Annotated in this window: 209 protein-coding genes, 5 tRNA genes and 2 pseudogenes (1 of these 216 cut by a window edge); 129 read left to right on the forward strand and 87 right to left on the reverse strand. The window is 71.2% G+C overall.

Going from position 1 to position 222,370, the window contains the following annotated elements; all coding sequences use genetic code 11:
• Window positions 1-119: 119 nt before the first annotated feature.
• Together ACYVJ3_RS03415 and ACYVJ3_RS03420 are read right to left on the reverse strand one after the other, a co-directional pair.
• Window positions 120-1,835, reverse strand: coding sequence for an FAD-binding dehydrogenase (locus ACYVJ3_RS03415; RefSeq protein WP_460851102.1), 1,716 nt, complete (start codon window positions 1,833-1,835; stop codon window positions 120-122).
• Between the two features lie 83 nt (window positions 1,836-1,918).
• Window positions 1,919-3,508 carry an adenylate/guanylate cyclase domain-containing protein gene (locus tag ACYVJ3_RS03420; RefSeq protein WP_460851103.1) on the reverse strand — a complete coding sequence of 530 codons (1,590 nt, stop codon included), beginning with the start codon at window positions 3,506-3,508 and terminating at the stop codon, window positions 1,919-1,921.
• Window positions 3,509-3,565: 57 nt separating this feature from the next.
• Here ACYVJ3_RS03420 and ACYVJ3_RS03425 point away from each other — a divergent pair, with 57 nt between their 5' ends.
• Genes ACYVJ3_RS03425 through ACYVJ3_RS03455 form a run of 7 tightly spaced genes read left to right on the forward strand, consistent with a single transcriptional unit; the run spans window position 3,566 to window position 14,865 of the window.
• On the forward strand, window positions 3,566-4,060 hold the full coding sequence (locus ACYVJ3_RS03425) for a nuclear transport factor 2 family protein (protein ID WP_460851104.1): 495 nt from the start codon (window positions 3,566-3,568) through the stop codon (window positions 4,058-4,060).
• Window positions 4,057-4,548, forward strand: coding sequence for a PGPGW domain-containing protein (locus ACYVJ3_RS03430; RefSeq protein ID WP_460851105.1), 492 nt, complete (start codon window positions 4,057-4,059; stop codon window positions 4,546-4,548). Before ACYVJ3_RS03425 ends, ACYVJ3_RS03430 begins: the two co-directional genes overlap by 4 nt.
• A 53-nt stretch (window positions 4,549-4,601) precedes the next feature.
• A complete protein-coding gene (locus ACYVJ3_RS03435) occupies window positions 4,602-5,774 on the forward strand; it encodes a fibronectin type III domain-containing protein (RefSeq protein WP_460851106.1) in 1,173 nt (390 codons plus the stop codon).
• 57 nt (window positions 5,775-5,831) lie between these two features.
• The gene (gene recC, locus ACYVJ3_RS03440; RefSeq protein ID WP_460851107.1) at window positions 5,832-9,173 is read left to right on the forward strand and encodes an exodeoxyribonuclease V subunit gamma; all 3,342 of its coding nucleotides are present in this window, start codon (window positions 5,832-5,834) and stop codon (window positions 9,171-9,173) included.
• Window positions 9,170-12,472: a UvrD-helicase domain-containing protein gene (locus tag ACYVJ3_RS03445; RefSeq protein WP_460851108.1), complete on the forward strand. Its 3,303-nt coding sequence runs from the start codon at window positions 9,170-9,172 to the stop codon at window positions 12,470-12,472. Before recC ends, ACYVJ3_RS03445 begins: the two co-directional genes overlap by 4 nt.
• Complete coding sequence (gene recD / locus ACYVJ3_RS03450; protein WP_460851109.1) at window positions 12,469-14,244, forward strand: exodeoxyribonuclease V subunit alpha; 1,776 nt, start codon at window positions 12,469-12,471, stop codon at window positions 14,242-14,244. Before ACYVJ3_RS03445 ends, recD begins: the two co-directional genes overlap by 4 nt.
• 18 nt (window positions 14,245-14,262) lie before the next feature.
• Window positions 14,263-14,865 carry an ACT domain-containing protein gene (locus tag ACYVJ3_RS03455; RefSeq protein ID WP_460851703.1) on the forward strand — a complete coding sequence of 201 codons (603 nt, stop codon included), beginning with the start codon at window positions 14,263-14,265 and terminating at the stop codon, window positions 14,863-14,865.
• Window positions 14,866-14,880: 15 nt separating this feature from the next.
• Here the strand turns inward: ACYVJ3_RS03455 and ACYVJ3_RS03460 are convergent, their stop codons facing one another.
• The gene (locus tag ACYVJ3_RS03460; RefSeq protein WP_460851111.1) at window positions 14,881-15,324 is read right to left on the reverse strand and encodes a nitroreductase family deazaflavin-dependent oxidoreductase; all 444 of its coding nucleotides are present in this window, start codon (window positions 15,322-15,324) and stop codon (window positions 14,881-14,883) included.
• A gap of 95 nt (window positions 15,325-15,419) precedes the next feature.
• A complete protein-coding gene (locus ACYVJ3_RS03465; protein WP_460851112.1) occupies window positions 15,420-16,049 on the reverse strand; it encodes a malonic semialdehyde reductase in 630 nt (209 codons plus the stop codon).
• A gap of 121 nt (window positions 16,050-16,170) precedes the next feature.
• Between ACYVJ3_RS03465 and ACYVJ3_RS03470 the strand changes: the two genes are divergently transcribed.
• From ACYVJ3_RS03470 to ACYVJ3_RS03480, 3 genes are all read left to right on the forward strand, one after another.
• Window positions 16,171-16,575 (forward strand): DUF4870 domain-containing protein, encoded by a 405-nt coding sequence (locus ACYVJ3_RS03470; protein WP_460851113.1) that lies wholly within the window; start codon window positions 16,171-16,173, stop codon window positions 16,573-16,575.
• Window positions 16,576-16,624: 49 nt separating this feature from the next.
• A complete protein-coding gene (locus ACYVJ3_RS03475; protein ID WP_460851114.1) occupies window positions 16,625-17,569 on the forward strand; it encodes a 1,4-dihydroxy-2-naphthoyl-CoA synthase in 945 nt (314 codons plus the stop codon).
• Between the two features lie 126 nt (window positions 17,570-17,695).
• On the forward strand, window positions 17,696-18,028 hold the full coding sequence (locus ACYVJ3_RS03480; RefSeq protein WP_460851115.1) for a DUF3024 domain-containing protein: 333 nt from the start codon (window positions 17,696-17,698) through the stop codon (window positions 18,026-18,028).
• Window positions 18,029-18,079: 51 nt separating this feature from the next.
• Here ACYVJ3_RS03480 and ACYVJ3_RS03485 read toward each other — a convergent pair whose 3' ends face one another.
• Together ACYVJ3_RS03485 and ACYVJ3_RS03490 are read right to left on the reverse strand one after the other, a co-directional pair.
• Window positions 18,080-19,252 (reverse strand): Fic family protein, encoded by a 1,173-nt coding sequence (locus ACYVJ3_RS03485; RefSeq protein ID WP_460851116.1) that lies wholly within the window; start codon window positions 19,250-19,252, stop codon window positions 18,080-18,082.
• Window positions 19,253-19,320: 68 nt separating this feature from the next.
• Window positions 19,321-19,602 carry a tyrosine-type recombinase/integrase gene (locus tag ACYVJ3_RS03490; protein ID WP_460851117.1) on the reverse strand — a complete coding sequence of 94 codons (282 nt, stop codon included), beginning with the start codon at window positions 19,600-19,602 and terminating at the stop codon, window positions 19,321-19,323.
• 165 nt (window positions 19,603-19,767) lie between these two features.
• Between ACYVJ3_RS03490 and ACYVJ3_RS03495 the strand changes: the two genes are divergently transcribed.
• Together ACYVJ3_RS03495 and ACYVJ3_RS03500 are read left to right on the forward strand one after the other, a co-directional pair.
• Window positions 19,768-19,911: a hypothetical protein gene (locus ACYVJ3_RS03495; protein ID WP_460851118.1), complete on the forward strand. Its 144-nt coding sequence runs from the start codon at window positions 19,768-19,770 to the stop codon at window positions 19,909-19,911.
• Window positions 19,908-20,702: an NYN domain-containing protein gene (locus ACYVJ3_RS03500; RefSeq protein WP_460851119.1), complete on the forward strand. Its 795-nt coding sequence runs from the start codon at window positions 19,908-19,910 to the stop codon at window positions 20,700-20,702. Before ACYVJ3_RS03495 ends, ACYVJ3_RS03500 begins: the two co-directional genes overlap by 4 nt.
• 291 nt (window positions 20,703-20,993) lie before the next feature.
• On the opposite strand, the gene ACYVJ3_RS03505 is transcribed toward ACYVJ3_RS03500, so the two are convergent.
• The 4 genes from ACYVJ3_RS03505 to ACYVJ3_RS03520 all read right to left on the reverse strand — a co-directional run bounded on the left by ACYVJ3_RS03505 (window position 20,994) and on the right by ACYVJ3_RS03520 (window position 26,606).
• A complete protein-coding gene (locus ACYVJ3_RS03505) occupies window positions 20,994-22,226 on the reverse strand; it encodes a 2-oxo acid dehydrogenase subunit E2 (RefSeq protein ID WP_460851120.1) in 1,233 nt (410 codons plus the stop codon).
• Window positions 22,227-22,237: 11 nt separating this feature from the next.
• Window positions 22,238-24,907, reverse strand: a complete 2,670-nt coding sequence (aceE, locus tag ACYVJ3_RS03510) for a pyruvate dehydrogenase (acetyl-transferring), homodimeric type (RefSeq protein ID WP_460851121.1) — start codon at window positions 24,905-24,907, stop codon at window positions 22,238-22,240.
• A gap of 115 nt (window positions 24,908-25,022) precedes the next feature.
• Window positions 25,023-25,922: a LysR family transcriptional regulator gene (locus ACYVJ3_RS03515; RefSeq protein ID WP_460851122.1), complete on the reverse strand. Its 900-nt coding sequence runs from the start codon at window positions 25,920-25,922 to the stop codon at window positions 25,023-25,025.
• Window positions 25,923-25,934: 12 nt separating this feature from the next.
• Window positions 25,935-26,606: a lipoyl protein ligase domain-containing protein gene (locus tag ACYVJ3_RS03520; RefSeq protein ID WP_460851123.1), complete on the reverse strand. Its 672-nt coding sequence runs from the start codon at window positions 26,604-26,606 to the stop codon at window positions 25,935-25,937.
• Window positions 26,607-26,692: 86 nt separating this feature from the next.
• Between ACYVJ3_RS03520 and ppgK the strand changes: the two genes are divergently transcribed.
• On the forward strand, window positions 26,693-27,445 hold the full coding sequence (gene ppgK, locus ACYVJ3_RS03525) for a polyphosphate--glucose phosphotransferase (protein ID WP_460851124.1): 753 nt from the start codon (window positions 26,693-26,695) through the stop codon (window positions 27,443-27,445).
• A 95-nt stretch (window positions 27,446-27,540) separates the two neighbouring features.
• Here the strand turns inward: ppgK and eda are convergent, their stop codons facing one another.
• From eda to zwf, 3 genes are read right to left on the reverse strand one after another with little or no spacing between them, the layout of a single operon-like run.
• Window positions 27,541-28,176: a bifunctional 4-hydroxy-2-oxoglutarate aldolase/2-dehydro-3-deoxy-phosphogluconate aldolase gene (gene eda, locus ACYVJ3_RS03530; RefSeq protein WP_460851125.1), complete on the reverse strand. Its 636-nt coding sequence runs from the start codon at window positions 28,174-28,176 to the stop codon at window positions 27,541-27,543.
• On the reverse strand, window positions 28,173-30,002 hold the full coding sequence (gene edd, locus ACYVJ3_RS03535; protein ID WP_460851126.1) for a phosphogluconate dehydratase: 1,830 nt from the start codon (window positions 30,000-30,002) through the stop codon (window positions 28,173-28,175). Before edd ends, eda begins: the two co-directional genes overlap by 4 nt.
• On the reverse strand, window positions 29,999-31,474 hold the full coding sequence (gene zwf / locus ACYVJ3_RS03540) for a glucose-6-phosphate dehydrogenase (RefSeq protein WP_460851127.1): 1,476 nt from the start codon (window positions 31,472-31,474) through the stop codon (window positions 29,999-30,001). Before zwf ends, edd begins: the two co-directional genes overlap by 4 nt.
• A gap of 104 nt (window positions 31,475-31,578) precedes the next feature.
• On the opposite strand from zwf, the gene ACYVJ3_RS03545 reads away from it, so the two are divergent.
• The 3 genes from ACYVJ3_RS03545 to ACYVJ3_RS03555 all read left to right on the forward strand — a co-directional run bounded on the left by ACYVJ3_RS03545 (window position 31,579) and on the right by ACYVJ3_RS03555 (window position 34,001).
• On the forward strand, window positions 31,579-32,769 hold the full coding sequence (locus ACYVJ3_RS03545) for an ROK family protein (protein WP_460851128.1): 1,191 nt from the start codon (window positions 31,579-31,581) through the stop codon (window positions 32,767-32,769).
• Window positions 32,770-32,876: 107 nt separating this feature from the next.
• Window positions 32,877-33,194, forward strand: a complete 318-nt coding sequence (locus ACYVJ3_RS03550) for a transglycosylase family protein (RefSeq protein ID WP_460851129.1) — start codon at window positions 32,877-32,879, stop codon at window positions 33,192-33,194.
• A gap of 78 nt (window positions 33,195-33,272) precedes the next feature.
• Window positions 33,273-34,001: a hypothetical protein gene (locus tag ACYVJ3_RS03555; protein WP_460851130.1), complete on the forward strand. Its 729-nt coding sequence runs from the start codon at window positions 33,273-33,275 to the stop codon at window positions 33,999-34,001.
• Between the two features lie 3 nt (window positions 34,002-34,004).
• Here ACYVJ3_RS03555 and ACYVJ3_RS03560 read toward each other — a convergent pair whose 3' ends face one another.
• Together ACYVJ3_RS03560 and ACYVJ3_RS03565 are read right to left on the reverse strand one after the other, a co-directional pair.
• Window positions 34,005-34,232, reverse strand: coding sequence for a hypothetical protein (locus tag ACYVJ3_RS03560; protein ID WP_460851131.1), 228 nt, complete (start codon window positions 34,230-34,232; stop codon window positions 34,005-34,007).
• An 84-nt stretch (window positions 34,233-34,316) separates the two neighbouring features.
• The gene (locus tag ACYVJ3_RS03565) at window positions 34,317-34,937 is read right to left on the reverse strand and encodes a hypothetical protein (RefSeq protein ID WP_460851132.1); all 621 of its coding nucleotides are present in this window, start codon (window positions 34,935-34,937) and stop codon (window positions 34,317-34,319) included.
• A 96-nt stretch (window positions 34,938-35,033) separates the two neighbouring features.
• On the opposite strand from ACYVJ3_RS03565, the gene ACYVJ3_RS03570 reads away from it, so the two are divergent.
• Window positions 35,034-35,735: an NAD-dependent deacylase gene (locus ACYVJ3_RS03570; RefSeq protein WP_460851133.1), complete on the forward strand. Its 702-nt coding sequence runs from the start codon at window positions 35,034-35,036 to the stop codon at window positions 35,733-35,735.
• A 4-nt stretch (window positions 35,736-35,739) separates the two neighbouring features.
• On the opposite strand, the gene ACYVJ3_RS03575 is transcribed toward ACYVJ3_RS03570, so the two are convergent.
• Window positions 35,740-36,501 carry a TetR/AcrR family transcriptional regulator gene (locus ACYVJ3_RS03575; RefSeq protein WP_460851134.1) on the reverse strand — a complete coding sequence of 254 codons (762 nt, stop codon included), beginning with the start codon at window positions 36,499-36,501 and terminating at the stop codon, window positions 35,740-35,742.
• A 99-nt stretch (window positions 36,502-36,600) separates the two neighbouring features.
• Here ACYVJ3_RS03575 and ACYVJ3_RS03580 point away from each other — a divergent pair, with 99 nt between their 5' ends.
• From ACYVJ3_RS03580 to thpR, 4 genes are all read left to right on the forward strand, one after another.
• Window positions 36,601-38,796, forward strand: a complete 2,196-nt coding sequence (locus ACYVJ3_RS03580; RefSeq protein WP_460851135.1) for an MMPL family transporter — start codon at window positions 36,601-36,603, stop codon at window positions 38,794-38,796.
• A 10-nt stretch (window positions 38,797-38,806) separates the two neighbouring features.
• Window positions 38,807-39,952: an acyl-CoA dehydrogenase family protein gene (locus ACYVJ3_RS03585; RefSeq protein ID WP_460851136.1), complete on the forward strand. Its 1,146-nt coding sequence runs from the start codon at window positions 38,807-38,809 to the stop codon at window positions 39,950-39,952.
• Between the two features lie 218 nt (window positions 39,953-40,170).
• The gene (locus tag ACYVJ3_RS03590) at window positions 40,171-40,887 is read left to right on the forward strand and encodes a VIT1/CCC1 transporter family protein (RefSeq protein WP_460851137.1); all 717 of its coding nucleotides are present in this window, start codon (window positions 40,171-40,173) and stop codon (window positions 40,885-40,887) included.
• On the forward strand, window positions 40,888-41,466 hold the full coding sequence (gene thpR, locus ACYVJ3_RS03595; protein ID WP_460851138.1) for an RNA 2',3'-cyclic phosphodiesterase: 579 nt from the start codon (window positions 40,888-40,890) through the stop codon (window positions 41,464-41,466).
• Window positions 41,467-41,667: 201 nt separating this feature from the next.
• Here the strand turns inward: thpR and pntB are convergent, their stop codons facing one another.
• The 3 genes from pntB to upp all read right to left on the reverse strand — a co-directional run bounded on the left by pntB (window position 41,668) and on the right by upp (window position 45,387).
• Window positions 41,668-43,107, reverse strand: a complete 1,440-nt coding sequence (gene pntB, locus ACYVJ3_RS03600; RefSeq protein WP_460851139.1) for a Re/Si-specific NAD(P)(+) transhydrogenase subunit beta — start codon at window positions 43,105-43,107, stop codon at window positions 41,668-41,670.
• A 2-nt stretch (window positions 43,108-43,109) separates the two neighbouring features.
• Entirely contained in the window at window positions 43,110-44,642 is a 1,533-nt protein-coding gene (locus ACYVJ3_RS03605) for a Re/Si-specific NAD(P)(+) transhydrogenase subunit alpha (RefSeq protein WP_460851140.1), read from the reverse strand.
• 103 nt (window positions 44,643-44,745) lie between these two features.
• The gene (upp, locus tag ACYVJ3_RS03610; protein WP_460851141.1) at window positions 44,746-45,387 is read right to left on the reverse strand and encodes a uracil phosphoribosyltransferase; all 642 of its coding nucleotides are present in this window, start codon (window positions 45,385-45,387) and stop codon (window positions 44,746-44,748) included.
• Between the two features lie 55 nt (window positions 45,388-45,442).
• Here upp and ACYVJ3_RS03615 point away from each other — a divergent pair, with 55 nt between their 5' ends.
• The 4 genes from ACYVJ3_RS03615 to ACYVJ3_RS03630 all read left to right on the forward strand — a co-directional run bounded on the left by ACYVJ3_RS03615 (window position 45,443) and on the right by ACYVJ3_RS03630 (window position 47,609).
• Entirely contained in the window at window positions 45,443-45,934 is a 492-nt protein-coding gene (locus ACYVJ3_RS03615; RefSeq protein ID WP_460851142.1) for a tRNA adenosine deaminase-associated protein, read from the forward strand.
• Window positions 45,935-45,954: 20 nt separating this feature from the next.
• Complete coding sequence (locus ACYVJ3_RS03620; protein ID WP_460851143.1) at window positions 45,955-46,401, forward strand: nucleoside deaminase; 447 nt, start codon at window positions 45,955-45,957, stop codon at window positions 46,399-46,401.
• 33 nt (window positions 46,402-46,434) lie between these two features.
• Window positions 46,435-46,524: transfer RNA gene (locus tag ACYVJ3_RS03625), tRNA-Ser, on the forward strand.
• A gap of 140 nt (window positions 46,525-46,664) precedes the next feature.
• A complete protein-coding gene (locus ACYVJ3_RS03630) occupies window positions 46,665-47,609 on the forward strand; it encodes a matrixin family metalloprotease (RefSeq protein ID WP_460851144.1) in 945 nt (314 codons plus the stop codon).
• Between the two features lie 16 nt (window positions 47,610-47,625).
• On the opposite strand, the gene ACYVJ3_RS03635 is transcribed toward ACYVJ3_RS03630, so the two are convergent.
• Both ACYVJ3_RS03635 and ACYVJ3_RS03640 read right to left on the reverse strand, forming a co-directional pair.
• Window positions 47,626-47,922: a metal-sensitive transcriptional regulator gene (locus ACYVJ3_RS03635; RefSeq protein WP_460851145.1), complete on the reverse strand. Its 297-nt coding sequence runs from the start codon at window positions 47,920-47,922 to the stop codon at window positions 47,626-47,628.
• A gap of 37 nt (window positions 47,923-47,959) precedes the next feature.
• The gene (locus ACYVJ3_RS03640) at window positions 47,960-48,298 is read right to left on the reverse strand and encodes a hypothetical protein (protein WP_460851146.1); all 339 of its coding nucleotides are present in this window, start codon (window positions 48,296-48,298) and stop codon (window positions 47,960-47,962) included.
• Between the two features lie 133 nt (window positions 48,299-48,431).
• On the opposite strand from ACYVJ3_RS03640, the gene ACYVJ3_RS03645 reads away from it, so the two are divergent.
• Window positions 48,432-49,310 carry an AAA family ATPase gene (locus ACYVJ3_RS03645; protein WP_460851147.1) on the forward strand — a complete coding sequence of 293 codons (879 nt, stop codon included), beginning with the start codon at window positions 48,432-48,434 and terminating at the stop codon, window positions 49,308-49,310.
• Window positions 49,294-50,730 carry a vWA domain-containing protein gene (locus ACYVJ3_RS03650; protein WP_460851148.1) on the forward strand — a complete coding sequence of 479 codons (1,437 nt, stop codon included), beginning with the start codon at window positions 49,294-49,296 and terminating at the stop codon, window positions 50,728-50,730. Before ACYVJ3_RS03645 ends, ACYVJ3_RS03650 begins: the two co-directional genes overlap by 17 nt.
• A gap of 30 nt (window positions 50,731-50,760) precedes the next feature.
• Here ACYVJ3_RS03650 and ACYVJ3_RS03655 read toward each other — a convergent pair whose 3' ends face one another.
• Together ACYVJ3_RS03655 and ACYVJ3_RS03660 are read right to left on the reverse strand one after the other, a co-directional pair.
• The gene (locus ACYVJ3_RS03655; protein ID WP_460851149.1) at window positions 50,761-51,957 is read right to left on the reverse strand and encodes a pyridoxal phosphate-dependent aminotransferase; all 1,197 of its coding nucleotides are present in this window, start codon (window positions 51,955-51,957) and stop codon (window positions 50,761-50,763) included.
• Window positions 51,958-51,967: 10 nt separating this feature from the next.
• Window positions 51,968-53,419 (reverse strand): FAD-binding protein, encoded by a 1,452-nt coding sequence (locus ACYVJ3_RS03660; RefSeq protein ID WP_460851150.1) that lies wholly within the window; start codon window positions 53,417-53,419, stop codon window positions 51,968-51,970.
• Window positions 53,420-53,497: 78 nt separating this feature from the next.
• Between ACYVJ3_RS03660 and ACYVJ3_RS03665 the strand changes: the two genes are divergently transcribed.
• Window positions 53,498-55,009 carry a potassium/proton antiporter gene (locus tag ACYVJ3_RS03665; protein ID WP_460851151.1) on the forward strand — a complete coding sequence of 504 codons (1,512 nt, stop codon included), beginning with the start codon at window positions 53,498-53,500 and terminating at the stop codon, window positions 55,007-55,009.
• Here ACYVJ3_RS03665 and ACYVJ3_RS03670 read toward each other — a convergent pair.
• Complete coding sequence (locus ACYVJ3_RS03670; protein WP_460851152.1) at window positions 55,006-55,302, reverse strand: type II toxin-antitoxin system VapB family antitoxin; 297 nt, start codon at window positions 55,300-55,302, stop codon at window positions 55,006-55,008. The genes ACYVJ3_RS03665 and ACYVJ3_RS03670 overlap by 4 nt on opposite strands.
• Before the next feature lie 77 nt (window positions 55,303-55,379).
• On the opposite strand from ACYVJ3_RS03670, the gene ACYVJ3_RS03675 reads away from it, so the two are divergent.
• Complete coding sequence (locus ACYVJ3_RS03675; RefSeq protein WP_460851153.1) at window positions 55,380-56,978, forward strand: helicase HerA-like domain-containing protein; 1,599 nt, start codon at window positions 55,380-55,382, stop codon at window positions 56,976-56,978.
• A 12-nt stretch (window positions 56,979-56,990) separates the two neighbouring features.
• On the opposite strand, the gene ACYVJ3_RS03680 is transcribed toward ACYVJ3_RS03675, so the two are convergent.
• Window positions 56,991-57,386, reverse strand: coding sequence for a PPOX class F420-dependent oxidoreductase (locus ACYVJ3_RS03680; protein WP_460851154.1), 396 nt, complete (start codon window positions 57,384-57,386; stop codon window positions 56,991-56,993).
• 24 nt (window positions 57,387-57,410) lie between these two features.
• Window positions 57,411-57,614 carry a hypothetical protein gene (locus ACYVJ3_RS03685; protein WP_460851155.1) on the reverse strand — a complete coding sequence of 68 codons (204 nt, stop codon included), beginning with the start codon at window positions 57,612-57,614 and terminating at the stop codon, window positions 57,411-57,413.
• Between the two features lie 485 nt (window positions 57,615-58,099).
• Here ACYVJ3_RS03685 and ACYVJ3_RS03690 point away from each other — a divergent pair, with 485 nt between their 5' ends.
• From ACYVJ3_RS03690 to ACYVJ3_RS03715, 6 genes are all read left to right on the forward strand, one after another.
• A complete protein-coding gene (locus ACYVJ3_RS03690; RefSeq protein ID WP_460851156.1) occupies window positions 58,100-59,332 on the forward strand; it encodes an HNH endonuclease signature motif containing protein in 1,233 nt (410 codons plus the stop codon).
• A 365-nt stretch (window positions 59,333-59,697) separates the two neighbouring features.
• On the forward strand, window positions 59,698-60,162 hold the full coding sequence (locus ACYVJ3_RS03695; RefSeq protein WP_460851157.1) for a nuclear transport factor 2 family protein: 465 nt from the start codon (window positions 59,698-59,700) through the stop codon (window positions 60,160-60,162).
• A 21-nt stretch (window positions 60,163-60,183) separates the two neighbouring features.
• Window positions 60,184-60,924 (forward strand): prolipoprotein diacylglyceryl transferase, encoded by a 741-nt coding sequence (locus ACYVJ3_RS03700; protein WP_460851158.1) that lies wholly within the window; start codon window positions 60,184-60,186, stop codon window positions 60,922-60,924.
• Window positions 60,925-60,941: 17 nt separating this feature from the next.
• Window positions 60,942-62,510 carry a radical SAM protein gene (locus ACYVJ3_RS03705; RefSeq protein WP_460851159.1) on the forward strand — a complete coding sequence of 523 codons (1,569 nt, stop codon included), beginning with the start codon at window positions 60,942-60,944 and terminating at the stop codon, window positions 62,508-62,510.
• Entirely contained in the window at window positions 62,507-62,683 is a 177-nt protein-coding gene (locus ACYVJ3_RS03710) for a hypothetical protein (protein WP_460851160.1), read from the forward strand. Before ACYVJ3_RS03705 ends, ACYVJ3_RS03710 begins: the two co-directional genes overlap by 4 nt.
• The gene (locus ACYVJ3_RS03715) at window positions 62,680-63,099 is read left to right on the forward strand and encodes a hypothetical protein (protein ID WP_460851161.1); all 420 of its coding nucleotides are present in this window, start codon (window positions 62,680-62,682) and stop codon (window positions 63,097-63,099) included. The genes ACYVJ3_RS03710 and ACYVJ3_RS03715 overlap by 4 nt, the downstream gene beginning before the upstream one ends.
• Window positions 63,100-63,121: 22 nt before the next feature.
• Here ACYVJ3_RS03715 and icmF read toward each other — a convergent pair whose 3' ends face one another.
• Window positions 63,122-66,322 (reverse strand): fused isobutyryl-CoA mutase/GTPase IcmF, encoded by a 3,201-nt coding sequence (gene icmF / locus ACYVJ3_RS03720; RefSeq protein WP_460851162.1) that lies wholly within the window; start codon window positions 66,320-66,322, stop codon window positions 63,122-63,124.
• A 104-nt stretch (window positions 66,323-66,426) separates the two neighbouring features.
• Here icmF and ACYVJ3_RS03725 point away from each other — a divergent pair, with 104 nt between their 5' ends.
• A complete protein-coding gene (locus ACYVJ3_RS03725; RefSeq protein WP_460851164.1) occupies window positions 66,427-66,927 on the forward strand; it encodes a MarR family winged helix-turn-helix transcriptional regulator in 501 nt (166 codons plus the stop codon).
• 51 nt (window positions 66,928-66,978) lie between these two features.
• A pseudogene (locus tag ACYVJ3_RS03730) lies at window positions 66,979-67,632 on the forward strand (DUF998 domain-containing protein); the annotation flags it as partial.
• 51 nt (window positions 67,633-67,683) lie between these two features.
• Here ACYVJ3_RS03730 and ACYVJ3_RS03735 read toward each other — a convergent pair.
• On the reverse strand, window positions 67,684-68,208 hold the full coding sequence (locus ACYVJ3_RS03735; protein WP_460851165.1) for a low molecular weight protein-tyrosine-phosphatase: 525 nt from the start codon (window positions 68,206-68,208) through the stop codon (window positions 67,684-67,686).
• 31 nt (window positions 68,209-68,239) lie between these two features.
• Between ACYVJ3_RS03735 and ACYVJ3_RS03740 the strand changes: the two genes are divergently transcribed.
• The 11 genes from ACYVJ3_RS03740 (at window position 68,240) to ACYVJ3_RS03790 (ending at window position 83,651) form a co-directional block, all read left to right on the forward strand.
• Window positions 68,240-69,100 carry a serine/threonine-protein kinase gene (locus ACYVJ3_RS03740; RefSeq protein ID WP_460851166.1) on the forward strand — a complete coding sequence of 287 codons (861 nt, stop codon included), beginning with the start codon at window positions 68,240-68,242 and terminating at the stop codon, window positions 69,098-69,100.
• A gap of 51 nt (window positions 69,101-69,151) precedes the next feature.
• Entirely contained in the window at window positions 69,152-70,333 is a 1,182-nt protein-coding gene (gene pdhA, locus ACYVJ3_RS03745) for a pyruvate dehydrogenase (acetyl-transferring) E1 component subunit alpha (protein ID WP_460851167.1), read from the forward strand.
• Window positions 70,330-71,313 carry an alpha-ketoacid dehydrogenase subunit beta gene (locus ACYVJ3_RS03750; RefSeq protein WP_460851168.1) on the forward strand — a complete coding sequence of 328 codons (984 nt, stop codon included), beginning with the start codon at window positions 70,330-70,332 and terminating at the stop codon, window positions 71,311-71,313. The genes pdhA and ACYVJ3_RS03750 overlap by 4 nt, the downstream gene beginning before the upstream one ends.
• Window positions 71,314-71,366: 53 nt before the next feature.
• Complete coding sequence (locus ACYVJ3_RS03755) at window positions 71,367-72,590, forward strand: dihydrolipoamide acetyltransferase family protein (RefSeq protein WP_460851169.1); 1,224 nt, start codon at window positions 71,367-71,369, stop codon at window positions 72,588-72,590.
• 89 nt (window positions 72,591-72,679) lie between these two features.
• Window positions 72,680-73,486, forward strand: coding sequence for a serine/threonine-protein kinase (locus ACYVJ3_RS03760; protein WP_460851170.1), 807 nt, complete (start codon window positions 72,680-72,682; stop codon window positions 73,484-73,486).
• Between the two features lie 107 nt (window positions 73,487-73,593).
• A complete protein-coding gene (locus tag ACYVJ3_RS03765; protein WP_460851171.1) occupies window positions 73,594-77,103 on the forward strand; it encodes a (Fe-S)-binding protein in 3,510 nt (1,169 codons plus the stop codon).
• 118 nt (window positions 77,104-77,221) lie between these two features.
• Window positions 77,222-78,040: a LuxR C-terminal-related transcriptional regulator gene (locus ACYVJ3_RS03770; RefSeq protein WP_460851172.1), complete on the forward strand. Its 819-nt coding sequence runs from the start codon at window positions 77,222-77,224 to the stop codon at window positions 78,038-78,040.
• 63 nt (window positions 78,041-78,103) lie between these two features.
• Complete coding sequence (locus ACYVJ3_RS03775) at window positions 78,104-79,735, forward strand: AMP-binding protein (protein ID WP_460851173.1); 1,632 nt, start codon at window positions 78,104-78,106, stop codon at window positions 79,733-79,735.
• 85 nt (window positions 79,736-79,820) lie between these two features.
• Window positions 79,821-80,294, forward strand: coding sequence for a SigE family RNA polymerase sigma factor (locus ACYVJ3_RS03780; RefSeq protein ID WP_460851174.1), 474 nt, complete (start codon window positions 79,821-79,823; stop codon window positions 80,292-80,294).
• Entirely contained in the window at window positions 80,284-81,738 is a 1,455-nt protein-coding gene (locus tag ACYVJ3_RS03785) for a PASTA domain-containing protein (RefSeq protein WP_460851175.1), read from the forward strand. Before ACYVJ3_RS03780 ends, ACYVJ3_RS03785 begins: the two co-directional genes overlap by 11 nt.
• Window positions 81,739-81,803: 65 nt before the next feature.
• Entirely contained in the window at window positions 81,804-83,651 is a 1,848-nt protein-coding gene (locus ACYVJ3_RS03790) for a CocE/NonD family hydrolase (protein WP_460851176.1), read from the forward strand.
• 3 nt (window positions 83,652-83,654) lie between these two features.
• On the opposite strand, the gene ACYVJ3_RS03795 is transcribed toward ACYVJ3_RS03790, so the two are convergent.
• Entirely contained in the window at window positions 83,655-84,032 is a 378-nt protein-coding gene (locus tag ACYVJ3_RS03795; RefSeq protein ID WP_460851177.1) for a VOC family protein, read from the reverse strand.
• A 42-nt stretch (window positions 84,033-84,074) separates the two neighbouring features.
• Window positions 84,075-84,686, reverse strand: a complete 612-nt coding sequence (locus ACYVJ3_RS03800) for an NAD(P)-dependent oxidoreductase (RefSeq protein WP_460851178.1) — start codon at window positions 84,684-84,686, stop codon at window positions 84,075-84,077.
• Window positions 84,687-84,790: 104 nt separating this feature from the next.
• Here ACYVJ3_RS03800 and ACYVJ3_RS03805 point away from each other — a divergent pair, with 104 nt between their 5' ends.
• A complete protein-coding gene (locus ACYVJ3_RS03805; protein WP_460851179.1) occupies window positions 84,791-85,645 on the forward strand; it encodes a helix-turn-helix domain-containing protein in 855 nt (284 codons plus the stop codon).
• Window positions 85,646-85,654: 9 nt separating this feature from the next.
• On the opposite strand, the gene ACYVJ3_RS03810 is transcribed toward ACYVJ3_RS03805, so the two are convergent.
• Entirely contained in the window at window positions 85,655-86,170 is a 516-nt protein-coding gene (locus tag ACYVJ3_RS03810; RefSeq protein WP_460851180.1) for a helix-turn-helix domain-containing protein, read from the reverse strand.
• Window positions 86,171-86,268: 98 nt separating this feature from the next.
• On the opposite strand from ACYVJ3_RS03810, the gene ACYVJ3_RS03815 reads away from it, so the two are divergent.
• Window positions 86,269-88,230, forward strand: coding sequence for a vWA domain-containing protein (locus ACYVJ3_RS03815; protein ID WP_460851181.1), 1,962 nt, complete (start codon window positions 86,269-86,271; stop codon window positions 88,228-88,230).
• A gap of 3 nt (window positions 88,231-88,233) precedes the next feature.
• On the opposite strand, the gene ACYVJ3_RS03820 is transcribed toward ACYVJ3_RS03815, so the two are convergent.
• On the reverse strand, window positions 88,234-89,205 hold the full coding sequence (locus tag ACYVJ3_RS03820) for a serine/threonine-protein kinase (RefSeq protein WP_460851182.1): 972 nt from the start codon (window positions 89,203-89,205) through the stop codon (window positions 88,234-88,236).
• 16 nt (window positions 89,206-89,221) lie between these two features.
• Window positions 89,222-89,794, reverse strand: a complete 573-nt coding sequence (gene dcd, locus ACYVJ3_RS03825) for a dCTP deaminase (protein WP_460851183.1) — start codon at window positions 89,792-89,794, stop codon at window positions 89,222-89,224.
• Between the two features lie 17 nt (window positions 89,795-89,811).
• Between dcd and ACYVJ3_RS03830 the strand changes: the two genes are divergently transcribed.
• Entirely contained in the window at window positions 89,812-90,567 is a 756-nt protein-coding gene (locus ACYVJ3_RS03830; RefSeq protein WP_460851184.1) for an SGNH/GDSL hydrolase family protein, read from the forward strand.
• A gap of 26 nt (window positions 90,568-90,593) precedes the next feature.
• Here the strand turns inward: ACYVJ3_RS03830 and ACYVJ3_RS03835 are convergent.
• Window positions 90,594-90,669: transfer RNA gene (locus tag ACYVJ3_RS03835), tRNA-Gly, on the reverse strand.
• 51 nt (window positions 90,670-90,720) lie between these two features.
• Window positions 90,721-90,945 carry a hypothetical protein gene (locus tag ACYVJ3_RS03840; RefSeq protein ID WP_460851185.1) on the reverse strand — a complete coding sequence of 75 codons (225 nt, stop codon included), beginning with the start codon at window positions 90,943-90,945 and terminating at the stop codon, window positions 90,721-90,723.
• A gap of 49 nt (window positions 90,946-90,994) precedes the next feature.
• On the opposite strand from ACYVJ3_RS03840, the gene ACYVJ3_RS03845 reads away from it, so the two are divergent.
• Genes ACYVJ3_RS03845 through ACYVJ3_RS03860 form a run of 4 tightly spaced genes read left to right on the forward strand, consistent with a single transcriptional unit; the run spans window position 90,995 to window position 94,132 of the window.
• A complete protein-coding gene (locus ACYVJ3_RS03845) occupies window positions 90,995-91,795 on the forward strand; it encodes an isocitrate lyase/PEP mutase family protein (RefSeq protein WP_460851186.1) in 801 nt (266 codons plus the stop codon).
• 38 nt (window positions 91,796-91,833) lie between these two features.
• A complete protein-coding gene (locus tag ACYVJ3_RS03850; protein ID WP_460851187.1) occupies window positions 91,834-92,400 on the forward strand; it encodes a nitroreductase family protein in 567 nt (188 codons plus the stop codon).
• The gene (locus ACYVJ3_RS03855) at window positions 92,397-92,591 is read left to right on the forward strand and encodes a hypothetical protein (RefSeq protein ID WP_460851188.1); all 195 of its coding nucleotides are present in this window, start codon (window positions 92,397-92,399) and stop codon (window positions 92,589-92,591) included. The genes ACYVJ3_RS03850 and ACYVJ3_RS03855 overlap by 4 nt, the downstream gene beginning before the upstream one ends.
• A gap of 20 nt (window positions 92,592-92,611) precedes the next feature.
• On the forward strand, window positions 92,612-94,132 hold the full coding sequence (locus ACYVJ3_RS03860; RefSeq protein ID WP_460851189.1) for an adenylate/guanylate cyclase domain-containing protein: 1,521 nt from the start codon (window positions 92,612-92,614) through the stop codon (window positions 94,130-94,132).
• A gap of 9 nt (window positions 94,133-94,141) precedes the next feature.
• On the opposite strand, the gene ACYVJ3_RS03865 is transcribed toward ACYVJ3_RS03860, so the two are convergent.
• Window positions 94,142-94,534 carry a hypothetical protein gene (locus ACYVJ3_RS03865; protein WP_460851190.1) on the reverse strand — a complete coding sequence of 131 codons (393 nt, stop codon included), beginning with the start codon at window positions 94,532-94,534 and terminating at the stop codon, window positions 94,142-94,144.
• A 359-nt stretch (window positions 94,535-94,893) separates the two neighbouring features.
• Here ACYVJ3_RS03865 and ACYVJ3_RS03870 point away from each other — a divergent pair, with 359 nt between their 5' ends.
• A complete protein-coding gene (locus tag ACYVJ3_RS03870) occupies window positions 94,894-95,172 on the forward strand; it encodes a DUF2461 family protein (RefSeq protein WP_460851191.1) in 279 nt (92 codons plus the stop codon).
• 180 nt (window positions 95,173-95,352) lie between these two features.
• Here ACYVJ3_RS03870 and ACYVJ3_RS03875 read toward each other — a convergent pair whose 3' ends face one another.
• Entirely contained in the window at window positions 95,353-95,703 is a 351-nt protein-coding gene (locus tag ACYVJ3_RS03875; protein ID WP_460851192.1) for a hypothetical protein, read from the reverse strand.
• Window positions 95,704-96,127: 424 nt separating this feature from the next.
• Between ACYVJ3_RS03875 and ACYVJ3_RS03880 the strand changes: the two genes are divergently transcribed.
• From ACYVJ3_RS03880 to ACYVJ3_RS03895, 4 genes are read left to right on the forward strand one after another with little or no spacing between them, the layout of a single operon-like run.
• Window positions 96,128-96,490, forward strand: coding sequence for a hypothetical protein (locus ACYVJ3_RS03880; protein WP_460851193.1), 363 nt, complete (start codon window positions 96,128-96,130; stop codon window positions 96,488-96,490).
• A 2-nt stretch (window positions 96,491-96,492) separates the two neighbouring features.
• Entirely contained in the window at window positions 96,493-97,137 is a 645-nt protein-coding gene (locus ACYVJ3_RS03885; protein ID WP_460851194.1) for a DUF2461 domain-containing protein, read from the forward strand.
• A gap of 35 nt (window positions 97,138-97,172) precedes the next feature.
• A complete protein-coding gene (locus ACYVJ3_RS03890) occupies window positions 97,173-97,823 on the forward strand; it encodes a hypothetical protein (protein WP_460851195.1) in 651 nt (216 codons plus the stop codon).
• Between the two features lie 30 nt (window positions 97,824-97,853).
• The gene (locus tag ACYVJ3_RS03895) at window positions 97,854-98,252 is read left to right on the forward strand and encodes a phage holin family protein (RefSeq protein WP_460851196.1); all 399 of its coding nucleotides are present in this window, start codon (window positions 97,854-97,856) and stop codon (window positions 98,250-98,252) included.
• Window positions 98,253-98,255: 3 nt separating this feature from the next.
• On the opposite strand, the gene ACYVJ3_RS03900 is transcribed toward ACYVJ3_RS03895, so the two are convergent.
• Both ACYVJ3_RS03900 and ACYVJ3_RS03905 read right to left on the reverse strand, forming a co-directional pair.
• Window positions 98,256-99,185, reverse strand: coding sequence for a winged helix DNA-binding domain-containing protein (locus tag ACYVJ3_RS03900; protein ID WP_460851197.1), 930 nt, complete (start codon window positions 99,183-99,185; stop codon window positions 98,256-98,258).
• 34 nt (window positions 99,186-99,219) lie between these two features.
• Window positions 99,220-99,675, reverse strand: a complete 456-nt coding sequence (locus tag ACYVJ3_RS03905) for a nuclear transport factor 2 family protein (RefSeq protein WP_460851198.1) — start codon at window positions 99,673-99,675, stop codon at window positions 99,220-99,222.
• A 150-nt stretch (window positions 99,676-99,825) separates the two neighbouring features.
• Between ACYVJ3_RS03905 and ACYVJ3_RS03910 the strand changes: the two genes are divergently transcribed.
• Complete coding sequence (locus tag ACYVJ3_RS03910) at window positions 99,826-100,500, forward strand: hypothetical protein (RefSeq protein ID WP_460851199.1); 675 nt, start codon at window positions 99,826-99,828, stop codon at window positions 100,498-100,500.
• A 51-nt stretch (window positions 100,501-100,551) separates the two neighbouring features.
• On the opposite strand, the gene ACYVJ3_RS03915 is transcribed toward ACYVJ3_RS03910, so the two are convergent.
• On the reverse strand, window positions 100,552-101,010 hold the full coding sequence (locus tag ACYVJ3_RS03915; RefSeq protein WP_460851200.1) for an RrF2 family transcriptional regulator: 459 nt from the start codon (window positions 101,008-101,010) through the stop codon (window positions 100,552-100,554).
• 196 nt (window positions 101,011-101,206) lie between these two features.
• On the opposite strand from ACYVJ3_RS03915, the gene ACYVJ3_RS03920 reads away from it, so the two are divergent.
• The gene (locus ACYVJ3_RS03920) at window positions 101,207-103,075 is read left to right on the forward strand and encodes an acyl-CoA dehydrogenase (protein ID WP_460851201.1); all 1,869 of its coding nucleotides are present in this window, start codon (window positions 101,207-101,209) and stop codon (window positions 103,073-103,075) included.
• Window positions 103,076-103,184: 109 nt separating this feature from the next.
• Window positions 103,185-104,222 carry a family 43 glycosylhydrolase gene (locus ACYVJ3_RS03925; protein ID WP_460851202.1) on the forward strand — a complete coding sequence of 346 codons (1,038 nt, stop codon included), beginning with the start codon at window positions 103,185-103,187 and terminating at the stop codon, window positions 104,220-104,222.
• Here the strand turns inward: ACYVJ3_RS03925 and ACYVJ3_RS03930 are convergent.
• Window positions 104,219-105,985 (reverse strand): serine/threonine-protein kinase, encoded by a 1,767-nt coding sequence (locus tag ACYVJ3_RS03930; RefSeq protein ID WP_460851204.1) that lies wholly within the window; start codon window positions 105,983-105,985, stop codon window positions 104,219-104,221. The genes ACYVJ3_RS03925 and ACYVJ3_RS03930 overlap by 4 nt on opposite strands.
• A gap of 67 nt (window positions 105,986-106,052) precedes the next feature.
• Between ACYVJ3_RS03930 and ACYVJ3_RS03935 the strand changes: the two genes are divergently transcribed.
• Window positions 106,053-106,874, forward strand: a complete 822-nt coding sequence (locus tag ACYVJ3_RS03935; RefSeq protein ID WP_460851205.1) for a maleylpyruvate isomerase family mycothiol-dependent enzyme — start codon at window positions 106,053-106,055, stop codon at window positions 106,872-106,874.
• Window positions 106,871-107,794, forward strand: a complete 924-nt coding sequence (locus tag ACYVJ3_RS03940) for an oxidoreductase (RefSeq protein ID WP_460851206.1) — start codon at window positions 106,871-106,873, stop codon at window positions 107,792-107,794. The genes ACYVJ3_RS03935 and ACYVJ3_RS03940 overlap by 4 nt, the downstream gene beginning before the upstream one ends.
• 104 nt (window positions 107,795-107,898) lie before the next feature.
• Here the strand turns inward: ACYVJ3_RS03940 and ACYVJ3_RS03945 are convergent, their stop codons facing one another.
• The 3 genes from ACYVJ3_RS03945 to ACYVJ3_RS03955 are packed head-to-tail and all read right to left on the reverse strand — an operon-like array spanning window position 107,899 to window position 111,091.
• Entirely contained in the window at window positions 107,899-108,693 is a 795-nt protein-coding gene (locus ACYVJ3_RS03945; RefSeq protein WP_460851207.1) for a crotonase/enoyl-CoA hydratase family protein, read from the reverse strand.
• 30 nt (window positions 108,694-108,723) lie between these two features.
• Window positions 108,724-109,980 (reverse strand): fatty acid desaturase family protein, encoded by a 1,257-nt coding sequence (locus ACYVJ3_RS03950; RefSeq protein ID WP_460851208.1) that lies wholly within the window; start codon window positions 109,978-109,980, stop codon window positions 108,724-108,726.
• 34 nt (window positions 109,981-110,014) lie between these two features.
• Window positions 110,015-111,091 (reverse strand): ferredoxin reductase, encoded by a 1,077-nt coding sequence (locus ACYVJ3_RS03955; protein ID WP_460851209.1) that lies wholly within the window; start codon window positions 111,089-111,091, stop codon window positions 110,015-110,017.
• Between the two features lie 94 nt (window positions 111,092-111,185).
• Between ACYVJ3_RS03955 and ACYVJ3_RS03960 the strand changes: the two genes are divergently transcribed.
• Window positions 111,186-112,388 (forward strand): PucR family transcriptional regulator, encoded by a 1,203-nt coding sequence (locus tag ACYVJ3_RS03960; RefSeq protein ID WP_460851210.1) that lies wholly within the window; start codon window positions 111,186-111,188, stop codon window positions 112,386-112,388.
• A complete protein-coding gene (locus tag ACYVJ3_RS03965) occupies window positions 112,385-113,275 on the forward strand; it encodes an SGNH/GDSL hydrolase family protein (RefSeq protein ID WP_460851211.1) in 891 nt (296 codons plus the stop codon). Before ACYVJ3_RS03960 ends, ACYVJ3_RS03965 begins: the two co-directional genes overlap by 4 nt.
• Before the next feature lie 160 nt (window positions 113,276-113,435).
• Here ACYVJ3_RS03965 and ACYVJ3_RS03970 read toward each other — a convergent pair whose 3' ends face one another.
• The 5 genes from ACYVJ3_RS03970 to ACYVJ3_RS03990 all read right to left on the reverse strand — a co-directional run bounded on the left by ACYVJ3_RS03970 (window position 113,436) and on the right by ACYVJ3_RS03990 (window position 119,673).
• Window positions 113,436-114,899, reverse strand: a complete 1,464-nt coding sequence (locus tag ACYVJ3_RS03970; RefSeq protein ID WP_460851212.1) for an amidohydrolase — start codon at window positions 114,897-114,899, stop codon at window positions 113,436-113,438.
• Between the two features lie 110 nt (window positions 114,900-115,009).
• Complete coding sequence (locus ACYVJ3_RS03975; protein WP_460851213.1) at window positions 115,010-115,897, reverse strand: HpcH/HpaI aldolase/citrate lyase family protein; 888 nt, start codon at window positions 115,895-115,897, stop codon at window positions 115,010-115,012.
• Window positions 115,897-116,988 carry an HpcH/HpaI aldolase/citrate lyase family protein gene (locus ACYVJ3_RS03980; RefSeq protein ID WP_460851214.1) on the reverse strand — a complete coding sequence of 364 codons (1,092 nt, stop codon included), beginning with the start codon at window positions 116,986-116,988 and terminating at the stop codon, window positions 115,897-115,899. Before ACYVJ3_RS03980 ends, ACYVJ3_RS03975 begins: the two co-directional genes overlap by 1 nt.
• A gap of 163 nt (window positions 116,989-117,151) precedes the next feature.
• On the reverse strand, window positions 117,152-117,961 hold the full coding sequence (gene phaZ / locus ACYVJ3_RS03985) for a poly(3-hydroxyalkanoate) depolymerase (RefSeq protein ID WP_460851215.1): 810 nt from the start codon (window positions 117,959-117,961) through the stop codon (window positions 117,152-117,154).
• An 8-nt stretch (window positions 117,962-117,969) separates the two neighbouring features.
• Window positions 117,970-119,673, reverse strand: coding sequence for a PHA/PHB synthase family protein (locus ACYVJ3_RS03990; protein ID WP_460851216.1), 1,704 nt, complete (start codon window positions 119,671-119,673; stop codon window positions 117,970-117,972).
• Between the two features lie 106 nt (window positions 119,674-119,779).
• Here ACYVJ3_RS03990 and ACYVJ3_RS03995 point away from each other — a divergent pair, with 106 nt between their 5' ends.
• Entirely contained in the window at window positions 119,780-120,973 is a 1,194-nt protein-coding gene (locus tag ACYVJ3_RS03995) for a PucR family transcriptional regulator (protein WP_460851217.1), read from the forward strand.
• Between the two features lie 213 nt (window positions 120,974-121,186).
• Here the strand turns inward: ACYVJ3_RS03995 and ACYVJ3_RS04000 are convergent, their stop codons facing one another.
• Genes ACYVJ3_RS04000 through ACYVJ3_RS04010 form a run of 3 tightly spaced genes read right to left on the reverse strand, consistent with a single transcriptional unit; the run spans window position 121,187 to window position 124,470 of the window.
• Window positions 121,187-121,927, reverse strand: coding sequence for a hypothetical protein (locus tag ACYVJ3_RS04000; RefSeq protein WP_460851218.1), 741 nt, complete (start codon window positions 121,925-121,927; stop codon window positions 121,187-121,189).
• A 30-nt stretch (window positions 121,928-121,957) separates the two neighbouring features.
• Window positions 121,958-123,844 carry an ABC transporter ATP-binding protein gene (locus tag ACYVJ3_RS04005; RefSeq protein ID WP_460851219.1) on the reverse strand — a complete coding sequence of 629 codons (1,887 nt, stop codon included), beginning with the start codon at window positions 123,842-123,844 and terminating at the stop codon, window positions 121,958-121,960.
• Window positions 123,841-124,470, reverse strand: coding sequence for a nitroreductase family protein (locus ACYVJ3_RS04010; protein WP_460851220.1), 630 nt, complete (start codon window positions 124,468-124,470; stop codon window positions 123,841-123,843). Before ACYVJ3_RS04010 ends, ACYVJ3_RS04005 begins: the two co-directional genes overlap by 4 nt.
• Before the next feature lie 145 nt (window positions 124,471-124,615).
• On the opposite strand from ACYVJ3_RS04010, the gene ACYVJ3_RS04015 reads away from it, so the two are divergent.
• Genes ACYVJ3_RS04015 through ACYVJ3_RS04030 form a run of 4 tightly spaced genes read left to right on the forward strand, consistent with a single transcriptional unit; the run spans window position 124,616 to window position 130,021 of the window.
• Window positions 124,616-124,756, forward strand: coding sequence for a hypothetical protein (locus ACYVJ3_RS04015; protein ID WP_460851221.1), 141 nt, complete (start codon window positions 124,616-124,618; stop codon window positions 124,754-124,756).
• Window positions 124,757-124,799: 43 nt separating this feature from the next.
• Window positions 124,800-127,694, forward strand: a complete 2,895-nt coding sequence (locus tag ACYVJ3_RS04020; RefSeq protein ID WP_460851222.1) for a helix-turn-helix transcriptional regulator — start codon at window positions 124,800-124,802, stop codon at window positions 127,692-127,694.
• A gap of 2 nt (window positions 127,695-127,696) precedes the next feature.
• Entirely contained in the window at window positions 127,697-128,557 is an 861-nt protein-coding gene (locus tag ACYVJ3_RS04025; RefSeq protein ID WP_460851223.1) for a hypothetical protein, read from the forward strand.
• 54 nt (window positions 128,558-128,611) lie between these two features.
• Window positions 128,612-130,021, forward strand: coding sequence for a cytochrome P450 (locus tag ACYVJ3_RS04030; RefSeq protein ID WP_460851224.1), 1,410 nt, complete (start codon window positions 128,612-128,614; stop codon window positions 130,019-130,021).
• A 15-nt stretch (window positions 130,022-130,036) separates the two neighbouring features.
• Here the strand turns inward: ACYVJ3_RS04030 and ACYVJ3_RS04035 are convergent, their stop codons facing one another.
• Complete coding sequence (locus ACYVJ3_RS04035) at window positions 130,037-130,477, reverse strand: hypothetical protein (RefSeq protein ID WP_460851225.1); 441 nt, start codon at window positions 130,475-130,477, stop codon at window positions 130,037-130,039.
• Window positions 130,478-130,640: 163 nt separating this feature from the next.
• Here ACYVJ3_RS04035 and ACYVJ3_RS04040 point away from each other — a divergent pair, with 163 nt between their 5' ends.
• The 3 genes from ACYVJ3_RS04040 to ACYVJ3_RS04050 are packed head-to-tail and all read left to right on the forward strand — an operon-like array spanning window position 130,641 to window position 131,963.
• Window positions 130,641-131,144, forward strand: coding sequence for a hypothetical protein (locus ACYVJ3_RS04040; RefSeq protein ID WP_460851226.1), 504 nt, complete (start codon window positions 130,641-130,643; stop codon window positions 131,142-131,144).
• A gap of 9 nt (window positions 131,145-131,153) precedes the next feature.
• A complete protein-coding gene (locus ACYVJ3_RS04045; RefSeq protein WP_460851227.1) occupies window positions 131,154-131,570 on the forward strand; it encodes a homing endonuclease associated repeat-containing protein in 417 nt (138 codons plus the stop codon).
• Between the two features lie 33 nt (window positions 131,571-131,603).
• Complete coding sequence (locus ACYVJ3_RS04050; protein ID WP_460851228.1) at window positions 131,604-131,963, forward strand: VOC family protein; 360 nt, start codon at window positions 131,604-131,606, stop codon at window positions 131,961-131,963.
• Window position 131,964: 1 nt separating this feature from the next.
• On the opposite strand, the gene ACYVJ3_RS04055 is transcribed toward ACYVJ3_RS04050, so the two are convergent.
• A complete protein-coding gene (locus tag ACYVJ3_RS04055; protein WP_460851229.1) occupies window positions 131,965-133,104 on the reverse strand; it encodes a sulfotransferase family protein in 1,140 nt (379 codons plus the stop codon).
• Window positions 133,097-133,879, reverse strand: a complete 783-nt coding sequence (locus ACYVJ3_RS04060; RefSeq protein WP_460851230.1) for an SDR family oxidoreductase — start codon at window positions 133,877-133,879, stop codon at window positions 133,097-133,099. Before ACYVJ3_RS04060 ends, ACYVJ3_RS04055 begins: the two co-directional genes overlap by 8 nt.
• A gap of 179 nt (window positions 133,880-134,058) precedes the next feature.
• Here ACYVJ3_RS04060 and ACYVJ3_RS04065 point away from each other — a divergent pair, with 179 nt between their 5' ends.
• A complete protein-coding gene (locus ACYVJ3_RS04065; RefSeq protein WP_460851231.1) occupies window positions 134,059-134,907 on the forward strand; it encodes an aldo/keto reductase in 849 nt (282 codons plus the stop codon).
• Window positions 134,908-134,961: 54 nt separating this feature from the next.
• Here the strand turns inward: ACYVJ3_RS04065 and ACYVJ3_RS04070 are convergent, their stop codons facing one another.
• Both ACYVJ3_RS04070 and ACYVJ3_RS04075 read right to left on the reverse strand, forming a co-directional pair.
• Window positions 134,962-136,116, reverse strand: coding sequence for a hypothetical protein (locus ACYVJ3_RS04070; protein ID WP_460851232.1), 1,155 nt, complete (start codon window positions 136,114-136,116; stop codon window positions 134,962-134,964).
• The gene (locus ACYVJ3_RS04075; RefSeq protein WP_460851233.1) at window positions 136,113-137,000 is read right to left on the reverse strand and encodes a TIGR03619 family F420-dependent LLM class oxidoreductase; all 888 of its coding nucleotides are present in this window, start codon (window positions 136,998-137,000) and stop codon (window positions 136,113-136,115) included. Before ACYVJ3_RS04075 ends, ACYVJ3_RS04070 begins: the two co-directional genes overlap by 4 nt.
• An 89-nt stretch (window positions 137,001-137,089) precedes the next feature.
• On the opposite strand from ACYVJ3_RS04075, the gene ACYVJ3_RS04080 reads away from it, so the two are divergent.
• From ACYVJ3_RS04080 to clpB, 11 genes are all read left to right on the forward strand, one after another.
• Window positions 137,090-137,623 carry a nitroreductase family deazaflavin-dependent oxidoreductase gene (locus tag ACYVJ3_RS04080; RefSeq protein ID WP_460851234.1) on the forward strand — a complete coding sequence of 178 codons (534 nt, stop codon included), beginning with the start codon at window positions 137,090-137,092 and terminating at the stop codon, window positions 137,621-137,623.
• On the forward strand, window positions 137,623-138,054 hold the full coding sequence (locus tag ACYVJ3_RS04085; RefSeq protein ID WP_460851235.1) for a nuclear transport factor 2 family protein: 432 nt from the start codon (window positions 137,623-137,625) through the stop codon (window positions 138,052-138,054). The genes ACYVJ3_RS04080 and ACYVJ3_RS04085 overlap by 1 nt, the downstream gene beginning before the upstream one ends.
• Before the next feature lie 36 nt (window positions 138,055-138,090).
• Window positions 138,091-138,684, forward strand: a complete 594-nt coding sequence (locus ACYVJ3_RS04090) for a hypothetical protein (RefSeq protein ID WP_460851236.1) — start codon at window positions 138,091-138,093, stop codon at window positions 138,682-138,684.
• Between the two features lie 143 nt (window positions 138,685-138,827).
• Complete coding sequence (gene dnaK / locus ACYVJ3_RS04095; RefSeq protein ID WP_460851237.1) at window positions 138,828-140,678, forward strand: molecular chaperone DnaK; 1,851 nt, start codon at window positions 138,828-138,830, stop codon at window positions 140,676-140,678.
• Entirely contained in the window at window positions 140,675-141,265 is a 591-nt protein-coding gene (gene grpE / locus ACYVJ3_RS04100; protein WP_460851238.1) for a nucleotide exchange factor GrpE, read from the forward strand. The genes dnaK and grpE overlap by 4 nt, the downstream gene beginning before the upstream one ends.
• 65 nt (window positions 141,266-141,330) lie before the next feature.
• The gene (dnaJ, locus tag ACYVJ3_RS04105; RefSeq protein ID WP_460851239.1) at window positions 141,331-142,515 is read left to right on the forward strand and encodes a molecular chaperone DnaJ; all 1,185 of its coding nucleotides are present in this window, start codon (window positions 141,331-141,333) and stop codon (window positions 142,513-142,515) included.
• Window positions 142,515-142,931 (forward strand): heat shock protein transcriptional repressor HspR, encoded by a 417-nt coding sequence (locus ACYVJ3_RS04110; protein WP_460851240.1) that lies wholly within the window; start codon window positions 142,515-142,517, stop codon window positions 142,929-142,931. The genes dnaJ and ACYVJ3_RS04110 overlap by 1 nt, the downstream gene beginning before the upstream one ends.
• A gap of 118 nt (window positions 142,932-143,049) precedes the next feature.
• Window positions 143,050-144,375, forward strand: a complete 1,326-nt coding sequence (locus ACYVJ3_RS04115) for a hypothetical protein (protein ID WP_460851241.1) — start codon at window positions 143,050-143,052, stop codon at window positions 144,373-144,375.
• Window positions 144,376-144,409: 34 nt separating this feature from the next.
• Window positions 144,410-145,345, forward strand: a complete 936-nt coding sequence (locus ACYVJ3_RS04120; protein ID WP_460851242.1) for an Abi-alpha family protein — start codon at window positions 144,410-144,412, stop codon at window positions 145,343-145,345.
• Between the two features lie 37 nt (window positions 145,346-145,382).
• Window positions 145,383-146,861 carry an outer membrane protein assembly factor BamB family protein gene (locus ACYVJ3_RS04125; RefSeq protein ID WP_460851243.1) on the forward strand — a complete coding sequence of 493 codons (1,479 nt, stop codon included), beginning with the start codon at window positions 145,383-145,385 and terminating at the stop codon, window positions 146,859-146,861.
• Between the two features lie 140 nt (window positions 146,862-147,001).
• Window positions 147,002-149,587 carry an ATP-dependent chaperone ClpB gene (gene clpB, locus ACYVJ3_RS04130; protein WP_460851244.1) on the forward strand — a complete coding sequence of 862 codons (2,586 nt, stop codon included), beginning with the start codon at window positions 147,002-147,004 and terminating at the stop codon, window positions 149,585-149,587.
• Between the two features lie 108 nt (window positions 149,588-149,695).
• Here clpB and ACYVJ3_RS04135 read toward each other — a convergent pair whose 3' ends face one another.
• On the reverse strand, window positions 149,696-150,730 hold the full coding sequence (locus ACYVJ3_RS04135; protein WP_460851245.1) for a hypothetical protein: 1,035 nt from the start codon (window positions 150,728-150,730) through the stop codon (window positions 149,696-149,698).
• A 235-nt stretch (window positions 150,731-150,965) separates the two neighbouring features.
• Here ACYVJ3_RS04135 and ACYVJ3_RS04140 point away from each other — a divergent pair, with 235 nt between their 5' ends.
• Window positions 150,966-152,042 (forward strand): hypothetical protein, encoded by a 1,077-nt coding sequence (locus tag ACYVJ3_RS04140; protein WP_460851246.1) that lies wholly within the window; start codon window positions 150,966-150,968, stop codon window positions 152,040-152,042.
• Window positions 152,043-152,159: 117 nt separating this feature from the next.
• Window positions 152,160-152,858, forward strand: a complete 699-nt coding sequence (locus tag ACYVJ3_RS04145) for an Ig-like domain-containing protein (protein WP_460851247.1) — start codon at window positions 152,160-152,162, stop codon at window positions 152,856-152,858.
• 94 nt (window positions 152,859-152,952) lie between these two features.
• On the opposite strand, the gene ACYVJ3_RS04150 is transcribed toward ACYVJ3_RS04145, so the two are convergent.
• The 3 genes from ACYVJ3_RS04150 to ACYVJ3_RS04160 form a co-directional block, all read right to left on the reverse strand.
• Window positions 152,953-154,731, reverse strand: a complete 1,779-nt coding sequence (locus ACYVJ3_RS04150; protein ID WP_460851248.1) for a hypothetical protein — start codon at window positions 154,729-154,731, stop codon at window positions 152,953-152,955.
• 78 nt (window positions 154,732-154,809) lie between these two features.
• The gene (locus ACYVJ3_RS04155; RefSeq protein WP_460851249.1) at window positions 154,810-155,637 is read right to left on the reverse strand and encodes a hypothetical protein; all 828 of its coding nucleotides are present in this window, start codon (window positions 155,635-155,637) and stop codon (window positions 154,810-154,812) included.
• A 61-nt stretch (window positions 155,638-155,698) separates the two neighbouring features.
• Entirely contained in the window at window positions 155,699-156,868 is a 1,170-nt protein-coding gene (locus ACYVJ3_RS04160) for a pyridoxal phosphate-dependent aminotransferase (RefSeq protein ID WP_460851250.1), read from the reverse strand.
• A 36-nt stretch (window positions 156,869-156,904) separates the two neighbouring features.
• Here ACYVJ3_RS04160 and pyrE point away from each other — a divergent pair, with 36 nt between their 5' ends.
• A complete protein-coding gene (gene pyrE, locus ACYVJ3_RS04165; RefSeq protein ID WP_460851251.1) occupies window positions 156,905-157,450 on the forward strand; it encodes an orotate phosphoribosyltransferase in 546 nt (181 codons plus the stop codon).
• 38 nt (window positions 157,451-157,488) lie between these two features.
• On the opposite strand, the gene ACYVJ3_RS04170 is transcribed toward pyrE, so the two are convergent.
• Window positions 157,489-158,226, reverse strand: coding sequence for a DedA family protein (locus ACYVJ3_RS04170; protein ID WP_460851252.1), 738 nt, complete (start codon window positions 158,224-158,226; stop codon window positions 157,489-157,491).
• A 76-nt stretch (window positions 158,227-158,302) separates the two neighbouring features.
• Between ACYVJ3_RS04170 and ACYVJ3_RS04175 the strand changes: the two genes are divergently transcribed.
• Window positions 158,303-158,947, forward strand: coding sequence for a TrmH family RNA methyltransferase (locus ACYVJ3_RS04175; protein WP_460851704.1), 645 nt, complete (start codon window positions 158,303-158,305; stop codon window positions 158,945-158,947).
• A 65-nt stretch (window positions 158,948-159,012) separates the two neighbouring features.
• Window positions 159,013-159,573 (forward strand): hypothetical protein, encoded by a 561-nt coding sequence (locus tag ACYVJ3_RS04180; RefSeq protein ID WP_460851253.1) that lies wholly within the window; start codon window positions 159,013-159,015, stop codon window positions 159,571-159,573.
• A gap of 13 nt (window positions 159,574-159,586) precedes the next feature.
• Here the strand turns inward: ACYVJ3_RS04180 and ACYVJ3_RS04185 are convergent, their stop codons facing one another.
• Complete coding sequence (locus ACYVJ3_RS04185; protein ID WP_460851254.1) at window positions 159,587-160,423, reverse strand: septum formation family protein; 837 nt, start codon at window positions 160,421-160,423, stop codon at window positions 159,587-159,589.
• A 111-nt stretch (window positions 160,424-160,534) separates the two neighbouring features.
• Here ACYVJ3_RS04185 and fbaA point away from each other — a divergent pair, with 111 nt between their 5' ends.
• Together fbaA and ilvA are read left to right on the forward strand one after the other, a co-directional pair.
• Window positions 160,535-161,557, forward strand: a complete 1,023-nt coding sequence (gene fbaA, locus ACYVJ3_RS04190) for a class II fructose-bisphosphate aldolase (RefSeq protein ID WP_460851255.1) — start codon at window positions 160,535-160,537, stop codon at window positions 161,555-161,557.
• A gap of 7 nt (window positions 161,558-161,564) precedes the next feature.
• A complete protein-coding gene (gene ilvA / locus ACYVJ3_RS04195) occupies window positions 161,565-162,803 on the forward strand; it encodes a threonine ammonia-lyase IlvA (RefSeq protein WP_460851256.1) in 1,239 nt (412 codons plus the stop codon).
• A gap of 246 nt (window positions 162,804-163,049) precedes the next feature.
• On the opposite strand, the gene ACYVJ3_RS04200 is transcribed toward ilvA, so the two are convergent.
• The 5 genes from ACYVJ3_RS04200 to ACYVJ3_RS04220 are packed head-to-tail and all read right to left on the reverse strand — an operon-like array spanning window position 163,050 to window position 168,515.
• On the reverse strand, window positions 163,050-164,561 hold the full coding sequence (locus tag ACYVJ3_RS04200; RefSeq protein WP_460851257.1) for an MDR family MFS transporter: 1,512 nt from the start codon (window positions 164,559-164,561) through the stop codon (window positions 163,050-163,052).
• Between the two features lie 54 nt (window positions 164,562-164,615).
• Entirely contained in the window at window positions 164,616-165,212 is a 597-nt protein-coding gene (locus tag ACYVJ3_RS04205) for a TetR/AcrR family transcriptional regulator (protein WP_460851258.1), read from the reverse strand.
• Between the two features lie 4 nt (window positions 165,213-165,216).
• Window positions 165,217-166,347 carry a hypothetical protein gene (locus ACYVJ3_RS04210; protein ID WP_460851259.1) on the reverse strand — a complete coding sequence of 377 codons (1,131 nt, stop codon included), beginning with the start codon at window positions 166,345-166,347 and terminating at the stop codon, window positions 165,217-165,219.
• Window positions 166,344-167,840, reverse strand: a complete 1,497-nt coding sequence (locus tag ACYVJ3_RS04215) for an FAD-dependent oxidoreductase (protein WP_460851260.1) — start codon at window positions 167,838-167,840, stop codon at window positions 166,344-166,346. The genes ACYVJ3_RS04210 and ACYVJ3_RS04215 overlap by 4 nt, the downstream gene beginning before the upstream one ends.
• A gap of 57 nt (window positions 167,841-167,897) precedes the next feature.
• Window positions 167,898-168,515 (reverse strand): class I SAM-dependent methyltransferase, encoded by a 618-nt coding sequence (locus ACYVJ3_RS04220; RefSeq protein WP_460851261.1) that lies wholly within the window; start codon window positions 168,513-168,515, stop codon window positions 167,898-167,900.
• 35 nt (window positions 168,516-168,550) lie between these two features.
• On the opposite strand from ACYVJ3_RS04220, the gene ACYVJ3_RS04225 reads away from it, so the two are divergent.
• Window positions 168,551-168,964, forward strand: coding sequence for a DUF3151 domain-containing protein (locus ACYVJ3_RS04225; protein ID WP_460851262.1), 414 nt, complete (start codon window positions 168,551-168,553; stop codon window positions 168,962-168,964).
• A gap of 1 nt (window position 168,965) precedes the next feature.
• Window positions 168,966-169,292 (forward strand): hypothetical protein, encoded by a 327-nt coding sequence (locus ACYVJ3_RS04230; protein ID WP_460851263.1) that lies wholly within the window; start codon window positions 168,966-168,968, stop codon window positions 169,290-169,292.
• Between the two features lie 7 nt (window positions 169,293-169,299).
• Here ACYVJ3_RS04230 and ACYVJ3_RS04235 read toward each other — a convergent pair whose 3' ends face one another.
• Window positions 169,300-170,718 carry a diguanylate cyclase domain-containing protein gene (locus tag ACYVJ3_RS04235; RefSeq protein ID WP_460851264.1) on the reverse strand — a complete coding sequence of 473 codons (1,419 nt, stop codon included), beginning with the start codon at window positions 170,716-170,718 and terminating at the stop codon, window positions 169,300-169,302.
• Window positions 170,715-172,460, reverse strand: a complete 1,746-nt coding sequence (locus tag ACYVJ3_RS04240; RefSeq protein ID WP_460851265.1) for a putative bifunctional diguanylate cyclase/phosphodiesterase — start codon at window positions 172,458-172,460, stop codon at window positions 170,715-170,717. Before ACYVJ3_RS04240 ends, ACYVJ3_RS04235 begins: the two co-directional genes overlap by 4 nt.
• 185 nt (window positions 172,461-172,645) lie before the next feature.
• On the opposite strand from ACYVJ3_RS04240, the gene ACYVJ3_RS04245 reads away from it, so the two are divergent.
• Both ACYVJ3_RS04245 and ACYVJ3_RS04250 read left to right on the forward strand, forming a co-directional pair.
• Complete coding sequence (locus tag ACYVJ3_RS04245; protein ID WP_460851266.1) at window positions 172,646-174,064, forward strand: glycosyltransferase family 2 protein; 1,419 nt, start codon at window positions 172,646-172,648, stop codon at window positions 174,062-174,064.
• A complete protein-coding gene (locus ACYVJ3_RS04250; protein ID WP_460851267.1) occupies window positions 174,061-174,279 on the forward strand; it encodes a hypothetical protein in 219 nt (72 codons plus the stop codon). Before ACYVJ3_RS04245 ends, ACYVJ3_RS04250 begins: the two co-directional genes overlap by 4 nt.
• 4 nt (window positions 174,280-174,283) lie before the next feature.
• Here ACYVJ3_RS04250 and lysS read toward each other — a convergent pair whose 3' ends face one another.
• On the reverse strand, window positions 174,284-175,969 hold the full coding sequence (lysS, locus tag ACYVJ3_RS04255) for a lysine--tRNA ligase (protein ID WP_460851268.1): 1,686 nt from the start codon (window positions 175,967-175,969) through the stop codon (window positions 174,284-174,286).
• An 11-nt stretch (window positions 175,970-175,980) separates the two neighbouring features.
• Entirely contained in the window at window positions 175,981-176,940 is a 960-nt protein-coding gene (locus ACYVJ3_RS04260; protein WP_460851269.1) for a diacylglycerol/lipid kinase family protein, read from the reverse strand.
• Window positions 176,941-176,964: 24 nt separating this feature from the next.
• Here ACYVJ3_RS04260 and ACYVJ3_RS04265 point away from each other — a divergent pair, with 24 nt between their 5' ends.
• Window positions 176,965-178,401, forward strand: a complete 1,437-nt coding sequence (locus ACYVJ3_RS04265) for a carboxyl transferase domain-containing protein (protein ID WP_460851270.1) — start codon at window positions 176,965-176,967, stop codon at window positions 178,399-178,401.
• Here ACYVJ3_RS04265 and ACYVJ3_RS04270 read toward each other — a convergent pair.
• Window positions 178,398-179,366 (reverse strand): hypothetical protein, encoded by a 969-nt coding sequence (locus ACYVJ3_RS04270; protein ID WP_460851271.1) that lies wholly within the window; start codon window positions 179,364-179,366, stop codon window positions 178,398-178,400. The genes ACYVJ3_RS04265 and ACYVJ3_RS04270 overlap by 4 nt on opposite strands.
• A 199-nt stretch (window positions 179,367-179,565) precedes the next feature.
• Here ACYVJ3_RS04270 and ACYVJ3_RS04275 point away from each other — a divergent pair, with 199 nt between their 5' ends.
• Complete coding sequence (locus tag ACYVJ3_RS04275; RefSeq protein ID WP_460851272.1) at window positions 179,566-180,279, forward strand: GAF and ANTAR domain-containing protein; 714 nt, start codon at window positions 179,566-179,568, stop codon at window positions 180,277-180,279.
• A 21-nt stretch (window positions 180,280-180,300) separates the two neighbouring features.
• Window positions 180,301-180,906, forward strand: coding sequence for a TMEM175 family protein (locus ACYVJ3_RS04280; protein WP_460851273.1), 606 nt, complete (start codon window positions 180,301-180,303; stop codon window positions 180,904-180,906).
• Here the strand turns inward: ACYVJ3_RS04280 and ACYVJ3_RS04285 are convergent.
• On the reverse strand, window positions 180,899-182,257 hold the full coding sequence (locus ACYVJ3_RS04285; protein WP_460851274.1) for an alpha/beta hydrolase: 1,359 nt from the start codon (window positions 182,255-182,257) through the stop codon (window positions 180,899-180,901). The genes ACYVJ3_RS04280 and ACYVJ3_RS04285 overlap by 8 nt on opposite strands.
• Window positions 182,258-182,402: 145 nt before the next feature.
• Here ACYVJ3_RS04285 and ACYVJ3_RS04290 point away from each other — a divergent pair, with 145 nt between their 5' ends.
• The 8 genes from ACYVJ3_RS04290 to ACYVJ3_RS04325 all read left to right on the forward strand — a co-directional run bounded on the left by ACYVJ3_RS04290 (window position 182,403) and on the right by ACYVJ3_RS04325 (window position 190,639).
• Window positions 182,403-183,686 carry an adenylosuccinate synthase gene (locus ACYVJ3_RS04290; RefSeq protein WP_460851275.1) on the forward strand — a complete coding sequence of 428 codons (1,284 nt, stop codon included), beginning with the start codon at window positions 182,403-182,405 and terminating at the stop codon, window positions 183,684-183,686.
• A gap of 111 nt (window positions 183,687-183,797) precedes the next feature.
• Window positions 183,798-185,687, forward strand: coding sequence for a PAS domain S-box protein (locus ACYVJ3_RS04295; RefSeq protein WP_460851276.1), 1,890 nt, complete (start codon window positions 183,798-183,800; stop codon window positions 185,685-185,687).
• A gap of 31 nt (window positions 185,688-185,718) precedes the next feature.
• Window positions 185,719-187,017, forward strand: coding sequence for a phosphoribosylamine--glycine ligase (gene purD, locus ACYVJ3_RS04300; protein WP_460851706.1), 1,299 nt, complete (start codon window positions 185,719-185,721; stop codon window positions 187,015-187,017).
• Complete coding sequence (locus ACYVJ3_RS04305) at window positions 187,014-187,526, forward strand: GNAT family N-acetyltransferase (protein WP_460851277.1); 513 nt, start codon at window positions 187,014-187,016, stop codon at window positions 187,524-187,526. The genes purD and ACYVJ3_RS04305 overlap by 4 nt, the downstream gene beginning before the upstream one ends.
• Window positions 187,527-187,547: 21 nt before the next feature.
• Window positions 187,548-188,039 (forward strand): GNAT family N-acetyltransferase, encoded by a 492-nt coding sequence (locus ACYVJ3_RS04310; protein WP_460851278.1) that lies wholly within the window; start codon window positions 187,548-187,550, stop codon window positions 188,037-188,039.
• Between the two features lie 25 nt (window positions 188,040-188,064).
• The gene (gene purB / locus ACYVJ3_RS04315; protein WP_460851279.1) at window positions 188,065-189,483 is read left to right on the forward strand and encodes an adenylosuccinate lyase; all 1,419 of its coding nucleotides are present in this window, start codon (window positions 188,065-188,067) and stop codon (window positions 189,481-189,483) included.
• Window positions 189,484-189,527: 44 nt separating this feature from the next.
• The gene (locus ACYVJ3_RS04320) at window positions 189,528-190,091 is read left to right on the forward strand and encodes an RNA polymerase sigma factor (protein WP_460851280.1); all 564 of its coding nucleotides are present in this window, start codon (window positions 189,528-189,530) and stop codon (window positions 190,089-190,091) included.
• Window positions 190,088-190,639: a hypothetical protein gene (locus ACYVJ3_RS04325; protein WP_460851281.1), complete on the forward strand. Its 552-nt coding sequence runs from the start codon at window positions 190,088-190,090 to the stop codon at window positions 190,637-190,639. The genes ACYVJ3_RS04320 and ACYVJ3_RS04325 overlap by 4 nt, the downstream gene beginning before the upstream one ends.
• Before the next feature lie 12 nt (window positions 190,640-190,651).
• Here ACYVJ3_RS04325 and ACYVJ3_RS04330 read toward each other — a convergent pair whose 3' ends face one another.
• Together ACYVJ3_RS04330 and ACYVJ3_RS04335 are read right to left on the reverse strand one after the other, a co-directional pair.
• Complete coding sequence (locus ACYVJ3_RS04330; protein WP_460851282.1) at window positions 190,652-190,969, reverse strand: antibiotic biosynthesis monooxygenase family protein; 318 nt, start codon at window positions 190,967-190,969, stop codon at window positions 190,652-190,654.
• On the reverse strand, window positions 190,966-191,400 hold the full coding sequence (locus ACYVJ3_RS04335; protein ID WP_460851283.1) for a hypothetical protein: 435 nt from the start codon (window positions 191,398-191,400) through the stop codon (window positions 190,966-190,968). Before ACYVJ3_RS04335 ends, ACYVJ3_RS04330 begins: the two co-directional genes overlap by 4 nt.
• 65 nt (window positions 191,401-191,465) lie before the next feature.
• Here ACYVJ3_RS04335 and ACYVJ3_RS04340 point away from each other — a divergent pair, with 65 nt between their 5' ends.
• The 5 genes from ACYVJ3_RS04340 to ACYVJ3_RS04360 all read left to right on the forward strand — a co-directional run bounded on the left by ACYVJ3_RS04340 (window position 191,466) and on the right by ACYVJ3_RS04360 (window position 197,595).
• Entirely contained in the window at window positions 191,466-192,362 is an 897-nt protein-coding gene (locus ACYVJ3_RS04340; RefSeq protein ID WP_460851284.1) for a phosphoribosylaminoimidazolesuccinocarboxamide synthase, read from the forward strand.
• Window positions 192,363-192,467: 105 nt separating this feature from the next.
• Window positions 192,468-193,595, forward strand: a complete 1,128-nt coding sequence (locus tag ACYVJ3_RS04345; RefSeq protein ID WP_460851285.1) for an oxygenase MpaB family protein — start codon at window positions 192,468-192,470, stop codon at window positions 193,593-193,595.
• Between the two features lies 1 nt (window position 193,596).
• On the forward strand, window positions 193,597-195,315 hold the full coding sequence (locus ACYVJ3_RS04350) for an aldehyde dehydrogenase family protein (protein ID WP_460851286.1): 1,719 nt from the start codon (window positions 193,597-193,599) through the stop codon (window positions 195,313-195,315).
• Complete coding sequence (locus ACYVJ3_RS04355) at window positions 195,308-196,030, forward strand: TetR/AcrR family transcriptional regulator (RefSeq protein ID WP_460851287.1); 723 nt, start codon at window positions 195,308-195,310, stop codon at window positions 196,028-196,030. The genes ACYVJ3_RS04350 and ACYVJ3_RS04355 overlap by 8 nt, the downstream gene beginning before the upstream one ends.
• A 17-nt stretch (window positions 196,031-196,047) precedes the next feature.
• A complete protein-coding gene (locus ACYVJ3_RS04360; RefSeq protein WP_460851288.1) occupies window positions 196,048-197,595 on the forward strand; it encodes a long-chain-fatty-acid--CoA ligase in 1,548 nt (515 codons plus the stop codon).
• Window positions 197,596-197,803: 208 nt separating this feature from the next.
• On the opposite strand, the gene ACYVJ3_RS04365 is transcribed toward ACYVJ3_RS04360, so the two are convergent.
• On the reverse strand, window positions 197,804-198,265 hold the full coding sequence (locus tag ACYVJ3_RS04365) for an SRPBCC family protein (protein WP_460851289.1): 462 nt from the start codon (window positions 198,263-198,265) through the stop codon (window positions 197,804-197,806).
• Window positions 198,266-198,326: 61 nt separating this feature from the next.
• Between ACYVJ3_RS04365 and purS the strand changes: the two genes are divergently transcribed.
• Window positions 198,327-198,569 (forward strand): phosphoribosylformylglycinamidine synthase subunit PurS, encoded by a 243-nt coding sequence (purS, locus tag ACYVJ3_RS04370; RefSeq protein ID WP_460851290.1) that lies wholly within the window; start codon window positions 198,327-198,329, stop codon window positions 198,567-198,569.
• A complete protein-coding gene (gene purQ, locus ACYVJ3_RS04375; protein ID WP_460851291.1) occupies window positions 198,566-199,231 on the forward strand; it encodes a phosphoribosylformylglycinamidine synthase subunit PurQ in 666 nt (221 codons plus the stop codon). Before purS ends, purQ begins: the two co-directional genes overlap by 4 nt.
• A gap of 83 nt (window positions 199,232-199,314) precedes the next feature.
• Here purQ and ACYVJ3_RS04380 read toward each other — a convergent pair whose 3' ends face one another.
• The gene (locus tag ACYVJ3_RS04380) at window positions 199,315-200,754 is read right to left on the reverse strand and encodes an MFS transporter (RefSeq protein ID WP_460851292.1); all 1,440 of its coding nucleotides are present in this window, start codon (window positions 200,752-200,754) and stop codon (window positions 199,315-199,317) included.
• 179 nt (window positions 200,755-200,933) lie between these two features.
• Here ACYVJ3_RS04380 and ACYVJ3_RS04385 point away from each other — a divergent pair, with 179 nt between their 5' ends.
• Window positions 200,934-201,476, forward strand: a complete 543-nt coding sequence (locus tag ACYVJ3_RS04385; RefSeq protein ID WP_460851293.1) for a TetR/AcrR family transcriptional regulator — start codon at window positions 200,934-200,936, stop codon at window positions 201,474-201,476.
• A 27-nt stretch (window positions 201,477-201,503) separates the two neighbouring features.
• Here the strand turns inward: ACYVJ3_RS04385 and ACYVJ3_RS04390 are convergent, their stop codons facing one another.
• A complete protein-coding gene (locus ACYVJ3_RS04390) occupies window positions 201,504-202,889 on the reverse strand; it encodes a glycoside hydrolase domain-containing protein (protein ID WP_460851294.1) in 1,386 nt (461 codons plus the stop codon).
• A gap of 213 nt (window positions 202,890-203,102) precedes the next feature.
• On the opposite strand from ACYVJ3_RS04390, the gene purL reads away from it, so the two are divergent.
• Window positions 203,103-205,376 carry a phosphoribosylformylglycinamidine synthase subunit PurL gene (gene purL, locus ACYVJ3_RS04395; protein WP_460851295.1) on the forward strand — a complete coding sequence of 758 codons (2,274 nt, stop codon included), beginning with the start codon at window positions 203,103-203,105 and terminating at the stop codon, window positions 205,374-205,376.
• Window positions 205,377-205,386: 10 nt separating this feature from the next.
• On the forward strand, window positions 205,387-205,809 hold the full coding sequence (arfB, locus tag ACYVJ3_RS04400; RefSeq protein ID WP_460851296.1) for an alternative ribosome rescue aminoacyl-tRNA hydrolase ArfB: 423 nt from the start codon (window positions 205,387-205,389) through the stop codon (window positions 205,807-205,809).
• Window positions 205,810-205,812: 3 nt separating this feature from the next.
• On the opposite strand, the gene ACYVJ3_RS04405 is transcribed toward arfB, so the two are convergent.
• Window positions 205,813-206,847, reverse strand: a complete 1,035-nt coding sequence (locus ACYVJ3_RS04405; protein ID WP_460851297.1) for a hypothetical protein — start codon at window positions 206,845-206,847, stop codon at window positions 205,813-205,815.
• Between the two features lie 32 nt (window positions 206,848-206,879).
• Window positions 206,880-208,124: an MFS transporter gene (locus ACYVJ3_RS04410; RefSeq protein WP_460851298.1), complete on the reverse strand. Its 1,245-nt coding sequence runs from the start codon at window positions 208,122-208,124 to the stop codon at window positions 206,880-206,882.
• Between the two features lie 60 nt (window positions 208,125-208,184).
• On the opposite strand from ACYVJ3_RS04410, the gene ACYVJ3_RS04415 reads away from it, so the two are divergent.
• The 5 genes and pseudogenes from ACYVJ3_RS04415 to ACYVJ3_RS04435 all read left to right on the forward strand — a co-directional run bounded on the left by ACYVJ3_RS04415 (window position 208,185) and on the right by ACYVJ3_RS04435 (window position 212,880).
• Complete coding sequence (locus ACYVJ3_RS04415) at window positions 208,185-208,547, forward strand: sterol carrier family protein (RefSeq protein ID WP_460851299.1); 363 nt, start codon at window positions 208,185-208,187, stop codon at window positions 208,545-208,547.
• A gap of 22 nt (window positions 208,548-208,569) precedes the next feature.
• Window positions 208,570-209,925 carry a M20/M25/M40 family metallo-hydrolase gene (locus ACYVJ3_RS04420; protein WP_460851300.1) on the forward strand — a complete coding sequence of 452 codons (1,356 nt, stop codon included), beginning with the start codon at window positions 208,570-208,572 and terminating at the stop codon, window positions 209,923-209,925.
• A 54-nt stretch (window positions 209,926-209,979) separates the two neighbouring features.
• A pseudogene (purF, locus tag ACYVJ3_RS04425) lies at window positions 209,980-211,479 on the forward strand (amidophosphoribosyltransferase); the annotation flags it as partial.
• Window positions 211,480-211,494: 15 nt separating this feature from the next.
• Window positions 211,495-212,556: a phosphoribosylformylglycinamidine cyclo-ligase gene (gene purM / locus ACYVJ3_RS04430; RefSeq protein WP_460851302.1), complete on the forward strand. Its 1,062-nt coding sequence runs from the start codon at window positions 211,495-211,497 to the stop codon at window positions 212,554-212,556.
• 144 nt (window positions 212,557-212,700) lie between these two features.
• The gene (locus tag ACYVJ3_RS04435; RefSeq protein ID WP_460851303.1) at window positions 212,701-212,880 is read left to right on the forward strand and encodes a DUF3073 domain-containing protein; all 180 of its coding nucleotides are present in this window, start codon (window positions 212,701-212,703) and stop codon (window positions 212,878-212,880) included.
• 381 nt (window positions 212,881-213,261) lie between these two features.
• Here ACYVJ3_RS04435 and ACYVJ3_RS04440 read toward each other — a convergent pair.
• Window positions 213,262-213,335 (reverse strand) — tRNA-Phe (locus ACYVJ3_RS04440).
• A gap of 133 nt (window positions 213,336-213,468) precedes the next feature.
• Here ACYVJ3_RS04440 and ACYVJ3_RS04445 point away from each other — a divergent pair.
• From ACYVJ3_RS04445 to ACYVJ3_RS04460, 4 genes are all read left to right on the forward strand, one after another.
• Window positions 213,469-213,541, forward strand: a tRNA-Glu gene (locus tag ACYVJ3_RS04445).
• A 147-nt stretch (window positions 213,542-213,688) separates the two neighbouring features.
• On the forward strand, window positions 213,689-214,309 hold the full coding sequence (locus ACYVJ3_RS04450) for a TetR/AcrR family transcriptional regulator (RefSeq protein WP_460851304.1): 621 nt from the start codon (window positions 213,689-213,691) through the stop codon (window positions 214,307-214,309).
• 174 nt (window positions 214,310-214,483) lie between these two features.
• Window positions 214,484-217,489 (forward strand): MMPL family transporter, encoded by a 3,006-nt coding sequence (locus tag ACYVJ3_RS04455; RefSeq protein WP_460851305.1) that lies wholly within the window; start codon window positions 214,484-214,486, stop codon window positions 217,487-217,489.
• A gap of 130 nt (window positions 217,490-217,619) precedes the next feature.
• Window positions 217,620-217,693 (forward strand) — tRNA-Asp (locus ACYVJ3_RS04460).
• A 43-nt stretch (window positions 217,694-217,736) separates the two neighbouring features.
• Here ACYVJ3_RS04460 and crcB read toward each other — a convergent pair.
• The 3 genes from crcB to ACYVJ3_RS04475 are packed head-to-tail and all read right to left on the reverse strand — an operon-like array spanning window position 217,737 to window position 219,515.
• Complete coding sequence (gene crcB, locus ACYVJ3_RS04465; RefSeq protein ID WP_460851307.1) at window positions 217,737-218,087, reverse strand: fluoride efflux transporter CrcB; 351 nt, start codon at window positions 218,085-218,087, stop codon at window positions 217,737-217,739.
• Window positions 218,084-218,566 (reverse strand): fluoride efflux transporter FluC, encoded by a 483-nt coding sequence (locus tag ACYVJ3_RS04470; protein ID WP_460851308.1) that lies wholly within the window; start codon window positions 218,564-218,566, stop codon window positions 218,084-218,086. The genes crcB and ACYVJ3_RS04470 overlap by 4 nt, the downstream gene beginning before the upstream one ends.
• Complete coding sequence (locus ACYVJ3_RS04475; RefSeq protein ID WP_460851309.1) at window positions 218,559-219,515, reverse strand: ATP-binding protein; 957 nt, start codon at window positions 219,513-219,515, stop codon at window positions 218,559-218,561. The genes ACYVJ3_RS04470 and ACYVJ3_RS04475 overlap by 8 nt, the downstream gene beginning before the upstream one ends.
• A gap of 211 nt (window positions 219,516-219,726) precedes the next feature.
• Here ACYVJ3_RS04475 and ACYVJ3_RS04480 point away from each other — a divergent pair, with 211 nt between their 5' ends.
• Entirely contained in the window at window positions 219,727-221,196 is a 1,470-nt protein-coding gene (locus ACYVJ3_RS04480) for an NAD(P)/FAD-dependent oxidoreductase (protein WP_460851310.1), read from the forward strand.
• A 12-nt stretch (window positions 221,197-221,208) separates the two neighbouring features.
• Here ACYVJ3_RS04480 and ACYVJ3_RS04485 read toward each other — a convergent pair whose 3' ends face one another.
• Window positions 221,209-221,850, reverse strand: coding sequence for a PaaI family thioesterase (locus ACYVJ3_RS04485; RefSeq protein ID WP_460851311.1), 642 nt, complete (start codon window positions 221,848-221,850; stop codon window positions 221,209-221,211).
• 22 nt (window positions 221,851-221,872) lie between these two features.
• Window positions 221,873-222,370, reverse strand: the 3' portion of a protein-coding gene (locus ACYVJ3_RS04490) for a hypothetical protein (protein ID WP_460851312.1). It continues 222 nt past the right edge of the window; the window shows 498 of its 720 coding nt (coding positions 223-720); its start codon lies off the right edge, out of view; its stop codon occupies window positions 221,873-221,875.

Here is a 222,370-nt window from a genome sequence, read left to right on the forward strand (position 1 = left end):
ACCCCCGACGTACCTCTCGCGACACCCTCACACCGTGCGGCACCACACACCACCCTCACCTCAGGTGTTGCGATGACCCCACGAATCCGCCCTGCATACCTTGGGAAACCTGCAGCAGGTCAGCCCCGCGCCAGCGCCCGCCCGAGCGCCCGACCGCTGAAGATGCAGCCGCCGAGGAAGGTCCCCTCGAGCGCGTTGTAGCCGTGGACGCCGCCACCACCGAAGCCGGCGACCTCGCCGGCGGCGTACAGGCCGGGGATGGCCTCGCCGGTGGGGCGGACGACCTGGGAGTCGAGGTTGGTGGCGATGCCTCCGAGGGTCTTGCGGGTGAGGATGTTGAGACGTACGGCGATCAGCGGCCCGTGCTTGGGGTCGAGGAACCGGTGCGGCTTGGCGACGCGGACCAGCTTGTCGGTCATCGAGCGGCGGGCGTTGGCGATCGACATCAGCTGGAAGTCCTTGCTGAAGCCGTTCTCGATCTCGGCGTCACGCGCGACGATCTGGCGCCGCAGCTCGGGAGCGGAGAGCTCCGGCCCGCGGGCGGGGGAGTCCGACCGGACGACCTCGTTCATCTTCGCGACCAGGCCCTCGAGGGTGGGGGCCACGACGAAGTCGATGCCGTGCTCCTTGAACGCCTCGACCGGGCCGGGCGCTCCCTTGGCGGCGCGCGACTTCAGCATGAACTTCACGTCCTTGCTGGTGATGTCGGGGTTCTGCTCGGAGCCGGAGAGCGCGAACTCCTTCTCGATGATCGACTGCGTCAGCACGAACCACGTGTAGTCGTAGCCGGTGCGGCCGATCTCGGTCAGCGTCCCGAGCGAGTCGAAGCCGGGGTAGTTCGGCGCCGGCAGCCGCTTGCCCGTCGCGTCGAACCACATCGAGCTCGGGCCCGGGATGATCCGGATCGCGTGGTCGGGCCAGATCGGGTCCCAGTTGTGGATGCCCTCGGTGTAGTGCCACATCCGGTCGCTGTTGACCAGTCGCGCGCCGGCGACCGCGGCGATGCCGAGGCCGCGCCCGTCGACGTACGCCGGGACGCCGCTGATCATGTGCTTCGGCGCTGGTCCGAGCCGGTCCACCGGCCAGTTGGCGCGGATCATCTCGTGGTTGTGGCCGATGCCGCCGGTGGTGATGGCGACCGCGGGGGCGGCGTACTCGAACTCCTCGACGACCTCGCGGCTCGACGCCTCGCCGCGCGCGGTGGTGGACGGCTCCAGCACGACGCCGCGTACGCCGGTGGCCGCACCGTCGTGCAGCACGATCTCATCGACACGGTGGCGGAAGGCGAAGCGCACCAGCCCCGCCCGCTCCGCCTCCAGGACCGGCTCGAGGAAGACCCGGACGACCTCGGGGCCGGTGCCCCAGGTCAGGTGGAAGCGCGGGACGGAGTTGCCGTGGCCGGATGCGTCGCCGCGGCCGCGCTCCGCCCAGCCGACGAACGGGAGCACCTTCAGACCGAGCGAGCGGACGTAGTCGCGCTTGCCGCCTGCCGCCCAGCGGACGTAGGCCTCGGCCCAGCGTCGGCCCCAGTGGTCCTCGCCGGGTGTGCCGTCCGGCTGGTCCTCGACGCGGTCGAACCCGGCCGAGCCCTGCCAGTCCTGCCAGGCCAGCTCGAAGGAGTCCTTGATGCCCATCCGGCGCTGCTCGGGGGAGTCGACGAGGAACAGCCCGCCGAGCGACCAGAACGCCTGGCCGCCGAGGTTGGCGCGGTTCTCCTGGTCGAGCACGAGCACGCGCTTGCCCGCGCGGGTCGCTTCGTACGCCGCCACCAGGCCGGCCAGGCCCGCTCCGACGATGATGGCGTCCGGCTGGAAGTCCTCGATCTCGGCACTCACGGGGGTGAGCCTAGCCCTCGTCGTACCTGACGTTCTGGCCCCCATTTGGCCCGAATCGGGGCCAGGAGGTCAGGTACGACGGCCTAGACCGCCTCGACCCCCGCCGGGTTCGGGATCGCGAGCTGCGTCGGGACGCTGCGGCCGCGGAGCGTGGTCGCTCCCGCGTCGATCCACAGGCCTGCCTCGGGGGAACCGGTCGCCCGGGCGGCGGCGACGGAGGACCACGAGGCGACGATGCTACCCGGGATCTCCTTGGCCAGCTCGGTGAGGCGGGCGGCGGAGTTCACGGCGTCGCCGATGACGGTGTACTCGTAGCGCTGCTCGTGACCGACGTTGCCGGCCACGACCGTGCCGGTGGCGACGCCGATGCCGGCACCCACCTCGGGCACCTCGGCGGCGAGTCGGGCCGCGATGCTGCGGGCCGCGGCCAGGGCGTCGGCGGCGTGGTCGCGCTGCAGCGTCGGCGCCCCGAAGACGGCCAGCACCGCGTCGCCCATGAACTTGTTGACCAGGCCGTGGTTGCGGTCGACCTCGTCGACGACCACGCCGAAGAAGCGGTTCAGCATGGCCACGACGTCGGCGGCCGACCGGGACGCGGCGTACGTCGTGGAGCCGGTCAGGTCGACGAACAGGACCGTCGCGTTGCGGGTCTCGCCGATCAGCGCGATCTCGCCCGTGTGACCGGCGGCCGCGGCCTCGGCGACCTCGGTACCGACGTGGCGGCTGAACAGGTCGCGCAGCTTGTCGCGCTCGCGGAGGCCGTGCAGCATGTCGTTGAAGCCGCTCTGCAACGCCCCGAGCTCGGTGCCGTCGTACACCTCGACGTCGGAGTCGAAGTCACCGTTGGCGATCTTGCGCATCGCCCGGCGCAGCGACTCGATCGGGGCGCGGGTGGCGCGTGCGTTCAAGTCGGTCAGGAGGTAGCCGGTCAGCAGGACCACCGCGCAGGTCGCGACGGTGACGATGCCCAGCTGGTCGACGGTCGCCCGGTTGCTGTTGAGCGCGATGACGGTGACCAGCAGCAGCCCGACGATCGGTGCGCCGGAGCCGACGATCCAGAAGAGGACCATCCGGGGGCCGACGCCGACGCCGCGGACCGCTCCGGTGACGGTCATCCCGGCCATGGCGCGCGCCGAGACGGGGCGCAGCGAGAACTCGCAGAACAGGTAGCCGATCCCGGAGGTGACGACGCCGCCGATCACGCCGGTCATGGCGGCGACGAAGGTCCGCTCCGGCTGGACGAAGATCAGGGTGACCACGGCGACCGCCACCGAGATCATCCAGAGCGCGAAGAACACCAGGGTCAGGTCGAGCGGAACCCGCAGGCTGCGGCGGCGCTGCTCGTCGGTCGGCCGCTGGTTGCGGATCGCCCACGCGAGGGTGCGTACGCCGTGGCGGGTGCCCCAGACCGTACCGATGACGGCGCTCGCGCCGATCACGATGGGGAGCCCGATCCACAGCGCCACGAACGAACGGTGGGTCAGGGGTGCCAGTGGCACGGCCCAGAGGTTGATCGCGCAGACGGCCAGGCCACCGAGCGTGTTGGTCGAGACGAGCAGCACGGTCAGCAGCAGCTGGACCCGGCGCCGCATCCGCTCGGGGTCCTGCCCTCGCGGACCGAGGATCCGGTGCCCGAACGGGCTCACCTGATCGATCCCCGCCCCGTTCGTCATGGAGTTAGCATAATGCTTGCTCCTGGCTAGCGGGCATTCTCTGGTTGTATTCGGCGCATGAGCGTTCGGTTCAGCGCCGCCGAGATCGAGCAGGCGTACGCCGCCTTCCACGCCCGCGTCGCCACGTTCGTGGAGACCGGCGACTGGAGCGGCTACGCCGACCTGTTCACCGAGGACGCGACGTACGTCGAGCACGCCATGGGCACCTTCCGCGGGCGTGAGGAGATCCGCGCGTGGGCGGTCCGGACGATGACGGCGTACCCGGGCAACGTGATGACCGGCTTCCCGCTGGCGTGGTCGGTCGTGGACGCGCCGACCTCGCGGCTGATCTGCGAGGTGCGCAACCCGATGCCCGACCCGGGCGACGGCACGATGCTCGAGGAGCCCAACATCACGATCATGACGTACGCCGGCGACGGGTTGTTCTCCTGCGAGGAGGACGTCTACAACCCGCTGCGCTTCCACGCGATGGCGGTGGAGTGGGCGCGGATCGCCGTCGAGCACGGGCGTGCGAGCGTCGACGCGATCGCCTACCTGGCCAAGTTCGGATGAACGCCGCGCTGCGGCGGCTGGTGCTGGAGGTCGTCGGCTGGGTCCTGCTGCTGGCCGGCATCGCGGCGCTGGTGCTCCCCGGGCCCGGCCTGCTGCTCACCTTCTTCGGGCTGGCCGTGCTGTCGCGGCAGTACGCCTGGGCGCGCCGCTGGGTCGAGCCGGTCCGGCTGCGCGCGCTGCAGGGCGCGGCCGAGGGCGTGCAGTCCTGGCCCAAGATCGCGCTGTCCTGCGTCGGCGCCGTGTCGCTCGCCGCCGTGGGCGTGGTGTGGATCGTCGGGCCGCAGGTGCCGTCGTGGTGGCCGGCGAAGGAATCGTGGTGGTTGCCCGGAGGCGCCTGGACCGGCGCGACGCTGATCCTCTCCGGCGTTGCCGCGTTCGCCCTGATCGGCTACTCCTACCGCCGCTTCCGCGGCAATCCGGCGGCCCTGGCCGACCTGGACCGCCAGGTCGACGAGGCGGACGAGGAGCGCCACCACCACGACGGCTGAGCGACTTCTGCCGTTCTCGCTCGCGCGGGTCCGAGCGGTCCTAATGTCGATCCATGCGGAGGATCTCCCACGTCGTTCCCGGCCTGCTCCTCGCGGCCGGCCTGACCGTCGTGCTGCCCGGCAGCGCGCACGCCACCACCGACTTCCGATGGTGCAGCGACGGCGGGGCCAAGCCGTGCATCGTCTCGTTCACGCGCAACGGCACCGACCAGCCCCACACGGCGGGCGAGCTCGACCTCGAGGTCGGTACCCAGGACGCGCTCGACTACGGGCACGCCTTCACCTTCAGCGTGGAGAACGACCCGAGCACGCCCAGCCCGATCCCGCTCACGACGTCCGACGCGATCGGCTTCGTCCTCGACACGGGTGGCTACCACCCCGACTACATCTCCGGCTTCGAGCACCAGACCGACGTCGACGTCTGGCAGGACAGCGGGTCGGGCGACTGGATGCTGGGTGTCACCGGCTCGCCGGTGAAGGTCGCCAGCGGCTGCGACGACACCGCCGACTGGCCCTGGCCGTGCCCGGTCACCTCGGAGGGTGACTCGATCCTGTTCGAGGGGGACGTCACGGCGTACCACTCGGACGTCAACCAGGACTTCGTCGGCTTCTACGCCGGCACCAACGTCACCTACAACGGCATCTTCTTCGAGACCGACGCGACGGGTCACCAGTTCCTGGAGGCCGAGGCCGTGGCGCCGCACGAGTTCACCGACCACTCGACCGTGGTCGGCTCGATCCACTTCCGGGTGCCCTACGTGATGCTGCGCGAGGACTTCGGGATCCCCAACCCCGAGACGATGACGACGGGCAGCATGACCGGCACGGTCAACAGCACGACCGCGACGTTCGACATCGCCCAGGACCCCGACGGCGGCGGCATCTTCGTCGACGTCGGCGGCTTCACCTTCACCAAGCGGACCATCAAGGTGATGGCCGGCACGATCACGCCGACCCGGCCGATGATCACCGCCGCCACCCGCTCCGCGCTGCACCGCGGCCACCTCTCGCACACCTTCGCCACCCCGCGGGGCGCGAAGGTGACGGCGTACGTCGCCCGCTGCGTCGGCGGCGGCGCCACGGTCACCGCGAGCGGGGCAGCGACCTCGCACGGCATCACCGTCCGTGGCCTGCGCTCGCGCACCGCCTACACCTGCCGCGTGGCCGCGAGCTCGAAGGTCGGCCGGAGCCGGTGGAGCGCGACGGCCACGATCCCGCGGCACTGAGCGCCGGTTGAGCGACCGGCGGAGTTGTGTCGTCACCGCCCACTAGGGTCGGCGGCGATGACGCTCCACCTGCACCGCGCCCCGCGGACCGACCTGCTGGCCGACGGGCTGGCCGGCCTGCTCGCGCAGCCGTTGGCAGACCCCTTCGCGCAGGAGGTCGTCGTGGTGCCGGCACGGGGCGTCGAGCGCTGGCTCTCGCAGCGCCTCTCGCACCGGCTCGGCGTCGCGCCGGGCGCCGATGACGGCGTCTGCGCGGGTGTCGGGTTCCTGAGCCCGCACTCCCTCTTCTCCCTGACCTCCGGTCGCCCCGACGACGACCCGTGGTCGCCCGACGCGCTCGCCTGGCCGGTCCTGAAGGTCATCGACTCGGTCGCCGACGAGCCGTGGGCGGCCGTCCTGGCCCGCCACCTCGGCAAGGGCGCCGACGGCGAGGAGGGCGAGCTGCGCCGCGGCCGGCGGTTCGCCACCGCGCGGCGGTTGGCCGGCCTGTTCTCGTCGTACGCCGCGCAGCGGCCGGCGCTCCTCGCCGACTGGGCCTCGGGCCGCGACACCGACGGCGCGGGCTCGGTGGTGGCGGGTGACCTGGCGTGGCAGCCCGAGCTGTGGCGCCGCGTCGCCGCGTCCATCGAGGGGCCCGACCCGGTCGCGCGACAGGCCGAGGCGATCGCCCGGCTGCGTGCCGACGCCTCCTGCGTCGACCTCCCGGAGCGGATCAGCCTGTTCGGCCACACTCGCCTCGCCGTGGGCGACGTACAGCTCCTCGACGCGCTCGCCGCCGAGCGCGAGGTCCACCTCTGGCTGCCGCATCCCTCGGCCGCGCTGTGGCATGCGCTCGAGGGCGAGGGGGGTGTCGTCCCCCGCGTCGAGGACCGCTCCCACCACCTCGTCGGCCATCCCCTCCTCGCCACCCTCGGCCGCGACACCCGCGAGCTCCAGCGGATGCTCGCCTCGGTGGTCGAGCCGGCCGAGACCTCGGCGGTCGAGGCCCCGGCGGTCGAGCCGGCCGAGACCCTCCTCGGCTGGCTCCAGTCCGACCTGAGGGCCAACACTCCGGGGCCGGCGGCCGCGCGCACGCTCCGCCCTGACGACCGGTCCGTCCAGGTGCACGCCTGCCATGGCCCGGCCCGCCAGGTCGAGGTCCTGCGCGAGGTGCTGCTCGGCCTGCTGGCCGACGACCCGAGCCTCGAGCCGCGCGACATCGTGGTGATGTGCCCCGACATCGAGGGCTACGCCCCGCTGCTGTCGGCGTCGTTCGGCCTGGGTGACGTGGTCGGGCCCGACGGCCACCCCGCCCACCGCCTGCGCGTCAGCCTCGCCGACCGCGCGCTCGACCAGACCAACCCCCTGCTCTCGGTGGTCGCGCGCCTCCTCGACCTGGCCGGCGGCCGGGCCGGGGTGGGCGCCGTCCTCGACCTCGCCCACGCCGATCCCGTACGCCGCCGCTTCGGCCTGCGTGACGACGACCTCGAGCTGCTCGCGACCTGGGTGCAGCAGGCGGGGGTCAAGTGGGGCTTCGACGCCGGCCACCGCGACGACTTCGGGCTGGCGGACTACACCGACAACACCTGGCGGGCCGGTCTCGACCGGCTGCTGTCGGGCGTCGCGCTGTCCGACGACAGCGCGCTGATGCTCGGTGGCGTCCTGCCGCTCGACGACGTCGGCAGCGGCGACGTCGACCTGATCGGCCGGCTCGCCGAGCTGGTGCAGCGCCTCGAGGACGTCACCGACCGGCTGGTCGGCACCCATCCGCTCGACCACTGGCTCCAGGCGATCGAGGATGGCGTCGGCGCGCTCACCTCCGTCAGCCAGGCCGACTCCTGGCAGCTCGGCCAGGTCCAGCGCGAGCTCGACGCGCTGCGCTCGGCCGCCGGTGCGGGCGTCGAGCTGAGGCTCCCCGACGTACGTTCCCTGTTCGGTGACCGCCTCGTCGGTCGTCCTACGCGAGCCAACTTCCGCACCGGGATGATGACCGTCTCCACGCTGGTGCCGATGCGCAGCGTGCCGCACCGGGTCGTGGTGCTGCTCGGCCTCGACGACGGCGTGTTCCCACGCGTCGGCGTGACCGACGGCGACGACGTCCTGGCCCGGCGGCCACTGACGGGCGAGCGCGATCCGCGCAGCGAGGACCGCCAGCTGCTGCTCGACGCCGTGCTCGCGGCGACCGACACCCTGGTCATCACCTACACCGGCGCCAACGAGTACACCGGCCACCCGCGACCGCCGGCGGTCCCGGTCGGCGAGCTGCTCGACGCGCTCGACCTCACGGCCACCGCTCCCGAGGGGGGACCGGTCCGCGACCGCGTGGTGCTGCGCCACCCGCTGCAGCCGTTCGACCGCCGCAACCTGACCGCCGGCGCGCTGGTGCCGGGCCGGCCGTTCGCCTTCGACCGGTTCGCCCTCGCGGGTGCGCGCGCGGTCGAGCGGGAGCGTCACGAGCCCGCGCCGTTCCTCGGCTCCCCGCTGGCCCCGCCCGAGCCCGGCGACGTCAACCTCGACGAGCTCGTCGACTTCTTCGGCGGCCCGGTCAAGGGCTTCCTCAAGCAGCGTCTCGGCATCGCGCTCCCGCGCGAGGACGAGCCGGTCGACGACCGGATCCCGATCGCCCTCGAACCGCTCGACGAGTGGGCCGTCGGTGACCGGATCCTCGGCGACCTGATGCGCGGTCACCACCCCGACACCGCCGTGGCACGTGAGCGGCTGCGGGGCGTCGTACCCCCCGGAGCCCTCGGCGACCGCGTTCTGACCAAGGTGATCGGCCGCGCCAAGCCGCTCGCGCGCGAGGCGCTCAACCTGACCTCCTCCGCGCCGCGGGCGGTCGACGTCGACGTCGACCTGGGTGCCGGCCGGCGGCTGCGCGGCACCGTGCCGGAGCTGTACGGCGACCTGCTCGTGCGAGTGACCTACTCCCGGCTCGGCCCCAAGCACCGGCTGCACAGCTGGATCAAGCTGCTCGCGCTCACCGCCAGCGACGAGGACCGGCCGTGGCGCAGCCTGGCGATCGGGCGCCCGGAGGGCTGGGGCAAGGCCGACTTCGACGCCTCCCGCCTTGCTCCGCTCGACCATCGCGCGCTCGGCTGGTTGCGCGACCTGGTCGCGATCCGCGACGAGGGGATGCGCGAGCCGCTGCCGCTGCCGCTGAAGACGTCGCTCCAGTACGCGCGGCTGCGGCGTACGCGTGAGGACTCCGGCTCCGCCCTCGACAAGGTGGTCTGGGTCTGGCGCAAGGACGGCAAGTTCCCCGGCGAGGTCGCCGACCCCGAGAACGTCCTGGTCTGGGGCGAGCGCTCCGACCTGCCCGGCCGGACGGTCCCCGGCGGCGCGGGCGAGACCTCGCGCTTCGGCGAGCTGGCGATGCGCGTCTGGAGCCCGTTGCTGGAGTCGGAGGTGGGCTCGTGGTGACCCCCTTCGACCTCACCGGCCCGCTGCCCACCGGCACCACGCTGCTCGAGGCCAGCGCCGGCACGGGCAAGACGTTCACGGTCGGCGCGCTCGTGACGCGGTACGTCGCCGAGGGCGTCGCGACCCTCGACGAGATGCTCGTCATCACCTTCAGTCGGGCCGCGACCCAGGAGCTCCGCACGCGGGTCCGCGAGCAGCTGACCGCGGCCGAGCGCGCGGTGTCGGCGTACCTCGCAACGGGGGAGACCGCCGCCGACAACGAGGTGCTCGCCCACCTGCTGGACGCCGATCCGGCCGAGCTCGGCCGGCGGCGCGAGCGCCTGCGCGACGCCCTCGCCTCCTTCGACTCCGCGACCATCGCGACCACCCACCAGTTCTGCCACGTCGTCCTGCGCTCGCTCGGCGTCGCCGGCACCAGCGACACCGGCGCGACGCTCGTCGAGTCCCTCGACGAGCTCGTGGTCGAGGTGGTCGACGACCTCTACCTCGCCGACCACGGCCACTCCGGCGCCTTCCCGCTGATCGACCGTGCCCTCGCGCTGCGGATCGGCCGCGACGCCGTCGAGAGCGCGGGTGCCGAGCTCGCGCCCGCCGACAGCGCCAACGCGGCCGCGGCCGCCCGCACCGACTTCGCCCGCCGGGTGCGCGAGGAGGTCGAGCGCCGCAAGCGCCGCCTCGGCATCCAGTCGTACGACGACCTCCTCGGCCGTCTGGCCGACGCGCTCGAGCCCGAGGACTCCGCGGCCCGCGTGCGGATGCGCGAGCGGTGGCGGATCGTTCTGGTCGACGAGTTCCAGGACACCGATCCCGTGCAGTGGCAGGTCATCGAGCGGGCCTTCCACGGCCACTCGACGGTGATCCTGATCGGCGACCCCAAGCAGGCGATCTACGGCTTCCGGGGCGGTGACGTCGACACCTACCTCGCTGCCGCCGCGCGCGCGGGCGAGCGCGCCACGCTCGCGGTCAACCGCCGCTCCGACAAGGCGCTGGTCGACCGGCTCAACGCCGCCATCGGCAACGCCGGTCTGGGCAGCAGCGAGATCGTCGTGCACCCCGTCGAGGCCCACCACCAGGAGAGCCGGCTCGCCGGGGCGCCGTACGCCTCGCCGTTCCGAATCCGCCGCCTGCCCCGCGGCGACCTCAAGGTGAAGAACGGCGTGGTCGACTGGTGGCCGGTGCGCAACCGGATCGCCGAGGACCTCGCCGGCGACGTCGCCGGGCTGCTCGGCAGCGGCGCGACGTGGTGCGGCGAGCCGCTCGAGGCCCACCAGGTGGCCGTGCTCGTCTCCGACCGGATCCAGGGCGAGGCGGTGCAGAGGGCGCTGCAGAAGCGCGGCGTGCCCGTCGTCCTCAACGGTGGCGGCGACGTCTTCCGCACGGCCGCGGCAGACGACTGGATGACCCTGCTCAAGGCCCTCGACGCCCCGCACCGCACCCCGCTGGTGCGCTCTGCGGCGCTGACGTGCTTCTTCGGCCACTCCGCCGCCGAGATCGTGGCCGGTGGTGACCGCCTGACGGGTGAGATCGCCGACCGGCTGCGCGACGGCGCGGTCCTGCTGCGCACGCGTGGCGTCGCCGCGCTGACCGAGTCGCTCGAGGAGGCCGGCCTGAGTGACCGGATCCTCGGCGTGGTCGACGGCGAGCGGCTGCTCACCGACCTGCGCCACCTCGGCCAGCTCCTGCACGACCAGGCCGTGCGCGACCGGCTCGGCCTGACCGCGCTGCTGGAGTGGTTCCGCGACGAGCGGCTCCGCGTCGGCGCCGGGGAACGGCCGCGCCGCCTCGACTCCGACGCGCTCGCCGTCCAGGTCGTCACCATCCACGGCAGCAAGGGCCTGGAGTACCCCGTCGTCTACCTGCCCTACGCCTTCAACTTCTTCGAGCGCAACGTCGAGACCGCGCTGTTCCACTCGCGGTCCGACGCGACCGGTCTGCACCGCGTCCTCGACGTCGGCGGCCGCGGCGGGCAGTGGGAGGCCAACCTGCTCGCCCACCGCGAGGAGGAGGCCGGCGAGGACCTCCGCAAGCTGTACGTCGCCCTCACCCGGGCCCAGTCGCAGGTCGTGACCTGGTGGGCGCCGACCGACGGCACCAAGCAGGGCGCGCTGCACCGGATGCTCTTCGGGCGTCTGCCGGGGTCGCGGGACGTGCCGGCCTGGGCACCGGTCAAGGACGACGACGAGGCCGGCCGGATCCTCGGCCTGATCGGCGATCGCGGCGGACCGACCGCCGAGGTCGCCGACGGGTCGCGCGGGCGGCTGGCCGCGGTCCCGGTCCCCGACGAACCGCTCGCCGCCCGGGTCTTCGACCGGTCGATCGACCACGAGTGGCGGCGTACGTCGTACTCCGGCCTCATCCGGGTCGAGGAGCAGGTCGTCGCCACCTCCGAGCCCGAGGTCAGCGCCAAGGACGACGAGCCCGACGAGGTGGTTGAGCCTGCCGGCACAGCCGGATCGGTCATCGAGCTTGCCGACCTGCCCTCTCCGATGGCCGACCTGCCGGCAGGAGCCGGCTTCGGCTCGCTGGTACACGCGATCCTCGAGCACGCCGACCCGTCGGCTCCCGACCTCGCCGAGGAGCTGCGCAAGCGGGCCGAGGAGCAGCTGCGCTGGTGGCCGTCCGAGGCGACGCCCGAAGCCCTGGCCGAGGCGCTGGTGCCGATGAACACCACCTCGCTCGGCCCGCTCGCCGACCGCTTGACGCTGTGCGAGGTCCCGTTGCGCGATCGGCTCCGCGAGCTCGACTTCGAGATCCCGCTGGCGGGTGGTGACCTGGTCCGGGGCGGTGCGGGGGTCGACGTACGCCTGCGCGACCTGGCGCCGATCCTGCGCGCGCACCTCGGCGAGCACCCGATGGCGGCGTACGCCGACAAGCTCGAGCAGCCGCCGCTCGCCGACCAGACCCTGCGCGGCTACCTGTCCGGCTCGATCGACGTGGTCCTCCGACTGCCGAGCGGGCGGTTCGTGGTCGTCGACTACAAGACCAACCGGCTCGGTGACATCGGTCGGCCCGTGACGGCCGCCGACTACGCGCCGGCGCACCTGACCGAGGCGATGCTGCACTCGCACTACCCGCTCCAGGCGCTGCTCTACTCCGTGGTCGTGCACCGCTACCTGCGCTGGCGGCTGCCCTCCTACGACCCGGCGACGCACCTCGGCGGCGTGCTCTACCTCTACGTCCGCGGCATGTGCGGGCCGGAGACCCCCGAGGTCGACGGCGTGCCCTGCGGCGTCTTCTCGTGGCAGCCGCCGGCCGCCCTGGTGACCGCGCTGTCCGAGCTGCTGGAGGGACGCCGATGACCGAGCTCTTCGAGACCGACGACCGCTTCGACCATCGCATCGCGTCGCGGTCGACCGGGTTGCTGGCGACCTTCAACCGGGCCGGCCTGCTGACCGCCGCCGACGTGCACACCGCGTCCCGGATCGCCGCGCTGGCGGGCGAGAGCGACCCGAGCGTCGCGCTCGCGGTGGCGGTCACCGTGCGCGCCGCCCGGCACGGCTCGGTCTGCGTCGACCTGGTCGAGGTGGCCCTCGGCGAGGGGCTCGAGGAGCTTCCCTGGCCCGAGCTGGACGCGTGGCGACGGGCGATCTCGGCGAGTCCCTTGAGCGCGCAGGGCGTGCTGCGCCGTGAGGGCGACCTGCTCTACCTCGACCGGTTCTGGCGCGAGGAGGGCCAGGTCCGCGACGACCTGCTCGCCCGCCTGGCGGCCCCCGCCCCCGTGGTCGACGACGAGGTCCTGGAGGCCACCGCGGCGCGGCTCTTCCCCGAGGGGTACGACGAGCAGCGGGCTGCCGCGCTGGCCGCGGCCCGGCAGTGGACGACGGTGCTCACCGGCGGTCCCGGCACCGGCAAGACCACCACGGTCGCCGGTCTCCTCGCGCTGCTGACCGAGCAGTCCGAGCAGCCGCTGCGGATCGCCCTGACCGCGCCGACCGGCAAGGCCTCGGCCCGGCTGCAGCAGGCGGTGGAGGAGGCGCAGGCCGAGGACCGCTTCACCGCTGGTGATAGGGAACGGCTCGCCGGCCTGTCCGCCTCGACGCTGCACCGCCTCCTCGGCTGGACGCCCGAGTCACGCAACCGCTTCCGCCACCACCGCCGCAACAAGCTCCCGCACGACGTGGTCGTGGTCGACGAGACCTCGATGGTCTCGCTGACGATGATGGCTCGACTGCTCGAGGCGGTTCGGCCCGACGCACGCCTGATCCTGGTCGGCGACGCCGACCAGCTCGCCTCGGTTGAGGCCGGCGCGGTGCTCGCGGACCTCGTCGCCGGCCTGGCGACGCGCGCGCCGGGTGCCGTCGCCGGGCTGCGCACGACCCACCGCTTCGGCGCCGGGATCGGCGCTCTCGCCGAGGCCCTGCGAGGCGGCGACGCCGACCGGGTCCTCTCCCTGCTCGAGGCCGGCGACCGGGTCAGCCTGGTCGACCCCGTGGTCCACGCCGAGGAGCTTCGTGCGCGGCTCCTGGAGCACGCGATCGGCGTACGTCGAGCCGCGTTGGAGGGTGATGCCGAGGGTGCCCTCGCGGCCATGGATGCCCACCGCCTGCTCTGCGCCCACCGCGACGGCCCGTACGGCGTGGCCCACTGGAACCGCCTCACCGAGCGGCTGCTCGTCGACAGCCCGGTGGGCGACCCGACGCTGTGGCAGGAGTGGTACGCCGGCCGCCCGATCCTCCTCACCGCCAACGACTACGGCCTGGGCCTGTTCAACGGCGACACGGGCGTCGTCGTCCGTGAAGGGGAGCGGCTGCGGGCGGTGATCGCCGGTGTCGGCCGCCACGAGCGCCTGGCCACCGCCCGGCTCGGATCGGTCGAGACGCTGCACGCGATGACGATCCACAAGAGCCAGGGCAGCCAGGTCGGTGAGGTGACGCTGCTGCTGCCGCCCGAGGACTCCCCGCTGCTGACGCGCGAGCTGTTCTACACCGCCGTCACGCGTGCCAAGGAGCGCGTGCACGTGGTCGGCACCGAGGCCGAGGTCGTCGCCGCGGTCGAGCGCCGGGCGCAGCGCGCCACCGGCCTGCGCGACCGGCTGGCGGTCGGCAACCCGAACGAAACACCCGCGGGTTAGGTTGGTGGCGTGTCACACCTGATGCGCATCGCGCTGCCTGACGTCCCGGGTTCCCTGGGCCGCGTCGCGACCGCCATCGGTGTCGCCGGGGGAGACATCGAGGCGGTGGAGATCGTCGAGAAGCGTCCCGACGGAACGGCCCTCGACGACTTCCTGCTGGAGATCGCGCCGGGCACGATGCCCGACTCCATCGTCTCGGCCTGCAGCGCACTGGACGGTGTGAAGGTCCTCTGGATCAGCCACTACCCGTCCGGCGGCTCGCTGGTGCTGGACCTCGAGGCGGTCGAGGAGATCACCGCCGACCCCGAGCACGCCTTCGACCGGCTCGTCGACCAGCTGCCCGCGGCCTTCCGGGTCGACTGGGCGCTGCGCGTCCACCGCGCCAAGGGCGAGGTCTACGGCACGTCCGCCGCGCCCGACCACTTCGACTTCGTCGAGCTCGAGGACGGCCCGGCCCGCCTCGAGGTCGAGGGCGACGAGAACACCCTCTACGCCGCCTCGCGCATCGACGGCAACGACATCGTCGTCATCGGCCGCCGGGGTGGCCCCGACTTCCTCGACTCCGAGCTGGCCCGCCTCGGCCACCTCTCGGCGCTCGCTGCGACGATCGCCAACGCCTGACGATCGGGTAGGGGCTCAGTCGATCGGCTCCAGCAGGAACACGGGGATCAGCCGGTCGGTCTTCTCCTGGTACGTCGCGTAGGTCGGCCAGGTCCTGGACGCGAGCTCCCACCACTCGGCGCGCTCCTCGCCCTCGAGCTCGCGGGCACGGTAGGAGCGCGGCTCCGGGCCGTCCTGCAGGTCGACCTCGGGGTGGGCGCGGAAGTTGTCGGCCCACGCCGGGTCCTCCGGCGCACCACCCTTGGACGCGATGGCGACGTACTTGCCGTCCTTCTCGACCCGCATCACCGGGTTCTTGCGGAGCTTGCCCGACGTCGCGCCGATCGAGGTGATCACCACGATCGGGTCGCCGGTCTGCGGCAGGATGTTCGCCTCCCGGCCGCCGGAGGCCTCGTACGCCGCGACCTGGTCGCGGACCCATTGCTGGCTGCTGGGGACGTACTCGCCGTGAAGTGTCATGTCACCCAACCAAGCACGCCGCGCCCCCGGGTTCCAGGGGCACGGCGTGCTGAGGTCGTCGCGACAGCCTCGACGGTGGTCGGGCTTGCCGAGACTCAGGCGTAGAGGACGGCGTCCTCGGCCTCGAGGCGGGGGAGCCGGCCGAACCAGGCGCCCTCCTCGGCCGGGTGACCGATGTTGACGACGAGGAGCGACTTGAGGCGGCCGTCGGCGAAGAAGTCGGCGTCGACGCCGTCCTTGTCGAAGCCGGCCATCGGCCCCGCGGCCAGACCGGCGGCGCGGGTCGCGAGCAGGAACGCGCCGACCTGGATCGCGGCCGAGAAGTTGCCCATGCCGTGGCGCATCTCCTCGTTCGCCTCGAGCGCGTCGGCCATGCCGGGGTTGATCGGGAAGACGGTCGGGACGTGCTCGTGGAAGCGGGTGTCGTAGGCGAGGACGGCGGTCACCGGTGCGCCCTCGGTCTTGTCCCGGTTGCCGTCTGCCATGTGCTTGAGCAGGCGCTCCTTGCCCTCCGGCGTACGCACGAAGAGCACGCGCAGCGGCTGGGTGTTGGCCGCCGTCGGGGTCCACTTCAGCAGGTCGTAGATGTCCGCGAGCTGCTCGTCGGTGACCGGCTCCTCGGAGAAGCTGTTCACGGTCCGGGCGCCGGTGAAGACGATGTGGCGGCCGCGCTCGTCGAGACGCTCGAGAGGGGCCGGGGTGGGAAGCGAGGTGTCCGTGGTCATGCAGGTTTCAATCACTCGTCGTCGAGATTCATTCCCGGGACCAGGGAACGATCAGGGTCGTACCGGATGTTGAACCGTCGTACGCCGGGCAAGACTGGCGTACGACGAAGGAGGACCACCCATGTCCCAGCACTACGGCGACAACCCGTACGCCGCCCCGCGCCCCGAGAGCCTGACGCCTTCCCAGGAGCGGTCGGGTGCCCTGCTCACCCATGTCGGTGTCGGTGCGGCCACGGTCCTCAGCGCCGGCACCCTGGGCTTCCTCGCGGCGCTCGCCGTCTACCTGATGTACGGCGACCGCGGCCCGTTCCTGCGCCACAACGCTGCGAACGCGATGAACATCCAGCTCAACGGGCTGATGTGGGCCGCCATCATCGGGGTCGTCGGCGTCTTCACGCTCGGCCTGCTCTGGTTCGCGTTCGCCGTGATCCCGGTGGTCATGGTGGTGCTGCACGTCCTCGCCGCGCTGAAGGCGAGCGCCGGCGAGTGGTGGAACCCGCCGATGACGCTGCGCTTCATCAAGTAGGGGCTCAGCCCCCGCCGCGCGTCGCAGCCGCGCTCGATAGCCTCAGCGCATGAGTGCGATCGAGGGCGTCAGCGAGATCTTCGACCCGGCCGACTGGGACGAGGTGCCCGGCTTCGAGGACCTGACGGACCTCACCTACCACCGTGCTCGCGAGCACGGGACGGTGCGGATCGCCTTCGACAGGCCCGACGTGCTCAACGCGTTCCGGCCGAACACCGTCGACGAGCTGCTCCGCACCCTCGACCACGCGCGGATGTCCGCCGACGTCGGCTGCGTGATCCTCACCGGCAACGGTCCGTCGGCCAAGAACGGCAAGTGGGCGTTCTGCACCGGTGGCGACCAGCGGATCCGGGGTCGCGCGGGCTACCAGTACGAGGACAAGGCGATCGGCGCGGCCGAGACCGGCGCCGAGGAGCCGTCGGTCATCGACAAGGCCAAGCTCGCCCGGCTGCACATCCTCGAGTGCCAGCGGCTGATCCGGTTCATGCCGAAGGTCGTCATCTGCGTCGTACCCGGCTGGGCCGCGGGCGGTGGCCACTCGCTCCACGTCGTCTGCGACCTCACCCTCGCCTCGCGCGAGCACGCGCGCTTCAAGCAGACCGACGCCGACGTCGGCTCGTTCGACGGTGGGTACGGGTCGGCGTACCTCGCCCGCCAGGTGGGCCAGAAGTTCGCCCGCGAGATCTTCTTCCTCGCCGAGGAGTACACCGCCGACGACATGTTCCAGATGGGTGCGGTCAACCGCGTCGTCGAGCACGCCCAGCTGGAGAAGACCGCGCTCGAGTGGGGCCGCAAGATCAACGGCAAGTCCCCGACCGCCCAGCGGATGCTGAAGTACTCCTTCAACCTCCTCGACGACGGCCTGGTCGGCCAGCAGCTCTTCGCCGGCGAGACCACCCGGCTGGCCTACATGACCGACGAGGCCCAGGAGGGCCGCGACCAGTTCCTCGAGAAGCGCGAGCCGGACTGGTCGCCGTACCCCTGGTACTACTGAGATGGCGCGTTTGCCCAGGTCAGGTGGGGTGTCGGCCTGAGAAGTCCGTGTCTGGTCCGCAAGAAGTCCGCAAGATCCGGCGACGGCCGGCATTCATCGACGAGATCCGAGGAGGTGTGCAGCTCAATGGCGCTTCCTGAGACCGACCTGCACCGCATCCAGCTCTGGGCCCGCGCTCGCGTCCCCGAGCACCTCTGGGACCAGTTGAAGGTCGAGGCTGACGTCTCAGATCGGTACGTCGACATCGTCGAGGTGCGACCGCCCTGGGATGGCGTCGGCGATCACACGCGCTTCCCCATCGCCCGGCTGCGCTACACCAAGACGACGGGACTCTGGGCGATCTACTGGCGCGACCGGAACCTGAAGTTTCACGAGTACAAGCGCAAGCGGCCGACCAAGAACGTCCAGGAGCTGCTCGACTACATCGACAATTCGGGAGACCCGATCTTCTGGGGCTGAGCCCCGCGCGGCCTCGCCGCCTGTCGATGACCGGGGGTCGTGAGCGCAGACCTAGAAAAGCGGGTCGTCGGCTTGGTCATCCGAGGGTGGGATCTTGTACGGATCCACGATCTGTCCTCGATGCGCGGCACGAACCTCGCCATAGATTTCCCGAAGCTCAGCGCTTCCCATGTAGTAGCGCCCACGGGTCTCGCCCTTTGCCAGCAACAGGCCGGCAGATGCCAGGTTGCGGAGGTCGCGTCCGGCCGTTGCGTACTCGAGGCCGGTCGCTTCTTCGTACGCGATTCGGCGGACCCGCAGACCCAGCGCGCCGGTGTACAGAGCTTGGACGGATCGGTCGGGGAATCCACGTTCGCTCGCGAGTGCCTCCAGCTTTATCCACAACTCATCCGCCTCCTGGACGCGATGCCAGACGGTTTGAGCCTGCATGTGGTGCGCCGTCAGGTTGAAACGCACCCATGCTGTCGCATCGTTGCCCGGGTTCCACTTGCCTTGTCCGGTCTTCGCCAGCACCTCGTAGTAGTCCAGGGTGTTGCGACCCAGCCACTCCTCGATGCTGGAGAACTCCTGCCCGAGGACTTGATTGCGCGACAGCATCAGGGTCTGAAGGCACCTGGCCATCCGCCCGTTTCCGTCGCGGAACGGATGGATCATCACCAGGTTCAGATGCGCCATCGCCGCGGCGACGAAGATTGGGCAGCCCGGATCGCTGAGCAGCGCTTCTAGTTGCTCCACGAGTTCGCGCATCAGGCTCGGCACGACGTCAGGGTCTGGCCCCTCGTAGACGATCTCCTCGGTCTCGTCGTCACGCACGTAGATGGCGCCACGCCGGTAGGACCCAGGGCTCTTGTCCAGGTCGTGACCAAGCATCATGAAGTGGAGCCCCCGAAGGAGTGATTGGTCGAGGCTGAAGTCGGGATCATCAGCGAGCTGCTGCACGTACGTCATTGCGTTGCGATAGCCCGTTACCTCAAGGACGGTGCGTTGGTCGGCGGTCAGCGCCTCTTCGTCGTCCTCAAGGATGGCGAGAGCATCGTCGAGCGAGACGTCATAACCCTCGATGCTGTTCGAGCCGCGCATGGCACGCGCGCGGAGATTGCGGCGCATGAGACCTTGCCAGCGGCGAGGTCGGCCGATGAAGTGTCGGAGTCGGCTTCTGTACTGCTCGATTCCTTCGATGACCTCGCGATCACGATCGTCGAGCGTCGGGACTGCGTAGATCATGGGCTCCATGATCCAATGCAAAGATCATCTTTGCAAATGCATAGATGATTCGGATATTGCGACACGGACTACGGCGTCTCGGCAGGGCGCCTCGAGCCCATTGCTTGCGCCATCAGATCGGCGGCGGCTGCCCGCGTCCGTTCCTCCGCACTCGGCGACAGGTGGCTGTAGGTGTTCAACGTGGTTGTCGCCGACGAGTGGCCGAGCGCGCGTTGAACGGTGACGACGTCGCAGCCCGCGGCGATCAGACCGGAGGCGTAGAAGTGCCGGAGGTCGTGGAGCCGCACGTGGGGCAGTCCGGCTGAGGATCGGGTCGCTCGCCACCGCCAGTCGATGTCGTTGTCGTACATCGGGTCCTCGCCGACGGTGACAGCCAGCGGTTCGGCGACTCGTCCGGCAGGCCGGTTCCGCTGCTCACCCCGGGCTGTCCGCGCGCTGGCTTTCGTTCGTCACCGACGTCGACACCGAGACCCACCACGACGCGCAACCCCGCCCTCGTCCTCGCCGCCACCGCCATGGGCACCGTGTTCGCAGCCCAGCGTCGCGCCTCCGGGGGCATCCAGGCGCCGCTCATCACCCACCTGACCTGGTCGGCCCTGATGCTCCGCTTCCTGCCACCGCTCTTCCGGCAGAGCAGCGCCACTAGGGTCGGGGGATGACCGGACCCGAGTCGCGCGTGGCGATCTACATCGACTTCGACAACGTGGTCATCTCGCGTGCCAGCCAGGTGAAGCAGACCGGCGCATCGGCGACGGTGGCGATCGACGTGCTGCTCGACTTCGCGACGCGCTACGGCCGGCTGACGATCTCGCGGGCGTACGCCGACTGGTCGGTCAAGAAGAACGCCGACTACCGCGACCAGCTGGTGGCCCGCGCGGTCGAGCTGGTGCAGCTCTTCCCGGCCTCCAAGACCAAGAACGGCGCGGACATCCGGCTCGCCGTCGACGCCATCGAGGACCTCTACCTCCACGACGACCTCACGCACATCGTGATCGCGGCGGGTGACTCCGACTTCGTGCCGCTGGCCCAGCGCGCCCGCCGGCTCGGCCGTCTCGTCATCGGCGTGGGGGTGGCCGGCAGCATCAGCAAGACCCTCGCGAGCGCCTGTGACGTGTACGTCGACTACGACGAGCTGCTCGACGACCGACAGAAGCTCGAGGCCGAGACCGAGACCGAGGACGGCAAGCCGGCCGCCAAGGGCGAGCCTGCCCGCGCCGCCGGATCACGCCAGCCGCGTCGGCCGTACCCGCTCATCCACGAGGCGCTGCGCGGCCTCGACGCGCAGCACCCCGATCGCGAGTCGCATGCGCTCTCCGCCCTGAAGAACCAGATCCTGCGGATCGAGCCGGCCTTCAAGGAGCGCGACTACGGCGCCGCCACGTTCAGCGAGCTGCTCGGCCGCTACGGCAGCCAGGTCGAGGTCAAGGACAACCGCGTGCGGCTGCGCTGACCGCTCAGGACCCGGGCCGGCGAAGCACTGCCGTACGCCGGCTTCCACCGCCAGATCCTCGGCGGCGTGCTCGGCCACGCCGTGCGCCACCCGCCGGCCGTTCCCGATGGTGCGGCTGTGACGCAGGCCGGCTGCTGACCGGTCAAGTAACACGTCGTCCGCTCGTCTGGGGCCCCAAAAACCGCACTTCCACGTTGCTGCAACAACGTGGAAGTGCGGATTTCTTGCGGGTAGTCGGGCGGACGACGTGTTACTTGTTCCCTCCGAGACCCGCCCGAGCCCCGCCAACGCTCAGAGCACGAGCCGGCGTACGTCCTCCACGAGGGAGCCGAGGTGCCGGGTGAACCGGGCGGCGAGCGCACCGTCGATGACGCGGTGGTCGTAGGACAGGCAGAGCGGCAGCATGAGCCGGGGCTCGAAGTCCGAGCCGTTCCAGACCGGCGCCATCGTGGAGCGGACGACACCGAGGATCGCGACCTCGGGGGCGTTGACGATCGGCGTGAACGCCGTACCGCCGATGCCGCCCAGGCTCGAGATGGTGAACGTGCCGCCCTGCATGTCGGCGGCCGAGAGCTTGCCGTCGCGCGCCTTCTCCGAGAGCGAGCCGAGCTCGAGCGACAGCTCGCGGATGCCCTTGCGGTCGACGTCCTTGACGACGGGTACGACGAGGCCGTCCGGGGTGTCGACGGCGACGCCGATGTTGACGTACTCCTTGTAGACCAGGTCGTCGCCGGCCAGCGAGCTGTTCAGCTCGGGGAACGCGCGCAGCGACGACGCGGCGGCCTTGAGCAGGAACGCCAGCAGGGTGACGCGGTAGCCCTCGGTCTTCGCAACGGCGTCGAGCTCGCGGCGGTAGTCGTCCAGCGAGGTGATGTCGGCCTCGTCGTTGTGCGTCACGTGCGGGACGTTGAGCCACGAGCGGTGCAGGTGCGGGCCGGAGACCTTCTTGATCCGCGGCAGCGGGACGGTCCGGATCGGGCCGAACTTGGCGAAGTCGACCGTCGGGATCGGTGGGATGCCGCTCCCTGCGCTCGAGGCCGGCGAGACCCCCTTGTCGTAGTGCGCCAGCAGGTCCTGCTTGGTCACCCGGCCCTTGATGCCGGTGCCGGCGACCGCCGACAGCGAGACCTCCAGGTCGCGCGCGAGGCGGCGTACGAGCGGGGTCGCGCGGAGGCCTTCCTTCTCGGGTACGACGACCGCCGGCTCGGGCACCACGGCCGGCTCGGGGTCGCGAGACGGTTGCTGCGCAACCTCCTCGACCACGGGGGCGGGCTCCACCACCGGCGCCGAAGCCGAGGCCGGCTCAGCGATCGCGATGATGGAGCCCTGGCCGATCTTGTCGCCGACGGCGACGGAGATCGAGGTGATGGTGCCGTCGAACGGCGCCGGCACGTCCATGGTCGCCTTGTCGGTCTCCAGCGTGAGGATCGGGTCCTCGGCACGGACGGTGTCGCCGGGGGCGACGAGCAGCTCGATGACGGGTACGTCGACGAAGTCGCCGATGTCCGGAACTCGGATTTCCATGTCAGCAGTCCTCACGCGGTAGCCGGCGTCGGCCGGTCGGGGTCGATGCCGTACTTCTCGATCGCCTCGGCGACGACGGCGCGCTCCACGGCACCCTCGTCGGCCAGGCGCTGCAGGGCCGTGACCACCACGAAGTGGCGGTCGACCTCGAAGTGGCGGCGCAGGTTGATGCGGTAGTCGGAGCGGCCGAAGCCGTCGGTGCCGAGCGCGGTGAACGAGCCGGGGACGAACGCCCGGATCTGGTCGGCGTACGACTTGATGTAGTCGGTGGCCGCGATGACGGGTCCGCGACGGCCCTCCAGGCACGAGGCGACGTACGACGAGCGCGGCGACTCGAGCGGGTGCAGCGTGTTCCAGCGCTCGGCCTCCAGGCCGTCGCGCCGCAGCTCGGTGAAGGACGGGACGCTCCAGACGTCGGCCTCGATCCCGTGCTCGTCACGCAGGAGGTCGGCGGCCGCGATGACCTCGCGCAGGATCGTGCCCGAGCCCATCAGCTGCACCTTCGCGGCGTTCTTGCCGCGCTTGGCGGCCGCCTCGCGCAACGGGTACATGCCGCGCAGGATCCCCTCGGTGACGCCCTCCGGCATGGCCGGGTGCTCGTAGTTCTCGTTCATCAGGGTCAGGTAGTAGAAGACGTCCTCCTGCTCGACGTACATCCGTCGCATGCCGTCGGCGACGATCACCGCCAGCTCGTAGGCGTACGTCGGGTCGTAGCTGACGCAGTTGGGGATCAGCGCTGCCTGGAGGTGGCTGTGGCCGTCCTCGTGCTGGAGGCCCTCGCCGTTGAGAGTCGTCCGGCCCGCGGTGCCGCCGAGCAGGAAGCCGCGCGCCCGCATGTCGCCGGCGGCCCACGCCAGGTCGCCGATCCGCTGGAAGCCGAACATCGAGTAGTAGATGTAGAACGGGATCATCGGGGTGTTGCTCGAGGAGTACGACGTCGCCGCAGCGATCCACGACGAGAACGCGCCCGGCTCGTTGATGCCCTCCTGGAGGATCTGGCCGCTGGCGTCCTCCTTGTAGAACATCAGCTGGTCGGCGTCCTCGGGCGTGTAGGTCTGGCCGGCCTGGCTGTAGATGCCGACCTGGCGGAACAGGCCCTCCATGCCGAACGTGCGCGCCTCGTCGGGGACGATCGGGACGATCCGCTTGCCGATGTTCTTGTCGCGCAGCAGCTTGGTGAGCATCTGGACGAACGCCATCGTCGTCGAGATCGACCGGCCGTTGGACCCGGCCGTCTGGCTGGCGAAGGCCTCGATGCCGGGCACCTCGAGCGCTTCCGACGTACGTCGACGCGCCGGCAGGTAGCCGCCCAGCTCCTGCCGGCGCGCGTGCAGGTAGGAGTGCTCGGGGGAGCCCTCCTTGAAGGTGACGTACGGGTGGTCCATCAGGTTCTCGTCGGGCACCGGCACGTTGAAGCGCTCGCGGAACGCGCGCAGCGCGGGCTCGGCGACCTTCTTCGCCTGGTGCGCGACGTTCTGTGCCTCGCCCGCCTTGCCCATGCCGTAGCCCTTGACCGTCTTGGCCAGGATCACGGTCGGGCTGCCGATGTGGCGGTCCGCGGCGGCGTACGCGTTGTAGACCTTCTGCGGGTCGTGGCCGCCACGCGTGAGCCGCCAGATGTCGTCGTCGCTCCAGTCGGCGACCATCGCCCGCAGCTCCTCGGAGACGCCGAAGAAGTGCTCGCGGATGTAGGCGCCGTCCTTGGCCTTGAAGGTCTGGTACTGCCCGTCGACGCACTCCATCATCCGCCGCTTGAGGGCACCGGACGTGTCGGCCTTGAGCAGCTGGTCCCAGCCGGAGCCCCAGATCAGCTTGATCGCGTTCCAGCCGGCGCCGCGGAAGACGCCCTCGAGCTCCTGGATGATCTTGCCGTTGCCGCGGACCGGGCCGTCGAGGCGCTGCAGGTTGCAGTTGACGACGAAGACGAGGTTGTCGAGCTTCTCGCGCCCGGCCAGGGAGATGGCACCGAGCGACTCCGGCTCGTCGATCTCGCCGTCGCCCAGGAACGCCCACACCTTGCGGTTGGCGGTGTCGGCGAGGCCGCGTGCGTGGAGGTACTTCAGGAAGCGGGCCTGGTAGATCGCCATCAGCGGACCGAGGCCCATCGAGACGGTCGGGAACTGCCAGAAGTCCGGCATCAGCCAGGGGTGCGGGTAGGACGAGAGCCCGCTCTGCCCACCCTTGGCGCCGGTCTCCTGGCGGAAGCTGTCGAGCTGGGCCTCGGTCAGGCGGCCCTCGAGGAACGCCCGGGCGTAGATGCCGGGGGAGCAGTGGCCCTGGACGTAGACCAGGTCGCCGCCGTTCTCCTCGGACGGGGCGTGCCAGAAGTGCTCGAAGCCGACGTCGTAGAGGGTGGCCGCGGACTGGAAGCTGGAGAGGTGGCCACCGAGCTCGGTGGAGTCCTTGTTGGCGCGCAGCACCATCGCCATCGCGTTCCAGCGGACGGCCGAGCGGATCTTCGTCTCCAGCTCGAGGTCGCCCGGGTGCGGGACCTCCGCGTCGACCGGGATGGTGTTCACGTACGGCGTGGTGGCGACGTACGGCGCACGCGTGCCGAGGCGCTGGGCCTCGTCGATGAGCTGCTCGAGCAGGTACGTCGTACGAGCGTCGCCCTCGAACTCAAGGACGGCGGCGAGTGCGTCGCGCCATTCCTGGGTCTCGGCGGGATCGATGTCGGACATGGGTGGCCCTTCGATGTGGTGTGAGCGGTGCCACAATCGTCCGGGAAGGACGGGCCATGCGTCCAATGACAGTTATGGCTGTCATCCATGCACATGACGCATGAAATGCAAAAGGTCAGCGCGACATCCGGATCGCGATCCGCTTGGCGTTCTTGAGGGTGTGGGCCCGGAAGTGCGTCGAGGGTGCGCCGAGGCGACGGCCCTCCAGCCAGGACAGGCAGATCTCGCGGTTGGCGTCGACGTCGCTGACGCGGAGGTGAGGGGCCGCGGGCACGCCGACGCCGTGCGGCTCCGGGATCAGCGCGACGCCGAGGCCGGCCGAGACCAGGCCCCGGAGCGTCTCGACCTCCTCGCCCTCGAACCCGATCGTCGGCAGGAAGCCGGCCCGGGTGCAGAGATCCTCGGTGATCGCGCGCAGGCTGAAGCCCGGACGCAGCGCGATGAAGGTCTCCTCGGAGACGTCGCTCAGACGGACGGAGCGCCGGCCGGCGAGCCGGTGGTCCGGAGGTACGACGAGCCGCAGCGGCTCGAGCAGCAGGCGCTGGCTCGTGATCAACGGGTGCTCGGGCCGATCGCCGGTGATGGCGAGGTCGACCGCGCCATCGAGCAGGTCGGTGACCAGCCCGTCGTCACCGTGCTGGCGCAGGTCGAAGCGGACGTGGGGGCGTTCGGCGCGGAAGCCCTTGATCAGCTCGGGGACCAGCCAGGTGCCCAGCGTGTGCAGGAACGCGACGGGCACGAACCCGCCGTCCGGTGTGGCGAGGTCCTCGATCGCGCGAGCCCCACGGTCGTAGGCGTCGACGATCTCGCGCGCGTGGTCGACGAGCTCGCGGCCTGCCGGCGTGAGGACCAGCCCGCGACCGACCCGCTGGAACAGCTGCGTCCCGATCTCGCGCTCGAGTCGGGCCAGGGCGCGTGACATCGCGGGCTGCGTGCGGTGTGAGCGTTCCGCGACCTCGGTGACGGTGCTCCCGCCGGCCACGGCGAGGAATGCGCGGATCGTGTCGAGCTCCATGGATCGATGCTCTCAGGACATGGATCGGACGTCGAGGAGGTCGACGAGCGCGGTTTCGATCTGCGACAGACGTGCCCCCACGCCGGTGGCGATCTCGGCCAGGTCGCCACTCGCGCGAGCCCGCTCGTCGTCGTCCATCAGCAGCAGGTCGAGCACGGCGTCGGCGTCCCAGGACTCGTAGACGATGCACTGGAACCGCGCACCCTCGCGCGTACGTCGCTGCGAGATCCCGACGGCCTTGCGCCCGTCGACGAGCACCTCGCCCGGTCCGAGGGCCCCGAAGCAGACCAGCCGTCCCCAGTCGGTCTTCTCCAGCCCGCCCTCGTAGAGCTCGGCCCGGAGACCGGCAGCGCGCAGTGCGGCCGTCCAGGCCTCGCCCAGCCAGTAGACCGAGGCGCGCACGTCCTCGCTCCATCGTGGATCGGCCCGCGGCACCACCACGTCCACCCACAGGCAGCCCGCGGCAGGGACCCACACGGCACCGCCGCCGCTGCGTCGGCGTACGACTTCGGCGCCGAGGGCGCGGGCGGCACCGAGGTCGACGATCGACTCGTCCTGCGAGCTGCCGAGCACCAGCGCCGGCCGTGCCGGGTCGAAGAGCCAGGCCTCGGCCTCGACGAGGTCTCCGGGGATCGTCCGGGCGTGGAAGTCGCCGATCGGCTCGGTGACGCGGGTCAGGCGCATGGCCTGATCATCCATGACCGGCTTATGTATCGCAATAAAGCAAAAGTATGTACTATGACGTGCACCACTGGGAGCGAGGAGGAAGCATGTCCGTAGCGTTGGGAGTCGACGTCGGTGGCACCGGCATCAAGGCGGCGCTCGTCGAGACGACCACCGGGCAGCTGCTCTCCGAGCGGCTCCGCCGGGAGACCCCGCAGCCCGCGACGCCGGAGGGTGTGCGCGACGCCGTCGAGTCCATCGAGCGTGAGCTCGGCCCGCGCGACGTCGAGCTGGTCGGCATCGCGCTGCCCGGCGTCGTACGCAACGGTGCGCTGTGGACGGCCGCCAACCTCGATCCGTCCTGGGTCGGCACCGATCTCGGCAAGGTCTTCGACGGCATCGCCGATCACGCCGCCTTCCTCAACGACGCCGATGCCGCGGGCATCGCCGAGGCCCGCTTCGGCGCGGCCCGTGACGTCGACGGACTGGCCGTGATGGTCACCCTCGGTACCGGCATCGGCATCGCGCTGGTCCACGACGGCACCCTCATCCCCAACTGCGAGCTCGGCCACCTCAGGATCGAGGGTCGCGTGGCGGAGCACTTCGCCAGCGCCCGCGCTCGTGAGGTCCTCGACCTGTCGTGGCAGGACTGGGCGGTGGGCGTCTCGGCGTACCTCCAGGAGATCGAGCGCCTGTTCGCGCCCGAGGTCTTCGTCATCGGCGGTGGCATCACCAAGAACCCCGAGCTCTGGTTCGACCAGGTCGAGTGCGCCACCCCGCGCCGCCTCGCGACCCTGTCCAAGAACGCCGGCATCGTCGGCGCCGCACTGACCGCTGCACCCCGCCGGCGCGGTCGCTAGAGCTTCGGGCCCGGGCGGGGCCCGAGGAGAAAGTTCGGCCCGGCACCCATCGGGGTGCCGGGCCGAACGCTGGTCGGGGCAGTGCCGCGAGCCGCTCAGGCCACCGGGCTCGGGGCGGCGGAGAGGGCGGTCATCGTGGCGCGTGCGGTGGCCGTGATCGACGCCCAGTCCTTCGCGGCGACGACGGAGGCGGGCGCGAGCCAGGTGCCGCCGACGCAGGCGACGTTCGACAGCGCCAGGTAGCGCGGCGCCGACTCGAGCGTGATGCCGCCGGTCGGGCAGAAGCGGAGATCGGGCAGGGGACCCGCGATGGCGGAGAGGTACGGCGCACCGCCGGCCGCCTCTGCCGGGAAGAACTTCAGCGCGCCGAGACCCTGGGCCCGCAGGGCGAGCGCCTCGGAGATCGTCGAGCAGCCGGGCAGCAGCGCGACGCCGGTGTCCAGCATCGCCTCGAGCAGGCGCGGCGTGGTGCCGGGCGAGACGAGGAACGACGCGCCCGCGTCCACCGCGGCCTGGGCCTGGATGCCGCGCGTGATCGTGCCGGCGCCGACCACGATCTCCGGCACCTCCTCGGCGATCCGCTCGATCGAGGCGAGCGCCGTCGGCGTACGCAGCGTCACCTCGATCACGCCGACGCCGCCTTCGACGAGCGCCCGCGCGAGGGGTACGGCGGACGCGGGGTCGTCCAGGACGACGACGGGGACGACGGGGCTGATGTCCAGGATGCTCATGAGATCTCTCCGTTGAAGAAGGAAGCGCCGCGATCTGCGGAGCTGACGAGGTGGCGCATGCCCGCGAAGAGCTCGCGGCCGGTGCCGGTGACGTTGTTGTCGACGAGGTGGGCCTCCCGCGCCGACAGGTCCGCGTCCACCGACAACGTCCCCGAGGAGGCGTCGACGGTGATCACGTCGCCGTCGCGCACGCGCGACAGCGGGCCGCCGTGCGACGCCTCGGGCGTCACGTGGATGGCGGCGAGGACCTTGCCCGACGCGCCGGACATCCGGCCGTCGGTCACGATCGCGACCTTCTGACCGCGCCCCTGCAGCACACCGAGCGGCGGGGTCAGCTTGTGCAGCTCCGGCATGCCGTTGGCGGCCGGACCCTGGTGGCGGATCACGGCGACGAAGTCACCGGTCAGCGTGCCGGCCTGGAACGCGGCGATGAGGTCGTCCTGGTGGTCGAAGACCCGCGCGGGAGCCGTCACCGAACGCAGCTCGGACGGCACCGCGGACACCTTCACCACGCCGTGGCCGAGGTTCCCGCCGACGACGCGTACGCCGCCCTCCTTGTCGAACGGGTCGTCCACGGCCCGCAGGATCGAGGTGTCCAGCGAGGCGGCCGGAGCGTCGACCCAGGTCAAGGAGCCGTCGAGCAGGCGCGGCTCCTGGAGGTACGTCGAGAGCCCCGGGCCGGCGACGGTGAGGACGTCCTCGTGCAGCAGCCCGGCCGCGAGCAGCGAACGGATCGCCACCTGCAGGCCGCCCACCGCGGCGAAGTGGTTCACGTCCGCCGAGCCGTTCGGGTAGACCCGCGCGATCAGGGGCACGACCGACGACAGGTCCGACAGGTCGTCGCAGGTCAGCGTGATGCCGGCGGCCGCGGCGATGGCCGGAAGATGCAGCGTGTGGTTGGTCGAGCCGCCGGTGGCGAGCAGCGCGACGCACGCGTTGACGATCGCCTTCTCGTCGACGAGGACGCCGATGGGCGTGCTCGCCGCCTGTGCCAGCGTCGTCACCCGCGCGGCCACGGCCTCGGTGAGTGCGGTGCGCAAGGGCGTCCCCGGGTTCACGAACGAGGCGCCGGGCAGGTGCAGGCCCATCACCTCCATCAGCATCTGGTTGCTGTTCGCGGTTCCGTAGAACGTGCAGGTGCCCTGCGAGTGGTACGACGCGGCCTCGGCCTCGAGCAGCTCCTCGCGGCCGACCTTGCCCTCGGCGTACAGCCCTCGGATGCGGGACTTCTCGTCGTTGGGCAGGCCGGAGGTCATCGGGCCCGCGGGCACGAACGCGGTCGGCAGGTGACCGAACGACAGCGCGCCGATCAGCATGCCGGGCACGATCTTGTCGCAGACGCCGAGCATCAGCGCGCCGTCGAACATGTCGTGCGACAGGCCGATCGCCGTCGCCATGGCAATCACGTCGCGGCTGAACAGCGAGAGCTGCATGCCGTCGCGACCCTGCGTGATGCCGTCACACATCGCCGGCACCCCACCTGCGACCTGGGCGATGCCGCCCGCGCGCAGCACGGCCTTCTTGATGAGCGCCGGGTAGTGCTCGAAGGGCGCGTGCGCCGAGAGCATGTCGTTGTACGCCGTCACGATGGCGATGTTCGGCTTCACGAGCTGGCGCAGCTCGGCCTTGTCGGCGACGGGCGCGGAGGCGAAGCCGTGCGCGAGGTTGCCGCAGGCGAGCCGGCCGCGGGCGGGACCGCGCTGCTGGGCCTCCTGGATCTGGGCGAGGTACGCCGACCGTGACGCGGCGCTCCGCTCGACGATGCGGGCGGTGACGGCTGCGACGGTCGGGTCCAGCACCGCCGCGGGGGAAGGGGGAGTGGTCATCGGTCGGTCTCCTCGTACCAGGTACGGCCGTCGCGCTCGAGCAGAGCGGAGGCCTCGGCAGGGCCGGTCGAGCCGGCCGGGTAGGGGGCGGGTGCGGCGCCGGAGCCCGCGTGGTGGTCGATGATCGGCTCGACCCAGCGCCAGGCGGCCTCGATCTCGTCGCGGCGCATGAACAGCGTCGGCGTACCTCGCACGACGTCCATCAGCAGCCGCTCGTAGGCGTCCGGCGACGGCGCGCCGGAGGCCGCCAGGTTCAGGTCGAGCGAGACCGGGCGCGTCCGGATGCCGCCCGGGCCGGGCTCCTTGGCCAGCATCTGCAGGTGCACGCTCTCCTCGGGCTGCAGCCGCAGCACGAGCCTGTTCGGCCCCTGCGAGCCCTGGCCGTCGGGGAACATGGGGTGCGGCGCGGGCCGGAACACGATGACGATCTCGGACTCGCGCGCCGCGAGGCGCTTGCCGGTGCGCAGGTAGAACGGCACCCCGGCCCAGCGCCAGTTGCTGATCTCGGCACGCAGCGCCACGAACGTCTCCGTGCGCGACGCTCCGTTGGTCGGGACCAGCTCGTCGACGTACGCCGGAACGGCCTCGCCGTCGACCTCGCCGGCGGCGTACTGCCCGAAGACGACCGACTGCGAGACCTCGGCGCCGACGAGGGGCCTGAGCGCCTGGAGCACCTTGAGCTTCTCGTTGCGGACGGCCTCGCCGGCGACGCAGGCGGGCGGCTCCATGGCCACCAGGCAGAGGATCTGCAGGAGGTGGTTCTGGATCATGTCGCGCATCGCGCCGGAGGAGTCGTAGTAGCCGCCGCGCGACCCGACGCCGAGCGTCTCGGCGACGGTGATCTGCACGTGGTCGATGGCCCGGGCGTTCCAGAGCGGCTCGAAGATGGCGTTCGCGAAGCGCGTGACGAGCAGGTTCTGCACGCTCTCCTTGCCGAGGTAGTGGTCGATCCGGAAGATCTGCGACTCGTCGAAGACCGCGTCGACCGCGTCGTTGATCGCGCGGGCCGACTCGATGTCGGTGCCGATCGGCTTCTCCAGGACGACCCGGCTCTCCGCCGTCACCAGTCCCGCGGCCGAGAGCCGCTGGCAGATCGTCCCGAAGAGGGCTGGCCCCACGGCGAGGTAGAAGACCCGCACCTCGCGGGGCGCGTCGAGCAGCTGTGAGCGGAGCGCGTCCCAGCCGTCCGCGTCGTCGATGTCGAGGCTGACGTGCGTGAGCCGGGTGAGGAAGTGGAGCACGTCCTCGGGGTCGGGGGAGTCGACGAACTCGTGCAGGGCGCTGAGCACCTTGTCGCGGTAGCCGGCGTCGTCCAGGCCGGCGCGGGACGCCGCGACGATCCGCGAGTCGCGGGGGAGCTGACCGTCGGCCATCCGCAGGAAGAGCGCCGGCAGCAGCTTGCGGAAGGCCAGGTCGCCGGTGCCTCCGAAGATGACGATGTCGCTCGCGGCGAGCTCTGTGATCGGCGTCATGTTTCGAGAGTACAGACTTATGCGTTGAAAAGATACATAAGTCGGATCGAAACTTGGCTCGGGATGCCCGAAGTGGGGAGAGGGGCACGGCTAGGCTGCGCTCCATGGCTGGTGGAGGAACGACGTCGATCCCGACGGCCGGTGGGGTCCTGGACCTGATCCGGCGCGGCGAGGTGCGCACGCGCGGCGACGTCGCCACGGTCACCGGCCTCTCCCGTACGGCGGTCACGGCCCGCCTCTCCGCGCTGCTGCGCTCCGGTCTCGTGGTCGAGGGTGGTGAGGAGGCCCCGTCGACCGGCGGGCGCCCGCCGACCGTGCTGCGGTTCGACGCCCGCTCCGGCAGCGTCCTCGCCGTCGCGCTCGGTCGCAGCCGCACCCAGATGGCCGTCTGCGACCTGGCCGGCGACGTCCTGGCCTCGGACGAGTTCGACCACCTCGACGACGTCGGACCCGACGAGATGTTCACCCGCGTGCGCGTCGCCCTCAAGAAGCTGATGAAGCAGGCGGGCGTCACGGCCGGCTCGGTCCGGGGCGTCGGGCTCAGCCTGCCCGGCACGGTCGACCCCGCGACCGCGACCTGCGTCTCCGCGCCGGTCCTGCGCGGCTGGGACGGCGTGGCCCTGGCCCCCTACTTCGCCGATCTCGATCCTGCGGTCGTCCACGTCGAGAACGACGTCAAGGCGCTCGCCCTCTCCGAGGTGCACGGCCACCTGCGCCAGCATGCCGATCTCGTGGTGCTGAAGGCCTCGACCGGTCTCGGCTGCGCGGTCTTCGCCGACGGGCGCCTGGTCCGTGGTGCCAAGGGGGCGGCCGGCGAGATCGGCCACACCCGTAGCGCCGCGGCCGAGGGTCGTGTGTGCCGCTGCGGCGAGATCGGCTGCGTCGAGGCGGTCGCCGGCGGATGGGCGATGGTCCAGGACTCCGCCGCCGACGGCGTCGAGCTGGCCCACGTTCGGGACCTCGTGGCCCGCGCGCTCGACGGCGACGCACCCGCCCGCCGTCGCATCCGTGAGAGCGGCCGTCGCGTCGGTGAGGTGATGGCCGGTGTCGTCAACCTGCTCAACCCGGGCGCCATCGTGGTCGGTGGCGACGTCGCGGCGGCGTACGACGTCTTCGTCGCCGGCCTGCGCGAGACGCTGTACGCCGGCGCTGCCGCCGGCGCCTCCAACGACCTGCTGATCCTGCCCTCGACCCACGGCGCGGACGCCGCGCTGGTGGGCTGCGCACAGCTCGCGATCGCCGACGTCCTCAGTGTCGCGGCCATCGACCGGATGCTCGCCAGCGCCGATTCCTGAGCGTCGAAGGGGCCGGGTTACGGCCGGATCGCTGCGACGCTCGCCACCCCGTGAATGCGACCTGGGACATAGTGCGGGGCCCGATCGGCACGTAGCGTCCCATGCCCATGCGCACCATTCTCGGGATCCTTGTGACGTCCATCTTCGCCACCGTGATGGCGATCGCCCCCTCGGCCGACGCCGCGACCACGCGTCAGTGGTACCGCGTCGCCAACTGCGAGTCGAGCCTCCGCTGGCACATCAACACCGGCAACGGCTACTACGGCGGCCTGCAGATCTCCGACCCGACCTGGCGGGCGTACGGCGGCCGCACCTACTCGCGGCACGCCTCCGGCACCGGCCACTGGCACCAGATCCGCATCGCCAAGCGGATCCTGCACGGCCAGGGCAAGGGCGCCTGGGGCTACTGCGGCCGCTTCCTCTGATCGCCCGCCTGATCCGCCGCCCTGCCGAGTCCGCAGGATTCGGGGCGGTGGGTCCGCTCGCTGTGGTCGAATGCGGCCATGCGCCGTACGCCGCTCCTCGCCGGGTCAGTCGTCCTCGTCCTCTCGCTGACCGCCTGCGGAGGCGGTGACGCCAAGCCCGACGGCGGCGCGGCTGCCGCGGCGGCGTACGCCAAGACGCCGCCGAAGCAGATCGAGAAGGACGCCAAGGCGGCGTTCGAGAAGCTCACCTCGGTCCACCTGAGCGGCAAGTTTCGCAAGGACGGCGGGTTGATGTCGATCGACGTCGACGTCGCCACGTCCGGTGACTGCAAGGGCACCATCGCCATGCCCGGCAGCGGTAGCTTCGAGCTGCGCCAGGTCGACGGCGTCTCCTACTTCAAGGGCGACGACACGTTCTGGAAGGCGGCCGCCGGCGCCCACGCTGCCGAGGTGCAGGCCGTGATCAACGGCCGCTGGGTCACTGACAGCGCCGACCCGAACGGCTTCGGCGCGTTGTGCGACCTCGACAACCTGCGCAAGGGCATGGGCGACACCAAGGACAAGAACGGCCCCGGCGTGGTGGTGGGCACGGGTTCGATCGACGGGATCGCCACCGTCAAGATCCGTGCCAAGGATGATCAGGACGGTGCCCTGGAGACGGTCCAGGTGCAGGGCGAGACGCCGCACAACCTGGTTCGCGTCGATCGCCCGAAGGGCGAGTTCATGCAGCTCACCGACTTCAACGAGCCGGTCGAGGTCACCGCCCCGCCGAAGAGCGACGTCTTCGACAAGTCGGCGAACGGCTGAGGCCTACCGGTTTCCCGCGGCCCAGTGGGCGATGCCGATCAGCGCCGCGCCCTTGACCACCAGGTAGACCACCGCGACCGCTAGTCCCGCGAGACGGGCGCGGTGGCGTCGCCGGACCGGCGGGTACTTCGCCTCGGCCGGCGGGGCGTACGCCGAGTACGGCTGGTCGCCGTACGTCGGCGTCGGCTGGGGCCGGGCGTCATCGGACGGCGGCGGGGGCGAGCCGGTCATGGTCCTACCTCGGTGTCTTTCGTCGTGTCGCCCCGTCGAGGACCGAGTTCCCCGACGGGGCGGTGTCTGCGTGCTGCGGTGTACCTAGCTGCAGCTGATCTGATCGATCAGCCACTTGCCACTGGTCTCGGTGACGTGGAAGTGCACGTCAGTGGAGGCGCCGGTGATGTCGACCGTCACGTCAGCCGTGGTGTCCGAGGTCTTCTTGGCCTTCGGGATCTTGAACGTCGTCGCCGACTTCATGACCGACGCGCAGGCCGGGTCGATGTGCTTCTCGAGGCCGGGCGCCACGTAGGGAGCGGCTTCCGCCTCGGTGTCGGCCTTGAGGAACGACCGCACCGAGTCCTCCGCCTCGTCCGCACGGTGTTCGGCGCCGTGGAACAGTGCCGACCCGATGCCGAAGACGGCGCCGAACTTGAGGAGGATGACGATGATCGCGGCTCCGATGCCGCCGATGATCCGGAGCTTCGACTTGCCGCTCTTCGCGGCCGGCGGGGGCGTGTACTGCTCCGACCCGAAGGGCTGGGCTCCCGGAGGCGGGCCCTGCGGCGCGGAGCCCGGCGGCGGGGTCGTGGGAGCGGCGTACGACGGCGGCGTGGGGGCGGCGTACGGCGAAGCGGGCGGGACGCTGCCGAAGCTCGGCGGCGGAGGAGGAGTTGCGCCCGGCTCGGGCGTCCCGGCGGGCGGGAGGGGCGGCTGCGTCATGGTGGACCTCTCGGATTCAAGAATGCTGCGGAGGACCTACCCCCGTCGGTTGTGTTCGAACCCTAGGCCAGCCGCGACCCGCGGTAGCCTCCGTGCGTGACCCGTGTCGTCGTCCTGACCGGTGCCGGCATCTCTGCGGAGTCGGGGGTGCCGACCTTCCGCGACTCCGACGGCTTGTGGGAGGGGCACCACGTCGAGGACGTGGCGACGCCCGAGGGCTTCGAGCGCGACCCCGAGCTGGTGCAGCGGTTCTACGACGAGCGTCGTGCCGCGCTGACCCTGGTCGAGCCGAACGCCGCGCACCATGCACTCGCCCGCCTGCAGAAGGTCCTCGACGACGACTTCGTCCTGGTCACCCAGAACATCGACGACCTGCACGAGCGGGCCGGCTCGGTCGACGTGATCCACATGCACGGTGAGGCCAAACGCGCGTGGTGCACCGAGTGCGACGTGCACTACCCCTGGCACGGCACGCTCGTCGACCAGCCGGCGTGTCCCGGCTGCGGCGCCCGCTCGCTGCGTCCCGACGTGGTGTGGTTCGGCGAGATGCCCTACGCGATGGACCGCATCTCGATCGAGCTCGCCCGCGCCGACCTGTTCGTCTCTATCGGCACCTCCGGCGCGGTCTACCCGGCAGCTGGCTTCGTGCAGCAGGCCCGCAAGTACGGCGCCCGCGCCCTCGAGCTCAACCTCGTGCCCAGCGAGGGCAGTGTCTTCTTCACCGAGGCCCGGCACGGCCGTGCCAGTGACCTGGTGCCCGCCTGGGTGGACGAGCTGGTCGGGCCCGCCGAGGCTTGAGGGCTCAGCTGCGGGCCAGCTCCTCGTCCAGGAGCCTGGTCAGCCGGTCCCGCTCGCCGTCCAGCCCGAGAGGCTCGAGCCAGTCGAGCAGGGTGGCGCGGAAGAGCTGGCCGCTGCCGATCACGCGCGGGTCGCAGTGGCCGGTCGACTCGAGCGTGACGGCGCCGTACAGAGCGGTCCACGACCGCATGTAGATCCACAGCAGGCCGCGGTCCTCGGTCGGTATCTGCTCGACGGTGGCCGGGATGAGGGGGTCGAGCACGGCCTCGCGGACGACCGGGTCGAGCTCGTCGAGGGTGGGGAACGGGAAGTCGTAGATCTCCCAGATCCGGTAGAGCAGGTCGGTGAAGTAGTTGCCCGACGTCGAGACGGTGAGCAGCTCGCGGCGTTCGAGGTCGCCGGCCGCGATCGGGTTGGCGAAGACCAGCCGGAACTCCGCGGGCTTGGCGAGCGCCCAGCGCCGGAACGCGCAGCAGGCCACGGTCAGGCGCGCCGCGGGGTCGTTCTCCGGGAACCGCTCGGCCTCCGCCCGCCATTCCTCGGTCGCGGCGCGGTCCAGCTGGAAGGCGACGAGGTCGACCAGCTCCTGGTAGCTCGCCACGTAGCGGTAGAGCGCCGGAGCGGTCATCCCCATCTTCGCGGCGACGGCGCGCAGCGAGAGGTCGGCGCTCTCGGCGAGCAGCTCGGCGGAGGCGCGCACGATCTCGTCGTACGTCGCCTCGCGCTGGCGCTCACGTCGCGTCGGCTGGTCGCGGAGGAGGGGCATGGACGGAACGTTAACACTTGACGACGAAAGTTAACGGTGTTTACAGTTAATGACGTTAACGGAGCTGATGCTCCTTCACTGGGCGGAACGGGAGTCGACATGATCGAGCGTTGGGGTGCCCTGGTCGTACGCCGGGCGGTGGCGATCCTGCTGGTCGCGATGGCCCTGACCGCAGGCGCGGTCGTCGCCGGGATCGGTCTTGAGGACAAGCTGTCCTCCGGTGGGTTCGACGACCCGTCCAGTCAGTCCGCGCACGAGCTGGATCTCGAGCGGTCGACCTTCGGGAACCGCTCGATCGACGTGATCGCGATCTTCACTGACGAGGACGCGACCGCCACCGACAGGGCCTTCCGGTCCGCGGTCGAGGCGACGCTCGGCCGGATCCCGGCCGATGACGTCACCTCCGTCGCCAGCTTCTACGACACCCATGATCCGTCGATGGTGAGCAAGGACGGTCACGCGACCGCCGTCTACATCTCGCTCGCCGGCACGACGCAGAACGAGTTCATGGACTCCTTCGACGCGATCCGCCCGACGCTCACCCACAGCGCGGTCGACGTCGACCTGGCCGGCCCCTACGCCGTCTACAACGACGTGAACGCCCAGACCAAGACCGACCTCGCCCGCGCCGAGCTGATCTCGGCGCCGTTCGTCCTGCTGCTCTCGCTGATCATCTTCCGCAGCGTGATCGCCGCCCTGATGCCGCTGCTGGTCGGGGTCGTGGCGGTGATGGGCGCGCGCGCCGTGATCGCCGGCCTGAACAGCCTGACCGAGGTCTCCATCTTCGCGCCGAACATCATCACGCTGATCGGTCTGGGCCTGGCGATCGACTACGCCCTGTTCGTGGTCTCGCGGTTCCGCGAGGAGATCGCACGCACCCCGGACGACACCAACGCCGCCCTCCTGCGGACCATGTCGACCGCCGGCCGAACCGTCATGTTCTCCGCCCTCACGGTCGCCGCATCCATGAGCTCGCTGCTGGTCTTCCCGCAGAACTTCCTCAAGTCGATCGGGTACGGCGGCATCGCCGCCGTCCTGGTCGCCATGCTCGCCGCCCTCACGGTCCTGCCCGCGACGCTCGCCCTGCTCGGCAAGCGCATCGACGCGCTGCGCCTGCCGTTCGTGCAGCGCGGTTCGACCGTCGACCCGGAGCACGGCGCGTGGGCCCGGCTCGGCCACGCCGTGATGCGCCGTCCAGTCGTCGTCGCGGTCGCCGTCGTCGCGATCCTGCTCGCCGTCGCGGGCCCGTTCCTCGGCGTCCGCTGGGGCAGCGTCGACTACCGCGTCCTGCCCGCGAGCTCCTCGGCCCACCAGGCCAGCGAGCGCCTCAACCACGAGTTCGGCTCCGAGCGCTCCACCGCCAACGTCCTGGTCCGTGGCGCCTCGCCGACCGCCATCACCACCTACGAACACGCCCTGCGCCGGGTGGCCGGCGTGGTCGACGTACGTCCCGTGGACGCCAAGGGCGACACCACGCTCCTCCGGGCGGCCTGGAAGGGCAACACCCAGACCGGCGCCTCGCAGCGGGTCCTCCAGCACCTCCGGTCCGTCGAGGTCCCCGCGGGTGCGAGCTCGCAGATCGGCGGTCCGACCGCCGAGACCGTCGACCTGGCGGCCTCGGTCAAGCACCACCTGCCGATCATGGGCGGGATCGTCGTGCTGGTGATGCTGGTGCTGCTCTTCATCGCCTTCGGCTCGGTCGTGCTGCCGCTCAAGGCGGTGGTGATGAACGCCTTCTCGATCACCGCCGCGTTCGGCGTCGTCACCTGGATCTTCAGCGACGGCCACCTGTCCGGCCTGCTCGGGTTCACTCCTGCTGGCTTCCTCGACATGACCAACCCGATCGTGATGCTGGCGGTGCTGTTCGGCCTCTCGATGGACTACGAGGTCTTCCTGCTCAGCCGCATCCGCGAGGAGTGGGACGCGACGGCCGGCAGCGGCCTGAGCGACCACGATCGCAACACCCGCGCGGTGGCAACCGGCCTGCAGAAGTCCGGCCGGATCATCACCAGCGCGGCGCTGCTGCTGGCGGTCGTCATCGGTGCCTTCAGCGTCAGCGGCGTGGTGTTCATGAAGATGATGGGCGTCGGCATGCTCGTCGCGGTGCTGGTCGACGCCACCATCGTCCGCGCCCTCCTCGTCCCGGCGACCATGCGGCTGCTCGGCGGTCTGAACTGGTGGGCACCCGGCCCGCTGCGCCGCTGGTGGGACCGTCACGGCTTCCGTGAGGAGGCTCCGTCCGGCGTGGCGGATGCCTCGTCTCCGGCGTACGTCGACGCGGCTACTGGCCGGTAGAGTGCGCCGCATGAAGCGCGACATCTACAACGAGGATCACGAGGACTTCCGCTCTGCGGTGAGGTCGTGGCTCGAGCGGGACGTGATCCCGAACAGCGAGCAGTACATCCAGGACAAGGCGCTGCCGCGCGAGTTCTGGCTCAAGGCCGGCGAGAACGGCTTCCTCGGGCTGGCGATCCCCGAGGAGTACGGCGGCGCGGGCGTCGACGACTTCAAGTTCAACGCGGTCCTGGCCGAGGAGATGGCCAAGGTCAACGCGGCGCTCCCGACCTGCGTCGGCATCCACTCCGACATCACCGCGCCGTACCTCGTCGAGCTCGGCACCGAGGAGCAGAAGCAGAAGTACCTGCCCAAGGTCGCCTCGGGTGAGTGCCTGCTCGCCATCGGCATGACCGAGCCCTCCGGCGGCTCCGACCTCGCCGCGCTGAAGACCACCGCCGTCCGCGACGGCGACGAGTGGGTCATCAACGGCTCCAAGACCTTCATCACCAACGGCTTCTCCTGCGACCTGGTCATCACGGCCGTGCGCACCGCGCCGGAGCTGGGCCCCAAGGGCATCACGCTCTTCGCGATCCCGGCCGACGCCCCGGGCTTCTCGCGTGGCCGCAAGCTCGACAAGGTCGGCATGGAGGAGTCGGACACCGCCGAGCTCTTCTTCGAGAACGTCCGCCTGACCGACGCCGACATCGTCGGCGAGCTCAACAAGGGCTTCATCCACATGATGGTCAAGCTCGCCCAGGAGCGCATCGCCTGTGCGGTCGCGAACACCGCGCACGCCAAGCAGATCCTGGCCGAGACCATCGAGTACGCCCACACCCGGCAGGCCTTCGGCCAGCCGATCGGCAAGTTCCAGCACCTCAAGTTCTGGATGGCCGAGCTGACCACGCAGATCGAGGTCTGCGAGGCGTACATGGACAAGTGCGTCGAGGCGCACACCAAGGGCGAGCTCACCGCCGTCGACGCCGCGAAGGCCAAGTGGTGGTCCTCGCAGGCGCAGGGCGAGGTCCTCGACGCGTGCGTCCAGATCCACGGCGGCTACGGCTTCATGAACGAGTACCGCGTGGCGCGTGCCTGGCGCGACGCCCGCGTCACGAAGATCTGGGCCGGCTCCAACGAGATCATGAAGGAGCTCATCGGCCGCGAACTGGGCTTCTAGCACGCAGTGCGCTGCGTTGCAGCGCCTCGACGGCCCGCTCCGCTCAAAGGCCGCCTTCGGCGCTGCGCCTTGCGCAGCACGCACTAGAAACCCAGTTGCGCTCGGCTTCTGGGATCCGACATCAGCGCCCCTTCCGTCGTACGGCGGAGGGGGCGCTGTCGCATTTGCGCAGGCTCACCTTCGTTGCGACCGCGGTGGGCGGCGACAACGATGGAGTCATGACTGCTGCCGACGAGATGGTCCACGAGCACGGCGACACCGAGGGCCTGGGGAACAAGCTCAACTGGCTGCGTGCCGGCGTGCTCGGCGCCAACGACGGCATCGTGTCGGTCGCGGGCATCGTGATGGGTGTCGCCGGCGCGACCACCGACCACTCCTCGATCCTGATCGCCGGCATCGCCGCCCTGGTGGCGGGTGCGCTGTCGATGGCGGCGGGGGAGTACGTCTCGGTCTCCACGCAGCGCGATGCCGAGGTGGCCATCATCGAGGCCGAGCGGCACGACCTGGCGCGGATGCCCGACGAGGAGCTCGACCACCTCACCGAGATCCTCCAGGGCAAGGGACTCTCCCACGACGTCGCTCGATCGGCCGCGCAGGAGCTGACCGACCACGACGTCCTCCGCGCGCACGCGGAGTTCGAGTTCGGCCTGGACATCGACGACGTCACGAACCCGTGGAACGCCGCCCTCGCCTCGATGGTCTCCTTCACCGTCGGCGGCCTGCTGCCGCTGCTCACGATCCTGCTGCCCGACCCGCAGCGCTTCTACGTGACGGCCGTCGCCGTGGCGCTCGCGTTGGCGATCACCGGTTGGGGCTCGGCCAAGCTCGGTGGCGCCCGCCCGATGCCTGCGGTGATGCGCAACGTCCTCGGCGGCGTCTTCGCCATGGGCGTGACCCTCCTGATCGGTCACCTGCTGGGCACTAGGGTCGGGTGAGTGGGAGCGCGCATCTTCGCGGCGATCGTGCCGCCCGACGACGTGATCGAGCACCTCGACGACTTCCTCGAGGTGAGACGTGAGGCAGAGCCGGCGTACCGCTGGACGCCGGCGGGCCAGCTCCACCTCACGCTGGCCTTCATGGAGTCGGTCGAGGAGCGGCGCATCGACGACTACGTCGACCGGCTGGCCGACGGCGTGGCCCGGACCCCGGTCCCCGAGATCGCCCTCGCCGGTCCGGTCACCTTCCCGAACCCTGCGCAGGCCCGCGTGCTCGGTGTGGGTGTCTCGTCGGTCAGCGACCACGCCGACGTCGTGCTGGAGCGTCTCGCGGGCCGCGCACGCAACGCGGCCGTGGTGTCCGGGATCGAGGTCGACGGTGCGCGGTTCAAGCCGCACTGCACCATCGCCCGCCTGCGCCGCCCGACCGAGGTGACCCGGTGGGTCCGCCTGCTCGAGACGTACGCCGGCCCGTCGTGGCCGGTCTACGAGATCGCGATCATCGCCTCACACCTCGGTGAGGGCGCCCACGGCGGACCGCGCTACGAGACCCTCGCCGAGGTTGTGCTGGGCGGCTGAGCGGCCCGAGTAACACGTTGTTCGCCCGTCCTCCACGTTGGTGGAGGCTCTTCCACGCTGTCGTGACGGCGTGGAAGTGTGGAAAGCGGGGCGGTAGACGTGCGAACGACGTGTTACTTGTTCGGTTCGCCCCGGCCCGGCCCGAGGACCACGAACGCCCCGCAGCCGAGGCTGCGGGGCGTCCGTCGTACGAGCTGAGCGTCAGCCCAGGGCGCGGACGATGTCCTCGACCCGGTCCTTCGCGTCGCCGAACAGCATCTGGCTGTTGTCACGGAAGAACAGCGGGTTCTGGACACCGGCGTAGCCGGTGGCCATGGAGCGCTTGAACACGATGACGTCCTTGGCGTTCCAGACCTCGAGGACCGGCATGCCGGCGATCGGGGAGGAGGGGTCCTCGGCCGCGGCCGGGTTGACGGTGTCGTTGGCGCCGATGACGAGGACGACGTCGGTCTCGGGGAAGTCCTCGTTGATCTCGTCCATCTCGAGGACGATGTCGTAGGGGACCTTGGCCTCGGCCAGCAGCACGTTCATGTGACCGGGCAGGCGACCTGCGACGGGGTGGATGCCGAAGCGTACGTCGACGCCCTTGGCGCGCAGCTTGGCCGTCATGTCGGCGACCGGGTACTGCGCCTGCGCGACGGCCATGCCGTAGCCGGGGGTGATGATGACCGACTTGGCGTTGGCCAGCAGGTCGGCGGCGCCCTCGGCGTCGATCTCGCGGTGCTCGCCGTAGTCGACGGCCTCACCGGAGGGCGCCTCGATGCCGAAGCCACCGGCGATGACCGAGATGAAGGAGCGGTTCATCGCCTTGCACATGATGTAGGACAGGTAGGCACCGGAGGAGCCGACGAGGGCACCGGTGATGATCAACAGGTCGTTGTTGAGCAGGAAGCCCGACGCGGCCGCGGCCCAACCGGAGTACGAGTTGAGCATCGAGACGACGACCGGCATGTCACCGCCGCCGATGGAGGCGACCAGGTGCCAGCCCAGGAACAGCGCGAGCACGGTGATGATCGCGAGCAGGATCTTCTGGCCGCTGTCGGAGTCGGTGCCGACGTACAGGCCGGTCAGGACCGCGAACGCGATCAGCGAGCCGAGGTTGATGAAGTTCTTGCCCGGCAGCATCATCGGCGCGGACTTCATCCGGGCCGACAGCTTCAGGTTGGCCACGATCGAGCCGGTGAAGGTCACCGCACCGATGAAGATGCCGATCGCGACCTCGGCCTCGTGGATGTTCGCCAGCGCACCGAGGTCGGCGATCTTGGTGCCGACCGTGGGGACGTAGCCCTCGAGGTGGCCGTTCCAGCCGATGAGCACGGCGGCCAGACCCACGAACGAGTGCAGCATCGCGATGAGCTCGGGCATGCCGGTCATCTCGACGATCTTGGCGCGCCACAGGCCGATCGCACCGCCGATGACGACCGCGCCGATCATCAGCGCGATGGCGATGCCGCGGTTGTCGTGGTGCTGGCTGTCGTCGATGACCCGGGCGATGGTCGCGGCCAGGGCGACGCCCATGCCGACCATGCCGTAGGTCAGGCCGCTCTTGGCCGACTCGTGCTTGGACAGGCCTGCCAGCGAGAGGATGAACAGCAGGGAGGCGACGATGTACGCCGCGGTGGAGATGGTGCCGATATCCATGGTCAGTGCCCCTTGCTGAACATCGCGAGCATGCGACGGGTGACCGCGAAGCCACCGAAGACGTTGATCGACGCGAGCAGGATCGCGATCGCGGACAGGATCCGGATCGAGTTCTCGTCCTGGTCGACGGTGAGCAGCGCACCGACGACCACGACGCCGGAGATGGCGTTGGTGACCGACATCAGCGGCGTGTGCAGCGCGTGCGCCACCTTGCCGATGACGTAGTAGCCGATCACGATCGCCAGCATCAGCACGGTGAAGTGCTGCGGGATCGGGTCCGGCGCGGTCGCGTTGACCAGGCCGAACAGGGCGATCGCGGCCAGCACGATGCCGACCTTCTTCGCAGCCGCCATGGGCGGCTTGACCGGCTTGGGCTCGGCGGCGGCGACCGGGGCGGCAGCCGGAGCGGCCGAGACCTGGACCGGCGGCGGCGGCCACATGCCCTCACCGTTGTGCACGACGGTGATGCCGCGCTGCACGACGTCGTCGAAGTTCAGCGTCAGCGCGCCGTCCTTCTCCGGGGTCAGCAGCTTGAGCAGGTTGACGATGTTGGTGCCGTAGAGCTGCGACGTCTGCGCAGCGAGGCGACCGGCGAGGTCGGTGTACCCCAGGATCGTCACGCCGTTGGAGGTCACGACCTTCTGGTCGGTCACGGTGCCGGCGGCGTTGCCGCCGTTGGCGGCCGCCATGTCGACGATCACCGAGCCGCCGCGCATCGCAGCAACGGTCTCGGCGGTGATCAGCGAGGGAGCCGGGCGTCCGGGGATCAGCGCGGTGGTGATGACGATGTCGGCCTTGCGGGCCTCCTCGTCGTACATCGCGGCGGTCGCGGCGACCTGCTCGGCCGTCATCTCCTTGGCGTAGCCGTCAGCGGACTTCTCCGCCTCGAAGTCGACGTGGACGAACTGCGCGCCCATCGACTCGACCTGCTCGGCGACCTCGGGGCGTACGTCGAACGCGAAGACCTCCGCGCCCATCGCGGATGCGGCGCCGATGGCCGCGAGGCCCGCGACGCCGGCACCGACCACGAACACGCGGGCCGGCGGGATCTTGCCGGCAGCGGTCACCTGGCCGGTGAACATCCGGCCGAACTCGTGCGCGGCCTCGACGACGGCGCGGTAGCCGGCGACGTTGGCCATCGAGGACAGCACGTCCATCGACTGCGCGCGCGAGATGCGCGGCACGGCGTCCATGGCGAGCGCCGTGACACCGGCGGCCTCCAGCTTCGAGACGAGCTCGGGCGAGCGCGCCGGGGCCATGATCGAGATGATCGTGGCGCCCTTCTTGAGTCGGGCGATCTCGTCGTCGGTCGGTGCGTTGACCTTGATGACGACGTCAGCGGCCCAGACCTCGTCGGCGGTACCGACTCGGATCTCGGCAGCCTCGAACGCGTTGTTCGGCTGGTCGGCAGCGTCTCCGGCGCCCGACTCGACGATCACGTCGTAGCCGAGGCCCTTGAGCTGAGTGGCGGTTTTTGCGGTCGCTGCGACGAGGGTCTCGCCGTTCTTGGACTCGCGGGGAATGCCGATGAGCACCGATTCCTCCAGGTGGCAGGGGCACAGGTGCGGCTCAACCTACAGAAGACCGGGCCGCTTGGCTCTACGTCTTACGTGTGACGTGCGACTGTGAGGGGAACCACTACTCCGCCAGGCCGTAGAGCCGGTCGCCCGCGTCACCGAGCCCCGGCACGATGTAGCCGTCCTCGTTGAGCCGCTCGTCCATCGACGCGACCACCAGCCGGACCGGCACGGACAGGTCGGCCAGCTCCCGCTCGAGCAGCTCGCAGCCCTCCGGCGCGGCGAGCAGGCAGATGCAGGTGATGTCGTCGGCCCCGCGGTCGACGAGGAACCGGATCGCCGCCGCCAGGGTGCCGCCGGTGGCGAGCATCGGGTCCAGCACGTAGCACTGGCGTCCGCTGAGGTCCTCCGGCAGGCGCTCGGCGTACGTCGTCGCCTCCAGCGTCGTCTCGTCGCGCGCCATGCCCAGGAAGCCGACCTCGCCCGAGGGCAGCAGCCGCATCATCCCGTCGAGCATGCCGAGGCCGGCCCGGAGGATCGGCACGACGAGCGGGCGCGGCCGGGAGAGGCGTACGCCGGTCGTCGGCGCCACCGGCGTCTCGATGTCGTAGGGCTCGACGCGGACGTCCCGGGTGGCCTCGTAGGCCAGCAGCGTCACGAGCTCGTCGGTGAGCAGCCGAAAGGTCGGGCTGTCGGTGCCCTTCTCCCGCAGCGCCGTGAGCTTGTGCGAGACGAGGGGATGATCCACCACCTGGATGCGCATACCCGCGACCCTATTGCTCTGGTCGCACGGGGGCAGGCGTGTCAGGCTGTCTGTCATGAACGAGGCCTTCACCGACGAGCTCGACTTCGCCGTGGCGGCCTACGTCGACGAGGGCGAGTGGCAGGTCGCCGAGATGATCGCCGAGCACGTCGTCGACATCGGCTCGCTGACCAGCCAGCTGCGCCGGTTCGCCGGCGAGGGTTCGGTCGTCGGCCTGGTCGCCGTCGACGAGGACTTCTTCGTGATCGCGCGGGTCACCGCCCACGGCGCGCGGGTGATGCTCTCCGACGTCACCGCCGCCTCCGAGTGGGAGTTCGCCGCGTCGGTCTGCGAGTACCTCGGCATTCCCCAGCCCGAGGACGACGAGGAGTACGCCGAGCCCGCCGGTGACCTGGAGCTGCTCAAGGACCTCGGGGTCGACGCGACGGCCCTGGCCGAGCTGCTCGACGACGAGGAGGCCTACCCGGACGAGCAGCTGTCCGAGGTGGCCCGCCTGCTCGGCTTCGGCGAGCTCTTCGACGACACCGTGGGCCTGGCCTCAGCGTGATCCCCGCCTGGAGCGACGCCATGGGCGTCGCGCTCGATGAGGCGCGCGCCGCGCTGGCCACCGGCGACGTACCCATCGGTGCGGTGGTCCTTGCGCCCGACGGTGAGGTCATCGGCCGGGGGCGCAACGTCCGGGAGGCCGACGCCGACCCGACCGGCCACGCCGAGGTCGTCGCGCTCCGTGCCGCCGCCCGGCACCGGGGGGAGTGGCGGCTGTCCGGCTGCACGCTGGTCGTCACGCTCGAGCCGTGCACGATGTGTGCCGGCGCGTCCGTCCTGTCCCGCGTCGATCGCGTCGTGTTCGGCGCGTACGACGACAGGGCCGGCGCCGTCGGGTCGCTCTGGGACGTCGTGCGCGACCGGCGGTTGAACCACCGCCCGGAGGTGCTCGCCGGCGTACGTGCCGAGGAGTCCGCCGCCCTGCTCGAGGAGTTCTTCCGCGGCCACCGCGGACCGGACTCGATTTAGAACGGCCCGAGTCGCTCCGGTAAGGTCCGTCCCGGTGCTGTGTCCGAGCGGCCTAAGGAGAACGCCTCGAAAGCGTTTGTGGGCGCAAGTCCACCAAGGGTTCAAATCCCTTCAGCACCGCCAGCCGGATCCCGGTCCTCCCCGAGGGCCGGGATCCGTGGTTTTTGCTCGGTCGAGCACCCCGGCCTGCTGCCAGGTGACCAGGCAGGACCAGGCGTGAGGGGGATCCGTTCCCGGCGTACGCCGCTTAGGCTGACGGCGTCATGAAACGCCTGATCCTGCTCGTCTCCGCCCTGGCCCTCGCGTCGGCGCTGCTGCTCGCCGCGCCGTCGTCGTCGGCCACGCTGGGCCTCCAGGTGAACCCGCTGCAGTCCACGGCGAAGGTCGGCGCGGCGGTCTACGTCACCGGCACGGCGCCCGCCGGTCGGGTCGCGCAGCTCCAGGTCCTGCACGGCACCGGCGGCTGGACCTCGGTCGGGCCGCTGTCGGCGAAGGGATCGGCGTTCAGGTTCCGGGTGACCACGAGCTACTACGGCATCCGCACCGTGCGCGTGATCTCGCCGCGCTCCGGCCTGCTCGGCGAGATCGACGGCGACGCGATGACGATGCGGGTCAAGCCGGAGTACACGCCGTCGGGGCTGCCCGGCCAGTTCGCACCGGTCAGCACCTACCGCTGGAACCCGTGCGTGCCGATCGTGTGGCGCCTCCACCGCGGACCGCTCGCCGCGGCGCCGCTCAAGCTGGTGCGGGCGACGCTGAGGAAGGTGGCCAGGGCGACCGGCCTGCGGTTCTCGTACGCCGGCACCACGTCGGTCGTCCCGTTCAGCCCGGCCTGGACCCGGGACCCGCCCGCCCATGGCCTGTACATCGGCTGGGCGACCCCGAGGCAGGTGCCGGCCTTCGGTGGCGCCGCCGGGCTCGGCGGGCAGGCGTCCCTCGGGACGACCGCCGCTGGGAACCGGGTCGCGCAGGCCGGCGGCGTCGTGCTGAGCAGCGCCTGGTGGAAGAAGCTCTGGAGCGGCACCAGGATCGGGCCGACCAGGATCGCCCTGCTGCTGCACGAGCTGGGCCACTCGGTCGGGTTGGCGCACGACTCGCACAAGACCGAGCTGATGTACCCGACCATCGGAGGCTGGAGCCACCCGCGCTACGGCGCCGGCGATCTCACCGCCCTGCAGCGGTTGGGTCGGGACCAGGGCTGCCTCTGATTCGAAGGGATCGACGTCAGCTGCGGACCAGCCGCGCGATCGCGTCGGCGGCCTCCTTCAGCTTGGCGTCGGCCTCCGGCCCGCCGGCACGGGCGGCGTCGGCCACGCAGTGGCCGAGGTGCTCCTCGAGGAGGCCGAGCGCGACGGACTGGAGCGCCTTCGTGGTCGCGCTGACCTGGGTGAGGATGTCGATGCAGTACTTGTCCTCCTCGACCATGCGCTGCAGGCCGCGGACCTGGCCCTCGATGCGGCGCAGGCGCTTGAGGAACGCGTCGCGGTCGGCGGAGTAGCCGTGCTGGTGGTCGTCGGTCACGGTGCCGACGATACCCCCGGGTGGTATCCGGGTCGGGTCAGTGCGTCGGGCCGAGGCAGACCGCGACCAGCTCGCCGCCGCGCTTGCCGGTGAAGACCTTCCAACCGGCGTCGAAGCTGACGACCTTGATCCGGCCGGCCTCGTCGCGGACGATCGCCTTGCTCGGGATCACGTGCTCGTCGAAGCCGGTGTAGGAGCAGCGGTTGTGCGACATCAGCGGGCTCAGCGGCCGCGCCGAGAGACCGAGCTGGTCGTGGGGTGCTGCCGGCGCCGCCAGGACGCTCATCGCTCCGAGACCGAGCACCCCGGTCAGGGAGCCGGCAGTGAGCGCCGTACGCAGGAGGCCGACGCCCGACCGCCACTGCTGTGCGTGCATCTCGCCTCCTGGTCCGCCGGTGTCCCCCGGTACAGGACCAACGACCCCGCGAGGGCGGGGGTACGGCGTACGACCTGTGATCTGCGCGGCTCCCGACGTACGCCGGCGCGCGGGTGTTGGCAGGATGTCGGTCATGACCAGCGACACGTGGTTCAGCTCGCCCTCCGACGCGGCCGCGCGGCTGACCGCGACGGGCTACCTCGCCGACGCGTCCACCGCCACGACGACGTACCTCGCGGGTGCCCTGGAGAAGCCGCTCCTGCTCGAGGGGCCGGCCGGTGTCGGCAAGACCGAGCTGGCCAAGGCGGTCGCGCGGGCGACGGGCGCCGAGCTGATCCGGCTGCAGTGCTACGAGGGCCTCGACGAGGCGCGCGCGCTCTACGAGTGGAACTACAAGAAGCAGCTGCTCGCCATCCAGGCCGTCAACCACGACCAAGCGTGGAGCGAGACCCACGACGCGATCTTCACCGACGAGTTCCTGCTGACCCGGCCGCTGCTCACCGCCATCCGGCGCGAGGAGCCGACCGTGCTGCTGATCGACGAGGTCGACAAGACCGACATCGAGGTCGAGGGCCTGCTGCTCGAGGTGCTCTCCGACTTCCAGGTCACCATCCCCGAGCTCGGCACCGTGGAGGCGACCCGGCGGCCGTTCGTGGTGCTCACCTCGAACGCCTCCCGCGAGCTGTCCGAGGCCGTGAAGCGTCGCTGCCTCTACCTGCACCTGGACTACCCGGACGCCGCGCGCGAACGGGAGATCCTGCAGTCGCAGGTGCCCGACCTCGACGACGCGATCGCCGAGCAGCTGGTCGCCACCGTCGGCCGGCTGCGCGAGCTGGAGCTGAAGAAGGCGCCCTCGATCGCCGAGTCGGTCGACTGGGCGCGCACGCTGATCGCGCTGGAGATCCGCAACCTCGACGAGGCTGCGATCGCCCAGACGCTCGGGGCCGTGCTCAAGCACCAGTCCGACCACGAACGGGCCATCAAGGAGCTCAAGCTTGCCGCGGCGCGTTAGGGGGGTCTCGACGAGCCCGACCGCCGCGGGGTCGGGACTGCTGGAGCGCCACCTGAGCTTCATCGAGGCACTGCGGGGCGCCGGTCTCTCGGTCTCGCTGGCCGAGGACATCGACTCGGTCGCCGCGCTCTCCGCGATCGGCTGGGGCTCGCGCGAGATGGTCCGCGACGCGATGGCGGCGACGCTGCTCAAGCGCCAGACGCACCGCACCACCTTCGACGCGCTCTTCGACGTGTACTTCCCGCCCCTGGTCGGCAACGGCGTCTCGACGGGCGAGGCGACCGAGGACGCCGTGCTCGAGCCCGGTGCACCCATCACCCGCGACGCGCTGGCCCTGCAGCAGTTCCGCGACCGGCTGGCCGAGGCGCTGGCGGGCGAGATGTCCGAGGCGGACATGGTCCGGATGGCCGCCGAGACGGTCGGCCAGTTCGGCTCGATGCCCGGTCGTGGCCCGGGCATGTCGTCGTGGTCGGCGTACACCGCTCTGCAGCGGGTCGCGCCGCAGGAGCTGATCGACAAGATCGTCGCCGGGCTCCTGGCCGGCGCCGAGCTGGGGATCCAGGACGCCGAGCGGCTGGCCAACCAGCGCATCGGCGCCTTCACCGCACAGGTCGAGACCGACGCGCGGCGCCGCATCGCGGAGGAGAAGGGCCCCGACCACATCGCCGACGTCGCGATCCGCCCCAGCATCGACAAGCTCGCCTTCATGTCGGCCCGGCGCACCGACCTCGAGGAGATGCGCCGCGAGATCTTCCCGCTCGCGCGCCGCCTGGCCACCCGGCTCGCCAAGGAGCAGCACTCGCGGCAGCGCGGTCCGCTGGACTTCCGGCGTACGGTCCGTGCCTCGATCGCCACCGGCGGCGTGCCGATGACCACCCACCACAAGCCCAAGCGGCCGCACCGCACTGACCTCGTGGTGCTCTGCGACGTGTCCGGCTCGGTGGCCAACTTCGCGCAGTTCACGCTCCTGTTCGTGTGGGCGCTGCGGGAGTCGTTCTCCTCGATGCGCGCGTTCACGTTCATCGACCACGTCCACGAGGTCACCTCCGTGCTGCGCCCGGGCGCCGACCCGGTCGACGTGATGGCCGACCTGTCCGGCTCAGCCGCGCACGCCGCGCTCTGGGGGCGCACCAACTACGGCCGGGCGTTCGCCAAGTTCGAGGAGTCGTACGCCGACGCGCTCACTCCCAAGACGACGCTGCTCATCCTCGGCGACGCCCGCAGCAACTACGCCGACCTCAACGAGGACGTGCTCAAGCGGCTGACCGGCTCGGTCCGGCGTACCTACTGGCTCAACCCCGAGCACACCCGCAACTGGGGCACCGGCGACTCCGCCGCCCCGACGTACGGCCAGCTCGTCGACATGATCGAGTGCCGCAACCTGGAGCAGCTCAGCGACTTCGTGCACGACCTGATGTGAGCGCGCGTCTCACTGAGGGTGGTCCCCAGGTCACTCCCAGTGAGACGAGAGCACGGGCCGCAGGCGCCGCAGCGCCTCCTCGACGTCCTCGGTGGACCCGGCGAAGCTGAACCGGACGAACCGACGGCCATCGGCGGTGTCGAAGTCGACGCCGGTCGCGGTCGCGACGCCGGTGCGCGCCAGCAGGGAGTGGCAGAAGGCCAGCGAGTCGTCGGTGAGGTGGCCGAGGTCGGCGTACACGTAGAACGCGCCGTCGGCCGGGGCGACCTTCGTGAGCCCGAGACCGCGCAGGCCGTCGAGGAGGAGCGCCCGGTTGGTGGCGTAGCGGCGCACGTGGCCGTCCAGCTCGGCGTACGACTCGTCGGTGAAGGCCGCGACGGCCGCGCGCTGGGCGAGGACGGGCGGGCAGATGGAGAAGTTGCCGGTCAGCACGTCGACGGCGCGGGCGAGGCGGCGGGGGACCAGCATCCAGCCCAGCCGCCAGCCGGTCATCGAGAAGTACTTGGAGAACGAGCCGAAGACCACGGCCTCGCGCGACGTCTCCCAGGCGGAACGCTCCGACCGGTGGTCGAGCGCGTCGAGACCGTAGGTGATGCCGTGGTAGATCTCGTCGGAGATCAGCTGCACCCCGGCCGACTCGCACCAGCGCGCGATGTCGGCGAGCTCGGACGGCAGCAGCATCGTGCCCGTCGGGTTGGCCGGGCTGGCGACGACGAGTGCCTTCAGCGGAGCCGCCGCGTGGGCCTCCTCGAGCTGGGCGACGGTCGGTTGGAACCGGGTCGTCGGGCCCGCGTCGATCTCCACGACCTGGCAGCCGAGCGCGACCAGCACGTTGCGGTAGCAGGGGTAGCCGGGACGCGCGATCGCCACCCGGTCGCCGGCCTCGCACGCGGCGAGGAACGCGAGCAGGAAGCCGCCGCTGGAGCCGGTCGTGACGACGACGTCGTCAGGCGAGACCTCCAGGTCGTAGGTGCGGCCGTAGTGCCCGGCGATCGCCTCGCGCAGCTCGCTGATCCCGACGGCGGGCGTGTAGCCGAGCGGGTCGCCGGACCCGAGCAGCCGCTGGGCCTCGGCCACGACGGGGGCAGGCGCGCCCGTCGACGGCTGGCCCGCGCACAGGTTGACCAGGTCGCCGTGGGTGCGCGCCCGCTCGGTCGCGGCCGCCAACAGGTCCATCACGTGGAACGGCGGCACGTTCGCCCGCTGGGCGGCTTCGAGGCGGCTCATGGTTTCCCGACTATCGCAGCCCGGCTGCGTGCCTTCCCGCCCGCCGCCCGAAGAACGAGCCCTCACCCAGCTGGGTGCCCGAGCAGTAGCCGGCACCGTCCTGGGCGATGTTCGAGGCGCAGGCGCCGGCGGCGTACAGGCCGGGGATGACCGAGCCGTCGGTCCGGCGTACCTCACCGTCGACCGAGACGGCCATGCCACCGATCGTGAACCCGGCGTAGAGCGCGACGCCCAGGGTCAGGTCGAGGACCGCCCAGGGCCCGGCGGTCTGCGGCTCGAGCCAGTCGGGGTGCTTGTGGAAGTCCGGGTCCTCGCCACGAGCGGCGTGCTCGTTGTAGCGCGCCATCGTGTCGACCAGCGCCGGCATGCCGAGGGAGGTCGCCATCTCCTCGATGGTCTCGAAGCCGTCCTTGAGCGGCACCAGCGGCATGTGGTCCTCGCCGAGGTGCTCGCTGTCGACGATGAGGTACGCCGCCTGGTCGGGCTGCCGCATCACGGCGTACGACGTCCGCGCGTGGTAGCTGTCCTCGGCCACGAACCGCTCGCCGGCCCGGTTCACGATCACGCCCTTGACCCGCGAGGACGGCGGGTAGAACGGCGCGGTGATGAACGGCTCCTCCATGTGCTCCAGCGCCGCGCCGACGGACTCGCCGAGCCGGATGCCCAGGCCGTCGTCGTACGTCGACCCGAGCGTGAACAGCTTGCTCCCCAGTGAGGGGGTGTAGCGGGCGACCATGTCGGGGTTCATCACGAACCCGCCGGCCGCGATCACGACCGAGCCCGCGCGGATCAGGCCGGTCTCGTCGAAGGAGCGCCAGGCCACGCCGACGACCGCGTCGTCGTCGTCGACGACCAGGTTCGTCGCGCCGGTCTCGTAGCGGACCTCGACGCCCGCCTCGTCGCAGCGGTCCCGCAGCAGGTCCATCACCAGGCGGGTGCCCTCGGTGTCGCCCGGGACCGGCACCTTGTGGCCGCGCGGCGCGGGCGCGACCTCCTCGCGGAACGGCCAGACCTTCTCGTTGCCGGTGAACATCAGACCTTGGGTGCCGGGCTGGATCACGGCCTTGCCCGGGAAGAAGGACCGCTCGAACTCGAAGCCGAGCGACTCCAGCCAGTCGAAGTGCTCGACCGAGCCGGCGCAGTAGGCGTGGATCTTCTCCTTGTCCGGCGCCTTCGTGGAGGCCACCAGGTAGGCCTCCATCGCCTCGACCGAGTCGTCGTGACCGGTCGCCAGCTGCACGGCCGTGCCCCCGCCGAGGTAGAAGTGGCCGCCCGACATCGACGACGTGCCGCCGTGGACGGCGGCCTTCTCCAGCAGCAGCACCCGCGCCCCCGACCGCGCCGCCTCGAGGGCCGCGCACCCACCGGCGATGCCGAAGCCCACCACCACGACGTCGTACGCCGGCGCGTCCCCGAGGTCGGAGGCCGGGAGGGTGGCGGGAACGTCGAGGCCGGAGGTCATGGAGCCAAATGTAGAACATGTTCTACCACGGCGGCACCACTAGACTGGCGATCCGTACACCGACCCGAGTGGGGGCCGATGAGCTTCGACGTGCACCAGCTCGACACGTTCGTGCTGGTGGGCGCCTCGGTCACGCTGCTCGCGGTGCTCGCCGTACGCCTCTCGACCCGCGCCGGCCTGCCCAGCCTGCTGCTCTACCTGATGATGGGCGTGGTGCTGGGGGAGTCGGGGCTCGGCATCCGCTTCGACGACGCGCAGCTCGCGCACGCGCTCGGGTTCGCCGCGCTGGCGATCATCCTGGCCGAGGGTGGGCTGAGCACGTCCTGGCGCGATGCGCGGCCGTCGATGCGGATGGGTCTCTCGCTGGCCACCATCGGGGTGCTGGTGTCCGTCGGTGTGCTCGCGGTCTTCGCACACGCGTTCCTCGGCCTGTCCTGGGAGCTGGCCATCCTGCTCGGCGCGGTCTGCTCGCCCACCGACGCGGCCGCCGTCTTCTCGGTGCTGCGCGTGGTCCCGCTGCCCAAGCGGCTCACCGGCACCCTCGAGGCCGAGTCCGGCCTCAACGACGCCCCGACGGTCGTCCTGGTCGCGCTCGTCTCGACGGGCGCCCTCCACGAGCACGGCCTGCTCTACATCGTGGGGATCGTGGTCTTCGAGCTCGTGGGCGGCGTGCTCACCGGCCTCGCGCTCGGCCTCGCCGGCGCCTGGATCATGCGCCGCGCGGCTCTTCCGTCCTCCGGCCTCTACCCGATCGCCGTCCTCTGCCTGATCCTCATCGCGTACGGCGCCGCCTCGGCCGGGCACATGAGCGCCTTCGCGGCGGCGTACGTCGCAGCGCTGGTGCTCGGGAACTCCGAGCTGCCCCACCGCGGGGCGACCCGGTCGTTCGTCGAGGGTCTGGCGTGGATCGCGCAGATCGGGCTGTTCGTGATGCTCGGCCTGCTGCTCTCGCCCGGGCGGATCGACCTGTCGGTCGTCGTCACCGCCGTCGGCGCGGGTGCCGTGCTGAGCTTCGTGGCGCGGCCGCTGTCGGTGGTGATCAGCTCGGTGGTGCGGCGGATGCCGCTGAACGAGCTCGCGTTCCTGTCGTGGGCCGGGCTGCGGGGGGCCGTGCCGATCGTCCTCACCACGATCCCGCTCGCCGAGGGTGTCCATGACTCCGAGCGGCTCTTCGACATCGTCTTCGTGATGGTCGTGGTCTTCACGCTGCTGACCGGCCCGACCCTGCCCTTGGTCGCGCGGTTCCTGCGGGTGGCCCGACGCTCCGAGCCGCGCGGCATCGAGGTCGAGGCCGCGCCGCTCGAGCGGGTCGCCGCCGACCTGCTGATCGTCACCGTCAGCCCGGTCTCGCAGCTGCACGGCGTCGAGGTCGGCGAGCTGCGGCTGCCGGTCGGTGCCAGCGTCTCGATGGTGGTCCGCGACGGCGAGACGATGGTCCCGGAGAAGCGCACCTCGCTGCGGCACGGGGACGACCTGATCGTGGTCACGCCCCGCCGGCTCCGCGAGGAGACCGAGCGCCGGTTGCGCCGGGTGAGCAAGCACGGCCGGCTCGCGCAGTGGCTCGCCGAGGCCGATCGAGGGCCCCGCTAGCCCTCCATGCGGACGACGCGCGCATGCAGCACGTTGCGCTGCTGGAGGGCCGCGCGGAGCGCCCGGTGCAGCCCGTCCTCGAGGTAGTACTCGCCCTGCCACAGCACCACGTGGGCGAAGAGGTCGCCGTAGAACGTCGAGGCCTCGTCGAGCAGCGACGTCAGCTGCAGCGTGTCCTTGGTGGTGACCAGCTCGTCGAGGCGGACCTGGCGCGGCGGGACCTGTGCCCACGCCTTCGCGGTCAGCCCGTGCTCGGGGTACGGGCGACCATCACCCACCCGCTTGAAGATCACGGTCCTTGACTCTACTGGCGCGTTCCATGTCCCGCCTTCGCATTCGCGGGACGGGCGGACGCCCTACGATTCAGGCCATGACCGAAGCGCAGACATCCGGGGGCGACGCGACGGCCGAGGCCCCCGACGGACAGAGCCCGATCGAGGCCGCCATCGCTCCCGGCTACCAGTTCCAGGGCACCGCGCTCGAGCTCGGTGGCCTGATGGTGGACGCGACCACCCTGACCGGCACCCACATCCGGATCCCGCTGGCGATGCTCAACCGCCACGGCCTCGTCGCCGGCGCCACCGGAACCGGCAAGACCAAGACCCTCCAGCTGCTCGCCGAGCAGCTGTCGACGGCCGGTGTGCCGGTCTTCGCCGCCGACATCAAGGGCGACCTGTCCGGTCTCGCCGAGCCCGGCGAGAGCAACGACAAGCTGCTCGCGCGCACCCAGTCGGTCGGCCAGACCTGGGAGGCCAAGGGCTTCCCGGTCGAGTACTTCGCGCTGGGCGGCCAGGGCATCGGCGTACCGATCCGGGTGACCGTCTCGGCGTTCGGCCCGCTCCTGCTCAGCCGCGTCCTCGGCCTCAACGAGACGCAGGAGTCCTCGCTCGGACTCGTCTTCCACTACGCCGACCAGGCGGGCCTCCCGCTGCTCGACCTCGCCGACCTGCGGGCCGTCGTCCAGCACCTGACCTCCGACGAGGGCAAGGCCGACCTGAAGAACCTCGGCGGCCTCTCGTCCGCCACGGCCGGCGTGATCCTGCGCGAGCTGATCGCCTTCGGCGACCAGGGTGCCGACGCGTTCTTCGGCGAGCCGGAGTTCTCCTCCGCCGACCTGATCCAGGTCAAGGACGGCAAGGGCGTCATCAACCTGGTCGAGCTGCCCAACCTGCAGGACCGGCCGGCGGTCTTCTCGACGTTCCTGATGTGGCTGCTCGCGGACCTCTTCCACGACCTGCCCGAGGTCGGTGACTCCGACAAGCCCAAGCTGGTCTTCTTCTTCGACGAGGCGCACCTGCTCTTCCACGACGCCTCCAAGGACTTCCTCGACCAGATCGCGCAGACCGTTCGGCTGATCCGCTCCAAGGGAGTGGGCGTCTTCTTCGTGACGCAGTCGCCGACCGACGTGCCCGACGACGTCCTGGCCCAGCTCGCCTCGCGGGTCCAGCACCAGCTCCGCGCGCACACGCCGAACGACGCCAAGGCGCTCAAGGCCACCGTCAGCACCTACCCCAACAGCGCGTACGCCGACCTCGGCGCCGTGATCACGGGTCTCGGCATCGGTGAGGCCATCGTGACCGTCATGGACGAGCGCGGTGCCCCGACGCCGGTTGCGTGGACGCGCCTGCGTGCGCCCGAGTCGCTGATGGGCCCGTCGGCGCCCGACGCGATGAAGGCGGTCGTCGCGGCCTCTGCGCTCAACGCGAAGTACGGCGCCGTCGTCGACCGTGAGTCGGCCCGCGAGATGCTCGCCCAGAAGCTCGAGGAGGGCTCGGCCAAGGCGTCGGCGGACGCTCCTGCCGACAAGGGTGCCGCGAAGCCGGCTGCCAAGTCGGCGCCCCGGTCGTCGAAGGGCGCTCAGGCCGGCGACATCGTGATGGACGTCGTGAAGTCCTCGGCGTTCAAGCAGTTCATGCGCACCGCCGCCTCCGAGATCGCGCGCGGGATGTTCAAGACGGGGCGGCGCTAGCCGACCGGCAGGTCACGCGTCGAGGCGGATCAGGACCACGGTGTCGCCGTACTCCTGACCCGCCTTGCGCTGACCCATCAGTCGGCCCATCACCTTGGTGAGGCCGACCTGGGCGCCGTACTTCTTCTTGCCCTTGGCCCACACCTCGTCGAACAGCGGACCGCTCTGCACCATCTCGGCGGTGCCGTCGACCGGCGTCGTGCCGGGCTTGACCTTGCCGCTGTAGGAGCAGGGCTGGACGGTGACCCGCGGGTTGTTGCCCATGCGCTTGGTCTTGCCCGAGCCCATGGACGTCCAGAAGCCGATCCGGCCGTCACTGACCGGGTTGACCCAGACCGGTGTGGTGACCGGCTCGCCGCTCTTGCGGAAGGTGGTCAGGGCGATGCACTTCTGGCTGGCGATGTCCATGCGCCCGACGGTAGACCGCCGTCGTCACGCCGACCAGCGCACCGAGTCGTCGACGAAGTCCGCGAACCCGTAGACGCCGCGCAGGTCGCCGCGCTCGGCCATCAGCTGGGTCAGGTTCTGGACGTGCTTGTGGCGCAGGGCGACGCGCCGCTCGAGGAAGAGGTCGGCGTTGTCGGCGTCGTCCGGAGCCGCGGACAGGTGGCGGGGGGAAGGGGAGTTCGGCTGCATGTTCCCAGCCTGCGCGGCCTTCGGTTCCGGCCGATGGCGCGTGGGTTAATCCTGGGTGACCTGGGTTGGTGATGCCGCTCACGTGTTCTGCGTTTGTCGTTGGTTGAGCAGCCGCGCGCCAGTCGTTCCGTTGGTTGAGTAGTCCGAGGCGTTAGCTGAGGACGTATCGAAACCAGCTTTCGTGGCTGGTGCCGTCTGCGGTGATGTTCCGCGTGCTCGACTGGCGGCCGCGCTTAGCCGTCCGTCTCCCGCCGTCAAGGATCCTCGCTTCGCTCGGCCCGCTGCGCGGCGCCTTCGGCGTCCTTGACCGCGGGTCCCTGACGGACGGCTTGCGGCGCGGTTGGGGCGGCGGCTCGCTTCGCTCGCGCCGCCGCTGACGCGGCCGCCCTCGGGGCATCGCTTGCGCGTTCGAAAAACCTCGAAATCAACCGAAAAACATCGTCCAAAAATGTTTAAAGCCTCGGGGATCGGGGCAGGACTCTGGTATGTCGGCCTCACCCACTCGCGACCACCCGCTTCTCGCGGCCGTGGCGGCCGCGCGCCGGTCGATCGCTGGGGTGGGTGAGGTGCTGCCGGTGTACATGAAGCCGGGCGACAAGGCTGCTGCGCTGGTCGAGGTCGTGGCGTTGAAGGCCCAGGTCGACGAGTTGGAGCTGCGGGTCCTGGCCGGCTCGGGTGACCTGGCTCAGGACAACGGTGCGAAGGATGCCGGTCAGTGGCTGGCCCATGAGGCGCACCTCGACCCGCGCTCATGTCATGGCGAGCTCAAGCTCGCCCAGGCCATCGACGAGAAGTGGCGAGTTGTGGGTGCCGGCATGCGTGCGGGGTCTGTGAACCGCGCCCAAGCACAGGTGATCGTCGCTGCGCTGGACAAGCTCCCGCCGGAGATCGACCAGGTGACGACGCGTCGTGCCGAGAAGCACCTCGTGGAGCTGGCCGGCCAGTTCGGGCCGCGTGAGCTGCGGACCCTCGGCGACCGAATCCTTTCGGTGGTCGCCCCTGACATCGCGGACGAGGCCGACGCCCGCGCGTTGGAGCGCGAGGAACGCTCCGCCCGGGTCAAGACCTCGATCCGGTTCAAGCGCCTCGGCGACGGCATCACCCGGATCGTCGGCCAGGTCCCTGACGCGGTGGCAGCGCGCCTCGAGACCTACCTCGACGCGTTCTCCTCCCCGCGGCAGGACGCCGAACACGCGCCCCGGTCGCAGAAGCTCGGTCACGCCTTCTGCTCCCTGCTCGAGCACCTCGACCCGGGCAAGCTTCCTGATCACGGTGGCGATGCCACCACGGTCATGGTGACGATCAGCCTCGACGACCTCCGGCGCGACCTCGCCGCGGCCGGAGTGATCGGCTCTCTCGACAGCGACCTCCGCATCAGCGCCAACGAAGCACGGCGGCTGGCCTGCACCGCGAAGATCGTCCCGGTCGTGCTCGGGGGCAAGGGCGAGATCCTCGACCTCGGCCGAGCACGACGCCTCTACTCGCCGGCCCAGCACAAGGCCCTCCGCCTGCGCGACAAGCAGTGCCGCGCCGAAGGCTGCTCGATCCCCGCCACCTGGTGCGAGGCACATCATTCACATCCATGGTCAGCCGGCGGGAAGACCGACCTCAAAGACGGCGTGCTCCTCTGCTCCCATCACCACCACATCGCCCACGACCCCCGGATGACTCATGAGGTGATGCCGACCGGAGCCTGGCGCTTCCACCGACGGCCCTAGGCCGAACGCGACCTCGTTCTGTCGTCCTTCTCGGCGCGCAACCACAGCGAGCACCTCCGCGGCGCCCGCGCCGAACCGGCGACCGCAACCACCTACCGCGACCACCGTGACCGACCGCCCGCAACAGAGGTTGCCACTGCGGCGCGCAACCAACGCGCCAGCGTGTCGCCCTACGATCCCACAGCCGAATGGCCACCGCTCCGACGTCCAGTCGCCCCCGCCGAGATGGCCGAAGTGGCTGTCGAATCGATCGAACAGCAACCACATCAGCCATCTCGACAGCGGCCTCGCTGCCGCGACCGGTCGCTCCTCGCGGTGACCTCAGGCATCGACCGCGGGCTAGAACACGTTCTAGAGTCACGCGCATGGACGCGTACGCCGACCGCGAAGAGATCAGCCGCCTCAAGTACCGCTACATGCGGCTGCTCGACACCAAGCAGTGGGAAGAGTTCGCGACGCTGTTCACCGAGGACGCGACGGCCGACTACAACGGCCTGGTCTTCGGTACGCCGGACGAGCTGGTCGGCTACATGCGGAGCAACCTCGGTGACGGGGTGATCACCATGCACAACGTCCACCACCCGGAGATCGACCTCGACGAGGCAGGCGACGAGGCGACGGCGACCTGGTACCTCCACGACCGTGTCCTGGTCGACGCGTTCCGCTTCGGGCTGGAGGGGGCGGCGATCTACACCGACACCTACCGCCGCACCGATGCGGGCTGGCGGATCGCGCGGACGGCGTACGTCCGGACCTACGAGATGACCTGGAACCTGGACGACCCGAGCAGCACGAAGATCAGCGGACCCGGGACGCACGCCCACGCCTGACACCCGTGGCAGGGTGACCCCATGCATCCGCGGATCGGGCCGGTCAACAGCCATGACCTCTTCGTGGCGCTCGGTGTCCTGGCCGCGGTCGTCGTGTTCGTGGTCGAGGCGCGGCGACGCGGGCAGACCGACGAGCGGCTGATCCAGGTCGTCGCCGGTGGGCTGGTCGGGGGCGCGATCCTGATGCGGCTCGGCACCTGGGCGCAGCACTGGCACCTGCGCGAGAACGCGAGCCTGGCCGAGCAGTGGGCGCACGGCAACCGCTCGATCCTCGGCGGCCTGCTCGGCGCGTGGATCGGCGTGCACGTCGCCAAGCGGCTCAGCGGCTACCGGCTGCGCACCGGCGACCTGTTCGCGCCCGCGGTCGCGCTCGGCATGGGTGTCGGCCGGATCGGCTGCCTGCTCGCGGAGCCCACCCGCGCCGGTCGCACCAACTGGTCCTTCGCCTGGGAGATCGCCTTCCACCTCGCCGCGTTCGTGGTCCTCTGGGGCTGGCTGCGTCACCGCCGGCTGCCGCCCGGCACGCTCTTCGTCTGGTACGTCGCGGCGTACGCCGTCTTCCGCTTCCTGGTCGAGTTCTGGCGCGGCAACGAGGTCGCGTGGATGGGCCTGACCCGGCCGCAGCTCTTCCTCCTCGTCACGATCCCGATCGTGATCGCCCGGATCGTTTGGCAGTGGCGCTCGGGGGCATACCGAGGTGGTCTCGATGCACCCCGCTCGTTCGTCGCGGGGCACTCGACCAACGATGAGGTGAAAGCGTGACGGTCAGGGGGAGTGGGATGCCGCTGCGCGACGCGCGCATCCACCGCTACGTCAACGCGTTCTGCCCGCTCTGCCACGAGGAGCGGCCCGACCGCCCGCTCGCGGAGGTCCAGCGGCTCAGCGGCTGGCTCGCCGACAGGGACGGCACGGTCTGGCTCGAGCGTGGCTGCGCCACGCACGGGCTGGTGCGGACGATGTACGACGAGAGCGCCGAGATCCTGCGCTACCTCGAGCAGTGGACCGCGCCGACCAAGGTCCACACCCCCGACCAGCTGGGCAACTTCAAGCCGATCCCCGCAGCGTACGCCGACGGCCTGCCGGAGATGCAGACCCAGCACACCTGCATCCTGCTCGAGGACCTCCTCGACGACTGCAACCTCAAGTGCCCCACCTGCTTCGCGGCCTCGGCGCCCGCGCTCGCGAGCGTCGCGCCCCTCGAGCAGGTCCTCGCCAGCATCGACCAGCGCCTCTCGCGCGAGAACGGCCGCATCGACGTGCTCATGCTCAGCGGCGGCGAGCCGACGCTCTACCCGCAGCTGCGCGAGCTGCTCGCCGAGGTGGCGCAGCGCCCGATCGTGCGGATCCTGATCAACACCAACGGCCTGCTCATCGCCAAAGACGACGCTCTCCTGGACCTGATCGCCGAGCACCGCGAGCGGGTCGAGATCTACCTCCAGTACGACGGGTCCTCGGCCGAGGCGTCCACCCATCACCGCGGTGCCGACATCCGCCGGTTCAAGGAGCAGGCGATCGAGCGCCTCTCCGCGCGCGGCATCTTCACCACGCTCACCATGACCGCCGCCCTCGGCGTCAACGACGACGAGATCGGGTTCGTCCTGAAGCGGGCGCTGGACACGCCGTACGTCGGCGGCGTGACCATCCAGCCGGTGTTCGGGAGCGGCCGCAGCGCCGGCATCGACGCGATGGACCGGCTGACCCACACCGGTGTCCTGGCGCGGCTCGAGGAGCAGACCGGCGGCCTGGTCACCTGGCAGGACCTGACCGCGCTGCCGTGCAGCCACCCGCACTGCTGCTCGGTGGGCTACCTGCTCAAGGACGACAGCGGCGCCTGGCGGTCGCTCGTCTCCCTGATCGGCCACGACCGGCTCAAGCAGTGGCTCGAGCTCGAGCCCGAGCTGCTCGCCAACCGGATCGCCGACGACACGATCCCCGCCACCATGCGGGGCATCGTCAAGGACTCGCTGCTCGACCTGCTCTCGGAGCAGTCCAGCCTCAGCCACCCGTCGATGTCCTCGATCTGGCGCGACATCTGCAGCAACTGCGACCTCGGCATCGGCACCCTCGCCACGCTCGCCTCGTCCAAGCTGCCCGGCCAGCACCAGCGCCTGCGCAAGCTGCTCGGTGAGCGGATCCTGCGCGTCACCGTGAAGCCCTTCATGGACATGAACACGATGATCGAGGAGCGGCTCACGCAGTGCTGCGTGCACGTCGCGACGGTCGGCTCCGAAGGGGCCCACCAGTGCGCGCCGTTCTGCGCGCTGCAGGCGTGGGCGCCGCTCGCCCGCACCCGGCTCTCGACGGCGACGGGTGTCGCCGCACTGCCCACACCGGAGGTACGCCGATGACCGACCCACGCCTCGCCGAGCCCCAGCGGGTGCAGGTCACCGACCCGGGGACCGCCTGCGGCGACACCGCGTGCGTCGACGAGCACGTCTACTGGTGCTGGAAGCGCAAGACCGGAGCGGCGCTCCTGGTGGGCGCGGTCGTCGGCATCGCGGTCTGGTGGTCGAGGCGATGAGCGACGAGTACCCGTCGTACCCGCCTCCCGAGGAGCCCCCGCCCGGCCAGCAGCCGCACGGCGAGCAGCCCTACCGCCAGCACCCGTACGCGCAGGGCGACTACCAGGCGCTGCCGCCCGAGCGGGGCAGCCGGAAGGGATACCTGCTCGGTGCGATCGTCGGCGCGCCGGCCCTGCTGTTCGCGCTCGGCATGCTGACGAGCCTGGTCACCAGCATCAGCCCCAGCTCCGGGAGCGCCGCGACCGGCATCATCCCGCTGCTCGGCTTCGGCGTACCGATCGGGCTGCTGTTCAACGCGAGGACCCGACCGTGGGGTGTCGGCATCCTGATCGGGTACGCCGTGCTGATGATCGTCGCGGCCGGCGCGTGCGTGCTGCTCTTCGCCCTGTTCGTCCACGGCGAGGCGAGCAACTAGTCACGGCCTAGGTCGCGTTCGGTCAGACGTTCCGGCGGTACTGGCCGCCGACCTCGAAGAACGCCTCGGTGACCTGGCCCAGCGAGCAGACCCGTGCCGCGGACATCAGCTCGGCGAAGACGTTCCCGCCCTCGACGGCCACGGTCTTGAGGCGGGCGATGGCCTCGGCGGCCTCGTCGCGGTGTGCCTGCTGGAAGTCGCGCACGCGCTCGAGCTGGGACCGCTTCTCGTCCTCGCTCGCCCGCATCAGGTCGACCTCGACCGGCGGCTCGCCCTCGGGCGCACGGAAGGTGTTGACGCCGATGATCGGCAGAGAGCCGTCGTGCTTGCGGTGCTCGTAGAGCATCGACTCGTCCTGGATCCGGCCGCGCTGGTAGCCGGTCTCCATCGCGCCCAGGACCCCACCGCGCTCGGAGATCCGGTCGAACTCGGTCAGCACCGCCTCCTCGACGAGATCGGTCAGCTCGTCGACGACGTACGAGCCCTGCAGCGGGTTCTCGTTCATGGCCAGGCCCCACTCGCGGTTGATGACGAGCTGGATCGCCAGGGCGCGGCGTACGGACTCCGGCGACGGGGTGGTGACGGCCTCGTCGTAGGCGTTCGTGTGCAGGCTGTTGGCGTTGTCGTACGTCGCACACAGGGCCTGCAGCGTCGTCCGGATGTCGTTGAAGCTCATCTCCTGAGCGTGCAGGGACCGTCCGGAGGTCTGGATGTGGTACTTCAGCTTCTGCGAGCGCTCGGAGGCGCCGTAGCGCTCCTTCATCGCGATCGCCCAGATGCGGCGCGCGACGCGGCCCATGACGGTGTACTCGGGGTCCATGCCGTTGGAGAAGAAGAACGACAGGTTCGGCGCGAAGTCGTCGATGTCCATGCCGCGCGCGAGGTAGGACTCGACGTAGGTGAAGCCGTTGGCGAGCGTGAACGCGAGCTGGCTGATGGGGTTCGCGCCGGCCTCGGCGATGTGATAGCCGGAGACCGAGACCGAGTAGAAGTTGCGGACCTTGTTCTGGATGAACCACTCCTGCATGTCGGCCATGCAGCGCAGCGAGAACTCGGTGGAGAACAGGCAGGTGTTCTGGCCCTGGTCCTCCTTGAGGATGTCGGCCTGGACCGTGCCGCGGACCGTGCTCAGCGCGGTCGCCGGGTCGACTCCCTGCTGCCCGGCCTGCTCGAGGACGGTGTTGAGGAAGAACGCCAGCACCGTCGGCGCGGGACCGTTGATCGTCATGCTCACGCTGGTGGTCGGGGCGAGCAGGTCGATGCCGCCGAACAGCTCCTGCATGTCGTCGAGCGTGGCCACGGAGACGCCGGACGTGCCGACCTTGCCGTAGACGTCGGGGCGCTCGTCGGGGTCGCGGCCATAGAGCGTCACCGAGTCGAACGCCGTCGACAGGCGGGCGGCCGGCTGGCCCTCGACGAGCAGCTTGAACCGCTTGTTGGTGCGGGCCGGGTCGCCCTCGCCGGCGAACATGCGGGCCGGGTCCTCGCCCTGGCGCTTGAACGGGAACACGCCGCCGGTGAAGGGGAAGCGGCCGGGCAGGTTCTCGCGGCGCAGGAACGAGATCAGCTCGCCGTGGTCCTGGGTCCGGGGTACGGCGACCCGGGCGATCCGGTTGCCCGCGAGCGACTCGCGTCCGTTGGCGGCCGTGTCGTCGGCGTACGCCTGGACCGTGGTGGGCCACTGCTCGAGCTCGGCGCGCACGTGCTCCGGCAGATCTCGCGACGCTTGCTGCGCCACGCTGCCGAAGGTCTCGTTGGTTGAGTAGCCGCGAGCGCCAGCGAGCGGCGTGTCGAAACCAACCTCGGCGGCGACCGTCGCGAACGCCTGCGCCCGGCGGGCCTTGGCGACGAGCTCGTCGGTGGTGGCGTGGTAGCCGCGGACCGTCGCGGCGATGTCGGCGAGGTAGCGGATACGGGACGCCGGCAGGACCTGCTGGATGCGGGTGGAGGACTTGCCCTCGACCTGGGGGAGGCGACCCTCGCCCGCCGGGAGGCCCTTGTCGACCAGGAGGCCGCGCAGGTGCTGGTAGAGCGCCGTCACGCCGTCGTCGTCGAATGTCGCCGCGGACGTGCCGAAGACGGGCATGTCGGAGGGCTGCTGGCCGAACGCCTCGCGGTTGCGGACGAGCTGACGGCCGACGTCGCGCAGCGCGTCCTCGGCACCCCGCCGCTCGAACTTGTTGATCGCGACGACGTCGGCGAAGTCGAGCATGTCGATCTTCTCCAGCTGGGAGGCGGCGCCGAACTCGGGCGTCATGACGTAGAGCGAGGTGTCGACGAACGGCACGATCGCCGCATCGCCCTGGCCGATGCCGGGCGTCTCCACCACCACCAGGTCGAAGCCGGAGGCCTTGACCAGGTCGATGACGTCGGCGAGGTGCTCGGGGACCTCGTGGGCCCCCCGGGTGGCCAGCGACCGGAAGAGGACGCGGTCGCGGTCCATGCCCTCGCTGGTCAGGTCCAGGCTGTTCATCCGGATCCGGTCGCCGAGCAGTGCGCCGCCGCCCTTGCGGCGGGTGGGGTCGATGGCGATGACCGCGACCCGGATCTTGTCCTGCTGGTCGACCCGGAGGCGGCGGACGAGCTCGTCGGTGAGGCTGGACTTGCCCGAGCCGCCCGTGCCGGTGATGCCGAGCACGGGCACGTGGCGCCGGGCGGCCGCCTCGCGGACGGTGGCGAGGAAGGCGGCACCGAGCTCACCCGACTCGGCGCCGGTGATCGCGCGGGCGACGGCGCCGCGGTCGCCGGCGAGCACCTGGTCGGCGGTCACGGGCGCGACCGTCCATGGGTCGAAGTCGCACGCCTCGACGACGGTGTTGACCATGCCCGGCAGACCGAGTCGCTGGCCGTCCTCGGGGGAGAAGATCGTGACGCCGGAGCGGCGCAGCCGCTCGATCTCCTCGGCGACGATCACGCCTCCGCCGCCGCCGACGACCTTGACGTGCGCGGCCCCGCGCTCGCGGAGCGTCTGCACGAGGTACTCGAAGAACTCGACGTGGCCGCCCTGGTAGGACGACACGGCGACGCCCTGCACGTCCTCCTCGATCGCTGCCTCGACGATCTCTGCCACGCTGCGGTTGTGGCCCAGGTGGATGACTTCGCAGCCCTGCGACTGGAGGATGCGCCGCATGATGTTGATCGAGGCGTCGTGGCCGTCGAACAGGCTGCTGGCGGTGATCAGGCGGACCGGGTGGGACGGGCGGTGCAGGACGGGCTTCGACACGGGCGCTCCGGGGGCTGTGCGCAGAATTACTAGGACTCCCTAGGAATATTACTAGGTCTTCCAAGTAATTCCTAGATCGACCCGGCGCCCGTAGGATCTGGTCCATGAGCGAGCGGACGCCGTTGCCGTTCGACCCGATCGAGCGTGCGGGCGAGCTGTGGGAGACGCGGATCGGTGATGCCGGGCCGATGCGGCTCGCGACGTCGATCATGCGCGTGCAGCAGCTGCTGATCGGGGAGTTCGACCGGGTGCTGAAGCCCTACGGCATCACGTTCGCCCGCTACGAGGTGCTCGTCCTGCTCTCGTTCAGCCGCACCGGCAAGCTCGCGCTCAGCCGGATCGGCCAGCGGCTGATGGTGCACCCGACCTCGGTCACCAACGCCATCGACCGGCTCGTCGAGCAGAATCTCGTCAAGCGCGAGGTCGACCAGACCGACCGTCGACGGGTCCTCGCCTCGCTCACCGGCGACGGCAAGCGGGTCCTGAAGAAGGCCACCGCCGCGCTCATGGAGATCGAGTTCGGCCTCGGTGTCCTCGACGAGCAGCAGGTGCGGACGGCGTACGACGTCCTCCGCGTCGTCCGCGGCGTCGACTTCGACGCCTGACTTCGCTGAGTTCCGCACCGTTGCGGACCGATCTGCGCTTAGGGTGACCACGTGTCGGCGGTTCTGCGCTCCCTCGCGGCGATCCTCCTGGGCCTCGGCGCCCTGAGCTACGCCGATTGGGTGCTGCAGCTCGTGCTGCCGGTGCGGGCCGACGTCACCACGAGCTTCGTCAGCGAGCTCTCGGTGGGCAGCCAGCCCTATCACGACCTGTTCCGCGCCATCGATGCCGGCGGCGGTGTCGTCCTCGTGGCCGGGGCCGTCCTGGCCGCCGTCATCGCCCGCCGGTGGCTGGCGACGTGGGCGCTGCTGGCCTTCCTCGGCGCCTGCTGTGCCGTGGAGGCTGCGCTCCCGCTCCGCCAGACCTACACCTACTCAGGCTCGTCCTCCTCGTCGTCCTCCTCGTCGGGCTTCGTCTTCGGCCATGTCGGGACCAGTGAGTGGTGGGGCCGGGTGAGCGAGCCGCACGGCGTGATCAGCGCGCTGGAGACGGTGTCCTTCCTGCTCCTGCTCGTGGTGTGCAGCCGAGCACTGCGCCGGGCCCGGGTCCGGCCCTCGCTGCGGCGCGTGATCGCGGCCATCGGCGGGGCCGCCGTGCTGGGTGGCCTGGCCGACGCGCTCCTGACCGCGACCCTGCTGATCGCCGGCGAGACCACGGTCCTCGGGTTGGTCCAGCGGACCTCCGTCACCTTGACCGCGGTGTGGCTGCTGCTCGCGTCGACCGTGCTGCTGAGCCGGTCGGGCACGACCCGCCTCGAGCTAGTCCTCGACCCCGTCCCCGAGGACGTGCTGGAGCTCGGCGACCAGCGCTTCGCAGGTGCGCTCGACCATCGCCAGGACGACGTCGAAGCCGGCGGGGCCGCCGTAGTAGGGGTCGGGTACGTCGGCGCCGGGATGGGCGGGGTCGAAGTCGCCGAAGAGCTTTAGCCGCTTCGGATCGGCCGCCTTCCCGGCCAGCTCGCGGAGGTCGGCCAGGTTGGTGGCGTCCATCGCGAGCACGAGGTCGCACTCGTCGAGCCACGACGGCGCGACCTGCTGGGCGCGGTGTCGCGTCGGGTCGTAGCCGGCGGCCGTCAGCGTCGCCGCCGAACGACGGTCCATGCGGTCGCCGACGTGCCAGTCGCCGGTCCCGGCGCTCACCACGGCCACCGCCGGCGCCAGCCCGGCGTCCCGCAACCGGGCCGACAGGACGACGTCGGCGACGGGGGAGCGGCAGATGTTGCCCAGGCAGACCAGGGCGATGCGGTAGCGGCCCGGCGTACGGGGAGGCGGCGCGGTGCTCACGGCGTGAGTTTCGCACCACTACGGTGGCCGGGTGCGCTCCCGCCCGATCCTGTCCGTCGTCGCGCTGCTCCTGGCGACGCTGCTCGCCCCGATCGTGATCGTCGGGATGTGGACCGAGAGCAAGGTCGCCCACACCGATGCGTACGTCGCCAGCGTCGCTCCGCTCGCCGAGGACCCCGCCCTGCGCGAGCAGTTCGGCAACGCGCTCGGCGCCTCGGTCGCTGAGATGCTGGCCGAACGCTCGCCCGTCGGCTCCCCGCCGTTCGCGGGCGACCTGATCAAGGCCGCTGCGGTCGCCGTCGTCAACGAGCCGGGCTTCCCGGCCTTCTGGCGCAAGGCCAACCGTGACGTGCACCGCCAGTTCCTGGCCGTCATGCACGAGCGCCCCGGCGACCGGACCGGCTTGGTCTTCGTGGACGCCACGCCGCTGCTCAACGACGTCTTCGCGCGCCTGGCCCAGCGGGGGCTCCAGGTCCAGCCGCTCGCCGGGACCCCGCTGCGGATCCCCGTGGCCACCGACGCGCGCCTGGAGCAGGGGCGCACGGCGTACACCTGGCTCAACCGGGTCGCCACCCTCGGCCCGTTCCTCTGGCTCGCGCTCGTCGCCGGCGCGGTCCTCCTGGCCAGCGGCTGGCGGGGTCGGCTCCGCGCGCTCGCCTTCGGCGCGGGTGCCCTCGCGGTCGTCGCCCTCGTCATCATCGCCGGCCGCTCCTCGGCCGAGTCGTTCGCCGCCTCGCACGCCGGTGTCGGCAACACCGACCTGGTCCGGCTCCTCCTCGGGCAGGTGCTGGAGGGGCTCTCGACGTACGCCCGCAACATCGCCCTCGTGGCCGTCCCCGTCGCCCTCGTCGCGCTCCTCGGATCCCTCGTCGGACGGCCTCGCGGGAGGTAGGTTTGCCACGACGTGGGCCACGTCACGCCGGCGGGACTCAGGAGTGGTGACATGCAGGATCCGTTCGCTCTCGACCGCGAGATGATCGACGCCGTCTTCGGGCCGCCGGCGACCAGCGAGCCGGACCAGGAGCTGGTCCAGCTGCTGACGCCGGAGGGCGAGCGCGTCGAGCACCCGGACTACGCCTTCGACCCCACGCCCCAGCAGTTGCGGGCGATGTACCGCGACATGTTCCTCGCCCGCCGCCTCGACACCGAGGCGACCGCGCTGCAGCGCCACGGCGAGCTCGGCCTGTGGGCCCAGCTGCTCGGCCAGGAGGCCGCCCAGATCGGCGCCGCCCATGCGCTCGCGCCGCAGGACTACGTCTTCCCGACCTACCGCGAGCACGGCGTCGCGTGGGTGCGTGGCGTGGACCCGGTCGACCTCCTCGGCCTGTTCCGCGGCGTCGGGTACGGCGCCTGGGACCCCGCCGACAAGCGCTTCGCGCTCTACACGATCGTGATCGGCGCGCAGACCCTGCACGCGACCGGCTACGCCATGGGCCTGCAGCGCGACGGGGTCGTCGGCACCGGCGACGACGCGCGGGACTGCGCCGTGCTGGCCCACTTCGGCGACGGCGCCTCGTCGCAGGGCGATGTCAACGAGGCGTTCGTCTTCGCCGGCTGGGCCAATGCGCCGGTCGTCTTCTTCTGCCAGAACAACCAGTGGGCGATCTCGGAGCCGATCGACAAGGTCTCCCGCATCCCGCTCGCCCGTCGTGCCGACGGGTTCGGCTTCCCGGGGGTCCGCGTGGACGGCAACGACGTGCTCGCGACGTACGCCGTCACCAAGGCTGCCCTGCAGCGCGCCCGTGAGGGCCAGGGGCCGATGCTCATCGAGGCGTACACCTACCGGATGGGCGCGCACACGACCACCGACGACCCGACCCGCTACCGGCTGCTCGACGATGTCGAGCGCTGGAAGCTCAAGGACCCGCTGGCCCGCGTCGAGGCCTACCTGCGCCGCCACGCCCTCGCCGACGACGACTACTTCCACGACCTGGCCGGCGAGGCCGACGCGCTCGGCGAGCGGATGCGTACGGCGTGCCGGGAGCTGCCCGACCCGACGCCCGCCCAGGTCTTCGACGGCGTGTACGCCGAGATGCCCGACGAGCTGCGCGCCCAGCGCGATGCGTTCCTGGCCTATGAGCACTCGTTCGTCGATGCCGGCGCCGTCCCGGGGGAGGGCGCATGACGACCACCACGATGACGCTCGCCAAGGCCCTCAACGCGGGCCTGCGCCGCGCGATGGAGGACGACCCCAAGGTCCTGGTGATGGGCGAGGACGTCGGCCGGCTCGGCGGCGTCTTCCGCGTCACCGACGGTCTGCAGAAGGACTTCGGCGACGACCGGGTCATGGACACGCCGCTGGCCGAGTCGGGCATCGTCGGCACCGCCGTCGGCCTGGCCATGGCCGGCTACCGCCCGGTGGTCGAGATCCAGTTCGACGGGTTCGTCTACCCGGCGTACGACCAGATCGTCTGCCAGGTCGCCAAGCTGCACGGCCGCAGCGCCGGCCGCCAGCCGATGTCGCTGGTGATCCGGATCCCCTTCGGCGGCGGCATCGGCGCGGTCGAGCACCACAGCGAGTCGCCGGAGGCGCAGTTCGCGCACACGCCGGGGCTCAAGGTCGTCGCCTGCTCCAACCCGGTCGACGCCTACTGGATGCTCCAGCAGGCGATCGCGGCGCCCGACCCGGTGATCTTCCTCGAGCCCAAGCGCCAGTACCACTCCACCAAGGCCGAGGTCGACGACGCCGCGACCCCGCCGCCCCTGTGGACCTCGCGGCTGGTGCGGCCGGGGGTCGACGCGACGCTGATCGCCTACGGTCCGACCGTCGGCGTCTGCCTCGACGCGGCCACGGTCGCGGCCGAGGAGGGTCGATCGCTGGAGGTCATCGACCTGCGCACGCTCTCTCCGCTGGACATGGAGCCGATCGTGGAGTCCGTGCGTCGCACCGGCCGGGCCGTCGTGGTCCACGAGGCCCACGTGAACCTCGGCCTGGGTGCCGAGGTCGCCGCCCGGCTCACCGAGGCGGCCTTCCACGAGCTGCACGCGCCCGTGCTGCGGGTGGGGGGCTGGGACACGCCGTACCCGCCCGCCCGCGTGGAGGAGTCGTTCCTGCCCGACCTCGACCGCGTGCTCGACGCCGTCGACCGCTCGATGACCTTCTGATCTCGATATGCGCTCGTGCCTCGCGCTGCTCGATCACCGAAAGAAGAGAAGAGATGCCTGAGTTCAAGCTGCCCGACGTCGGCGAGGGCCTGACCGAGGCCGAGATCGTCACCTGGCGGGTCAAGGTCGGCGACACGATCGCGGTCAACGACATCATCGTCGAGATCGAGACCGCCAAGTCGATCGTCGAGCTGCCGTCGCCGTACGCCGGCGAGGTCACCGCCCTGCTCGTCGCCGAGGGCCAGGAGGTCACGGTCGGCACTCCGATCATCACGATCGGTGAGCCCGGCTCGGCCTCCGCTGCAGCCGCCGCAGCCGCCGCGGAGCCTGCCGAGGTCGAGGTGGCGACGCCGATCGAGGCCGAGCACGAGGCGAGCCGCGCGATGCCCGGTGAGTTCCCGGACCCGGTCGCGCTGGCGCCCACGCCGGGCCCGATCGACACGAACGTCCCGCCGGAGGGCCAGGCCACGCTCGTCGGCTACGGCCCGCGCCAGCGAGAGCTGAAGCGCCGTCCGCGCGTGCGCTCGGTGGCTGACGCCGTCGCCTCGGCGACCCCTCGCCGCCGCTCGACCGCCGGCCCCGCCGAGACCCGCGAGCCGGTCAAGGGGGTGCGCAAGCAGATGGCGGCCGCGATGACCGCCTCCGCGTTCGGTGCTCCCCACGTGACCGAGTGGGTGACGGTCGACGTCACCGAGACCATCCAGCTCTGCGACCGGCTCCGGCTCCGCAAGGAGTTCGCCGACGTCCGCATCTCACCGTTGGCCGTCGCCGCCAAGGCCGTGCTGCTCGCGCTGGCCAAGCACCCCCTGCTCAACTCGTGGTTCGACGACGAGGCCCACGAGGTCGTCATCAAGCACCGGGTCAACCTCGGCATCGCCGCCGCCACCCAGCGCGGTCTGATCGTCCCCAACATCAAGGACGCCGGCGCACTGTCCTTCGTCGAGCTCGCCGCCGCCATCGGCGACCTGACGGCCGTGGCCCGTGAGGGTCGGACACCGCCCGCCGACCAGGTCGGTGGATCGTTCACCATCACCAACATCGGCGTCTTCGGCATCGATGGCGGTACGCCGATCATCAACCCCGGCGAGTCCGCGATCCTCTGCCTCGGCGCGATCAAGAAGCAGCCGTGGGTGGTGGGGGAGAAGATCGAGGTGAGGGACGTGATGACGCTGGCCATCTCCTTCGACCACCGCCACATCGACGGAGCCACCGGCTCCGGCTTCCTCGCCGACGTCGCCTCGCTGCTCCACGACCCCGCCACTGCCCTGATGTTCTGACGTCGGGTGTCGGACGGGGCGAGGGCTCGCCCCGCCCGTCACCCGCCGTCTGGCGCCCGAGCTGCGGGCGATCGGGTTAGCCTCACCCCATGGCAGGGCCGCCGGTCTCGGGCGTGCGCTGGTCCGGGGACCGACTCGGTCCGTACCGGATCGAGCGCTGCCTCGGCGTGGGCGGGATGGGGACCGTCTACGAGGCGACCGAGGACGTGCTGGATCGCCGGGTCGCACTCAAGCTGATCAAGCCCGAGCACGCGCGGAACCCCGACTTCCGGATGCGGTTCACCGCGGAGGCACAGGCCCAGGCCTCGCTCGACTCCGCGCACGTGGCGAAGGTGTTCGCGCACGGGGAGGTCGAGGGGGAGCTGTTCATCGCCACGCAGCTGGCCCCCGACGGCGACCTCGCGAGGAGGCTCGCGAGCGGCCCGCCGCCGCTGTCGACGGCGCTCGAGATCGTGGCCCAGGTCGCCGACGGCCTCACCGAGGCCCACCGGATCGGGCTTGTCCACCGTGACATCAAGCCGTCGAACGTGTTGCTGCGCAACCGTGGCGACGGCTGGACCGCCTACCTGGCCGACTTCGGCATCGCCCACCGGGCCGGGGCGCCGATCAGCCTCACCGAACGGCTCGCCGGCACACCGGCGTACCTCGCTCCGGAGCTGTACGACGGCGTGCCCCCAGGACCGGCGAGCGACGCCTATGCCCTCGGCTGCCTGCTGTACGCCGCCCTCACCGGCCTGCCGCCGCAGCCGGCTGCCGGCGTACCTCGTCTCAAGGGCCGCGGTCGGCCGACGAAGGAGCTCAACGCGCTGCTCGCGGCCGTCCTGACGCCCGATCCGCGGGTGCGTGTGACCGTCGCGACCGTGCGCGACGCGCTACGCCGGGCTACTCGCCGGTAGGATCCGCCCGGTAAGGCATGCCTTTGCGGTCGGGAACCTCCGAATCGTCATAGGCTCACGGGGCGCGCTTTGCGCGCGCATCCCCAGACGACGAGGAGCCGCCTGAAATGCTGCAGACCGTTGCGATCGTGGTGTCACTGGCGTTCACGCTGGTGGCCGTTGCGTTGACGGCACGTGGTGTGTCCGCCGTTCTCGGCGTGATCCGGAAGGGCCAGCCGGCCCCCGGACGCACCGGCAACCCCGTGGGCCGCACGCTGACGATGTTGAAGGAGACCGTTCTCCACACCCGCATGCTGCAGTGGACGTGGGTCGGCATCCTGCACTGGTTCGCCTTCTCGGCGTTCATCATCCTGTCGACCGCCGTCATGCAGGCGTTCTTCCAGCTCTTCGACCCGGAGTTCAACTGGCCGATCATCGGCAAGTTCTTCGGCTACGAGTGGGTCGCCGAGTGGATCGGCCTCCTCGGCGCGCTGGCGATCATCCCGCTGATCATCTACCGGGTCACCCACCTGCCGTCCAAGCTCGGCCGCCAGAGCCGCTTCTTCGGCTCGACCATGTGGCAGGCCTACTTCGTCGAGGCGATGGTCCTCCTCGAGAGCTCCGCGATCCTGTTCATCCGCGGTGCGGAGTACAACCTCGGCAAGGCCAACGGCGGCGAGGCCGCCGACCACGCGACCGGTCTGCACTTCCCGCTCTCGCAGTTCTTCTCGCACCTCTACCCGACCAGCGCGCACGCGTCCGAGCAGATCATCTACGTCATCGCGACGATCAAGATCGTCTCCGCGATGCTCTGGCTGATCGTCATCTCCACCAACCTGACGATGGGTGTGGCCTGGCACCGCTTCACCGCTTGGTTCAACATCTGGTTCAAGCGTGAGGAGGACGGCGGTACCGCTCTCGGCGCCGTCCGCCCGCTCACCTCGGGTGGCAAGCCCGTCACGCTCGACGACATCGATGACCTCGACGAGGACTCCGTCCTCGGCGTCGGCTCCATCTGGGACTTCTCCTGGAAGGACATCCTCGACTTCACCACCTGCACCGAGTGTGGTCGCTGCCAGTCGCAGTGCCCCGCCTGGAACACCGAGAAGCCGCTCTCGCCCAAGCTGATGATGATCGGCATGCGCGATCACGCGTACGCCGCCGCGGCCGGTGTCGAGGGTGCCGCCGACAAGGCCCTGGTCGGCTCGGCCGGCGAGGGCGAGTGGTTCTACAACCCGGAGGGCGGCGACTTCGTCATCGACTCCGACGCGCTGTGGTCCTGCACCAACTGTGGTGCCTGCGTCCAGCAGTGCCCGGTCGACATCGAGCACGTCGACAAGTTCATCGACATGCGCCGCTACCAGGTGCTGGTCGAGTCCAACTTCCCCTCCGAGCTCAACGGCCTGTTCAAGGGCCTGGAGAACAAGGGCAACCCCTGGAACATGTCGCCGAACGCGCGACTCGACTGGGCCAAGGACCTGCCCTTCGACGTCAAGGTCGTCGGCGAGGACATCGAGTCGCTCGAGTCCGTCGACTGGCTGTTCTGGGTCGGCTGCGCCGGTGCCTACGAGGACCGCGCGAAGAAGACCACCCGCGCCGTCGCCGAGCTGCTCGACATCGCGGGCGTCTCGTTCGGCGTGCTGGGCAACGGCGAGACCTGCACCGGTGACTCCGCTCGCCGTGCGGGCAACGAGTTCGTCTTCCAGGGCCTGGCCGCTCAGAACGTCGAGACGTTCAAGGAGTTCAAGGTCAAGAAGGTCGTCTCGACCTGTGCCCACTGCTTCAACACGCTGAAGAACGAGTACAAGGACTTCGGCATCGAGCTCGAGGTCGTCCACCACACGCAGCTGCTCAACCGCCTCGTGCGCGAAGGCAAGCTGACCCCGGTCAAGGACGGCGCCGGCGCCCACCAGCGCTCGATCACCTACCACGACCCCTGCTTCCTGGGTCGCCACAACCAGGTCTACACGCCGCCGCGCGACCTCCTCGAGGCCCTGCCCGGCGCGACCGTCCTGGAGATGGCCCGCAACTCCGAGAAGTCCTTCTGCTGCGGCGCCGGTGGCGCTCGCATGTGGATGGAGGAGACCATCGGCGAGCGGATCAACCTCAACCGCACGGCCGAGGCCGTCGGCACGGGTGCCGACCAGGTCGCCGTGGGTTGCCCGTTCTGCCGCGTGATGCTGGCCGACGGCCTGACCAAGATGCAGGCCGACGGCGACGCCCGCGAGGAGGTCGAGGTCCTCGACGTCGCGCAGATGCTGCTGGCGTCGGTCAAGGGCGAGCAGGCCACCAAGCTGGCCCCCGGCCAGGGCACGCCCGCCGGTGCTGCCGCGGCCAAGGCCGACCCGGTCGCGGAGCCGGTCGCCTCGGGTACCGCCGTCGACGAGCCGGTCAAGGCGCCCGAGTCGGGTACGTCGCTGTTCGGCGACGCGCCTGCCGAGACCCCGGCTGCGGCTCCCGCCGCTTCTCCGGCTGCCGGTGGATCCCTCTTCGACGAGGCCCCCGCTGCCGAGGCGGCTCCTGCCAAGGCCCCTGCCGCGGGTGGCTCGCTCTTCGACACCCCGGCCCCTGCGCCGGTCGAGCCTGCCGAGACCCCTGCTGCTCCGGCCGCAGAGGCCGCGCCTGCTGCGTCCGGTTCGTTGTTCGACGTGGCTCCGACCGAGTTCGCCCCGGCCGCTCCGGCCGCTCCGGCCGCTCCGACGGCAGAGGCTGCTCCGACGGCGGAGGCCAAGCCTGCCGCCGACCTGGGCTCGGGCTCGCTGTTCGACGTCGCGCCGACCGAGGCTGCTCCGGCTGCTCCGGCTGCCGAGGCCGCCCCCGCGGCTCCCGCTGCCGAGGCCGCTCCGGCGCCTGCCACGCAGAGTGCTCCGGTCGACCTGTCGTCGGGCTCGTTGTTCGACATCCCGGCCGCTGAGGCTCCGGCCGCGCCGGCGGCCGCGCCTGCCGAGACCTCCACCGTTGCGGAGTCTGCACCGGAGGAGGCGTCGACCGAGGCGCCGGCCGAGCCCGCGCCTGCGGCGGTCGAGGCTGCCGAGACCCCCGCTGCCGAGGCTGCTCCGACTGCGGAGTCCGCTCCGGCGCCCGCCGCCGAGGCCGCTCCGGCCGCGCCTGCTGCGTCGTCGGGCACGGCCAGCACCCCGCGCACGGATGTCGACATCCACAACGCGGGCTCGCTGTTCGACATCGAGGCTCCGGAGGGTGCCGCGGTGGCTGCCGCTGCACCGGCCGCCACGCCGGTCGCCGCCACTCCGGCCGCCGAGACGCCGGCCGAGCCGGTTGCGGAGGCCGCTCCGGCGGTCGAGCCGGTGGAGACCGCTGCTGCCGAGCCGACGCCCGCTGCTGAGGAGCCCGTCGCCGAGGAGCCCGTCGCCGAGGAGCCGGAGGCGCCGTCCGCCCCGGATCCGTCCGCGGTGTCCCAGGCGTTCGTCGAGGACGCTGCGCCGGCTGAGCCGGCCGTTGAGGAGGCTCCTGCTGAGGACTCGGCTCCCGCCGAGGAACCGGCCGCCGCCGACGAGGCCCCCGCCGCTCCGGCTGCTCCGGCTGCACCGGCCGCGCCGGCCGCTCCCGCCTCGGGCGCGACGCACACCCCGCGCACCGACGCGGACATCCACGGCGCAGGGTCGCTCTTCGACCTCTGATCGCCAGCTTCGGCCCGATGGGCGCGTGGGTCTTCGGACCCCGCGCCCATCGGCGTTTCGCAACCTGACGGACGTTCGTCGGTCACCCGTGCCGCCCCCGCAGGACTATCGTCAGCACGTGGAGCCGACCGACACCGAACGTCGCGCCTGGGCCGAGGCGCTCCGTCGTCTGCGTGCCGCCTCCGGCGTCGGCATCGGCTTCGGCGGCTCGGTCGACGCGGGGACGCTCCACCTCGGCCACTTCGACGGCGCCCGCACCGGCGCGCTCAAGGGCCTGGAGATCGTCCGCGGCCGAGGACTCGGCGGCCGCAGCTGGCACGAGCGCACGCCCATCGGCGTCCCGGACTACAGCCGTGCCGAGGAGATCTCCCACCACTACGACGGCCCCGTCCGTGCCGAGGGCCTCCGTGCGGTCGTCGCGGCGCCGGTGGTGCTCGGCGGCGCTGTCCGCGGTGTCCTGTACGCCGGTGCCCGCGATGCGGTCGGGTACGGCGATCGCCTGCTCGACGCCGTCGCCCGGACCGGCCTGTGGTTGGCCCGCGAGCTTGCCGTCGAGGACGAGGTCAACCGGCGCATCGAGGAGCGCACCGCCCAGCTGCGCCGACTCGAGGCCACGGCGACCGAGCGGCTGCGTCGGGCTCAGGCCGGTCTGTGTCACCTGCGGGCGACGACGTCGGACCCGACCACCCGGGACGCCGCCGATCGCCTGCTCGGCGATCTCGCCCCGCAGCCGACTGCCGGCTCGCCCCTCAGCAGCCGCGAGACGGACGTGCTGGCGCAGGTGGCGACCGGGGCGACGTACGCCGTCGTCGGCGAGCGCCTCGGCCTCTCCGCCCAGACCGTCAAGTCGTACATGCGCGACATCCTGGTCCGCCTCGACGCGCACTCGCGGCACGAGGCGATCGTCGTCGCGCGCACCCGCGGCCTGCTGCCCTGACCCGGGCCGCCCGGCCCCCACAAGGGGGTGTCAGCGGTGCTGGCAGCGGCCCACAATGGCGCCATGACCGAGTCGTACGCCGCCGGCGAGACCAGCACGCCCCTCCTCGACGAGACGATCGGTGCGAACCTGGAGCGCACGGTCGCCGCACACCCCGACGGCGAGGCCCTCGTCGAGGTCGCCACCGGCCGCCGCTGGACCTGGCGTGAGCTCGACGACGCGGTCAACGACGTCGCGCGCGGCCTGATGGCGGCCGGCATCGAGCCGGGCGATCGGATCGGCATGTGGGCGCCCAACTGTGCGGAGTGGACGCTGGTGCAGTTCGCCAGCGCCAAGATCGGCGCGGTGCTGGTCAACGTCAACCCGAACTACCGCACCCACGAGCTCGCCTACGCGATCAACCAGTCGGGCCTGCGGCTGCTGCTCACCCAGACCGCCTTCAAGACCAGCGCCTACCGCGACATGGTCGACGAGGTGATCGCGACGGGCTCGATCGCCGCGGGTCGCCTGGAGCGCACCGTGTACGTCGACACCGACGACTGGGCCGCCCTCGTCGACTCCGGCCGGGCGCTCCCGCCCGACGCCGTCAGCACGCGGATGGCGGCGCTGAAGCCGGATGACCCGATCAACATCCAGTACACCTCGGGCACGACCGGCCGGCCCAAGGGCGCGACGCTGAGCCACCGCAACATCCTCAACAACGGCTACTTCGTCACCGAGCTCATCGGCTTCACCGCGAACGACCGGCTCTGCATCCCGGTGCCCTTCTACCACTGCTTCGGGATGGTGATGGCCAACCTCGGCTGCACCACGCACGGCGCGACGATGGTCATCCCGGCGCCCGGGTTCGACCCCTCGATCACGCTCAAGACGGTCCAGGACGAGCGCTGCACGGCGGTCTACGGCGTGCCGACGATGTTCATCGCCATGCAGAACGCCCCCGACTTCGCCACCTACGACCTCAGCAGCCTCCGCACCGGCATCATGGCCGGCGCCGTCTGCCCGGTCGAGGTGATGAAGCGTTGCCTGGCCGACATGCACATGGCCGAGGTGTCGATCGCCTACGGCATGACCGAGACCAGCCCGGTCAGCTGCCAGACCCGCGCCGACGACGACCTCGACCGCAGGACCGCGAGCATCGGCCGTGCCGCTCCGCACGTGGAGATCAAGATCGTCGACCCGGTCACCGGCCGGACCGTCGAGCGTGGCGAGGCGGGGGAGTTCTGCACCCGCGGGTACTCCGTGATGCTCGGCTACTGGGAGGACCCCGACAAGACCGCTGAGGCGATCGACGAGGACGGCTGGATGCACACCGGCGACCTCGCGGTGATGCGCGAGGACGGCTACTGCAACATCGTCGGCCGGATCAAGGACATGGTCATCCGCGGTGGCGAGAACATCTACCCGCGCGAGATCGAGGACTTCCTCTACGCCCACCCCGACATCGAGGACGTCCAGGTCATCGGCGTCCCGGACCAGAAGTACGGCGAGGAGCTGTGCGCCTGGATCCGCATGCGCGCCGGTGCCCCGCCACTCGACGCCGCCGCCGTCAAGGCGTACGCCGACGGCAGGCTCGCCCACTACAAGATCCCGCGCTACGTCATGGTCGTCGACCAGTTCCCGATGACCGTCACCGGCAAGGTCCGCAAGGTCGAGATGCGCGAGGAGTCGGCCAAGCAGCTCGGTCTGGGCTGAGGTCGGGTTGCTGAGCGGAGCGAATTCGCTCCGCTCACCTCCCCAACTCGGAACCAAAGTGGCTCCCAGCCGGTCAAGGTGGGGTGTGGAGTTCTCCTCGTACGTCGCCGCGCGGCGCGCCCGGCTCGTGCGGACGGCCGTGCTGCTGGGCTGCCCCCGCGCCGACGCCGAGGACGTCGTCCAGAGCGCACTGCTCAAGTGCTACCGGTCGTGGCGGCGGGTTGCGCGTGCCGACAGCCCCGACGCCTACGTCCACCGGGTCCTGGTGAACACGCTCGCCGACGCACGAGCCCGCCGCTGGAACGGCGAGCTGCCGAGCCACAGCCTCCCCGAGAGCAGGGCCGGTGACCCGGACTGGACCGACGGGATCGCCGTACGGCGCGCGCTCGCCGAGCTGCGTCCCGTCGACCGTGAGGTCCTCGTGCTGCGCTTCTACGCCGACCTGTCCGAACGTGACACCGCCGACGCGCTCGGCGTCGCGCCCGGGACCGTCAAGTCCCGCACCAGTCGCGCCCTTGCGGCGCTCGCCCTCCTCGTCGGGAGCCCCGATGCCCACTGAGACCCCTGACCTCCCCGAGGACGCCGCCCGCGACCTCCTCGCGAAGGCCGCTGCCACGATCGACGTCGACCCCGGCTCGCCCCTCACCCTCACGGGCCTGCCCGCGCCGACGCACCGTCGCTGGCCCGCCGTCCTCGCGGCGGCCGCCGCCGTCGCGATCGTCGTGTCATCCGTGACCCTGCTCGTCGACCGCAACGAACGATCGGTCGACCCAGCGCTGCCGACCCCGGTCGAGTCCGCGCATCCGATCGGGCCTGACCAGATGCCGGCCGTCATCGGCATGCCGGCCACCGAGGCTCGCCGGATCCTCGAGGACCGCGGTCTCACGGTGGTGAGCAGGCGCGACAACACGACCTGCGCGCCCGACGGCACCGTGGTGATGACCCGGCCCTCGGTGGGTGCGGCGATCACGAAGGGTCGCACCGTTTTCCTCAGCCTGGCCTGGCCCGAGATGCCCACCGACGGACCGCCGCCGCTCGGGCGCAGCCTCTGCGCCGGGACCCAGACGGCCGCCGTGTGGCAGCTCCTGCGCTTCGCAACTTACGACGACCCGGCGCCGGCGTTCGCTCCGAACGTGCTCGTCAGGGTCGACGGGGCGGGGCACACGGTCGCCGGTGCAGACCTTCGCCGGAGTGAGGCGTGGCAGGTGTGCGCGTCGGGTGGATGCCACTCGCCGCTCGGCGCGTTGGCGGAGATGGCCACGAGGACCTGGTCGGGGCCGAGTCCTCATGTCAGGTACACGTCCCCGTACATCTCGATCTGGCCGGCGTCCGAAGCCGCCGCCGATCTTCCGTTGTGCGACGGGTTCACCGAGCTGGCCGACGCGCCGGCCAAGACCTATGCGATCTGGCGGCGCACGCCCGACCAGATGTCCGACGACTGCCCGACGCCTCCGCTGATCACGGTGACCCTCGACGCACAGAACCGCATCGCGCAGGTGGACCTGGTCCGTGCGGCGACCTCTGCGGGCGTCGCCGACGAGCAGTCCGGAGCCCAGGCCGACGCACGCCGAGCCGCTGCTGCGACCCGGTTCGTCGCATGGGTGAGGGGCCAAGGATCGGCGCCAGACTTCGCGCCGAAGGTGGAGCAGCTGGCATACGACCAGAGCGTCCGTGTGGTCAGCCGGAAGGAGGCAGCTGATCGGAGCTCCTGGCAGCACCCGTGCTCCGGCCTCGTCATCACCACGGCGAGCTGCTTGATCCCGGACCCGCTGGCGGTGTTGCAGGAGGCGCCCGAGTCCGTCGTGCAGACCGACACCAGGGCGACGTACTGCACGCACCCGTTCGCCGACCTGCCTGCCGAGCTGAGGAGCTCGGCCGATCAGGACCTGGTGCGCCTCGACCAGCCCGAGCCGCGCGATTGCCGCGACGCTTACGCGATCGAGCTGTGGATCGATGCGACCGGTGAGATCTACGCGGTGAACGTGGCCGTGGCCCCGCGCTGACGGCGAGCGTTGCGTTCCGCGGGATAACTCGTTCTACCCTCTGAGGGAACACCGAGGGAGACCACATGCGCCACCTGCGCCCGCTGCTCGCAGCGGCACTGACCACTTCCGTGCTGGCGATCGCCACGCCGACGTCCGCGCACGCGGCACCGCTGGCGGCGAAGGCGACGGGCTACACGCCCCGCCCGGCGCAGTACTCCAAGACGGTGACGCGCAAGGACCTCAAGATCCCGATGAGCGACGGGACCGTCCTCCGCGGCGACCTGACGCTCCCGGCCACCGCCGACGGTGTGGCCGTCAAGCAGAAGCTGCCGGTGCTCATCACCATCACGGCGTACAACAAGACCGCGACGGCGGGCAGCGCCCTGGCGGGCGGCGGCGCGACCTACCTCGTCGAGCGCGGCTACGCGCAGCTGACCGTCGACGCGCGGGGCACCGGCTCCTCGCCGGGGCAGTGGTGCGCGTTCTGCACCCGCGAGGACAAGGACGCCGGCGAGGTCGTGGCGTGGGCACACCGCCAGGCGTGGAGCAACGGCACGTCCGGCATGACCGGTCCGAGCTACATGGGCATCAGCCAGCTGTTCGCGGCCGAGCACCAGCCTCCCGGGCTCAAGGCGATCTTCCCGCAGGTCCCCGCGGCCGACGTCTACCGCGACGTCGTCGCGTCGGGCGGCCAGATCGACGTCGGCTTCATCCCGCTCTGGCTGGGCCTGGTCACGGCCACGGGCGCCATTCCTCCGGCGTACGGCGCCGTCGACCCGACCTCCGCCCTCCAGATGGGCCTCGACCACATCCTCGGTGGCACGGACTTCACCCTGCCGCTCGCGCTGCAGGCACTGCTCGGGGGCTACCCGGCGTACGACGGCCCGTTCTACCGCCAGCGCTCACCGATCACGGACATCGACAAGGTGAAGGTCCCGACCTTCATCATCGGCGGCGAGTACGACCTCTTCCAGCGCGGTGAGCCGATGGACTTCGAGGCGCTGCAGCGCAACGGCGTTCCGGTGAAGATGATCTTCGGTCCGTGGGACCACCTGCAGGGTTCGTCCGGCGCCCTCGTCGGTGACGCGGGCTACGGCTCGCTCAGCGCGCTGCAGCTGCGCTGGTTCGACCACTACCTCAAGGGCAAGAACACCCAGCTCGACAAGATCGCGCCGGTGACCTACTACGAGCAGGGCAGCGGCCGCTGGGTGAGGAAGGCCAAGTGGATCGCCGGCGACCTCACCGCCAAGAGCTTCAACCTCAGCGGCACTGCCGCCATGGGCGCCGACAACGGCCACCTGACCACCGGTACGCCGGCCGCCGGCACGTCGATCATGCAGCCGCTGCCCGTCAGTGGTCTGTGCACGCGCTCGGCCAACCAGTGGACCGCCGGAGTGCCGAACGCGCTGCTCGCGAGCCTGCCGTGCTTCACCGACAACCAGCTCAACGACAAGACCGGCCTGGTCTTCCAGTCCGCACCGCGCAAGACGGCGCTGCGGCTCCAGGGCCAGATCAACGCCCACCTCAACGTCTCCACGAGCACCGGCGACGGCCTGCTGTCGGTGACGGTCGAGGACGTCGCGCCCGACGGGACGGTCAGCCGGCTCACCGGCGGCTGGCAGGTCGTCTCGCAGCGCAAGCTCGACCGCAGCCGGTCGAAGTACCTGGACGGCAAGATCATCCAGCCGTTCCACCCGTTCCTGAAGAGCACCAAGGTGGCGTTGAAGCCGGGCGTGGTCGCGCCGGTCGACGTCGAGGTGTTCCCGACCGGCGCCGTGATCGAGCCGGGCCACCGCCTGCGGATCGCGATCCAGGGCTTCGACGTACCCCACCTGCTCGCACCGGTGGGCGACCTGCTCGGGCAGCTCGGTCCGTTGACGATCTACAGCGGTGCGACGCACCCGTCCTACGTCACGATCCCGGTGCGCTGACCGTCAGGCCGACTGGACGACCCAGATCCAGTTCCCGTCGGGGTCGTTGATCGCGAACATGGCGGGCACGGGCCCGCCGCCGGGCATCTCGTTGAGGATCTCCAGGCCGGCGGCCTGCATCTGCTCCTTGGCCGCGGCGAGATCGGTGGTCTCGACACCGATCGAGCCGCCGCCGGGCTCGCCCTGCATGGGCGGGTTGAGCGCGAGGTGGGCGTCGGAGCCGGGCGGGGCGACCTCGACCCAGCGGCCGGCGTCGGCACCCTCGCCCCAGGTGACGTCGGTGGCGACCTCCCAGCCGAGCTTGTCGGTGTAGAAGGCGACGGCGGCGTCCTGGCCGGTGACGGTGAACATGGCGACGGCGATCTTGTTGATGGTGGTCATGTCACGACCCAAGCACCCGCCACCGACACCGGCAACCAACGCTCAGTAGGCGACGTGGAAACGCTGGTTGACGTGCTGGCGGTTCTCGATCTCGTCGACGTACGCCGCGGCGAAGTCGGCGCCGCCGATGAAGGACTCGCCCGCCGCGTCGGTGAGGAGCACGTCGTCGGAGGTCCGGTAGGCGCCCTTGGCCTCACCCTCGGCCCACGCGCCGAAGACGGCTGCGGGGGAGAGGTAGAACCAGTCGGCGCCGCGGTCGTCGGCGCGCAGCGCGTCGAGCACGTCGCTGTGGGCGCGGGCGACGTCCTTGTACTCCGCGGGGAACTCCGGGGTGTCGATCAGCTGGGGGCCACCGGGCGCCACGTCGAGCGAGCCGGCGCCGCCGACGAAGCTGAGCCGGGCGTTGCCGGAGCGAGCGGCCTCGAGCAGGCCCGGGAGCGCCTCGATCAGGCCGTCGGGCTGCGTCGCGACGACCACCTGGTCGTGCTCGGCCGCGAGGCCCTTGAGGAAGGCGGTGTCAGCGATCGAGCCCTGGACGGTGCCCTCGGAGGCCGAGCGGGAGACGATGGTGACGTCGTGGCCGCGGGCCGCCGCCGTACGGGCGATGTGGCCGCCCGCGTAGCCGGTGCCGCCGATGATCGCGATGCTGCTCATGGTGAATCCCTTCGTTCGTGATCCCCGGGTCTCGGGGTGATGCCTCCATCCTCCAGGCGCAGTGCGAGGAATTCACGGTCGCTGGACGACATACGATGGTGAATATGCGACAACCGGCGATCGCTCCCGTCTCCTACCTTCCTGCCGAGGGCAAGGCGGGCGAGGTCGAGGCGACCACCGTGGGCGGGATGCTCGAGCGAGCGGGCAAGGCCGAGTTCGTCCACGTGCAACGGCCGGAGTTCCACTTCCTCCTCGCGCCGACGAGCGGCCGCGGCACCCACATGCTCGACTTCGTCGACCACGACCTGCGCCCCGGCTGTGTGCTGTGGGTGAGGCCCGGCCAGGTGCAGCGGTGGGGCGACGTCACGGCGTACGACGGGCGGGTGCTGATCTTCCCGCCCGCGCTGCTGGACCCGGTCACCGCCAGGCTCACCGAGGCCGAGTCGGCGGACGGCCCGTGCTGGTGGTCACCGCGGGACGCGGACGCCGCGCACGTGCCGGACCTCATCGAGCAGGTCGCCAAGCTCGCCGACGCCGACGGCATGCCGCGTGAGCTGCGCGGACCGGCCCTCACCCACCTGCTCTCGGCGCTGCTGCTCACCCTCACGGCACGTGCCCGCCACCGACCGGCCGGGACCAGCGGTGACGCGTGGCGGGCGTTCCGGGACCTCCTCGACGCCGAGCACGCCCGCCACCACGAGGTGGCGTGGTACGCCGCACGCCTCGGCTGGTCACCGCGCACCCTGACCCGCGCGACGCGGGCGGCAACCGGCGCGACGCCGAAGCAGCTGATCGACGAGCGCGTGCTGCTGGAGGCACGCCGGCTGCTCGCCCACACCGACCTGGCGATCGCGCGCGTGGGGGAGGCGATCGGCTTCGACGACGCGTCGAACTTCGGGGCCTGGTTCCGGTTGCGGACCGGGGAGACGCCCGCGGTCTTCCGGGCCGGGGCGCGGTGACGGCAGCGGCTACCGCTCCGGTCGGAGGCGTCGGATAGCTGCGTAGTGCCGGGTCTGCTCGAGTGGCTCGCCGGTCCCGTAGACCCGGATGAGCTCGGCCAGGCCGGGAGCGATGGCGCGCAAGGTGTTGGCGGCCGCGGTCAGCTCGGTGCGTGAGGCGACGGCGGTCAGCGCCTCGCGGAGGATGCTCGGGCCGTCGGCCGATGCCGTCGGTGGACCGGACGTCGTGAGGTCCGCGGAGAGCCCGGCGATCGCCGCGAGCCGAGCGTCGAGCTCGCCGCTGCTGAGATCGACGGCGACGGGCTCGAGCTCGATCAGGGCGCGCAGCCGGTGGAGTGCGACCGGGTTGGCGATCTTCACCCGCTGACCGGTGGCGAGGTGCGACAGCATCGCGGGGCTCATGCCCAGTACCTGTGCCAGCGCCGCCTGGCTGCGGCCCAGGGAGGTGCTCAATCGGCGGATGAGGTCGCCGAGCGGCTCGCCGTACAGTGCTCGCTGGTGTTCGATGTTTTCCTCGACGGCCACCCGACAATCCTACGCACGGATATGCAAGATATACGTTTGTATACGGCTGGGACGGGGCAGGAACAGAGGTCGAACCGCCTCGGGACGAAGGGAAGACCATGTTCAAGCTCCGCCGGACCACACTCCTCGCAGGACTCATCAGCATCGCACCGACCGCCGCCGGCGGCCTGTTCCTCGCCGGCCCGGCCGGCGCGGACGGCCCGCAGGGCGGTCCGCAGGGCGGCCAGGTGTCGACCGACTACGGCCGGATGCTGCTCCTGCTCGACTCCTCCGGCTCGATGAAGGACCCCGCCGGCGGCGGGCAGACCAAGATCGAGGCAGCCCGGCACGCACTGGAGGACGTCATCGCGGCCCTGCCCGCCGACGCCGACGTCGGCCTCCGGGTCTTCGGAGCGACGGTGTTCAGCCGCAAGCAGGCGGGCGCCTGCCAGGACACCCAGCTCGTCGTCCCTCCGGGCACCGGCAACCGCGACGGCCTGCGGGCCGCGGTCGCGAAGTACAAGCCGTACGGCGAGACGCCGATCCCCGCCGCGCTCAAGGCAGCGGCCGCCGACCTCGGGTCGGAGGGCAAGCGCTCGATCGTGCTGGTCTCCGACGGCGAGTCGACGTGCGCGCCGGACCCCTGCACGGTGGCGACCGGGATCGCGGCGCAGGGTCTCGACGTGCAGATCGACGTCGTCGGGCTGTCGGTCTCCGGCAGGGCGCGCCGGCAGCTGCAGTGCATCGCCGCCAACGGCCACGGGACCTACTACGACGCCGACAACGCCCGCGACCTCTCGCAGAGCCTCGGCCGGATCAGCGACCGGGCGGTGCAGCCCTTCGCCGTCGGTGGTCAGGACGTCAGCGGGACCGCCTCGCCCACGGGCGAGCCGACGATCCGGGCCGGTGTGTGGCGAGACGGGATGCCGGCCGAGGGTCACACCCGCCACTACCGGATCACCCGGACGATCCCCGGATCCACGCTGTGGGTCGGTGTCGTCGCCCAGCCCAACAAGACCCAGCAGAAGCTCGACCTCCGGCTGGTCGGCGACGACGGCCAGGACTGCGGGGAGGGGTACGACTACAACGGGATCACGGGCGGGGACTCCGCCACCCTGCTGGGTGTGCAGGCGAACAGTGACGCCGAGCAGCGCTGCAGCGACTCCGCGGGCCTGGACCTGGAGATCAGCAAGGACGAGTGGTCCTCCGGCGCCGCCTCCGTGCCGATGCAGATCACTGTCGTCGAGGAGCCGCCGCTCGCGGACGACAGCGGCCTGCCTGCGGGGGTCCCGTGGACCACCAACTTCCCCTGGCAGACCACGCCCAGGCCGACCGGTACGCCGCGCAAGGTTGTGTTCGGCAGCTCGCTGGCCGATGCGCCGCTGCTCGCGGACGGCGGCTACCACACCGAGGGGATCGTCCCGGGTGAGTCGCAGCTCTACCGGATCCACCTCGACTGGGGGCAGGCGGTGCAGGTGCGTCTGGTCCTGCCGGTCACGAGCTCCTCGTACGACGCCTACGGCGTCCAGGCACCGGTGGTTCGGGCGAAGCTGCTCTCGCCGCTGGGCGGGCGCGCCTCGAACTACAGCTGGGGCAAGGACGAGCACGGCACCCTGCTCGACAGCTACGACTTCCCGCCGACCTCGGTCTCGCAGGGCACCCGCTATGCGTACGTCGGTACCGCCCCGGTGCGCTACCGCAACCGCGATGAGACCAACCAGGAGTCGACCGCGCTGCCGGGTGACTACTACCTGATGGTGAGCCAGGAGACGAGCACGGGAGACGAGTCGGTGGTGACGCCGTACGACATCGAGGTGACCACGCTTGGGACGGCCGGTCAGGGCGCTCCGCACTACGTCGGGGACACCGGGCTCAAGGGTGGCCAGAGCCAGCCCGGCGGGACGGCGTCCGCCGCGGACGCGGCGGACGGTCCCAGCAGCCGGGGAAGCGCGGACGGCACCGGCGGCTCCGGCCACGACCACGACCACCTCCGTGTCGCGCTCGGATCGGCCGCCGGCGGTCTCGGGGTGGTCGGGTTGGCGGCGGCTGCGTTCCTGGTCAACAGGCGCCGACGCGCCTGACCCTCACAGCAGCAGCACCGCGGCCAGCAGGAGCAGGGTGCTGACCAGGACGAGCAGGGCGATCGGCCACCACGGCCGGTCGCCCTGCTCGGTTCCGCGCGGGACGGTGCTCTCCCGGGTCCGGACCCGGGTCGCCGGGGGCGGGGGAGGCGGTGCAGCCGCGGGCGGAGCGGTGGCGACCGCGAGCTGGTCGAGCACCTCGACCTCGTCCGGCTTCCACACCCCGGTCGGTACGACGGCCCGGATCTCCGCCGCGAGCTCGGCGGCCGTCGCTGGCCTCCGGTCCGGGTCGGGGTCGGCGGCGCGGGCCAGCACTCGGGCGAGCGGGGTGTCCGGCAGGTCGTGAGCGTCATGGGGTGGCCGGGTGCCGGTCAGCAGCTGCAGGCCGGTGACTCCGACGGCGTACAGGTCGTGGCGCGGCTCGGGGTCGGCGCCGGCCTCCTGCTCGGGCGGCGTGTAGCCGGGCGTGCCGAAGGTCATCGAGGCATGGGTCAGCCGCGGCTCGTCGACGGGGACGGCCACGCCGAAGTCCGAGAGCCGCACGTGCGGCCGTCCCGGACCGGTCGGCTCCAGCAGCAGGTTGCCCGGCTTCACGTCGCGGTGGACCACCCCGGCGCGGTGGACGGCATCCAACCCGGCCAGGGTCTGCGCCACGATCTCGGCGACCCACTGCTCGGGTAGCGGACCGAAGTCGCCGAGCAGCGTGGCCACTGAGCCCCCGCGCATGAGCGGCATCGTGAACAGCACCGAGTCGTCCGCGCCGGCCCAGCCGAGTGGCGTGACGACATGCGGGTGGTGGATCCGGGTCCCCTGCTCGCGGATGAACCGCAGCAGCGAAGAGGCGTCGCGCTGACGCAGCAGCTTGGCGGCCTTGACCGTCCCGTCGCGCCGGTCGAGCACGCGCCAGACCGACCCCATCCCGCCCTCGGCGATCGGGTCGATGAGCTCGTAGCGCCCCCCGAAGAGCTCGCCCATCGCCGTCCCGATGCCCTCAGATCTCGGTGCGGTGGAAGTTCTGGAACGACCGCGAGGCGGTCGGGCCGCGCTGGCCCTGGTAGCGGCTGCCGTACTTCTCCGAGCCGTACGGGTGGTCGCTGGGCGAGGTCAGCTTGAAGAAGCAGAACTGGCCGATCTTCATGCCCGGGTAGAGCTTGATCGGCAGCGTCGCGACGTTCGCCAGCTCGAGGGTGACGTGCCCGGAGAAGCCGGGGTCGACGAAGCCGGCGGTCGCGTGGGTGAGCAGCCCGAGCCGGCCCAGCGACGACTTGCCCTCGACGCGGGCGGCGATGTCGTCGGGCAGCGTGACGGTCTCGTACGTCGACCCGAGCACGAACTCGCCCGGGTGCAGGATGAACGGGTCGCTGCCGGCGTCGACCTCACGGGTGAGGTCGGACTGGTCGGCGGCCGGGTCGATCGCGGCGTACTTGTGGTTGTCGAAGACCCGGAAGAACCGGTCGAGGCGCACGTCGATGGACGACGGCTGCAGCATCGACTGCTCCCACGGATCCATCACGATCCGTCCGTTGTCGATCTCGGTGAGGATGTCGCGGTCACTCAGCAGCACGGTCGTAACCTACCTGCATGTCGTTCCAGAGGTACGTCGCGCTCGGCGACTCGTTCACCGAGGGCGTCGGCGACCCCGACCCCACCCGCCCCAACGGCCTGCGCGGTTGGGCCGACCGCGTCGCCGAGGCGCTGGCCCTCGGCAACCCGGGTTTCGGCTACGCCAACCTCGCGATCCGTGGCCGCAAGCTGCCCGCGATCATCGCCGACCAGATCGAGCCGGCGCTCGCGCTGGAGCCCGACCTGGTCACCATCCACGGCGGCGGCAACGACGTCCTCCGGCCCAAGGTCGACCTCGACGCCCTCGCGGCGTCGTACGACGAGGCGATCGGCCGGCTGAGCGACAGCGGCGCCCACGTGGTCATGTTCACCATCGCCGACCCGGGCTCGAGCGCGACGTTCCGTCTCGTCCGCGGACGGTTCGCGATCTTCAACGAGTGGGTCCGCGAGATCGCGGAGAAGCACGACGCGACGGTCGTCGACATGTGGCGAGCCCGCGGCTGGACCGACGCCGGGATCGTCGACGAGGACCGGCTGCACCTCAACGCGATCGGCCACACCGCGATCGCCGCGATGGTCCTCGACGCGCTCGGTCTCGAGCACGACCTGACCTGGGACGCGACGCCGCGCCCCGTGCTCAGCCGCCGCGACCAGCGCCGCGCGGACCTCGACTGGGCCACCACGCACCTCGCGCCGTGGGTCAAGCGCCGCGTGACCGGTCGTTCCTCGGGCGACGGCGTCGAGCCGAAGCGCCCCACCCTCGCGCCGATCTGAGTCGGCCGCCGAGCTGTTCGAGATGCTGGAGCGGGCGACGAGACTCGAACTCGCGACATCGACCTTGGGAAGGTCGCGCTCTACCAACTGAGCTACGCCCGCACGCACCGGTCGGCGTGGACCGCCGGCGCGGGATGGATGCTACCCCACGGCTCAGGCGCTGCGACGCCCGCGCAGGAAGTAGGCCACCGGCAGGACCCCCGCCGAGTTGACCGCCACCAGACCCAGCTTCCAGGCCCGCTTGGATCCGTTGACGCGCGCGGGCTCCCGCCGCGACAGGTCGCGCAGCGCGACCAGCCGGAGTGCGCCGTCGAGGCCCCCGCCGATCAGGATCGCCTTGCGGACGGACGGGCTCAGGTCGCTCCAGCGCTTGGCCATGGGATCTCCTCGAGGTCGGTGGGTTGTGCTCCAGCCTAGGGTGGCTGCCATGAGCGACGCGCGCGTCCGCGCCTTCCTCGACCTGCATCGGCCCGGCGCCGGGTTCGTCCTCCCGAACGCCTGGGACGGCGGATCCGCGCGGATGCTGGAGGACGCCGGGTTCCCGGTGATCGCGACGACGAGCGCGGGCATCGCGTTCAGCCGCGGCAGGCCCGACGGCACCATGGCGCGCGGCGAGATGCTCGAGGCCGTCGGCCGGATCGTCGAGGTCGTCGGGTGCGGCGTCACGGCCGATCTCGAGTCCGGCTACGGCCCGTCCCCGTCGGACGTCGCCACCACGGTCGGGTCCGCCCGGGAGCTCGGCGTCATCGGCTGCAACCTCGAGGACGCCGGGCCGGACGGCCTGTTCGACGTCGAGCACGCCGTCGAGCGGCTGCAGGCCGCGCGCGAGGCGGCGCCGTACGGCACCCTCGTGCTCAACGCCCGCACCGACCCCTACATGACCGCGCACCCCGACGCGTTCAGGGAGACGGTCGCGCGAGCGCGGAGGTACGTCGATGCCGGCGCCGACTGCATCTTCGTCCCTGGTGTCAGCGATCCCGACGTCATCGGCAGGCTGGTCGAGGAGATCGACGCGCCGCTCAACGTGGTGGCGGGCCTTACCGAGCCGGTGATCGACGCGGCCCGGCTGTGCGAGCTCGGCGTTGCCCGGATCAGCGTCGGCGGCACGCTGACCCGCGCCGTCCTCACCCTCGTTGCCGACGCAGGCCGCGAGATGCTCGAGGACGGGACGTTCGGCTTCGCGCGCGGCGCCATCCCGTACGCCGACCTGCAGACGCGCCTGCGCTGACCGGAATCACCCGGTGCACGCGGGCGTTGCCGCCTGACGTGCCCGACCTCCACGACTTCGCGTCCGAGCGCTACAGCCCGATGCGCTTCGTGCCCGACCACGAGGTCGCCGACGCCGAGGTCGACCTGCTCCTCGATGCGGGTCGGCGTGCGCCGTCCGCTGGCAACTCGCAGCCGTGGTCCTTCATCGTCGGCCGTCGCGGCGACGCCGTGCACCGGCGGCTGACCTCGCACCTCGCCCGGAGCTCGAGCGGCTGGGCACCGGATGCGGCCGTCCTCATCGCCAACCTCTCGCAGCGGTACGTCGAGGGCACCGACCTCGACTACTCCGAGTTCGCGTCCTACGACCTCGGCCAGGCGGTCGCGCACCTGACCTTCCAGGCCCACGCCCTGGGCCTCGCGGTCCACCAGTTCCGCGCCTTCGACCGTGACGGGGTCGCCGCGGAGTTCGGCGTACCCGACCACTGGGAGGTCACCAGCATGTCCGCGGTCGGCCTCCCGCAGGGCGACGCCGACACCCACCAGGGCGCCGGCACGAGTCGCGAGCGGCGCGCCCTCGACGACGTCGTGTGGGCGCGTGATCGCGCCTCTGCCCTGGGCCCGTGACCTCCGAAGGCTTCCCCGTCGCTGCCCTGGACTTCTACGACGACCTCGCGGGATCGGCGTACCTCACCAAGACCGACGCCAGGGCCGGCCTCGCCGAGCGGCTCGGCCGCGCCCTGCCCGATGCGTCCGCGCTCGAGGCCGCGTTGGCGCGCAAGGCGGACTTCTGCGGCGTCCCCGCCGAGCTGGCCTGATCCGCCGTAGTCTGCGGCCCATGCCGCGTGCTCCTCGTCGTTGGGCGATCCGCTTGGTGATCGCCGTCCTGCTCTCCGTCACGAACCTGGTCGGGGCAGCGGTCGTCTTCGCGCTGGCTGCGTTCATCGTGCCGCTCCCCGGGCCCGACAGCGACAAGGTGCGCTGGCTGAACTTCCTGGTGCTCGCCGGTTACGTGCCCGTCGCGGTCGTCGTCGGCACCTGGTGGGGCGTACGCCGGCAGAGCCGGATCGACCGCTGGCTGGTCGAGCATCGACCCGCGACCGACGCGGAGAAGACCGCGCTCCTCCGCACGCCGCAGTGGTTCGCGTGGCTGCACGCCGTCCTGTGGGGCGTCGCCGCGATCGCGTTCGGTGTGCTCAACGCGACCTTCCACCTGGGTCGCGGTGCCCTGGTGACGGTGATCGTCGCCATCACCGGTGTCACCGTGGCGTCCCTGGCGTTCCTCATCGTGGAGCGGCGCCTGCGCACGATGACCCGCGCGGCTATGGCCACCGGCCTGCCCGAGCGTCGCCGTGCCCGCCACGTCTCTATCCGCGCGATCCTGACCTGGATGCTCGGCACCGGGGCGGCGGCCAGCGGTCTGGTGCTGGCGGGCCTGATGGCGATGGTGCTCGGTGCTGACACCGTCACGGTGACCCGTCTCGGTGCGACGATGGTGGCCCTGGGCCTGGTGATCATCCTGGTCGGCGGCCTGGCCACCTTCCTGGCGGCGGGCGCCACCGCCGACCCGATCCGTGCCCTGCAGGCCGGCTTCGTGCGCGTCGGTCGCGGCAAGCTCGACACTCACGTCCCGATCGACGACGGCACCGAGATCGGCGAACTGCAGGCCGGCTTCAATGACATGGTCGCCGGTCTCCAAGAGCGCGAGCGCATGCGCGACCTCTTCGGCCGCCACGTAGGTGCCGACGTCGCCCGCGAGGCGCTGACCGGCGGCGTCAAGCTCGGCGGCGAGGTCCGCGACGTCACTGTCCTTTTCGTCGACGTGATGGGCTCGACCACGATGGCCACCGAGCTCGAGCCGCAGGAGGTCGTGGGCCTGCTCAACCGCTTCTTCGACGTGGTCATCGACGTGGTGCACAGCCACGGCGGCTGGATCAACAAGTTCGAGGGCGATGCCGCGCTCGCCATCTGGGGTGCCCCTGTCGCGGTGGCCGACCGCAACGCGCAGGCGCTCAAGGCGGCGCGGGTGATGGCCGCCCGGCTGCGCGACGAGGTCCCCGAGATCGGCGCCGGCATCGGCGTCTCGGGCGGGCCGGTCGTCTCCGGCAACGTCGGCTCGGCCGACCGCTACGAGTACACCGTCATCGGTGACGCCGTGAACGAGGCCGCCCGGCTGACCGCCGTCGCCAAGGACCACCCCGAGCTGTGCGTGGCCAACGCCGCCCTGCTCGAGGATGCCGCAGGCGAGGCCGCCGCCTGGGTCGAGCGGGAGCCCTTCACGGTCCGCGGGCGCGTCACGCCGACCCGGATCGCCGTACCGCTGGCTGCCTCGCCAGCCATCGCGATGCGCAAGGCGTGACCGCGCGCTTCAGCCGTGCAGGATCGTCCGCACCAGCTCGTTGACGAATCGTGCGACGCGGTCCGGTGGGTACCGATCGGGCGCGTCCAGCACGAGCCGGACACCCTCCTCGAATCCGGCCATGAACAGGTGGGCTGTCAGCTCGGGGTCGAGCTCGCCGCCCTGACGGTCGCGGAACGCAAGTTCGGCGAGCCGGGCCAGCAGGCTGACACCGAACCGTCGACCGTTGTCGTACAGCGCGCGGGTCTCGCCATCCTGCCAACCGTCGCGCGCGAGCAGCAGACGCCAGCTGGCCGGCTGGGCCCGGACCGTGTCGAGCGCTTGGTTCAGCGCTCGTTGCGTCGCCGACAGCGGGTCGACGTAGTCCTCCGGGGCAGGGATGAACGCGCGCCCGAGCTGCATCACCCGGCCGGATTCTCGGACGAGGAGGGCGCGGACGACCTCGTCGGCATTGCCGAACTGTCGGTAGACGACGGGCTTGGTGACGCCCGCCCCGTGCTCCCGCGATCCTCGGCATCGCGCCGAAAAGCGACAAGATCTGGGACCCGCGCGAGGCGCAGGCGCACTTCGGTGTCGACCTTCCCGCGGTCGCCCACCCGGCCTTCCCTGCGAAGCAGCACGACAAGGTGTTCGCCAAGGGCGAGAAGTCCATGGACGACGGGCTCCTGGAGTCGCAGAAGCACTGGGGCAAGCTCGAGGGCTACAACTACGCCTGACTCCCGGCGATCTCGGAGATGGCGGTTCAGTCCTACGCTGGGCCCGTGACCTTCGAAGGCTTCCCCGTCGCCGCCCTGGACTTCTACGACGACCTCGAGATCGAGAACACCAAGGAGTTCTGGGAGGCCCACAAGGCGACGTACGACGAGGCCGTCAAGGCGCCCATGGTGGCGCTGACCGACGCGCTGGCGCAGGAGTTCGGCGACGCGAAGGTGTTCCGGCCCTACCGCGACGTTTGGTTCTCTTCTCGTATGACTTTTGACGACCCGAACAAACCCGCGTCATCCACGCGTGGGCTACGCGTAGTCGGCGGCAACTTCTAGCGCGCTGCAAGCGATGCTGAGGTTGCCTCGCATCATGAGCTTCGTCGCAGCCAACGCCTCAGGCCAGGGCGCGACGGCGCAAGGTGACCGTAGACGTGATGGTTGATGGTGGGTTCGTGCTCCAGGAGGAAGTCCACCACCGACCAGAACTCCGGCAGACGCTCGTTGGCAAGTGCCTCCTCACGGCTCAACAAGTGCCTCCTCACGGCTCAACTTGTGCCCGAAGGTCTTGCTGTTCTCGTACGGCACAGCTGCTTGGACAGCAGTCGCAGCGGGCTCCGGACTGCTATCAACGGGTCCCACCCGGCAACCAAAGGTGACCCGATGGTCATTCTCTTCGTCCTCATCGAAAGTGCCGAAGATGACGTCCACCCAAGCCTCGGGGACGCCGTGATGGTGCAGCGCGGTCATGCCGATGGCATGCGGTCCAACCTCGTCAAGCACGAAGCTCTTCACCAGCAGGTAGCCGGCACCGCAGTCAGGGCAGGTCGATGCCTGCACCGTTGAGTCGCCATCGAACTTGAGGGTCACGCCAGAAGCGTAGGCGCCGAGGTCATCACGAGGGAGCAGTCTTCTCTTCTGTTGGCTCGCCCCAGCCCGGCGGTCGCTGGTACCCACACTCGATGGTTCCTGCCAGGTTGCTGGTCACCGCAACTTCATGCGCGTCTGCCAGCCAGACGGAAACTCCTCCGGCCCATGCCACCAACTCGATGACCGTGTTCTCGCTACTGACCCCTGTGAACGTGAAGCGTTCGCCTTTGCGCCCAGTAGTCCTCGCCCCATGGCTCGACCATCACGCATAGCAACTCGTCTGTGTCGTTGTGCACGACGGTCCCGGTGGCGTGCACCTTTGGCCTCGTCCAACGCATGTGAGGAACCCTAGCCCCGTCGACAGTGAGCATCAGGGCGCCGAAATGGCTACTCCGACTAACGACGCCGATGCAATGCTTGTCCCATGCATCCGCTCACCGAGGTCGAGCTTGCCGTCCTCCACCGGCTGGTCTCCGTTGAGTTCGACGGCGTTGAGCAACTGCGTGCTCAGGTCGAAGGCATTCGGGAGGTGGAGCCGAACTGCACCTGCGGTTGTCCGTCCTTTACGCCGAGCCTCGACCGGTCCACAGTTCCTGCTGCTCCGTATCGCTCTATCCTTCCAACCGAACTGGTCGAGGACGACAGGCCCGATGGCATCCCGCGAACCGTCATCTGGTTCGCAGACACCGACGGCTACATCTCAAACGTCGAGTGCGTCTACTACGACGACGCTCTCTCTGCGTGGCCAGACCTCAGCCGCTGCACGGTGCTGGCTCTCAGGAGGTGACGGTGACCTTCGAAGGCTTCCCTGTTGCTGCGCTCGACTTCTACGACGACTTGGAGCTGAACAACAACAAGGCATGGTGGGACGAGCACAAGCACATCTACCTCGAGTCAGTACGCGCCCCGATGCTCGCGCTCACCGAGGAACTGTCAGACGAGTTTTGTTCGGGCGCAAAGGTTGCTGTTTTCCGTCCACATAGGGACGTGCGCTTCGCCAAGGACAAGACGCCGTACAAGAACCACCAGGGCGCGTTCGTCTCCGCCGGCGCCCCCGCGACGGGTTGGTACGTCGAGGTCGCGGCTCCCGGCGTACGCGTCGGTGGCGGCGTCTACGAGATGGGTGGCGAGCGGCTCGCCGCCATGCGCGAGGCGATGGCGACGGACAAGACCGCGAAGGTGCTGCGCCGGATCCTGCGCGACCTCGAGACCGGTGGGTTCGAGGTCCACGGCGATCGGCTCAAGACCGCCCCGCGCGGCTTCGTCAAGGACCACCCCAACATCGACCTGCTCCAGATGAAGACCGTCCTGGGCATGAAGGCCTACGGCTTCGAGCCGGTCATCCACACGGCCGGCCTCCTCGATCAGGTCCGTGAGGACTGGCGTCGCCTCTGCCCCCTCGTCGAGTGGGTCGCCACCCACTCCCAGGCCTGACGGAACCGATCGGCCGGCCGCGGCGTCGTACGAGCATGCGCCGCACCGTGCTCGCCGTCGTTCCGCTGATGCTCGGTCTGACGGCATGCGGCGGTTCCGATGGGCCCGACGCACGGCCGCGGCCGACGATGCCGCAGTCGACGAAGGCGCCGGGCACCTGTCCGCCGGGGACGAAGGGCACGACGATCCAGTTCGACAGCAGCGGCTACGTCCGCTTCGCCGACCTGCTCGGCGATTGGCTCGCGCATCGCTCCGCGGTCGTGGACATCAAGCACCACAGCATCGTCGAGCTCCGGCCGGAGGGCAGTCCCTCGGAGATCGTGAGCTGGCACGAGATCACCCATCGGCATCCCTATGGCGCGCCGGTCTGGTTCGTCGGCGGCGCGGTCCGCTGCCATCGGCCGGCCGGAGAGTCGCCAGAAGCTGCCGGGTCCATCGTCACCCCGATCGTCACGCTGCACGTCAGCCACTGCTGGATCGACCCGGTGGCGATCAACGGCGAGAAGTGGGACGTCGCGCAGGAGGACCAGTTCGGCACTGGTGGCGGAGAGCCGGACGGCTTCCAGGGCCAGGGCGTCGCCTGGCCCGGTGGGGACGTGATGCTGTACGTCGACAAGAGCGGCGCGACCCTCACGCTGGTCCACGCGAACAGCCCGTGGGCGCTCAAGCGGACACTCTGCGCCTGACAACTGCCGTCCGAGCCCTAGGCTGGCGGCATGAAGCTCGCGCTGTTCGTGATCGTCAACGCCACCGCCGTCGCGATCGCGGCCTGGTTCTTCGACGGCATCAGGGTCACCGGCAGCGACATCCTCGACTCGCCGCGCTACGACCGCTGGCTGACCGTCGCGATCGTCGGCGTGATCCTCGGGGTCGTGAACCGCACGGTCGGCAGCCTGGCCAAGCTGCTCACCCTCCCGGCGATCATCCTCACGCTCGGCATCGCCCTGCTCGTCGTCAACGCGCTCATGCTGCTGCTGACGAGCAAGATCGCGCACGCGCTCGACCTCGGGTTCAGCGTCCACGGCTTCTGGACGGCCGTCGGCGGTGCGTTCGTCATCTCGCTGACGACGATGATCCTCGGGGCCCTGCTGCCCGACCCCGACGACAACAAGTAGCGCTCAGCGCGACCAGGTGCCGGTGACCCGACCCGCCTCCACGACCAGTGGACGGAACACGCCGTTGTTGCCGGGGGTCACGCTCGCGATGACGTCGGGGTCGGCGACCGGGCTGCGGTCCTGGTAGCCCAGGAACCACTCGTCGAACGCCGGCAGCCGCCAGACGTGCTCGGGCCCGAGGGGCGTGGGAGAGGCGTCGAGGGTCTCCGGCAGGACGACGTACGGCCGCCCGTCGAGACCCACCTCGACGGTCTCGATCTCCGCGAGAGCGCTGCGGACCATCCCCTTGGGGAGCTTCAGCCACCAGCAGACGTCCTCGACGCTCGCCGGACCGTGCGAGCGGAGGTAGCCCTCGACGATCGCCGGCAGCTCGAGCAGCGGTCCGGGAGGAGGGGTCGCGACCAGCGCCGGCTCGCCGTCGAGGGTCGTGCCCCAGTGGCAGCGGCCGGCGATCGAGAGGTCCAGGATCAGGTGGTACGTCGCCCCGCCCGCCGTCGGCAGCCCGGCCTCCGCCCAGAGCGCCGACAGCGCCCGCCGGGTCAGCGGCCCGGACGCGAGCGCCTCCTCGGCGACCTCGGTGGCCCGTGAGAGCACGGCATCGGTGATCCCGAGCTCGGTCCGGCGCCGCGCTGCGGCCCGGTGGATCCGCTCGGACGTCAGGGCCAGCAACGACGCCAGGTGCAGGGGAGTGGTGGCGAAGAGGGTGCCGCGCATCGGCCAGCCCCGGACGATGGTGCCGTCCCGGAAGGCCTCGGCCACGGTCGCCTCGCTCGCACCCGACCGCAGGGCGATGGCCGTCCGCACGGCACGGAAGTCCTGGCCCTGCAAGGCTCCGAAGCGGCGTACGACGCCCTCCGGGCCGCCCTCGATCGGGGCGCTCAGGCCTTGGGCGTGCGCCCGCAGCGCCAGCAGCTGCTCCCGCGTGAGGTCCACGTGAACAGCATGGCGGCCACCACCGACAGCCTGCTCAGGAGGCGGACACGAAGCTCGCCATCGTCCGCTCCGGCTCCCAGAACGCCTTCATCGACCTCACCCGGCCGTCGTCGTCGACGACGTAGACCATGATCAGGTCGGTGGTCGTGTACGACCCGTCCGGGAAGGACGTCCTGATCCGTCCGATGTTCGCGCACGTGTTGGAGCCGGGGTTGGCGAACGAGTCGTTGATCTCGAACTCGAAGGTCGCGATCGGCGCGATCGCCTGCTCCCAGAACGCCCTGATCCCCGCGTGCCCGTGATGTCCCTTCCCCTCGGCGTCGAACATCGACGGACCGACCGGGTCCTCGAGCACCGCGTCCTCGGCGTACACCGTCAGCCACTCGGCCAGGTCGCCCTTCGCGACCGCCGAGTACGACCGCTGCGAGGCGGTGCGCGCGGGATGCGGGTCGTTCGGGGCGTTCCACTTGATGGCGTCGGAGGTGATCACGCCGCGATCGTACGCCGAAACGAGAACACGTTCTATGTCTTGGCAGGCGCGACGACCGGCGGGGTGTGACCTCGGTCCGGACACCGCGGGGTACCGCGACGGCCGCCTTCGGTTCACGAGCCGCTCACCGGGGCCGTCCACCCTGGAGGCATGTCGAAGAAGCGCAAGGTCTGGATCCACGTCGGTGTCCCGGGTGCCGGCGACGTCCTCGAGCCGGCTCTGGCTCACCACCACGAGGCACTCCTCGAGCTCGGTGTCGCGTCGCTGGCGCGAACGTCCGCGGAGTCGTTCGCGGCCGCGGTCGAGATCCTTCGCAACCACCGGGCCTGGGGCCTCGAGCGTGCCGACGTCGAGGGTCAGTGGGTCCGGCTCGTCGAGCGGGGCGCCCGGACCAGGGCCGACCTCGTGTTCAGCCAGCCGATGCTGGCCAGCGCCTCCGCCGAGCAGATCGCCCTCCTGGTCGACGCGCTGCACGGCTTCCAGGTCAACGTCGTCGTGACCACCGTCCGCACCGACGAGAGCGACCTCGTCGAGCGCTGGTCCGCGGCCGTGCGCAAGCCCGAGCGCCTGCACGTCCTCGAGCTCGACGGCATCGGCGCGCGGGCGACCTGGAAGACCTTCGGCAAGCTGGTCGGCTTCGGCACCGCGTCGCTCCCGCTCGACGAGGTCCCGGTCGTCCCGGTACCGGACTCCTTGGCGGATGCCCGCCGGGAGATCGAGCGGCTCGCGCGGCGCAACGCCTCGCTGGAGCTGCGCGTCGAGGAGCTCGACCGCAAGCGCCGCAAGCTCAAGCGCCGCCTGCGCAACCGCGACCAGGCCGCCTGATTCGTTGGTTGAGTAGCCGCGAGCGCTAGCGAGCGGCGTATCGAAACCAGGTCAGTGACTGGCCCAGGCGTCGTCGTCGTCGGTGCGGGCCTTCACGTCGGCGGGGAGCTCCCGATCGGACAGTGCCTGGATCGACACCGTCTCGAAGACCTCGCGCAGCGAGCTGCGGGCGGCGATCCAGACGTGCTGGAGCACCTCGGCCGACTCGTTGTAGCTGACCGCCTCGGGCCGCAGCCCGTAGACGGAGACGAGCGGGCCGTCGACCGCGCGGATCACGTCGGCGACGGAGACGTCCGCGGCGGGCCGGGCCATCCGCCAGCCGCCGGACTGACCCCGCTGGGAGATCACGATCCCGGAGCGACGCAGGTCGGCCAGGATCGCCTGCAGGAAGCCGTGCGGGATCTCCTGGAGCCGCCCGAGCTCCTCGGCGCTGACCGCGCGGCCGTCCGCTCGGCCGGCCATCTCGATGAGGGCGCGCAGCGCGTAGTCGGACTTCGCGGAAACTCGCATGGGTCGAGTGTCTCAGATTGTTCGATCAGATCACTCGACCATGGCGCATATCGGGCGGAGCCCGCCGGAGGCCCCGGATCGTCCGGGAGCGGCGAGCGTCACGCAACGTCGCGCTTGCAGCGGGCTAGCGGCGCTCGTATCATCAAGTTACTGACCAGTAACCCCGGTCTGGGGTCCACCAGTGGAGGGACACGGCGTGAGCCACTACAAGAGCAACCTGCGGGACATCGAGTTCAACCTGTTCGAGGTCTTCAAGATCCAGGACTACCTCGGCAAGGGCCTCTTCGAGGAGATGGACCAGGACACCGCTCGGGAGGTCATCGCCGAGATCGAGCGTGTCTCCCGCGAGGACCTCGCGGCGTCGTACGTCGAGTCCGACCGCAACCCGCCGGTGTTCGACCCCACGACCAACACCGCCCCGGTCCCCGCCGCGTTCAAGAAGTCCTACGACGCCTGGGTCGAGGCCGGCTTCTGGGGCCTCGGCGTCCCGGAGGAGATCGGTGGCACCACCGCCCCGTCGTCGCTGGTGTGGTCCTCCGGCGAGATGATCCTCGGCGCGCACGCGCCGATCTGGATGTTCTGCACCGGCCCGTTCTTCGCCTCGGTCGCGTTCAAGAACGCAAACGGCGTCGCGCGTGACATCCGCATCGCCGAGCTCATGGTCGAGAAGATGTGGGGCGCCACCATGGTGCTGACCGAGCCCGACGCGGGCTCCGACGTCGGTGCCGGCAAGACCTTCGCCACGCCCAACGAGGACGGCTCCTGGAACATCTCCGGCGTCAAGCGCTTCATCACCAGCGCCGAGTCGGACCTGCAGGAGAACATCATCCACTTCGTCCTCGCCCGCCCGAAGGGCGTCGAGGGCATCGGTGGCCCGGGCACCAAGGGCCTCTCGCTCTTCCTGGTCCCGAAGTACCACTTCGACCACGAGACCGGTGAGCTGACCGGCGAGCGCAACGGCGCCTACGTCACCAACGTCGAGCACAAGATGGGCCTCAAGGTCTCCAACACGTGCGAGGTCACCTTCGGCGACCCGCAGATCGGTGGCGGCGAGCCGGCCCAGGGCTGGCTGCTCGGCGAGGTCCACGACGGCATCCGCCAGATGTTCGACGTCATCGAGAACGCCCGCATGATGGTCGGCACCAAGGCCATCGCCACCCTCTCGACCGGCTACCTCAACGCCCTCGAGTACGCCAAGGAGCGCGTCCAGGGTCCCGACCTCGCGCAGGCGGCGGACAAGAACGCCCCGCGCGTGACCATCACGCACCACCCCGACGTGCGTCGCTCGCTGATGACCCAGAAGGCGTACGCCGAGGGCATGCGCGCGCTCATCACGTACACCGCCACCTGGCAGGACAAGATCCAGATCGCCAAGGCCGCCGGCGAGGACTACAAGGTCGCCGAGGGCGTCAACGACCTGCTGCTGCCGATCGTCAAGGGCTACGGCTCGGAGAAGTCCTGGACCCTGCTCGGCACCGAGTCGCTGCAGACCCTGGGCGGCTCCGGCTTCCTGCAGGAGTACCCGATCGAGCAGTACGTCCGCGACGCCAAGATCGACACCCTCTACGAGGGCACGACCGCGATCCAGGGCATGGACTTCCTGTTCCGCAAGATCGTCAAGGACCAGGGCGCGTCCCTGGGCGTCATCAACAACGAGATCGACGCCTTCGCCAAGGACGAGAACGGCTCCGCCGAGCTCAAGGTCGAGCGCGAGCTGCTCGCCCAGGGCCTCGCCGACGCCGGCGAGCTGGTCGGCCTGGTCATCAACGACCTGATGTCGGCGGCCAACGAGCTCAACAACATCTACAAGGTCGGCTTTAACACCACCCGCGTGCTGTTCGCGCTCGGTGACGTCGTCGTCTCGTGGTTGCTGCTGCGCCAGGCCGAGGTCGCGCTCGCCGCGCTGGCCGACGGTGCGACCGGTGCCGACAAGGCGTTCTACGAGGGCAAGGTCGCCGCGGCGAAGTTCTTCGCGGCCAACGTGCTCCCGAAGATCACCTCCGAGATCGCCATCGCCAAGTCCGTCGACCTCGCGCTGATGGAGCTCGACGAGGCCGCGTTCTGACGCGACCGCATCATCGGCCGAGGGCCGTCCGGACAGAGTTCCGGGCGGCCCTCGGGTTTTTGTCGCATTCCCGGGACGGGATTGATCGGGTCGACGTACGGTCCGCCTCGTGCAGCCGTCTCGGGCGTTCAGGAACGCCGCCGTCACCGTGGTCCTCCTCCTCGCGGTCGCTCTCCTCGGTACGCCGACGCGGGCCCTCGCGCACGTCCCGCGGCCCGTCCTCAGCGGACCCGCGGTGGCCGACCCCGGGGTCGTGACGGTCGGGCGGAACCGGGTCGTGGTCGCGACCGGCCGGCACGCGCTGCGTGCCACCCTCGGCCACCGCGCGCACCACTGGAAGTGGGCCGGGAGGGCGCTGAGGCGCCTGCCGCACTGGGCTCGCCGCGGCCCGATCTGGGCGCCGGACCTGGCCAGGGTCGGCCACCGCTGGGTGCTCTACTACGCCGCACCGGTGGGCGGTCTGGGCCCGCAGGGTCGCTGCATCGGCACCGCGATCGGGCGGACGGCGTACGGGCCGTTCCACCCGCTCGACCGGCGACCGCTGGTCTGCCAACGCGGCGCGCACACGCGGCGCGCCTACGACCTCGCCGGCCGGGGGCGTCACCGACCGCGGCGAGGCGTGATCGACCCGTCGTACTTCCGGGACGGCTCGGGCCGCTCCTACCTGCTCTACAAGACGGCCGGCCGGCCCTCGTCGATCCGGGTGCTGCCGCTCGCGCGGGGAGGCCTCGCCCGGCGCCCGCACGCGCACAGCCGCGAGCTGGTGCGCTCGCGCGGGATCGTGGAGAACCCGACCGTCGTACGCCGCGCGAAGCGCTACTACCTCTTCACCTCGGAGGGCTCCTGGGCCGGCTGCGGCTACCGCGAGACGTGGCGGGCCTCGCGCAGCCTGTGGCACTGGTCGGCCTGGTCGCACCCGTTCCTCTCCCAGCGGTCCACGCGAGGGATCTGCGGTCCGGGTGGCGCGGACGTCGCTCGCGGCGCACGGCACGCGGAGGTCTACTTCCACGGGTGGGTACGCCGGCACGGGACCGGCCCGGCACGCAGCCGTCGTCCCGCGTACCGAGGAGCCCGGCGCGCGATCTATGCCGCTCGCCTGGGCTGGCACCGCGGCCGGCCCGTGCTGCGCGGCTTCTTGCGGCGCTAGCTGAGCGGCCGGGCCTGGATGTCGGCGAGCGGTCGGCAGACGTCGCGGACGACGGCGATGCCGTTGTCGCGCTCGGCCGGGGAGACGGCGGTGACGTACACGGCCCACGCGCCCTCGTTGCTGGCCCAGTAGCGGCCCCAGCGGTAGCGCTTGGAGGTGCCGCTCCCGAGCGTGCCCTGGATCGCCTGGCCGGCGTACGAGCCGCCGGCGGACCAGCCGTTCTCGATCCGATCGTTCTTCATCGCACCGAGCAGGTAGGCGCGCGCGTCGCCGGAGGAGTAGGACCGGAAGACGTAGACCCGGCTGTTGCCGCCGGCTCCGTAGGCGCAGCCGTAGCTCTCGGCGATGTAGGAGCTGTTCGGGCTGGCCTTGTAGCACCCGGTCAGCCGGCTCCCGACCATCCAGCGTGCGCCCCTGACGCCCGAGGGCCAGCCGCAGGCAGCGCGGGTGACCGACTTCGTCCCGGTCCAGCAGACGTACGCCGGTGCAGGTGGTGTCGGTGCGGCGCTCGTCGTGCGGGTGACCGGCGGGGCGGCCTGGGCCTCGCGGGTGCGGGTGGTCGTGGCCGGGGCGGCACCGCGGGTCGGGACCGGTAGCGCGCTCGGCAGCGGCTCGGGAGCGACGACATCGCTCTCACCGGGCTTGGCGTGGTGCTTGTGCTTCGTGGCCTTGACCGACGGCGAGACGTCGGCCTGCGGGCTGAGCGAGACGGTCCGGGTCACGGGCGAGCCCGACGTGAGCGTCGTCGGGTCGCCCCCGCCACTGATCAGGGAGCGCACGCCGAAGGCTCCGGCCAGGACGGCGAGCACGGCGGCGACCGCGATGAACGCGGCTCGACGCCGCCGCTGTGGCGGGCTCGCTGCGGGCGTGCCGACGGCGGGCGTTCCGACGCGGTGGCGGATCGAGGTGTGCTCGGGCAGGACGACGGCGGCAGGGGCGAGGGACAGAGCGGCGAGGTCGGCGCGCATGGCGGCGGCGTTCGGGTAGCGGGCGGCCGGGTCCTTCGCGAGGGCGCGGGTCAGGACGGCGTTGACCCCGGTGCTGAACGGGTCCTGCCCGGGAAGCTGGGGGATGGGGCCCTGGAGGTGGCCGAGGGCGACCTCGACCTCGGTGCCGGCGTACGGCGCCGCGGCGGTCAGCGCGAACCAGAGCAGGCACCCGGCGGAGTAGATGTCACCGGCCACGCCGGCGTCCTCGCCCTCGTGGCGCTCGGGGGCCATCCACGACAGGGAGCCGCTGACGCCACCGGTCCGGGTGAGCTGCGCCCCGGCCATGGTGGCGATGCCGAAGTCGCACAGGAACGCCTCGGTGCGGTCGCCCTTGCGGCGTACGAGGACGTTGGCGGGCTTGACGTCGCGGTGGGTGATGCCGACGGCGTGCGCGTCGGACAGCGCCTCGAGCACCTGGTCGGTCAGGTGGACGGCCAGCGGCGGGACCAGCGGGCCGCTCTCGCGCAGCAGCGCGGCCATGTCGCCGCCGTCGATGAGCCGGGTCGAGATGTAGAGGTAGCCGTCCTGCTCGCCGTGGTCGTAGATGTCGACGGTGCGGTCGGAGTCGAGCCGGGCCAGCAGGGTGGCCTCGCGGGAGAAGCGGGTGCGGAACTCGTCGTCGTCGGCGAGGTGCGCGGCGACCAGCTTGAGCGCGACCTCGCGGCCCAGCATGGTGTCGGTGGCGGCGTGCACGACACCCATGCCGCCGTGGCCGAGCCGCCGCCCGATGCGGTAGCGGCCGAACAGGCTGCCGTCGGTCGGCTGCAGTGCCATGGGGACCCCCGAAGATCTGTGCGCGGGACCGAGTCTAGGTGGGGCGCGCGCGTGCTTGAATCGGCGGGTGAGTGACGCCGAGACCCTCGCCCAGTACGTCGACACGTGGTGGAAGTCGATCCAGGACTTCACCTCTCTGATGGACCACGTGCCCGAGGAGGAGTGGTCCACCCCGACCGACCTCCCCGGCTGGACCGTGCACGACGTGGTCGCGCACGTCGCCCACCTCGAGCACCTCTCCGTCGGGGGCGCACACGACGAGGTCGACGGCATCGAGATCGGTACGCCGGACCACGTCCACTCGGGCATGTCCGTGTTCACCGAGCAGGGGGTGGTGGGCCGGCGTACGACGGCTCCTGCCGAGCTGCTCGCCTCGATCCGCCGCGACACCGCGCAGCGCCACGACGACCTGACCGCCGGGATCCCGGGCGGCTCGCAGCCCGCGGACGGCCTGTTCGGGATGATCGGCTGGACCTGGGCGACGTTGCTGCGCAACCGGCCGCTGGACGTGTGGATGCACGAGCAGGACGTACGCCGGGCCGTCGGCCGGCCGGGCGACCTGGACTCCGTGGGTGCCGACCACAGCATCGACTACCTCGCCGCGGCGTGGCCCGTGATCGTCGCGAAGCGGGCCGGCGCTCCGGCCGGTGCGACCGCCGTGCTCGCCGTCGAGAACGGCACCACCGTGGCCGTGGAGGTCGACGAGACCGGGCGTGCACAGCGGCTCGCGGAGGTGCCCGCCGAGCCGACGGTGTCGATCGCGATGGGCCGTGAGGAGTTCGCGGTCGGGTTCGGCGGTCGTCGATCGCTCGGTCTCGACGACGTCACCGTGACCGGCGACCTCGAGCTCGCCGGCGCGATCCTGGCGAAGCTGGCGGCCACGCCGTGAGCTGGTCGACCGCGGACATCCCCGACCTGAGCGGCCGCACCGCGGTCGTCACCGGCCCGACCGTCGGCGGGCTGGGCTTCCACACCGCGCGTGAGCTCGCTGCGCACGGCGCTCGCGTGGTGCTGGCCGGCCGCAACCCGGAGAAGGTCGGTGCGGCCGCCGAGGCGATCCTCTCCGAGAACCCGCGTGCCGCCCTCGAGGTGCTCCAGGTCGACATCTCGTTGCTGGCCTCGGTCCGCGAGGCTGCCGATCGCGCGTCGGCGTACGGCCCGCTGCACCTGCTGGTCAACAACGCCGGCGTGATGGGGACGCCGTACGCCCGGACCGACGAGGGCCTCGAGCAGCAGATGGCGACCAACCACTTCGGGCCGTTCCTGCTCACCGGCCTGCTGCTGCCGCAGCTGGTCGAGAGCGGCGACGGTCGGGTCGTCAACCTCGCCTCGCAGATGCATCGCACGGCGGTCAAGGCGCCGCTCGGCGACCCGTTGGTGCAGAAGGGGCGCTACTCGCGCTGGCACGTCTACGGCCAGAGCAAGCTGGCCAACCTGCTCTTCGTCAGCGAGCTGTCGCGACGGCTCACCGCCGCCGGCCTGCCGGTGAGGGCGCTGGCTGCGCACCCCGGCTTCGCGGGGACGCACCTGGCGGCCAACGGCCAGTACGGCCGGCCCTCGGGCGGCATCGCCTCGATCCTGGACGCCTCGGTCAAGGTGATGTCGCAGTCGGCCGAGGCCGGCGCATGGCCGACCCTGATGGCCGCCACCGCCGACCTGCCCGGCGACACCTACTGCGGGCCGAGCGGGCCCGGCCAGATGGTGGGCGCGCCCCGGGTCGTCGGCCGGTCGCGGCTCGCGCGCGACGCTGCCGCCGCTCGCAAGCTCTGGGAGATCAGCGAGCGCACGACGGGCGTCGCCTACCCCTGAGGACGCCACACGCGTCACACATCTACACCTTTTCCTGAACTTCCACCCCGATGCATTGGGGTGGAAGTTCAGGAATCACCGGTGAACCGGTGATTCCAACGCGGTCAGCGGCTACGCGGCTTGTACGTCGGCACGGCCTTCTTGAACGCGGCCTCCCGCGCGGCGGTGGTGTTGGCCGCGACGAGCAGGAAGGCCTGCTCGATCCGCTCGCGGAAGAAGGTGTGGCGCAGACCGGAGGTCCAGGTGTCGTTGAACAGGCGCTTGGCGGCTGCCAGGGCGTCGGGGGAACGGGTGGCGAGCTGCTCGGCCAGCGCGAACGCCGAGGCGATCGGGTCGTTGGACAGCTCGGTGACCAGGCCGAGCTCCTTGGCGCGGGTCCCGTCGAAGGTCTCGGCGGTCATCGTCAGCAGCTTGGCCTGGTCGATGCCGACGAGCTCCTTGAGGGAGGCGATGCCGGACATGTCGGGGATCAGGCCCCACTTGCCCTCGAGCACCGACCACCGCGAGTCGGGGGTGGCGATCCGGAAGTCCGCCGCCAGCGCGATCTGCAGGCCGCCGCCGAGGCAGTGACCGTGGACCGCGGCGATGACCGGGACGGGGATCCGGCGGAAGCCCCACGGGGCCTCCTGGAAGGTGTTGGTGCCACGCCACGGGCGCGGGACGAAGCCCTTGAGGATCAGCTTCGGGTCGCGCAGCACGGTTGCGAAGTCGAGTCCGGCGCAGAACGCCTCGCCCTCGCCGGAGACGACGACCGCGCGCAGCGTGCGGTCCTTGCGCAACCGATGGGTGGTGGCGACGAGCTCCTCGAGGGTGCGCATCGTCAGCGCGTTCATCTTGTCCGGGCGGCTCAGCCGCACGTGGGCGATGCCGTCGGCGATCTCGCAGGTCACGGTGCTCATGGGAGCAATGCTACTGGCGAGTAACCAGGTTCAGGCGTCGAGCAGCTCGCGGACCGGGTCGGTCTCCTTGTCGGCGGCGCGCGCCTCGAGCTCCGCGGTGAGGCGCTTGCGCGTCTTGCGGTCGGCGGTCGCCATGGCGTGCAGCAGCTTGAGCTGGCCCGGCAGGTTGCGGGCATTGGTCGTCTCCAGCCAGCCGTTGGGCAGCGAGAGCCGGATGATCTTGTGCCAGGCGCTGGCGACCTGCTGCGGCAGCGGGCGCGAGAGGTAGGTCAGGCCGTAGTCGGCGAAGACCTGCTGCACCTGCGGCGCGACCTCGGCGTACCGGTTGCTCGGAAGGTCGGGGAAGAGGTGGTGCTCGATCTGGAAGCTGAGGTTGCCGGTCATGACGTGCATGGCCTTGCTGCCGGAGATGTTCGCCGAGCCGAGCATCTGGCGGACGTACCACTCGCCGCGGGTCTCCTTCTCGGGGATCGAGTCGAGCTCGAACGTCTCCACGCCCTCGGGGAAGTGGCCGCACATGATGACCGAGTGCGACCACCAGTTGCGCACGAAGTTGGCCGTCACGTTCGCCGCGAGCGCCGGCAGGAACGAGCCCGTCGGCAGCGCGAGCAGCGGGTTGACGACGTAGTCCTTGGTCATCTGCTTGCGGATCTTGCGCAGCGTCGACTTCACGCCGAGGGTGAACGACTCGGGCCGCTTGTCCTTGGGCTTCTTGAGGTGGCGCCCGAGCTCCAGGTCGTACGCCGCGATGCCGTACTCGAAGACGCACGCGTTGACGAAGTTCCAGAACGGCTGCAGCAGGAAGAACGGGTGCCAGCGCTGCTCCTCGTCGACGCGCATGATGCCGTAGCCGAGGTCGTTGTCCTTGCCGACGATGTTCGTGTACGTGTGGTGCACCTGGTTGTGCGAGTGCTTCCACGCGTCCGACGGCGTCGCGTTGTCCCACTCCCAGGTGGTCGAGTGGATCTTGGGGTCACGCATCCAGTCCCACTGGCCGTGCATGACGTTGTGGCCGATCTCCATGTTCTCCAGGATCTTGGCGACGCTCAGGCCGGCGGTGCCGAGCAGCCAGGCCGGCGGCAGGATCGAGAACAGCAGGACGGCGCGCGAACCGAGCTCGAGCTTGCGCTGGAAGTCGACCATGCCGCGGATGTACGCCGCGTCGCTCTCGCCGCGGCTCTCGATGACCTCCGCACGGATGGCGTCGAGGCGGCGACCGATCTCGGCGATGTCGTCGGCCGTGAGATGGGCGATCGGGCTCTCGGGCTTGTTCGTGATGGTGGTCATTGACGGGCTCCTTCGGTGATCGAGCTGGTCGAGATCAGTGGTCGAGGTGGCACTCGCCCGCAGGGGCGGAGATGCAGGTCTGGATGGGTACGCCGGCGCGGTCGGTCTCGCCGGGGACGGCGACGGTGACCTCGCCGGTGCGCAGGTCGCGCACGGCGCCCTTGGTCATCGGCAGCACGCAGCCCATGCAGATACCCATCCGGCAGCCGCTGGGCATCAGCACGCCGGCCTCCTCGGCCGCGTCCAGGATGGGGGTGGAGCCGTCGACGCCGACGTCGAGCCCGGACCGGCCGAAGCTGACCGTGCCGCCCTCGGCCTCGCCGCCCAGCAGGGCGGGACGGAAGCGCTCGGTGAACAGGCTCAGCCCGGTCTCGGCGTAGAACGTCTCCAGGGTGTCCAGCAGACCGGCCGGGCCGCAGGCGTAGCCGACGCGCTCGGCGAGGTCGGGGACCTCGGTCTGCAGGTCGGCCGTGGTGAGCAGGCCGTCGGTGTCGGTGTGGCGCTCGATCAGGCGCAGTCGGCCGGCCTCGGCGTGCGCGCGGAGCTCGTCGCCGAAGATGACGTCGTCGTGGGTGAGCGCGGAGTGGACCAGGACGATGTCGAGGTCGGTGCGCGGCTCGGCGGCCGAGAAGAGGTTGCGCAGCATGCCGACCACGGGGGTGATGCCGGAGCCGCCGGTGATCAGCAGCAGCTTGCGGTGGGCCGCGTCGAGCACGAACTCGCCCTCGGGCTGGGCCAGCTGGACCATCTGGCCCGGCCGCGCGTTGCGCACGAGGTGGTTCGAGACGGTGCCGCCGGGGATCGCCTTGACGGTGATCGAGATGCGGCGGTCCTTGCGGGGGCCGTGGGTCAGCGAGTAGCAGCGCCAGAGGCGTACGCCGTCGACGTCGACGGACATGCGGACGTACTGGCCCGGCAGGTGGCCGGCCCAGTCGCGGCCCGGGAGGATCTCGATGGTCGCGGAGTCGGCGGTCTCGGCGCGGACCGCGGTGATCCGGCCCTGGACCTGCTCGGGACCCGTGCCGCCGCGCAGCGGGCGGAAGTGGTCGAGGAGGTCATCGAGCGTCAGCGGGTGGACCGCAGCATCGGCGACCGCTCGGAGAAGACTCATGTCTTCATAGTGATGGCCGCTCACGCTAAAGTCCTGTGTGGTGTCGGTGAATCGAGGCCTGTTCCTTGTTCGCATCTGACAAAAGAAGGTGACGATGGACGCGAACCTGTTCACGGCGTCCGGCCCGCTGCTGACCGCCGAGCAGGCAGCGGTCATCCGCGCGGAGCTGCCGGACGTCGCCGACGACGTCATCGACCGGGTCGTCGCCGAGGTCCGGGCCTACGCCGGGGCCTTCAACGGGCCGATGGGCGACAACATCCGGCGGGCGGTGCACGCCGCGCTGGCCGGCTTCGTCACCATCGTCTCCGGCGACCAGTCCGGCAGCGAGGTCCGTGCGGCGGCCACCGACGGCGCCTACCAGCTCGGCCGCGGCGAGGCGCGCAGCGGCCGGACGACCGACGCGCTCCTGTCGGCGTACCGGATCGGCGCCCTGACCTCCTGGAAGCACCTCTCCCGCCAGGCCGTCGAGCTCGGCATCGACGCGACGACGGTCGCGTCGTTCGCGGGCCTGGTGTTCGCCTGGATCGACGAGCTGTCGGCCGCCTCGGTCGCCGGCCACCGCGACGAGGAGGAGACGACCGGCCGCGTGCGTCAGCGGCTGCTCGAGCGGCTGGCGCAGGCGCTGCTGGACGGTCGCTCCGAGCAGGAGCTGACGACCACGGCGGACGAGGCCGACTGGCGGCCGCCGGAGACGCTCACGGCGGTGCTGGTCGCGTCCTCGCAGATGGCGCCGGTGCGCCAGCTCGTCTCGTCGCGCGCCCTCGTGCCCGGGGGCCAGACCGGGCTCGACGGCCTCGGCGTGCTGCTCGTGCCCGACGTGCACGGCAGGGGCCGGGCCGCCCTGCTCGAGCTCGTGCGCGACCGCGCGGCGTACGTCGGACCGGCGCGGCCGTGGCTGCACGCCCACGAGTCCTACGCCCGGGCGCTGCGTGCTCGCGAGCTGGGTCTGGCCGGCGACTCCGACGTCCACCTCGTCGAGCTCGTCCGTCGCGCCGACCCGGCTGCCCTGGAGGATCTTCGCCGCCGGGCGCTGGCGCCGCTCGCCGACCTGCGGCCGACCGCGGCGGCCAAGCTGACCGAGACGCTGCGGGCGTGGTTGCTGCACCAGGGCCGGCGGGAGGACATCGCGGCCGCGCTGTTCGTGCACCCGCAGACCGTCCGCTACCGCGTCACGCAGCTGCGCGAGCTGTTCGGGGAGTCGTTGCAGGATCCCGCTACCGTGATGGCGCTGACCATCGCCCTGGGTCGGGACGATCCGGGCGGCGACGACCAGGGCGACGAGGAGCCGACTGCGTGAGGAAGATCTTGCTGGCCGTCCCGGCCCTGGTTCTCGGGCTCACGGCCTGCGGCGGCCCCACGACGCACGTGCGCCCGGGCTCGACGTCGACCGGTCCCTCGGCCGCGTCCACCTGGGCGGGCAAGTCGTACGTCGCCCTCGGCGACTCCTACACCTCCGCGCCGAACGTCGGCGGCCGGGACGCGGTGAGCGGCCGGGTCGTGTGCGGCCAGTCGCGGCTGAACTACCCCCACCGGCTCGCGATCCAGCTCGGCCTGCAGCTCGAGGACGTCAGCTGTGGTGGGGCGGCGACGGACGACATGACGCAGCGGCAGTCGGTCGGTGGCACCTCGGTGCCGCCGCAGCTCGACGCGCTCCGTGCCTCGACCGACCTCGTCTCGATCGGGATCGGCGGCAACGACGGCCAGGTCATGCAGCTGCTCGGCAGCTGCTCGTCGCTGGCGCACGGCGACCCCCACGGCGACCCGTGCACCCAGCGGCTCGATCAGGCCGGAGCCTGGCTGGCGCGGCTCCAGAGCGCCCTGCAGAAGCGCGTCGTGACCGTCCTCGCCGAGATCGGCCGGCGGGCGCCTCGCGCGAAGGTCCTGGTCGTCGGCTACCCGCAGATCATCGGCGCGGACGGCGGCTGCAGCCGCCTCCCGCTCGCCACCGGCGACGCCGCCACCGTCCGCAAGGTGGTCCGAGCGGACAACACGTCGCTCGCGCGGGCGGCTGCCCGGGCAGGAGCGACGTACGTCGACACCTGGACGGCGACCGCCGGGCACGGCATCTGCTCCACCGACCCGTGGATCGCCGGCATCACGCCGACCGAGCCCGCTGCGCCGCTGCACCCGTACGCCGCCGAGCAGGCGGCCGTGGCACGCCAGATCGAGGCCGCGCTCTCCTAGGCCGTGTCTCCCCATCCCGTGGCGGCGCCGGCGCCGCCCAGGCGGCACGCTCGCGGCGTTGCCGCCGCTCGGAAGACAACCCGGTATGCCGTCGCGACGGCGCCTTGCGATCGCACCACCTGGACGACGCGGGCATCCGCCGAGGATGGGGAGACAAGGCCTAGCTGCGGTGGGTGATCCGCCCGGCCACCACGGTCAGGGCGACACCGGGGCGGGTCGTGGTGAGCGGGTCGTCCTCGAGGAGCACCAGGTCGCCGCGGGAGCCGACCGCGACCATCGGCTGGCCGTCGGTGGACGCGGCGAGCGCCTCCTGGCGGGTGAGCGCCTGCTCGGGGTGCCACGCGGGACGGTCGTCGCCGGTCCGGCGTACGGCGGCGTCGATCGCGAGCCACGGGTCGAGCGGGGAGACGGGGGCATCGGAGCCGAGGGCGAGCTCGACGCCGGCGTCGAGCAGTGAGCGGAAGGCATAGGCGCGGCCGCCGCGACCGGGCCAGGTGAGGTCGATCAGGTCGCGGTCGTCGACGAGGTGGTGCGGCTGGACGCTGGCACGGACGGGCAGCTGCGCGAGGCGCGCGATCGCCTTGTCGGTGATCAGCTGGGCGTGCTCGATCGACCCACGGGCATGGGTGAGCGCGTAGGCGTCGAGCGCCTGGTCGATCGCCGCGTCGCCGATCGCGTGGGTGGCGACCTCGAAGCCGTGGGAGTGCGCGCGGGCGAGGAGCGCGGTCAGCTCGTGGGTCCCGACGTTGGGGGCGCCCTGCGGGCTGTCGGGGTGCGGGTCGTGCGCGTAGGGCTGGTGGCACCACGCCGTGCGGGTGTTCAGCGAGCCGTCGCTGATGATCTTGAGGGGCCCCATGGTCAGCCGGTCGTCGCCCTCGAGGAGGGGGGTCCCCGTGCGGAGGTGCTGGTCGATCGCGGGCTCCAGGCCCTCGGCGTACGTCGCCGCCCGGACCCTGAGCAGGTCGCAGCCGTTGCCCCACCGCTCGCGCCAGGCGTCGAGGTCGGCGACGAACTCGAGGTCGACCAGCCCGACGACGCCCATCGCCGCGGCCTGCTGCAGCGTCGTCGCGTAGTCGGCGTCGGTGATGGGGGCCAGGCCGTCGAGCAGCCGGTAGGCGGCGTACCACTCGTCCTCGGCGACGACGCCCTCACGATGTGGCAGCCCGAGCGCGGCCTGGGCAGCGGAGTTGAGCCATGCGTGGTGCCCGTCGCCGGCGACCAGGATGACCGGCGTGATCCCGGAGACCTCGTCGAGCTCGGCCGCCGTGCCCTGGCGGGTCCAGGTCGCCGGGCGGTGGCCCCACCCGATGACCGGGATGCCAGGTGCTGTCGCCACGCGGTCGGCAGCCAGCGCGATCGCCTGCTCGGGGGACCGTGCCCGGCTGGTGTCCAGCCGCTTGCCCGCCTGCGCCCACTGGCCCAGGTGGACGTGCTGGTCCCACAGCCCGGGGATCAGCCACCGACCCTCGGCGTCGACCTCCTCGATGCCGGCCGAGCGGTCCAGGTCGGGACCCACGCGGGTGACCACGCCGTCCTCGACGAGCACGTCGACGGGGTGGTCCGGCGGGACGTCGTACGTCGCGAGCGCGACCAGCCGGGCGGAGCGGAGGAGCAGGCTGGTCACCCGATCGAGCCTAGGTGGCGCGGGCTCGGGTGGAGAAATGCGTAGTCCCTGACGAGAAGCACGACCTCCCCGCTGGGAAGGTGTGCTTCTCGTCAGGGACTATCGGCGGATCAGTCCTGGAGAGCGGCGATCGCCTCGGCGATCGACAGGGTGCGCTTGGCGGACTCGACGTGGAGGTTCTCCACCATCTTGTTGTTGTAGGTGACGACGCCGCCGGTCGAGGACTCGAAGGCCTCGATCAGGCCGCGGGCGTCGGTGATGGCGGCCTCGGACGGGGCGAAGCCCGCGTTGGCCGGCTCGACCTGGCCCGGGTGGATGAGGGTCTTGCCGTCGAAGCCCATCTGGCGGCCCTGCTCGACCTCGGCCTGGAAGCCCTCGAGGTTCTTCACGTCGTTGTAGACACCGTCGATGATCACGATGCCGGCGGCACGGGCGGCGATGAGCGCGTGGTGCAGGCTCGGCAGGATCGGGGCGCGGCCGGGCACGTGCTCGGCGTACAGCTCCTTGACGAGGTCGTTGGTGCCCATCACGAAGCCCGTCAGGCGCGGCGACGCGGTGGCGATGGCATAGGCGTTGATCATGCCGATCGGGGTCTCGACCATGGCCCAGAGCTTGGTCTTCTCGGGGGCGCCGGCGGCCTCGAGCGCGGCCACGAGCTGCTGGACCTCCTCGGCGGAGTTCACCTTCGGGACGAGTACGACGTCCGGGCCGGCGGCAGCCGCGGCCTTGATGTCCGCGTCGTGCCACTCGGTGCCGATGCCGTTGACGCGGATGATCAGCTGGCGCTTGCCGTACTCACCGGACGTGACGGCGGCGGCGGCCTTGGCCCGGCCGTCGACCTTGGCGTCCGGCGCGACGGCGTCCTCGAGGTCGAAGATGATCGCGTCGGCGGGGAGTGTCTTGGCCTTCTCCAGTGCCCGCTCGTTGGAGCTGGGCATGTAGAGGACGGAGCGCAGCGGCTTGAACTGTCCGTCGGTGGTTGAGCTTGTCGAAACCATCACGCCTCCTGGGGAGCGGGGATCGCGTCGTACATGGCCTTGAGGTCGGGGTCGATCGCCGAGAGCTGCTCGGCGAGCTCGACCTGCACCAGGCACTGCTTGAGGGAGGCGTCGTCCTCCATCTTGCCGTCGATCATGACGGCACCGGTGCCGTCGCCCATGGCGGCGACGACGCGGCGGGCGTGGGCGATGTCCTCGACGCTCGGCGCGAAGACCTTGTTGGCGATCTTGATCTGCACGGGGTGCAGCGACCAGGCGCCGACGCAGCCGAGGAGGAACGCGTTGCGGAACTGGTCCTCGCAGGCCTGCTCGTCCTTGATGTCGCCGAACGGGCCCCAGTAGGGGTAGATCCCGTGCGTCACGCACGCGTCGACCATGCGCGCGATCGTGTAGTGGTAGAGGTCCTGCTGGTACGTCGTGCGGGCGGCGTCGTAGGCGAAGCCGCCGTCGTCGGTGCGCGGCGCGTCCGCGCGGACGAGGTAGCCCGGGTGCGGGCCGCCGACGCGGGTGGTCTTCATGCGGCGGTCGGCCGCGAGGTCGGCGGGGCCGAGGGAGAGGCCCTGCATGCGCGGGGAGGCGCCGCAGATCTCCTCGATGTTGGCGACGCCGCGGGCGGTCTCGAGGATCGCGTGGATCAGGATCGGCTTGGTGATGCCGCCCTTGGCCTCGAGCTGGGCCAGGATCCGGTCGACGTAGTGGATGTCCTCGGCGCCCTGCACCTTGGGGACCATGATCACGTCGAGCTTCTCGCCGATGGCCGGGACCAGGGTGGTCAGGTCGTCGAGCACCCACGGGCTGTCGAGCGCGTTGATGCGCGTCCACAGCTGGGTCGGGCCGAAGTCGGTGTCCTGGGCGATCTTCACCAGGCCCTCGCGGGCGGCGACCTTGTTGTCGGCCTTGATGGCGTCCTCGAGGTTGCCGAGCAGCACGTCGACGGTGCCGACCATGGCGGGGATCTTGGCCGCCATCTTCTCGTTGCTCGGGTCGAAGAAGTGGATCGCGCGGCTCGGCCGGGCGGGGATCTCGCGCAGCGGCTCGGGCGCGCCGACCGCCAGCGGACGGAAGAAGTCCTTAGCACTCTTGTGGCTCACGTTCCGCGACCTTACCGATCGGTGCCGCGGAGGTGTTATGACCGATCTCTCGCGAGACGGTCAGGAACGGCGCGACAAGCCGTGACCTGCCGGGTGCACCCGGCAGGTCACGAGAGCGTCGAGGACGCCAGGGGCGAAGGCGCCGCTCCTGCCCCCCCGCCGTCTATGACTCCGGACGCAAGAACCCCGCGACCACCGGCGCCAGCTCGGGGGCACTGGTGACCAGCCCGAGGTGGCCGTCGTCGTAGACGTGCAGCTCGGCGCGGGGGAGCAGCCGGTGCATGATGCGCGCGTTGACCAGCGGGATCAGCGGGTCGTCGCTGCCGGCCAGGATCAGGGTGGGCTGTCGGATGAAGGGCAGGCCGGGCAGGCTCGACCAGCCGGCCCCCGCGAGCAGCTGGAGCAGGTAGCCGCGCTTGGAGCCGACGCGCGACTCGGCGTGCATGAGCCGGCGTACGTCCTCGGGGCGGTCGCGCATCTGGCCGCCGTACAGCTCGGCGGCGACCTGCACGGCGTAGTCGGCGTCGCGGTAGCGCTGCGGGGTGACCATCTTGCGCAGCACCGACAGGCGCGCGGGCACCATCAGCGAGCCGGTGGCGGTGCTGACCAGCACCAGGCGCCGGCAGCGGCGCGGGCTCTGGAAGGCGATCTGCTGGGCGAGCCCGCCGCCCCAGGAGATGCCGAGGACGTCGTACCGATCGTGACCGAGGTCGGTCATCAACCTGCTGACGAAGAGCGCGAGGAGCGCGAAGTTGTAGGGCACCTGCGGATCCGGCGAGCCGCCGACGCCGGGTACGTCGAAGCGGATCACCTCGATCCGTTCGTCGAGCTCGTCCACGAACGGCTGGAGGAGGTCGAGGCTCGCGCCGATCCCGTTGCACAGCAGCAGTGGCGGGCCCGGCTCGGTGCCGGGCCGCACCGAGACCCGGATCTCGTGGCCGAGCACGGTGCGCCACTGCAGCTGGGAGGACACGGTCGACCTCACTTGTCGAAGACGTACGTACCGGGGGCGGGCGCCAGCGGCTGGAGCCGCGTCGAGCCGAGCTCCTTGGGCGCGGGCACCATCTCACCGCTGCGCTCGGCCATCCAGGCCGCCACGTCGGTCCACCAGGTGCCCTGCTGGGTCTGCGCGCCCTTGAGCCAGGTCTTCGGGTCGGTGCTGGTGTCGTCGTTGGTGTGGAACGACGCCTTGGGGTTTCCGGGCGGGTTGACGAGCGCGGCGATGTGGCCGCTGGTGGACAGCACGAACCGGCTGGTGCCGCCCAGCAGCTGGGTGGTGCGGTAGCAGTTCTCCCACGGCGTGATGTGGTCGGCGATGCCGGCGACGATGTAGGAGTCGACGGTGACCTGCGCGAGGTCGATCGGTACGCCGAGCACGGTGATGCCGCCCGCGCGGTTGAGGGAGTTGTCCATCGCCATGTCGACGAAGTCGGCGTGCAGGCCGGCCGTCATCCGGGTGGTGTCGGCGTTCCAGGCGAGGATGTCGAAGGCGGGCGGCTTCTTGCCGAGCAGGTAGTTGTTGACCCAGTAGTTCCAGATCAGGTCGCTGGGCCGCAGCCACGCGAACACCTCGGCGAGCGACCGGCCGTCGAGGTAGCCCTTGCGCGCCGACCTCGCCTTGGCCAGCTCGGCCATGCGCCGGTTGGAGAACGCCGAGACGGTGCCGGCGTCCTCGTTGTCGATGACGGTGACGGCCAGGCAGAGCGCGGCGAGGCGGTCCTGACGACCGATGCCGGCGAGGTACGCGGCGGTGATACTGGCCAGGATGCCGCCGGAGCAGATACCGCCCAGGAACGTGCGGGTGGTGCCGGTGATCTCCTCAACCGCCTCGAGGGCCTCCAAGATCGCGCGGACGTAGGTCTCGAAGTCCCAGTCGGCGTGCCGAGCGTCAGGGTTGCGCCACGAGATGACGAACGTCTGGCGTCCGTGCTGCGCGCTGAACTCGACCAGGCTGCGGCCGGGCGCGAGGTCGATCGCGTAGAACTTGTTGATGGTCGGCGGGACGATCAGCAGCGGCACGTCCTGGACGTCGTCGGTCTGCGGGGCGTACTGGATCAGCTCGAGCTGGTCGTTGCGGAACACGACCGCGCCTGGTGAGGCGGCGAGGTTCTCGCCGAGCGTGAAGCCGCTGGTGTCGACCATCTCGGGGATGCGCGGCGAGGAAACGAGGTCCTTGACGAGCTGGCCACCGCCGCGGACCAGGCTCAGCCCGGCGGTGTCGATGGCCGCCTTGGCCGACTCCGGGTTGACCAGCGGAATGTTGCTGGGGGCCAGCGCCTCAACCACGTTCTCGACGAGGAAGCGGACGCGCTTGCGGTCACGCGGCTCGAGATCGGCGGCGGAGACCAGGTCGTCGACGGTCGCGCCCGTCGCGAGGTAGAGCTGGGCCAGTCGCTTGAGGAGCGGGTTTTCGCGCCAGGCGGTGTCGGTGAAGCGGCGGTCGCCGCGGCGCGGCTGCACCTGCGAGACGCCGGCCAGGATGCGCCCGGCCTCGGCGCCGAGGCCGCCGATCCGGCGTACGGTGCTGCGCGGCTGGCGGGCCAGGGACACCGCCCAGCGGGCCGTGGAGATGTCGGGGGCGAAGCGACGGATCGGCCCGAGGGCAGCGTCCACGAGGAGGGCGTCCAGCGGGGCGGCGCTGTCGGCGAGCTGGCTCAGGCTGTGGAGGGTCTTCGTCGCGGGCATGTCCTCACTGTGCTCGCCAGGCGGGGTCGGCGTCATCAGGCCGCCGCACGACTTTCTCGCCGAGGGTTGTGTGCACGTGCACAGTCGCGGGTCTACGTTGACCGACGTGGTGCTTGCCATCCCCGGACCCGATGTCGCCCCCGAGGTGCGTGCGCTGAGCCGCCGCCTGCTCGGCGAGGCCGATCGTCTGGGTCGGCTGATGGGCGACCGCATCTGCGCGGAGGTCCCCGAGTACGCCGCCCGCCCGGGTGACCGCACGACCATCGACGAGTCGTGCACGGACAACGTCCGCTACATCCTCGGCGTGCTCGCCGGGGACCAGCCGGTCAGCCTGGACAGCCCTCGGGCCACCGGCGCGGCGCGGGCGGCCCAGGGCTTCCCGTACGCCGCGGTCCTCCGGGCCTTCCGGATCGGCGGCCGGTACATCTGGGAGCTGCTGGTCGAGCACGCGGACGCCGACGAGCACGAGGTGCTGCTGCGGGCCGCCGCCGACATCTGGTCGGTCAGCGACGACCTCGCGGTGCACGTCACCGACGCCTACCGGGCCGCGCTGGCCGACCGCGCGCGGCGTGACGACCAGATGCGTTCGGTCGTGGTCGGGGCCCTCCTCGACGGTGAGGACCTCGCCTCCGGCCTGGGCGGCGAGGCCTCGGCCGTCCTCGCCCTCCCCGGCGGCGAGGGGTACGTCGTGGTGGCGGCCGAGACGACCATGCCGGGCGTCGAGGCGCTGGCCGACGTGGAGCGGTCGCTCCGGCGTACCAACGTCGCCTCGGCCTGGCGCCTGGACCGCGACCACCAGGACGGCGTGGTCGCGCTGCGGCCGGGCTTCGGAGTCGAGGAGCTCGCCGCCGTCCTGGCCGAGCTCGCGGCGGGTCGGGTGGGCATGAGCGCGGTCTTCGCCACGATCGACGGCGCGGTGCGCGCCCGCCACGAGGCGCGCACCGCCTGCGCGGCCGCGACTCCGGGCACCAGCGAGGTCGTCCGCTTCGAGCAGCACCCCCTCGCCGTGCTGCTCGCCAGCAACCCCGACCAGGCGCGCCAGCTGGTCGACGCCGTGCTCGGGCCGGTGCTCGCCCTCCCGGCCGAGGACCGGGCTGTCGTCATGCAGACCGCGCGCACGTGGCTGGCCGTCGGAGGCTCGACCTCGACTGCCGCGCGTGAGCTGTTCATCCACCGCAACACGGTGCGCTACCGCATCCGCCGACTCGAGGAGGTCACCGGCCGCGACCTCGCGCTGCCCGTCGATGCCGCCGAGCTGTACGTCGCTCTCGAGTGCGCGCGGATCCTCGGGCTGGCCTGAGCCCGGACAGCGCCGCACCGGCCTCAGCCGTGGTGGGAGACGGACGCGATCAGGCGGACGACCCAGTAGCAGCCGAGCACGGCCGCCAGGATCCACGCGCGGACCGGCAGGAGCACCACGAACTTCCCCCAGGCCGACGGGGCGCCGGCGGGGTCGGGGGCGGCCTCGGGTGACGCGGAGGCTCGTAGGGCTCGTACTTCTCGTCGGCGACGGTCAGCTTGCTCGTCCTCGCGAGGGACCGACCTTGGTCGGGTCGACGTACCCGCCCTTGCCGGTCTTGCCGTCGTAGCGGAACGCGCGGTGGGGGCCGAAGGTGATGTCGATGTTGTCGCCGAGCGGTATGCCTGCCCGCAGGAGCTTCTCGTAGCGGTCCGAGTCCGCGAGGTACTTCCCTGCCTCCTTAGCGGTCACGCCGAAGTTCGTCGCGGAGACCATGTCGGTGAGGAAGAACGTGTACGCGGCGACGCCGAGCCGGTTGAAGGGGGTGTCCTTCAGGCCGATGCTCGCGTAGTCGTCGTGCTTGAGGACGGACTCGTACTTGGTCAGCTTGACCTCGAGCTGGTGCCGGACGGCTCGGGCCAGCCCGGAGTCGCCACCCGTGTCCGGGACCGAGATGTTCGGGATCGAGATGTCCGGGACGGACGAGCTGCCGTCCACCGAGTGCAGCACCCGCAGGGCCGACGGCACGCTGATCGCCAGGATCACGAAGACCAGCCGGGTCGGCAGCCGCCGGCGCCGGCGTGAGGCGGTGTACGTCGGCGCCTGGTACGAGCTCGGGTGGTACGCCGGCGTGCCCGTCGGCGTGGGCGGGTAGACCGGCATCTGCGACAGGGGCGTGAGGTGCTGGTGGTCGACCGGGTCGTAGGCCTCGTAGGACGGAGCCGGAGGCGGGTCGGGCTCGCCCTCGGGCCGCGAGGGCGGCTGGTAGGCCTCGTACTGGTCGCCATCGCTCATGGCCTTCTCCTTCCCCCAGGTGGCAGCAGGCTAACGCCGGGCGCGCAGCTGTTCCTGCCAGAGCCGGGCGTAGAGACCCACCGGGTCGCGGAGCAGGTCGTCGTGGGTGCCGCGCTCGACGATCTCGCCGTCCTTGAGCCCGAAGATGACGTCGGAGGAGCGGATCGTGGAGAGCCGGTGGGCGATCGCGATGGTGGTGCGGGCGCGGGTGGCGCGCTCGAGCGCCTCCTGGACCAGCCGCTCGGTCTCGTTGTCGAGCGCCGAGGTCGCCTCGTCGAGGATCAGCACCGGCGGGTCCTTGAGCAGCACGCGCGCGATCGCCAGGCGCTGCTTCTCGCCGCCGGACAGGCGGTAGCCGCGCTCGCCGGTGATCGTGTCGTAGCCCAGCGGGAAGCTGACGATCCGGTCGTGGATGTTCGCGTCGCGCGCGGCCTGCTCGATCTCCGCCTGGGTCGCGTCCGGGCGGGCGTAGCGCAGGTTCTCGAGGATCGTGCCGTGGAAGAGGTAGGGCTCCTGGGTCACCATGCCGACGATGTCGGCCAGCGAGCTCATCGTCAGGTCGCGGACGTCGTGGCCGTCGATGCGTACGGCGCCGCGGGTGACGTCGAAGAAGCGCGGCACGAGGTAGGTGGTCGTGGTCTTGCCCGAGCCCGAGGGTCCCACGATCGCCGCCAGCTGGCCGGGCTCGACGACGAGGCTGACGTCGCGCAGCGCCCAGGGGTCCTCGACGTCGTCGGCCTTCTCGGCCACCGGGGCCCTGTCGCCGGTGAGCCGCCGCGGCTCGGGGTAGCGGAACCAGACGCCGTCGAGCTCGACCCGCCCCTCGACCTCGGCCACGGGCAGGTCCACGGCGTCGGGCCGGTCGCGGATCGCGGGTCGCAGGTCGACGTACTCGAAGATCCGGCGGAACAGCGCGAGCGAGGTCTGCACGTCGAGGGAGACCCGCATCAGCTGCAGCAGGGGCATCTGCAGCCGGCTCTGGAGCGTGGTGAAGGCGACGATCGTCCCGGCGGTGAGGGTGTCGGCCCCGATCGGCAGCTTGCCGGTGATGATCAGGCCGGCGCAGAGGTAGACCAGCGCGGGCGTGATCGCGAAGCTGGTCTGCACGACGGCGAAGAAGGTGCGGCCGGTCATCGCCTGCTCGACCTGGAGCCGCGTCTGGCGGCGGTTGGCCTCGCGGTAGCGCTCGACCTCGAAGTCGTGCTGGTTGAAGACCTTCGCGAGCAGGATGCCGGAGACCGAGAGGGCCTCCTCGGTGATCGCGGTCATCTCCGAGAGCGACTCCTGGGTACGCCGGGCCAGGCGCTGGCGGCGCTTGCCGACCTTGAGCTGCAGCCACACGAAGATCGGCATCAGGATCAGCGTCAGGATGGTCAGCTGCCAGCTGAGCACGATCATCGAGACCAGCGCTGCGCTGACGGTCACGGAGTTCTGCACGATGCTGGTGGCGGTGTCGGTCAGGACGGTGCGTACGCCCGCGACGTCGTTGGCCAGCCGGCTCTGGATCGCACCGGTCTTGGTGGCGGTGAAGAACGCCAGCTCCATGGTCTGCAGGTGCTCGAAGAGGTCGCCGCGGAGGTCGGCCATCGCCGAGTTGCCGATGGTCGACGTCAGCCAGTTCTGGACGATCGAGATCAGGCTGGAGAGCACCGGGATCACGCACATCCCGGCGACCAGCCAGGTCAGCAGGGTCAGCCTCGGCGGCGAGCCGTCGAGCGGGAACAGCGCGTGGTCGAAGATCGCGCGCATCAAGAAGGGCGGGACCGAGTTCAGGCCCGCGGCCGCGACCACGGCGACCAGCACGAGGCCGATCTTTGCCTTGTACGGCGCCAGCAGGTGGGCGATCCGCGGCAGGACCGGGTCGTCGCGCTTGAGGTCGTCGGGCGTCAGGTGGTCGACGATCGGGCCGGGCCTCATCGCGTCGGTTCCCAGCGGCCGCGGTGGATGACGTCCTCGACCGGGGTACGCCGCCTCAGCGACCGGCTCGCGACGGTCGGGTCGGGGTGGCCGAGGGTGATCGCACCGATGGGGTGGGGCGCATCGTCGGCGGCGAGGCCGAGCTGGACCTTGACCCGGTCGACCCGGCCGGGGACCAGCCCGAAGAAGCAGGAGCCGAGCCCGGCGTCGGTCGCGCCCTGGAGGATCAGCAGCGACGCCATCGCAGTGTCCAGGTCCCAGTAGGGCATCGCCCACTGCGACTCGTCGCGGTCCTGGAGGCCGGCCCGGGTCTTGTCGCGCGCCGCGTAGCGCTCGAGGTAGACCGATCGGCGGCTGCACGGGACCACGACGACGGGCGCACGCATCATGCCGCTGAGCCAGGCATCGGGGGTGCCGCCGGGGAGAGCCGCATCCGTCTGGGCCTGCCAGAACCCGGCGACCGCCTCGGGGGTGTCCAGGACGATGAACGCCCAGCCGGCGGAGTTGCCCGCGCTGGGAGCGCGGTGGGCCTGGGCCAGGATCGCCTCGACCACCGCCGGGTCGACGGGGTCGGGTGCGTAGGCGCGCGTCATCCGCCGCCGGCGTACGACCTCTGCGAACTCCACGGGCCCATCCAACCCCACGCCACCCCCAGCACCGCGGGGCGTCGATCTGAGGTGGCTGGAGCCGGTGGCTAAGGCACCTGCCCGATGTGGCGGGCTACCTCAGGGGCCGAGGCTCGAGGCATCGCAATCGAGCAAGGAGAGAGCCATGAGCTTCCTGAGCAGCTACCTGGTGAGCAGCCGCAACACCCGCCTGGAGAACTTCGAGCGGACCATGCGTCGGCGGGAGGGATCGCGGGCGCGCGCCGCCCGGACGCGCCGCAGGCTCTCCGAGGAGAGCTGGCGCTGAAAGGGGCGAGCGGTTGTCGGTGGCGGCGGCCATGATGGGCGACGTGGCAACACGTTCCAGCCCGGTGATGGTCGGTCGCGACGCGGAGCTGTCCGAGATGAGTGGGCTGCTCGGCGTCACCGACGCGCCCGGCCCGGGCTTCGGTGCCGTGCTGCTCGCCGGCGACGCCGGCGTCGGCAAGACCCGGCTGCTGATGGCGCTGCGCGACCGCGCGGTCGACGCCGGCTGGCGGGTCGTGGCGGGTGCGTGCCTCGACTTCGGTGACAGCGCGCTTCCCTACCTCCCGTTCAGCATCGTCCTCGGCCGGCTGTCCGCCGAGCTGCCCGATGCGGTGGCCGAGGTGGCCGTCGAGCACCCGGCGCTCGACGGTCTCCAGCCCGGTCGTCGGATGGGCCAGGGTGACTCCGAGTCGCCGGCCACCGATCGGGCGGCGCTGTTCACCGCGGTCCACGCGCTCGTCGAACGGGCGGCGGCCGCTTCGCCGCTGCTGCTGGTCGTCGAGGACGTCCACTGGGCCGACCGGTCGACCCGCGACCTCCTGGGCTATCTCTTCTCCCGGTCCTACGCCGGCCGCGTCGCGATCGTCGCCTCCTACCGCACCAACGACCTCCACCGCCGCCACCCGCTGCGACGTCACCTGGCGGAGTGGACCCGTCTCCCCGACATGCAGCGGATCGCGCTCGACCCGCTGCCCGACCCGGCGGTCGAGGAGCTCATCGACCGGCTGGCCCCCTCGCCCCTCGCGCCCGAGCTGCGCGCGCAGATCCTCAGCCGGGCGGAGGGCAACGCGTTCTTCGTCGAGGAGCTCGTCGCTTCCGACTGCGGCGGCCAGTGCATGCCCGACGACCTCGCCGACGTCCTGCTGGTCAGCCTCGACCAGCTCTCCGACGACGCCCGGACGATCGTGCGGCTGGCCAGCGTCGCGGGTCGCCGGGTCGGCCACGAGCTGCTCTCCGCTGCATCGGACCTCTCCGCCGACGCCTTCGAGGCGGGCGTCCGCCAGGCGGTCGAGACGAACCTCCTGGTCGCTGGCGCGTCGGCGTACTCCTTCCGGCACGCCCTGCTCGGCGAGGCGGTCTACGACGACCTGCTGCCGGGGGAGCGGGTGCGGCTGCACCAGCAGTACGTCGCAGCGCTGACCGCCGGCTCCGTGGCCGGGACCGCTGCCGAGCTGGCTCGCCACGCCTGGCAGGCGCGCGACCTCGATCGCGCGGTCACGGCCGGCGTCGCGGCGGGCGACGAGGCACTCGCCGTGGGCGGCCCCGACGAGGCGGTGCAGCACTACGAGAACGTGCTCGAGCTGCTCGATGCCGAGCGGGCCGCCCGGCTCGGGATCGACGTCTCCAAGATCGTGGTCAAGACCGCCGAGGCGCTGGCCGCGAGCGGCGACGCCAAGCGGGCCGTGGCCCTGCTCGCCGCCAACCGCGACTGCTGGCCGGCCGACGACGTGCTCGCGCGGGCTCGCATCCTCGACGCCTATGCCGACCTCCTGGGCTACGTCGAGTCCGACCTCGATCCCGTCGGGGTCGCCGCCGAGGCGGTCGCGCTCGCGCCCACGGGCTCCCGGGTGCGGGCCAAGGCGCTGGCCACCCAGGCGCGGCTGCTCGCCAAGATGGCGATGCTCGGGTCCGCTCGGGCGGCAGCCGAGGCGGAGGCGTTGGCGACCGAGGGTCTGGAGCTCGCCGAGCGGCTCGGCCTCGGTGCGGTCGTGGCCGACCTCGTCGCCACCCTGGGCGGTCTGCGCGGAGGAGACCTGCACGCCGCCCTGCTCGGGGCGCTCGAGCAGGCCGAGGCGTCCGGCGCCGTCCGGCCCGCGATGCGGGCGCGCTGGCTGCTGGCGCGCTCCCACCAGGACCGCGGCGAGTGGGACGAGGCGGCGCGCTGGTTCGCCTCCATCCTCGACGGCAACGAGGCCAAGTCGTGGGCGCTCTACGTCCTCGACGCCCGCTGGCAGCTCGGTCTCCTCGGCTGGCTGCGTGGGCGGTGGGACGACGCGCTCGAGGCGTTGGCCGTCGGATCCGGGCCCGGCGTCCCGGTCGTCCCGCGCGCGGTCCTCGCGCCGACCCGTCTCTCGATCCAGCACGCGCGCGGGGCCGACGTGCTCGAGGAGCTGGTGGCGCTGCGGGAGGTCTGGCCCGACGAGGGCGCGGTCGCCGTCTACTCCGCCGGCGCCGAGCTCGAGGCGTACGCCGACACGGGGGATGCCGCTGCCGCCGTGGCCGTCTACGACCACGTCACCGGCCTGCTCGCCGAGATCTGGCAGCCACGCTTCCACGCGTGGCTCCGCCTGGCGGCGCAGGCGCTGGCCGCGATCGCGGCAGCGGTGCCGACCGCGTCGGCCGCCGAACGGGCGGGCTGGGCCGCGCAGGCCGAGCGGATCGCCGAGGAGGGCCGGCTCGTCGCCAAGTCCCACCAGTGGCAGGTCGAGGGCCTGATGTGGCAGGCCCGGCTCGAGGCCGAGCACCTCCGCGTGCGCTGGCTGTGCGGCGAGGCGCCGCCGACCCGCGCCGACCTCGTCGCCGCCTGGGACCTCGCGCTCGCCGCGACCGATCGCATGGACCACGTGGTCGAGGGGGCTCGCGTGCGGGCGACGTACGCCTCGGTGCTGCGGCAGCTCGGCGACCGCGACCGGGCTCGAGCGCTGGCCGACGAGGCGCGAGCCGTGGCCCACGAGCTCGGCTGGGTCCGGCTCCAGGGCGCGCTGACGGCGGCCGGGGCCGCCCCGCATTCTGCCGAGCGCGCCGGCGTACGCCTCACCGAGCGCGAGCTGGAGATCCTCGGCCACGTCGCCGAGGGGCGCAGCAACGGCGAGATCGGCAAGCTGCTCTTCATCAGCACCAAGACGGTCAGCGTCCACGTGTCCAACATCCTGGGCAAGATGGGCGCTGCCAGCCGGACGGAGGCAGCCGCGATCGCGCGGCGCGACGGCTTGCTCTGACCGTGGGGGAGCAGATGGAGACCACGCCGCTCGCCGGCAACGACCGGGGCGAGGGTTGGCACCGCGGCCTGCGCCGCACCACCGTCCTGCGCTGGGTCGGGCCTGGCCTCGCCGTGGTGTTCCTGGGTGCCGGCCTGAGCTCGGACGCTCGTGGCCACGGAAGCGGGTACGCCTGCCTCCTGGTGGCTTGCTTGTGCGCCCTCGCCTACTGGATGGGCTACGCGGGCTCGGCGGAGCCGCACGACCACGAGGGCCGGTTCGGGTCGGGTCTCGCCCTGCCGCTGCGTCCGTTGTCGTGGCAGACCTGCGTCCTGCTGGGGGTCCTCGGCCTGGCGCTGGTGGCGCTCCCCGCGGCCGTGGCGCTGCGCTGGTCGCAGATCGAGGGCCGCGCGGGGGCGGTCGTCGGGTCGACCTTCGGTGCGTTGGTCGGTCTTCTCCTGCTGACGGGCGCGTACGCCGGCATCCGCCAGCGCCTGCGCAAGGACCGGGCCATCCTGCTCACCGCGGACGGTGTCGTGATCAGCAGCGACCGCCGGCCGGTCCGGGTGCCGTGGCACGCGATCACCGCGGTCCGGCCGCACTGGACCTGCCGTCGGTCCGGGCACCTCAGGTCCGAGGACATCGTGCACAACTGGCTCACCCTCGAGGCCGATCCGGCGCTCGTCGAGGGCCACACCGGGGTGTCCGCGCTGGCCGGCACCCCCAGCCCCACCGTCGACATCGAGGCGCTCGCCTGCGACCCGGACCTCGTGCTGCGGGTGCTGCGGTTCTACCTCGAGAACCCCGAGGAGCGCGGGGAGCTGCGCTCGGTCGTCGCGGTGGACCGGGTGCGGTCGCTGGCGGCCGGATCGACCACGAAGTGAACGCTTGGTCACTTCTCCTCGCGCGGGTCGCCGGTCCGGCGTACCGTCGAGAACGTGACAGCGCAACTGACAACGTCAGCGGGCTCGCCGGGCGACACCCGTGAGCTGACCATGGAGCGCTTCCGGCGCACCAGCGGAGCGATCATCGGGCGCGGCCTTCCCAAGCCGGCTCTCGAGGGCCTGCCGCCGGGGCCGAAGTGGCCACCGCTGGTGCAGACCGTCGCGCTGATGCGCTTCCGTCACCAGTTCCACCCGTGGCTGACCAAGAAGTACGGCGACGTGTTCACCATCAACCTCGTGCCGGGCGGCCGGCCGCTGGTGATGTTCACCGACCCGGACGTCACCAAGGAGATCTTCGCCGCCGACCCCGCGGTCTTCCACGCGGGCAAGGGCAACGCGATCCTGGGCCCGATCATGGGCGTCAACTCGCTGCTCATCCAGGACGCCGTGGAGCACCACCGGGCCCGCAAGCTGGTGATGCCGGCGTTCCTGGGCCACGCGCTGCGCGGCTACCAGGGCATGGTCGCCGAGGTCGCCAAGGACGAGATCGACACCTGGCGCGACGGCGCCGAGATGCGCGCGCTCGAGCACATGAACTCGCTGACCCTGGAGATCATCCTCAAGGTCGTCTTCGGCGTCGCCGACGAGGAGATGCTCGCCGCGCTGCGTCCGCGAGTGACCGCGATCGTCGAGGTCAACCCGGCGATCCTGCTCGGCTGGGCCTACCCGAGGCTGCAGCGGTTCGGACCGTGGAAGCGCACCGTGGAGAACATGGTCGAGCTCGACCGGCTGCTCTACAGCGTGATCCGGGAGCGGCGTACCGACCCCGACCTGGAGACCCGTCAGGACGTCCTCTCGCGTCTGCTGCGGCATGGTGCCGAGGCCGGTGACGGCCTCGACGACACCGAGCTGCGCGACCAGCTGATCACCCTGCTGCTCGCCGGTCACGAGACCACCGCGAGCGCCCTGTCCTGGACGCTGATCGAGATCGGCAAGTCGCCGGCGCTGCGCGAGCGGGCCGCCAGGGCCGCCGCCGAGGGCGACGACGCGTGGCTCGAGGCCGCGCTCAAGGAGGCCATGCGGCTGCGGCCGATCATCCCGATGGTCGTCCGCACCCTGATGGAGCCGACCACGGTCGGCGGCATCGACCTCCCGGCAGGCGCCACGGTCGGTCCGTCGATCATCATGAGCCACCAGAAGTCCTCGAACTTCCCCGATCCGGAGGAGTTCCGGCCCGATCGGTTCCTCGGGTCCGACGTACCTGCGCTGAACGTGTGGATCCCCTTCGGTGGCGGCGTACGTCGGTGCATCGGCGCCGGCTTCTCGCTGATGGAGGGCGTGGAGATCCTGCGCGAGATCTTCGGCCGCTACGACGTCGAGACGCTGCGGCCCGACGTGGCCAAGGTCCGCAACATCACCAGCGTGCCGCGGCACGGTGCCCAGATCCGGGTCACGCAGCGCTGAGCGGAGCAGGCTGGATCAGGCGGCGACGCTGAGGATCTCCAGCGTCCCCGCGACGTCCTCGAAGAGCTCGCAGTAGTCGATGTAGTCCGCGCGCTCGACCGTGCAGGTCAGGGTGACGCCGACACCGCGGACCAGCCACGACCACTGCTCGGTGATCAGGTCCGTGGTGCCCAGGCGGTGGCCGAAGCGGTGGTAGCGCGCGTGCTCGCGCCCGAGCTCGTAGTCGTCCTCGTCCTCCAGGTCGAAGTCCTCCAGCTGGCGCGCGAGGAGCCGGAGGGCCGCGTGGCGCCAGGTCGTCAGGTCGTCCGCGACCGGCTGGGTCCGGACCACGATCTCGGGCGGTGGCGATGTCGGGTGGTCCGGCGGACGGGCGTGCACGACGACCCCGGCGGCGTGCTCGTGGCGGCTGGTCCAGCCGCGGGGGAGTCGGAACCTGATCTGTGCGTCGGTGCTCATGGGGGTGAGCGTTGGTCCGGCGTGTGCCGGGTCAAACGAGGTGCCGGCGGGCCTGTGGACAGCCGCGCGGACGGGCCGTCGGAAGCTGCACGTCGTGCCGCGGTGCATCCCGCGGAGCGATGCGGGTACGGACGGGGCGACGTCTACCTGAGGAGGACTCGTGATGTCTGCAAGCGTTCTGGACGACCTCAAGAAGCAGGGTGCGTCCCGGCTCGACGACCTCAAGCAGGAGGGCGCCTCGCGATGGGGTGAGCTCCGGCAGGAGGGCGCATCCCGACTGGGCGACCTCAAGCAGGAGGTCCCGTCGATGCTGGACGACCTGCGGCAGGACGCTGCTGCGGTCCTGGAGGACCTCCGGCAGGACCTCGACGGACTCTCCGCCGAGATCGCTGCCGACCTCAAGCAGCTGGCCGAGGACGCCGGTCCGGCGCTGCGCTCGACCGCCTCCGACGTCGGCGCGCACGGGGTGGCCGTGGGCCGTACCGTCGCGGGCCGTCCGCGGCTGCTGGCCGGCCTGGGTGTCGCCGCACTCGCCGGCGTGGGGGTCGTGGCGTGGCGCAGGTCGTCGCGTCGGCGTACGGCGCCGCCGGCGAAGACCTACCCCGCCGCCGACAGCGCGGCCACCACGCCCCACGGGGACCCGTTCGCACCGGCTGACCGCCACTAGCCTGGGCCGGTGCGAACGCCCGACTTCTCAGACGCCCAGCTCCTCGAGGCCCTGGCGGAGGCCGCCGCCGAGCTGACGAAGCCGGGGGAGCCGTTGACCAACGGCGCGTACGACGCGTGGCAGCGCGGCCGGGACACGGCCGGCTCGCCGGCGCTGCTGATCCGCCGCTTCGGCTCCTGGCGCGAGGCGTGCCAGGCGGCCGGTCTGGAGGTCAACGCCACCCGTTCGACCAGTCGCCGCTGGAGCGAGGCCGACATCGACCGGATCGTCGCGTCGTACCTCAACGCGCCGGGCAGCCCGGGCTCGTACGCCGGCTACACCGAGTGGGCCAAGGAGCAGGAGGACGCGCCGAGCGGCGCGACCCTGCGCCAGCGTGGCGCGTGGGCCGAGATCAAGGCCCGCGCCGAGGCACTCGGCGCGCGCTGATGGGTGTCGGTGGCGAGGGCTAGCGTCGTCGGCATGGCTATCGCACGCGACCCCATCTTCGTCATCGACTGCCCCGACCCCGCCGCCCTCGCCACCTTCTACGGCGCCCTCCTCGACTGGGAGCCGAAGGTCGAGGACGACGGAGGCTGGGCCGAGTTCACCAACGCCACCCGGCCGTTCTGCTTCCAGCGCGTCGAGGACTACCGACCGCCGTCCTGGCCCGGCCAGGAGGTGCCCCAGCAGCTCCACCTCGATGTCGACGTCGACGACCTCGACGCCGCCGAGGAGCAGGTGCTGGCGCTGGGTGCGACCAAGGCCGATCACCAGCCGGGCACCACGTTCCGGGTCTTCCTCGACCCGGCCGGTCACCCGTTCTGCCTCTGCGTCGGCTGACTCAGCGGTCGAACGCCGCGGTGACCTGCTCCTCGCTGAGGCCGTAGTCGGCGAGGTCGTAGCGGTGCGACGGGCGACGTGGTCCGTTGCGCGACTCGTCGTCGAGTCGGCGTACGGCGTCCTGCGCGGGCTGGCTCCAGTCCAGGCCGAAGTGCTCGTAGATCGAGCCCACCGTGCCCACCGGGTCGGCCACGAAGCCGCGGTAGTCGATGTCGAAGAACTGCCTCTCGTCGTACGCCGGGCGCGCGGCCCAGAAGCTCGACCACTGTCGGGACAAGTGCCCGAGCTGGTCGGCGCCGAGGGTGGCGCCGGTGAACGTCGTGGAGTGTCCGTCGGTGGCCTCGGCCGACAGCGAGCAGGCCGATGCGACCGAGGTGACGGGGTCGCGCTGCGTCATCACGACGAGCGCGTCGGGGTAGACCGACATGAGCGCGTCGAGGGCGATCAGGTGGGAGGGGTTCTTGAGGACCCAGCGCTTGTCCTGGTCGTTGAGGCCGATCAGCTGCAGGTTCTCGCGGTGGCGCTGGTAGGCGTCGGTCCAGTCCTGCTCGGCCAGCCAGGCGGAGTAGCGCGGGACGTGCGCGAGTGACTCGAAGCCGATCGACTTGCCGGTCTGGCGCAGCACCCGCCAGCACTCCTCCGGCTCGGTCGCGTCGGAGTAGTGGATGCCCATGAACTCGGGGTTGGTGATGTGGTGCTGCTGGAACGCGGCCTGCATCGCGTTGAAGATCGGGTCCTGCTCCCACGTCTCCCGGGGCGGCCTCGGCTGCGGGAACTCGGTCAGCCACATCTCCAGGCCCTGGTGGCCGGGGTCGGCGCACAGCAGGCGCGAGAGCGCGGTGGTGCCGGTGCGCGGGAGGCCGATGACGAAGATCGGTCGCTCTATTCGCACGTCCGCGTGGGCGGGGAACTCCGCGAACCGTGCCTGGGTCATCAGCCGCCCGACGAGCGCGCTCTTCACCTGGGAGCGCTGGAAGTAGTTGCCGATCCCGGTCAGCCCCGCCTCGGGGGAGCTCAGGTCCTCGACGAGGACCCGGAAGCCCTCCTCGTACGCCGCGTCGCCGAAGTCGGTCAGCCCCGTGGTCCGGATCGCCGCGGCCTGGATGTCCTCGAAGGTCCCGACGTCGGGGCGTTCACGCATGGAACTCGCCGCAGTCGATGTTCAGCATCTGCCCGGTCACGGCGCTGGCCAGGTCCGAGGCGAGGAACAGCGTCGCGCGAGCGACCTCGTCGGCCGTCGCCAGACGCTTGAGGTCGGTCGGCTCGGCCTTCTCGGCGTACACCTGCTCGTGGGTGCGGCCGGACTCGGACGCGATCCAGTCGAAGTAGGCCTTGTTGACGTCCTCGTAGATGTAGGACGGCGCCACGCTGTTGACCCGGATGCCCCGCGGGCCGAGCTCGGTGGCGAGCGACTGCGCGAGGTGCTCGAGGGTGCCCTTGGACAGCTTGTAGCCGGAGTACTCGGGCTGGCTGGAGTAGATGACGCAGGAGTTGATCATGATCACCGAGCCGTTGCTGGCCGCGAGGGCGTTGGCGAAGAGCGCGGAGAGCCGCAGCGGCGCGAAGACGTTGGTCTCCTGGGCGGCGCGCAGACCCTCGAGGTCGAGCGTGGTGAGGGGGTCCATCGGCGGGATGCCGAAGGCGTTGTTGATCAGGCAGTCGACCTTGCCGAACTCCTCCAGCGCCGCCGCCACCAGCTCGGCCCGGGCTGACTCGTCGGTGATGTCGGTCGGTACGACGAGGGCGCGGCGACCGTGCGCCCGCACGGTCTCGGCCATCCTCTCGAGCCGCTTGGGCGTGCGGCTCGCCAGGACGAGGTCGGCGCCCATCTTGGCGGCCTCCTCGCCGAGGGAGCGGCCGAGACCCGGACCGACTCCGGACAGGACGACGACCTTGTCGGTCAGGAGATCCACCATGGACGCAATAGTAGAACGTGTTTCAGTTTTGGTCGAGCGCCTGCAGGACCTCGTGGATGACAGAGCGGGCGAGCTGGACAACGCCCATGGGTGGGCTGGCTGTCATCGGGTGACAGCGAGCCCACCCATTGATGGCAGGTGAAGCGGAATAGTCACCGGCCTCAACTGTTGGGACCGGTATGACCTCTCCTCGGATCACCCTCAACGACGGCACCTCCATCCCGCAGTTCGGCCTCGGCGTGTGGCAGGTGCCCCAGGACGAGACCGCGCGCGTGGTCGGTGAGGCCCTCGAGCTGGGCTACCGCCACCTCGACACCGCGCAGATGTACGGCAACGAGGCCGGCGTCGGCTCCGCGATCGCGAGCTCCGGGCTCGCCCGCGACGAGCTCTACGTGACCACCAAGCTCAACAACAACCGTCACGACCCGGCCCAGGCCAAGGAGTCGCTCGCCCGATCGCTGGAGCTGCTCGGGCTCGACCGCGTCGACCTGTTCCTCATCCACTGGCCGCTGCCCACGCAGTACGACGGCGACTTCGTCTCCACCTGGAAGGCGCTCGCCGAGCTCCGCGAGGAGGGCCTGACCACCTCGATCGGCGTCTCCAACTTCCAGCCCGACCACCTCGACCGGATCGTCGCCGAGACCGGCGTCGTCCCGGCGGTCAACCAGGTCGAGGTCCACCCCTACTTCGCCAACGAGGCAGTCCGCGCCGTCACGACCGGCCACGGTGTCGCCGTACAGGCGTGGTCGCCTCTGGGCCAGGGTGGCGGCGAGCTGGACGACCCGGCCGTCACCGCCATCGCCGAGCGCTTCGACAAGACGCCCGCCCAGGTGCTGCTGCGCTGGGCGATCGACCGCGGCGACATCGTCTTCCCCAAGTCGATGAGCCGCGCGCGCCTGGCCGAGAACGCCGACATCTTCGACTTCGCCCTCACCGCCGACGACGTCGCCGCCCTGGCCGCCCTCGACAAGGGCGAGGCCGGCCGGCAGGGCCCGAACCCCGACACCTTCGACTGGATCCCCGCCTGACGCATCACGGTTGGGGTGCCGGCTAACCCCAGAGGGTCGACGTGCTGGGCGTCGTCAGCTGATCATCCGCCGGGCGATCCCGACCTGGCGGGCCTCGATGCGTTGGCGACGGAAAGACGGACCGATCGCCTGACGTCGGAGCTCCGGCACGCGTGAGGAAAGGTCCTCGAAGGGCACCACGGCCACGATCGGTCCGTCCTCCGGCCCGAGGTCGCGCGACAGGCGCTGCCAGCGCAGCATCATCACACCCTGGGGGTGACCGGTGAGCTCGAGCCAGTTGACGAGACCGGGGTCGCGCTCGCTGATGACGTAGCGGATCAGGCCGTCGTCGTCGACGTGCGACTGGGCGCGGGTCAGTGAGGTCTGGTGGTGCTCGTAGTCGGTCGAGACGTACCAGCGCGACCCGATCTGGATCGCTTGGTAGGGCGCGTCGTCGCACGCCGGCACGGTCACGACCAGCGCCTCGTCGTCGTTCAGCGCGTAGTGCCCGATCGAGCTGAACTGCGACGACAGGCCGCCGGGCGTCGACTTCGGGGAGGTCAGCGTGTTGACCGGCTCCTTGTAGGTGAACCACTCGGGGAACGCGAACCACGTGCGGATCCGGCCGGTCAGCATCTTCGCCGCGACGCCGTAGCGCTTGGCGATGCGCTCGGGATCGGCGGGACCGCGGGGCACACCGGCGGTGTCGAGCCGTTGGATCCGCAGCTGGCCGCGGTCCTCCGACCCCCAGTCGGAGTACACCTCGCGCACGATCAGGGTGCTGCCCTTGGTCAGCCCGAGCTCGGGCCCGAACCGCCACTCGAACGACCCGTCCGGAGCGATGTCGAGATCGCGGTCGTCGAAGGCGGCCAGCGTGTTCGGCGCGCCGTCGGCGGAGTAGGTGCCGGCCATGATCTGGAAGGAGAGGTCGCAGGTCGTGCCGCGCACGCCGGAGACGACGTACGACGCCCCGGCGTCGAGGTAGGCGTTGAAGTAGATGGCGTCCGGGTTGTCCAGGCCCTGTCGGGCGTACTGGTGCGTGGGGTTGATCAGGACCGGGTGCTGGAGGTCGTAGTCGAACGCCATCTGGATCGACGAGCGGATGCTGCCGGCGAGGTAGTCGTAGCCCTCGGCGAGGTCCTGCGGCGAGCAGGGGAACGGCGGGTTCGCGATGAGCTCCTCGGCCTCCGCGATCGCGGCCTGGAGTGGCCCGGTGACGGCGTCGCTCATGAGCACCTCTCGATGATGTTCTCGCCGTACCAGCTGAGGTTCTGGATCTTCTTCGCCAAGGGCTCGGTGTCCGGTCCCTTGATGTACGGGACGCGGAAGCCGACGATGCAGTCGGTGACGCCGCGGTCCTCGAGCCGCTTCACGCCGTCGACCGTGTACGCGTCGTAGGAGATCACGTGGATCTCGAAGTCGTCCCGGGTGTCGCCCTCCTCCTTGCGGATCTCCTCCAGGCGGGTGAGCAGCCGGTCGAGCTCCTCGCCGTCACCGCCGGCATGCATCCACCCGTCGCCCTTGCGCACGGCGCGCCGCAGGGCGGCGTCGGAGTGACCACCGACGAGCAGCGGCACCTTCTCGGTCGGGGCAGGGCACTGCTGCAGCGGCTCGAACTCGAAGAACTCGCCCTCGTAGCCGAAGAAGGTCGGCTCCTCGCCGGGCTGCATCAGTCCGCGCAGGATGTCCATGCACTCGTCCATCCGCTTGCCGCGCCTCTCCCACGGCACCCCCATCGCCGTGAAGTCCTCGGGCCAGGGGGAGAGGCCGACGCCCAGACCGAGCCGGTTGCCGGAGAGGAACGCCAACGAGGACGCCTGCTTCGCCACCAGCACCGGCGGCCGCACGGGCAGCTTGAGCACGAACGGCGTCATCCGCAGCGTCGTGGTCTGGGCGAAGAGGTGCGCGCACAGGATGAACGTCTCGATGAACTCCTTGCCGAGCAGGAACTCCCGGTCGCCGGTGTCGGTGTAGGGGTACTTCGAGTCCGACTCCTTCGGGTAGATCAGCGAGTCGGCGATCGTCATCGACGTGTAGCCGGCGGCCTCCGCCGCCTGGGCCAGCCGGGCGTAGTGGCTCGCGTGGGTCATGCCCTCGGCGTAGGTGAAGCGCATCTCTGCCTCTCGGTTCCTGAGTGCCGGCGAGGAACGAGCCGGTGTATCGAAGGGTAGAACAGGTTCTACTTCTGTGCCAGGCTGTCGTCATGCCGGAACCGAAGCCGCGTCCCGACCAGCTGGATGCGCCGTACGTCGCCCGCCTCATCAAGTACGCCGCCAAGGCCAATGTCGCGCTCTTCCGCGCCACCAACGGCCGGATCGGCGGCACCTGGCGGATCGGCGCGGGCTGGCGGAAGCCGGTGCCCGTCCTCCTGCTCGACCACGTGGGCAGGAAGAGCGGCAAGGCGTTCACCACGCCGCTGCTCTACCTGCCCGACGGCGACGACGTGGTCGTCGTCGCCAGCCAGGGCGGCCTGCCGAAGAACCCGCAGTGGTTCCACAACCTGGTCGCGAAGCCGGACACCACGATCCACCTGCGCGGCGAGCGCGCCCGCCCGGTGCGCGCCCGCGTCGCCACCCCCGACGAGCGCGCCGAGCTCTGGCCCCGGCTCGTCGAGGTGTACGCCGACTTCGCGACGTACGCCGCCTGGACCGACCGGGAGATCCCGGTCGTCGTCCTCGAGCCTCGGGTCGCGACCGGCTCGCCCACCGGAACCGATCCGACCGACGGAGGAAGCTGATGGACCTGCAGGAGCTGAGCGACCGCGCCGAGATCGCGGACGCGATCACCCGCTACACGCACGCGGTGGACCAGATGGACTGGGACGCCCTCGACGCCGTCTTCACCGAGGACGCGCAGATCGACTACACCGAGTCGGGCGGCACGACCGGCGACCGCGCGGAGATCAAGACCTGGTTGGCGGCCAACCTCCCGCTGTTCTCCCAGCGCTACCTGCACACCGTCGGGCAGATCTCCTACGCGTTCAGCGAGGACCGCGCCACGGCCGAGGTGGCGGCGTACTTCCACAACCCCATGATGATCTCCAACGGGGCGGATGGTCCGAGCATGGTTGAGGTAGGCGGTATCTATCACCACACTTTCATCAGGACTCCGGATGGTTGGCGCAGTCGCCGTCTCCACGAGCAGGTGACCTGGACCCGGGGCTTCTGACCGGGACGGCATCGGCCCTCAGGCACAATGGGCGCCGTGAACCAGCCGCGGTACGACGACGACAACCCTGTCAAGGCTGGGCTGGTGGCGCTCATCGGCGTCTCGCTCGCCGTCGGCCTGGTCCTGGCGATCATCGCCCTGATCGCCACCCACTTCCTGGGCCTCTCCGGTGGTGGCGGCTCGAGCTCGGGCAGTGGCGGCGGAGCCACGATGTACATCCCGCCGCTCCAGAAGACGACCGAGGCGCAGGGTCCGCTGGTCACGCTCAACACCGCCCAGCCCCCAAGGTCCCGGACGAGCGCGCCGGCCGGCGAGTCCGAGCCGACCGAGTCTGCCCCGCCCACGAAGAAGCCGGGCAAGGGCGAGATCTCGCTGCAGGCGCTGGAGACCACGGTCCCCAACTTCGGGAAGATCGACCTCACCGGCACCTATCCGGGCGGTGAGGGTCAGATCCTCCAGGTGCAGCGCCAGCAGGACGGCGCGTGGGTCGACTTCGCGGCGACCGTCCCGGTCGTGAACAGCACGCTGACGACCTACATCCAGACCGGCGTCTCGGGCAAGAACACCTTCCGTGTGCTCGACAAGTCGCGTGGGGTCTTCTCCAACCCGGTCACCGTCACCGTCCAGTAGGTCTGCGGACGGTCGCCGTGCGACCTCCTCGACCCTCGGAATTTTTCTTTCGGTACGTCGGGAACAACCCCGGTGGACCGGCCGTTGTCCCCTGTGTGAAACTTGAGTCAATCAGGCTCAAGTAACTTGCAGGAGGAAATCACATGGCACGAGCTGTCGGCATCGACCTCGGGACGACGAACAGCGTCGTCGCGGTCCTCGAGGGTGGCGAGCCCACCGTCATCGCGAACGCCGAGGGCGCTCGCACCACTCCGTCGGTCGTCGCGTTCGCAAAGAGCGGCGAGGTCCTGGTCGGCGAGGTCGCCAAGCGCCAGGCGGTCACCAACGTCGACCGCACCATCCGCTCCGTCAAGCGCCACATGGGCGAGAACTGGTCCGTCGAGATCGACGACAAGTCCTTCAACCCCCAGCAGATCAGCGCGTTCATCCTTCAGAAGCTGAAGCGCGATGCCGAGGCCTACCTCGGCGAGCCCGTGACCGATGCCGTCATCACCGTTCCGGCGTACTTCAACGACGCCCAGCGCCAGGCGACCAAGGAGGCCGGTGAGATCGCGGGCCTGAACGTCGCGCGCATCGTCAACGAGCCGACCGCGGCCGCGCTGGCCTACGGCCTGGACAAGGGCGATGACCAGACCATCCTCGTCTTCGACCTCGGCGGCGGCACCTTCGACGTCTCCCTGCTCGAGATCGGTGAGGGCGTGGTCGAGGTCAAGGCGACGTCCGGCGACAACCACCTCGGTGGCGACGACTGGGACAACCGGATCGTCGAGTGGATGGTCGACAAGTTCAAGGCCGCCAACAACGTGGACCTGGGCGCGGACAAGATCGCCAAGCAGCGTCTGCAGGAGGCCGCGGAGAAGGCGAAGATCGAGCTGTCCTCCTCGAGCGACACCACGATCCACCTGCCCTACATCACCCACGGCGAGTCCGGCCCCCTGCACTTCGAGGAGAGGCTGACCCGCGCGGAGTTCCAGAAGATCACCGCCGACCTGCTCGAGCGCACGAAGGCGCCGTTCCAGAACGTGCTCAAGGACGCCGGCGTCGCGGTCTCCGCGATCGACCACGTCGTCCTCGTCGGCGGCTCGACCCGCATGCCCGCGGTCACCGACGTCGTCAAGGAGCTGCTCGGCGGCAAGGAGCCCAACAAGGGCGTCAACCCCGACGAGGTCGTCGCGCTCGGCGCGGCTCTCCAGGCCGGTGTCCTCAAGGGCGAGGTCAAGGACGTGCTGCTCCTCGACGTCACCCCGCTCTCCCTCGGCATCGAGACCAAGGGCGGCGTGATGACCACGCTGATCGAGCGCAACACCACGATTCCGACCAAGCGGTCCGAGATCTTCACGACCGCGGACGACAACCAGCCGTCGGTCGAGATCAAGGTCGCCCAGGGCGAGCGCCAGATGTGGGCCCAGAACCAGTCGCTCGGCAACTTCGAGCTGACCGGTCTCCCGCCGGCGCCGCGTGGCATCCCGAAGATCGAGGTCACCTTCGACATCGACGCCAACGGCATCGTGCACGTCTCGGCCAAGGACCAGGCGTCCGGTCGCGAGCAGTCGATGACCATCTCGGGCGGCTCCGCGCTGTCCAAGGAGGACATCGACCGGATGGTCAAGGACGCGGAGCGGTACGCCGAGGAGGACGCCAAGCGTCGCGAGTCGGTCGAGATCCGCAACCAGGCCGACCAGCTCGTCTACTCGACCGAGAAGTTCCTGGCCGACAACGGCGAGAAGATCCCGGACGAGGTCAAGACCGAGGTCCAGGCCGACGTCGACGCGCTCAAGGCCGCGCTCGAGAACGCCGAGGCCGGCGCCGACGAGCTCAACCCGGTCATCGCCAAGCTCGGCGAGTCCAGCCAGAAGATGGGCGCCGCGATGTACGCCGCCGCCGAGGCCGAGCAGGCCGCGGCCGGTGGGTCCACCGGTGCCACCGGTGAGGCGGACGACGACGTGGTCGAGGCCGAGATCATCGACGAGGACGAGGGCGGCGAGTCCAAGTGACCTCGTCCCCCGACGACGAGACGGGAGCCTCCACGCCCGAGGGCGTGGAGGTCCCCGACGACATCAGCGGGATCGACAACCTCCTCGAGGAGGGCGGTCCGCTGGAGCCCCAGGACGTGGCCGAGGTCGAGGCGACCGAGCCGGTCGAGACCGACCCGCTGGCCGCGGCCGAGCAGGCGCTCGCCGAGCGCACGCTCGACCTGCAGCGGCTCCAGGCCGAGTACCTCAACTACAAGCGACGCGTCGACCGTGATCGCGACCTGATCGCCCAGAACGCGTCGTACAGGGCCCTCGCGCCGATCGTCGACGTGCTGGACACGATCGACCGGGCGCGCGAGCACGGCGAGCTCGGCGAGGACCTCAAGCAGGTCGCCGACCAGCTCGAGCGGGTCGTCGCGGCGCAGGGTCTGGCCAGGTTCGGCGAGGTCGGGGAGGGGTTCGACCCCACGCTGCACGAGGCGCTCAGTCATCTGGGGACCGACGCCGAGGTCGCGGTGACCACGGTCAAGGTGGTCGCCAAGGCCGGCTACAAGATCGGTGACCGGGTCGTGCGCGCTGCGCAGGTCCTGGTCGTCGACCCCGAGTGACGGTTTCGACACGCCTCGCCTAGCGGCTCGGCTGCTCAACCAACGAAGGAGATGGGAGGTGCGCGATGAGTGACCCGATGGACGGCATCAAGCCCGACTGGGCGAACAAGGACTTCTACAAGGAGCTGGGCGTCACCAAGACGGCGTCCGGCGACGAGATCAAGAAGGCATACCGCAAGCTCGCGCGCGCCAACCACCCCGACTCCAACCCCGGGGACGCGGCCAAGCACGAGCGGTTCAAGGCTGTGGCCGAGGCGTACGACGTCGTCGGCGACCCCGAGAAGCGCAAGAAGTACGACCAGGCCAAGGAGCTCTTCTCCCGGGGCGGCTATCCCGCAGGGGGCGGTGGCTTCGGGGGCGGCGGCTTCAACAGTCAGGGCGTGAACCTCGAGGACCTCCTCCGCGAGCGCAACGGCGGCGGGGGAGGCTTCGGGGACCTCTTCGGCGACCTGTTCGGCGGTGGCGGCGGGGGCCGTCGTACGCCGAGGGCCACCCGCGGGGCCGACCAGGAGGCGACCACCACCGTCGGCTTCACCGACGCGCTCGAGGGCGTGACCGTCTCCCTGCGGCTCGCCTCCGACAGCGTCTGCGAGACCTGTCGCGGCACCGGCGGCAAGCCGGGCACCCAGCCCCACGCCTGCAACACCTGCGAGGGCACCGGCTTCGTGCTGGTCTCCACCGGTGGCGGCTTCGCGATGAACGAGACCTGCCCGAGCTGCCAGGGTCGCCAGCTGATCTACGACCTTCCGTGCCCGACCTGCTTCGGCTCCGGCCGTGGCAGCTCCGCGCGGACCATCCAGGCCAAGCTGCCGGCCGGCGTCAAGGACGGCCAGCGGATCCGTCTGCGCGGCAAGGGCGCTCCGGGCGAGAACGGCGGCCCGGCCGGCGACCTCTACGTCACCGTGAAGGTCAGCAACCACCGGGTGTTCGGTCGCAAGGGCGAGCACCTCACCATCGACGTGCCCGTCTCCTTCCCCGAGCTGGCGCTCGGGGCGGAGGTCAAGATCCCCACGCTGGGCGCCTCGCCGGTCACCCTGCGGATCCCCGCCGGCACCCCCGACGGACGCACCTTCCGGGTGCGGGGCAAGGGGGCTCCCCGGCCTGACGGCACCAAGGGCGACCTGCTCGCCACGGTCGCCGTACAGGTCCCGAGCCACCTCGACGCCGAGGCCAGGCAGGCCCTCGAGGCGTACGCCGCCGCGACGGCCGGCAAGCCGCTGCGGGCGAACCTCTTCGAGGAGCAGGTCTGATGGCCCCGCACGACCCCGCCGCCGCGGTGTTCGTGATCAGCGTGGCCGCCGAGCTCAGCGGCCTGCACCCGCAGACGCTGCGCACCTATGAGCGGATGGGGCTGATCACGCCGGGCCGCACCGGTGGTGGCGGTCGTCGCTACTCCGCCGACGACATCGAGCGGCTGCGCACGATCGCCCAGCTGACCTCGTCCGGCATCGGCATCGAGGGCGTACGCCGCATCCTCGAGCTGGAGAACACGGTCCAGGCCCTGCGGGCCCGCAACGAGGAGCTCCTGGCCGAGCTCCGCGCCGCGCACGATGCGCTGCGCCAGAGCGCCGCGACCGGCGTACCGGTGCCGCCCCCGAGCCGGCTGCCCGCCCTCCTGCCGAGCCCGACCGCGCAGTCGGTCGTGGTCTGGCGTCGTCCCCGCTGACGTGTTCTCGCAGGTCGCCCGGGGGCGTGTCGTGCGTCCAGCCCTCAGTGATCGGTGTACCCGAGACACCGTGAGGCACTAACGTTCGCCCAGGTAAGGCTGACGAAGGGTTCCCACCGTGCTGCACTGGCTCCAGGAATGGGCGAACGATGTTGATTGGTTCGCCTTCGTCTCCATCCCCTTCTTCACCGGCATCATCGGCTGGCTGATCAACTGGTCGGGCCTGTGGATGCTCTTCAGCCCGGTGAAGTTCTGGGGCTTCAAGGTCCCTGGCCTCAAGGAGGTCGCCGGCGTCCTGCCGCGCAAGCTCCAGGAGATCCCCGGCTGGATGGACGGCGGCTTCGGCTGGCAGGGCATCGTTCCCGCCCGCGCCGCCAAGATGGGCTCGATCGCGGTCGACAAGGTCATCGCCAAGCTCGGCACCCCGGCGGAGTTCTACGCCCAGCTCGAGCCCGACCAGATCGCCGAGCACATCGTCTCGGTCTTCCGCCCCGACCTGCCCGCCCTCGTCGACGAGGTGATGCGGCGCGAGCACCCCAAGCTGTGGCGCGACCTCCCGGCCGGCGTACGACAGGCCGTCGTGGACCGCGTCGACGCCCAGCTGCCCGGCGTCGTCAAGACGATCACCGACGAGATCGGTGTCCACATCAACCAGCTGCTCGACCCGAAGATCATGGTCATCGACCACTTCCGGAAGAACCCGGCCCTCGTGGTCAAGGTGTTCAAGGACGTCGGCAAGCGCGAGCTGAACCTGATGGTCGCCTTCGGCTTCATCTTCGGCTTCCTGCTCGGCATCCCGGTCGCGATCATCGACCAGACCTGGCACCTGGCGTGGCTGCTGCCGGTGATGGGCGTCGTGGTCGGTTGGATCACCAACCTGCTCGGCATGTGGCTGATCTTCGACCCGCCGGAGCCCAAGCGGATCCTCGGCATCAAGGTGCAGGGCCTGTTCCTGCGGCGCCAGGCGCAGTGCGCCGAGGTCTACGCCTCGATCATCGCCGACGACGTCATCACGCTGGAGCGCATCGGCGACTTCCTGATGGACGGCCCGCGCGGCGACCGGACCAAGCAGATGATCGCGACCGCGATGCGGCCGGCGATCGACAAGGCGGCGGGCCCGCTGCGGCTGCCGGTCAACATCGCCATGGGCTCGGCCCGCTACGACCGGATCAAGGACTCCTTCGCCCTCGAGGCGGTGGGTCGCACGATCACGCCGTTCCGCGACCCGGCCTTCAGCGCCATTCAGTCCACCAAGATCCGCGAGCTGATCGCGCGCCGTACCAAGGAGCTCCCGCCCAAGGACTTCGTGGAGATGATGCGCTCGGCGATCAAGGAGGACGAGTGGATGCTCTACGCCCACGGCGCGATCATGGGCCTGGCCGGCGGCTTCCTGCACCTCGCGATCTTCACCTGGGGTCTGATCCCGGGCTTCCCCCCTTCCTGAGCGCCCTTCCCCCGAACGCGGAGTGACCACAGACATGGCCAAGAAGAAGACCGACGACCGTTACGACAAGGACGGTCTGCCGGCGATGCCCGCCCTCCCGGCGCTGCCCGGGCCGACGGTCGCCGAGAACCTGCCCGGCCTGGTCCGCGTCGCCGGCTCCGCCGCGCTGCACACGGCCGGCTGGGGCGTGCGTACGTCGGCCCGCAACTGGATGCGCGTCGGCAAGGCCGTGACCTCGCGCGAGGACGCCACCGCGCTGGTCCGCGACGTCAGCCAGTACGTCGGCACGCTCGGCGAGATCGCGCGCCAGGTCGCCGACGGCACGCCGCTCTCGACCGCGCTGATGAACGCGGGCGCGGCGCTCGGCGCCACCCTGAACGGCACGAGTGGCGGTGCTCCCACCGTCGGCGGCCACGTCATCGAGGAGCGTCAGACCTCGCTGCGCGAGCGCGGCCAGGACCTGCTCGCCAAGTCCCGCGACGTGTGGGCCTCCAACGACCGCCACCCCGCGTTCGACCGGATCCTCGACGAGATGGCCCCGGACGAGGCGCGCATCCTGGTGATGCTGCTGCAGCTCGGCCCGCAGCCCTCGGTCGACGTACGCACCGGCGGACCGATCGGCATGGTCTCCTCGCAGCTGATCGCGCCCGGCCTGAACATGGTCGGCCCCCGCGCCGGCCTGCGCTACCTCGACCAGGTGCCGGCGTACCTCAACAACCTGTTCCGCCTCGGCCTCGTCTGGTTCTCCCGCGAGGCCGTCAAGGAGCACCAGGAGTACCAGGTGCTCGAGGCGCAGCCCGACGTCCTGGCCGCGCTGCACTCGGTGAAGTTCGCCAAGGTCGTACGCCGCTCGCTGCACCTCACGCCGTTCGGTGAGGAGTTCACCAAGCTCGCGCTCGTCGACGAGCACATCGCGTCGAGCGACGACCTTCCCTCGCACGACGTACCTCCGGAGCTCGACACGGAGTAGCGCTTGAACGCGCCTGCCCTGGGGTAGGTGGCCTGCGATGTCTCGGAGAATGCTGGCCACCGTCGCCCTGTCCCTCGCCGCCCTCGCGCTGCTCGCCGCCGGCTGGTGGCTGCCGGAGGTGCTGCTGTACCTGGTGGGGGTGGCGGTCGCGGCAGTGCTCGTCGGCATCGTGCTGCTGCGGCGACACCGCAAGGTCCTGTCCGCCGTCGCCGTCATCGCCGTCCTCGCTGGGGGTCTCGGGCTGCCGCTCGTGGCCGGGCGCGGCGACGCCGGCGGGCCGGCCTGGCACACCTCGCTGTCCGGCCAGACCGTGGTGCGGGCCGGTGGCGTCTTCATCGCCGCGGACGACGGCCGGGTCCACCTGGTGACGCTGACCGGTGGCCGTGAGCTGTGGAGCGTCCCGGGCTGGAGCCCCGTCGTCGGGTCCGACGGCGACCTCGTGACGTTCGGGAGCAGCGACCGCCGGGTGGCGCGCTACGACACCCATGGGCGGCAGCTGTGGAGCCTCCCCGCGACCTCGCTCATCCACGGCCACCTCCGCAGCGTCGCGATGGCGTCCGGGACCACGGTCCTCTCCTCGTGCGCCTCGGACGACACCGGGACGACGAGCACCTGCTTCCTGGCGGGCGTCGGCGTGGGTGGTCGGATCCTGTGGCAGCGGGTGTTCCGCGACGCGGCCGTGCCGGTTCCCCACGACCTGCTGCCGACGGTCAGTGGACAGGCGCCGTCATCGGTCGCCGTACGGGTCAGGAGGGGCCGTACGTCGATGCTGCTGGTGGTCGACCCGACGAGCGGTCGCCCGCTGGTGGCGGAGCGGATGCCGCCGGCGTACGTCACCGGGTTGTTGATGATGGTGGGGACGCGCGTCGTGGCGGCCCGGCCGGGCTGCGGGCTGGAGGACTTCGACGAGGGGACGCTGATCGGGCGCACCCGGAACCCGGCGGAGTGCCACGGACCGATGCTGCCGACGGGGGTCGTCTCCGTGCCGGGGGACCGGTTCTACGTCCGCACCGTGCTGGGTGGTCCGGTCGCCACCTTCGACATCGACCTCGGCGAGGGGCGGGTCCTGGACCCCGACGAGTACGCCGGCACCGACAGCCCCACGGCCTTCGGGCCGTCGGTGGTGCTGGCCGAGCCCGTCTCGGGCGGCAGCAGGGAGCTGGTCGCGACCGATGCGGCGAGCGGGAAGGTCGTCTGGCATCGCGCTCTGGACGCCGACACGAAGTCTGCGGACGACGCGCGGTGGATGACCGGGGTGTGGAACGGGGACACGGTCGTGGTGCGCGAGCTGTCCCACGTGCGCAACCCCTACCTGCGCCCCCACCTCCAGCTCGGCGACGGCCGCTTCGGCCTCTTCGCGGACCGGAGCCGACGCTTCGGGGTGCTCGACACGGACACCGGTCGGGAGCTGGCGGCGGTGCTGGACGGGTCGGCCAGGGGTGCCGACGTCCGGGTGGTGGCGGGCGACGGCTACGCCGTCGTGAGCACGCCGGAAGGCACCTACCGCGTGGGCTGAGCGTGCGGCAGAATGGCCAGAGTTGAGTGGAATGGACTCAACTTTCGGCATGTTGTGACTGATGACGTCGGTTCCCGGCCAACCCGGCCGATCCGGACCGACCCAGATGATCGATCCGACGCACACCACAGGAGTCTGCATTGAGCCAGTTCGGGGCCGACAAGTTCACCACGCGAGCACGTGAGGCGATCGAGGCCGCACAGCTCTCCGCGACGTCGGCGGGCCACAGCACCCTCGAGCCGATCCACCTCCTCACCGCCCTGCTGACGCAGGCCGAGGGCCCGGTGGCCAACGTCGTCACCAAGGCCGGCGTCGACGTCGCCGCGCTGGTGCGCGCGGCCACCGCCGAGCGCGACCGCCTGCCGAGCGCCAGCGGTGCCACCGTCAAGCAGCCCGTCGCCTCGCCGGCAACCACGCGGGTCCTGGCGAGCGCGCTCGACCTCGCCTCCTCGATGCAGGACGAGTACGTCGCCTCCGAGCACCTGCTGCTGGCGCTCGCGACCGTCGAGTCGTCGGCCAAGACCGTGCTGGAGGCGGCCGGCCTGAGCGCGGACGGTCTCCGGGAGGTCGTCACCGCGATGCGCGGCGGCCGCCGCGTCACCAGCGAGAACGCCGAGGACACCTACGAGGCGCTGGAGAAGTACTCCGTCGACCTGACCAAGGCCGCCGAGGAGGGCCGCCTCGACCCCGTCATCGGCCGCGACGCCGAGATCCGGCGCGTGGTGCAGGTGCTGTCGCGGCGTACCAAGAACAACCCGGTGCTCATCGGCGAGCCCGGCGTCGGCAAGACCGCCGTCGTCGAGGGGCTCGCCCAGCGCGTCGTCGCGGGCGACGTACCCGACTCCCTCAAGGGGCGGCGGGTCCTCTCGCTCGACCTGATGGGCATGGTCGCGGGCGCGAAGTACCGCGGCGAGTTCGAGGAGCGGCTCAAGGCCGTCCTGGAGGAGATCAAGCAAGCCGAGGGCCAGGTCATCACCTTCATCGACGAGCTGCACACGGTCGTCGGCGCGGGCGCGGGCGGCGACAGCCAGATGGACGCCGGCAACATGCTCAAGCCGATGCTGGCGCGCGGCGAGCTGCACATGATCGGCGCGACCACGCTCGACGAGTACCGCGAGTCCATCGAGAAGGACCCCGCGCTGGAGCGGCGCTTCCAGCAGGTGTACGTCGGTGAGCCGAGCGTCGAGGACACCATCCAGATCCTGCGCGGCATCCAGGAGAAGTACGAGGCGCACCACGGCGTGCGGATCACCGACGCTGCGCTCGTCGCCGCGGCGACGCTCTCCGACCGGTACATCACCGGCCGGCAGCTGCCCGACAAGGCGATCGACCTGATCGACGAGGCGGCCTCGCGGCTGCGGATGGAGATCGAGAGCTCGCCGGAGGAGATCGACCAGCTCCGACGGGCCGTCGACCGGCTGCGGATGGAGGAGTTCGCGCTCGCCAAGGAGTCCGACGAGGCCTCCGTGGAGCGGCTGGCGAACCTGCGCCGCGACCTGGCCGACCAGGAGGAGTCGCTGCGCGGCCTGGAGGCCCGCTGGGAGCGGGAGAAGGCCTCGCTCGAGGGCGAGGGCGAGCTGCGTCGTCAGCTCGACCAGCTCCGCATCGAGGCCGAGAAGCTGCAGCGCGAGGGCGACTTCGAGAAGGCCAGCGAGCTCTTGTACGGACTCATCCCGGAGAAGGAGAAGCAGATCGATGCCGCGGCCGCGGCTGAGACCGACGACTCCGAGAAGCTGGTCGGCGAGGAGGTCGGGGCGATCCAGGTCGCCGAGGTCGTGGAGGCCTGGACCGGCATCCCGACGGGCCGGATGCTGCAGGGCGAGACCGCCAAGCTGCTGCAGATGGAGGACGAGATCGGGCAGCGGCTGATCGGCCAGCGCACCGCCGTACAGGCCGTGTCCGACGCCGTACGCCGCTCGCGGGCCGGCATCGCCGACCCCGACCGCCCGACCGGCTCGTTCCTGTTCCTCGGCCCGACCGGCGTCGGCAAGACCGAGCTCGCGAAGTCGCTCGCGGAGTTCCTCTTCGACGACGAGCGGGCGATCATCCGCATCGACATGAGCGAGTACGCCGAGAAGCACTCGGTCTCGCGCCTGGTCGGTGCGCCTCCCGGCTACGTGGGGTACGACGAGGGCGGCCAGCTGACCGAGGCCGTGCGCCGTCGTCCCTACTCGGTCGTGCTGCTGGACGAGGTCGAGAAGGCCCACCCCGAGGTCTTCGACATCCTGCTCCAGGTGCTCGACGACGGGCGGCTGACCGATGGACAGGGCCGGACCGTGGACTTCCGCAACACAATCCTGATCCTGACCTCGAACCTCGGCTCGCAGTTCCTCGTCGACCCGACGCTGGACCCGGAGAAGGCGAAGGAGTCGGTGCTGAGCATCGTCCGGCAGAGCTTCAAGCCGGAGTTCCTCAACCGGCTCGACGAGATCGTCACCTTCGACGCGCTGAGCCGCGACGAGCTGACCCACATCGTCGACCTGCTCCTCGGCTCGCTGCAGAAGCGGCTCGCCGCGCGGCGGATCTCGATCGAGGTCACCGACGCCGCCCGGCAGTGGCTGGCCGAGGTCGGCTATGACCCGGCGTACGGCGCCCGCCCGCTCCGCCGCCTGGTCCAGACCGCCATCGGCGACCCCCTCGCCCGGCTGCTGATCAGCGGTGAGGTGACCGACGGGGGTTCAGTGACCGTGGACCGTGGCGACGACGGGCTGGTCCTGCGCCGGTGATGTAACTACGTGTTCGGTGCACTTCCCGGGTGAAGGACCACCCGGGAAGTGCACACAGCACCCGGGTAGTGCGGCTGGACGGATTGCCGCGGTGCGCGATCCGCAGGCTCAGCGCGCGATCCCGCGCGCGGCGTACTCCGACCGAACTCGCTCCGCTCGCTCGAGCAGATGCGGCTGCGTCCGGCTGCCGAACCGCTCGTCGGCCTCGCGCTGTGCCGCTTGCAGTCGTCGGATCGCGCGGGATCGCTGGGCGCCCCAGTAGTCCTCCCAGATCACGGTCGACAGCACGGTTCCCTGGGCGACGATCAGCCGCTCGCGCCGTTTCGCCTGCCAGAGCGCGTCCTCGACGTCCGCCTTGACGCCGCCCCGGTCGACGGAGCGCAGCTTGAGTCGGCTGTCCACCTCGATCACGTGGTTGCCGACCATGATGTCGCCGAAGAAGACGCCTTCCTCGGTGAGGAACGGGAACTGGCACACGGGGTGGCCGAGGCCGGCCTCATGCACCAGCTCACGCCCGAGACTCTCGTTGGCATTGGCGGCTCCGCCGTCGGAGAGGTCGACCGCGGTGTATGCCGACCGGACTCCCGGCCAGTGCGCCATGGGCTGGTAGGCCGCGACCAGTGCGCTGTGCGTGATGCCGAGCCGCAGCGCCGAGTCGCATGCGACGACACCGGCACGTACGCCGTACTCGCGGGCGATGTCGACTGCGGTGCGGGCGGGTTCGAGCACGGGGAGGTCGTTGCGGATGATCCGCTGGTGCTCCTCGAAGCGAGCGAGGTGGTGGGCGACGCCGTGCTCGGTCCATGCGTTGGTCCAGCCCGGACGAGTGATGTGGGTGATCGGGTCGTCCGGGGGCCGGAGGACCTGCATGCCGAGCTCGTCGGCCGCGGAGGTGTGGCTGAGGACCCATCCGCGTCGCATCGACCGCACCGCCGCTCGGGCGACCAGCCGGCGCCGCCCGGCGTACGGGTCCAGGCTCTCCCAGTGCTCGGCAGTCGTGTAGACCCCACGTCTGACGGCGATCCAGGTCTGTTGGCGGATCAGCCGCCGGATCTCGCTCGGGCTCATTCCGAGGTCCAGGGCTTCGGCGTGGGTGAGGAGGCCGTGGCCGGCGTTCATTGCGGCGATGATCCGAGGGTCCATGCCGACAGGATCGGTCCGAGGCGCCGTACGCCGGAGCGCGTGCGCAGCGCCCTGTGGAGTTCGGCGGTCGTCCACAGGCTGCGGCCGCGCAAGTGGTCCGTCGTGGGGCGGGTGAGGTTGTCGAGGTGCACTGCCCGGGCGTTGTGACAACTATCAGGGCGGTCCTTCGCCTGGGTAGTGCTCATGACACGTAGTTACACGGCGCCGGCGTGGGGTGGTCTGGTGGAATGGGGGCATGAGCGACGCAGCGCCACCCCGGCCCGGCCAGGCCACCTTCGCGGCCCTGTTGATCGGTGTCGGCTCGGTGCTCGCGATCGCGGTGGCGTGGGAGCGGATCGCGGGGCTGTACACGATCGAGATGCAGGACACGCTCGCCAAGCTGGCCAAGGACGAGCCGTTCGGCGGCATGAGCGCCGAGGGGCTCGCGACCACGTTCAGGATCCTGTGCGTGATCGGCGGCGGTGCCTCGGCGGCGGCGACGATCCTGGCCGTCCAGGCCTGGCAGCGCTCGAAGGGTGCCCGGGTCGCGCTGACCTGCCTGGTACCGCTGATCATCGCGGGCTGGATGGGCACCTCGGGCTTCTTCGAGCCGATCGTGCTGGCGGGCATCGCGTTGCTGTGGATGCCGCCGACGCGCGACTGGTTCGAGGGCCGGGAGTGGCAGCCCGCCGTCCGCGGTGGCTACGGGCCAGCGGCCGGTCCCACGCCGGTGCTGCGCCAGCCGCGCCAGCCGGCCGACGGCGAGAAGCCGGTCGCGCGACCTCCCGGCGAGAGCGCGCCGCCGTGGGCGTCGGCGCCGCCGCCGACCACCGACGCGATGTCGGGCCCGGTGCCGGCGCAGTGGTCGGGGTCGGCGTACGAGCCGCTGCAGGGTCCGACGCGACCGCCCGCGATGGTGTGGGCGTGCACGCTGACCTGGATCGGCACCGCCCTCGTCGGCGGGCTGCTCGCCGTGACCGCAGCGCTGCTGGCCTTCGCCCACGACCAGTACTTCAAGGTGGTGCGCGACCGGGGCATGCTCGAGGGCACCGGCATCTCCGAGCACCAGCTGCAGACCTCGGTGATCGTCGCGGCCTCGATCGGCATCCCCGCCTGCCTGCTCGCTGCCCTGCTGGCCGTCGGCGTGATGCTCGGCCGGCCGGTGTGGGCACGGCTCCTGCTGGCCGCGCTCAGCTCGATCGTCGGGATCGCCTGCGTCGCGCTGGCACTGGTCAACCCGCCGATGGTCCTGCCGGGCCTGGTGGCACTGCTGGTCGCGTTCCTGCTCGCGCGTCCCGAGGTCGTCGAGTGGCGACCGAAGCCGCGTACCTGACGCTCAGGACCCCCACCAGTTCTGGGGTTCCGCCACGAACGTCGCCTGCCGCGGACTAGATTTCAGCCCGCCGGACGTCGCGATCGTCGTACGCCGGCACGCGCTCGGAGGTGCGACTTGCGGAAGTTCCTGCGGGGCCTGGTGGCCACGACCGCGTTCTCGGTGGCGGCGGTCGCCGCACCGGCCGGTGCCGTCACCGGCAGCCCGCCGATCCCCGGCGACGATCACTACACGCTGCGGGCGGGCCAGCTGCGCAGCGTCAACCTGCTGCTCAACGACGCCGACCCGGACGGTGACAACCTCGCGATCTGCCGCGTCCGCAACGTGCCGAAGCAGCTGTTCGTCGACGTCGAGGGCCGGCACGCCTACCTCGGCGGCTCCGAGCCCGGCACCTTCACGTTCACCTACTACGCCTGCGACTACAGCTACCTGGTGCCGGCGACGGTCACCGTGACGGTGCTCCCGCCGCCGCGCATGGCGCCGCTGGTCCACGCGTCGATCCACCCCGGCAAGGTCCGCGTCGCCAACCGTGGCCAGCGTGGCTTCCACTTCCTGTTCGGCTCGTTCAAGGCCTCCAAGCCGGACGGCGAGGCGTACGTCGCGCCGCACACCAGCAAGCTCGTCGCCGTACGCCGCACCTCGCTGGTGTGGGTGGCGATGAACACCGCCATCGGCTACTACAAGGTCGGTGTCGTGCGCGGCGTGAAGATCCCCGCCGGTGTCCACGAGCTCCCCCCGGGCGCGCCGAAGAACCGCGCCGATGCCCGGACCGACTTCCGCGCGGCCGCGCGGGGTGTGGTCGGCTGGATCAGCTGAGGCAGGTACGACGAAGGGGCCGGGCGCGATGCGCCCGGCCCCTCTGTCGTTCTCGACCCGGAGGGATCAACCCCGAGGGATCAACCCCGACGGCTCATGGCAGCGGCTGCCAGGTGGTGCCGTCGAAGCGGTGCCCGTTGACCACGTCGCCGACCTGGTAGGTCACCGGCGGTGCGGTCGGCGCCTGGGTGGGCGCTGCGGTGGGGACCTGCTTCAGCTGGGCGCTCGCGGCCTTCATCCGGGCGATCGCCTCCGGGCTGATCGCGCCCGAGACGAACGCGGCGATGGCGCCGGCGACGAGCGCGAACAGCCAGACCAGCCACATCGACGAGCCGGGGATCCCCGCGAAGCCGTGCACGCTCGCCTCGTTCGGGAGGCTCCCGACGAAGCTCGAGAGCATTCCTCGCACGAAGTCGTCCGACGTGGAGCCCGAGCCGTTCATGACGCTGTCCGCGAGCTTGGAGACGCCCGAGACGCTGGCCGACCCGCGGAACGAGGCGAAGTGGAACAGGATCGGGAGCACGACCAGCAGGGAGACCAGCCAACCGCCGATCTGCTGGGCCTTGGCGGTGCCACGGCTGACGCGCCACGCCATGAACGCGAGGATCAGCGGCGCGAGGACGAAGGCGACGTACACACCCTTGTCACCCTGCGAGCCCGAGTGGTCCTGAGCCAGCCAGAGGGCGCCCTTGTGGACCGACGTGGCGATGTGGGCGACGCTGACCTGGCCGCCGACGCCGACGGTGCCGAAGGAGCCGAGGGAGAGCATCCCGAGGCCGACGTTGCTCGCCCAGCCGCCGAAGCCGGCGGCGAGGTTCACGCCCTGGTGGAAGGTCAGGTGGGTCTGGTCGGCGTGGGGCCGGGCGAACCACATGGCGAGCTCGCCGATGATGCCGGCCGGGATGGAGACGACGAGGAGCGCCGCAGCGCCCTTCACGGCACCGGCGAACCAGCCGCGGAGCTTCTCGAAGCGGGCGCCGAAGACGTCGGCCCGCAGCAGGGTGCTCAGCGCGAGGACGATGAAGACGGTGAGGATCGGCATGAACAGCGCCCCGACCGTGGACGGGCCGACGTGGAAGCCGATGTCTACCTTCGACATCTCCGAAGGGATGTCGCGGCTGCGGTCCAGTCGGACGATGTCACTGACGTGGGAGCGCGCGATCCAGGACACGATGAACAGCGGGACGGCCACCATCACGGAGGTGCGGAGCGCGAAGCCGAGGAGGGCCAGCGGCCGGGTCTCGGTGACGGTCGAGCGCCGGAACATCCAGATGCCGGCCGCGAAGGTGAGGACCGTGAGCGTCAGCGGCCAGGCGCCGAGGCTGGCACCGGCGTGGGCGCCCTGGTACGACGCGCCCGCACCGAGGTTGGTGCCGAAGACCGAGGTCCACAGCCAGCCGAGCCAGGTCATGTTCAGGTGGAACGTGTAGTGCGCACCCGGGACCGCGGGACGGCCGGCGACGCCGAGGATCAGCGCGAGGACGCCCGAGGTGAACAGGAGGGTCAGGGCCACGCGGAGCGGGCCGATCCAGTCCCAGCTGCCGGCGGAGCCGAGCGCCTTGCCGAAGGCCTCGGCGGCCGGGTTCGGCGCCATCGGGCCGGCCGGCGGGGGCGGCGGGGGAGTCGTCGGCATGGCGCCGTACGCCGGCTGGCCGGCCGCGGGCGGTGCGGCGGGCGGCGCCGCGGGCTGGCCGAAGGTCGGCGGGGGCGGCGGAGTCGCCGGGGCGCCGTACGTCGGAACCGGGGGTGCCGGCGGCGTGGCGGGCGCGGCGGGCGCTGGCGAAGCGGCCGGCGCGGCGGGAGCGGCCGCGCCGCAGTTGCCGCAGAACGGCTCGCCGGGCGAGATCGGGTAGCTGCAAGCGCTACAGGTCATGGCGTTTTCCTTTCAGCTCGGGCCTGGCGGCCCGTGGTTGTGCGGTGCCTCGGGTGGTTCATCCGGAAGTCGGCAGACCTAGCCTTCCCCGGCTGAAACCCCCTGCAGGTCGGCGGGGGCGCGGAAGTGCAGACCGCGCTCGATGCGCAGGTAGTCGGCCTGGTCCTGCGCGTAGATCGTGACGTCGGCCAGCGAGCCGGGCTCGTCGTACATCACGACCACCTTGTAGGTCCCGGGCTCGGTGGCATCGATGTGCCAGGCGAACAGGCCGGGACCCGGCGCCGTGACGGCCTCCGGGTGCGCTGCGCGGTAGTGGCCCACCATCGCAGCGCGGCCGTTCCACATCGAGTAGTGGACGGTGTCGTGGTCGCACCACGCGCTGGCGCTGCGCCCGGCCGGCCGGTTCCAGCGACACGCTGCGCCGAGCACCGGGAAGGTCCAGTGCAGGCCGCTGACGGCCGCGGGCCACCCGCACGCGCCGAGCGACGTACGGCTGGCGCCGTCCCAGCACCGGAACCCGGCGGGCGTCGCGACAGCCGTCGTGGGCGTCGGGGCGGTGGTCGCCGCGAGCGGGGGAACGGTCGTGGGCGTCGCCGAGGAGACGACGGGCGGCGCGATCGACCGGATCGGCGCCGGCGCCGCGGCGGGGGTTGCCCGTGCCTTGGGCGTGGTGGCCGTGTCGTCGTGCAGCAGCAGGAAGGCGGTGATGCCGCTCCCGGCCAGCACGACCACCAGCGCGAGGATGCCGAGGACCATGCCGAGGCGCCGTGGTGCCTGGGGCGGTGCGGGAGGTGGCGGCGGGGCGTACGCCGCCAGCGGCTGGCCACAGCTGGTGCAGAAGCTCTGGGTCGGCGAGGACCGCGGCGTGCCGCAGCCCGCGCACACGCCTCCTGGTGCGTTCACCATGAACGATCCCCCTGTTCGTCGTGCCGAGGCTAGGGGGAGCGGAAGGTCCGTGCGGTGGCTTTCACCGATTCGGCGCAGCGAGATCGGCGGCCGCGAGGCGGCGTACGGCCTCGTCGAGGACCTCGGGACGCTTGCAGAACGCCCACCGCACCAGGGTGTCGCCGGCGTCGGAGTCGTGGAAGACCTGCGAGGGGATCGCCACCACGCCGGCACGCTCGGGCAGCGCCAGGCAGAAGTCGCGGCCGCTGCTCCACCCGAGGTCGCGGACGTCGGTGGTCGCGAAGTACGTCCCCTCCGGGACGTACGCCGACAGCCCGGCCTGTTGCAGCCCGGGCAGGAGCCGGTCGCGACCGGCCTGCAGCGTGCGTGCCACCGTGGCCGGGAACCCGGGGTGCTCGTCGAGGGCGACCGCGACGGCCGGCTGCAGCGGCGCGCCCGAGGTGTAGGTCAGCCACTGCTTGGCAGCCATCGTGGCGGCGACGAGGTCGGCGGGTCCCGTGGCCCAGCCGACCTTCCAACCGGTGAAGGAGTAGGACTTGCCGGCGCTGCTCAGCGTGAGCGTCCGCGAGGCCATCCCGGGCAGCGTCGCGATCGGGACGTGCGCGCGGCCGTCGAAGGTGAGGTGCTCGTAGACCTCGTCCGCGACGACCACGAGGTCGTGCTCGATAGCGAGGTCGGCGACTGCCTGGAGCTCCTCGAGCGAGAGAACGCGGCCGGTCGGGTTGTGCGGGTTGTTGAGCAGGATCATCCGCGTCCGTGGGGTGGTCGCCGCGCGCAGCTCGTCGGCGTCGAGGGCGAAGTCCGGCGCGCGCAGGGTCACGGTCCGGCGTACGCCTCCGGCGAAGGCGATCATCGCGGGGTAGGAGTCGTAGTAGGGCTCGAGGGCGACGACCTCGTCGCCCGGGTCGACCAGGCCGAGGATCGCCGCCGCGATCGCCTCCGTGCAGCCGGTCGTCACCAGGACCTCGCGGTCGGGATCGAGGTCGATGCCGTAGTGGCGCTGCTGGTGCGCGGCGATGGCGGACCGCAGCGCGGGTACGCCGGGACCGGGGGCGTACTGGTTGGCGCCGCTCTCCAGCGCGTGCACCGCGGCAGCGATCACCTCGGGCGGGCCGTCGACGTCGGGGAAGCCCTGGCCGAGGTTGACCGATCGCGTGCGCACCGCGAGGGCGGACATCTCAGCGAAGATCGTCGTACCCATGCCGGCGACCCGGCTCGCTGCCCTGCCCATGCCCGCCAACCTAGTCGCCGCACTAACCTTGGTCGCGTGACGACGACCGACACCGACCTCGCTGCCGACATCGATGCGACCTGCCGCCTGACGGGGGAGTTCACCCTCCGGTCCGGCCAGGTGAGCAGCGAGTACTTCGACAAGTACCTCTTCGAGGCCGACCCGCTGCTGCTCGCACGCGTCGCCCGCGAGATGGCGCAGCTGCTGCCCGCCGACACCGAGCTGCTGGGTGGTCTGGAGATGGGCGGCATCCCGATCGCCACCGCGATCAGCCAGCTCGTCGGCATGCCCGCCCTCTTCATCCGCAAGAAGGCCAAGGAGTACGGCACCGCCAAGCTCGCCGAGGGCCCGACGTACGCCGGCAAGCGGGTCACCCTGATCGAGGACGTCATCACGACCGGTGGCGCCGTGCGCGACGCGACGAACGCGCTGCGCGAGGCGGGCGCGGTCGTCGAGGTCGTCATCTGCGCGATCGACCGTTCGCCCGAGGGCGAGAACCCGCTGGCCGACGTCGGCCTCGAGGTCCGGCCGGTACTCACCAAGGCGGTCCTGGACGCGGCGCGCGCCGCGGCGACCGCCTGACCCGCCTCGTCTCACTGAGAGTGACCTGGAGGTCACTCTCAGTGAGACGAGGCGTCGGTCTCGCGGGCCGCGGCCTCGCGGCGCACGTGGTCGTCGTGGCGCTTGTGCCAGATCTCGTACGCCAGGGCCACGACGGTCACGGCGAGCAGGCCGTAGGTGACCAGGTCGATGTACTTGCCCAGGCTCGGGAAGGTCTGGCCCAGGACGTAGCCGATGAGGGTCAGCGACGCGACCCAGAGGATCGCGCCGACCCCGCTCCAGACCAGGAAGACCTTGCGCTTCATCTGGGTGACGCCCGCGACGAGGGTGATGTAGGTGCGCACGAACGGCACGAACCGGCCGGCGATGAGTGCCATGTGGCCGTGGCGGTCGAAGAACTCCGAGGTGCGCTCGAGGTAGACCCGCTTCACGATCCGGCCGTCGCGCTGGTAGACCCGTGGCCCGATCTTGGCGCCGATCTCGTAGCCGGTGACGTTGCCGGCGAAGGCGGCTGTCGCATAGACCGCCACGCAGACGACCAGGTCGATCACGTGGCTGCCGGGGACGATGTCCACCTTCTGCTCGGCGATGAACAGGCCCATCGCGAACAGCAGGGTGTCACCGGGCAGGAAGGGGAAGAGCAGGCCGCACTCGATGAACAGCACGATGATGCCGACCCAGAACAGCGCCGTGCCGAACTCGTGGAGCAGGAATTCGGGGCGCAGCCACTTCGTCAGGTCGTGGAGGCTGATGGCCAGGGGCGACAGGTTCGATGCCTGGGCCAGAAGTGCGGACACGCTCGAACAGTAGTCGCAGCCTGATGAGGAAGGATGGTCGACCGTGGATCAGGACGAGCGGGCGCCGTACGACCCGATGCCGTACGGCGTGCCCGAGGTCGGTCTCGGGCCGTGGGAGGGCGAGTGGCCGACGGGCCGTCAGTACGACCCCGAGCTGCTCGCGAACGGCGACCGGCGCAACGTTGTGGACCGTTACCGCTACTGGACGATGGAGGCGATCGTCGCCGATCTGGACGTACGCCGGCACGGGTTCCACGTCGCCATCGAGAACTGGCAGCACGACTTCAACATCGGCACGATCGTGCGGACGGCGAACGCGTTCCTGGCCGCCGAGGTCCATATCGTCGGCAACCGGCGGTGGAACCGTCGCGGCGCGATGGTGACCGACCGCTACCAGCACATCCGGCACCATCCGACGGTCGCGGACCTGCGCGAGCACCTCGACACGCTCGACGACCGGGTGCCGCTCCTGGGCATCGACAACCTGCCGGGCTCACAGCACCTGGAGACGATGGTGCTGCCCGAGCGGGTGTGCTTCCTGTTCGGCCAGGAGGGCCCGGGCCTCTCCGAGCCGGCCCGTGAGGTCGTGGACGGGACGTTCTCGATCGCGCAGTTCGGCTCGACCCGGTCGATCAACGCGTCCGCGGCAGCCGCGATCGCCATGCACGGCTGGGTCGTCCAGCACGCCGACCTCTCCTCCGACGAGGCCTGGCGCGGCTGACGCCGGGGGAACCTCGGGGGTTCTGCTCAGGCTCCGCACAGGTTGGCTGCCTAGCCTCGACGTACATGAGCTCCCACGAAGAGATCACGACCACCACCGACCTCGACCAGACCACGAAGCAGACCACGAAGCAGACCCGGAGGCCGCGCACGGCGGTCCTCGCTGTCGCGGGGGTGGGGGTCATCTGCCTCCTGGCGGGCGGTGGAGTGGGCTGGGCGGTCGGCCACCACGAGGCCGCCGGGTCCGCCTCGGCGTCGTCCGCCGGCCTGTCGCTGCCGGGCTCGCTGTCGGGCGGGTACCAGCGGTCCACGTCGATCGACGCCCGGCTCAAGCCGGCGGTCGCGTCGGCCAAGAGCGCGCTCGGGGCCGGGACGGACATGGCGGTCTACGCCAAGGGCAAGGAGCAGGTGCTGGTCGAGGCGACCCGTCTGCCCGGATCGGCCGTGCTCCAGGCCGGGATGGAGTACTCCAAGGTCGGCGGCGCCACCTGTGCCAGCGCCCAGTCCGCCCAGGGCAGCGAGGCGATCTGCACCCGCTCCAGCGATGAGCTGACCGTCAAGGTCACCTCGGGCACCCCCGAGGCCGCCGCGAAGTACGCCGACGAGGTGTACGCCGGACTGGCGTGAGCCGGGTCCGGCGTCAGCTCGTCCGCTGCGGCAGGCACACCGCGTAGCGGTCGCCGATGGTGAACAGGTGTCGCGTCCGCGGGGCGATGTAGAAGTAGGACTTCGTCGGGAACCGCTGCCCGCAGACGCGGCGGGCGAAGCGCTGGGCGGCGGTGGCGCCGTTCCACGCGCCCATGCGGATGCTCGCCGCCGCGCGGAACTGGTGAGGCTTGCTGCACGGGACGTACCGGTAGTCGGCCGAAGCGCCCTGCCGGCAGATCGTCTCGCGGTCCGACAGACTCGCGTCGATGGCCGCTGAGGTGGGCAGTGCCGCGAGCCGCTTGGCCCCGGCGATGAGCACGAGGTCGCACCTGACCCAGCGCGCACCGGCGTCCCACTGCTTGACGGTGGGGAGGTACTCCGTCGGTGTGTAGAGGCTGCGCAGGAAGGTCGCCCAGCCACCGACCCGATTCGCGACCGCTTGCACGCAGCGGACGGAGGCCTTGGCCAGCAGGGCGTCCGGCTGGGAGCGGTCGTCGTCGCGGTTGAGCAGGACGGCGGTGACCGTCAGCGACTGGTGCGCCTGCGCGCACGGCACCGGAGCGTCCGGATCGGTCTTGGCGTTGAACTCGTCCCAGGTCAGCGCGTGGCAGCTGCCGGCCGCCGGAGGGATCGCCGGGTCGGGCGTGGGCGTCGGGGTGGGAGTGGGCGTCGGCGTGGGCGTCGGGCAGGCCGGCTGGAGGAGCCCGCCGCAGGTGCCGGCCTGGGCCGGCTGGGGCGACAGCACCGACCCGGCCCCGACGAGCAGGATCGCCAGCAGGGCGAGGGCGGTGAGGGCGGCGGCGTACAGGCCGACTCGGAACGAGTGCATGAGGTATCCCCGGAACGTTGGGCTCGACAACGTCCGGAGCGTAGGCCGGTGTGGCGATCGCCGCAGCGGTTCGCGGAACTTCGGCAGCAGCGCTCGGGCTAGGGTGATTCCATGCCGATCGCCACTCCCGAGAAGTACGCCGAGATGCTGGCCGCCGCCAAGAGCGGCACGTTCGCCTTCCCGGCGATCAACGTCTCCTCGTCGCAGACCCTCAACGCCGCCCTGCAGGGCTTCGCCGAGGCCGGCTCCGACGGCATCATCCAGGTCTCCACCGGGGGCGCCGAGTACCTCTCCGGTCCCACGGTCAAGAACATGGTGGCCGGATCGGTCGCCTTCGCGGCGTACGCGCAGGAGGTGGCCAAGAACTACCCCGTCAACATCGCGCTGCACACCGACCACTGCCCGAAGGACAAGCTCGACGGCTTCGTGCGCCCGCTGCTGGCGCTGTCGACCGAGCGGGTCAAGAACGGCGGCCTGCCCTACTTCCAGAGCCACATGTGGGACGGCTCGGCCGTGCCGCTGGACGAGAACCTGCAGATCGCCGAGGAGCTGCTCGGCCTGTGCGCCGCGGCCAACGTCATCCTCGAGATCGAGGTCGGTGTCGTCGGTGGCGAGGAGGACGGTGTCGTTGGCGCGATCGACGAGAAGCTCTACACGACCCCGGAGGACGCGATCGCGACCATCAAGGCGCTCGGTTCCGGCGAGAGCGGCCGCTACCTGACCGCGCTGACCTTCGGCAACGTGCACGGCGTCTACAAGCCGGGCAACGTCAAGCTCCGTCCCGAGGTCCTGCTGCACGCGCAGGAGGCCGTCAAGGAGCTCACCGGCAAGGACCGCGCCTTCGACTTCGTCTTCCACGGCGGCTCCGGCTCGCTCCCGCAGGAGATCGCCGACGCGGTCTCCTATGGCGTGGTGAAGATGAACATCGACACCGACACCCAGTACGCCTTCACCCGCCCCGTGGCCGATCACATGTACCGCAACTACAGCGGCGTGCTCAAGGTCGACGGCGAGGTCGGCGACAAGAAGACCTACGACCCGCGTGCGTGGGGCAAGGCCGCCGAGGCCGGCATGGCTGCCCGTGTCGTCACGGCGTGCCAGGACCTCAGCTCGGCGGGCAAGTCGATCGGCTGATCACTCGGTGGTCGAGCTGCTCGAAACCGTCGGCGGTACGCCGCTGCAGCCCTCCCCGCGCCTCTCGGCACTGACCGGGCTCGACGTCTGGCTCAAGCGCGAGGACCTCACGCCCGTGCGGTCCTACAAGGTGCGCGGCGCGCTGAACGTCATCTCCTCGCTCTCGGACGCCGAGCGTGAGGCGGGCGTCGCGTGCGCGTCCGCCGGCAACCACGCGCAGGGTGTCGCCTACGCCTGTGCGCAGGCCGGCGTACGCGCCACGATCTTCCTGCCCGGCACCACCCCGCGGCAGAAGCGCGACCGGGTCGCCGCGCTCGGCGGGGCGCACGTCGACGTCGTCATCGCCGGTGAGACCTACGACGACTCCGTCGTGGCCTGCGCGGAGTTCGCCTCCGCCTCCGGCGCGACCGTGATCCCGGCCTTCGACCACCCGGGCGTGATCGCCGGACAGGGGACGGTGACCGCCGAGATCCTGGCCGAGCTGTCCGCGGCCGGTCGCACCCTCGACGCGCTCGTCGTACCGGTCGGCGGCGGTGGCCTGATCGCCGGTGCGCTCGGGCAGCTGCGTGCGCACTCGCCCTCGACGGTGGTCGTGGCGGCCGAGCCTGCGGGCGCGGCGTCGCTCGCCGCCGCGCTGGACGCCGGTGCGCCGGTGGACCTCGAGCACGTCGACCAGTTCGTCGACGGTGCCGCCGTACGCCGTGTCGGGGACCTGACCTATGCCGCGATCGCCGAGGCACGGGCCGAGGTCGACGTACGACCGGTGTCGGTGCCCGAGGGCCAGATCTGCGTCGAGATGCTCGACATGTACCAGTCCGACGGGATCATCGCCGAGCCCGCCGGAGCACTCGCGGCGGCCGCGCTGCGCCTGCCGTCCTTGGGGCTCGTGCCCGGGTCGACGGTCGTCGCGGTGGTGTCCGGCGGCAACAACGACGTGTCCCGCTACGCCGACATCGTCGAGCGGGCGCTGGTCTTCGAGGGCCTCAAGCACTACTTCCTGGTGGAGTTCCCGCAGGAGCCCGGTGCGCTGCGGCGGTTCCTCGACGACGTCCTCGGACCCGACGACGACATCACGCTCTTCGAGTACACCAAGCGGAACAACCGCGAGACCGGTCCGGCGCTGGTCGGCATCGAGATGCAGCGCGCCTCCGACCTCGACGGGCTGCTCGACCGGATGGCCGACTCACGGCTCAAGGTCGAGCGGGTCGCCCCGGACTCGCCGCTGTTCGGGTTCGTCGCGGGCTGATCGAGCCCTGTGGTCGGTGGGCGGCCGCGCCGACGCGATGCGGCCGCCTTCGGCGGCCACACAGGTGTGTGTCGTGGGCTCGACTCGTCATCGTGGAGTCTGGTGGTCACCTGGTGACCGTGGGACTCCACGATCTTTGGGCTGAGAGCGATCGGCGAGCACCGCGGCCACATCGGGTGGATCTGTGGTCAGCTGGTGACCACAGATCCACCCGGTCTTGCCCGAGGCGGCCTTCAGCTAGCGGAACTACCCGTGGAGGCGGCCGCCGCGGTGCGGACCGCCGGCTGCTGGCCCGCCGTAGCCCGCGTGCTTGGGCCGCTCGTAGAACATCACCGCGACGAGCCCGACGGCGTAGAGCGCGGCGGGGAGCCAGAGCGCGTCGCGCATGGCGTTGCTGAAGAGCTGGGCGACCGCGGGATTGCCGATCTGCTCGGCGCCGGCGTCGGCGTGTGCGGAGGCGCCGGGCAGGTAGTGGCTCAGCCGGCTGTCCATCAGCACGGCGATGGCGGCGGTGCCGAGGACCGAGCCGACCTGGCGCGTGGCGTTGTAGACGCCGGCTCCCGCGCCCGCGAGGTGCAGCGGGAGGTTGCGGTTGGCCGTGGCGGCGGTCGGCGCCCAGATGAAGGCGTTGCTGACGCCGATTAGGATGAACGCGCCCCAGATCTCCCAGACGGGCACGCCCGGATCGATGCGGGAGATCAGCAGGAGGAAGCCGACCAGGCCGATGCCGAAGCCGAAGCCCGTGACGGCGCGCGGGTGCAACCGGTCGGTCAGCCCGCCCACGAACTTGGCCAGGATGATCGACATCACGGCCATCGGCAGCGTGAGCAGCGCGGCCTCGGTGGGAGAGTCGCCGCGGACGGCCTGGGCGTAGAGCATCAGCGGGAAGCCCCAGGAGGTGCCGAGGGCGCCCATGCAGGCGATCGCGGTGTTCGACACCGAGAAGTTGCGGTCGCGGAAGAGGTTGAGCGGCACCAGCGGCTCCGCCGTGTTGAGCCGCTGCCAGACCAGGAAGACCACGAACAGGACGATGCCGCCGACGATCATGGCGACGATCCAGCCGGCCCAGTGCTTCTGGTGGCCCTCCTGGATGCCGAAGCAGAGCAGGAACATGGCCGCGCCGGACAGCGCGACGCCCGCCCAGTCGAAGCGGTGCGGGTTGGTCGGCAGGGCGGGCACCCGGCGCACCGCCGCGATGAAGGCGACCACGCCGACGGGGATGTTGACGAAGAAGATCCACTCCCACCCGAGGTGGTCGGTCAGCACGCCGCCGAGGATCGGCCCGACCACCATCGCCACGCCCGCGGTCGCGCCCCACACGGCCATCGCCGCGCCCCGCTGGGCGACCGGGAAGATGCGCGTGATGATCGCCATCGTCTGCGGCGTCATCATCGAGGCGCCGAAGCCCTGGAGGATCCGCGCGGCGATCAGCCCGCCGATGGTGGTGGTGAAGCCGCACCAGACCGAGGCGCCGGTGAAGACGACCAGGCCGGCGAGGTAGATGTACTTGGAACCGAAGCGATCGCCGAGCCGTCCGGTGATGAGCACCGGCACGGCGTACGCCAGCATGTAGGCGCTGGAGACCCAGACGACCTGGTTGACCGTGGCGTGGAGGTCCTCGATGATCGTCGGCGTCGCGACCTGCACGATGGTCAGGTCGACCAGGATCATGAAGAAGCCGATGACCAGGGCCCACAGCGCGGGCCACGGGTTGGTCTCGGTGGTCGCGCCGGGTGCGGCGGTCTGGCTCTGGGTCACGGCCTCAGTCAACACCGGCGCGCCGACATTCGTTCCCGATCGGGGCGCGGCGGTTCAGCGCGGGGTGAGCGCCGGCACCAGCCACCGCTCGAGGAACGCGCGCACCTCGGCCTCGGGCCGCTGGTCGTCGCCGCTGTTCAGCATCGAGATCAGCAGCCGCAGGATCGCCTCGGCCAGGCCCGGCAGGTCGTCCTCGGTGACCCCGCCGAGCGACCAGTCGACGGGGAAGCGGCGCAGCATGAGCGCGCCGTACTCGAGCGTCTCCGGCGACGTGGCCGCGCGGCTGAAGGTGCCGGGGTCGCCGAGCTGGAGCAGCAGGTTGAGCCGGGTGTCGCCGGGCACCGTGCGCAGGCAGAAGAGGAAGCCCTCGACCACCGCCTCCGCCGGCTCGGTCCACCCCGCCAGGTGCGCGACGAGCCGGTCGACGAAGGCATCCGCCCCCTGCGCAGCGACCTGCCCGATGACCTCGTTGAGGCTGCCCGCGTGCCGGTAGACCGTCTGCCGGGTGACGCCGAGCTCGCTCGCCACGTCGGACAGGGTGGTCTTGGCGACGCCGTACCGGTCGATGCACCGCGCGGTCGCGTCGATGATCCGCTGCCGCGCCTCGGTGTCGGTCGCCGGCGGGTTCCCGCCCCAGCCGTGTGCACCCATGGCGTCAGGCTGTCACAGCACGCGGCCCGGGACGCTGCCGCGTCGCGCGGTACGCCGCGAGCACGAACCAGCCCGAGGCGAGGATGCACGCCGCGGCGTACCAGGCGCTGCCGACGGGCGCGCCCGACGAGGTGACCCCGTCGGTGGCGTCGAGGAGGGCGGGCAGGGCCACGGCCCAGAGGGCGACGTGCACGCCGAGGTACGCCGCCGGGTAGACCCGCGCGAACCACGGCGATGCAACGCCGCCTCGCGTGCCGGCCCAGGTACGCCGGGTCGCGTCGGCCAGCAGCCAGAGACCGACCGCCCACAGCGCGCCGAGCAGGATCCAGACGAGCGTGCGCTGCAGCGTGTGGGAGCCGTCGGCGCTGGTGCCGACGCGCGTCGGCGCGGCGCCGACCACCATCAGCACGGGCGTGAGCACGCCCGCGGCGAGCGTGCGCAGCGCGACCTGTCGCCCGGTCAGCGACCCCCGACCCGCTCGCGGCCCCATCAGTCGCACCACCAGCCAGACCAGGATCCCGAAGGAGACCGAGGCGTAGACCCACATGCTGTTCATCGGCACCGAGGCGAACATCGGCTGGTTGACCGCGTTGTCGGTGTTCCACGCCCACCACCGCCACTGCGGTCCGAGCTGGTCGAAGGTCTCGTAGAAGACCTGCGAGGCGAATGCCGTCGCCAGCGCACCGACCAGCGGCCCGCGCTTCGCGAAGATCCCGAGCGCCCGGACGACCTCGTAGGTCAGCTGGGTGATGACGGTGTAGAACGCCACGATGTAGAGCGGCAGCCGGTCGTACATCAGCTGCACGGTGAACACGTTGTGGCTGAAGATGAAGCCGACGTACTTGTCCAGCCCGAACCACGACGGGAAGTAGAGCGGCGGCTCCACGACCGCGAGGTAGATCAGCGAGCCGCACCAGAGCGCGATGTTGACCGGGTCGCCGTGGCGGCGCCAGCGCCGCCACGCGTGCACGAACGCGAAGACCGACCCGCTGATGATGAGCAGCTCGAGCACCGGGAGCGTGCCGTTGGCCAGGTCGAACGGGTTGCGGAAGGTGATGAACGCGTTGGCGTGGTCGCAGTCGAACCCCAGGAAGGCCGCGACCCGCTGGGCCGCCGGCTCGCAGGTGTAGCTCATGCGTCGACCAGTGCGGCGTCCGGTCGAGCGGCTCCGGGCGTGTAGTCGGTGCCGGGCGGGTCGAGGGCGAGGTCGAAGCCGGCGGGGATCGTCGTACGTCCCAGCCGTGCGCGGACCTGGTGGCGCACCAGGCCGTAGAGGAAGCGTGGGTCGCGCATCATCTCCTTCATCGACCGGTCCAGGTTGAAGACCGCGGTGAACATCTCCTCGACGTAGGAGTCCTCGCGGGAGGCGGCGGTGATCGCGTTGAAGATCGGCCACGAGAACCGGGCCATCAGCTTCCGCCGCCAGGCCGCGACGGTCTCGGTGCCGGTCGCGACGTCGTAGGCCTGGTCGCGGGCCATCGCCAGCATCCACGGCACGTCGAGCGACTCCTTCTGCCGGGCGAGGAAGTCGGCGAAGAAGGCGGTGTCAAGTGAGTCGCGCGAGGCGAGCAGGTCGGCGAGCACCAGCGCGGAGCGGGCGGCCGAGCTCATGCCCTGGGCGTAGAACGGGTTGAAGCCGCAGATCGAGTCACCGATCGACACCAGCCCCAGCACGGGGGAGTCGAGGAGGTCGTAGCGGCGCCACTTGTTGCCGGTCGAGCGGGTCAGGTGGACCTCCGAGATCGGGGTGCACGCGCGCGTCGCGGCGCCGAACGTCGGGGTGCGGACGCGGTCGACCGACGCGACGAACGTGTCCGGCTTGCGCGCCATCTCCTGGCCCCACGAGCCCATGCAGACGATCGCGCGGTTGCCCTCGATGGGGAAGAAGTTGGCGAGGTAGTCGTGCTCCTCGGGGTGCGGGCCACGCGCCTGGGTCGGGGTGATGACGAGGTGCTTCCACCACCAGGACGCCGGTTGGGAAGCCGGCTCGGGCAGCTCGTACCAGCGGGACGTGTAGGTGACCTTCGCGTCCAGCGTGCGCTCCGGTACGCCGGCCCAGCCCGCCTGCGCGAGCCAGTCGGCCACCGACGAGCCGCGGCCCAGGCAGTCCACGACGAGGTCCGCGGCCAGCACCTGCGGGTCGCCGGCGGCGTCGGCGTACCGCACTCCGATGACGCGCCCGGAGGAGGTGCCGCCGGCCTCGGTCACGAGGCCGTCGACCGAGACGCCCTCGCGGATCTCGACGTTGGCCAGGGTGCGGACCTGGTCGCGCAGCACGCGCTCGATGAGGATCCGCGAGCTGTAGACCATCGTCATGGTGCTGGTCTTGCGCGGCGCCCAGCCGTCCTTCTCGGCGTACGCCGCGTCCATCGACGGCATCAGCAGCCGGCCGCCGGCGCCGATGAGCGCCTCCTCGAAGCCGGGGAAGATCGTGCCGATCGCGCGGCGCCCGGAGTTGAGCACGAAGTGCGGGTGCTTGCTCTGGGGTACGCCGCGGCGGTGCTCGGCGTCGGCGGGCAGCAGGTCCCGCTCGAGCACGACGACCTCGTCGAAGTGGCGGGCCAGGACGCCGGCCGAGCAGAGCCCGGCGACGCTCCCGCCCAGGACGACGGCGGTGGTGCGGCTCATCGAATCTCCCTCATTCATACACAGGACGTCTCAATGTATGAATGAAGGAGGGGGCCGTCAACCCCCGAGGACGCCGGAGTAGACGTAGCCGGCGAACCGCGGCCCCTGGATGTACGCCACCTCCAGCCCGCCGGTGTCGAAGGCGTCGAAGGCGCCGAGGAGCGCGGGGACGTCGCGGTCGAGGTGGCACCCGCCGGCGAGGGCGCCCCACACGGGGTTGAGCCGGCGCTGCCACGCCCGCACCGAGGCGTCGGGCGCGCGCCCGTGCTCGCAGACGATCAGCTGCCCACCCTCGGCCAGGACCCGCTTCATCTCGGCGACCGCCGGCACCGGGTCGGGGATCGAGCAGAGCGTGAAGGTGCAGACGACGGTGTCGACCGAGCCCGTGTCGAGGGGCAGCCGCTCCGCCGACAGCGGCAGCACCTGGAGGTCCAGCCCGGCCTCGTGCGCCCGCCGCTGTGCCTTGGCGTGCATCTGCTGGGCCGGGTCGACCGCGACGACCTCGGTCACCGCGGAGGTGTCGTAGAACGGCAGGTTGTGGCCCGTGCCGATGCCGATCTCGAGGACCCGGCCGCGTGCCTGCGGGACCAGTCGGGCGCGGTGCTGCTGGACCGGGCCGATGCCGCACGCCTTGTCGATCATGGTCGGCAGCACCCAGCGGTCGTAGGGGTTCATGGACCCGATTCAACCCGGCGCGGCAGGATGGCGCCATGACCGGAATCGACCTGATGGCAGGCCCGCCGCCCACGCACCTCCCCATCGACGTCGCCGCCGAGGCGATCGCGAGCGGTGAACGGCCGGCGGACGTCGTACGCCGCTTCCCGGCCTCGCCGCTCGCCTGGGCGACCTTCGCCGAGCAGGCCTCGTCCGACGACGCCGACCCGGTGACGGTCTACGCCTACGCCCGCGTCGGCTACCACCGCAGCCTGGACCTCCTGCGCCGCAACGGCTGGAAGGGCAACGGCCCGGTCCCGTGGGAGCACGAGCCCAACCGCGGCTTCCTCACCTGCCTGGCGCTGCTCGCCAAGGCCGCTCGTGTCATCGGCGAGACCGACGAGTGGGAGCGCTGCTCGGCGTTCCTGCGCGACTCCAGCCCGACGGCGTACGACGAGCTCCTAGGCTGACGTGCTGCCCCGGCTCGGTCCGCGCACATGGTGGGTCTACCTCGCGCTCGACGGGCCGCGCACCAGCGCGGACCTCTCGCGCGACGCCGGGATCGTCGAGGAGTCGATCGTGGGCCATCTCCGCAAGCTGGAGAAGGCCGGCCTGGCGCGCCATCTGGACGAGCCGGGCGCGACGCGGCTGTGGGAGCGGGCGCGCGAGCTCGACCACGCCGACACCTACCGCGTCGTCGGGAAGGTCCAGCGCGGCCACCTGATGGAGCCGCCGGACACTCTCCTGCCGGAGCGCGGGGACACCACGGAGGTCCCCTGGTGGCGTCGCTGGGTCTGAGCCGGTCTCACCGCGGAGCGGACGCCGAGCCGGCGCTCATGACCCGCGACCGGTGGACCACGTACCGGCCACGCCCGCTGTTCTTGGCGACGTAGAGGGCCTCGTCGGCGCGCACCAGCGCGGCACCGGTCGTGCGCTGCTCGGGTGGTAGGTCGCCGAACCGGGCCACCCCGACGGACCCGCTGATCCCGAGCTCGGAGGGCAGCTCGCAGTCGCGGCCCGCTTCGGCGACGGTCCGCACGACGTCCCGCGCGATCTGCTCGAGCGCCGCCGGACCGGCGTCGCAGAGCATCACGGCGAACTCGTCGCCGCCGAGCCGGCTCACCGCCCCGGTGTCCCGGACGAGATGACCCAGCCCGTTCGCCACGGCGACGAGCAGCCGGTCGCCGGCCGGGTGTCCGGCGGCGTCGTTGACCGCCTTGAAGTGGTCGATGTCGACGATCATCAGGGCACCGGCGACCGGTCGGTCGACACCGAGCCGCGCCAGCACCTCGGCCAGCTCGCTCTCGAACCGCCGCCGGTTCCAGATGCCGGTGAGCGGGTCGTGGTCGGCCAGCTGCCGGGCGCGCTGCTCCGCCTCGCGCAGCTCGGTCTGGATCCGGCCGCGCTCGACCTCGAGCCGGTGGGTCGACTCGGCGGTCACCGTGACGACGATGAACAGCAGGATGATCATGCTGGCGACGAAGGTCGCGGTGCCGAGGTTGGAGCCGAACCAACCCGAGCGCAGGCCGAGCTCACGCAGCAGGCCGAGAGCGGGTGGGGCGATCAGGACAGGCGGCAGCACCCGGCGTACGACGGTCCCCGTCAGCCCGCCGTCCCACAGGTGCACCAGCGGCCGGCAGTGCGCATGCCTCGCGCTCACCCCGATCGCCAGGAGGCCTATCGACACCGCGCCGGTCGCCGAGATGCCGGTGCCGCCCCTGACCGCGGTGAGCTCAGGGGCCTGGAAGATCCAGCCGAGCTCGAACAGTCCCGCAGCGCTCACGAAGGCCAGCGCGACGGCCGCACCGATGTCGCTGGTCCGGCGGTGCCGGCTGCCGGCGAGCAGTCGGTTGGCGCCGAAGAGCACCAGGGCGATCGCCATCTGCGGCGAGGGACGACCGGGGTCATGGGCGCTGAACGGATCGCGCACGATCAGCTCGTCGATGCCGAGCGTGGCGCCGCCGATCCACTCGACCAGGGTGGCCGACCCGATGGCTGCCGGGACCAGGGCGAGCCAGCGTGCCACGCGCCCGCGGCTGGTCAACGACAGCCCCGCGAACATGCAGCCGACCGCTGAGTTCGCCTTCATCGTCGACAGGCGGGGCGCCGTCGCGCCGAGGACCTCGAAGTGGCGCAGCCAGCCGGTCAGCATCAGGCCGGCCAGCACGACCACGACGAGGCCGGCGTACCGGGGGACGCGGTCGACCCATCGGGGCGGGGTCACTGGCCGACCGTCCAGGTACGGCGCATGTCCGCGGCATCGCCGACCGCAAGCCCCCTGCCGTAGCGGAATCCTTGGACCTCGTCGCAGCCGCGCGCCCGCAGGTACTGCTCCTGCTCGGCGCTCTCGACGCCCTCGGCGACGACCACCATCCCCAGGGCGTGCGCCATGCCGATGATGGCGTCGACGACCGCGGCGTCGTCGTCGACGCTGCTGATCGGGGCCACGAAGGAGCGGTCGATCTTGATCTTGTCGACGGGGAACCGGGTCAGGTAGGCGAGGCTGGAGTAGCCGCAGCCGAAGTCGTCGACGATCACCTGGATCCCGGCGGCCCGCAGGCGGTGCAGCGACGAGGTCGCCTCACGGTTGTCCTCCAGCAGGATGCCCTCCGTGATCTCGAGGCCGAGCTGGTTCGGCTCGAGGCCCGCGTCCTCGAGGGCGGAGAAGACCTGGGCGCACCAGTCCGGCGCGTGCAGCTGCCGCGGCGAGACGTTGACCGCCAGGCGCAGCGGCATGTCCAGCGCGCGCTGCAGGGTGGCCATGTCCACGCACGCGGTGCGCAGGACCCACTCGCCGAGCCGCAGGATCAGGCCGCTGTCCTCGGCGACGGGGATGAACCGGTCGGGCGAGACGGTGCCGAGATCGGGGCTGGTCCATCGGGCCAGCGCCTCGAAGCCGACCAGCTGACCGGTCAGGAGGTCGAACTGCGGCTGGTAGACCACCCTCAGCTCGTCGGCCGCGATCGCTTGGCGCAGCGCTCCCGACAGGGCCAGCTTCTCGTTGACCTCCTCGACCATGGCGTTGTCGAACCAGCGCAGGTCATCGCGCCCCGAGGCCTTCGCGCGGTACATCGCGACGTCGGCGTGACGCAGCATCGTCGCCGGCGTACCGCCGTCGCGGGGGTACGACGTCGCGCCGACGCTCGCCGTCACCGCCACGTCGTAGCCGTGGATGTCGATCGGCGCGCGCAGGGCGGTCAGGAGACCCTCGATCCGACGGGTCAGCTCGCTGTCGTCGGCCTGTCCCTCGAAGGCGATGGCGAACTCGTCGCCGCCCAGGCGGGCGGTCAGGTCGGTGGCACGCACGCACGACCGGAGCCGCTCGGCGACCACGAGCAGCAGGTCGTCGCCGCTGTCGTGGCCGAGGGTGTCGTTGATCCGGCTGAAGTGGTCCAGGTCGAGCAGCAGCAGGGTGAACCCCGCGCCGCGGCGGTCGGTGCGCGTGATGAGCGTGTCCAGGTGCTCGAGGAGCCCGGTGCGGTTCGGCAGGCCGGTGAGCTGGTCGTGGCGCAGGATGTGCTCGAGCTGGTCGGCCTGCCGGGCCGCCTCTGCCGCCTCCTGGCCCCGACGCCGTTCGGTGATGTCGATGATCGAGGCCAGCACGTACGCGCGATCGGTGATCGTGATCGGGTTCAGGCCGATCTCGATGGGCATCTCCGTGCCGTCCTTGCGAACGCCGTACAGCTCGCGGCCGACACCCATCGCCCGCCTGCTCGGGTGGGCGAGGTACGCCTCGCGGTAGCCACGGTGCGCGGCGCGTGAGGCGGCCGGGACCAGGTGGTCGACCTGGAGCGCCAGCAGCTCGTCGCGGGAGTAGCCGAAGCTGCGCTCCGCCTCGGAGTTGACCATCACGATGCGGCCGTCGGCGTCGACCAGCACCATCGCGCTCGGCACCGCCTCGATCAGCAGCCGCATGCGGTCGTCGAGACGGTCGTCGACGGGAACGGGCGGGCTCTCGGGGTCCATGACGGCTCCTTCGGTCTCCGAGATCCACGCCACGGTAGGCCCGGCGGAGGGCGCCGCGGAGGCGATTCGGGACCGTTCGGGACCTACGTCCCGGCTAGTCGGACCGATGGGACGAACCCTGGTCGAACCACTCGCCGAGCCCCCGGGCCCGCCCTACCGTCGAGGCTGTCGGAGGAGGAGTGATCGTGCGCCAGCGCCTGGTGGGTCTGATCGTCGTCGGCACCGCAGCTGCCGGCGCGCTCGCGATCCTGGCCGTGGTGTCGGGTGCCGCGTCGGCGTACGCCCCGCACCCGCGGACGGCCGCCCTGATCGGCCGGCTGCGGACGGCGTACGACCTGCAGGCCCCCGGGCACGGCACCATCGTGCTCGCCGTCACCCTCGCCCTCCTGTTCGCCGTCGGCGTCGGCTTCCTCGAGAAGCGCTCGGCGACGCGTTCGCGGCGCAGCGACGACCGGGTACGCCGGCCGCTGGCGCCGCGGCTGGTCATGGCCGACACCCGGCGGGTGTACGCCGGGCCCGTGACGATCACCGTCCTCATCCCCGCCCACGACGAGGCCCACGGGATCGGCGCCACCTTGCGCTCGCTGAGCCAGCAGGAGCCCGCGCCGGACCGGGTGATCGTGGTGGCCGACAACTGCACCGACGACACCGTCGCCGTGTCGCTCGCGGCCGGCGCGGAGGTGTACGAGACCCGGGGCAACACGCGCAAGAAGGCCGGTGCGCTCAACCAGACGCTCGCCGACCTGCTGCCCGCGCAGGGCGACAACGACCTGGTGATGGTGATGGACGCCGACACCCAGGTGGACCCGGGCTTCCTCGCCGGAGTGGTCCGCCGGATGACCGCCGACCGGGCGCTGATGGCGATCGGTGCGCTGTTCCGCGGCGAGGAGGGACACGGCCTCCTCGGACAGTTCCAGCGCAACGAGTACGCCCGTCACTCACGGGACCTGAACCGCCGCCGCGGCCGCGTCTTCGTGCTCACCGGCACCGCCACGGTCTTCCGGCCGCGGGCGCTGCGCTGCGTGGCGCAGGAACGCGGACGCAGCATCCCCGGGGTCCCGGGCGATGTCTACGACACGCTCGTCCTCACCGAGGACAACGAGATCACCCTCGCGCTGAAGTCGCTCGGCGGCCTGGTGATCTCGCCGGCGGAGTGCACGGTGGTGACGGAGCTGATGCCCACCTGGGGCACGCTGTGGGCCCAGCGGCTGCGCTGGCAGCGCGGTGCGCTGGAGAACCTCGGCGCCTACGGCCTGCACGGGCCGACGTTCCGCTACTGGGCGCAGCAGATCGGCATCGCCTACGGCATCGTCGCGCTGGGCGGCTACCTCGGGATGATGCTGGTCACCGCCTTCGCGGCCGGCTCCTGGGTCTGGTTCCCGTTCTGGATCGCCGCCGGCCTGCTGTTCACCGCCGAGCGGGTCGTCAGCGTGTGGCGCGGCGGGTGGAGGGGCCGGCTCGTGGCGGTCCTGCTGCTGCCCGAGCTCCTCTACGCGGCGTACCTCGACCTCGTCTACCTCAAGGGCGTCGCGGACATCACCGGCGGCCGCACGGCCGCCTGGGGCCGGGAGTCGATGCAGGTCCTGGCTGAGGAGGCGGCATGAGCCCGGTCGTCGTACCCCTGGGGGTGCTGCTGCCCGCGAGCGTCCTGGGCAGCCACTGGTTCGGGGTGCTCGCGGCGTTCGTCGCGCTGAACACCGTCATGTACGTCGCACTCGCCATCGCCAAGGCGCTGCCCAAGGAGGACCCGGTCGCCCTGGTGCCGCGCCGCTACCGACGCGGCGAGACGCGCAGCATCCACCCGGACGGGCCGGCCTGAGGGCTCAGGGGACGAGCAGGGAGCGGACCTTGTCCTCGCCGAGGGCGGCGAACAGGGTCGGCAGGCGCGGACCACGCTCGGCGGAGACGAGCAGCTCGTAGAGCAGCTTGAAGAACGCCTTCTGGCCGGCCTTCACCTCGTCGGTCGGGGAGTCGTCCAGGCGCAGGCCGACGGCCAGCTTGGGTACGCCGTAGATGACCGCGGTCAGCGCCTCCGCGTCGGTGAAGTCGGTCGGCAGGTGCTCGAGCAGCAGCTCCAGCCAGTGCGCCTCCTCCTCGATCAGGTTCGCGAGCCGGTCGGTGTCGGGGGAGTCGCGCACGGTCGTGCGGTCCTCGGGGTCGACGTACGCCGTGACCCAGGTGGCGGCCTTCGTCAGGCGCGGCTCGAGGTCCTCCTCGCGGGCGCCGACGGTGCGGGCGGTGACCTCGCGGTTGCCGGCGGTGACGTCGGCGACGGAGGAGAGCATCCGGAACGGCACCACGGTGGCGGGGGTGGGCAGCGTCCCGGCGGAGGCGGTCGCGGACGCCCGCTCCCAGGCGAGGACCGCGGCGTCGCGCTTGTCGGGGTTGCCGGCCTTCTTGGTCAGCGCGTCCCACTCGTCGTACAGCCGCAGGACCTCCTGGCCGAAGTCGACGTTGAAGGCCTGCTTGGGCTGGCGGCGGACGTAGAGCCAGCGCAGGATCGGCGCCTCGAGGATCCGCAGCGCCTCGGCGGCCGTCGGGACGCCGCCCTTGGAGGACGACATCTTCGGCATGCCGGCGACGCCGACGAACGAGTAGCCGACGAAGGACGGCGCGGAGCCGCCGAAGATCGGGCCGACGAGGTCCTTGCCCACGGTGTACGACGACCCCGGGGTCGCGTGGTCGACACCGCCCGGCTCGAAGTGGACGCCCTCGAAGGTCCAGCGCATCGGCCAGTCGACCTTCCACACCAGCTTGCCCTCGTCCTGCGTCGCCACGTTGGTGACGTGCGACTCGCCGCAGGCGTCACAGGTGTAGGACAGGTCGGTCGTCGCGTCGTCGTACGCCGTGACGGTGACCGTGTCGCGGCCGCAACCGCGGCAGTAGGGCTTGTAGGGGAACCGGGCCAGCAGGTCGGCGCCGGTGACCTCCTCCTCGGCGGTCGACTCGGCGGCCTCGTCGCCCTCAGCGGGCGCGACCTTCTTGGTCCGGTAGCGGCCCATGACCTCGTCGATCTCGGCCCGCTTCTCGATCGCGGTGCGGATCTGGGAGCGGTAGGTGCCGGCGGCGTACATCTCGGTCTGGGAGACCTCGACCATCTCGCAGCCCATCTCGGCCAGCGCGGCGCGCAGCGGCGCCTTGTAGCGCTCGGCCCAGGACGAGAACTCGCCCGTCGGGTCGGGCACCGCCGACAGGGGACGCCCGATGTGCTCGGCCCAGGACGGGTCGACGCCCGCGGGGACCTTGCGGAAGCGGTCGTAGTCGTCCCACGAGTGCAGGTGGCGCACGTTGATCCCGCGACGGCGGATCTCCTCGGCGACGAAGTGCACGGTGAGGAACTCCCGCAGGTTGCCGAGGTGGATGGGGCCCGACGGGCTGATGCCCGAGGCGCAGGTGATCAGCTCCGGGAGCGTGCCCCCGTTGACCTGCTCTGCGTGCCGCAGCGCGAGGTCTGCGGTCCGGCTCACCCAGTCGGTCGGTTCCTGCTGCGTCTTCGATCCTCGGGCCACGGGCGGCAACTCTAGTTGTTGACGCCGTCCGCGCCGGAGTCGCGGGCGCCCGGCACGACCAGGGAGTACGCCGACGGCACGATCTCCCACGAACGCGAGCCGGACGGCGTCTCGTCGATCTCACCGTCGCTGTTGCCGCGGAACGGCGTACCGCTGACCTTCACCTCGCGCCCGCGGAGCGTGCGGATCGTGCGATGGGCCTCGTGGCGACCCAGGGGGAGGCGCAGGGCCAGCGCGAACCGGTCCAGGGCGCCCGGGTGCTCGGCGAGGAGCACGTCGACGAGCCCGTCGCCGGGGTCGGCGTCGGGCAGCAGCGGAGCTCCGCCGCCGACGCTGGCGCCGTTGCCCAGGGCGACCAGGGCGAGCTCCCGGTCGCGGTCGACCACGACCTCTCCGTCGACCTCGACCCTCAGCCGGAGCGCGGGCGGGTCGATCGCGGTGCCCACCGCGCCGATCGGGTAGCCGAGCCGGCCGAGGTTGAGGCGGCCGACCCCGATGGCGCCGAGCCGCTTCTTCCACCGTGCGCCGCGCTCACCCGCGTCGGCACCGGCGCCGAGGTGGACGCTGTTGACGGTGACCTGGCCCTTGTCGTCGACGATCAGGTCGAGCGGGCGCGGGCTGCCGTCGAGCAGTGCCTGCGCGGCCTCGGCCGGCTCGAGCGGGATCGCGAGCGTGCGCGCGAAGTCGTTGCCGGTGCCGAGCGGGATCAGGCCGAGCACCGCACCGTCGAGGCGCCCGCTGGCGTGCAGCGACGCGACGACCGCGTGCATGCTGCCGTCGCCACCGGCCACCACGATCCGCCGCTCGCCGGCGGTGGCGAGCGCATCGTCCAGCTCGTCGGGGGAGCCGGTGCGGGCCACGCTCACGTCGGTCCGCTCGCGGAGCACCTCCAGCGCGGCCGAGAGCGCCTCGTCGTCGGCGGTGCCCGCCTCGGCGTTGGCGACGACGAGCAGCGGCGCGGGGTCACTCATGAGGAGAGCCTAGAGTTGCGGCCCATGGGAACGACCCGCCGCTGGACCGCGCGTGAGCTGATCGACCTGGTGCTCGACGAGGGCAGCTACGAGTCGTGGGACGAGCCGATCGACATCTCGGGCCACTCCACCGACTACCAGAAGGCCCTGCGCTCCGCCGCCGAGAAGGCCGGCACCGACGAGTCGGTGCTCACGGGTCGTGGCACGGTGAGCGGCCGTCCGGTGGCGTTCGTGGTCAACGAGTTCACCTTCCTGGCCGGCTCGATCGGCATCGCCGCGGCCCGGCGGATCGTCGCCGCCGTACGCCGCGCCACCGACGAGGGACTGCCGATCCTGGCCAGCACCAGCTCCGGGGGCACCCGGATGCAGGAGGGCACGCCGGCGTTCCTGCAGATGGCCGAGATCTCGCGCGCGCTCATGGACCACCGCGCGGCCGGCCTGCCCTACCTCGTGCACCTGCGCCACCCGACGACCGGCGGCGTCTATGCGTCCTGGGGCTCCCTCGGTCATGTCACCGTCGCCGAGCCCGGGGCCCTGGTCGGCTTCCTGGGCCCCAAGGTGTTCGAGGCGCTCAACGGTCGCCCGTTCCCCGAGGGTGTGCAGACGGCCGAGAACCTCGCCGCCAAGGGCGTCATCGACGCCGTCGTGCCCGCGGAGGGGCTGCCGGCCCTCGTCGAGCGCGCGCTGGGCGTGCTCATCGACGGGCCGACCGCGCCGGCCCTGACGCGGCGCGACCCGATCGCCCCCGGCACCCAGCGCGAGCACCCGGTCTGGGACGACATCGAGGCGACCCGTGGGGAGCGGGCCGGCGTACGCGAGCTGTTGAGGTACGCCGGCACGAGCACCCTCATCCTGCGGGGGACCGACGAGGGCGAGCGTGACGACTCGGTGCTGATCGCGCTGACCCGGCTCGACGGCCGGCCGTGCGTGCTGGTCGGCCAGGACCGGGCCCGCCAGGACGCCGACCACCAGATGGGTGCCGGAGCCCTGCGGGAGGCTCGTCGCGGCATGAAGCTCGCCGAGGAGCTGGGGCTCCCGCTGGTCACCGTCGTCGACACCGCGGGCGCCGAGCTCAGCCAGCACGCCGAGGAGGGTGCGATCGCCGGCGAGATCGCCCGCTGCATCGGCACGCTGGTCTCGATGCGCGTCCCGACGGTGTCGGTCATCCTCGGCCAGGGCTGTGGCGGTGGCGCGCTGGCGCTGCTGCCCGCACAGACCAAGATCGCCGCCGAACGGGCCTGGCTCTCGCCGCTGCCTCCCGAGGGTGCCAGCGTCATCGTGCACGGCGTCGTCGACCACGCGGCCGAGATGGCCGAGCGGCAGGGGGTCGGTGCGCTCGACCTGCTCGCCGGTGGCGGCCTGGACGTCGTCGTACCCGAGCTCGAGGGTGACACCGCCGAGGACCTCGCGGCTGCGGTCGCGGCCGAGATCGCTGTGCGTCTCGCCTCGGCGAACGGCTAGCGACCGGCGATCGGAGCCGGACGCACGCGGGCGGACACCACGCACGCCACCGGCGTCGGCTCGCGGTGGTCGCGCATCAGGGTGGCACAGGTCAGCGCCGGGTGCCGGTCCAAGGAGGGCGCCAGCTCGGGCGCGGGGCGGATGCCCCGGGTGTGGACGGTGAGCGAGAGCGAGCGCTCCCAGCGCAGGGTGAGCTCGCGGACCGGACCGTCGGCCGTGGTGCCGCCGGACGCGTGGGTCGTCGAGGAGGAGTCGGCCGTCGCCGAGAGCACGACGCCGCCCGACCAGGCGGCCGACAGGACCCGGCGGGCCAGATCGATCTCGACCAGGGCTGCGCCGACGGTCGGCCCCCAGCCGAGGGCTGCCCGGTAGTCCTCGAGCGTCGACGGTCCGACGGTGTCGCGAGCCGCGAGGGTGAGCGGATCGAGCCGGTCCTCGGCCACCACGATGCCGAGGCGGGTGCCTGCCGGCTGGGTGCTCCACCCCGCGCCGGGGCCGTCGTCGGCCGGCGCCTGGAGCAGGCCGCTGACGTCGACCGCTGCCTGGGTCACCGCCGCCACGGGCGGGATCTCCACGATCCGCGCCCAGACCGCCGTACCGCCGGCGGCGGTCGCCCCGCTCATCACCGAGAGCCCGAGGTCGCCGAGCCGGTCCAGGTCGGCACGCAGCCGCTCGGCCCATCGCCCGCCGGGCGCGGCCACGTCGTCCTCGGAGTGCGTGCCGTCGAAGGCCACGACCTCCAGACCCGGCTTCGCCGAGAGCCGACGTACGCCGAGCCAGCCGCCGTCCCGGTCGAGGGCCAGGCCGATGGTCATCGCCCGCACGATGTCCGCGAGGTCGCCCAGGCGCTCCTCGGACAGACCGGAGTCGGCGCCCATGCGCCCGACCAGGCGCAGCGCGCGACCGACGTCAGCAGGCTGCGCGAGGCGCAGCATGGGCTTGACCGAGAAGGGGCTGGGAGTCATTCCACCGTCCTGTGCGACGGCCTGACGTCCGAGCTCCGGTGCGATGCGCCGGGAGCGGACGAGGCCTGCAGGGCGGCCCTGTCTGCTTGAGCCACAACCATTGTGGCACGCGGGTCCAACCGGGATCGCGCCATGCCATACTTCGGCCGGCCGACTCTCGGCGGCCTCGTCTTGTTCCGCCGGACAGGAGGACGCATCGATGTCATCCGCAGCCCCGCTCACCGACGGTGCAGGCGCGTTCCGCGCCCTCGCCGAGGTGCTCTACCGCTCCGACACCTACCCGGAGGTCTACGAGCAGCTCTGCCGCAGCGCCGTCGAGCTCGTGCCGGGCTGCGACCACGCCAGCATCATCACGCTGCGGGGCGGGATGGAGCCCGAGCTCCAGGCCGCGACCGACGACGTCGCAGCCCTCGTCGACCGGCTCGAGGGTGAGACCGGCGAGGGGCCGTGCGTCGAGGCGATCCTGTCCCAGCGGCTCGAGTGGGACCCCGACATCACCCACGACCCGACCTGGCCCATGCTCGCCGAGCGCGTCGTCCGCGAGACGCCGGTGCGCGGCATGATCGGGTGCCGGATCGTCCTCGGCGAGCGCAAGGTCGGCGCCCTCAACCTCTTCTCCGACGAGCCGGACGCGTTCAGCGACGAGTCCGTCGACGCCGCCGCGATCCTCGCGGCCTTCGCCTCGGTCGCCGTCACCGCGGCCGGGCAGAAGGCGGAGGCACGCACGCTCCGCGAAGGCCTTGCCAGCAACCGTGAGATCGGCAAGGCGGTGGGGTTGCTGATGGCCACGCACGCGGTCGACGACGAGCAGGCGTACGCGATGATGCGCGAGGCCTCCAACGCCCTCAACCTCCGGCTCTCCAGCCTGGCGCGCGACATCGTCGCGGAGCACAATTCGCAGGCCTGGTCCTAGCGCTCAACTAGCCTCTGCGCCATGAGCACCAACCGCCTCGAGGCCTTCAGCGACGGCGTCCTCGCGATCGTCATCACGGTGATGGTCCTCGAGCTCAAGCCGCCGCACGCCGACGACCCCAGCTGGCACAGCCTGTGGCACGGCTCGGGACTCGGCCTGCTGACCTACGTGCTCAGCTTCATCTACATCGGCATCTACTGGAGCAACCACCACCACCTGTTCCAGCTGGTGCGCCACGTCGACGGCACGGTGCTGTGGGCCAACCTGCACCTGCTGTTCTGGCTGAGCATCGTGCCCTTCACCAACGGCTGGCTCGACGAGAGCCAGGTCGCCAAGGTCCCGACGATCGTGTACGTCGCCAACCTGCTGGGGGCCGCCGTCGCCTACTACCTGCTCCAGCTCTCGATCTTCCGCACGCCGTCAGGTGGCCGTGCCAGGACCGCGCTCGGGGCCGACGTCAAGGGCAAGCTGTCGCCGGTCCTCTACGTCACCGGCATCCTGCTGGCGCTCTGGGAGCCGTGGGCCGGGCTCGCCCCGGCCGTCGTCGTCGCGATGATGTGGCTCGTGCCCGATCGTCGGGTCGAGCGCTTCCTGGCCGACGAGGAGGGGCAGGACTACCTCAGCTGATCATGACCACGAGCTCGTGCGAGGCCGGCGGCCCCGGCAGCACCAGCGTCAGCCGGCCGCTCGCGCCCGCACGGACAGTCGTGGTGCGCCCGGCGAAGGTCACGCGGTGCACGCTGCTGCCGGCGTACGTCGGAGGGGTGGTGATCGTGGCGGGGGACGAGCCGGTCCACGTGAGTCCCGAGCGCGAGGCGTCGGCGAAGCCGGTGAAGGCCTGCGCGGCGTACCGGTTCACGGCCACCTGCCAGCCCCATTGGCGGTAGCTCTTGTCGATGCTCGTGTAGGTCACCGTGGCCGGCCGGGTGCCGGGGTGGGCGAAGACCCGCATCAGGCGGGGGAGGTACTGCGTCAGGTCGCGGTGCCAGTAGAACCACGTGTGCGTCCCCGGGCCGTAGTCGTCGAGGTAGTAGCGCACCCCGGCGTCCCGCGCGGCCTGGGCGAAGAACAGCGTCGACGCCCGCACGATGCTCTCGATCGAGGACGTGGCGAGGGTGCCGGCGCTGACGTTGTCGTTCGACCCGGCCGGGCCGTCGCCGGTCCACAGCTCGAGGTCGGTCGAGCGCAGGTTCGTGACCAGCGAGGCGGGGTTGTGTCCCTGCCAGTTCGCACGCCGGGACAGCGGGTCGCCGAAGGGGGCGAAGGGCTCCACGCCGTCGTCCTGGCTGGCGATCGTGCCGACCAGGAACGGCCCGATCACCTGGGCGAGCGGAGCGCGCGCGATGTCCGGGGCGCCGGAGAAGGAGCCCGCCGAGCGGAACAGGTCGGGGTGGCGGGCGGCGTACGAGAACGCGCCGAAGCCGCCCTGGGAGAGCCCGGCGATGGCGCGACCGCGTCGTCCCGCGACGGTGCGGAGGTGGGCGTCGACCCACGGCACGAGCTCGTCGATGTGGAAGTCCTCCCAGTTCGCCGCGCCGAGCGGCGTGCGCTGGTCGGCCCAGTCGGTCCACCAGCCGCCGCCGTTGTCGGCGTACCCGCCGTCGGGCATCACCACGATCAGCGGTCGGTCGCCGACGACCTTGCGGATGGCGCCGTGGTCGAGCCACGAGTCCGCGCCGCCGCTGGTGCCGTGCAGGAGGTAGAGGACGGGGTAGCGGCGGCTCGTCGTCGCGTAGCCCACCGGCAGCAGCAGCGAGACGCGGACCGGGCGCGAGAGCGCACTGGTGCTGACGACGAGCTTGACCACACGGGCGTCCACGCGCGTGACCGAGCGGACGGTGAGCCCCTGGCTCGAGGTGTACGCCGACCCGCTGGCATGTGCCGGAGCCGGTAGCGGTGCGACGAGACCGGCGGCCGCAAGGACGACGACCAGCAGGGAGAGGAGACGCGTCCTCGCGCGAACCCGCACAGCGCTCATGGGGGGACTGTAGGCGGTTTTTGGTAGCGTGACGCCGCAATCGCCCCGAGGGGTGAGCGCGCGAACCAACACCGAGTGGTGCGTTGAGCAGCCGGCCCGATCAGGCGGTCCGGAGGGACTCCGTCCCGAACGAAGGAGCGAGCAGATGCCCGCAATCGTGATCGTCGGAGCCCAGTGGGGCGACGAGGGCAAGGGCAAGGCGACCGACCACCTGGGCAGCCAGGTCGACTACGTCGTCAAGTTCAACGGCGGCAACAACGCCGGCCACACCGTGGTGATCGGCAGCGAGAAGTACGCCCTCCACCTGTTGCCCTCCGGCATCCTCACGCCCGGCTGCACCCCCGTCATCGGCAACGGCGTCGTCGTCGACATCGACGTGCTGTTCCAGGAGATCGAGGGCCTCGAGGCCCGTGGCGTCGACACCAGCAAGCTCAAGCTGAGCGCCAACGCCCACGTCATCCCGTCCTACAACCGCGAGCAGGACAAGGTCGCCGAGCGCTTCCTGGGTGCCCGCAAGATCGGCACGACCGGGCGCGGCATCGGTCCGACGTACGCCGACAAGATGAACCGGATCGGCATCCGCGTCCAGGACCTGTTCGACGAGAAGATCCTGACCCAGAAGGTCGAGGGCGCCCTCGAGCTCAAGGGCCAGGTCCTGACCAAGATCTACAACCGCCGCGCCCCCCAGGTGGCCGACGTCGTCGAGGAGCTGCTCGCCCACGCCGAGCGCCTCGCGCCGTACGTCTGCGACACCGGGTTGCTGCTCAGCCAGGCCCTCGACCGCGACGAGGTCGTGCTGTTCGAGGCCGGTCAGGCCACGCTGCTCGACGTCGACCACGGCACCTACCCGTTCGTCACGTCGTCCTCGGCCATCAGCGCCGGGGCCTGCACCGGCTCGGGCATCCCGCCGAACCGGATCGACCAGGTCATCGCGATCGCCAAGGCGTACACGACCCGCGTCGGCGAGGGTCCGTTCCCGACCGAGCTCTTCGACGAGAACGGCGAGTTCCTCCGCAAGGCCGGCTTCGAGTTCGGCACGACCACCGGCCGCCCGCGCCGCTGCGGCTGGATGGACACCGTCATCACCCGCTACGCCGCCCGCGTCAACGGCGTCACCGACTTCGTCCTGACCAAGCTGGACACCCTCACCGGGCTGCCCGAGCTCCCCGTCGCCGTGGCGTACGACGTCGACGGCGTCCGCCACGACGAGATGCCGGTCAACCAGACCGACTTCCACCACGCGAAGCCGATCTTCGAGGTGCTCCCCGGTTGGACCGAGGACATCTCCGGGGCCCGCTCGTTCAGCGACCTCCCGGTCAACGCCCAGCGCTACGTCGAGCGCGTCGAGGAGCTCTCCGGCGCCCGCATCTCCGTGGTCGGGGTCGGTCCGGAGCGCGAGCAGGCGGTCGTCCGGCACGCCCTTCGCTGAGGTCGCGGTGGCCGAACTCGTCGTGACCCGCCGGGTGTGTTCCCGGACAAGTTCCCGAGCTGCAGGTATGCAGAAGGGCAGGGTGGGCACCGGCTCGGGGGAGGAGGCCAGATGACACGCAAGCCGACGGTCGTGATCGTCGACGACGCGGCGGACCTGCGCGCCGTCGTCCGGGCTCGCCTCACCATCTCCGGGCTGTTCGACGTGATCGACGAGGCCGGTGACGGCAACGAGGCCTGGGTGCTGGCCGACGGCCTGCAGCCCGACCTGATGCTGCTGGACACGTCCATGCCCGAGATGGACGGGCTCGAGGCGCTCTCGCTGATCCGTGCCGTCGCACCGGACACCAAGGTCGTCATCTTCACCGGTTTCGGGGAGGCGGGCCTGGCCGACCAGGCGCGGGCCCTGGGAGCCTCGGACTTCGTCGAGAAGTCGCTGCCGATCGGCGAGCTGCCGGGTCGGCTGTGGAAGGTCCTCCACGACGGCACGGTGCCGATGCCCGGCGCCGCGCTGCGTGCCGCCAGCGGCGACGACGAGGATGCCGTGGTCGCGCAGGTGGCGCTCGACGAGCACCTCGAGCGCTACCGCGAGGTCTTCAGCCAGGCCGCGATCGGCATGGCGACGCTCACCCTGAACGGCAGCATCGTCCGGGCCAACGACGCGCTGGCGGACCTCCTCGCCTGCACGCCCGACCAACTGATCGGGCTCGACTACGGCGTGCTGACCGAGGGCGGCGGCGACGACTTCGACGCTGCGCTGCGGACCCTGCACGACGATCACGCCCGGCTCGCGACGGTCGAGCACCGCTCGACGCGGGCCGACGGCACCGACCGGACCCTGCGACTGACCCTGGTGCCGGTGCTCGACTCGCAGGAGCGGCCGCTGTACGTCTTCGCGCAGGTGCAGGACATCACCGCCGACGTCGAGCTGCGCCGCAGCGAGGAGATGTTCCGGCTGCTGGTCTCGGCGGTCAAGGAGTACGCGATCTACATGCTCGACACCGATGGCAGGGTCGCGACCTGGAACGCCGGTGCCCAGCACATCAAGGGCTGGACCAACGAGGAGGTCATCGGCCAGCACTTCCGGATCTTCTACCCGCCGGCGGAGCGCGCCCAGCGTCATCCCGAGCACAACCTCGAGCTCGCGCTCGCCCACGGCTCCCACGCCGAGGACGGCTGGCGCGTACGCCGCGACGGCAGCCGGTTCTGGGCCGGCGTCGTCATCACGGCGGTGTACGACGCTCAGGGCCGTCACATCGGCTTCGCCAAGGTCACCTGCGACAAGAGCCAGCAGCTCAACCACGAAGAGGAGCGCCGGCTCGCGGTCGAGCAGCAGGCCCATCTCCTGGCGGTCACCGCCCACGAGCTGCGTACGCCGACCGCGGTCATCGACGGCTCGATCGCGATGCTCCGCGAGCACGCCGAGGACCAGAGCCCCGAGGAGCGCGACCAGCTCCTGGAGGCGCTCGCCTCGAGCGCCCAGCGGCTGCGCCGGCTCGTCGCCGACCTCGCCACCGCCTCCGACCTGCACGCCGATGCCCTCGACCTGCAGCCCGAGCAGGTGCGGCTCCGGGGCCTGCTGATGTCCGCGGCCGAGCGGCTGCGGGCCGCTCACCGCAGCGCCCGCGTCAACGTCGAGGTCCCCGTCGACATCGACCTGACGGTGGACCCCTCGCGGATCGGTCAGGCCCTCGACAACCTGCTGGAGAACGCGATCAAGCACGGCCGGGCGCCGACCCGCATCGTCGGCGAGCCGACGGCGGACGGCGTACGCATCGTGGTGACCGACGACGGCCCGGGGGTCGAGCCGCGCCTGGTCAAGCGGCTCTTCGAGCGCTTCGCCCACGCCGGCCCGAACGCGGGCACGGGCCTGGGCCTGCACCTGGTCCGGGAGATCGCGCAGAGCCACGGCGGGTCGGCCGACTACCGCTCGCCGAGCGCCGACGAACGCGGTGCGTTCGTCGTCGAGCTGCCGCGGATGCCTCGCCCGCCGGAGGTCTGATCGACGGGCCGTAGGATCGTCGCCCGTGAGCATCTCCGTCCTCGTCATCGGCACCGGCGGCCGTGAGCACGCGCTCGCGCTGGCGCTCTCCCGCGACCCGGAGGTGGGCGCGGTCCACGCTGCCCCGGGCAACCCGGGCATCGGCGCCGTCGCCTCGCTGCACGACGTCGACCCGATGGACGGTGCGGCCGTGGCCGCGCTCGCCACCGCCCTCGAGGTCGACCTCGTCGTCGTCGGCCCCGAGGCCCCGCTCGTCGCGGGTGTCGCCGACGCCGTCCGCGACGCCGGCATCGCCGTGTTCGGACCTGGCCGGGAGGCCGCTCAGCTGGAGGGCTCCAAGGCGTTCTCCAAGGACGTGATGGCCGCCGCCGGCGTACCGACCGCGGGCTCGCGCACCTGCACCACCACCGAGGAGTACGCCGCCGCGCTCGAGGAGTTCGGGGCGCCGTACGTCGTCAAGGACGACGCGCTCGCCGCGGGCAAGGGCGTCGTGGTGACCAACGACCGCGCCGAGGCGCTGGCCCACGCGCAGGCGTGCGGCCGGGTCGTGATCGAGGAGTTCCTCGACGGGCCCGAGGTCTCGCTGTTCGCCGTGTGCGACGGCGCGACGGCGTACCCGCTGCAGCCCGCCCAGGACTTCAAGCGCATTTTCGACGGCGGCCTCGGTGCCAACACCGGCGGCATGGGCTCCTACAGCCCGCTGCCGTGGGCCCCTCCGGACCTGCCGCAGACCGTGATCGACCAGGTCGTCCAGCCCACGCTCGACGAGATGGCCCGTCGTGGCGCGCCGTTCGTCGGCTGCCTGTACGTCGGTCTCGCGCTCACGGTCGACGGTCCGCGGGTCATCGAGTTCAACGTGCGCTTCGGCGACCCGGACATCCAGCCGGTGCTGGCCGTGCTGACCTCGGGCCTCGGCAGCCTCCTGCACGCCGCCGCCACCGGCCGCCTGCACGAGACTCCTGCGCCGACCTTCTCCGACGGCGCCGCGGTGACCGTCGTGCTGGCGTCCGCCGGCTACCCGGAGTCCTCGTCCAAGGGCGACGTCATCACCGGCGTCGGCAACGCCAACGGTGTCAACGACGTCGACGTGATCCACGCCGGCACCGCCATCGTCGACGCCTCGACGCCCGAGGAGCCGAACCACCGCCACCTCGTGACGGCGGGCGGTCGGGTGCTCGCGGTCCGAGCGGTGGGCTACGACGTCGCCGACGCCCGCTCGCGCGCGTACGCCGCCGCCGACCTGATCTCGTTCCCCGGCATGCAGCGCCGCTCGGACATCGCGGCCGAGCCGCTCGGCGTCATGGAAGGCGCGTCGGTCAAGGAGTCATGACCTCCCTCCCCGACGTCGTCCGCACTGCCGGCAGCGAGCTCCCGCTCTGGGACCTCGCGACGGTGACGGCGATCCGCGTGGGGGAGCGGATGCCCAAGTGGCATCCCGACTTCCCGCGCGAGGACGACCGCGGCGCGGCCGGGCTGTGGCGCGAGGGCGACACCTGGGGGCCGCGCTCGATCGTGGTGTCGGGATGGGTGGTCGGGTCGATCGGCTTCTTCGGCCCGCCCGTGCCGGCTCCGGACGGCGCCGACGAGGTCGAGGTCGGCTACGGCCTGGTCCCGACCGGTCGTGGCCGCGGCATCGTGCCCGAGGCGCTGGGCGCGCTGCTCGCACTGGCCGACTCGCTCGGGGTCCGCGTCCGCGCGTCGATCGCGCCCGAGAACCGCTCGAGCATGCGGGTCGCCGCCAAGCTCGGGTTCACCGACATCCGCGGGACGACCGAGTCCGGCGAGCTGGTGCTGGTGCGACCACTAGGGACTATGGGCCAATTGGCCCATAGTCCCTAGCTCCCTGGGATCCTTGGTCCTGTGGAGGTGATCCGTCCGGCGACCGACGCCGACCTCGACGCCGTCGCCGCGATCTACGCGCGCGAGGTGGAGATCGGCCACGCGACGTTCGACATCGTTGCGCCGCCGCGGTCCGCGTGGGAGGCCAAGCTGGCCTCGCCGTACGCCGGCGACCGGTTCCTCGTCGCCGAGGTCGAGGGCCGCGTCCTCGGCTTCGCCTACTCGAGCGCCTACCGCGAGAAGGGTGCCTACGCCGACACCCGGGAGACCACGATCTACCTCCACCCGGATGCCGCCGGTCGCGGCCTCGGCCGTCGCCTGTACGACGACCTGCTCACCCGGCTGAGCGACGCCGGCGTGCACACGGCGCTCGCCTGCCTCGCCGTACCGAACGAGGCGAGCGAGGCCCTCCACCGCGCCTGCGGCTTCGAGCTGGTCGGCGTGATGCGCGAGGTCGGCCGCAAGTTCGACCGGTGGATCGACGTCTCCTGGTGGCAGAAGTCGCTGGCCTGAGCCGGCCATGGGAGAATCACCCAACGTGACCGTCCCGAACGTCCTCGCGACCCGCTACGCCGCCGCCGACCTGGCCCAGATCTGGAGCCCGGAGCACAAGATCGTGCTCGAGCGGCAGCTCTGGATCGCCGTGATGAAGGCGCAGAAGGACCTCGGCATCGAGATCCCCGACGGCGTGATCGAGGACTACGAGGCGGTCGTCGACAAGGTCGACCTGGACTCCATCGCGGCCCGCGAGCGGGTCACCCGCCACGACGTGAAGGCGCGCATCGAGGAGTTCTGCGCGCTCGCCGGCCACGAGCACATCCACAAGGGCATGACGAGCCGCGACCTCACCGAGAACGTCGAGCAGCTCCAGGTCCTGTCCTCGCTCGCCCTCGTCCGCGACCGCGCCGTCGCGACCCTCGCGCGCCTCGCGCGCCTCGCCTCCGAGCACGAGGCCACGGTCATGGCCGGCCGTAGCCACAACGTCGCCGCGCAGGCCACCACCCTCGGCAAGCGCTTCGCGACCGTCGCCGACGAGATGCTCGTCGGCGTGCAGCGCCTCGAGGAGCTCATGGCGCGCTACCCGCTGCGCGGCATCAAGGGCCCGATGGGCACCGCCCAGGACATGCTCGACCTGCTCGGCGGCGACGGCAGCAAGCTCGCCGACCTCGAGCAGCGCGTCGCCACCCACCTCGGCTTCGCCCAGCTCTTCACGTCGGTGGGCCAGGTGTACCCCCGCAGCCTCGACTTCGACACCGTCTCCGCGCTGGTCCAGATCACCGCGGGCCCGTCCAACCTCGCCACCACGATCCGGCTGATGGCCGGCATCGAGCTCGTGACCGAGGGCTTCAAGGAGGGCCAGGTCGGCTCCTCCGCGATGCCGCACAAGATGAACACCCGCTCCTGCGAGCGCGTCAACGGCCTCGCCGTCATCACCCGCGGCTACCTCTCGATGGTCGGCGAGCTCGCCGGCGACCAGTGGAACGAGGGCGACGTCTCCTGCTCCGTCGTACGCCGCGTGGCGCTGCCCGACGCGTTCTTCGCCGTCGACGGCCTCTTCCAGACCTTCCTCACCGTGCTCGACGAGTTCGGCGCCTTCCCCGCGGTCATCCAGCGCGAGCTCGACCGCTACCTGCCGTTCCTCACCACCACCAAGGTGCTGATGAGCGCGGTGCGCAACGGCGTCGGCCGCGAGACCGCCCACGAGGTGATCAAGGAGGCGGCGGTCGGCACCGCCCTCGCGATGCGCCAGGGCCAGGTCGACAACGACGTCTTCGCCAAGCTCGCCGCCTCCGAGGAGCTCGGCCTGACCCGCGAGCAGATCGACGCGCTGGTCGCCAACCCGATCGAGTTCACGGGCGCTGCCGTCGACCAGGTCCGCACCGTCGTCGCCAAGGTCGAGGCGCTCGTCGCGAAGCACCCCGAGGCGGCGGCGTACAACCCGGGCTCGATCCTCTGACCCGTCGGGTGTGACGCTCGGCGGCGAAGGGGACATGCTGAGGTATGACCGACGCCGCTGACGCCGAGCTCGGCTTCCGTGCGCTCTACGACGCCAGCTTCGCCGCGGTCCTCGGCTACGCCCTGCGCCGGGTCGACCAGCCCGCCGACGCGGCCGACGTCGTCAGCGAGGTGTTCCTCGTCGCCTGGCGGCGGTACGCCGAGGTCCCGCCCGGCGACGCGCGTCCCTGGCTCTTCGGCATCGCGCGGCACGTCCTCAACAACACGCACCGCTCGGGCCGTCGCCGCGACCGGCTCGGCGCGCGGCTGCGCACCACGCTGGCCCGCGACGTCGTCCCCGATCCGGCCACCGGCGTCGCAGCCTGGGACGAGGTACGCCGGGCCCTCCTCCAGCTCAGCCCCGACGACCGTGAGCTGCTGATGCTGGTGGGTTGGGACGGCCTGACGCCGACCGAGGCGGCGTACGTCCTCGGCATCGCGCCGGGTACTGCGCGGATGCGGCTGGCGCGCGCACGCGACAGGTTCAGCAAGCACTGGGGTGACGCGACGACGCGCTCCGGACATGTGCAGGGTGACCTGTTCCCCCTCGTGACTGGTGAGCTCCGATGATCGATCCGCGCGACCCGCTGCCGGGCCTCGACCCGTACCCGCGGGAGCTGATCGACGCGTTCGGGCTGCACCAGGAGCGAGCCGACCTCCTGGAGGAGATCGTGTCCACTCCCAGCCCTGCCCGGCAGCCCTCGCCCACCCGCACCCGCGTCCTGCTCGCCCTCGGCGTCGCGGCCGCGCTCGCGATCATCGGGGGTGGGGCGTGGGCGATCACCAGTGGCGACCACGCCCGCGACGACACGAACGTCGCCGCGGCACCGACGACCTCGACGACGCCCAGCGCGACACCGACGGCCGGTCGCGACGTACGCCGCGCAGGTGTGACCGTGGCGACCCGTCAGTGCAACGGCGCGCTGGGCAGCCGCCGTGACCAGCTCGACCACGCGCTGCGCAGCCTGAGTCGGCTGCGGGTCTCCGTCGCCAAGCTCCCACACGGAGCCAGGGTCTACACGATGCGGACCAAGGGCGGACGCCGTCAGCTCGTGGCCGTCGACGGCGCGTGCCGGATCCGCTACCTGCGCAGCCTCACCTCGGTCCGCGGTCACTGACCGCCCGGGACGTCAGGCCGGCTTCACGTCCAGCACGACCTCGAACTCCAGCAGGTCGGCTCCCGTGGAGACCGGCTTGCGCGGGGCCTCGCCCGGAGGAGCGGCGTGGGCCGCGCGGGCGTCGCCGTCGCGCCAGGCCGCGAAGGACTCCTCGGAGTCCCAGTGGGTCACCACGAAGTAGCGGGTGTCGCCGGCGGTCGGGCGGAGCAGCTGGAAGCCCAGGAAGCCGGGCGATCCCTCGACCGCGCCCGCGCGAGCGGCGAAGCGCTTCTCGAGCTCGGCGCCGGCACCCTCGGGCACGGAGATGGCGTTGATCTTCACCACGCTCATGCGCGTGCCTCGCCGCCCCAGTTGGCCAGCTTGCTCGCGACGGCGTGCAGGTCGACCTTGTCCGTGGTGCCCTCCGCGAAGGGCGCGAAGTACCAGACGTGGAAGTGGCCGCGGTGCGCGCCGTACCTCGCGACATCGACGTACGCCGCCTGCGGGAGGTTCTCCACGATCCGCACGAGGCGGTTGGAGATCCGGCCGAACTCGGAGGCGTGCTCGTCGCCCATCTGGCCGACCTTGTCGTGCTCGCGCGTCTGCAGGAGCAGGGAAGCAGCAAGGTCCACCGGACCGTCGCTGTAGGAGAGGATCCAGTTCTCGTCCTCCCAGATGATGCGCTCAGGAACAACGTTCGCGCACTCGGGGCACTCACCATCCACGGTCTGGCGCCCGGCCCCCACGATGCGCGCCCAGACCTCTTCAGCAGTCGCCGTCATGGCTTCACTGTGCCACTCGGCGTACGCCGGAGAGCGACGACCCCCTGCACAACTAATGTAGGCGCGTGACGATCGCGAACATCCCGCCCGCACCCGAGCTCCCCGGAGCCCGCCACCTCCACTCGGGCAAGGTGCGCGACCTCTACGAGGTCACCGAGGGGGAGTACGCCGGCAACCTGCTGATGGTCGCCAGCGACCGGCTCTCGATCTTCGACTTCGTTCTCGAGACGACCATCCCGGACAAGGGCGAGATCCTCACCCGGATGTCGCTGTGGTGGTTCGAGCAGCTCAAGGACCTGGTGCCCAACCACGTCGTCTCCACCGACGTCCCCGAGGTGGTCAAGGGTCGCGCGGTGATCGTGCAGCGGCTCGACATGTTCCCGGTCGAGTGCGTGGCACGTGGCTACCTCACCGGCTCGGGCCTGCTCGACTACCACGCGACCGGCGAGGTGTGTGGGCTCGCGCTGCCGGCCGGTCTCGTCGACGGCAGCCGCCTGCCGGCGCCGATCTTCACGCCTGCCACGAAGGCCGACCTGGGCGACCACGACGAGAACGTCTCCTTCGACGCCGTCGTCGCGACCATCGGCGCGACCGATGCCGCTGCCCTGCGCGACCTGACCCTGGCCGTCTACGGCCGGGCCGACGAGATCGCCCGGGAACGCGGCATCATCCTGGCCGACACCAAGTTCGAGTTCGGTCGGATCGGCGACGGGCCGATCGTCGTCGCCGACGAGGTGCTGACCCCCGACTCGTCCCGCTACTGGCCCGCCGACGACTACCGCCCGGGTCGCGCGCAGCCGTCGTACGACAAGCAGATCGTGCGCAACTGGGCGCTCTCCGCGGAGAGCGGCTGGGACAAGGCGTCCGGCGAGGCGCCGCCGGCGCTCCCGTCCGAGGTCGTCGAGCGCACCCGCAGCCGCTACATCGAGGCCTACGAGCGGCTCACCGGCGAGACCTTCTGATTCCTGCGACATGCTGTAGCACACGCTCCGAGATCGTTTACCGCTACAGCGTGAAGCGGCTACGTTGGTTACCGGTGCGCCGTGCACCGGTAACAGGAGGTTCACATGTCTGAGAAGCCGCAGGCGTACGCCGGTGGCTCGGTCGATGACCGAGACGCTCTCGCCCCGATGCGCGACTACGGGTTCTTCGCACCCGACTCCGTCGCCCGGAAGGTGTGGGGCTTCCCCACCTCGATGCTGCTGGGCTTCTCCCGCGCGGTGACGATCGAGCACCTCGATCCCGACCTCGCGGCCGCCGTGATCCAGTCCGGCCAGGTCAAGCAGCGCACGCCCCTGCGCTTCGACCGCACCATGCAGTACTTCGCCACGATCCTGTACGGCGACGCCCAGTCGGTGCTCAAGTCCTCCGACATCCTGATGAAGATCCACGGTCGGGCCATCGGCAACGACCCGGTGACGGGCCGCGCGTTCGCCGCGAACAACCCCGAGTCGCAGAAGTGGATCCACCTCACCGCATGGCACTCGATCCTGATCACCTACGAGATGTTCGGCCCGGGCCGTCTCTCGGAGGAGGACGAGAACGAGTACTGGCGCGAGTGCGCGGTGGCCGCCCAGTTCCAGACCATCGACGTGGCCGACCTGCCCCGCACACGGGCCGAGGTCGCGGCGTACTTCGACGAGTTCCGCCCGAAGATGGTCGCCTCCGAGGGCATGCTCGACATGTTCGACTTCCTGGTGAACATGCAGCTCTCCTCGCTCCCGCCCGAGGTTCCCGCGCCGATCCGCAAGGCGCTCAACGCGCTCACCTCGCGTGCGGTCGTCGCGACCATGCCCCGGTGGATGCGCGAGATGGGCGGTGTGCCGCAGAGCGCGGCCGTCGACGTGGCCACCATCGCCGCGCTCAAGCCGGTCATGCTCGCGGTCAACGCCTCGCCCCGGATCATGCTGCCGCTGCTCAAGCGACTGACCCCGCGCACCTACCCGATCGCTGCGCCGTACCTCCTCGGCCTCAAGCCCGAGAACGAGAAGGTCTGGACCGACGACGAGGCCCGTGCCGCGTTCGGGTTCCCGAACAAGCCGCGTGCGATCTACCTTGAGCAGGAGAGGGCACGTGCCGAGGGCCGCGGCGACCAGCCCTACGGGCACGACCACCACGACCCGCTGCTCGCGTTCGCCACGGTGGGCGAGGACGGCGGCGTCATCGAGCGCGACCAGCAGCACGGAGGACACTGAGATGACCACCCGGATCACCGGCGACACCATCGCCCCGCCGACCAACCTCGAGCTCGACGCGGCCATCGGCCAGCTCACCGACGGCGCCGCGGCGTGGGCCGCGATGAGCCTGAAGGAGCGCGCTGCGCTGCTCCGGGCGACCCAGAAGGCCGTCGCCGCCGAGGCGGGCGTCTGGACCGGCACCGCCACCAGCGCCAAGCGCGTCCCCTCCGGCGCCTACGAGGGCGAGGAGTGGATCTCGGGCCCCGGCGCGACCGCGCCGATGTTCGCCGAGTACGCCGCCACCATCGACAAGCTCGCCGCGGGCAAGTCGGCCCTCGACGGCGTCAAGCTGACCAAGCAGCCCGGGGGCCGCGTCGGCGTACGCGTCCTTCCCGGTGACGCCAAGGACCTGGTCCTGTTCAGCGGCTTCACGGGCGACGTCTGGCTCAAGCCGGGTGTCACCGAGGGTCAGGCGCGTGCCGCTGCCGGCCTCGGCGCCAAGACCGTCGGCGAGAACGGTGGCGTGGGCCTGGTGCTCGGCGCCGGCAACATCTCCGCCATCGCCCCGCTCGACGTGGCCTACGAGCTGGTGGCCTACAACCGCGCCAGCATCCTCAAGCTGAACCCGACGTTCGCACACCTCAAGCCGTCCTACGAGCGCGCGCTCGCGCCGCTCGTGGAGGCCAACCTGGTCCGCGTCGTCAACGGTGCGGCGGAGGTCGGCGGCTACCTCGCCGACCACCCCGGCATCAACCACGTGCACATCACCGGCTCCGGCCGCACCCACGACGCGATCGTGTGGGGCGTCGGCGACGAGGCCGCCGCCAACCGCGCGGCCGGTACGCCGAAGCTGACGAAGGAGATGTCCTCCGAGCTCGGCGGCGTCTCCCCGATCATCGTGGTCCCCGGCAAGTGGTCCAAGGGCGAGCTGCGCTTCCAGGCCGAGCACGTCGTGACCCAGCGCCTGCACAACGCGGGTCACAACTGCATCGGCGGCCAGGCCCTCATCCTCAGCAAGGACTGGGCCCAGAAGGACGCGTTCCTCGCCGAGATCCGCGGTGTCCTCGAGGAGCTCCAGGCCCGTCCGGCCTGGTACCCCAACGGCCAGGCGGCCATCGACCGCGCGAAGGCGACGTACCCCGACGCCGAGCAGGTCGGCTCCTGCCTCCTGGTGACGATGGGCGAGGGATCGCCGAGCGACCTGTACGACGCCGAGTACTTCGCCGCCGTCCTCGGCATCACCGAGCTCCCCGGCACCGGCGCGGACTTCTTCGCCGGCGCCGTGAAGTTCGCCAACGAGACCCTCGACGGCACCCTCGGCGGCTCGGTCATCGTCCGCCCGCGCGAGATCAGGAAGATGGGCGCGCGGTTCGACGAGATCGTGGCCGACTTCAAGTACGGCGCGGTCGGCGTGAACGTCTGGAGCGGCATCGCGTTCCTCCTCGGCGGCGCCGGATGGGGTGCCTACCCGGGCAACACCCTCGAGGCGGTCGGCTCCGGCATCGGAACCGTGCACAACACGCACCTGCTCGCCGACGTCGAGAAGACCGTCGTCCGTGGCCCGTTCCGGCCCTTCCCGATGTCGGTCCTCAAGGGCGAGCTGTCGCTGGCACCGCGCCCGCCGTGGTTCGTGACCAACCGGACCGCGAACAAGACCGGCAAGGCGCTCGCGCGGCTCGGAGGCAAGCGCAGCTGGCTCAACACCTTCCGGGTGCTGCCGCCCGCCCTGCGTGGCTGACAGAACCGTCATCGGAGCGGCGTTGCGGCTTCGCGACGGCCGGCACGCGCGGTGGGACGACCACCGCGAGGAACGCCGACGGCACATCCTCGACGCAGCGATCAGCTGCGTCGAGGAGTCGCCGCTCGGCGCGGACCTGACCCTCGCCGACGTCGCCGCCCGCGCAGGGCTGGCGCGGACCGTGCTCCAGCGTCACTTCGGGGGGCGGGACGGGCTGCTGCGTGCGGTCCAGGCCGACATCCTGCGCCAGGCGTTCGCGCTGATCAGCGGTCCGCTCGACGACGTCGAGAGCTTCGGGGCGCTGGTCGACCGGTTGGTCGGCCAGACGGTCGAGTGGGTGAGCGAACACCTCCACCTGCACAACGTGGTCGAGCGCGAGGTCGGCGACGGTGGCCCGAGCGAGCTCTCGGTGATCACGGGGGAGTACGCCGGCTTCCTCGCCGAGCTCAACAGCGCCATCGCAGCCGGGTTCGGCGTCACGCTCGCCCAGCGCCGCCTCGACGAGGCGCAGCTGCTCTTCATCGGCATCATCGGCCAGGTGCGCGCCACGGTCGCCCACTGGGCGAGCCAGGACCACGCGACGGTTCCGGCCGCCGACCTCTGCGAGCTGCTCTCGGGCTGGATCGTCGCCCAGGTCGTCAACCACAGCGCGTCGTACGGCATCACGATCGAGCGCGGTTCAACCTTGGAAGGTCTGCTCGCCGGCCGCGACTAACCGATACCTTGTGCGCCATGTACAACCTGTCGGTCTTCCTCGAGGACAGCGCCCGCCGTTACCCCGACCGGGACGCTCTCGTCCTCGGCGACCTGCGACTCACCTACGCCCAGGTCGACGCCGCGGCCAACCAGGTCGCGAACCTGCTGGTCTCCCGCGGCATCCAGCCTGGCGACAAGGTCGCCTTGAGCTGCCCGAACCTGCCGTACTTCCCGATGGTCTACTACGGCGCCCTGAAGGCCGGCGCGGTCATCGTCCCGATGAACGTGCTGAACAAGGGCCGCGAGGTCGCGTACTACCTCAAGGACTCCGGCGCCAAGGCGCTCTTCGCCTTCGAAGGTACGCCGGACCTGCCGATCGGCCAGGAGAGCTGGGAAGGCTTCAACGAGGTCGAGGGCTGCGAGCACTTCTTCCTCATCACCGCCGACCCGGCGGCCGCCTCGTCGATCGACGGCGCGGGCACCCTCGGCGCCGCACTGGCCGGCCAGTCGCCGGTCTTCGAGCCGGTCAACACCTCCGAGTCCGACACCGCGGTCATCCTCTACACCTCCGGCACCACGGGCCAGCCCAAGGGCGCCGAGCTCACCCACTTCAGCCTGGGGATGAACTCGCTCACCGTCAGCCGGCTCTTCGACGCCGAGATCGCGCAGGAGTCGCACATCGTGGCGCTCCCGCTGTTCCACACCTTCGGTGCCTCGGTCCAGATGAACACCGGATTCCTCACCGCCGCGACCCTCTACCTCGTGCCGCGCTTCGACGCGAAGGCCGTGGTCGACCTCATGGGCCGCGAGCGGATCACCTTCTTCGCCGGCGTACCGACCATGTGGTGGGGCCTGCTCGCCGAGCTCAAGGAGGGCGTGGACGTGGCCCGCATCGCGGCCAACCTGAAGAAGGCCGCCTCCGGTGGCGCCGCGCTCCCGGTCGAGATCATCAAGCAGGTCAAGGACAAGCTCGGCGTCCAGATCCTCGAGGGCTACGGCCTCTCCGAGACCTCCCCGGTCGCCACCTTCTCCGACCCCGACCGCGAGCCGCGTCCCGGCTCGATCGGTGTGCCCATCTGGGGCGTCGAGGTCAAGCTGATCGAGGACGACTGGACCACCGTCGAGGGCGCCGACGCCATCGGCGAGATCGCGGTCCGTGGCCACCTGGTGATGAAGGGCTACCTCAACCGCCCCGAGGCCACCGCCGAGGTGATGAAGGACGGCTGGTTCCGCACCGGCGACCTCGCCCGACGTGACGAGGACGGCTTCTACTACATCGTCGACCGGTCCAAGGACATGATCATCCGCGGCGGCTACAACGTGTACCCGCGCGAGATCGAGGAGGTCCTGATGACCCACCCCGACGTCTCGCTGGCCGCCGTCATCGGCGTACCCCACGACAGCCACGGCGAGGAGGTCAAGGCGTTCGTCATCCTCAACCAGGGCGCGACCGTCACCTCCGCGGAGCTGGTGGCCTGGGGCAAGGAGCAGATGGCGGCGTACAAGTACCCGCGCATCGTCGAGATCGTCGACTCCCTCCCGATGACCGCCACCGGGAAGATCCTCAAGCGCGAGCTGTCCTGAGCGCGGGGGTGCAGGAATCACCGGTTCGCCGGTGATTCCTGCACTTCCACCCCATTGCAATGGCCTGGAAGTTCAGGAACCAGTGAGAGCTGGTGACTGATGTGGCCCGTGTGACCCCGGCACCGTACGCCGCCGCGCTACCGCGCACGCGCCCGAGGCCCGCTCGGTACGAACAGGTCCGGCGCACTCCGCGCGGGCGGTTGGCGGCTCAGGCCTCGGCGATCGCCTTGATGCGCTCCAAGGAGGTGAGCATGCCGGCCTCGAGCTCGTCGGCGTGGTCCTCCCAGCCGCCCAGCAGCAGGTTGCCGAACGCCTTGACCCAGGCCGCGGCCGGCTTGGCTACCGGACGGCGCTGGACGAGGCGGGTGCCGGTGCCCTCGGGCGCCAGCTCGTAGATCCACCGCGAGCCGCTCGTCTTGGTGTCCCAGACGAGCCGTTGCTCCGGCGTGAACTCGACGACCACGTTGCGCGTGGGCCAGATGATCGCCTTGCGGCGGTTCCACCCGACGTACTGCTGGCCCTCGCGGAAGCCGCCGGGCTTGAGCGGCATCATCGCCATCAGCTCGGGACTCGCCTGCGCGAGCTTCTTGGTGTCGGTGATCGTGGACCACACCTCGGCGGGTGTTGCGTCGACCAGGATCTCCGCGCGGAACTCGTCAGTGCTGCTCATGAGCGAACGGTAGCGAGAGGCGATGCGGCAGGTCACGGCTCGTCTTACTAGACTGCGGCCCGTGGCCCGAGTCGTTGTGAGCGTCATGCCCAAGCCCGAGATCCTTGACCCGCAGGGGAAGGCCGTCCTCGGCGCCCTGCCGCGGCTGGGCTTCGACGGCGTCACCGATGTCCGCCAGGGCAAGCGGTTCGAGCTGGAGGTCCCGGAGGTCACCGACGCGGTGCTCGCCGAGATCGACAAGCTCGCCGAGAGCTTCCTGGCCAACACGGTCATCGAGAACTACACGGTGAGCGTCGAGCAGTGAAGATCGGTGTCGTCACCTTCCCCGGCACGCTCGACGACGTCGACGCGCAGCGGGCGGTCCGCATCGGCGGCAACGAGGCGGTCGCCCTCTGGCACGGCGACCACGACCTCAAGGGCGTCGACGCGGTCATCCTCCCCGGTGGCTTCTCGTACGGCGACTACCTCCGCTGTGGTGCCGTCAGCCGGTTCGCGCCCGTGATGACCGAGGTCGTCGAGGCGGCCGGCAAGGGCATGCCCGTCCTCGGCATCTGCAACGGCTTCCAGATCCTCGCCGAGTCGCACCTGCTGCCCGGCGCGCTGATCCGCAACGAGCAGCGCAAGTTCATCTGCCGCGACCAGCTGCTGCGCATCGAGAACAACACGACGGCGTGGACCTCGGCGTACGCCAAGGACCAGGAGATCACCGTCGTCCTCAAGAACGGCGAGGGCAACTTCGTCGCCGACGCCGAGACGCTCGCGCGGATCGAGGGCGAGGGCCGGGTCGTCGCCCGCTACCTCGGCAACCCGAACGGCTCCCAGAACGACATCGCCGGCATCACCAACGACAAGGGCAACGTCGTCGGCCTGATGCCGCACCCCGAGCACGCGGTCGAGGAGCTCACCGGCTCCGGCACCGACGGCCTCGGCTTCTTCACCAGCCTGGTCGAGAAGGTCTTCGCCTGACATAAGACGTTGTCCCTGACGAAAGCACAACATTCCGGTCGGGAATGCGTGCTTTTCGTCAGGGACTACGCGCGTTCGGGCCCTCAGGCGAGGCGCGGCGCGGGTCGGCGTACGACCAGCGTCAGCGCCGCCAGGAACGCCAGCGTGCCGAGGATGCCGGCGGCGCTGAAGGCGTCCCGGGCCCCGACCAGGAAGTTGGTCGGCACCTGGTGGGTGGCCAGGGTGGTGGCGATGATGGCCAGGCCGATCGCGCCACCGAGCTGCTGTGCGGTCTGCAGCAGGCCGGAGGCAGCACCCGCGTGCTCGGGCTCGACGCCGGTCAGCACCAGCGAGGTGATCGGCATGAAGGTGACGCCGAACGAGAGCCCGAAGAGCAGCAGCGACGGGAAGACACCGGTCCAGTACGTCGCACCGTCGGGCAGGACCGCCAGCCGGGTGAACGCGATGGTGATGCCGAGGGTGCCCAGGACGATCCACGGTGCCTGGCCGAAGCGGGCGACCAGCTTGGGGGTCACGCGCGACAGGCCGAAGATCGACAGCGGCATCGGCAGGAACGCCAGGCCCGTGGTCAGCGGTCCGTAGAGGAGGTCGTCCTCGAGGAACTGCACCATCACGAAGAACATCGACAGCATGGCGCCGTACATCGCGGCCATGGCGACGAGCGCCGCCACGCGGCGCCGGTTCCGCAGCAGCCCGGGCCGGAGCAGCGGGTGCTCGACACGGAGCTCGGTCACAGCCAGCACGACGAACAGCACGGTGCCGAGGACCAGCCCGCCGAGGGTCCGTGCGGAGCCCCAGCCGTGGTCGGGGGCGCCGATCAGGGCCCACACGATCGACACGGCGGCGCCGGTCGAGGCGATCGCGCCGACCACGTCGAAGCGGCCGTGGCGACGCTCGGTCTCGCCGACGTACCGGTTGACGAAGGCGAGGACCACGAGCCCGATGGGCACGTTGATGAACAGCGTCCAGCGCCACGACACGGCGTTGGTGAGCGCGCCACCGAGGATCAGCCCGAGCGCGCCGCCGCCGGAGGAGACCGCGGTGAACGCGGCGAGGGCGCGGTTGCGCGCCGACTCGTTGGGGGCGTTGGTGGTGATCAGTGCGAGGACCGACGGCGCGGCCAACGCGGCGCCGATGCCCTGGAGGCCGCGGGCGGCGACGAGCACGCCGGCGCTCGGGGCGAGCCCGCCGAGAGCGGAGCCCAGGGTGAAGGTCGCCAGGCCGAACCGGAACAGCCGGCGGCGTCCGAAGACGTCGCCGAGCCGGCCCCCGAGGAGGAGCAGGCCGCCGAAGGCGAGGGAGTAGCCGTTGAGGACCCAGGACAGGCCCGCGGGGGTGAAGGAGAGGTCGGTCGAGATGTGGGGGAGTGCCACGTTCACGACGGTGGCGTCGAGCACGAGCATGAGCTGCGCGAGCAGGACGAGGTAGAGGCCGAGGCCGAGGCCCCGGGGTGCGGAAGCGTCCGACGCGGGCGCGGCGGTGGCCGTCGTTGCCCGGGGCGGGGAGGTGAGGGTGGAAGACATGCTGGTCGCCGTCTCTTTTCTGGCCGGGTCGGCCGTCGTACTCTGGTGGAGAGCCACTCCGGTTAGACCGGAGCCTCCAAATGGAGGTACTCTCCACTTGCGAGTACGACGATACGGAGACTGTCTCCGTTTTGCAAGTGGAATTCTCGACCAGCTCTTTTCGCGGAGGAGGCACGACGATGCGGGCGGACGCCAAGCGCAACTACGACCGCATCGTCGAGACCGCTCGCGAGGTCTTCCGTGAGAAGGGGTACGACGCCCCGCTCGACGAGATCGCCAAGAAGGCCGGGGTCGGCCCCGGCACCCTCTACCGCCACTTCCCCAACCGGGACGCGCTGCTCGACGCGATGATGCAGATCTGGGTCGACCGGGTCGACGTCGCGACCGAGAAGACCCTCGCCCGCGAGGGCGAGGCGCGCGAGGTGCTGCTGGCCTGGTTCGAGGACTACGTCGGCCTGGTCAGCTCCTACAAGGGCTCGCCGGCCAAGATCACTTCGGCCATGGGCGACCCCGAGTCGCCGATCCGCACCAAGTGCCAGGTCCTCAGCGCCGCCAACGCCAAGGTCATCGAGCAGCTCGGTGACGCCGTGAAGCCCGGCCTCGAGCCGGTGCAGCTCGCCCGCCTCATCGGCGGCGTGGCCACGGTCGCCGACCAGGCCGACCTGTCGGCCGACGCCGTCCGGCCCCTGCTCGAGGTCGTCGCCGACGGCGTCCTGCGCTGACCGACGGGGACGACCCGCGGCGAGCGCTCAGGCGCCCCCGGCCTGGAGGCGGTTCCACAGGCCGTTGACCACGATGCCGGTCTGGCTCATGCCGTGCTGGCGCTGGTACGTCGTCACGACCGCCCGGGTGCCGGAGTCATAGACGCCGGTCACCGGAAGCAGGCGGCGGGGGTAGACGCCGTTGAGCGCGCGCTGGAGGCGGCGTACGTCCTGGCCGGCGGAGCCGACCTTGAGCACCGGCTTGTGTCCGGCGGACAGGAAGGCGGCCCAGAAGCTCGCCGAGACCAGGTTGCTGGTGGCGCTGCCGAGGCCGTGCGAGGTCCTCCACTGGCGGACCGCGGCGATCGTCGCGGTGTTGTACCTGCCGTTCACCTTGCCGGCGTACAGGCCGCGGAACTTCAGCATGCACTGCAGCGCCTTGACGGTGCCCGGGTGCTGCGCGGCGTTGGCCGACGAGATCGCCGGGAACGAACGCAGGTCGAGGTCGACGCCACCGCAGGGGTAGGTCTTCGGCGAGTAGGAGCCGCGGCCCAGGCTCAGGAAGTCGCGGTCGATGTTGATGCGTACGCCGCCCCAGGTCTCGGTGTGCCCGCCGAGGTACTGCTTGGCCCGGCGACCGGGGTTCCAGCCGGTGTCCGGGATGTACGTCGTGGAGGTGTTGGCGTTGCCGTCCCACCGGGCGATCCAGATCCGGTCCGGGAGGGTGTACGCCGACGGGCGGGTCCGGCGTACGTCGTCCAGCGCGACGATGCCGGAGCCTGCGGAGGAGTAGACGCCGGAGACGTAGCCGTCCGCGTGCAGGGCGTCGGTGTAGGCGCTGAGGAACGACAGCGCCGACTCGCGGCAGCCGGTGTTCTTGATGTCGAAGGCCTCGAGGTCGTACCAGAGCGTGCTGCCCTTGGTGATGCCCAGGGCGGCTGCGGCACTCGCGGTCTTGGCGGCCTCGGCGCGAGCCTGGTTGCGGGCGCGGCCGTACTTGCCGAGGCTGCCCGGCGTCGGGTTGATGCGCGGGTCGATCGAGGAGCCGTACCGCGGATAGCGGCTGTTGCAGGAGGCCTGCGGGCCGAGGGTGATCGGCAGCAGCTTCCAGCCGCGAGCGAGCTGGTTGTGGATCCAGGTGGTGGTCAGGTTCGGCTGGCTGCGGCAGGCGCGCGAGTTGCCGGAGATGTAGATGCCGACCGCGAGGTACGGCGAGGACCGCAGCCAGGCGTCCATGGTGCTCTGGCTCGGCGCCGAGCACTGGTCGAAGCCGTAGCCCTGGAAGTCGCCCGGGGTCACCGGGTTGGTGGTCGCGTCGGCGAGGGAGATCTGGGGTGTCCCGCTGGTGCGCAGCAGTGGTGCGAGCGCGAGGGCGAGGACGAGGGTCAGGCCGGTGAGGCTCGCACGGAGAACCGTTGAGCGACGGGCGGACATGGAGATCTCCAGACACGGTCGGGGGAAGGCGACCGCTTCACGAAACCACAGAAATCACACAAGTCACACACGTCACAGCGAACTACAACGTTGTAATTCCCGATCGACCGCAATTCTTCCGACAAAAGTGCGGTTCGGGCGGTAAATCTCCACCCGGCTGCGCGCGGTCCACCTGGAGTCGGCCGTCGGCGCGTGCCCGGATAGGATCCACGCGTGGCTGAGCCGTCCGTAGACACCTCCCGTTCGACCCTCGACACCGTCGCCGTCGCGGCCGCCGACCCGGACCGGGAGCAGCCCTGGGCCGAGCTCGGGCTGAAGGAGGACGAGTACGCCCGGATCCGTGAGATCCTCGGCCGTCGCCCCACGGGTGCCGAGCTGGCGATGTACTCCGTGATGTGGTCCGAGCACTGCTCGTACAAGTCCTCCAAGGTCCACCTCAAGCAGTTCGGCGAGCTTCCCCAGCGGACTCCGCGGGGAGAAATGCTCGCGGGCATCGGTGAGAACGCCGGCGTCATCGACATCGGCCAGGGCTACGCCGTCAGCTTCAAGGTCGAGTCGCACAACCACCCGTCGTACGTCGAGCCCTACCAGGGCGCCGCGACGGGTGTCGGCGGCATCGTCCGCGACATCATCGCGATGGGCGCGCGCCCGGTCGCCGTCGTCGACCCCCTGCGCTTCGGCCCGCTCGACGCCGACGACACCCACCGGGTGCTGCCCGGGATCGTGGCCGGCGTCGGCGGCTACGGCAACTGCCTCGGCCTGCCCAACGTCGGCGGCGAGGCGGTCTTCGACGCCACCTACCTCGGCAACCCGCTGGTCAACGCCGGCTGCATCGGCGTCATGCGCCACGAGGACCTCCACCTCGCCAACGCGACCGGCAAGGGCAACCTCGTCGTCCTGTACGGCGCCCGCACCGGCGGCGACGGCATCGGCGGCGTCTCCGTGCTCGCCTCCGAGACCTTCGACGCCGACGGCCCCGCCAAGCGTCCCAGCGTCCAGGTCGGCGACCCGTTCATGGAGAAGCTGCTCATCGAGTGCACGCTCGAGCTCTTCGCGGCCGAGGTCGTCAGCGGCATCCAGGACCTCGGCGGCGCGGGCCTGTCCTGCGCGACCACCGAGCTCGCCTCCGCCGGTGACGGCGGCATGCGCTGCGAGCTCGACCGGGTCCCGCTGCGCGACTCCACGCTCTCGCCCGAGGAGATCCTCATGAGCGAGAGCCAGGAGCGGATGATGGCGGTCGTCGAGCCGGCCAACCTCGACGCGTTCATGGCGATCTGCGCCAAGTGGGACGTCGAGGCCGTCGCGATCGGCGAGGTCACCGACACCGGGCGTCTCGAGATCACCTGGCACGGCCAGACCGTCGTCGACGTGCCGCCCCGCACCGTCGCCCACGACGGCCCCGTCTACCACCGTCCGTTCGCCCGCCCCGACTGGCAGGACACCCTGCAGGCCGACGGCGCCGAGAAGCTGGCGCGGCCCGCCACCGGCGACGAGCTCCGCGCCACCCTGCTCCGGCTCGTGGCCAGCCCCAACCTGTGCGACAAGTCCTGGATCACCGATCAGTACGACCGCTACGTCCAGGGCAACACCGTCCTCGCGCAGCCGGCCGACTCGGGCATGATCCGGATCGACGAGGAGACCAACCTCGGCGTCTCCATCGCGACCGACTGCAACGGCCGCTTCGCCAAGCTCGACCCGTACGCCGGCGCGCAGCTCGCCCTCGTCGAGGCCTACCGCAACGTGGCGACCGGTGGCGCGACGCCACTGGCCGTCTCCGACTGCCTCAACTTCGGCTCACCCGAGGACCCGGCCGTGATGTGGCAGTTCGCCGAGGCCTGCCGTGGCCTCAAGGACGCCTGCCTCGAGCTGGGCGTCCCCGTCACGGGCGGCAACGTCAGCCTCTACAACCAGACCGGCGAGACCGCGATCCTGCCGACGCCGGTCGTGGCCGTCCTCGGCGTCATCGACGACGTCACGAGGCGCACGCCCACCGGCTTCCAGGCCGAGGGCGAGCGCGTGGTGCTGCTCGGCGAGACCCGCGAAGAGCTCTCCGGCTCCGAGTGGGCCAACGTCGTGCACGGCCACCTCGGTGGCCTGCCGCCGAAGGTCGACCTCGGCGCCGAGCGCAGCCTCGCGACGCTCCTGACCGAGCTGGTCGGCACGGTCACCAGCGCCCACGATCTCTCCGACGGCGGCCTGGCCCAGGCCCTCGCCGAGTGCACCTTCGCGCGCGGGATCGGTGCGAGCGTCGAGCTTGCGGGTGACGCGTTCGTCCAGCTCTTCGCCGAGTCCACGGCCCGGGTCGTCGTGACGGTCCCCGACGCGGCGTACGACGCCCTGGCGGCTGCGGCCGACAAGCACGGTGTCACGGTGACCGACCTGGGTCGCACCGGTGGCGACGCGCTCGAGGTGGCCGGCCAGTTCTCGATCGGCCTCGACGAGCTCCGCACGGCGTGGAGCGCGACGCTCCCCGCTGCTCTGGGCTGACACTGGGGGAGTGCCCGACCTCGTCGTCACCAGCAGGTTCGTCGTCCCCGACGACGAGCTCGCCGAGCGGTTCTCCCGCTCGTCCGGACCCGGCGGTCAGGGCGTCAACACCACCGACAGCCGCGTCGAGCTGTCCTACGACGTCGCCCGGGCGCGTTCGGTGCCCGACCACCTCCGCGACCGGCTGCTGAGCCGCCTCGAGGGCCGGCTGGTCGACGGGGTGCTGACCATCGCCGCCAGCGAGCACCGCGGTCAGCTGGCCAACCGCAAGGCGGCCAGGGAGCGGATGGCCCAGGTGCTGCGTGAGGCCGCTGCGCCACCACCGCCGAGGCGTCGACCGACCAAGCCGACCCGTGGCTCCAAGGAGCGCCGGATCGCGAGCAAGAAGCGACGCGGCGAGATCAAGCGCGGCCGGTCGGCGCCGTCGGACTGAGCCTCAGCGCGGCTTCTTCAGCGTGATGACGGTCGTGCCGGTCTGGTGGTCGATCTTCTTGCCGGCGAACCCGCCCCAGCCCGAACCGAGCTGGAAGCGGTACTTCTGGGTCAGGGTCAGGGTGAGCGAGTGGCCGACCCGGTCGAAGATCAGCGAGGCGCTGGAGTTGCACGCGCCGGTCTTGGGGACCGGGCAGACGGCGTCGTCGTTGCTCTTGAGCAGCGTCTTGACCGGTGCGGCCTTGCCGAGCCGGTAGGTCGTGGTCAGCCCGACGGGGTAGTAGGTGCCGCCCTGGGCGATCGTGACGCCCGCCTCGGTCAGCGTGCCGAACGTGGTGGCCACCGAGACCACGAGCCACTCGTGTCCGGGCTTGGCCCACTTGCCGCCGGCGTACGGCAGGACGACGGGCTCGGTCACCTTGCACGTGCTCTGCGACGCCGCGAGGACCTTCCAGCTCGGCTTGGCGCCGCAGTCGGCGTAGCGCGGCTTCTTGTACGAGAGGTGGTACAGGCCCTCGGCCCGGCCCGCGTCGACCTTGCCGGTGGTCAGGTCGGCGACCTGGGTGACGCCGTCGTACCCGATGCCGAGGCGGACGTGGGCGCTGCTGGCCGGCACCACGACGTAGAACGACTCGGCACCCTGGCTCGGGTCGGGGGCGGGGAGGCGGTAGTTGTCCTTGCCGACGCGGATGTCCGCGGTCGCGAGGTCGTTGGCGCCGATGAAGCCGGCGTACGCCGTGGAGGAGCGCCGCACGAACTCCCACGTGATCGGCACGAACTCCATGCCGGCCGGTGCGGTCTCGGACGTCAGCTCGGAGGTGTCCTCCGAGGTCAGTGCCTTGACGGGCTGGCCGGTGTGCACCTCGAGCCGGCCCGTGGGAAGCGCGATCCCGGTCTGCTTCTCGTTCGAGAACTGCGCCGCCTGGCGGGCATTGACGAGGTCGCCGGCGTTCAGGCCCGAGGCGGAGCCGCCGCAGGCGGCCAGGGCAGGCAGCGCGCAGGCGAGGACGGCGGCGGAGGCTGCGTGGCGGAGGCGCATGCGCCCATTGTGGCCGACGCTGCCTCGGCGTCTCAGCGCGCCACGGCGGCGACCTCGCGGGAGGACCAGTCGGCGGGCCGGGGGACCGCGCGGACCGACCTGGACAGCGTCGGGATCAGCGCGGTCACGGCAGCCAGGACGCCGATCCCGAGCATCGCGTCGCGGCCGTCGAGATGGGTGAGCAGGACGCCGGCGACGAGCGGGGCCACCGGCATCGCCGCCATGCCGACCAGGCGCATCGCGGAGTGCGAGCGGCCCAGGACCTCGGGCGGGGTGATCGAGGTCTGGTAGGCGCCGATGCCGGCGTTGCCGGCGGGGTTGAGCAGGAGCAGGACACCGAGTGCGGCGGCGACGACGGCGGGCTGGTTCCACAGCGCCATCGGTACGACGAGCGGCAGCGTGGACCACGCGACCAGGATGGTCAGCACGCCGGTCGGGAGCCGCTGGATGATGCGTGGTGCGAAGTAGGCGCCGACGATGCCGCACACCCCACCCACGATCTCGACCAGGGAGATGGTGGTCGGCCGGGTGCCGGACTGCACGAGGCGCAGCACCGCGGTCAGGAAGAGCGCGTTCATGGTCAGGTTCACCAGCGGCGCCCACACGAGGATCACCCGCAGGAACGGGTGTGACCAGGTGAAGGCGATGCCGTCGCGCAGCTCGCGCGTGGGCTTCGCGCGAGCGCCGGGCGCTGCCGAGAGATCGGTGCGGATGCGTCCGAGCAGCAGCCAGCTGGCGGCGTACGAGAGCGCGTCGAGGAGGAACGGCGCCCAGCGGGTCAGGGCGAGCAGGACGCCGCCGAGCGGAGCACCCGCGAGGCTCGCGATGTGCTCGCGCGCCTGCTGCTGGGAGAAGGCGGTCGGCAGGTCCTCCTTGGCGACCACCGCTCGGATGGCCGAGCTCTCGGCCGGGGAGAACAGGCCGGCCGCGACACCGGTCAGGAGGGCGACCGCGATCAGGTGCCCGATGGTGAGGTGGTGCAGCAGGCCGGCGACCACGAGCGACGCGTAGAGCGCAACACCGATCGCCGAGGAGGCGCGCATGATCCGCAGCCGGTCGAGGCGGTCCGCCATCACACCGGCCGGGAGCAGGATCGCCACCATGCCGAGGAGGTACGCCGCCTCGACGGCCGACGCCCAGGCCGTCGAGTGCGTCAGGGCCCAGCCGATGAGGGGGTAGACGAAGCTGCTGACCCGTGAGCCGAGGTCCGAGATCGTCTGGCCGACCCACAGGACCGTGAAGTCCCGGTTGCGCGAGAGCTCCCGGAACGTGGTCATGGCTGCACCGTAGTTCGGGAACACTGGTCCCATGGTCACCGACGACGACATGCGCCGCTGATGCCGGCCAGGTTGCGGCCGGCAGCGGCCGCCGACGTGGCAGCAGCGCTCTCCCGGGTGCTCACCGACGACGCGACGCGGGCCGATCTCAAGCTGCTCGCCAAGCACTTCCTGGCGGTCCTCGAGGAGCGCGCCCCGGGCCGCTCGGTCGAGGTCCGGGTGCCGCCGTACGCCGCCGTCCAGGTGATCGAGGGCGTCCGCCACACGCGAGGTACGCCGCCCGCGGTGGTCGAGATGGATGCGCTGACCTGGATCGGCCTGGCGACCGGTGCGCTGCCGTGGGCCGACGCCGTGGGCGAGGGGCGCGTGAGCGCCTCCGGCGAGCGCACCGACCTCTCGGCGTACCTGCCTTTGAACGCCTAGCGGGCTCGCATAAGTTGGCGCCATGACCGCTGACCTGCGCGCCCGGCTGACCGACCTCCTCCCCGGCCTCCGCGCCGACCTCGAGGACCTCGTGCGGATCCAGTCGGTCAGCGCGGATCCCGACCGGCTCGACCAGGTCGAGGTCAGCGCTGCCAAGACGCTCGAGCTGTTCGTCGCGGAGGGCTTCGACGCCGAGATCGTCCGGGCGTACGACGGCGCGCCGCCGGCCGTCGTGGGGGAGAAGAAGGGTCCCGAGGGCGCGCCCGTGGTGCTGCTCTACGCCCACCACGACGTGCAGCCGGAGAACGACCCGGCCGACTGGGACAGCGCCCCGTTCGAGCCGACCGAGCGCGCGGACGCGCACGGCGACTTGCGTCTCTACGGCCGTGGCGCGGCTGACGACAAGGCCGGCATCGTCACCCACCTCGCCGCCGCTCGACTCTTCGGCGACGACCTGCCGGTGACGCTGCGGCTGTTCATCGAGGGCGAGGAGGAGGTCGCCTCGGCGACGCTCCCCGAGCTGCTCCACAAGTTCGAGGACCGTCTCAAGGCGGACGTCATCGTCATCGCCGACTCCGGCAACTGGGACATCGGTGTGCCGGCGCTGACCACCAGCCTGCGCGGCCTGATCCGGGTCGACGTCGAGGTCCGCACGCTCGACCACGCCGTCCACTCCGGCATGTGGGGCGGCCTCGCTCCCGACGCGATCATGGCGCTCACCCGCCTGCTCAGCACGCTGTGGGACGACGCCGGGGCCCCGGCCGTCGAGGGCCTGGTCAGCGGGCCCGCGGCCGACGTCGACTACCCCGAGGACCGCCTCCGGGCCGAGTCCGGCGCGCTCGAGGGCGTGCAGTGGGTGGGCACCGGCTCGGCCGTCGAGCGGATGTGGACCCAGCCCGCGATCACCGTCACCGGCTTCGACGCCCCGAAGGTCGCCGGCGCGTCCAACACCCTCGTGCCGATGGCACGGGCACGGGTCACGATCCGGATCGCGCCCGGGGACACGGCCGAGAACGCGGTCGCGCGCCTGCAGGCCCACCTCGAGAAGCACGTCCCGTGGGGTGCCCATCTCGCCACGACCGTGGTCGACACGGGTGAGCCGATCGCGATCCCGGCCGACGGTCCGGCGTACGACGCCGCGCGCAGCGCCTTCGCGGAGGCCTGGGACGGCACCGCCCCGGTCGACATGGGCGTCGGCGGCTCGATCCCGTTCATCGCCGAGTTCCTCGAGACCTTCCCGGCGGCGTCGGTGCTGGTCACCGGCGTCGAGGACCCCGACACCCGTGCCCACGGGCCGAACGAGGGCCTGCACCTCGCCGAGTGGGAGCGGGTCCTGCTGGCCGAGGCGCTGATGCTGCGCAACCTCGGCACGCGTTGACCTCGGACGTCGTCCGGGTGGAGCGCTCCAGCGCACCATCCGGATGACGTTGCGGATAAGGGGCCAGCGCCAGCCGCCGGTACCCTTGCACCTGTGTGCGGAGTCTTCGGCGTCTGGGCCCCTGGTGAGGACGTGGCGAAGCTGACCTACTTCGGTCTCTACGCGCTGCAGCATCGTGGACAGGAGTCCGCCGGCATCGCGGTCAGCAACGGCCGCCAGATCCTCGTCTTCAAGGACATGGGCCTGGTCTCGCAGGTGTTCGACGAGAACACGCTGGAGTCGATCGACGGCCACATCGCCGTCGGCCACTGCCGCTACTCCACGACCGGCGCCAGCACCTGGGACAACGCCCAGCCGACGTTCCGGCCGACCGCCGACGGCTCGATCGCCCTGGGCCACAACGGCAACCTGGTCAACACCGCCGACCTCGCCCAGATGGTCGCCGACCTCCCCAGCGACTCCGGCGAGCTCGACATCCACGCCCGCAACCTCGAGACCTCCACCAACGACACCAGCCTGGTGACCGCGCTGCTCGCGCACCACCCGCACCAGTCGCTGGAGGAGCGCGCGATGGAGCTGCTGCCCAAGGTCAAGGGCGCCTTCTGCTTCGTCTTCATGAACGAGGGCACGCTGTACGCCGCCCGCGACCCCGAGGGCATCCGCCCGCTGGTCCTGGGCCGCCTCGAGCGTGGCTGGGTCATCGCCTCCGAGAGCGCCGCGCTGGCCACCGTCGGCGCGAGCGTCGTGCGCGAGGTCGAGCCGGGCGAGCTCATCGTCATCGACGAGGCCGGCCTGCGCTCCCACAAGTTCGCCGAGCCCGAGCGCAAGGGCTGCGTCTTCGAGTACGTCTACCTCGCCCGCCCCGACGCCACCATCGCCGGCCGCAGCGTGCACGAGGCGCGCGTCGAGATGGGCGCCCAGCTGGCCCGCGAGTTCCCCGTCGAGGCCGACGTGGTGATCCCGGTGCCCGAGTCCGGCATCCCCGCCGCTACCGGCTACGCCGCCGAGAGCGGCATCCCCTACGCCCAGGGCTTCGTCAAGAACGCCTACGTCGGCCGCACGTTCATCCAGCCGAGCCAGACCCTGCGCCAGCTCGGCATCCGGCTCAAGCTCAACGCCCTCGACCACGTGATCCGCGGCAAGCGGGTCGTCGTGGTCGACGACTCGATCGTGCGGGGCAACACCCAGCGCGCCCAGATCCGGATGCTCCGCGAGGCCGGCGCCGCCGAGGTGCACGTGCGCATCTCCAGCCCGCCGGTCAAGTGGCCCTGCTTCTACGGCATCGACTTCGCGACCCGGGCCGAGCTCATCGCCAACGGCCTCGACGCCGAGGAGATCGCGGCCAGCATCGGCGCCGACAGCCTCGGCTACATCTCGCTCGACGGCATGGTCGACGCGACCAACCAGCCCAAGACGTCGCTGTGCACCGCCTGCTTCACCGGCGACTACCCCATCCCGCTGCCCGACGCATCGCTCCTGGGCAAGCACCTGCTCGAGGCCAGCCTCGCCCCGTCCACGCACGGCGAGTCCCTCCCCGTCTTCAACAACCCCTGATCCAGGAGATCCTCAGTGGCTGAGAACGCGTACGCCGTCGCCGGAGTCGACATCGAGGCGGCCGACCGCGCCGTCGACCTGATGAAGGAGTGGGTCGAGAAGGCACGTCGTCCCGAGATGCTCGGCGGCCTGGGCGGCTTCGCCGGTCTCTTCGACGCCAGCGCGCTCACGGCGTACAAGCGCCCCCTGCTCGCGACCTCCACCGACGGCGTCGGCACCAAGGTCGCCATCGCGCAGATGATGGACAAGCACGACACCATCGGCTTCGACCTCGTCGGCATGGTCGTCGACGACCTGGTCGTGTGTGGCGCCGAGCCGCTGTTCATGACCGACTACATCGCGACCGGCAAGGTCATCCCCGAGCGCATCGCCGCGATCGTCAAGGGCATCGCCGAGGCGTGCGTCGAGGCCGGCGCCGCGCTGGTCGGTGGCGAGACCGCCGAGCACCCCGGACTGCTCAAGCCCGACGAGTACGACGTCGCCGGCGCCACCACCGGTGTCGTCGAGGCCGACGCGCTGCTCGGCGCCGACCGCGTCCGCGCGGGTGACGTCGTCATCGCGATGGCTGCCAGTGGCCTGCACTCCAACGGCTACTCCCTGGCGCGCCACGTCTTCTTCGCCCACGCCGGCTGGTCGGTCGACCGCCCCGTCGAGGAGTTCGGCCACACGCTCGGCGAGGAGCTCCTGGTCCCGACCCGGCTCTACACCAAGCCGTGCCTGGCGATCGCCCGCGAGACCGAGACCCACGCCATGGCCCACGTCACCGGTGGCGGCCTGGCCAACAACCTCGCGCGCGTCATGCCGCAGGGCATGAAGGCCACGCTCGACCGCGCCACCTGGACGCCCGGCGCTGTCTTCGACGTCGTGCGCAAGGTCGGCGACGTCTCCCAGCCTGACCTCGAGGCCACGCTCAACTGTGGCGTCGGCATGGTCTCGCTGACCGCTCCCGACTCCGTCGACGCCGCGATCGCGCGCTTGGCCGAGTTCGGCATCGACGCCTGGGTGGCGGGCGAGGTCACCGCCGAGGACAACGCCGCCGGCAGCGTCGAGCTGGTCGGTCAGCACCCCGGCTGGTGAGGTCCGCGCCACCTCGTACGTCGAAGAGGTGGCCCTGACGTGCGGGAACAGCCACCCAGCAGGTAGCGTTACCCCCACGAGACTCTGATGAGAAGTCCGGGGCCCTGAGGGTCACCGGCCAAGTGTGCGAGGGGGCTGGACCTTATGGGCCGCGGCCGAGCGAAAGCCAAGCAGACGAAGGTCGCGCGCGACCTGAAGTACAGGACTCACGACACTGATCTCAGTGCGTTGGCCAGGGAGCTCCATGGCGAGCCCTCTGTCGTCGACGAAGTCGTCGAGGAAGAAGTCCCGGACCGCTGGTCCGGATACGCCGACCGGGACTGACCTCCCGCGTCGCGCACGCCCGATCCGCACAGGTGACGGCGCGTTGACGGCACCCTTCTCGGGGTTGGCCGCTCCGTGGGGCGGCCCGTCCCGGGTCACAGGTAAAGTTTCGCGGTTCGCATCCCGGAACCGTTGCGGGTCGCTACCGTTTTTGGCGACGGTCTCGGAACGACCAGCTGACCATCCTGGGGGATGAAGTGCCGGAGAGTGCAAGCACCACGACCTGCGGATGCGACGACCGCTACCACGAGCTGGGCATCCATGCCCCGGGCTGGAGCGCTGCCGCGTCGCACGCCGAGTCGGCCTGAGCGACCTTCCTCGTCGCAGGCATCGCGAAGCAGAACACCCCCGGAAGCTGGGCTTCCGGGGGTGTCGCGCTTGTGGGCAGGGGCGGGGTCGAACCGCCGACCTATCGAGTTTCAGTCGATCGCTCGTACCAACTGAGCTACCTGCCCAAGCAGGGCGAAACCTTACCGGAGCGCGAACATCGTGCGCGAATCGGTGTCTGCTCCGCAGCCCGCGATGGGCACCTCCCCTTCCTGGACCACTATGCTGACGGCGCTGCCGAGGGTTCACCCGTGGCAGCGGGCCCCCTTCGTCTAGCGGCCCAGGACCCCGCCCTTTCACGGCGGTAGCGCCGGTTCGAATCCGGTAGGGGGTACCGAGCGGTGCGATGCCCGCAAGGCCATCGGCCCGAGGCAAGGCGCGCGGGGGCGACCGGCTCGTCGCCGACGAGCGAGCGGACGGCGGGGGAGTCCTGCCGACCACCGGTTTGACCCGGCGGGCCCCTGACCGTGACGATCGGGCGGTGCCTCGATGCCCGGTGACCGCGCGCCTCGTCGGCGGGCCCGACGGCGACCTGCGCGACCGGCTGCTGCTCGCGGCCCTCGACGAGATCCGGCGGGTGGGCACCGACGACCTCAGCCTGCGCGCCCTGGCCCGCAAGGCCGGCGTCTCCCACCAGGCCCCGATCCACGTCTTCGGGTCGCGCCGCGGGCTGTTGACGGCGCTCGCGACGGTGGCGGTGGACCACCTCGCTGACGAGGCGGCGTACAGCGCCAGTGCGGCCGAGGCCGAGCACGGCCCCGGCTCGGAGGCGGTCCTCGCCATCGGCCTCGCCTACATCGAGCTCGCGTTGGAGGAGCCGGCCCTCTTCGCCCTCGCCACGCGTGTCGAGAGCCTCGACCTCGACGACGAGGACCTGCAGCGATCCCGTGCTCGTGCGTGGGCGATCCTGCGCGGCGCCGTCGAGCGCGCGCAGGGTGCCGGCTGGCGCTCCAGCCAGCCGACCGACCTCCTCGCCCTGCTGTGCTGGTCCCTGGTCCAGGGCATTGCCGCGATCTACCGGGACCAGCTGCTCCCCGAGGGGTTGCCGGTCGGCTCGGCCGAGGAGCTCGCCCGCGCCGTCTCCGCGCTGCTGCGCGACTGAGCTCCGAGAGGTCGCTCACGCCGACGGCGTACGTCGCGGCGCCGTGAGGCGGCGCACACCGCCCCTTGCTTGACACTGTCACATCGGACTTGACACCGTCACATGAGCGAGATTCCGGCGACCTGGCCGGACGTGACAGTGCGGCGGCAGCAGGCGCCGAGCGAGGAGCACCCCGTGGCTGAGTCAGCCGGTACCTGGACGTCCGCACTGCTCCGACGATGCGTCAGGACGCCGATCCCGGTGTTGCTGGCGTGCCTCGCCCTGGTCGGCGTGGTCAACGTGCTCGTGCCGCAGCTCGAGCACGTCATGGCGAAGGACTCCACGCCGATCGTGCCCGACTCGGCGCCGGCCGTGCAGACGGTGCAGCGCATGGATCGCGAGTTCGGCAACGGACGGAGCCGGGCCACCGTGTTCCTCGTCCTCGAGCGTGACGGCGGTCTTCGGCAGGGCGACCGCGCCTACCTCCGGGGCGTGCTGACCCGGCTGCACCGGGACCGGCAGGACGTCGCCGCCGTCCAGGACGTGTTCGTGAACCGGGCGGTCCTGTCCGCCGTGACGAGCAAGGACGGCGAGGCCATGTACGCCCAGGTCGGCCTGCCGGGTGCGGTCGGGGCCCCGTCCGCCGTACGACAGATCGAGGCGGTGCGTGCGGCGACGCTCGCACACCGGCCCGCCGGTCTGGTGGTGGACGTGACCGGGACGGCGGCGACCATCGCGGACATGTCGACAGAGGTCGACCACAGCATCCTCAAGATCACCGCCGTCACCATCGCGTTGATCGCGCTGATCCTGCTGCTCATCTACCGCTCCGCCGTGGTGGCCGGCTTGATCCTCGGGTTCATCGGCGTCGCGCTGGCCGCCGCCCGGGGCGCCGCGGCGCTGCTGGGCGGGCACGTGTTCAGCGTGTCCACCTTCACCGCCTCGTTCCTCACCGCGGTCGTCCTCGGTGCGGCCACCGACTACGCCGTCTTCCTCGTGAGCCGGTTCCAAGAGCTGCGCCGCGAGGGCATGGAGCCGGCCGAGGCCACGGTCGCCGCCTGCCTGCGGGTCGCTCCCGTCGTCATCGGCTCCGCCCTCACCGTTGTCCTCGCCAACGCCTGCATGGCGATCGCGGACGTGGGCATCTACCTGACGACCGGCCCCGCGATCGCCGTCGGCATCCTGTGCACCCTCCTGCTCTCCATGACCTTGATGCCGGCCGTCCTCGCGCTCGCCGGTTCGCGGGGATGGCTCGACCCGCGCCCGCGCCGGGGCGGTCCGTCCAGCTGGGAGCGCGTGGCGGGCGTCGTGACGACCAGGCCTGCGCGGATCCTGGCGGCCGGACTCGTGCCGCTGATCGCGCTGGCGTGCTTCTTCCCCCTGCTGCAGCCCAACTTCGACGAGGCGACGGTCCAGCCGGACCACACCGAGAGCAATGACGGCTATGCCGTGCTCGCCCAGCACTTCCCGCTCAACGAGGTGCTGCCCGACTACCTCCTCGTCACGGCCGACCACGACCTGCGCAACGCCAAGGACCTCGCCAGCCTGGAGCAGATGGCGGCCGCCGTCGCTCGTACGCCGGGCGTCGAGTCGGTCCGTGGCGTGACCCGGCCGCTCGGCACCACCATTTCCCAGGCCTCGCTGGGCTACCAGGCCCAGCAGGTGGGCGACCGGCTCAGCGGAGCCGGTGACCAGCTGGCCGCCGGTGAAGCCGACACCCAGCGCCTCGCCGCCGGCGCGCAGCGGCTGAGCGACGGCACGGACCGGGTCGCGGCCGGCACCCGGCAGGCGGTCGACGGGGCGTCCAGCCTGCTGGCGGGCGTGCGCACGCTGCGTGCGGGCATGGACCGCCTCAGCACCGGGAGCGGAGCCGCCGTCGCCGGCAGCAGCCGCCTGCGGACAGGCGCCACCCAGCTCGCGAACGGTCTCGACCTCGCCCACACGCAGACCACGACGGCGGTCAACGGGCTCGGCATGGCCTACAACGCGCTCAAGCAGAGCCTCACCTGTGGTCTCGACCCGGTCTGCAACCGCGCGCGCGACGGCATCCGCCAGGTCTACGAGGGCGAGCGGGACAAGCTCCTGCCTGGCCTGCAGTCGGCGGCCGACGCCGCTCGCCGGCTCGCCAACGGCACGCTCACGCTGCAGACCGGCCTGACCCGGATCGACGCCGGCCTGACCCGGGCCGAGCAGGGGGTCAGCACGCTGGCCGCCGGCTCGACCACGATGCGGACCAAGCTCGGGCAGCTTGCGGCCGGCGCCAGCAAGGTGGCTGTCGGCAGCAAGGCCGTGCACAGCGGCACCGAGCAGGCGACCCGCTCGGTGGCCGAGCTGCGCAGCGGGCTCGCCCGCGCCGCGGCGTACCTCCGGACGACGGGCAAGGCCGCGAAGGCTCCGGGAATGGGTGGCTTCTACCTGCCGCCGGCGGCCATCAAGAGCCCGCGGTTCGCGCTGGCCAGCGGCTTGTTCCTGTCGCGCGACGGCCGCACCGCGCGCTTCGTGGTGCTCGGGGACACCTTCGCCTTCGACCACTCGGGCATGCAGCGGTCGCGACGCGTGGCCGAGGCAGCAAGGAACGGGCTGCGGGGCACCCGGCTCGAGACCAGCCAGGTCGCCGTCACCGGTGTCGCCGCAACGATGGCCGATCTGCAGGACATCAACCGCATCGACTTCCGGCTCGTGGCGCTCGTCGCGCTCCTCGGCGTCTTCGCGATCCTGCTCTTCCTCCTGCGCAGCGTCGTCGCGGCCGGCTTCCTGCTCCTGACGGTGGGTCTCTCGTACGCCGCAGCCATGGGCCTCGGGGTGCTGGTGTGGCAGATCGGGATGGACCAGCGGCTGGACTGGAGCGTCCCGACCATCGCCTTCATCCTGCTGGTGGCCGTCGGTGCCGACTACAACCTGCTGCTGATGAAGCGGATGCTCGAGGAGGCGCCTGACGGATCCCGTGCGGGGATCGCGCGCGCCGTCAGCGCCACCGGTGGCGTGATCACCGCGGCCGGCGTCATCTTCGCGGCCAGCCTCTTCGCGATGATGGCGGGCAGCGTGCTCACCCTCGCCGAGATCGGCTTCACGATCGGCGTCGGCCTCCTCCTCGACACCTTCGTCGTCCGCACGCTCGTCGTGCCGGCCGGGGCCGCGCTGCTCGGACGTCGGCTGTGGTGGCCCCGGCGGGTGGAGGACTCCGCCGGAGAACCGGCCTAGGTGGTCGAGGCCCGGCGGAAGGGGCGTCCGCGGTCCCACCCGCAATGGTGACGACGGTGCGGATTGGGAACGCTCGACCGCCATGGGTTAGAGTTCCCATCGCTTCAAGGAAACGCGGAGCGAACAACCTGGCCCTGTAGCGCAGTTGGTTAGCGCGCCGCCCTGTCACGGCGGAGGTCGCGAGTTCGAGTCTCGTCAGGGTCGCCGATCAGAAGCCCACTCCATCGAGTGGGCTTCTGGGTTTTTCCTACGCGGCGATCCACCAGCCGAGGCTGAGCGCGCCCAGGCCCGCCAGCAGCGAGAGCACGACGTACGTCGCTGCCACCTGGGGCTTGCGCTCCTCGAGCAGGCGCACGGTCTCGAAGCCGAAGGTGGAGTAGGTCGTCAGTGCGCCGCAGAAGCCGGTCGCGACGAGTGAGGAGACCCAGGCGGTGGGCGCCGCCCCGGCGACCAGGCCGAGCAGCATGGAGCCCGCCGCGTTGACGGCGAAGGTGCCCCACGGGAAGGGGGCGCGGTGGCGCGAGGTCACCATGACGTCGGTGAGGTAGCGCGCCGGAGCACCGATCGCGCCCCCGAGGAGGACGAGCAGGACGCTCATCGGTCGAGCACCTTCCGGGTGCCGACCAGGCCGAGCCAGACCGCGAGGACGCCGCCCACCAGGGTGGTCGCGACGTACGCGAGGGCGACGGCGGGACGACCATCGGCGAGCAGTCGGTGGGTGTCGAGCTGGCTCGTCGAGAACGTGGTGAAGCCGCCGAGCACGCCGACGCCCAGGAACGGGCGTACGAAGCGGGTGTGGGACCAGCGGTCGATCATCAGCGCCATCAGCACGCCGATCAGCGCGCAGCCGACGAGGTTGGTGGTCACGGTGCTCCACGCGAACCCGGTCGCTGGCAGCGCGTGCGCCATGCCCCAGCGGGCGAGGGCGCCCAGCGCCCCGCCGAGGGCGATGACGGGCAGCAGGTCGGCGTCGCGGCGTACGAGGTCGACGGGATGGTCCGAGAGCGGGAGCGTCGGCTCGGGGTCGATCGGCAGGCCGTGGAGCTCTCTGCGGATCTGCTGGCGATCGTCAGTCATGTCCCGTCCACGGTACCGGCGCGGCACCCGTGGCCTGGCGACGGAACTCGCCGAGGAGCCAGATCTGGAACGAACGCTGTTGGGGGGTGCGCGGCGGCGTGAGCAGCCGCTCGGCGCGGCTGAAGTCATCGGCCGCGTCGAGCAGGTCGATGAGGCCGCCGATCTCGCGAGCGCTCGCGGCCGGCATCCGCAACCGGAGGTTGATGGTGGTGTGACCTGCCGCGGCCGCCTTGTCGACCAGCTCGCGACCCATGTTCGAGCGCAGCGGGGCCTCGAGGGTGTCGAAGTGGTCGGTGAGGACCTTGGCCAGCGGGTAGGTCTCCTCGTGGGCCAGCCCGAGCAGCCGGATCTCGCGACGCAGGTCGCGGTAGTGGCGCTGGAAGCGTCCCCACTCGTCGACGGGGACGCCGTTCACCTGGACCGCGATCTGGCCGAGCTGGGTGCGCATGTCCAGGGCCGGGGGAGTGGCGTACGTCAGCTGGAACTCGGCGATGCCCTCGTCGCTGAACTCCGCAGCCGGCTCGAACCAGACGGCCTTGCCGTCCTCCTCGATGTGCGCGCCCCATGCCGCCGAGGACCGGGCGACGATGTCGAGTCCGCGTCCGACGGTGGTGATCGCCTCGAACTGCTCGTCGCCGATCTCGCCCGACAGCGCGTCGAGGTCGAACTTGTCGATGTCGAAGCCGCCGGCGGGGGTGGACGGCTGCGGCGCGGTGGTCGAGGCGTCGTGGACCTCGAAGCGGGGGTGGTCGTTGGTGCCGCTCAGCTGGAGGCGGTACGGCGCCTTGCCGTGCAGGATCGCGTTCGTCACCAGCTCGGACACGGCGAGCTCGGCACACTCGGCCAGCGGATCCTGGCCGATCCGCACGCACATGCCGACGACCCAGCGGCGCGCGTCCTGCGCGCTCCGGGGTCCAGGCTCGAGATCGAGCCCCTGCCGGTCAGGCAATGTGGAGGAACCTCACTGCTGCTCAGCCCGAGTCGGTGATGTGTTGCTGGGCGGTCGGTTGACGGTCTGATCCCGTTCGCCTACCCGATCGTGCCGAGGGTCAAACCGCCCTCGCCGACCAGTTCGTGATCCGGTGAGGAGTCGCCCCGATGATGGCCGATCGGGACGGCCCGGGTGCGGCGGCTCACCGGCGACTTGTCAGAATTGACCCGTGGACATCGAGCGCGGAATGACCCCCCGGAGCAAGCGGCACCAGGTCGTGGTGATCGGGTCCGGATTCGGTGGTCTCTTCGGGACCAAGGCACTGCGTCGCGCGGACGTCGACGTCACCATGATCGCCAAGACGACCCACCACCTCTTCCAGCCGCTGCTCTACCAGGTGGCGACCGGGATCCTGTCCGAGGGCGAGATCGCGCCGCCGACGCGCGAGGTGCTCGCCGGCCAGGAGAACGCACAGGTGCTGATGGGCGAGGTCACCGACATCGACCTCGAGAGGAAGCTGGTCCGTTCGCAGGTGCTCGGCCGCGAGCTGGTGACGGCGTACGACTCGCTGATCGTCGCCGCCGGCGCCGGCCAGTCCTACTTCGGCAACGACCACTTCGCCGAGTTCGCGCCCGGCATGAAGAACATCGACGACGCCCTCGAGCTGCGCGGCCGGATCTTCGGTGCCTTCGAGATGGCCGAGCTCGGTGCCTCCCGCGGCGAGAACGTCGACCACCTGCTGACCTTCGTCGTGGTCGGTGCGGGGCCGACCGGGGTCGAGATGGCCGGCCAGATCGCCGAGCTCGCGCACCGCACGCTGACCCACGACTTCCGGGCCATCAGCACCCACCAGGCGCGGGTGATCCTCGTCGACGCCGCGCCCCAGGTGCTCCCGCCGTTCGGCGCCAAGCTCGGTGCCTGGACCAAGCAGAAGCTGGAGAAGCTCGGGGTCGAGGTCCTGCTCGGCGCGATGGTCACCGGCGTCGACGAGCGCGGCATCGTGGTCAAGCACAAGGACGGCAGCGAGCAGAAGATCGACTCGGTCACCAAGGTGTGGGCCGCCGGCGTCCAGGCGAACCCGCTGACCGCGACCCTGGCCGAGCAGACCGGTGCCCCGCTCGACCGCGCGGGCCGGATCGGCGTCAACCCCGACCTCACCCTGCCCGGCCACCCGGAGGTGTTCGTGGTCGGCGACATGATCGCCCTCGACAACCTGCCGGGCGTCGCCCAGGTCGCGATCCAGGGTGCGAAGTACGCCGCCAAGGAGATCGAGGGCCGCCTGCGGGGCAAGCCGTCGCAGCCGCCGTTCAAGTACTTCGACAAGGGCTCGATGGCGATCGTCAGCCGCTTCCGCGCCGTCGCGATGGTCGGCAAGATGCGCATCACCGGTCTGCTCGCGTGGCTGATGTGGCTGGTCGTGCACCTCTTCTACATCACCGGCTTCAAGAACCGCGTGACCGCGGTGCTGCACTGGTTCGTCTCGTTCCTCGGCAAGGGTCGCTCCGAGCGCACCACCACGGAGCAGCAGATCTTCGCGCGGATCGCGCTGCAGCGGCTCGAGCGCGGCGCCACCGACCTGGTCTCCGAGCCGGGCGAGTACGACGCCGAGGCCGAGCGCCGACGCCGTGAGGAGCTCGAGGCGCAGGCGGCCGAGGAGGTCCACCTGACCGACGACCACCTGCGTGGCGTCAAGGTCTGACCGGCCCTCGGCTCAGTCGCTCACCGTCACGTCGAGCCCGCGTGCCCACCTCGGCAGGATGAAGAGCCCTTCGGCCTCGGCGGTGATCCCGTCCGGACCGATGAGGTGGCCCTTCGCCCAGGTCTTGATGCCGTCGCAGCGGTCGATCCAGGCCTCCGCCCGCAGGTCGCCGAGCGGGGTTCCCTGGCGGTAGCTGATCGTCAGCGTCGCGGTCATCCCCGGGCGACCACCTGCGCCGGCCGCCTGGCCGAGCATCTGGTCGAGCACCAGCGAGACGACACCGCCGTGGACCAGCCCCGGCGGTCCTTCGTACGCCGCGCCCAGGTGGAAGTCGGAGATCGCCCGACCGGCCGCGTCGCAGGTGACGACCAGCGGCGGGGCGACCGCGTTGCGCAGGCCGATCACGGCGTTGCCCCAGGCGCGACCGCGACCCTCGGGGCTGTACCGGACGCCGAACGCGCCGTCGATCTGCTCTTTGCGCAGACGCGTCGTGACGGCCTCGATGTCGGCGGTCGCGTCGAGGATCTCGTCGCCGTCGACGGTGGTGCGCAGGCTGGCGTCGACCAGCTCGCGGACGGCCTGGGCGAGTGGCCCGTACAGGCCCGCCTGACGCGCGACCTCCTCCGCGGAGAACTCCTCGGGCTGGAACGTCATGGACACAGACTAGAACACGTTCTTATTTTGCGTCGTCGGTGCGGCGCAGGTCGGGCCGCAGCCGGTGCAGCACCTCGAGGAACTGTGCGGGCTCGACGTCGGCCCGCGTCAGCGTCAGCAGGGGTACGTCGGGCTGCTCGATGAGCACCTGCCAGCGTCGGTCGGCGGCCCGTCCGATGATGGCCACGGGCGTGTAGGGGCTGGCCAGGTCGACGATCCGCCGCTCGCCGCGGCGTACGACCTCGAGCTGGGTACGGCGAACGGTCAGCCTGGTCGGGGTCGAGCTGGCCCGCACGGCCCAGACGACCATGGTCAGGATCGCGAGGACGGCGGTGGTGCCGATCGCCACCGGGGTCCGGTCGGTGGCGGCGAGGACGCCTGCGGCGACCGTCGCGGCGAGGGCCCCCAGCAGGACCAGGGAGAGCGCGTGGCGGGTGGCGTTGCGGGGCTTGAACTCGATGACCGCCGGAGGGAGGTCGTCCTCGTCGATCGGAGGCAGCGCTGCGGCGGGTGTGGGAGC

It is taken from the genome of Nocardioides montaniterrae (assembly GCF_054782655.1).

Coding starts and splice junctions, on each gene's coding strand:
- ACYVJ3_RS03420 (WP_460851103.1), bottom strand. CDS start 3,508: ATGACGAACGGGGCGGGGATCGATCAGGTGAGCCCGTTCGGGCACCGG.
- ACYVJ3_RS03425 (WP_460851104.1), top strand. CDS start 3,566: ATGAGCGTTCGGTTCAGCGCCGCCGAGATCGAGCAGGCGTACGCCGCC.
- ACYVJ3_RS03430 (WP_460851105.1), top strand. CDS start 4,057: ATGAACGCCGCGCTGCGGCGGCTGGTGCTGGAGGTCGTCGGCTGGGTC.
- ACYVJ3_RS03435 (WP_460851106.1), top strand. CDS start 4,602: ATGCGGAGGATCTCCCACGTCGTTCCCGGCCTGCTCCTCGCGGCCGGC.
- recC (WP_460851107.1), top strand. CDS start 5,832: ATGACGCTCCACCTGCACCGCGCCCCGCGGACCGACCTGCTGGCCGAC.
- recD (WP_460851109.1), top strand. CDS start 12,469: ATGACCGAGCTCTTCGAGACCGACGACCGCTTCGACCATCGCATCGCG.
- ACYVJ3_RS03460 (WP_460851111.1), bottom strand. CDS start 15,324: ATGACACTTCACGGCGAGTACGTCCCCAGCAGCCAGCAATGGGTCCGC.
- ACYVJ3_RS03465 (WP_460851112.1), bottom strand. CDS start 16,049: ATGACCACGGACACCTCGCTTCCCACCCCGGCCCCTCTCGAGCGTCTC.
- ACYVJ3_RS03470 (WP_460851113.1), top strand. CDS start 16,171: ATGTCCCAGCACTACGGCGACAACCCGTACGCCGCCCCGCGCCCCGAG.
- ACYVJ3_RS03475 (WP_460851114.1), top strand. CDS start 16,625: ATGAGTGCGATCGAGGGCGTCAGCGAGATCTTCGACCCGGCCGACTGG.
- ACYVJ3_RS03480 (WP_460851115.1), top strand. CDS start 17,696: ATGGCGCTTCCTGAGACCGACCTGCACCGCATCCAGCTCTGGGCCCGC.
- ACYVJ3_RS03485 (WP_460851116.1), bottom strand. CDS start 19,252: ATGATCTACGCAGTCCCGACGCTCGACGATCGTGATCGCGAGGTCATC.
- ACYVJ3_RS03490 (WP_460851117.1), bottom strand. CDS start 19,602: ATGTACGACAACGACATCGACTGGCGGTGGCGAGCGACCCGATCCTCA.
- ACYVJ3_RS03495 (WP_460851118.1), top strand. CDS start 19,768: ATGGGCACCGTGTTCGCAGCCCAGCGTCGCGCCTCCGGGGGCATCCAG.
- ACYVJ3_RS03500 (WP_460851119.1), top strand. CDS start 19,908: ATGACCGGACCCGAGTCGCGCGTGGCGATCTACATCGACTTCGACAAC.
- ACYVJ3_RS03505 (WP_460851120.1), bottom strand. CDS start 22,226: ATGGAAATCCGAGTTCCGGACATCGGCGACTTCGTCGACGTACCCGTC.
- aceE (WP_460851121.1), bottom strand. CDS start 24,907: ATGTCCGACATCGATCCCGCCGAGACCCAGGAATGGCGCGACGCACTC.
- ACYVJ3_RS03515 (WP_460851122.1), bottom strand. CDS start 25,922: ATGGAGCTCGACACGATCCGCGCATTCCTCGCCGTGGCCGGCGGGAGC.
- ACYVJ3_RS03520 (WP_460851123.1), bottom strand. CDS start 26,606: ATGCGCCTGACCCGCGTCACCGAGCCGATCGGCGACTTCCACGCCCGG.
- ppgK (WP_460851124.1), top strand. CDS start 26,693: ATGTCCGTAGCGTTGGGAGTCGACGTCGGTGGCACCGGCATCAAGGCG.
- eda (WP_460851125.1), bottom strand. CDS start 28,176: ATGAGCATCCTGGACATCAGCCCCGTCGTCCCCGTCGTCGTCCTGGAC.
- edd (WP_460851126.1), bottom strand. CDS start 30,002: ATGACCACTCCCCCTTCCCCCGCGGCGGTGCTGGACCCGACCGTCGCA.
- zwf (WP_460851127.1), bottom strand. CDS start 31,474: ATGACGCCGATCACAGAGCTCGCCGCGAGCGACATCGTCATCTTCGGA.
- ACYVJ3_RS03545 (WP_460851128.1), top strand. CDS start 31,579: ATGGCTGGTGGAGGAACGACGTCGATCCCGACGGCCGGTGGGGTCCTG.
- ACYVJ3_RS03550 (WP_460851129.1), top strand. CDS start 32,877: ATGCGCACCATTCTCGGGATCCTTGTGACGTCCATCTTCGCCACCGTG.
- ACYVJ3_RS03555 (WP_460851130.1), top strand. CDS start 33,273: ATGCGCCGTACGCCGCTCCTCGCCGGGTCAGTCGTCCTCGTCCTCTCG.
- ACYVJ3_RS03560 (WP_460851131.1), bottom strand. CDS start 34,232: ATGACCGGCTCGCCCCCGCCGCCGTCCGATGACGCCCGGCCCCAGCCG.
- ACYVJ3_RS03565 (WP_460851132.1), bottom strand. CDS start 34,937: ATGACGCAGCCGCCCCTCCCGCCCGCCGGGACGCCCGAGCCGGGCGCA.
- ACYVJ3_RS03575 (WP_460851134.1), bottom strand. CDS start 36,501: ATGCCCCTCCTCCGCGACCAGCCGACGCGACGTGAGCGCCAGCGCGAG.
- ACYVJ3_RS03580 (WP_460851135.1), top strand. CDS start 36,601: ATGATCGAGCGTTGGGGTGCCCTGGTCGTACGCCGGGCGGTGGCGATC.
- ACYVJ3_RS03585 (WP_460851136.1), top strand. CDS start 38,807: ATGAAGCGCGACATCTACAACGAGGATCACGAGGACTTCCGCTCTGCG.
- ACYVJ3_RS03590 (WP_460851137.1), top strand. CDS start 40,171: ATGACTGCTGCCGACGAGATGGTCCACGAGCACGGCGACACCGAGGGC.
- pntB (WP_460851139.1), bottom strand. CDS start 43,107: ATGGATATCGGCACCATCTCCACCGCGGCGTACATCGTCGCCTCCCTG.
- upp (WP_460851141.1), bottom strand. CDS start 45,387: ATGCGCATCCAGGTGGTGGATCATCCCCTCGTCTCGCACAAGCTCACG.
- ACYVJ3_RS03615 (WP_460851142.1), top strand. CDS start 45,443: ATGAACGAGGCCTTCACCGACGAGCTCGACTTCGCCGTGGCGGCCTAC.
- ACYVJ3_RS03620 (WP_460851143.1), top strand. CDS start 45,955: ATGGGCGTCGCGCTCGATGAGGCGCGCGCCGCGCTGGCCACCGGCGAC.
- ACYVJ3_RS03630 (WP_460851144.1), top strand. CDS start 46,665: ATGAAACGCCTGATCCTGCTCGTCTCCGCCCTGGCCCTCGCGTCGGCG.
- ACYVJ3_RS03640 (WP_460851146.1), bottom strand. CDS start 48,298: ATGCACGCACAGCAGTGGCGGTCGGGCGTCGGCCTCCTGCGTACGGCG.
- ACYVJ3_RS03645 (WP_460851147.1), top strand. CDS start 48,432: ATGACCAGCGACACGTGGTTCAGCTCGCCCTCCGACGCGGCCGCGCGG.
- ACYVJ3_RS03655 (WP_460851149.1), bottom strand. CDS start 51,957: ATGAGCCGCCTCGAAGCCGCCCAGCGGGCGAACGTGCCGCCGTTCCAC.
- ACYVJ3_RS03660 (WP_460851150.1), bottom strand. CDS start 53,419: ATGACCTCCGGCCTCGACGTTCCCGCCACCCTCCCGGCCTCCGACCTC.
- ACYVJ3_RS03665 (WP_460851151.1), top strand. CDS start 53,498: ATGAGCTTCGACGTGCACCAGCTCGACACGTTCGTGCTGGTGGGCGCC.
- ACYVJ3_RS03675 (WP_460851153.1), top strand. CDS start 55,380: ATGACCGAAGCGCAGACATCCGGGGGCGACGCGACGGCCGAGGCCCCC.
- ACYVJ3_RS03680 (WP_460851154.1), bottom strand. CDS start 57,386: ATGGACATCGCCAGCCAGAAGTGCATCGCCCTGACCACCTTCCGCAAG.
- ACYVJ3_RS03685 (WP_460851155.1), bottom strand. CDS start 57,614: ATGCAGCCGAACTCCCCTTCCCCCCGCCACCTGTCCGCGGCTCCGGAC.
- ACYVJ3_RS03690 (WP_460851156.1), top strand. CDS start 58,100: ATGTCGGCCTCACCCACTCGCGACCACCCGCTTCTCGCGGCCGTGGCG.
- ACYVJ3_RS03695 (WP_460851157.1), top strand. CDS start 59,698: ATGGACGCGTACGCCGACCGCGAAGAGATCAGCCGCCTCAAGTACCGC.
- ACYVJ3_RS03700 (WP_460851158.1), top strand. CDS start 60,184: ATGCATCCGCGGATCGGGCCGGTCAACAGCCATGACCTCTTCGTGGCG.
- ACYVJ3_RS03705 (WP_460851159.1), top strand. CDS start 60,942: ATGCCGCTGCGCGACGCGCGCATCCACCGCTACGTCAACGCGTTCTGC.
- ACYVJ3_RS03710 (WP_460851160.1), top strand. CDS start 62,507: ATGACCGACCCACGCCTCGCCGAGCCCCAGCGGGTGCAGGTCACCGAC.
- ACYVJ3_RS03715 (WP_460851161.1), top strand. CDS start 62,680: ATGAGCGACGAGTACCCGTCGTACCCGCCTCCCGAGGAGCCCCCGCCC.
- ACYVJ3_RS03725 (WP_460851164.1), top strand. CDS start 66,427: ATGAGCGAGCGGACGCCGTTGCCGTTCGACCCGATCGAGCGTGCGGGC.
- pdhA (WP_460851167.1), top strand. CDS start 69,152: ATGCAGGATCCGTTCGCTCTCGACCGCGAGATGATCGACGCCGTCTTC.
- ACYVJ3_RS03750 (WP_460851168.1), top strand. CDS start 70,330: ATGACGACCACCACGATGACGCTCGCCAAGGCCCTCAACGCGGGCCTG.
- ACYVJ3_RS03755 (WP_460851169.1), top strand. CDS start 71,367: ATGCCTGAGTTCAAGCTGCCCGACGTCGGCGAGGGCCTGACCGAGGCC.
- ACYVJ3_RS03760 (WP_460851170.1), top strand. CDS start 72,680: ATGGCAGGGCCGCCGGTCTCGGGCGTGCGCTGGTCCGGGGACCGACTC.
- ACYVJ3_RS03765 (WP_460851171.1), top strand. CDS start 73,594: ATGCTGCAGACCGTTGCGATCGTGGTGTCACTGGCGTTCACGCTGGTG.
- ACYVJ3_RS03775 (WP_460851173.1), top strand. CDS start 78,104: ATGACCGAGTCGTACGCCGCCGGCGAGACCAGCACGCCCCTCCTCGAC.
- ACYVJ3_RS03785 (WP_460851175.1), top strand. CDS start 80,284: ATGCCCACTGAGACCCCTGACCTCCCCGAGGACGCCGCCCGCGACCTC.
- ACYVJ3_RS03790 (WP_460851176.1), top strand. CDS start 81,804: ATGCGCCACCTGCGCCCGCTGCTCGCAGCGGCACTGACCACTTCCGTG.
- ACYVJ3_RS03795 (WP_460851177.1), bottom strand. CDS start 84,032: ATGACCACCATCAACAAGATCGCCGTCGCCATGTTCACCGTCACCGGC.
- ACYVJ3_RS03800 (WP_460851178.1), bottom strand. CDS start 84,686: ATGAGCAGCATCGCGATCATCGGCGGCACCGGCTACGCGGGCGGCCAC.
- ACYVJ3_RS03805 (WP_460851179.1), top strand. CDS start 84,791: ATGCGACAACCGGCGATCGCTCCCGTCTCCTACCTTCCTGCCGAGGGC.
- ACYVJ3_RS03815 (WP_460851181.1), top strand. CDS start 86,269: ATGTTCAAGCTCCGCCGGACCACACTCCTCGCAGGACTCATCAGCATC.
- ACYVJ3_RS03820 (WP_460851182.1), bottom strand. CDS start 89,205: ATGGGCGAGCTCTTCGGGGGGCGCTACGAGCTCATCGACCCGATCGCC.
- ACYVJ3_RS03830 (WP_460851184.1), top strand. CDS start 89,812: ATGTCGTTCCAGAGGTACGTCGCGCTCGGCGACTCGTTCACCGAGGGC.
- ACYVJ3_RS03840 (WP_460851185.1), bottom strand. CDS start 90,945: ATGGCCAAGCGCTGGAGCGACCTGAGCCCGTCCGTCCGCAAGGCGATC.
- ACYVJ3_RS03845 (WP_460851186.1), top strand. CDS start 90,995: ATGAGCGACGCGCGCGTCCGCGCCTTCCTCGACCTGCATCGGCCCGGC.
- ACYVJ3_RS03860 (WP_460851189.1), top strand. CDS start 92,612: ATGCCGCGTGCTCCTCGTCGTTGGGCGATCCGCTTGGTGATCGCCGTC.
- ACYVJ3_RS03865 (WP_460851190.1), bottom strand. CDS start 94,534: ATGCAGCTCGGGCGCGCGTTCATCCCTGCCCCGGAGGACTACGTCGAC.
- ACYVJ3_RS03880 (WP_460851193.1), top strand. CDS start 96,128: ATGCATCCGCTCACCGAGGTCGAGCTTGCCGTCCTCCACCGGCTGGTC.
- ACYVJ3_RS03890 (WP_460851195.1), top strand. CDS start 97,173: ATGCGCCGCACCGTGCTCGCCGTCGTTCCGCTGATGCTCGGTCTGACG.
- ACYVJ3_RS03895 (WP_460851196.1), top strand. CDS start 97,854: ATGAAGCTCGCGCTGTTCGTGATCGTCAACGCCACCGCCGTCGCGATC.
- ACYVJ3_RS03910 (WP_460851199.1), top strand. CDS start 99,826: ATGTCGAAGAAGCGCAAGGTCTGGATCCACGTCGGTGTCCCGGGTGCC.
- ACYVJ3_RS03915 (WP_460851200.1), bottom strand. CDS start 101,010: ATGCGAGTTTCCGCGAAGTCCGACTACGCGCTGCGCGCCCTCATCGAG.
- ACYVJ3_RS03930 (WP_460851204.1), bottom strand. CDS start 105,985: ATGGCACTGCAGCCGACCGACGGCAGCCTGTTCGGCCGCTACCGCATC.
- ACYVJ3_RS03945 (WP_460851207.1), bottom strand. CDS start 108,693: ATGAGCACCGTGACCTGCGAGATCGCCGACGGCATCGCCCACGTGCGG.
- ACYVJ3_RS03950 (WP_460851208.1), bottom strand. CDS start 109,980: ATGACCACCATCACGAACAAGCCCGAGAGCCCGATCGCCCATCTCACG.
- ACYVJ3_RS03955 (WP_460851209.1), bottom strand. CDS start 111,091: ATGAGTCTTCTCCGAGCGGTCGCCGATGCTGCGGTCCACCCGCTGACG.
- ACYVJ3_RS03960 (WP_460851210.1), top strand. CDS start 111,186: ATGGACGCGAACCTGTTCACGGCGTCCGGCCCGCTGCTGACCGCCGAG.
- ACYVJ3_RS03975 (WP_460851213.1), bottom strand. CDS start 115,897: ATGGTTTCGACAAGCTCAACCACCGACGGACAGTTCAAGCCGCTGCGC.
- ACYVJ3_RS03990 (WP_460851216.1), bottom strand. CDS start 119,673: ATGCCCGCGACGAAGACCCTCCACAGCCTGAGCCAGCTCGCCGACAGC.
- ACYVJ3_RS04000 (WP_460851218.1), bottom strand. CDS start 121,927: ATGAGCGATGGCGACCAGTACGAGGCCTACCAGCCGCCCTCGCGGCCC.
- ACYVJ3_RS04005 (WP_460851219.1), bottom strand. CDS start 123,844: ATGAGGCCCGGCCCGATCGTCGACCACCTGACGCCCGACGACCTCAAG.
- ACYVJ3_RS04015 (WP_460851221.1), top strand. CDS start 124,616: ATGAGCTTCCTGAGCAGCTACCTGGTGAGCAGCCGCAACACCCGCCTG.
- ACYVJ3_RS04035 (WP_460851225.1), bottom strand. CDS start 130,477: ATGAGCACCGACGCACAGATCAGGTTCCGACTCCCCCGCGGCTGGACC.
- ACYVJ3_RS04040 (WP_460851226.1), top strand. CDS start 130,641: ATGTCTGCAAGCGTTCTGGACGACCTCAAGAAGCAGGGTGCGTCCCGG.
- ACYVJ3_RS04050 (WP_460851228.1), top strand. CDS start 131,604: ATGGCTATCGCACGCGACCCCATCTTCGTCATCGACTGCCCCGACCCC.
- ACYVJ3_RS04055 (WP_460851229.1), bottom strand. CDS start 133,104: ATGCGTGAACGCCCCGACGTCGGGACCTTCGAGGACATCCAGGCCGCG.
- ACYVJ3_RS04060 (WP_460851230.1), bottom strand. CDS start 133,879: ATGGTGGATCTCCTGACCGACAAGGTCGTCGTCCTGTCCGGAGTCGGT.
- ACYVJ3_RS04065 (WP_460851231.1), top strand. CDS start 134,059: ATGACCTCTCCTCGGATCACCCTCAACGACGGCACCTCCATCCCGCAG.
- ACYVJ3_RS04070 (WP_460851232.1), bottom strand. CDS start 136,116: ATGAGCGACGCCGTCACCGGGCCACTCCAGGCCGCGATCGCGGAGGCC.
- ACYVJ3_RS04075 (WP_460851233.1), bottom strand. CDS start 137,000: ATGCGCTTCACCTACGCCGAGGGCATGACCCACGCGAGCCACTACGCC.
- ACYVJ3_RS04080 (WP_460851234.1), top strand. CDS start 137,090: ATGCCGGAACCGAAGCCGCGTCCCGACCAGCTGGATGCGCCGTACGTC.
- ACYVJ3_RS04085 (WP_460851235.1), top strand. CDS start 137,623: ATGGACCTGCAGGAGCTGAGCGACCGCGCCGAGATCGCGGACGCGATC.
- dnaK (WP_460851237.1), top strand. CDS start 138,828: ATGGCACGAGCTGTCGGCATCGACCTCGGGACGACGAACAGCGTCGTC.
- dnaJ (WP_460851239.1), top strand. CDS start 141,331: ATGAGTGACCCGATGGACGGCATCAAGCCCGACTGGGCGAACAAGGAC.
- ACYVJ3_RS04110 (WP_460851240.1), top strand. CDS start 142,515: ATGGCCCCGCACGACCCCGCCGCCGCGGTGTTCGTGATCAGCGTGGCC.
- ACYVJ3_RS04120 (WP_460851242.1), top strand. CDS start 144,410: ATGGCCAAGAAGAAGACCGACGACCGTTACGACAAGGACGGTCTGCCG.
- ACYVJ3_RS04125 (WP_460851243.1), top strand. CDS start 145,383: ATGTCTCGGAGAATGCTGGCCACCGTCGCCCTGTCCCTCGCCGCCCTC.
- ACYVJ3_RS04135 (WP_460851245.1), bottom strand. CDS start 150,730: ATGGACCCTCGGATCATCGCCGCAATGAACGCCGGCCACGGCCTCCTC.
- ACYVJ3_RS04140 (WP_460851246.1), top strand. CDS start 150,966: ATGAGCGACGCAGCGCCACCCCGGCCCGGCCAGGCCACCTTCGCGGCC.
- ACYVJ3_RS04150 (WP_460851248.1), bottom strand. CDS start 154,731: ATGACCTGTAGCGCTTGCAGCTACCCGATCTCGCCCGGCGAGCCGTTC.
- ACYVJ3_RS04155 (WP_460851249.1), bottom strand. CDS start 155,637: ATGGTGAACGCACCAGGAGGCGTGTGCGCGGGCTGCGGCACGCCGCGG.
- ACYVJ3_RS04160 (WP_460851250.1), bottom strand. CDS start 156,868: ATGGGCAGGGCAGCGAGCCGGGTCGCCGGCATGGGTACGACGATCTTC.
- ACYVJ3_RS04175 (WP_460851704.1), top strand. CDS start 158,303: ATGCCGTACGGCGTGCCCGAGGTCGGTCTCGGGCCGTGGGAGGGCGAG.
- ACYVJ3_RS04180 (WP_460851253.1), top strand. CDS start 159,013: ATGAGCTCCCACGAAGAGATCACGACCACCACCGACCTCGACCAGACC.
- ACYVJ3_RS04185 (WP_460851254.1), bottom strand. CDS start 160,423: ATGCACTCGTTCCGAGTCGGCCTGTACGCCGCCGCCCTCACCGCCCTC.
- fbaA (WP_460851255.1), top strand. CDS start 160,535: ATGCCGATCGCCACTCCCGAGAAGTACGCCGAGATGCTGGCCGCCGCC.
- ACYVJ3_RS04205 (WP_460851258.1), bottom strand. CDS start 165,212: ATGGGTGCACACGGCTGGGGCGGGAACCCGCCGGCGACCGACACCGAG.
- ACYVJ3_RS04210 (WP_460851259.1), bottom strand. CDS start 166,347: ATGAGCTACACCTGCGAGCCGGCGGCCCAGCGGGTCGCGGCCTTCCTG.
- ACYVJ3_RS04215 (WP_460851260.1), bottom strand. CDS start 167,840: ATGAGCCGCACCACCGCCGTCGTCCTGGGCGGGAGCGTCGCCGGGCTC.
- ACYVJ3_RS04220 (WP_460851261.1), bottom strand. CDS start 168,515: ATGAACCCCTACGACCGCTGGGTGCTGCCGACCATGATCGACAAGGCG.
- ACYVJ3_RS04225 (WP_460851262.1), top strand. CDS start 168,551: ATGACCGGAATCGACCTGATGGCAGGCCCGCCGCCCACGCACCTCCCC.
- ACYVJ3_RS04240 (WP_460851265.1), bottom strand. CDS start 172,460: ATGGACCCCGAGAGCCCGCCCGTTCCCGTCGACGACCGTCTCGACGAC.
- ACYVJ3_RS04250 (WP_460851267.1), top strand. CDS start 174,061: ATGAGCCCGGTCGTCGTACCCCTGGGGGTGCTGCTGCCCGCGAGCGTC.
- ACYVJ3_RS04260 (WP_460851269.1), bottom strand. CDS start 176,940: ATGAGTGACCCCGCGCCGCTGCTCGTCGTCGCCAACGCCGAGGCGGGC.
- ACYVJ3_RS04265 (WP_460851270.1), top strand. CDS start 176,965: ATGGGAACGACCCGCCGCTGGACCGCGCGTGAGCTGATCGACCTGGTG.
- ACYVJ3_RS04270 (WP_460851271.1), bottom strand. CDS start 179,366: ATGACTCCCAGCCCCTTCTCGGTCAAGCCCATGCTGCGCCTCGCGCAG.
- ACYVJ3_RS04275 (WP_460851272.1), top strand. CDS start 179,566: ATGTCATCCGCAGCCCCGCTCACCGACGGTGCAGGCGCGTTCCGCGCC.
- ACYVJ3_RS04280 (WP_460851273.1), top strand. CDS start 180,301: ATGAGCACCAACCGCCTCGAGGCCTTCAGCGACGGCGTCCTCGCGATC.
- ACYVJ3_RS04285 (WP_460851274.1), bottom strand. CDS start 182,257: ATGAGCGCTGTGCGGGTTCGCGCGAGGACGCGTCTCCTCTCCCTGCTG.
- ACYVJ3_RS04290 (WP_460851275.1), top strand. CDS start 182,403: ATGCCCGCAATCGTGATCGTCGGAGCCCAGTGGGGCGACGAGGGCAAG.
- ACYVJ3_RS04295 (WP_460851276.1), top strand. CDS start 183,798: ATGACACGCAAGCCGACGGTCGTGATCGTCGACGACGCGGCGGACCTG.
- ACYVJ3_RS04305 (WP_460851277.1), top strand. CDS start 187,014: ATGACCTCCCTCCCCGACGTCGTCCGCACTGCCGGCAGCGAGCTCCCG.
- ACYVJ3_RS04320 (WP_460851280.1), top strand. CDS start 189,528: ATGACCGACGCCGCTGACGCCGAGCTCGGCTTCCGTGCGCTCTACGAC.
- ACYVJ3_RS04325 (WP_460851281.1), top strand. CDS start 190,088: ATGATCGATCCGCGCGACCCGCTGCCGGGCCTCGACCCGTACCCGCGG.
- ACYVJ3_RS04330 (WP_460851282.1), bottom strand. CDS start 190,969: ATGAGCGTGGTGAAGATCAACGCCATCTCCGTGCCCGAGGGTGCCGGC.
- ACYVJ3_RS04335 (WP_460851283.1), bottom strand. CDS start 191,400: ATGACGGCGACTGCTGAAGAGGTCTGGGCGCGCATCGTGGGGGCCGGG.
- ACYVJ3_RS04345 (WP_460851285.1), top strand. CDS start 192,468: ATGTCTGAGAAGCCGCAGGCGTACGCCGGTGGCTCGGTCGATGACCGA.
- ACYVJ3_RS04350 (WP_460851286.1), top strand. CDS start 193,597: ATGACCACCCGGATCACCGGCGACACCATCGCCCCGCCGACCAACCTC.
- ACYVJ3_RS04360 (WP_460851288.1), top strand. CDS start 196,048: ATGTACAACCTGTCGGTCTTCCTCGAGGACAGCGCCCGCCGTTACCCC.
- ACYVJ3_RS04365 (WP_460851289.1), bottom strand. CDS start 198,265: ATGAGCAGCACTGACGAGTTCCGCGCGGAGATCCTGGTCGACGCAACA.
- ACYVJ3_RS04380 (WP_460851292.1), bottom strand. CDS start 200,754: ATGTCTTCCACCCTCACCTCCCCGCCCCGGGCAACGACGGCCACCGCC.
- ACYVJ3_RS04385 (WP_460851293.1), top strand. CDS start 200,934: ATGCGGGCGGACGCCAAGCGCAACTACGACCGCATCGTCGAGACCGCT.
- ACYVJ3_RS04390 (WP_460851294.1), bottom strand. CDS start 202,889: ATGTCCGCCCGTCGCTCAACGGTTCTCCGTGCGAGCCTCACCGGCCTG.
- ACYVJ3_RS04405 (WP_460851297.1), bottom strand. CDS start 206,847: ATGCGCCTCCGCCACGCAGCCTCCGCCGCCGTCCTCGCCTGCGCGCTG.
- ACYVJ3_RS04410 (WP_460851298.1), bottom strand. CDS start 208,124: ATGACCACGTTCCGGGAGCTCTCGCGCAACCGGGACTTCACGGTCCTG.
- ACYVJ3_RS04415 (WP_460851299.1), top strand. CDS start 208,185: ATGCCGGCCAGGTTGCGGCCGGCAGCGGCCGCCGACGTGGCAGCAGCG.
- ACYVJ3_RS04420 (WP_460851300.1), top strand. CDS start 208,570: ATGACCGCTGACCTGCGCGCCCGGCTGACCGACCTCCTCCCCGGCCTC.
- ACYVJ3_RS04435 (WP_460851303.1), top strand. CDS start 212,701: ATGGGCCGCGGCCGAGCGAAAGCCAAGCAGACGAAGGTCGCGCGCGAC.
- crcB (WP_460851307.1), bottom strand. CDS start 218,087: ATGAGCGTCCTGCTCGTCCTCCTCGGGGGCGCGATCGGTGCTCCGGCG.
- ACYVJ3_RS04470 (WP_460851308.1), bottom strand. CDS start 218,566: ATGACTGACGATCGCCAGCAGATCCGCAGAGAGCTCCACGGCCTGCCG.
- ACYVJ3_RS04485 (WP_460851311.1), bottom strand. CDS start 221,850: ATGACGTTCCAGCCCGAGGAGTTCTCCGCGGAGGAGGTCGCGCGTCAG.